Genomic DNA, 227,555 nt, shown 5'->3' with positions numbered 1-227,555 from the left:
CGTCCAGGCGTGCGCGGCGGTTCCCATCGTGGGGATGCCCCACCGTCGCCCGGCTTCAAGATTCGAGGTGGCGCCGAATCCTGCGATGTAGGCGGCGCGTGCCGCAGCTACCGCAGACTCCTCTCCGGCGCGTCGCGAACCCATCTCAGCGAGAGGACGCTCACCCGCTGCCACACTCATGCGCGCTGCGGCGGTAGCGATGGCCGAGTCATGATTGAGCACGCTCAGTGCGAGGGTCTCAAGCACGACTGCCTCGGCGAAGGTACCCTCCACAACGAGCACAGGGGAACCAGGAAAGTAGAGTTCGCCCTCGCGATACCCCGTGATCGAGCCGGTGAAACGGTAGTTCTCCAGGAACGCCAGGGTCTCGGCATCCACCACCTTCTCGTCGGCCAGAAAGCGGAGTTCATCCTCACCGAACTGGAAGTCGCGGATCAACGACAGGAGGCGCCCGGTGCCGGCGACCACGCCGTACCGCCGGCCCCCGGGCAGGCGACGCCCGAACACCTCGAACACGCACCGCCGCTGGGCGGTGCCATCGCGCAGGGCTGCGCCCAGCATGGTCAGTTCATAGCGGTCGGTATACAGGGCAGTGCTCACGGGCGCGGCGCTCATAGCGAAAGCCTACTGACGCTGGCGTAGGCTGAGTGATCGTGAATGACGCCCCCATCGGAATCTTCGACTCCGGAGTCGGTGGCCTCACTGTCGCGCGGGCTATCTCGGCGCTGTTGCCACAAGAATCACTGGTGTACATCGGAGACACGGCGCACTCGCCCTACGGTCCGAAGCCCATCGCCGACGTGCGTCGGTACTCGCTGGAGATCCTCGACACCCTCGTCGATCAGGGTGTGAAGATGCTCGTTATTGCATGCAACACTGCCTCATCGGCGATGCTGCGCGACGCGCGGGAGCGCTATGACGTCCCGGTGGTCGAGGTCATTGGCCCGGCCGTGCGTACGGCGATGTCGACCACGCGCAACGGAAGGGTCGGCGTCATCGGCACGGTTGGCACGATCGGTTCTCGCGCGTATCAGGACATGCTCGAGGTGAATGAGCGCCTCACCGTGTTCGCGCAAGCGTGCCCGCGGTTCGTCGAGTTCGTCGAAGACGGTGTCACCGGGTCTGCCGAAGTGCTGACTGTCGCGGAGGAGTACCTTTCACCTTTGCGACACGCCGGGGTTGACACGCTCGTACTCGGCTGCACGCACTACCCGTTCCTCGAGGGGGCGATCAGCTACGTGATGGGACCGGACGTCAGTTTGGTCTCAAGTGACAGCGAGACAGCCAAAGACGTGTATCGCCAGCTGGTTTCGCGAGATCTTCTCGCAGGACCGGATGCCACGCCCCGCCACATCTACGAGGCCACCGGGACCTCGGCAGACGATTTCGTCCGCCTTGCCCACAGGCTGATGGGCCGTGAGGTGCGTGACGTCCAGCTCGTACAGACGGGCGCCATCGATCTTCCCGTTCGCAGCGCACAGCCGCTGTCGTGAACTGAGTACCGAAGAACCCACCGAGGAGAGACATGAGCGACATTGTCCGCGCAGACGGCCGCGCAACCGACGACCTGCGAGAGATCACGATCGAGCGGGGGTGGAGCGCTCACGCGGAGGGTTCGGCCTTGATCTCGTTCGGGGGCACCAAGGTTCTGTGCACGGCATCCTTCACCAACGGGGTTCCGCGCTGGCTCACCGGCAAGGGGAAGGGCTGGGTCACCGCGGAGTACGCGATGCTTCCGCGAGCGACGAACTCGCGCAACGATCGCGAGGCCGTGCGCGGCAAGATCGGCGGCAGGACGCACGAGATCTCGCGACTCATCGGCCGCGCTCTGCGTGCCGTGGTCGATACGAAGGCACTGGGTGAAAACACCATCGTCATCGACTGCGATGTGTTGCAGGCGGATGGCGGCACTCGAACCGCTGCGATCACGGGGGCCTATGTGGCGCTCGTGGACGCCATCGAGTGGGGGCGGTCGAAGAAGTTCATCGGGCAGAAAGCCACCCCGCTCATTGACTCGGTCTCTGCGGTATCGGTCGGCATCATCGATGGGGAGCCGATGCTCGACCTCGCCTACGTCGAAGATGTGCGCGCCGAGACGGACATGAACGTGGTTGTCACCGGTCGCGGACTGTTCGTCGAAGTGCAAGGCACGGCGGAAGGCGCGCCGTTCGACAAGCGCGAACTCGATGCGCTGCTCGAATTGGGCGTGAACGGCTGTGCGCAGCTGCGCGACATCCAGGTCGCTTCTCTGGCCGCTGCGGGGGAGTGACCGTGACAGAGCCGACATCGTCTCGTGCGGTTGTCTTGGCGACGCACAACGCGCACAAGGTGGCCGAGTTCCAGGCGATCGTTGCGGCGACTCGGCCGGACCTGAAGGTGGTCGCGTATGACGGGCCCGAACCCGTCGAGGACGGGATCACATTCGCTCAGAACGCCCTGATCAAGGCCCGCGCGGCCGCTGCGCACACGGGACTTCCTGCGCTGGCCGATGATTCCGGGATCTGCGTCGATGTGCTCGGCGGTGCACCCGGCGTCTTCTCGGCGTACTGGGCGGGGCACGCCAAAGACGGCGCCGCAAACGTCGCGCTCCTCCTTGACCAACTCTCTGACATCGCTGAGGAGCATCGCGCTGCGCAGTTCGTTTCGACGATCGCGTTGGTCTCGCCTGATGGCACGGAGCACGTCGTCGAAGGCATCTGGCCGGGCATGCTTGCGACCGAACCATCGGGGGCGGGCGGCTTCGGTTACGACCCGGTGTTCATCCCGGACGGGCAAGGTGGGTCCCCGCGAACGGTGGGAGAGTGGACCGCCGAGGACAAGAATGCGCAGTCGCATCGCGCGCGAGCGTTCGTCGCACTGGGTCCGCTCCTCGCCGATCTCTGAGTACTGACGCTGAGAATCACACTCATTCCCGACTAGTCGACACGGGGTCTCTCACAGCCCTCGCGCGCATAGCCTTGGGGCATGCACGACCACGCACCTCGCGGCATCCGTCACTCCAGCAACCGGCGGCTTCTTGCCCTTTCGCTGGCAATAACGGCGACGGTCATGGCGGCGCAGATCATCGGCGCGATTGTCTCTGGGTCTCTTGCGCTGCTCGCCGACGCGGTGCACATGTTCACCGATGCCGCGGCGCTTGTCATCGCACTGGTCGCCAGCGCGATCGCTGCTCGCCCGGCGACGGAGCGCAACACGTTCGGGTTCCAGCGTGCAGAGGTTCTCGGAGCTCTCGTGAATGCGATCATCCTGATCGTGTTGTCGGTGTGGGTTGCCGTTGAAGGGATCTCCCGGCTGGTCTCTCCGGCTGCTGTCGAGGTCGAGGGCGGCTTCATGCTCGTGGTGGCTGTTGTGGGACTCGGCGCCAATGCCGTGGCGATGTGGCTGCTCAGCGCGGCGCAGCGGACCAACATCAACGTGCGCGGCGCGTATCTGGAAGTCCTGGGTGATCTCATCGGCTCGCTGGCAGTGATCATTGCGGCTGTTGTCATCGTGCTTACCGGTTGGGTTCAAGCCGACGCGATCGCTTCGCTGGCGATTGCGGCGATGATCGTCCCGCGGGCGATCGGGCTGCTTCGCGAAGTCGTCCATGTCCTGGCGGAATCAGCGCCCTCGGGTACTGCGGTCGGTGAGATCCGGGAGCACATTCTGACCACGGAGGGCGTGGTGGATTGCCACGATGTCCACGTGTGGCAACTCACGCGCGGTGCGCCGGTATTCAGCGCGCACGTGGTCGTCGCCGATGAGGTGTGGGAGCACGGTCATGCTCCCGCGGTGTTGAGTCGGCTGCAGGAGTGCCTCGCTTCGCATTTCGACGTGGAGCATTCGACCTTTCAACTCGAACCGGCCGGGCACGTCGAACACGATGCCCACGCGTGAGCTACTCCCGACGTACGTCGTCCACGGACTTGTCCGGGCGCAGGCCGCGCCAGCGGGCGTGTCTGAGCATGCCCGCCGGCGTGATCTCGGCGTACTCGACTTCGCCCACGAACTCCGCTCGAACCCACCGCGCATCCGATGCGTCCGTTGCCGGCACACCGTGGAATGGGTTGCTGTCGGAGCGCACAGGCTCAAGGAGCGTGCGGAGCCGACCGAGCTCGGCGTCTGAGAAGCCCGATCCCACCCTCCCGGCATAGCGAATGCCCACGCCGTCTGGGATGCCGACCAAGAGCGAGCCGATGGTATGTGCCTTTCCGGGGCGGATTGCCCCGATCACCACTTCCTGCGTCTTGGTGCGCTTGACCTTGAGCCAATCTGACGAGCGGATGCCGCGCTGATAGCGAGACGCAGGGTTTTTCACCATGACACCTTCGAGCCCGAATCGGTCGGCAGCGGCCAGTGCATCATCGACGTCCTCCAACACCGGCGGGACGATGATCGGAGCCTTCGCATCAGCGACGAACTGTTCCAACAGTGACCGGCGTTGCGCGAGAGTCAGCGAAGCGGTGTCGCGTCCGTCGAGAGAGAGCAGGTCGAACAAGTAGTAGCGCACGGGCGTGCGGGCGGCCTCGCGGCTGATCGCGTGGCGGTTGCTCAGGTTCATGCGCGACTGCAGGCGCGTAAAACTCGGCTGCCCCTTCTCGTCGGTTGCGATGATTTCGCCGTCGAGAACGGCGGGGACGGCGCCCAGGCCCAGCGGGACGGCAGTGAGATCGGGATACGTTGCCGTCACGTCATTGCCATTTCGGGTGAGCAGCGCCAGTTCCCCGCCGCTCCAGAGCCCGATGGCGCGAATCCCGTCCCATTTGATTTCTGCCCAGCTCGCCCCGGAGCTTCGCCGCCACCGTTCGGCCGTCGCGCGGGCAATCCCCGGTGTGGCGGCGGTTGCCAGCATGGGGCGTACGTCCCCCCATGGTGGTGGGGGAGCGCTTTCTGCCGGCACGGGGGTGGGGTGCGTGCGCGCAGGGGCGGCTGCGCCGGCATCCGACTTCATCCGATGCAACAACCACGTCGACTTCTCGCCTACGCCGTCGGTCCGGATGAGTGCGAGCCTGACCCTCCCCAGGGGCCCGCCCGGCTGGCCTTCCGCGACGAAAATGATCTCGTCATCGCGCCACTTCTCGAGCGTGAAGCGACCCGTGTCCCAGATCGACATGACGCCCGCGCCGTATTGACCGTCGGGGATGACTCCGGAGAAATCGAGATACTCCATCGGGTGATCCTCGGTCTTTACGGCCAGAGCATTGCGTGTCGTTGTCTCGGGTATGCCCTTGGGCACAGCCCAACTCGCGAGTACTCCGTCATGTTCGAGTCGCAGGTCCCAGTGAAGTCGCGAAGCGTGGTGTTCCTGAATGACGAAGCGCGGCCGGGGGTCCGCGGTGGGTGCTGCGACGTGTCCCAAGGCGTTGTGCGGCATGGGCTCGGGCGTTCGCCCGGCGGTTCGCTTCGACAGATACGTCGCCAGGGGGCCGTGGGCATCTGCACGCCCACCGGCATGGAAGCCGAGCGCCGCCAGCGGGTCGCCGGACTCGTCAACACGGCGGAGTACGGCATCCAGCGTCAGGTGCGCGAGGGCGGGATCGTCGAGTTCTCCCCACGTGCGTGGTGCCGCGACCGTGGGCGTGGCCCGGCCGCGAAGCGAGTATGGGGCAATAGTCGTCTTGGCGGCGTTGTTCTGGCTCCAGTCGATGAAGACGCGGCCCGGCCGTGAGGCTTTCGTCATCTGACTGACGACGAGGTCCGGATGATCGGCTTCGAGCGATCGGGCGAGCTCTTTCGCGACCTGGGATGCCTGCTCGCTCGTGTATGCGAGCGGCAGTGGCGCATACAGATGGATGCCCTTGCTGCCGCTCGTGACCGGATACGGGTCCAGCCCCATCCCCAGAAGGATGTCCTTCGCCCATCGCGCGACCTGAGCGCACTCGACGAGGCCGACGCCCGGCCCGGGATCCAGATCGAGCACGAGCCGATCGGGCGGACCCTTCTCACCCTGCGAGTCGAACCGCCATTGCGGCACGTGCAGTTCGAGGCTGGCCACCTGCGCGAGGTACACGAGTGTGGGGACATCGCCGACCAGGGGGTAGTGCTTAGTCCCCGTCGAGTGGGGGATCGGCAACCGGCGAATCCAAGATGGTGCGCCCTGCTCAAGGTCCTTCGCGAAGAACCACGGACCCGGCTGTTCGGCCGTGCCGACACCCTCCGGCCAGCGCTTCCGCGTCACCGGTCTGCCGATGAGATGCGGAATCATCACGGGTGCCACTCGTGTGTAGTAGTCGATCACCTCGCCCTTGGTGGTACCCGTGGCGGGGTACATGACCTTGTCGAGATTCGTCAGCCTCAGGCGTCGGCCGTCAATCCGAACGAGCTGTTCGGCAGCGGCATCCGGCGACGACATGCGCCCAGATTAGTGCCGTTCACTTCTGTGGCGGCACAGCCACTAGTCACGAAGGCTGTGACAGGTGTGTACTGGTGTGATGAGGGCGATATGGAAGGGTGCGCTGACGTTCGGTCTGGTCAACGTGCCGGTGAAGGTCTACTCGGCCACCGAAGATCATGATGTGTCGCTGCACCAGGTGCACGCGGCCGACGGTGGGCGCATCCGTTACCAGCGAATCTGCGAGCTGGACGGTGAAGTGGTTCCCTACCAGGAGATCGACCGCGCCTACGACGACGGCGAGCGCACGGTGATCTTGACCAAGTCCGATTTCGCGTCTTTGCCGTCGGAGCGGTCGCGTGAGATCGATGTGGTCGAGTTCGTCCCCAGCGAGCAGGTGGATCTCCTCACGCTCGACAAGGCCTACTACCTTGAGCCCGACTCGGCGTCGCCCAAGGCATACGTGCTGCTGCGCAAGACGCTCGAGCAGACCGACCGCACGGCTATCGTTCGGTTTTCGCTGCGGCAGAAGACCCGGTTGGCGGCATTGCGGGTGCGCGGTGAGGTTCTCGTCCTTCAGACGCTCCTGTGGGCCGACGAAGTGCGTGACGCGGCCTTCCCGTCGTTGGACGAGTCCGTGCGCATCTCGGCGAAAGAGCTTGAGCTTTCGGCGTCTCTGGTGGAGAGCTTCTCGAGCGATTTCGACCCGTCGGCGTTCACCGACGAGTATCAGCAAGAGCTACGCACCCTGATCGATGCCAAACTCGAGCAAGGAGACGCCCTCGACACGTCCGCGACGTTCGGAACACACGAAGAGTCGGATGCCGGTGCCGAAGTGATCGATCTCATGGACGCGCTACGAGCCAGCGTCGAGCGTTCGCGTGCGGCACGCAAGAACGATGCGTCGAGCGAATCCGACCCCTCGGCTACGAAGAGCGTGAAAAAGTCGGCGTCTGCCTGACTCCGGTCAGCGCTCGTCGTCGCGTTCGGGCCCGCGCTCGAACACGTCCGCGTCGAGGACGAGGTCGGCGGCTTCGTCCTCGTCGGTGACGACGTCTTCTCCGGCTGCGGCGGCGTTGCGAGCCTTGCGTTGTTCGGCGAGGTAGTGCCACAGGGTCACGACCGCGGTACCCCCCACCGCGACGAGCAGGATCAGATCGATGTACTGCTGCACGAACCACGCGACCGGCGGGATGAAACCCAGCAGATACCCTGCCATCGTCAACCCGAAACCCCAGAGCACGGCGCCGATCAGGTTGAAGAGTGTGTAACGCCCCTTGTGCATGTGACCGACACCGGCGGCCACGGGGGCGAACGTGCGGACGATCGGAACGAACCTTGCCAGGATGATCGTGAGGCCGCCGAAGCGCTCAAAGAACGCATTGGTCCGCTCGACGTTTTTCACGCTGAAGAGGCCGGATTCCTTGCGCTCGAAGATCGCTGGGCCCGCTTTGTGGCCGATGAGGTATCCCACCTCGCCGCCGACAAACGCGGAGAGGCCGATCAGTAGCGAGACCCACCAGATATTGAGCCCGAAGACATTGCTGGTGTGGGTGAGAAGGCCCGAGATGATCAGCAGAGTGTCACCGGGAAGGAGGAACCCTACGAGGAGTCCCGTCTCGGCAAAGACGATGAAGCACACCACCGCAAGAGCCCATGGACCCGCCGCAGCGATGATCGTTTCTGGGTCAAGCCAGGGGATGAGTGCAATGTGGTGCACGATGGGGTGTCCCGTCGGATGCTGCGGCGGATACTGCTCGGCTACGGTGAGCGACCAAGCTCGTGCGGAAGGTGGGACTTGAACCCACACGCCCGGAGGCACAGGAACCTAAATCCTGCGTGTCTGCCAATTTCACCACTCCCGCGAGTGAGAACAGTCTAATGGTCGCGAAGACACGGTGTTCCGGGGGCTGACCCCCCGAGGGCTGCTACGTCGCTGGTCGGTGTGCTGTGGATAACTTTCAGTGGCACGTTCGCCCAGTTGTCAAGATGCTGGAGTGACTCCGGCAGACGCACCCACGGCATTGGTCGCCGAACGCGTGCGCGAGCGGCTCCGGTTGGAGCAGGCCGACCTCACGCGCGACCGTGACGTTGCTGCGCAGATCGCGTGGAGCGAAGTGCGCCGACACAACGACTTCGCCCTCGCGCGTGGGCTTGCCCCCGTGGACGACGAGTCCGCGTGCGTGCGAGATGTGCTGGCCAGCGTCACCGGATACGGTCCGCTGCAGCAGTTCCTCGACGACCCATCCGTCGAGGAGTTGTGGATTAACGCGCCTGACCGGATCTTTGTCGCACGGGGTGGTGTACCCGAACGCGTGCCGCTCACGCTCACGGATGCAGTCGTGCGTGACCTGGTGGAGCGGATGCTGCATTCGAGCGGTCGTCGGGTAGACCTCTCGCAGCCGTTCGTGGATGCGTCGTTGCCCGATGGCTCTCGACTTCATGTGGTCATTCCTGACATTACCCGCCGGCACTGGGCGGTCAACGTTCGCAAGTTCCTGCCGCAATTCGGCGACATGGATCGTCTCGTCGCGATCGGCGCGGTCCCGCCCATCGCCGCGCGGATCCTGGTGGATGCCATGGCCGCAGGGAAGTCCGTGCTTGTCTCCGGGGCTACGCACGCGGGCAAAACGACTCTCTTGAGCGCGATGCTCTCTGCATGTGCACCTGGAACGCGCATCGTCACCGTAGAAGAGACCTTTGAGTTGGCCATTGCCGCCACCGACATCGTTTCGTTGCAAGGGCGCCAGCCCAGCCTCGAAGGCACAGGCGAGGTGTCGCTACGACGGCTCGTCAAAGAAGCGCTGCGCATGCGTCCCGACCGGCTGGTCGTCGGGGAGGTGCGTGACGCGGAGGCTCTTGACCTGCTGTTGGCGCTCAACACAGGCGTGCCGGGAGCAGCGACGATTCACGCGAACAGCGCTCGCGATGCTCTCGGCAAACTGGCGTCGCTCCCACTGTTGGCGGGCCGCAACATTGATTCCGCCTTCGTTGTCCCGGCTGTTGCAGCGTCGGTGGATCTCGTGGCACATGTCGAACGGAGCGTGGACGGGAGCCGCCGACTCGCGGAGATCATCGCGCCCGAGCGCACGGATGGCTCGGCGATCTTGGCTCGTACGCTATTCCGAGCGGAGTCAGCATGATCGTGCTGTGGGGAGCGCTCTTGGGTGCAGGCCTGTTGTTGATCGCATCACCGTGGTTGTGGCCCGTTAGAGCATCAGCTGTCGAGCGGAACACACCTCCGCATCGCCTGGCTCGCCTCCTGGAGGACGCAGGTCTGCCACGGGTATCGCCAGCGGCGATCAGAGTTGCCTGCGCCATGCTTGCCGCGTGTGCAGCCGCTACCGTGTGGCTCCTGACACAGGTGCCCGCCCTCGCTGTGCTGGCCGCATGCGCCGGGGCGAGCGCGCCGGTCGTCTGGCTGCGCGCGCGGCGCACGCGACTCATCGCCTCTCGGCGTGCGCTGTGGGCCGACGTCTGCGATTTGTTGATCGCGTCAGTGCGCGCCGGCATGTCCCTCCCGGATGCGGTGAGTGCGTTGGCTTCATCGTCCCCAGCCGCGCTGCGGCCAGCGTTTGCCGGATTCGCGCGCGACATCGCGGCATCCGGTCACTTCGACTCTGCCGCCTTGCGGCTGAAGTCCGCGCTCGCTGACCCGGTAGCTGACCGCATTGTTGAGACGTTGCGGATGGCGCGCCAAGTCGGCGGCTCCGAGCTGAGCGGTGTGCTGAGGGCACTGGCGGCGTCGGTGCGGGCCGACGCAACACTGAGATCAGAAGTGGAGGCGCGACAGTCGTGGGTGCGTGGCGCGGCGATCCTGGGCGTGACAGCCCCATGGGTGATTCTCCTGTTGCTGGCTACCCGTCCTGAGGGCGTGCGAGCGTACGGCAGCCCCGAGGGCGTGGTGTTGGTCATCGTCGGCGCCGCCGTGTCTTTCGTCGCCTATCGGGTCATGATCGCCATCGGGCGGCTCCCGGAAGCGAAGCGGTGGTTCGCATGATCGACTTCACCTCGTTGGCATACGCGGTCGTCCTCGGCACCGCCCTTGGCCTGGGCGTCTGTTTGGTGGTGTCACGTGCGCCCCGCTGGGGTGCCCCGTCGCTGTCTCGCAGGCTCGCTCCGTACGTGCGCGATGTCACAGACCCCCGAGGAATCGCTCCCGTGGCGACTCCGGTTGTGGGCGCCGACGCCGTCTGGCTGCGCCTACGTGATCACGTCGCTCGCCTGGTGGGCGGCGATGACGCGCTCGCACGCCGTCTCCGGCGTGCCGGTCGTGCACCCGATGTTTCGGTGTTTCGCGGTCAGCAGCTCGTGTGGGCACTTGGCGGGGCGGGCGCCGGTGCCGCGGGAGCGGTCGCGCTGACCCTCGCGGGGAGAGGCGGAGTTGCAACGTGGCTGCTCGCAGGGGTCGGCGGCGTTGCGGGTTTTCTCGCGTGCGACATGCTGCTCTCGCGTGCCGCCCGCATGCGCGCGGCGCGCATCGAGGAGGAACTCCCGACCATCCTCGAGTTCTTGGCTCTGTGTCTGTCGGCGGGCGAAGGCATCCTTGATTCGCTCCGACGCGTCAGTGCAATGGGAACCGGTGACTTCACCCGCGAGCTGCGCGCGACGGTTTTGGCAGTGGGCACGGGTTCGCCACTGTCGACGTCACTGACGGAGATGTCGACGAACCTTGACGTGCCCGCAGTGTCACGAAGTGTCGACCATCTCGTGTCAGCGATTGACCGCGGCGCGCCTTTGGCTCAGGTTCTTCACGCGCAAGCGCTGGACGCACGCGAAGAGGCGAAGCGATCTCTTATCGAGCGAGCGGGAAAAAACGAGATCTACATGCTGATTCCGCTGGTGCTCGTGATCCTGCCGCTGAGCGTCCTATTCGCAGTATTTCCCGGCATCTTCATGCTCAGGCTCGGTGTCGGCTGACGCAGGTTGCGCCTGCCCAATTGGAGGAGAGAAATGTTCCACTCGCTGCTTAATCGGCTCACAGATCGGCTTCGCGACCGCGTCTCAACGGTCGTTCAGGACGAACGGGGAGACGTGCCGGGATGGGTGCTCATCACGCTCATGACCGCCGGACTGGTCGTCGTGATTTGGGCACTCGCTGGCCCAGCGCTCGCGGGTCTGTTCGAGCAGGCGATCGAAAGCGTTTCCGGGTTCTGATCGATGACGAGCGGAGGGCGCAGGGGGGACGACGACGAGGGCTCGAGTCCGGTCGAGTTCGTGCTCGTCGGAGCGCTACTCACGATCTTGACCCTCGCAATCCTCCAGCTCGGGCTGTCGGTCTACGTACGCAACGTGGTGCATGACGCGGCCGTGGAAGGCGCCTACCACGCGGCCTTGGCTGACACGTCCCTCGCGGACGGCGCTGAGCGAACCCGCCAGATCATCACACGTACGGTGGGCGCGGAATACGCCAACACCATCACCGCTCGTGAGACGGGCACTCTCGGGCTCGCCGCGATCGAAGTCCATGTCGTGACGACCCTGCCGCTGGTGGGTCTGTTCGGCGCTCCGAACGCATTGGAGGTTGTCGCTCATGCGCCGGCCGAATCCTTCGACTGACTCCGAATCTGGTGCCGCCGTGCTCGAGTTCATTCTCGTCGGTCTCGTGCTGTTGGTGCCGCTGGTATATCTCGTCATCACGCTCGGATCGATCCAGGGGCAGAGCCTCGGGGCCGAAGCAGGTGCGCGCCACATCGCCCGAGCGATCGCGCTCAGTTCTGACAGCGATGAGGCTCGTGATCGCACCGACCGCATCCTCGCGGCGGTCGTGGAGGAGTACGGCATCGATGACAGCGCAGTCGAGATCGCTCTGCACTGCCGTCCGGCCAGCGCGGACTGTCCTTCTGCCGGTGCGACCGTTGTGGTGACCGTCCGTACGTCGGTATCGCTGCCTCTCGTGCCACCGGTGCTCGGTCTGGACCGGATAGCGAGCGTTCCTGTCGAGGCATCGTCGGCCCAAAAGGTCTCCCGCTTCTGGGGCGTGGGGTCGTGATTTATGCTCCGACCCCTCCGTCTGACAGCGCGAGCGATGACGGCGGTAGCGTCATGATTTTGGCGTTGGGGTACGCCGTTCTCGCAATCGTGCTGATTCTCGTGTGCGTGGATGCGACGAGCCTGTATCTCGCGCAGAAGCGGCTGGACGCGACAGCGGATGCCGCGGCGCTGGCGGCCGCCGACTCATTCACGCTCGTGGTGAAAGACGGTGAGCCTGCGGCGATCCTCACGTCGGACGGGGTGCACACAGAGGCGACTTCTCTGCTGTCCGCGATCGATGACGCTGCGGCGATCGCGTCAGCGACGACACCTGACGGAGTCTCGGCGCGGGTGACGGTGACCACCACGTGGCATCCGCCGGTCTCAACGCTCTTCGTGCCGGAAGGTGTCGTCCTCGAGTCCACCGCCACGAGTCGCACCGTCCTGCGCTGAGGGCGCCCGTGGCGGACGAGTCACGCAGTCAGCGTTTGATACCGAAAATGAAGTAACTCGCCGGTCCGATCCAGTTCACGAGAATTGCGGGCACCCATGCCCACTTCGGTCCGTTGATCTCTCGCTCGTCACGCAGACGCAGGTCCCAGAAAGCGAGAAACGCGAACGTCGCCTGGACCAGCCCGATAAGTCCGAGTGCGACGCGCCCTGCGGGGGAGACTTCCTTCTTGTTGCCCATGAAGGTTCCTTTCGGAGGCGTGAGTCCATCATGCCGTCGGTGAGCGACGCGCGCCAGCATCCGTCGAGCGTCACCGCGCACACGCACCTACCGGCTCGCAGCGTCAGCGTTGAATGAAGCGCGGGATCCAGCGTATGAAGCCCAGCGCCCCCACTAGGGCGACCGCGCCCATCGCTCCGGTGGCGACTGCCAGTGAGATGGCCGCGGCGAGGGCCGAGACAGCGAGGGGCGCCAGCGCGCCGCCGGCGTCGGTGAGCGTGCGCCACGACCCGAGGAAGGGAGCCGGATCGTCCTGGGGCGCGAGGTCGGCGCCAAGGGTGAGCAGGATGCCACTCGACAAGCCGTTCCCCACCGCCAGGACGGCTGCGAACAGCGCGAACCACATGTCGGCGGTCGCGGAGTCGTGCGTGAACGCGAGAGCGATGAGCCCCGCGCCCATGAGGACCATCGCGGGCAGGGCGGCCCACAACCTACCGAACCGATCCATGACTTGCCCGCTGGCGTAGAACAACGCGAAATCTATCGCGCCGGACACGCCAACGACGAGCGCGATCGTTTGCGCGTCAACACCGATGGAAACTCCCCAAAGTGGAAGCACCAGTTGACGCGTGGATCGAACCGCCGACAGCGCCGCCGCCGCCAGTCCCAGTCGCGACAGAATTCGTCGGTGCCGCCACATCGTTCGAAACACCCCGGCCCGCCCCTGTGTTGGGATGGAACCGGTGACCACTTCTCCGGTGTCTTCGGTGGTGGCATCCGCCTCTCGTACTGGACTCGACGGCCGATGCGTGAGGGGAGCAAAGCGTTCTTCCGGATCGGGCCCGAAGAGGACGAGTGCGATCGTCGCCGTCAAGCACGCCGCGAAGAACCAGATCGCCGCACGCTCGTCGCCCCACAGCGCCAACAATGCCGCGGCGACGAACGGGCCAACGAACATTCCCAGGCGAAAGGTGCCGCCGAGGAGCGAGAGCGCACGTGCACGAAAGGTCAGCGGCACGCGCGTCGTCATGAACGAGTGGCGCGCCAGGCCGAAGCCCGCCGCGCAGAACCCGATGACGAACACGCAGAGCGCGAACACTCCGAGCGAAGACGCGAGCGCGATTGCGCATGCTGCGAGGAGGGCCACGCACCCGGCTGTGGCCATGGTGATGCGTTCACCGAAACGCGCCACCGCCCACCCCGCGGGCAGATTCCCGCAGAGTTGGCCGACTACCAGGGCTGAGGCGACGAGTGCCGCGAGGGCGACATTTGCACCCAGGCGCGCGGCGATGACGGGAATGAGGGGGAGGATTGCGCCTTCACCGAGGGCGAAGAGCACCGTGGGGCCATAGACCATCGGGCCGAATCCGAAAAGCACCTCCCGCGCTCTGAGGGGATCGCGATGGTCGGGCACGTTTCCACGTTAGTCTGGGGTGTCATGCTTGAGCTCGATCTTTCCGCCGATATCCAGGGCCTGCGTTCCACGTTCGCCGACATCACGTCGGTCGTCGACGTCGAGGCGCTCAACGCCGAGATCGCTCGCCTGAGCGAAGAAGCTGGTGCGCCCGACCTCTGGGACGACGTCGAAAAAGCGCAGAAGGTCACCAGCGCGCTCAGTCACCGCCAGGCGGAGCTCAAGCGCATCACCGAGATCGAGCAGCGCCTCGACGACCTCGAGGTGCTCGTTGAGCTCGCTAACGAGATGGAAGACGAGGACTCGGTCGACGAGGCGCGAAAAGAGCTGGCCGAACTGACAGGAGTGATCGGACAGCTCGAAGTCCAGACGCTTCTCGACGGCGAGTACGACGAGCGCCCCGCCGTCATTACCATTCGTGCGGGTGCAGGCGGGGTGGATGCCGCGGACTTCGCAGAGATGCTGCTGCGCATGTACTTGCGATGGGCCGAGCAGCACGGATACTCGTCGACGGTGATGGACACGAGCTACGCAGAAGAGGCGGGAATCAAGTCGGCCACCTTCGAGGTCGACGCCCCGTACGCCTTCGGCACCCTGAGCGTCGAGGCCGGAACGCACCGCTTGGTCCGAATGAGCCCTTTCGGTGCTGCCGGTAAGCGCCAGACGTCGTTTGCGGCAGTGGAAGTCATCCCGCTGATGGAAGAAGCCCAGGAAGTCGACATTCCCGAGGGGGACATTCGCGTCGATGTGTTCCGTTCTTCGGGGCCCGGCGGTCAATCGGTGAATACGACCGACTCCGCGGTACGCATCACCCACCTGCCGACGGGCATCGTCGTATCGATGCAGAACGAGAAGTCACAGATTCAGAACCGTGCGGCCGCCATGCGCGTGTTGCAGTCGCGGTTGCTGCTCCTGCAGAAAGAGCAGGAAGCGGCGACCAAGAAGGAGCTCGCCGGAAACATCACGGCCAGCTGGGGCGATCAGATGCGGTCGTACGTTCTTGCCCCCTATCAAATGGTCAAGGACCTGCGAACCGAGCACGAAGTCAACAACCCGGGCGCTGTCTTCGACGGTGATCTTGACGGATTCATCGCCGCCGGCATTCGGTGGCGAAAGCGCAAGACCGAGGATTGATCGCTCTGACGGGTGTCGCAGGGTCGATGTGTGCGATGCACGCTTAGGCTCGATAGGCCATGATCCGGTTCGAGAATGTCACTAAGCACTACCGTGGCACGTCGAAGCCCGCACTCCATGATGTCGACTTCGAGGTGCTCCGCGGTGAGTTCGTCTTCCTCGTCGGGGCATCGGGATCGGGAAAGTCGACCTGTCTGCGGTTGATCCTGCGTGAGGACGTGCCCACTCACGGGCGTGTTGTCGTGCTCGGGCGTGATCTGCGCACGCTGTCGAACCGAAAGGTTCCGTACTTCCGTCGACACATCGGTGCGGTCTTCCAGGATTTTCGACTGCTCCCGAGCAAGACGGTCTTTCAGAACGTCGCGTTCACCCTTCAGGTGATCGGCTCCTCTCGTGGGTTCATTCAGCAAGCGGTGCCCGAAGTGCTTGCGCTCGTCGGGCTCGACGGCAAAGAGAAGCGATTCCCGCACGAGCTTTCCGGCGGTGAGCAGCAGCGCGTTGCGATCGCGCGTGCCCTGGTCAATCGCCCGCAGGTGTTGCTCGCGGACGAGCCGACAGGCAACCTCGACCCGGCCACTTCGGTCGACATCATGCAGTTGCTCGCGCGTATCAACGCGTCCGGTACGACGGTGGTGATGGCGACGCACGAAGCCGGGTTCGTCGATCAAATGCAGCGCCGAGTGATCGAGCTGCGTCACGGGGTCTTGGTTCGCGACGAACGGCACGGCGGGTACGGCGATACTTCTGGATTGCCTTCACTGGCACCTGTGGCCGAACGCGGCGCTGCAGCCGTGGCCGCGCTCACTGCCGTGCTCGAGGTGCAGCGGGAGGTCGCGGAGGGGCAGAATTCGAGTGCGGCCAGCGTTCCGGCATCCGATCAACCACTCCCTCCCGAGTCCGATCAGCTCGTGCCGTCGGTGGAACCTCTGAGCGCCGACGAGGACGCGACACCTCCGGCGGTGGTTCCGCCCGCGACTGCTCCCGTCTCGCTGACCGACATCGCGCGCAGCGGCGATACCGGAGCGTTTGACGTTGCGGAGCTCGGACTCGTCGACAAGCTGGGGCTCTCGGACGGCGACTCCGAAGAAGAAGTGGGGCCGACGTCGTGAGGTTTGCTCTGGTGCTGTCGGAAGCCTTCTCGGGGCTCCGGCGCAATGTGTCCATGGTCATTTCGGTGGTTTTGGTGACGTTCGTCTCGCTCACTTTTGTCGGTGCCGCGATGCTCATGCAGATGCAGATCGGCACTATGCGGGACTTCTGGGTAGACCGGGCACAGGTGGCGATCTACATGTGTACCGACATTTCGCAGGCGGTTACCTGCGCGGACGGCGCGGCTACACAGGAACAGCTCGACGAAGTGCAAGCGACGCTCGACAGCGCCGCACTGTCTTCACGCATTCGGGATGTTCGATTCGAGACCCAGGAAGAGGCGTACCAGAACGTCATCGACTTGCTCGGTGAGGACTACGCAAGCGTCATCACGCCGGATCAGATGAACCAGACCTATTGGATCAATCTGAACGATCAAACCGAGTCCGACATCATCTTCGAGGCATTCAACGGTCGGCCGGGTATCGAGCAGGTCAAGGACCAGCTCCAATACCTAGAGCCGTTGTTTTCTGCACTGACCGTGGCAACGTACATCGCTGTGGGTATCGCTGGACTCATGCTGATCGCTGCTGTCCTCTTGATCGCCACCACCATCCGACTGTCGGCCTACGCGCGCCGCCGCGAGTTAGGCATCATGCGCCTCGTGGGAGCCTCGAACAGGTTTATCCAACTGCCCTTCGTGCTGGAGGGCGTCTTCGCAGCTCTCATCGGTTCCATCCTTGCCAGCGGTGCGGTGATCGCCGGCGTTCACTTCGGCGTCAACCAATACCTGCGCGCCCGCATCGATTTCGTGACCACGTGGGTAGGGATGGACGAAGCCTGGCTCGTGATCCCCGTGCTCATCGTGATCGGCGTCGTGTTGGCGGGATTGTCTGCCGGCTTTGCGATTCGCAGGTGGCTTCGCGCATAGATCGGCGCTTGCTATGCTGGTGGGCTGCCGTGTCGGCCCTTCGCGACACCGGCATCGAGACACGAGGAGTGCGCATGCCCAGGGAACGCGGGGAGAAAGTCATCGCGACCAATCGTCGTGCGCACCACGACTATGCGATCGAGAAGACCTACGAGGCCGGGCTGGTACTCACCGGCACCGAAGTGAAATCTCTGCGCCAAGGGCGCGCGAACCTCAGCGACGGCTACGCATACATCGATGGGGGCGAAGCCTTCCTCGATGCGGTGCACATCCCCGAGTACTCACAGGGGCACTGGACGAACCATGCGTCTAAGCGCACGCGCAAGTTGCTGTTGCATAAGGAAGAGATCATCAAGATCTCGCATGCGGTGTCCGCGGGGGGCTACACCCTTGTTCCCCTCAAGCTGTACTTTTCCGATGGGCGAGCCAAAGTCGAGATCGCTGTCGCGAAGGGTAAGCGCGAGTACGAGAAGCGACAGGCCATCCGCGAACGCGAAGACAAGCGTGAAGCCGAGCGCGCCATGCGCTCGCGCAACCGCTTGGGTGAATAATTTCGGTGGTCGCGCGTAGCAAGGCGTGAGGAACTCACGTCGTGAGACGGTGTATCCTGTAGTGCTCGGGTGTACGCCACCCGAACGACAACTCCACAGTGTGACAACGGCCGCTTCCCTAGGAAGCAACGCCTCATGGCCACGGGGATGATCGGTTTCGACATCGCCTGTGACTCTGCGTGAAGCGGGCCGAGGATGCAGGGTTATCTCGTTAACGCTCTCTGCAAAACCATAAGTGCCGAAACCAAGCGCACTGAGTTCGCCCTCGCTGCCTAAGCGAGCCTGAACTCCGTCAGACCGTAGGCGTTCCCGCTACGGACCCTGGCGTCATCTAGGGGACTTGCTGCGCGATGGCGTCTGGACATCGCGTGGGACTCTTCCCAGACTGGGCTCGTCGACTTAGGTGTCTGTAACAAAGGTCGGAGCCGAGCAGAACGTCTTCACAGACTGCGCCCGGAGAAACCGTAGTCTCTCAGCGATGGACGGGGGTTCGATTCCCCCCATCTCCACTGCCGTTGTCACAGTGCTCAGGCCCTGACAGACGCGAATCTTCGCGCACTGTCAGGGCCTGAGTGTTCGCAGCGCCTGCGCTGTCTCAGGAGGCGGGCCAATCGATGAGCAGAAGGCCCTGCTTGGTGTCGGCCTGGAGAACCTCTCCGTCGATGAAGAGGTACGTCACGCCATACCCGTTCTCATCGCGGGCGAATGCTGTGTCGGGGTTCTCGGTGATGTACACGCCCTCGGCCGCGTCCTCCTGCACCCAGCCCTCAGCGACAAGCGCACGCTGTGCATCGGCGGCACCGTCTGAGTCGATCGGTGCCCAGCCGAAGATCTGCGGTTGATCGTTGGCCTGACTTTCGTAGTCGGCCCAGATGCACTGGATCCCCTCGGCGATTTCGATGTTCCCGAGGTAGAACGTTTCGGTCTTGACGCTCCACCCCACGCTGAGGAAGTCATCGACGACGGCTTGCCCGATCAGCGTTTCACACGTGGGTACTTCGGCGGGGCTGGCCGCGTCGTCCGAGGTCTCGGTGTCGGTCGTGTCGGGCTCGGATGCGGTCTCGGTGTCGTTGTTCGTGGCGGGGGCTTCGGATGCCACGGTGGTCGGCGCGGTCTGTGGCTCTCCCGTGGCGCCACATGCCGTCAGTGTAAAGGCGGTGAAAACAGCGAGAACAGTGGTGCCAAGGCGCACATGTGGGGGGATCATCGAGCGGGACTCCGGGGCGGGGGTGATCGGGGTGGGGGAGATGCGGCGGGCGTCAAGTCTGGTGAAGAAGTGCGAGGAAGTCGTCGTGGAGGATGCCGTTGGTGGCCAGCGATGACCGCGAAGAGATCGATTCGGCGCCCGCGAACGACGTGAAGCGCCCGCCGGCTTCCACGATGATCGGCACGTGCGCGGCGATGTCATACTCCTTGACATCGAACTCGGCGACGAACTCGAGCCGCCCCTCGGCGAGAAGCATGTACGGCCAGGCGTCGCCGTAGCCGCGATCGCGCCACACCGCGGTGGTCAAGCGCTCCAACGCTGCGGACTGCCCTGCGTCTCGCCACTGAGCGATGCTCTGAAAGCTCGCGCTCGCCTCGGCGAGTGTGTTCACTGGGGAAACTCTGATCGCGCGAGGTGAGCCACTGGGGGTGTTCGTCCAGGCGCCAAGAGACGTCGCGGCCCACCACCGTCGTCCGATGGCCGGCTGGCTGACGACGCCGACGCGTGGAACGCCGTCGATCGCAAGTGCGATCAGCGTCGACCACATGGGGATGCCGCGGAGGAAGTTCGCGGTGCCGTCGATTGGGTCGATGATCCATTGCCGGTTGCTCGAGCCGGTGACTCCGTACTCTTCCCCGAAGATCTCATCGTCGGGCCGTTCGGATTCGATCAGCGCGCGGATCGCGCGCTCGGTCGCCAGATCGGCGTCGGTGACATGAGACGAGTCGGCCTTGACATCGATGTGAAGGTCCGCGGCGTCGAACCGTTCCATGGACGCCTGGTCTGCGGCATCCGCGATGCGCAGCGCAAGCGCGAGGTCGCCCTCAAGGTCGCCGTCATAGGGCGCGTCGAAGCGGATGTCGGGGGAGGGGGAGGTCACATCCACCAGCGTAATCGAGCCATTTGCGCCTCGATTTCCGTGAGACCCAATCGTGATGCTAGTGTTGACCCTCGGTTCGGAAAGTTCGAATCACGCACCTCTAGCTCAATCGGCAGAGCAACTGACTCTTAATCAGTGGGTTCAGGGTTCAAGTCCCTGGGGGTGCACCGAAGGCCCCCGATCTCTCGCCAGATCAGGGGCCTTTCAGTTTGCGTCCGTCACCGTCACCAGGGTGCGCTGCCACCCTGACGAACCGTCGGGCGCGATCGGTGCACGCTCTTCCGTCTGCACGTCTCCGTTTACGTTCACAGCCCGTACGGTGAGGTAGTGCGTGCCGGGCGTGGCATCCCATTCGATGAACCACTGCACCCACGTGTTCTTGTTGATCGGCGTAGAAAGGGTGGCCGGCTGCCAATCGCCGTCGTCGATGCGCACTTCGACCCTGTCGATGCCGACCGTCTGCGCCCAGGCCATTCCCGCGACCGGCACGCGGCCTGCGTTGATCGGGGTGCCAGGGCGGGGTGTGTCAATCCGCGACGAGAACTTGATCGGTGCCTGGGCGCTGTAGCCGCGAGGAGTCCAGTACGCCTCATCCTGCGCGAACGTCGTGACGGTGAGCTGCGTGAGCCACTTCGTCGCAGAGACGTAGCCGTACAGGCCGGGAACCACCATGCGGACGGGAAAGCCGTGTTCGAGCGGGAGTGGCTCGCCGTTCATTCCGATCGCGAGGATCGCATCGAGATCGTCGTCGACCAGGGCGGACAGGGGGGTGCTCGCGGTATAGCCGTCCACGCTTCGTGAGAGCACCATGTCGGCATCAGATGCGGGTGCAGCACGCTCAAGCACCTTGCGCAGCGGGATTCCCAGCCATATCGCGTTGCCCAGAAGGTCGCCGCCGACCTCGTTCGACACGCACGTGAGGGTGATGGCGTACTCGTCGACGCCCATCGCCACAAGATCGTCGAAGCTCAGCTCGATCCGTTCACCGACCATGCCGTCAATCGTGAGCTTCCACGTCTCGGGGTCGATGGATGGCACCGTCAGCGCGGTATCGACGCGGTAGAAGTCCGCATTGCTGGTGATGAGGGGCGACAGACCCGGAACATCGAGCTGAGCGCCCTCGGGGATGGTGACCGTTGTCGTGGGTGTGGGGAGCGTCAGGGCTTTGCGCACGGCCTCGATGGACGATGTCGCCACGGTGGCAACGCGGGCGCCCGCGCCGACGATGACCGCGGAGAGTCCCGCGAGGGCGGTGAGCCGAACGAACGCGCGGCGGTCGACACCACCGGCTTGTGAGTTCTCGCGGGTGGTCGAATGTGCCCACGTCCACAATCGCGCGACGAGGAGGCGCACGATGACACATGCCGAGACGGTCGCAGTGACTGTGGGGATGACCGAGATGAATGTCGCTCCAGCACGGGTAAGGACAGCTGCCCCCGAGAGGACGCCCGCAACGGTGAAAGCAACAAGCCCCAGCGGCGGCCGCGCGAACTGCACGATTCCGGCGAGGGCGGATGCGATGACAACGGCGAGCCCGAGTCCTACCAGCAACGCGATCTTGTCGTACTCGGCGAATGTCTCGATCGCGAATTCCTTGAACGGTTGAGGCACGATGTCGATCACGAAGCCACCGACGGCGAGGATCGGGCTGCCGTCGCGCGCGAACACCAGGGAGAGGATCTCTGCGACTGCGAGGAACACTGCCGCGCTGACGACGCCAGCGACAGCGCTCCACGCCCAAAAAGACGCACGAGGTGTGATGCGTGCCATGCTCCGACCTCCCTTGCCGGCGGCCCGGCATCATGAGGAGTTCGTTGCGTGGCGGCAAACGGATTGGTGGCCGCCTACCTGCCAGCGGCGATTCGTGTGGAGAGTTGATGCGCGTGCGCCAGCAGTGTGCGACCCAGTTCTGCCAAGCGCGCGGGACCGAAGCGAAACTCCACTCCCGTGAGACTCAGCGCCCACTGGGGGTGTCCTTCGGGCGTGAACACGGCGGCCCCGATGCCGTAGCTCCCCTCGACGATGAGACCAGGGTTGACGGCGAAGCCTCGTTCTTTCGTGTCGTGAAGGCGAGCACGCAGACGTCGCGGGTCATGTGATGCGCCCCAGCGGTCGGCGAGTTCGGGATGCCGCTCAAAGTACGCGTCCACATCGTGCTCTGGGAGAAAAGCCAGGATCGCGAGTCCTGCAGAGGCTACTCCCAGCGGGAAGCGCACCCCTTCGGAGAGTACGAACGATCGGATGGGGAAGCTACCTTCCTCGCGGAGCAGGCACACGGTTTCGTCGCCGCGCCGCACCGAGAGAAACGCGCTCTCTTCGGTGCGTACCGCGAGGGATCGCACAATGTCTCGCGCGGTTGCGGTGATGTCGTATCGGGATGCCGCGACCGTGCCCATCAGGTAAAGCTCGGGCCCCGGCATCCACCGCCCGGTGCGCTGATCCTGGTCGACCAGCCCTTCGTTCTGCAGGGCCGCCAGCAGGCGGTGTGTGGTCGGACGGGTGAGGTCGGCGCGAGCGGCGAGTTCGGTGACGGTGATGCCGGTGGACGCGGCTTGTGTGACGAGCCGTAACAGCATCGCGGCACGCGCAACCGACTGCGTGCCGGGTATAGAACGGGCCGGGGCATGGGGAGGGTTGTCCACAATGTGGACGCTACGCTCCATTCATTCCACATCGCAACCTACGTCGTGCACCGTCATCGGCTGCGGGCGAAGAATGGTGCTGCAAGCCTGATGGATGCAAGGGCGGAACGTGACGACGAAGGAGTGCGCGTGATCGACAAGACGGTGACGTCGGCGGCGGAGGCCGTGGCAGACGTAGGCGACGGTGCCAGTCTCGCCGTGGGCGGGTTCGGGTTGTCTGGCAACCCCATCGCGTTGATCCAAGCGATCCTCGCGCAGGGCACGAGAGATCTGAGTATTGTCAGCAACAATTGCGGCGTCGACGATTGGGGACTGGGCGTCCTGCTCAACGCGAAGCGCATCCGCAAGATGACCTCGTCCTACGTGGGCGAGAATAAGGAGTTCGAACGCCAATTCCTCTCGGGCGAACTGGAACTCGAGCTCACTCCGCAGGGGACACTTGCCGAGAAGCTCCGAGCAGGCGGGGCGGGGATCGCCGCGTTCTACACGCAGACCGGCGTCGGTACGCAAGTTGCCGAAGGTGGTCTTCCTCGGCGCTACGACGGTGATGGCGGCGTCGCTGTCGCATCGCCAGCCAAGGACGTACGGAGCTTCACGATTGACGGAGAGCCGCGTGACTACGTCCTCGAAGAGGCGATCGTGACGGACTTTGCGCTCGTGCACGCCGCACGCGGAGATCGGCACGGCAACCTGATCTTCAACAAGGCCGCACGCAATTTCAACCCGCTCGCCGCGATGGCTGGACGCGTCTGCATCGCTCAGGTGGAAGAACTCGTCGAACCTGGCGAGCTCGACCCGGACAGCATCCATTTGCCCGGAATTTACGTGCACCGTGTTCTCGAGGTCGGCACCGACATCGAAAAGCGCATTGAGCGGCGCACCGTCGCCTCACCGACGACAGGAATGTGACGATGACACTCACTCGTGACCAGATGGCAGCCCGCGCGGCGCGCGAACTCGCCGACGGCGCCTACGTGAACCTCGGAATCGGACTCCCCACCCTGGTGCCCAATCACGTCCCAGACGACGTGACGGTGGTGTTGCAGTCTGAGAACGGCATCCTCGGTGTTGGGCCCTACCCCGCCGAGAGCAAGGTCGACCCCGACCTCATCAACGCCGGAAAGGAGACGGTCACCGTAAGATCGGGCGCCGCGTTCTTCGATTCCGCCACCAGCTTCGGAATGATTCGGGCAGGGAAGGTGGATGCCGCGATTCTCGGCGCGATGCAGGTTTCGGCCTCGGGTGACCTGGCCAACTGGATGATCCCGGGCAAGATGGTCAAGGGCCCCGGCGGGGCGATGGATCTCGTCCACGGAGCCGCAAAGGTGATCGTCCTTATGGAGCACGTCGCGCGCGATGGCTCGCCGAAGATCGTGGGCCAGTGCTCGCTGCCCCTGACGGGCCGCGGCGTGGTCGATCGCATCATCACCGATTTGGCGGTGATCGATGTGGCCGACACGGGGCTCGTGCTTGTCGAACTCGCGCCGGGTGTGACGGTCGAAGACGTCATCGCGGCAACCGAGCCCCCGCTGACCATTTCCCCCGATTTGAAGGTGACATCATGACGCAGAACGACATCGTTATTGTTGCGGCGGCGCGCACGCCACAAGGGCGGCTCAAAGGGCAATTGGCCAGTCTCACGGCCGTTCAGTTGGGCAGCTTCGCCATCCGTGGGGCGCTCGAGCGTGGGGGAGTGCCTGCAGCAGACGTCGACGCCGTCGTTGTTGGCCAGGTGCTCCCGGCGGGCGTGGGCCAGAACCCCGCACGGCAGGCAGCAGTTGGCGCCGGCATCGGATGGGATGTGCCGGCATCCTCAGTGAACAAGGTGTGCTTGTCCGGGTTGACGGCCGTCATCGACGCGAAACGAATGATCGCCACGGGCGATGCGAGGGTCGTCGTAGCGGCCGGCATGGAATCGATGTCGCGGGCGCCGCATCTGCTCACGGGGTCTCGTGAGGGGTGGACGTACGGGTCGGTCGAGGTGCTCGACCACATGGCGTACGACGGGCTCACGGACGCTTTCGACGACGAGAGCATGGGGGCGTCGACCGAGCGGCATAACGCGCGACTCGGGCTCACGCGGGAAGAACAAGATGCTGTCGCTGCGCGCTCACACCAGCGAGCGGCCTCAGCACAACGCGAGGGACGATTCGAGGCGGAAATCGTCCCCGTGGAGATTCCGCAGCGCAAGGGCGACCCCGTCCAGGTCACCACGGACGAGGGCATCCGGCCCGACACCACCGCGGAAAGCTTGGCCGGCCTGCGTCCGGCCTTCGCGAAGGACGGCACGATCACTGCCGGGAGCGCTTCGCAGATTTCGGATGGCGCATCGGCGGTCGTACTCACCACCCGCGCGCACGCCGACGAGAACGGCTGGGCGGTGCTGGCGGTCGTGGGTGCGAGCGGCCAGGTTGCAGGGCCTGATAATTCGTTGCACTCGCAGCCTTCGCGTGCGATTGGCCAGGCGTGCCAGAAACAGGGAATCGACCCGACGAGTCTCGACTTCGTCGAGATCAATGAGGCATTCGGCGCCGTCGTCGCCCAATCACAGAAAGAGTTGGGGCTCACCGATGACGTGGTCAATCCTGACGGAGGCGGGATCGCTGTCGGACACCCGATCGGTGCGTCAGGAAACCGGCTCGTGGTGCACGCGGTGCACGAGCTAGTTCGGCGTGGTGGCGGTACCGCCGCCGTCGGGCTCTGCGGCGGTGGCGGTCAGGGAGAAGCGCTGATCCTCACACGCTGACGACGTCAGCGATTGAGGTTCTTGTACGCAAGCTTTGCTTCCTTGCCGTGCACGGGGGAGTCCGCGGGCAGGGTCTCGCCCTTCTCAGCGCGGCGCACATCGACGATCGTGCCGATGACGAGCGCGACCGAAATGGCCCAACTGGCCCACGCGAGGGCCTGACGCCACGTGAATGTCTCGCCCTCGCGCAGCGCGCGCAGAAGCGTGAGTCCGCTCGTGACGGCGGAGAAGAGTCCCGTGCTGAAGACGTATGAGCGCATGATCCTACGCTAGCGCCACCCGGGCCCGGCGTGGCATGGCAGTCGCGATAGCCTGATCGAGCATGTAACCGACATGGGAGGGCCCGTGCCTGAAGCCGAGTTCGTTGTAGTTGCCAATCGCCTGCCCGTCGATCGAGTGCCTGGAGCACACGGGGATGACGTGTGGCGACGTTCCCCGGGTGGCCTCGTCACCGCCCTCGAACCCGTAATGAAGAAGGCGGACGGAGCGTGGGTCGGGTGGGCCGGCGGCGCCGATCTCGACCTTGAGCCCTTTGAGTTCGACGGCACGGTGCTCGTTCCCGTCCGGCTTTCCGCAGAGGACATCGAGCTGTACTACGAGGGAATGTCGAATGACACTTTCTGGCCGCTTTACCACGACGTCATCGCCGCACCGCGATATCGGCGCGTGTGGTGGGACTCCTACGAGCGCGTAAATCGGCGGTTTGCCGAGGCGGCAGCAGAGGTTGCCGCCCCGGGTGCCACCGTATGGGTGCAGGACTATCAACTGCAGCTGGTTCCCAAGATGTTGCGCGAGCTGAGACCCGATCTCACCATCGGGTACTTTCACCACATTCCGTTCCCGGCATATGGCCTGTACTCGCAGTTGCCGTGGCGCAAGCAGGTTCTCGAGGGATTACTCGGGGCCGATGTCATCGGGTTCCAGCGTGTCGCTGACGCGGGAAACTTTGCCCGCGCTGTGCGACGGCTCTTCCGCTACGAGACACGGGCAAGCGGCGTCAATGTGCCGCAACCGGACGGCACTACCCACACCGCACTCGCGAAGGCGTTCCCGATTTCGATCGATGCGGAGTCATACGTAGAACTGGCGCGCAGGCCCGAGGTGCAGCAGCGGGCAGCCGATATCCGACGTGAGCTCGGAAATCCGCGGAAGATCTTGCTCGGCGTCGACCGTCTGGATTACACCAAGGGGATCCGTCATCGGCTCAAGGCCTTCGGCGAATTGCTTGAAGACGGCGAGATCAACGTGGAAGACGTGACTCTGGTGCAGGTGGCCAGCCCCAGTCGCGAGCGCGTCGAGGCGTACATGCAACTCCGGGACGAGATCGAGTTGACCGTCGGTCGTACCAACGGAGACTTCGACACCATGGGCCACACCGCGATCCGCTATCTGCACAATTCGTACCCGCGGGAAGAGATGGCAGCGCTCTTCTTGGCCGCCGATGTCATGCTCGTCACGGCCCTGCGGGACGGGATGAATCTCGTCGCCAAAGAGTATGTTGCAGCGCGCACCGACAACCGTGGGGTGCTCGTGTTGAGCGAGTTCGCCGGCGCCGCCGATGAGCTCACCAGCGCCGTGCGCATCAATCCGCACGACATCGACGGCATGAAGGAGTCCATCATGCGGGCGATCGACATGCCGGCCGCCGAGCAAGGCAAGCGCATGCGTGCGCTGCGCAAGAAAGTGCGGGAGAACGACGTCGCGAAGTGGTCGGAGTCTTTCCTGTCCGCTCTCGCCGATGCCCGGACGATGCGTAACGCGAGGAGCGCGAAGCGATGACCGCGCACTACCAGTCCGCTCTGAGCGGTGTCTCCCACGCGGAGCGGTTGCTCGTCGCCCTCGATTTCGATGGGACGCTCTCCCCGCTCGTGGATGATCCGATGAGTGCACGAATGTTGCCCGCCGCCCGTGCGGCGGTCGAGTCGCTGTGTCAGAGTCCTGACACGATCGTCGCGCTCGTCTCGGGTCGCAGTCTCGTAGATCTGCGTGTGATCGCTGAACACGATGACGAATCCGTGATCCTCCTTGCCGGGTCACACGGGGCTGAGTTCTGGCTTCCGGGCGAAGGAATCGCCAGCCACGGAGAGCATGACGAAGATGTGCAGCTTCGCAACCGGCTTCATACGCTCGCTGTCGAGGCGACGGCACACGTTGACGGGGTATGGATCGAGCCCAAGACGTTCGGGTTCGGTGTGCACACGCGGCGTGTCAACCCACAGCATGCGGCGGACGTACACCGCATCGTCGACGAACTGGTTGCTCGCGAGGCGCCAACCTGGCGCAGGCGCAGCGGTCACAACATCGTCGAATATGCCTTCCGCCACGAAGGGAAGGACTCGGCGGTCGCGGAATTGCGTGCACGGACGAACGCGACGGCCGTGTTGTTCGCAGGAGACGACGTCACCGACGAAGACGCACTGGCTACGCTCGGCCCGCTGGACCTCGGAGTCCACGTGGGCGCACCGCCGAGCGCCGCATCGATCTGCGTGCCCGATATCCCCGCGTTCGCGGAACTTCTCGACACGCTGGCGGCAGAACGTAGCCGCGCACGGGAATAGACTTCGAGAATGCCTGAGCAGCACAACGACATCGACATCAAGCCGCGCAGTCGCGTGGTCACCGACGGCATCGAAGCCACCACGTCGCGCGGAATGCTCCGTGCCGTGGGCATGGGCGACGAGGACTGGGAAAAGCCACAGATCGGCATCGCGTCCAGCTGGAACGAGATCACGCCGTGCAACTTGAGTCTCGATCGTCTCGCGCAAGGGGCGAAGGAGGGTGTCCACTCGGGTGGCGGATACCCGCTGCAATTCGGAACCATCTCGGTGTCGGACGGCATCTCGATGGGGCACGAGGGCATGCACTTCTCGCTCGTGTCGCGCGAAGTCATCGCAGACTCCGTCGAAACCGTCATGATGGCGGAGCGTCTTGACGGATCGGTTCTGCTCGCGGGCTGCGACAAGTCGCTGCCGGGCATGCTGATGGCTGCCGCGCGCCTCGATCTGGCCAGCGTCTTCCTCTACGCGGGCTCGATCGCCCCGGGCTGGGTGAAGCTTTCCGACGGCACCGAGAAGGAAGTCACGATCATCGACTCGTTCGAGGCTGTCGGTGCGTGCAAGGCCGGTGCTATGAGCGAAGAGGATCTCAAGCGCATTGAGTGTGCGATCGCGCCCGGCGAAGGCGCGTGCGGTGGCATGTACACGGCCAACACCATGGCGTCTGTTGCAGAGGCGCTCGGAATGAGCCTTCCGGGTTCGGCTTCGCCGCCCTCGGCCGACCGTCGACGTGACTACTTCGCGCATCGTTCGGGCGAGGCTGTGGTGAACATGCTTCGCCTCGGCATCACCGCTCGCGACATCATGACGAAGGAAGCTTTCGAGAACGCAATCACGGTGGCAATGGCGCTCGGCGGTTCGACGAACGTCGTGTTGCATCTGCTTGCCATTGCTCGGGAAGCTGAGGTCGACATCACCCTCGATGACTTCAACCGGATCGGCGACCGGGTTCCTCACCTCGCCGACATGAAGCCGTTCGGCCGCTACGTCATGGCCGACGTCGATCGGCACGGCGGCCTGCCGGTCATCATGAAGGCGCTGCTCGATGCCGGGTTGCTCCACGGCGACGTGCTCACGGTGACGGGAAAGACCCTTGCTGAGAATCTCGCTGCGCTCAACCCCGACCCGCTGGACGGTGAGGTCATTCGCACGCTCGACAACCCGATCCACGAAACCGGTGGCATCACCATCCTGAAGGGTAGCTTTGCACCCGAGGGGGCCGTGGTGAAGACCGCGGGCTTCGACGCATCGGTGTTCGAGGGGCCCGCCAGGGTCTTTGACCGCGAGCGAGCCGCGATGGACGCCCTTACGAACGGCGAGATCGTCGCAGGTGACGTTGTCGTGATCCGTTACGAGGGACCCAAGGGCGGACCGGGTATGCGCGAGATGCTCGCCATCACCGCGGCCATCAAGGGCGCGGGCCTCGGAAAAGATGTACTACTCTTGACGGACGGCAGATTCTCAGGCGGCACAACCGGCCTGTGCATCGGCCACATAGCACCCGAAGCGGTGGACTCCGGTCCGATCGCCTTCGTGCGCGATGGTGATCTGATACGGGTCGATATCGCGGCTCGCACTCTCGACCTACTCGTCGACGACGCAGAGCTGAACTCCCGCCGCTCCGGCTGGGAGCCCCTTCCTCCGCGCTATACCCGTGGCGTCCTTGCCAAGTACTCTCGCCTGGTCGGCTCTGCAGCGCAGGGCGCGACCACCGGGTGACCCGGCTACAGACAACCGTTCTTCTCTCGTTCTGAGGACTCATCATCATGCCTGCCGAATCCGCGACGGCCGTTCCCCGGCCCCCCGCACGCACCGCATCCGCGCCTGTGCTCACGGGAGCACAGGCGGTCGTCCGCTCGCTTGAGCTGCTCGGCGTCACCGACGTGTTCGGTCTGCCGGGCGGCGCCATCCTTCCCGTCTATGACCCGCTGATGGATTCCACCGACCTGCGCCACATCCTCGTGCGCCACGAGCAGGGTGCCGGTCACGCTGCCGAGGGCTACGCCGCGGCATCCAACAAGGTCGGCGTCGCGATCGCGACCTCCGGTCCGGGCGCAACGAACCTTGTGACCGCGATCGCCGATGCCTACATGGACTCGGTACCGCTGGTGTGTATCACCGGCCAGGTGTTCTCGACGCTCATGGGGACGGACGCGTTCCAAGAGGCTGACATCGTCGGCATCACCATGCCGATCACCAAGCACTCCTTTTTGGTGAAGGATGCCAGCGAGATCCCGGGTGCAATCGCCGCTGCTTTCGAGGTCGCCTCGACTGGCCGGCCCGGTCCCGTGCTGGTTGACATCACCAAGGACGCGCAGCAGGCCGAGGTGCCCTTCGTGTGGCCGCCGAAGATCGACCTTCCGGGATATCGCCCGGTCACCAAAGCCCACGGGAAGCAGATTCAAGCCGCGGCTCAGTTGCTTGCCGAAGCCAAGAAGCCGGTGTTGTACGTCGGCGGTGGTGTTATCCGGGCACAGGCATCGGCAGAGTTGTCGGCTCTCGCTGAGACCACGGGCGCCCCGGTTGTCACCACGCTGATGGCGCGCGGCGCGTTTCCGGACTCCCACCCGCAGCACCTGGGTATGCCCGGCATGCACGGCACCGTCCCCGCCGTGCTCGCACTGCAGGAAGCTGACCTGCTGGTGTCGCTCGGTGCGCGTTTCGACGATCGGGTCACCGGTAAGGCGTCGCTGTTTGCGCCGCACGCCAAGGTCGTGCACGTTGACATCGACCCCGCAGAGATCTCCAAGATCCGCACTGCGGACGTCCCCATCGTGGGCGACTTGAAGGATGTTCTGGTCGACCTCGAGGTGGCGTACCGCGCGGCGGCAGACGATGTTGCACGGGACACCGACGAGTGGTGGGCGTTCCTTGACGGCCTGCGCGACGAGTTCCCGCTCGGATACGCGCCGACGACGGACGGCTTACTGGCACCCCAGTACGTGATTCAGCGCATCGGTGAGCTCACCGGCCCCGAAGGCGTGTACGCCGCTGGCGTTGGCCAGCACCAGATGTGGGCGGCTCAGTTCATCAAGTATGAGCGTCCGAACGCCTGGCTCAACTCGGGTGGCGCGGGCACGATGGGCTACTCCGTGCCGGCCGCGATGGGCGCCAAGGTGGCCGAACCGGATCGCCATGTGTGGGCGATCGACGGTGACGGTTGCTTCCAGATGACCAATCAGGAGCTCGCGACCTGCGCGCTGAACAACATTCCGATCAAAGTGGCGATCATCAACAACTCGTCGCTCGGGATGGTGCGGCAGTGGCAGACGCTGTTCTACGACGGTCGCTATTCGCACACGCACCTCAACACCGGCCACGGCACGGTGCGCATTCCCGATTTCGTGAAGCTCGCCGAAGCGTACGGGTGCCTCGCGATCCGCGTGGAGAAGGAAGAAGAGGTGGATGCTGCGATCGCCCTCGCACTCGAGACGAACGATCGCCCCGTGGTCATCGACTTCGTGGTGAGCGCTGATTCGATGGTGTGGCCCATGGTGCCGCAGGGCGTGAGCAACAGCTACGTACAGTACGCCCGCGACCACGCGCCGGTTTTCGAGCAGGAGGACTGAAATGTCGAGTCATGTGCTGAGCCTCCTCGTGGAGGACAAGCCGGGTCTTCTCACGCGCGTCGCCGGGCTCTTCGCTCGTCGCGGCTTCAACATCGAGTCGCTGGCCGTGGGTGTCACCGAGGTTCCCGGACTTTCGCGTATCACCGTCGTGGTTGACGTCGACCAGTTGCCCCTCGAGCAAGTCACCAAGCAGTTGAACAAGCTCGTCAACGTCCTCAAGATCGTCGAGCTCGACTTCTCGACGTCGGTGCAGCGTGAACACATGCTCGTCAAGGTGCGCGCCGACAACTCGACACGGTCGAACGTGCTCGAGGTCGTCAATCTGTTCCGCGCGTCCGTGGTCGACTACGCACCCGACGCAATCGTCGCCGAGATCACCGGTGACAAAGGCAAGATCGACGCCTTCTTGCGCGCACTCGAACCGTTCGGCATCAAAGAGTTGGCCCAGTCGGGTTTGCTCGCCATCGGTCGCGGTGGCAAAAGCATCACCGAGCGCGTGCTCCGCGGCTGATCCGCGGCATCCGATTCCACACGAACCCCGATATCAAGGAGAAATACGAAGATGGCTGAGATTTTCTACGACGACGACGCAGACCTGAGCATCGTCCAGGGCCTGAAGGTCGCGATCGTGGGCTATGGCTCGCAGGGTCACGCCCACGCGCAGAACCTGCGCGACTCGGGTGTGCAGGTCGTCATCGCGCTCAAGGAAGGGTCGAAGTCGACCGAGAAGGCGCAGGACGAGGGCTTCGAGGTCAAGAGCGTCGCGGATGCCGCGGAGTGGGCTGACCTGATCATGATCCTCGCGCCCGACCAGCACCAGCGTTCGATCTACACCGACAGCATCAAGGACAAGCTGACCGCCGGCAAGACCCTTGCCTTCGCGCACGGATTCAACATCCGCTTCGGTTACATCGACGCACCCGAGGGCGTCGACGTCATCCTGGTCGCGCCGAAGGCCCCGGGTCACACGGTGCGTCGCGAGTACGTCGCTGGGCGCGGCATCCCCGACATCATCGCCGTTGAGCGCGATGCATCGGGCAACGCCTGGGCCACGGCCCTGTCCTACGCCAAGGCCATCGGTGGGACGCGCGCCGGCGTCATCAAGACCACGTTCACCGAAGAGACCGAGACCGACCTGTTCGGCGAGCAGGCCGTGCTGTGCGGCGGTGTCTCGCAGTTGGTCCAGTACGGCTTCGAAACGCTCACCGAGGCGGGCTACCAGCCGCAGATCGCCTACTTCGAGGTTCTGCACGAGCTGAAGCTCATTGTCGACCTCATGTGGGAGGGCGGCATCGCCAAGCAGCGTTGGTCGGTTTCTGACACAGCTGAGTATGGCGACTACGTCTCGGGGCCGCGCGTGATCGACCCTCGCGTGAAGGAGAACATGCAGGCGGTGCTCGCCGACATCCAGTCGGGTGCGTTCGCCAAGCGGTTCATCGACGACCAGGACAACGGCGCCGTCGAGTTCCAGGAACTCCGCGAGAAGGCTGCGTCGCACCCGATCGAAGCGGTTGGAAAGGACCTGCGCTCGCTCTTCGCATGGAAGCAGCAGGACGCCGACTACATCGAAGGCAGCGCCGCGCGCTGATCGCAGACCCTCGACGTCACCCGTCGAGCTCGGCTTTTGAAGCCACACGAGCCCGGTCCCTACAAGGGGCCGGGCTCTTGGCTTGGGTGGCGGAACGCGCAGGTCGACACCGATAGCCTGAGTGTCGTGTCATCGCTGTCTTCCGTCCCCGTCGAAATCGCCGTTCAGGATGCCGTGGGTGCGCGCTCTGCTCTTGCGGCCGGTGCGCAACGGCTCGAGCTCTGCCAGGCGCTCGAGGTCGGCGGCCTCACCCCTTCGCTGGGCCTCATCCAAGCGACGTGTGAAGCGGTAGACCCCGCCGCGGTTTTCGTGCTCGTGCGCCCCCGGCCGGGCGGATTCGTGTACTCGGACGAAGAGGTGGACGTTGTCACGGCAGATATTCACGCGTGCGTTTCTCGAGGCGTGGGGGGAGTGGTGGTCGGCGCATTGGATGCCGGTGGTGCTGTGGACACAAAGGTCGTGCAGCGGTGGCGGGATGCCACGGGCGACGCCACTCTGGTGTTCCACCGGGCGATCGATGCGTCCCGGGATCCACTGGAGTCTCTCGCACTGCTCGTCGACGCAGGGGTGAACCGCGTCCTGACCTCTGGAGGAGCACTACGAGCGATCGACGGCGTCGAGACGTTGGCGGCGTTGTCCGCGCAGGCGAACGCGCGAGTCGAAGTGATGGCCGGTGGGGGAGTTTCGCCGACGGACATCCCAGCCCTCGTGGCGGCGGGCGTCGACGCCGTGCACCTCTCGGCGCGTCACCGCGTCGGTGAGGACGCGCCCGCGGGGCCCGGGGGCGGCACCAGTACGGGCCACGACGCCACCGACGTCGCCCTCGTGCGGCAGGCAGTTGCTTTCGCCTCGCGCTGATCGAATGCCCGGGCGAAGTACGCTGGGGGAGTGAGTTCCGAACGCGACGATGCCCTGCGGTGGGACGGCGACGATGATCCCACTCTCGATGCCGCTGCCGCCACCGCGCCGGTAGGCCCCGCAGGAGAGGTGCCGCCAGCAGTGGAGGCGCCGCTGGCCGACAACGTGCACCCCGCCAAGAGCGTGTCCGCCGGCGCCGCGGAAGAACGCGAGAACCATGCCGTGACGTCGACGTCGCACGAGGCGGCCGCGCAGGCGCCGCTGGGCAACGCGGCGTTAGTGACGCTGGGCGTTGTGGGCGGTGCGTATGCGCTGTACACCGTCGGCTGGGTGATCGGCGGCCTCCGTTTGCAGGGGGTGGCACAGTATCTTGTGGCCGATGTGATGTTCGTCGGCAGTCTTTGGCTCGCGGTGATGGCGCCGGCACTGTGGTTCGGGACGACATTCGTGCTCACACGGAACACCGCGACCTGGATCCGTATTCTGTGCTTGGTCGCCGGGCTCGCGTTGTTGGTCCCGTGGCCATTCGTCATGATTGGGGCGTGGGGGCAGTGATGTCGACGAATTCGGATGCCACGCCATCGCGCCACGGGGCACCCACCTGGCTCGTGACTGCGATTTCTGGCGCATTCGGGCTGTTCTTCGCGTACGCGATGTGGAACGCGATCAGCAACCTCGTCCAGACGGCTCAGGTCGCGGGGGACCTCGGATTGAGTCTGAACGCGCTCGGTTGGTTCTTGTGGATCTTTGCGGCGGCCTTCCCGCTCCTGGTGTGGGCCGCGGCGTTCGCCCTCGGTCGACGACGCCCTGCGACCGTGTTGGCACTCGTCATGGTGACGGGCCTCGCACTGGTCGCCGTCTTCTGGTTGAACGTTGTCGCATACTCCACCCTCAACACCACCCAGCTCGTCGGCTGACACCTGCCGTCACACGGGCAGGGGCCGTGATCTGTCGCGCTAGGCTGGTCGAGGCCCCGCCCCGAGGATGTGTGGCGCGGTATCCGTCGTTCATGCCGTCGCGCACTGCCCCAAAGGAATTCATCCTGTGACGAAGCCTGTCGTGCTCATCGCCGAAGAACTTTCCCCTGCCACCATCGAGGCGCTCGGCCCCGACTTCGACGTGCGCCACGTCGACGGTACCGACCGCACGGCGCTCTTCGAGGCTTTGGCTGTCGCCAACGCGGTGCTGATTCGCTCGGCGACGAAGATCGACGCGGAGGCACTGGCAGCAGCGCCCCACCTCAAGGTCGTGGCGCGCGCGGGCGTCGGCCTCGACAATGTCGATATCAAGGCCGCCACGACGGCCGGTGTGATGGTGGTGAACGCGCCGACGTCGAACATCATCTCGGCCGCCGAACTCACCATCGGGCACATCTTGTCGCTTGCGCGTCGCATTCCGGCGGCGCACGCCTCTTTGGCTGGTGGCGCGTGGAAGCGCAGTTCGTACACCGGTACGGAACTCTTCGAGAAGACGGTCGGCATCATCGGTCTCGGTCGCATCGGTGCGTTGATCGCCGCTCGCCTGCAGGGATTCGACATGCGCGTGGTTGCGTACGATCCTTATGTGACGAGCGCTCGCGCTCAGCAGTTGGGTGTCGAACTGTTGTCGCTTGATGAGCTCCTCGAGCAGAGTGACTTCGTCACGATTCACATGCCGAAGACCCCAGAAACCACGGGGATGATCGGCATCGATCAGCTCCGCAAGATGAAGCGCACCGCGTGCGTCATCAATGTTGCTCGCGGTGGCCTGATCGACGAAGAAGCCTTGTTCAAGGCGCTCACCACCGGTGAGATCGCCGGCGCCGGACTCGATGTCTTCACGACCGAGCCGCCGGCTGAGGGTGGTTCTGCGCGCATGCTGCTCGATCTGCCCAATGTCGTCGTCACCCCGCACCTGGGTGCGTCCACGGAAGAAGCACAGGAGAAGGCGGGCGTATCGGTTGCCAAGTCGGTCCGCCTCGCGCTCGGCGGAGAGCTCGTGCCGGACGCCGTCAACGTCGCGGGCGGCGTCATCGATCCGTATGTGCGCCCCGGCATCCCCCTGGTCGAGAAGCTGGGCCAGATTTTCGCCGCCCTCGCGCACTCGCCGCTTACGAGCCTCGACATCGAGGTGCACGGCGAGCTGAACGGCTACGACGTGAGTGTGCTCAAGCTCGCGGCACTGAAGGGCGTCTTCACAAACATCGTGAGCGAGTCGGTCTCGTACGTAAACGCGCCTCTGCTGGCAGAGCAGCGAGGTGTTGAGGTCCGTCTGATCGTGGATGACCAGAGCGAGGAGTACCGAAACGTGATCACGTTGAACGGTGCACTCTCGGACGGATCGCAGTTGTCGGTTTCGGGAACCCTGACGGGAACCAAGCAGATCGAGAAACTGGTGGGCATCAACGGCTACGCGATCGAATTGCCGATCGAGCAGCACCACGTGGTGATGGTGTACACCGACCGCCCGGGAATCGTTGCGGTGTACGGGCAGAAGTTCGGCGAGGCTGGCATCAACATCGCCGGCATGCAGATCGCCCGCCGCGAAGCAGGCGGTCAGGCGCTGTCTGTGCTCACGGTGGACTCGCCGGTGTCTGACGAACTGCTCGGCGAGGTCAGCTCGGCCATCGACGCCGATCTGTTCCGCCAGATCGAGATCACCGAGTCCTGAGAGAGCACTGAGTCCTGAGTCAGGGGCGGCGCTTCACCGCCGCCTCGACAAGGGTGATGAGCGTATTCATCGCTGCACCGCGAGGGACCGGGCCGGCAATTGCTGAACCGGCGAGAGCGTTGTTGTAGTACAGGCCGTCGCTCACGAGCATCACCAGATCGTGGGCCGATTCGTCGGCCACGTGCGGTCGGATGGTGTCGCTCCATCGCCTACGCACATCGTGCAGCACGCCAACCGCGGTCGCATTGCCACTTTGCGCAAGCCGCGACACCGCGATGAGTGTGCGATCGAGCGCGCTGCTTTCCATCGCCGATGAACGAAGAAAGTACGCAACCGGGCCTTCGTCAGCGTTCGTGATGGCCGCGATGTCTTCGTCGACGAGACCGACCAAACGCTCAAGCAGTGCCGACTCCAGAGCGTCCTTGGTGCCGAAGTGGTACAACAGGCCGCCCTTCGACACGCCAGCAGTACGCGCTGTGGCATCCATGGTTGCTGCGCGTTCACCCTCGTCGATCAGAATCTGCTCGAACGCATCGAGGACTTTCTCTCGCGCGAGGGGTGGGCGACTCATGGTCTCGATGGTATCCATCGTGTTGACGCGCATCTGATACTATACCGGCTGGACGGTATAGAAATAGAGGATGCCATGACGACCGCGACGCCGACTCGACCCATTACGCACGCCGATGGCGCCCGCGTGGGATGGCGGGGATGGGCTGCCCTGGTCGTGCTGATGTTGCCCGTGCTGCTGGTCTCCGTCGACAACACGGTGCTGAGCTTCGCGCTTCCCGCCATCGCGCTCGACCTGGAACCCACATCCGCGCAGCAGCTCTGGATCATCGACGCATACCCCCTCGTTCTCGCGGGATTGCTGGTGACGATGGGGTCTCTCGGCGACCGTTTCGGCAGGCGCCGGATGCTTCTGATCGGCGCGACCGGCTTCGCCGTCGTGTCGGTTCTCGCCGCGTTCGCGCCGACGGCAGGATTGCTGATCGTCGCGCGGGCGGCGATGGGTGTGTTCGGTGCGATGCTCATGCCGTCGACGCTGTCGTTGTTGCGGAGCATCTTCGTCAACCGAGATCAGCGCCGTTTGGCAATTGCGGTATGGGCGGCCGCATTCTCGGCTGGTGCGGCGCTCGGACCGATCGTCGGTGGCGTGCTGCTCGAGCAATTCGCATGGGGCTCGGTGTTCCTCATGTCGGTTCCCGTACTTGTGCCGCTTTTGGTCCTCGCGCCCCTCCTGGTTCCTGAGAGTCGGGATCCTGCACCAGGTCGCATCGATCTGTGGAGCATCGTGCTGTCTATGGCAGCGATGGTGCCGTTCGTATACGGGATTAAGGAAGCAGCGGTGCGCGGCCCCAGTGCGCTCGCCATCGCTCTCGTCATCTCTGGTGCTGTGGTGGCCGCGATCTTTGTCCGACGGCAACGCGCGCTCGCCACACCGATGATCGACGTCGCGTTGTTCCGGCGCGGCACTTTCAGCGGCGCGTTGCTTGTGAACCTCCTGAGCGTGATCTCACTGGTGGGGTTTCTGTTCTTTGTCACGCAGCACCTGCAGTTGATCGTGGGACTCTCGCCGCTGCAGGCGGGGCTCGCCTTGGTGCCCGGGCTTGTCGCCATGATCGCGTCCGGCTTGGCTGTGGTCCCCGTCGCAAAGCGGTTCCCCGCCCGCGTGATCGTGCCCGTGGCACTCGGGTTCTCGGTCATCGGCTACCTCGGCGTGGCGGCGTCCACGGGCAGCATCACGCTGCTGGTGCTCTCCTTTGTGTCGTTGGGTATCGGGATCGGGGCCGCAGAGACGGTGTCGAATGAACTGGTGCTGGCGAGCGCTCCGCCGGAGAAGGCCGGTGCCGCGAGCGCGGTGTCCGAAACCGCCTATGAACTGGGCGCAGTGTTGGGCACGACCCTGCTCGGCGGTGTGCTCACCGCGCTGTACCGAGCCAACATCTCGCTTCCCGTAGGGGTCACTGCCGAGTCGGCGGGTGCTGCCAAGGAGACGTTGGCGGGAGCCGTGCACGCTGCTGATCAGACCGGGGGAGCACTGGGGACGGCGATTGCCGATGCCGCTGCGGCGGCGTTCGATGCCGGTGTGACCGTCACATCGCTCATCGGCGCGGGACTCGTCGTGCTCGCCGCTGTCGTTGCGGCCACTACCCTGGGAGGGACCCGCGCGGCATCCGCCGACAAGCGCTGAGCGTCAGCGGGTGAAACTATGGAGAAGGAGCGCGATGTCGCACGTCCAGGAGCCCACCGTCGTCAAGCTCGCTGTCATCCCGGGTGACGGAATCGGACCTGAGGTCGTCGCCGAGGCCGAGAAGGTGCTTGACGCGGTCACGGCGGGCAGCGGCATCCAGTTCTCGAAGACGCGCTTCTCGCTGGGCGCCGGGCGCTACCTCGAAACCGGTGACACGCTGACCGACGACGATCTGGCCTCTATCGCGGCTCACGACGCGATCCTGCTCGGAGCAGTTGGCGGTGTGCCGGGCGATCCGCGACTGAAGGATGCCAACATCGAACGCGGTCTGTTGTTGCGACTGCGATTCGCTCTTGACCATTACGTCAATCTTCGCCCGTCGAAGCTTTACCCCGGTGTTCCCGGTCCGCTGGACGAACCGGGAGACATCGACTTCGTCGTGGTGCGGGAGGGAACCGAAGGACCGTACGTCGGCAACGGGGGGTCGATTCGCACGGGTACGCCGCACGAGGTCGCGAATGAAACGAGCGTGAACACGGCGTTCGGCATCGAGCGGGTCGTGCGCTACGCGTTCGAGCTTGCCGAACGCCGGTCGAAGAAGGTCACCCTCGTTCACAAGACGAATGTGCTCGTGCACGCCGGTGGCATGTGGCAGCGCATCGTGAACGCGGTGTCCCTCGAGCACCCGGACGTGGCCGTAGACTATCTGCACGTCGACGCGGCAACCATCTTCCTGGTCACGAACCCGAGTCGTTTCGACGTGATCGTCACCGACAACCTCTTCGGGGACATCCTCACGGACCTGGCTGGCGCCGTCACCGGTGGCATCGGCCTCGCCGCATCGGGCAACATCAACCCCGGCGGCGCGTTCCCTTCGATGTTCGAACCCGTTCACGGTTCGGCGCCGGACATCGCGGGCCAGCAGAAGGCCGATCCCACGGCCGCGATCCTCTCGGTGGCTCTGTTGCTCGATCACCTCGGGTACACCGCCGAATCGCAGCGCGTTACGCGCGCGGTCGAGAACGACATCGCGGACCGCGACGGCACTGCACGAACCACTTCTCAGATCGGCGACGCCATCACTGCGCGTCTAGAGGCGTAACCTGAGACCAGGCGGCCTTGCCGTACCGAACAGCCAGGATGTGAACCCATGACTCTTCTCGACTCCGACACCGGACCCGCACCGCTGACCTTCTCTGTCACGCGAAACCTCGCCGCGGCGACCACCGCCGAGCGCGAGGAGATTCTCGCCAATCCCGGCTTCGGCCAGAAGTTCACCGACCACATGGTCGACATCTGTTGGTCGGTAAACGGCGGCTGGCACCGCCCGCGCGTGCAGCCTTACGGTCCGATCTCGCTGGATCCCGCGGCAGCCGTGCTGCACTACGGTCAGGAGATCTTCGAAGGCATCAAGGCGTACCGGCACGAAGACGGTTCGATCCACACGTTCCGGCCCGATCAGAACGGCCGGCGCCTGCAGCGATCGGCGCGTCGGCTCGCGCTGCCTGAACTGCCGGTTGAGTACTTCCTGCAGTCCCTCCGCGAGCTCATCGCGGTCGACGGCGCGTGGGTGCCGTCGGGTGCCGATCAGAGCCTGTACCTCCGCCCCTTCATGTTCGCGAAAGAGGCATTCCTCGGAGTGCGGCCCGCGCAGAAGGTCGCGTACTACCTGATCGCAAGCCCCGCAGGCGCATACTTCAGTGGCGGAGTGAAGCCGGTATCGATCTGGCTGAGTGAGGACTACGCACGTGCGGGCAAGGGGGGCACGGGCGCTGCCAAGACCGGCGGCAACTATGCGGCCAGCCTTCTGCCGCAATCCGAAGCGTATGAGAACGGGTGCGACCAGGTCGTCTTCCTCGACCAGGATCGCAACGTCGAAGAACTCGGCGGAATGAACGTCGTCTTCGTGTACAAGGACGGCACGATCGTCACTCCCGAGTCGCCCTCGATCCTCGAAGGCATCACCCGCGACTCCATCCTTCAACTGGCGCGTGATCGCGGGCACAAGGTCGAAGGGCGCGCGGTGTCCCTCACCGAGTGGCGTGAGGGCGTGGCATCCGGAGACATCGTCGAGGTCTTCGCGTGTGGAACGGCCGCCGTGGTGACGCCGATCGGTGTGCTGAAGGGGGCTGACTTCCTCGACGAGCAGCCCACCGGCGAGTTGGCGCTGTCACTGCGAGAAGAGCTGACCGACATTCAGTACGGCCGCCGCGAAGACACGCACGGCTGGCTGACGCGCCTCGACGCCTGATGAGGTCTCGCCCGTCGTGCGCGCAGGCGCGCGGCGGGCCTAGGCTGGTGCGGTGAGAATCGCACGCTTCAGTCACCAGGACGGCATCAAGTACGGCATCGTCGACGGGGGAGAACTCGTCGTGTTGGCCGGCGACCCCATGTTCGCCGGATACGACACCACGGGGGAGCGCGTGCCACTGGCAGACGCCGCGCTCCTCGCGCCCGTGATTCCGCGTTCGAAGGTCGTGTGCGTGGGGCGGAACTACCGCGATCACGCAGCCGAGATGGGCAACGACGTTCCCGTCGAGCCGATGCTGTTCTTCAAGCCGAACACCGCCGTCGTGGGGCCGGGTGATGCAATCGTCCTGCCGGGAATTACCGAGTCGGTGAGCTACGAGGGTGAACTCGCCGTGGTGATCGGTCGGATCGCGAAGAATGTGTCCGCCGAGAACGCGCTGGACTATGTGTTCGGATACACGATCGCTAACGACGTCACGGCCCGCGATCTTCAGAGTCGCGACGGACAGTGGGCGCGCGCAAAGGGGATGGACACATTTTGTCCGCTAGGCCCGGCAATCGAGACCGAGTTCGATCTGGCTGGCGGGGCGATGATCACGTCGCGCGTGAACGGTGAGGTGCGTCAAAACGGGCCTATAAGCGACATGATCTTCGGTGTTGCCGACATCATCGCCTACGCCTCGCAGGCATTCACGCTGTTGCCGGGCGATGTGATCCTCACGGGCACTCCGGCAGGCGTCGGGCCACTCGTTGCGGGCGACACCGTTGAAGTGGAGATCACCGGTCTCGGTATTCTGCGTAACTCTGCTCGCGCTGCGACATGAGCGGGCGAGAGTCGCCGGGGACCGCTTCAGCGGCTGATTCATTCGCAGCCTCACCGGAGTACGTCGCGCGCGTGCAGCGACGGACCGTGTGGACGCTGTCGCTCGGCCAGGTGCTTGGCGGATTGGCGTTCGGCGCAACGATCTCCCTCGGCGCGGTGCTCGCGGCACAGATTTCGGGCGACGAATCACTGTCCGGGCTCGCCGCAGCCGCGGTCACGTTCGGCACGGCGCTCATCGCGGTTCCGCTTGCCAGGCTGGCGCGCTCACACGGGCGCCGAGTCTCGCTGACAGTCGGCATGGGCATCGCCCTGGTCGGAGTGCTGCTGGTCGTCACGGCGGTGGCCGTGGCATCCTTCCCCCTTCTGCTGACGTCGTTCCTGCTGGTCGGCGCAGGTCAAGCGGCAAACCTCCAGTCGCGTTTTGCTGCGGCGGATCTCGCGAGCGACGCGTCGCGGGGCCGAGATCTGTCGATCGTGGTGTGGGCTACGACTATCGGCGCCGTGCTCGGTCCGAATCTCACCGGACCCGGTGAGTTGATCGGCGACGCCCTCGGGATGCCACCGCTTACCGGACCGTACGCGTTCACGCTCGTCGCACAAGTGCTCGCGATGCTCGTGTACCTGGTCGTCCTGCGTCCCGACCCGCTGTTGCTCGCGCAGCGCGTCGTAGCGCAACCCTCGTCGGTCGCCTTGCGCATTGCGAGAACTGATCGCCCGCTGGCGGCAGCGTATGCGATCTTTGCGGTCGCCGCGGCCCACGGAACCATGGTCTCGGTCATGGCGATGACGCCCGTGCACCTGTTGCATCACGGTGCATCGCTGTCGGTCATCGGGTTCACGATCAGCCTGCACATTGCGGGGATGTATGCGCTCGCGCCGGTGTTCGGAATCCTCGCCGACCGTGTCGGACGTGTCGCCACGGTGCTCGTCGGGCAAGTGCTGCTCGCAGCCGCTCTGGTGACGGCGTCGCTCGGTCAGGACGACACGAGCATGGTGACCGTGGCTCTCGTGCTGCTCGGCCTCGGATGGAGCGCGTCCACGGTCGCGGGGTCCGCATTGCTCACCGAAGCATCCGCAGAAGACCGACGCACTCGACGGCAGGGCATCAGCGACTTCACCATGTCGATGGTCGGGGCGGTCGGCGCGATTCTCGCCGGTGTCGTCTTGGGGTGGATCGGCTACGGCGGGCTCGCACTGGTGGTGCTGGTGCTGGTCGCGGCAACCATTCTGGCCGCGCCGATGGCACTTCGAGCGCGGGTCAGCGACTCTGTGTGACTGCCCGCGCGGCCGTGTCGACGTCGCGCACGTCGTTGAAGATGTGAAACGCGACTCTTGCGCGCCCCGCGCGACCGGATGCGGTGATGCCTGCGGCAGCCAGTTGCCGTAGATCGTCGCCATGCGGGTCATCCCACGTGACGATCGCGCTCGGGCGTGCGACTTCCGGCAGACCCAGTTCGGCGCGGAATCGCGTTGCGAGCCCCGTCGTGTATGAGTACAGCGCGTCGGGCTGCACGGAAGCGAGGAGCGCCAAGGCTGGCTCGGCGCCTACGAACGCCTGCCACGCGGGCGATACGTCGAACCGCGTGATGTCGGGTGCGAGGACGCCGTCGCCGCCGTAGCACGTCGCCCAGGGGTCCGCGCCGGCGTACCAGCCCGCGAACAGCGCGGGCGTATCGGCGGCGAGCGCGTCCGACAGGGTGAGGAACGCCACCCCTCGAGGCGCGCACAGCCACTTGTATGCGTGACACACGAGGGCATCGAAATCTGTCGCCCGCACGGGCAGCCACCCCACCGCCTGGGTGGCATCGCAGAAGGTGCGCGCGCCGTGGCGCCTCGCCTCTGCCACGATCCCCGCCGCATCCGCCACCTCGCCCGTTGCAGACTGCACGACGGAGAAGACGACCATGTGCGTGCGGGCATCGATCGCTCCTGCTAGGTCGCGCAGGGGCGCCGTGCGCACGCGCAGTCCACGACCGGCATGGATGAACGGCAGCACGATGGATGAAAAGTCGCCTTCGGCGATCAGGACTTCCGCGCCCTGCGGAAGGGACGCGGCGACGAGCGCTGCCGCCACCGAAGATTGGGATCCAATGGCGACTCGCTCTGCAGAGACACCGACGAGGGAGGCGAAGGATGCTCGTGAGGCCTCGACGCTGAGGCAATATGCGTCGAGATCGACGCGTCCGTTCGTCGCGGCATCCATGTCCGCAATGACAGCTGCTCGGCTGGCGAGGGTCGGAAGACCGCTTGTGCACGCCGCGAGATAGCCGCGACCGCCCACGAATTGGGCCTGCGCATCTTCGAGTCGGGTCACGGCTGGGCCGGTACTGGGGAAGTTCACTTCTTAAGCGTGCGCAACTTGATACCGCGCGTCTACGGGAGGTATTCGATGAAAAACATGCAGTCATGTTATGTATCCTCGGCGTATGGACCGCTGGGACATTGACGTGGACGCGGCATCGCTGCGGATCGTCAAGGCCATCGCTGACGGCGGCTCGATCACGGCAGCTGCAGTGGCCCTCGGTTACAGCCAGCCCGCGATCAGTCAGCATGTGAAACGGCTCGAGGAGCGCATCGGTCTGCCAGTTGTCGAGCGCGTGGGGCGTACTGTGCGGGTGACCGAAGCGGGGCGGGTGTTGGCTCGTCATGCGTCCGCGGTGACGACGGCGATGGATGCCGCGGCCGGCGAACTCGCAGAGCTAAGGGGGTTACGGTCGGGCCGTGTACGGCTTGTCGGGTTCCCCTCGGCTTCGCCGACCATTGTCCCCAGGCTCTTGTCGGATCTCGCCCGGCGCCACAGCGGCGTGATTGTGACCTACCTTGAGGCTGAACCGCCGGAAGCCGTCGCTGCCGTGCGCGAAGATCGTGCCGACATCGCTCTCACGTTTAGCTATCCCGGTGACCGCGATGATCCCCACGGCGAGAGTGCCCGAGGCCTGTCGGTAACCACGATCGGTGCGGACGACTTGCTGGCCGTGCTGCCCAGTGAACATCTTGCCGCAGCAGGCGCCAGCATCGAGGTCTCACACCTGGCCGGGGAGCGATGGATCGCTGGTTGCCCGCGTTGCCGTGGGCATCTGCTCGAGTTGTGCGCGCGAGCGGGTTTCGCGCCCGACATCGCGTTCGAGACCGACAACGTCGTCGCTGTGGAAAGCCTCGTTGCGCAGGGGATTGGCGTGGCAACACTCCCTCGTCTGGCCGTGGAATCGTTCCCCCAGATTCCGGGTATCGTCACGATCCCGCTGCCGAACGAAGAAGCACGCACCATTCACGTAGTGACGGCGCGGGGCGCCGAACGCGTGCCTGCAATCCAGGCAACGCTCGCCGGGATCGAGCGTCTGTTCGAGCGGTGAACGCCCGAAGGCGGGATGAGAGCGAACTCTCACCCCGCCTCTGTCGTGCGCGCCGTCGGGTTACGCTCCCGCGGCCGCCTCGCGCTCGAGGATTTCGATCCGGCGACGATCCAGCTCTGACTCCAGCGCCAGTCGGTCCTTCTTGAAGGGCTTGTAGAGCAGGGTCAGGAACACGGCGTTCACGACCATCACTCCGCTGACCAGCCACAGCATCACGCCGGGCAGCCCGATCGAGGTCGCCAGGGCGCCACCGAGGATGGAGTAGATCGCGAACCCGATCGACTCGATGATCGAGACGAAGATCGCGAATGCCGCGCCACGCAGCTCGGGAGGCACGATCGCCATGACGAGCGGACGGTTGACGCCCGGGTTCAATCCCTGGGCGATACCGCACAGCCCGAAGAGAACCAGGTAGGGCAGGATGCCGCCATAGGCGAACTGCGTCGTGAAGAACGCGAACACGGCGAACAACAGCTGAGCGCCCTGCAACATGGCGATGCGGCCGTAGTTGACGCTGACCTTGTTCAGCCAGTCAGACAGGAAGCCGCCGACGACGGTTCCCAGCAGATATCCGATACCGAACGGCGCCATCACGCTTGCGGCGACCGCGACATCGAATCCGTATGCCTGCACCAGCATGGTGACACCGAACACCGCAAGCAGCAGGTGGCTCGAAAGCAGACGGCTGCCGAGCAGAATCAGGTAGCTGGGGATCGTCATGAGCGCCCGCACCTTTGCCCACGTGATCTTGGATGCCTCTTGGCGCTCGGCCTGCGTGAACGTGCGCAGTTGCTCTTCACCACCACCGGTGCCCGGGTCTTTGTAGAACGCGAGGATCAGCACGCCGAAGAAGACGTTGATCGCGCCGAACACGAAGAAGCCGTAGCGCCAGCCGTCTTCGATGTTGGCGAGCTGACCGATGAGCGGAGCCAGGAGGCTGCCCACCGCGGCAGTGCCGCCGTAGAGCCACCCAACGACGCGTCCACGCTGCTTGTCAGTGAACGAGTCGCCGATCACCTCGGGAACGATCGCGTGCGCGGCGGCCGTTCCGGCTGCCATGATGCCGTAGAGCACCAGAAGCTGGGTGAAGTCCTGCGAGAAGCCGGCGGCGATCGCCCAGACTCCCCAGAAGCCCGTTGCGATCGCCAGGATCGACTTGCGGCCGAACTTCTTCGCTAGGAACACCCATGCGGGGCCGGCGACCACACCGACAATGCGGCCGACCGCTGCGAGCACGCCGAGTGCGCCGGTGCCGATCGACAGGGCCGTAGCGATCACAGGGAACAGGGTGGTGGCCATGCTCCCTTCGCCGCCGTCGACGACCATCGATCCACCAAGGACGACGAGGTTCGTCTTGCGACGAGGAACGCCGCCCTTCTTGTCGAGGTCACCGTGTCGGATTGCGGCAGTCACGGTCGGGGCGGACGCCGCAGGTTGCGGGGTCGCCGCCGACGCAGAGTATTCGTTGGACATAGTGGTCACTCCTTCGTGAGTTGTGTGAGGGGCGGGTTAGTGCGCGTCGACGTTGTCGGTGGCGACGGCCTGGGTGAGTTGGTGGGCGAGTCCCGCGAGAACGGGGCGGGGGAGCAGGCCGACCATCATCGCGGCCACCTGGAGCAAGGTCATGCCGCCGATCATGGCCGCGACCGGCCCGCCTGCGAGCATCGGAGCGTGCTCGACCAGTACCGCGCGGGTACGTGCATCCGTCAGCAGCTCCGTCAGTGGACGCTCGAGGATGATCCCGTCAGCGCCGAAGTCTTCGGCGTGCGAGGCCGGCGCAAGTGAGGCTTGCAACATAGGCCACTGTGCGTCGATCAGCAGATGCGATTCGTTCAGTGGCCCCTCCTCGGGAAGGCCCAAGCGTACGTACTGTTCGGCGGGAGCATCGGCCGCCCGCATCGCGTCGCGAAGCGCTGTAGCCATCGTGAGTTCGAGTTCCGGGTTCTGCAGCGGCGCGACCTGGTCGGGGTCGGTCTCGAGGTCGAACAGTTGGGTGCCGAACGCGTACGGGCTCACCCATGACTGCGCCGGCGTCTTCAGGACCTTGAGTCCCTTCGTGAAGGGGAGAGGGTCGACGAACTGCGCGTGCGCGAGTTGTTGATGCGGGAAGAATCCGGTCATGACCGTCGGCATGAGCGTGTGCTCTGACAGCGGCTGGTTCTGCGGTGTCGCGGACGCGCGCATGTACACGTATCGCCCGTCGGTGACGCACACGTGTCCGCCGAAGATACCGAACAGGCCGTGTTCGCGGATCGGCGTGTCATCGATAACGACGGATGCCAGTGACTGGCCCTGCATGTTCTCCGTGCGCTCAACGCCGAAGAAGTCGAGCAGAGTGGGTCCGAAGTCGATCGTCTGCACGAGCGAGCCGCGGCGTTCGCCTGCCACCTGTGAGCGGGGGTCCCAGACGAACAGCGGGTTGTGGATGGTCTCGTCGTACCAGGGCTGGACGTTCTTGCCCCACCAACCGTGCTCACCCAACATGAAGCCGTGGTCGGTGCACACGATCAGCATCGTGTCTTCCCACATGTTGTGCTCGTCCATGAGGTCGAGAACTCGTCCGAGGGATGCATCGCACATCGACAGCAGGGCTGCATACTCCGCGCGGGCGTGCTCGACCGCTTCTGGCGTCTCGGTGACCTTCGCATAGTCCGGCCAGTCGAAGTGAGGGCCGTCGTACTCGGCTGCGGCGTAGTGCGCCTTGTATTCCGCGTAGCTGAAGAAGGGCTCGTGCGGATCAAACGTCTCGATCTGCACGAACCACGAGTCGTCATCCTTGTTGGTTTCGATGAACTCGACGCCAGCGTCGAACGTGAGCGTCTGCGGGTGATCGGCCTCGTTTTGGAGGTGGGCACGGTTCACCCAGTCCTGTCGCCAGAGCTTCGGCTTGAGCGTGGACGTCATGCCGAGCGCGTCCGGCATATCGGGGTCAGCGATCTGACCCTTCCACGGGTCACCCTCCTGGCCGCGGAAGAACTCGTACGTCGAATAGCGATTGTGATACGTCGCTCCGCCGTCTTCCCAGTAGTGCTGGTGGTCGGTCGCAAGGTGCGTATGCACCCCGGCATCCTTCAACATCGCCGGCACGGAGTCATCGAATGGCTCCAGCGGTCCCCACGAACGGTGCAGGAAGTTGTAGCGACCGGTCTGCAGCTCACGGCGCGCGGGCATGCATGGCATCGATCCGCCGTAGCAGTTGTCGAACGTGATGGTCTTGGCGGCCAGACGCTCGAAGTTCGGGGCGTGCACCCAGTCGCCACCGTACGGCGGAAGCATCCGACGATTGAGGCTGTCGAACATGACCATGATGGCTCTCATGCGAGCTCCTTTGCGGTTGGGTCACCGGCGTTTGCGGTGATGTCTGCGATCAACTTCGAGCGCATCTGCTCGAGCCATTCCATCCACTGATCCACGGCGTGGGCGCCGTAGCGGTGCATCTCCTCGCCGTAGCGCGAGTAGGCGTGAGCGTCGAAACCTTCGACGGCGTCGGCCCCATTCAGCCCGCGCGCACGAACGCGACTGATGGCAACCTGCTCGCGCCGATACTTCAGTTCGGTCTCGACCACACGAAGTGCGGCGCCCAAGTCCAGGCCGACGGAGAAGGCGAAACGCGTGTTGAAGTCGGCGTCCTGGAATCGGCTGGTCGGCTCGTACGGCGAGTGGATCCACTCCAGCAGCACGCGGTGGCCGTGCTCGGTGATGCGGTAGACCTTCGCGTCGGGGCGCCCCTCTCGCGGGTCGACCTCGAATTCGACCAGGCCGTTCTTCACCATGCGCGAGAGTTCGCGGTAGATCTGGCTGTGGTGCGTGTTCGAGCGAATGAACTGACCCTCAGCGTCGAACCACTTCAAGAGCTCATAGCCATGGAACGGTTTGAGCGACAGCACACCCAGCAACACGTTCTCGAACTTCATCGCTCTCTCCTCGTCATCGAGCTATGTGCAGATACACATATGTAACAAGTTGTATAGCGCGCGATGTGCGCGGTTGTCAAGGGGTCACCGCACGTAGAATTGCCGACGATGACTTCTTCACCCGATCCCCGCACCACCGAGGCGACCGGCTCCGATATTCGGGTCCGCTTCTGCCCTTCTCCTACGGGCCTTCCGCACGTCGGCCTCATTCGCACCGTGCTGTTCAACTGGGCCTACGCCCGTCACCACGGCGGGAAGCTTGTCTTCCGTATCGAAGACACGGACGCCGCGCGAGACAGTGAAGAGAGCTATCAGCAGTTGCTCGACGCGCTGCGGTGGTTGGAGATCGACTGGGATGAGGGTGTGGAGGTCGGTGGGCCGCACGCTCCCTACCGGCAGTCACAGCGCCACGACCTCCATCTCGACGTGCTGGAGAAGCTCAAGGCCACGGGTGCCGTGTACGAGAGCTACTCGACCGCTGCTGAGATTGACGCGCGAAACGAGGCCAATGGCCGCGCAAAGCAGCTCGGCTACGACAACTACGACCGCGATCTCACCGAGGATCAGAAGGCCGCGTTCAGAGCAGAGGGTAGGGAGCCCGCATGGCGGCTGCGTGTACCCGACGAAGACCTCACATACGTGGATCTGATCCGCGGCGAGGTGACGTTCCCGGCCGGATCATTCCCGGACTTCGTGCTGGTTCGTGCGGGGGGAGTGCCCCTCTACCCGTTCGTGAACCCGGTTGATGACGCGCTGATGGGGATCACCCACGTGATTCGCGGTGAAGACCTCATGCCGTCTACCGCCCGTCAGCTCGCGCTGTACAGCGCCCTGATCGATGCGGGTGTCACCACCTTCGTGCCGCGTTTCGCCCACATGCCGCTCGTGTTGGGCGAAGTGGGAAACAAGAAGCTCTCCAAGCGGGATCCGAAAGCCGACTTGTTCCTTCAGCGTGAACGCGGCTTCATTCGCGAGGGTCTTCTCAACTACCTCGCGCTGCTCGGCTGGTCGATCAGTCACGATCGGGACATCTTCTCGTTGGATGAACTGGTCGCAGCCTTCGATATTGCCGACGTGAATCCGAATCCTGCGCGCTTCGACCAGAAGAAGGCGGAGTCGATCAACGGTGATCATGTGCGCATGCTGGATTCTGGGGAGTTCGTTGCGCGCCTCGTGCCCTACCTTGCACAGGCCGGGGTCATCGATGCAATCCCCACGCCCGAGCAACAGGCGATGCTGGGTGCCGCGGCGCCTCTCGTTCAAGAGCGGATGCAACTGCTCGGCGATGCGCCAGGAATGCTTGGCTTCCTGTTCACCGACGACATCGTCTACGCCGAGGACGCGTTGTCGTCGCTGCCGGCGAACACGGAGGACGTGCTGCAGGCGTCGATAGGCGCTCTGGAATCCGTCGATGAAGCGAGTTTCGGCACTGAGTCCGCGCAGGCAGCGTTGTCGGCGGCCCTCATTGATGGATTGGGCCTCAAGCCGCGCGTGGCGTTCGGGCCGCTGCGTGTCGCGCTCAGCGGACGTCGGGTGTCACCCCCGCTCTTCGAATCGATGGAGTTGCTCGGTAAGAGCACGACGTTGCGCCGGCTGCGGGCGCTTGCAGACCGCGAGTCCTGACGCGAGGCTCAGTTTGGCAAGGGCCGGATCGTCGTCTAGACTCGATCTTCGGCACGGCCTTGGCTGAACTGCCTTGGGGTATGGTGTAATTGGCAACACGGCGGTTTCTGGTTCCGTTGTTCTTGGTTCGAGTCCAGGTACCCCAGCAAGCACTCCTCTGACTCCTTGTGAGTCGGAGGAGTTCATGTTTTCGGCACAACAACCGCGTCTGCGTGTGGCCTACCGCTCCATAATGGACCATGGCCTCCGAGAGCGGATCCGGCCCGGATGACGAGCTCGCAACGCTTCGAGCACGCGCGTACGGGCCGAATGCGGACATTGGTAACGATCCGCATGCGCAAGCTCGCCTCGAAGAGTTGGAGCAGTCGACGGCGGGCGTAGCGAGTGCTCTTGATGCCCCGTCGCGGCCGGGCCCGCAGATCTCTCTCGATAGCCCGCTGCGCATTCCGTCACAAGCCGAGCCCGTCTCGAGCGCGCGCGCGGTGGATGGACGCCCAAATGTGCGGGGCCGGATCCGCCCGTGGATGCTTGTGGCGGCGGGGGCGCTCGGCGTCACCGTGGGCGTGCTTGCTGGTGGTGCATGGATCTCGGCGGGTCAGGCGCGCGCAGACTTCGTGCTGGCGGCGACCGATGCGGAGCCTTCCGCCGCCCTGGTGGAGCAGATCAACGCGTGGGGCACCGGCGGCACGAACTATCGGGGCTACGAGAGCATCGGGGACCTCCAGGTGTGGCTGGTCGAGACAGAACCTGGCATCCATTGCGCGTTGGTGGTGAACATCGCCGCCGTGCCTGACGAGTCGGGTGTTGCGGGAGCTTCGTGCGAAACGCAGGGGTTGGACCCGGTGCTCGATGTGGCCATTGGGGCGGGCGGATTCTTCGACGGCGCCATGCCGAGCCCCGATCCGTCCCTGCCCGAGGGCTCAGTGATCCGAGTGTTCGTGCGAGCAGACGCAGCCGAGATCTGGCTTTATGGCGACGTCGGCGGGGAGTATCTTCCATAGGTTTGCTTTTCTGTTGTTATTGCTTGTTTTGACTTGCTTTGTGTTGTAGCGTGTGGGAATCCGATGAAGGGTGTTCCACGTGTACGCAACGGAGCGACAGAGCCGCATTCAGGCGCAACTCGCTGAGACCAGCCGAGTGAGCGTGGTCGCGCTCGCACGCGATTTCGACGTGACGACCGAGACCATTCGCCGCGACCTCGATCAACTCGAGCGCGCCGGCCTGCTCCGTCGTGTGCACGGGGGAGCGGTCGCCCCTCAACGTTCGAGCACGCTCGAGCCGACGCTGCTCGAGCGTCGCGGCCAGCACGGCGTTGCCAAGCAGCGGATCGCACGCCGCGCCGCCGCTGCGTTGTCGCCGTCTTTTCGTGGGTCGGTCTTCTTCGATGCCGGCACGACGACGGATGCCGTCGCGAGTGAGGCGGCACCGAGCCTCGGCCCGGGTGTCGAGGTCGTCACGCATGCACTTTCGCTCGCCCTCACCCTGTCGAATGCACCTGCCGCGACTCTCAGCCTGATCGGTGGGCGAGTGAGGGGTGTTACCGGCGCTGCCGTGGGATCCGAGACGGTACGTGCGATCGAGTCGCTACGCCCCGACGTTGCGTTCGTGGGCACGAACGGCATCTCTGCGCAGTTTGGCTGTAGTACTCCCGACCCTGACGAAGCCGCGGTCAAACGGGCTATCGTCCGCTCCGCTCGCCGCGTCGTGGTGGTCGCTGACCGCGAAAAGCAGGATGCGGAGTTGCTCGTCGGGTTCGCATCGCTGAGCGACATCGATGTGTTGGTCACGGATGCCGCGCCAGGCGCCGCGCTCGCGGCGGCGCTTCACGACGCCGATGTGGAGGTCTGGGTCGCATGATTGTCACTCTCACAGCCAATCCCTCGTGGGACCGCGCGCTCGCCCTGGGCAACTCCCTCGCCCCCGGCGAGGTGCAAACGGCGCTGAGCGGGCGAGAGGACGCCGGCGGAAAGGGCATCAACGTTGCTCGCGTGATCGCCGCAGCCGGGACGCCAGCTCTCGCGGTGCTGCCGCTTGCCCCCTCGGACCCCTTCAGCGCGGTCGTTTCTGCTACCGGTCTCGCCACGCGAGTGGTGGCCGCTCAGTCACATGCGCGTGTCAACTTGACACTCACAGATCCGTTGGGGACGACCACGAAAGTCAACCTTCCTGGCGCGCCGATGGCGGAAGCGACGGCAGACGAGTTGCTGCGATCCACCGTCGACGCATGCGTCGACGCGAGGTGGCTCGTGTTGGCCGGCTCCCTCCCGCCCGGAGCAGGGGAGGACTTCTATACGCGCGTGATCGTTGCCGTACGCGAGGCCCATGGCGGGCGGGCGCCACTCATTGCAGTGGATGCCTCCGGTGCGCCGCTGCGTCACGTCGTCGCGCACGGACGTCCGGACTTGATCAAGCCGAACGAGGACGAGCTCGCCGATCTCGTGGGTGTTCCTTTCGCAACCGACCTCACAGGGCGCGCCGCGGCCGATCACGCCAAGGTGCTTGCATCACGTGTCGTGCCGCATGGTGCACGGGCAGCGCTGGTGACCCTCGGTGCCGCAGGCGCCGCTCTCGTGCGGGCTGACCAGGCGTGGTTTGGGCGGCCGCCGGCGATCACCGTCGCCAGCACCGTTGGTGCGGGCGACAGTTCCCTCGCGGGTTTCCTGCTCGCCGACCTCGCCGGGCGAGATGGTGGGGAGTGCCTCGCCAATGCGATCCGGTACGGGGCTGCGGCGGCATCACTGCCCGGCACCCAACCTCCCGCACCCTCTGATCTTCCACCCGGCGACGTGCCGATCACGTCGCTTTGACCACCGCTGACAATCGGAGTAGCCATGTCACACACCATCACACCAGGCTTGGTGAGCCTGGACGCCGCGCTCGGAGACGACAAAGCAGCCGTCATCCGTGCCCTGGCAGCGCGCGTCGTCGACGAAGGACGCGCGACCGACGCAGAAGCGTTGTTCGCCGACGCGTGGGCGCGAGAAGAAAAGGACGAAACCGGTCTCCCCGGCGGAATCGCCATCCCGCATGCGAAGAGCGCCGCGGTGACTGAGGCATCGCTCGCGTTCGCACGCCTGTCACCGGGCGTGGCGTTCGGCGCCGACGATGGGCCGGCCGATCTGGTGTTCCTGATCGCTGCGCCCGCCGACGCGGCGGAGGAGCACCTCGCTGTGCTGTCGAAGCTCGCGCGTAGCCTCATGCAGGACGACTTCACGTCCGGTCTTCGGGCCGCGGGGACGGCTGAAGAGGTTGTGTCGATCGTACGCGTCGCGATTGGTGAAGCTGAAGCAGCGCCCTCCGATGCGCCCGCTGCGCAGGAAGCCTCGATCCCTGCCGTCGATGTGCCCTCGGCGCTCAGCGTGGACGGTCGACCGGCGCGCATCGTCGCGGTGACATCCTGCGCCACAGGAATTGCCCACACCTTCATGGCTGCCGACGCGCTCACGGCAGCCGGCAAGAAGTCTGGCGTTGATCTGGTCGTCGAGCCGCAGGGGTCAAGCGGCTATCAGGCACTCCCGCAGGAGCAGATCGAAGCCGCGGACGCGGTGATCTTCGCTACCGATGTGGACGTGCGTGAGCTGAGCCGATTTGCGGGCAAGCCCGTGGTGCGCTCTGGCGTGAAACGCGGGATCGAGCACCCCGATGCGCTTATCGCTGAGGCGGTCGCCGCAGCCAACAATCCCGCAGCCGTGCGTGTGAGCGGCGATGCCGCTGCATCCGCAGCACCCGGTAGTACGGGGGAGCAGCCGTCATGGGGCTCTCGCATTCAGCGCATCCTGCTCACCGGCGTCAGCTACATGATCCCGTTCGTCGCCGGCGGTGGTTTGCTGATTGCGCTCGGCTTCCTGTTCGGCGGCTACCAGGTCACCGACAACGCCGCGAACGTGATCGTGCAGAACTCCCTGTGGGATCTACCGACCGAGAACATCACGAGTGACTTCGGGCCGCTCGGGCAGTACTTGGGCTCGGTGTTCTTCATGATCGGCGCCACATCGATGGGCTTCCTCGTGTCCGCTCTCGCGGGGTACATCGCGTTTGCGATTGCCGATCGACCGGGTATTGCTCCCGGGTTTGTCGCGGGTGCTGTCGCGGCACTCATGAATGCAGGGTTCATCGGCGGCATCGTCGGTGGTCTGCTCGCCGGTGTAACCGCGTGGTGGATCGCGTCGTGGCGCGTCCCGCAGTGGTTGCGAGGGCTGATGCCCGTGGTGATCATTCCGTTGCTGGCCGGCATCGTGGCATCCGGTCTGATGATTCTCTTCCTCGGGCGCCCGATCGCCACCCTCATGGAGTGGCTGACGGTGTGGCTGAATGATCTCGCCGGCACGTCCGGAATCATCGCCGTCGGTGTCGTGCTGGGGCTCATGATGTGCTTTGACCTCGGTGGCCCGATCAACAAGGTGGCGTACGCGTTCGCTGTTGCAGGTCTTGCCGAGGTCTCGGCACAGAACTCCACGCCGTATCTGATCATGGCGGCCGTTATGGCTGCGGGGATGGTCCCGCCGCTGGCCATGGCACTCGCGTCGACGGTGTTGGCGCGACCGCTGTTCCCGCAGGTGGAACGCGAGAACGGTAAGGCCGCATGGCTCCTCGGCGCCGCGTTCATCAGCGAAGGAGCGATTCCGTTCGCCGCAGCCGACCCGTTACGCGTGATTCCAGCGTCCATGCTCGGCGGTGCGGTCACCGGAGCGCTGAGCATGGCGTTCAGCGTGCAGTCCCTTGCGCCCCACGGCGGCGTGTTCGTCTGGTTCGCGATCAAACCCTTCTGGGGCTTCGTCGTGGCGATCCTCGCCGGAACCGTCGTGAGTGCCTTCGCCGTGGTCGCGTTGAAGAAGTGGGCCGTGCGCAAGACGCCCGCACTCGAAGCCGAAGCCGTTCCGGCCGCGGCATGACTGAGAAGGAGACAGAAATGGCAGAACGCACCGCAACCATCGCGAGCAGCTCTGGGCTTCACGCGCGACCAGCGAAGCTTTTCGTGAAGGCCGTGCAAGAAAAGCCGGTACCCGTCACGATCGCCGCCGAAGGCGGACCCGACCTCAATGCCGGCAGCATCCTGTCACTGATGGGGCTGGGCGCATCGAAGGGCACCGTCGTCACGTTGAAGGCCGACGGCGAGGGTGCCGAACAGGCGCTTGACGAACTTGTCGCCCTGTTAGAAACCGATCTCGACGCCGAGTAACACACACCCGGACTATGCGAGCACTTCGCCCAGCGCTTCGGCGCCGAGTGCCGCATAGTCCGGGTTGTCGTCGCTGTGCGTGAGCAACATGACGCAGATTACGGCGGCCCACGCTCGCGCCCGAGTTTCGATGCACGGATCGTAGCCGTTCCCGAGCGCGCGCCAGAAGTGATCGCGCCCGGCAGCGTCGAATGTGAGCCACGCCACCGCGAGATCGTAAGCAGGATCGCCCGCGGTCACATCCCCGAAATCGATGATCGCCGCGAGCGTGCCGTGAGAGGTGATCAGGTTGCCGGGGTGGAGATCCCCATGGATCCACACCGGCGGATGCGGCCACGTCGGAGCATCGATGCCCGCGCGCCACACGCCCCGAACGGCCCGAGCGGTCGCGCGAGAAAGCGCGCCCGAGGCATGCAACTCCTGGATGCGCCGGGTCACGTCGCCGTCGCGAGTATCAAGCGGAGGCCCACGAAAGACATTCTGCGGCGCATCATCGGGAGCGACATGGTGAAGCGCGAGCAGAGCCTGCGCGAGGGATGCTGCCCAAGAAGAGCGCGTCCCACGGGGAAGATCCATGGCACGGCAGCCCTCCGACCAGGGCACAACGGACCACGGCCAGGGAAAGTCGGCTGATGGTTCGCCTCTTACCAACGGCACCGGCACCTCGACGCCGGCAGCCTGCAGTGCGATGGCGATCTCTGGCAACGCGGCGTGCTCGTGATGGATAAGCGGCGCGGCACGCGCGCGACGTGGTAGACGGACGGCGAGGCGGTCGCCCACCCGCCACATCTCGTTGTCCCACCCGGAGCTGGCACGACTCAGGTGAGCCGTCGCGGCATCCGTTACCACGAGACCGCCCTGCGCGACCAGCAACGAGCGCACCAGCGCCTCGTCGATCGCGACTTCGGCGTGGGGTCGATTCGGCACCTGTGCACTCTAGCGAGCAGCAGGCGCCTCGGGTAGTGTCGTGGCACTGCGACGTGCACTCTTGGTGTGCCGCGCATACAGACGGCGGATGCCGTGGGTCGAAGCCGCGCGGCATCCGCCGTCGTTTCTACGTTTCTGCGCTATCCCCGGGGTCGAGTTCGATGAACTCACCGCCGTGCTGTTCCACCGCCCACTTCAGCCGCGCTCGGCCCATCTGCCGACCGATCGTGGAGAGCGTCATATCGTGCGTCCCGAACGTGCGCCGTGGGGCGACCGCGAGCACGAAATCCATGGCCTCGCCGATCTTCAACCACGGCGCCCCGACGGGCGCTGCGAGCATTTCCACGGTGCGGCCCTCGGGTACGGCGTAGGAGTCGCCGGGGTAGTAGAGGCTGTCGTTGACCAGCACGCCCACATTGTCGATCACAGGAATCGATTCGTGAATGACGGCGTGACGCCCGCCGAAGAACTCGAGGTGGAAGGGATCTACGGTGATCGCGTCTCCGGGGGAGACCACGTTCACAGGGAAGTCGGATGCGGCGTCGGCAACACCCTGCGGACCGTAAATCGGAGCATCCGGGAAGGCATGTAGCAACCGGGTCAGATGCTCGGGCGTCCAATGATCGGGATGCTCGTGCGTGAGCACGATCGCGACGACATCGCTGAGATCGATCAGCGGCGCCGTGAACGAGCCCGGATCGATGACGAGCGTGCGGCCGGCTGCCTCGACGGTCAGCGCTGCGTGCTCGAATTTCGTGATTCGCATAAGACGAAGTCAACCGTCGATGCGTCTCACCGGCAACAGAACACGCGATTCGCGGCTCGATTTGGAGAGCGCGCAGAAGCCGTGGCATAATCGAACGGTTGCCGAAACGGCAGCGAAAAAGTACGGCCCCATCGTATAGCGGCCTAGTACGCCGCCCTCTCACGGCGGTAACGCGGGTTCGAATCCCGCTGGGGTCACCACCACGAAAGCCCGTCCACTCGGACGGGCTTTCGTCGTCTCGCGGAGCGGCCCGCCGTGGTGCGGGGCCCAGCACCCCGACGCGCGCGCCGCACTCCGACGCGGGCGCCGCACCCCGACGCGGGCGCCGTGAGCATGAAACCTGCATGTGAGCATCAGTTTTCATGCCCACCTGCAGGTTTGGTGCTCGCTCGCGCGTGCGCGCCGGGTCTTCGGCAGCGGGCGCGGGGGAGGAAGGCGCCGAGCGGGTAAGTTTGTCGGCATGCCCTCACACGACGACGCGCCGCTCGCCGAGGTCGCTCGCATCGCGCGCGACCTCATCCGCATCGACACCACGAACCATGGTGGCGGTACGGCCAAGGGTGAGCGTGAAGCCGCCGAGTACGTCGGCTCATATCTCGAGTCGATCGGTCTGGATCCGGTCTTCTACGAGCCGATCGCGCGTCGCACCAACGTGATGGCCCGCGTACCAGGGCGCAACCCCGATAAGCCTGCGCTGGTTCTGCACGGGCACCTCGACGTCGTGCCCGCGATCGCCGAGGACTGGTCGGTTGACCCCTTCGCTGGCGAGATCCGCGACGGCATGCTGTGGGGGCGCGGCGCGGTCGACATGAAAGACATGGACGCAATGATGCTGACGGCAACCGCCGACATCCTCCGCGCTGGCGAGCAACCTGAACGCGATGTCATCCTCACCTTCTTCGCCGACGAGGAGAACGGGGGCGTGGAGGGCTCAGAACTCGTCGTCAAGAATCACCCAGAATGGTTCGAAGGAGCCACCGAAGCGATTAGCGAAGTCGGCGGATTTTCGATCGGTGTCGGCGATCGTCGCGCCTACTTACTGCAGGTCGGCGAGAAGGCTCTCATCTGGATTCGCCTCGTCGCGCGCGGACGCGCCGCGCACGGTTCGTCGTTTCACTTCGACAACGCGGTGACGCACCTCGCGCATGCCGTCGCGACGTTGGGCACCACCCAGTGGCCGGTCAGCTTGACGCCCGCCACTGCGGAGATGGTCAGCCGCCTGGGCGAGCTCGCTGGTTCGACGTCGAGCGACCCGGATGAGGTCGCGATGGCAGCAGGGACAGCATCCGGCTTCTTGCGCTCCACGTTCCGCACCACCACCAACCCGACCGGGCTGACGGCAGGCTACAAGCACAACGTGATCCCCGACCGCGCCGAGGCGCTGATTGATGTTCGCGTGCTCCCCGGCACCGAAGACGCCGCGCTGGCAGAGATCCGCCGCATCGTGGGGCCGCACGTCGAGGTCGAGATCGTGCATCAAGACATCGGGCTGGAAGTACCGTTCTCCGGTGGCCTCGTCGATGCGATGGTCGGGGCGCTCGGTCACCACGACCCTGGCGCGCCTGTCGTGCCATACCTTCTCGGTGGAGGTACCGACAACAAGGCGCTCGCCACTCTCGGCATCGAGGGCTACGGCTTCGCGCCCCTTCGGTTACCCCTGGACTTCGAATTCACCGGCATGTTCCACGGAGTCGACGAGCGCGTGCCGCTCGACGCACTCGACTTCGGCCGTGCTGTGCTCGCGGACTTGCTTCGCACTTACTGATGACAAATGAACCTGGATGCCGCGCCCCGGCATCGTGCTGTGAAAGGCGCCCATGAATCTATTCGAGGCGATCATCCTCGGGCTCGTGCAGGGACTGACGGAGTTCCTGCCCGTCTCTTCGAGCGCGCACCTGCGAATTCTGGGCGAGTTCTTGCCCAGCGCCGAAGACCCGGGAGCGGCGTTCACCGCCATCACGCAGATCGGCACCGAGGCGGCCGTGGTCGTGTTCTTCTGGCGAGACATCGTCCGCATCATCGGTAACTGGTTCCGCTCGCTTGCCGGCAAGATCCCGCGCAACGACCCGGACGCGAAGATGGGCTGGCTGATCATCGTCGGCAGCATCCCGATCGTCGTGCTCGGGCTCTTGTTCCAAGACCAGATCGAGACGACTTTCCGTTCGCTATGGCTCATCGCGGGCATGCTGATCTTTTTCGGTGTGCTGCTGGGAATCGCGGACCATGTGGGTGCCAAGAAACGCAAGCTGAACGACCTCACCGTCGGCCATGGCGTGGTGTACGGGTTCGCCCAGTCGCTGGCGTTGATCCCCGGTGTCTCGCGATCAGGCGGCACAATCACCGCGGGGCTGTTCATGGGTTACGAGAGAGCGGCAGCCGCGCGCTATGCCTTTTTGCTGGCGATCCCCGCGGTGTTCGGCAGCGGCTTCTACCAACTCGCGAAGAGCTGGAACGAGCCGGGCGTATTCAGCCTGGGCGAGACGGCCGTCGCGACGGTGGTCGCCTTCGTCGTTGCGCTGGCCGTGATCGCGTTCTTCATGAAGTGGATCTCACAGCACAGCTTCTTGCCATTCGTCGTGTACCGAGTCGCATTGGGCTCCACGATTCTGGTGTTGCTCAGTATGGGTGTGATCTCGGCCTGAGCCGCGAGCACCGCGCGGTCAGCGTCGCGGCGACGGAGGATCGTCGCGTCCGGGCTTGGTGGGCCCCTCACCACCGCGTCGCAGGTATCGCTCGAACTCTTGCGCGATGGCGTCGCCCGACGCTTCGGGGGAGTCCCACGTGTCTCGCGTGCGCTCGAGTTGTTGAATGTACTCGGTCATCTCTTCGTCGTCGGCTGCAGCCGCGTCGATGGATGCCTCCCACGCGGCAGCCGCGGTGGAGAGGTCGCCACGGGGCAACGACGCGCCGGTGAGGTCCTCAAGCCGGTCGAGTAGTGCGAGGGTCGCCTTGGGGGAGGGCGTGTGGCCCGCGACATAGTGCGGCACGCTGGCCCACAGACTGGCGGACGGAATACCCACCTCATTCGCCGCGTACCCCAGCACACTCAAAATGCCCACGGGGCCTTCGTAGGTGCTCTTCTCGAGTTCCAGACTGGTGCGCAGGGCGTCCGAGTCGCTTCCCGCGAAGACTGAGATCGGGCGCGTGTGGGGCACGTCCGACATCATCGAGCCCAGGGCGACGAAGCCCGTCACATCGTGGCTCAGAGCGGCATCGATGAATTCCGCGGCGAACGCCTGCCATGCCCGGGCGGGTTCGACACCCGTCAGCAACCAGAGTTGCGTGCCGCGTGTTGTTCGAGTGGGCTTCAGAAGCGTCGCCTCAGGCCACGCAAGCGAGCGTGTGCCGTCGGCGTCCATGGTGATCTGCGGGCGCGTGTACTGGTAGTCGAAGTACAGTTCGGGGTCGACCTGGAACACGGGCTCGTACTCGCCGGCTTCGCGAAGGTGCGCGATAGCCGACGACGCCGCTTCACCCGCATCATTCCATCCGTCGAACGCGGCCACCAGTACTCGGCGTCCCAATCCGTCCACGCGACCTCCTCTGCCCCTGATGAGTTCCCTCCACAATAGGCCCGACCACCGACGGGTAGCCCCTGACGGGTAGCATTGTCCGGTGAGTTCCCCCCAGCTTTCCGCGGTCCTGTGGGACATGGACGGAACCCTCGTCGATACCGAACCGTATTGGATGGCGGCCGAGACCCCGCTCGTGGAGAGCTTCGGCGGCACGTGGTCCCACGAACAAGCCTTGGGCTTGGTCGGTCTAGGCCTGGACGATGCCGCGCGCATCTTCCAGTCCGCCGGCGTGCGCATGGCCGTCCCCGAAATCACGGCTCATCTGACCGACAGCGTCATGCACCAGCTCGCCACCAAGGGAGTGCCCTTCAGACCCGGCGCTCAAGAATTGCTGGCGAGCTTACGTGCGGCAGGGGTAAAGACCGCGCTCGTCACGATGTCTTTACGCCGCATGGCCGATACGGTGGTCGATCTCATCGACTTCGACGCATTCGACGTGGTGATTGCCGGAGACGAGGTGACCCGGCCTAAGCCCTTCCCCGATCCGTATCTGCAAGCGTGCGAGGCATTGGGTGTCACGCCGGCTGAGGCCGTGGCCATCGAGGACTCTCCCAACGGACTGCGTGCCGCCGTGGCATCCGGCGCTGCAACGATCGGTGTACCTCTGATGGTCTCTCTTGAAGGTGTCGGAGCGGATGCCATCTGGCCGACACTCGAAGGGCGCACCGCGCACGACCTGACGGCCTTCCACGCCTTGGTGCGCGGACGAAAGGATCACTCATGACGAACCAGCGACCCAGCGGACCGTTTCGCGTCGGCGACCGCGTGCAGTTGACCGGGCCGAAGAACCGGATGCACACCATCACGCTGCGCGAGGGAGGGGAACTGCACACCCACCACGGCGTGCTGCGCCACTCACAGCTCGTGGGAGAACCCGATGGCTCGGTCGTGACGAACAGCAGCGGTCATGAGTATTTGGCGCTCCGGCCCCTGTTGCGTGACTTCGTCATGTCAATGCCCCGTGGTGCAGCGATTGTGTACCCGAAGGATGCCGCGCAGATCCTTGCTGAGGCTGACGTCTTCCCCGGTGCGACCGTGGTCGAGGCTGGTGTGGGATCAGGTGCTCTCTCACTGTGGTTGCTGCGCGCCCTGGGGGCCGAAGGTCGGCTGGTGTCGTTCGAGCGTCGGGAGGACTTCGCCGATGTGGCGCAGGCCAACGTCGAAACGTTCATGGGTGCGCGGCCGACGAACTGGGACGTGGTCGTCGGCGATCTTGGCGAGGCGCTGCTCGAGACGGTGGCGCCGGGGTCGGTCGATCGCGTCGTGCTCGACATGCTCGCGCCGTGGGAGTGCATCGATGTCGTCGCCGAAGCACTCACTCCGGGCGGAGTCGTGCTGTGTTACGTCGCGACGGCGACTCAGCTCAGCCGCGTTGCCGAATTCATCCGCGGGACAGGGCTGTTCACCGAGCCCGACGCGAACGAGACGATGGTGCGTGGGTGGCATGTCGAGGGCCTCGCGGTGCGCCCTGATCACCGTATGGTCGCGCACACGGGCTTCCTGGTGTGGGCACGTCGCCTGGCACCGGGCGCGGTGCCGCCCGAGGTAAAGCGGCGCGCGTCGAAGTCGAGCTACAGCGACGAGGATGTCGAACTCTGGACTCCCGGCGCCGTAGGCGATCGGCAGATCACCGACAAGAACTTGCGCAAACGCGTGCGTGAAGCCCAGCGCGCGGCCCAAGGCGCACGCATCGCGGCGGGAGTCGAGGGCGCGGCGAGCGACGAGCCAGAGGGTTCGGCCTAGACTGTTCCGGTGCGTAAACTCCCCGCTGCCCTCGCCGTTGCCGCGCTTGCTGCTGTCAGCCTGACAGGCTGCACGAGCTCTCCGTCAGCTGACGACTGCGTCCCCGAGTCAGCCGATGTTGCGGCGCTCGACCTCGTGAACGTCACCGGCTCTGTCGACGCGGTGCCGAACATCGACCTGTACACGCCGTTCCACGTCGAGCAGACCGAATTCCGGGAGGATGTCGCCGGTGAAGGCACTGAGGTGGAGGCATCGTCCCAACTCATCGTCGTAGACGTGGCGCTCTTCAGCGGAGAGACGGGCGACGCGCTGCTCGCGACCCCGTACGACGGTGACCTGTCGCGCGCGTACACGGTCGACCGTTGGGCCGAGCAATTTCCCGCGTTCACCGACGCGCTGGTGTGCGCGTCGCCGGGCTCTCGCGTAACTATCGCGATGGCGCCGGGCGACTACGACGCTGCGTCGCTCGCGAGCGTCGGCGTCGCTGAAGATGACACCGTGATCGCTGTGGTCGACGTCCGCAAGGTGTACCTCAGCGCCGCAGACGGCGACAACCAGTTCAATGTCGGCCATGGCCTTCCGACGGTTGTGCGCGCTCCCGACGGTCGCCCCGGCATCATCGTTCCCGATGGTGCGGCACCTGACGGCCTGCAGATCGAGACCCTCAAGAAGGGTGACGGCGCCGTTGTCACAGGTGAGCAGCCCGTTCGTGTGCACTACACGGGCGTGACGTGGGACGAACGTGAGGTCTTTGACACGAGTTGGGACTCCGAGCCCGCGTCGATGACGCTGGACGCGGTCGTTCCCGGCTTCGCTGCGGCTCTGGACGGCCAGACTGTGGGGTCACAGGTTTTGGTCGTGATCCCGCCTGAGCAGGGCTATGGCGACCAGGCGCAGGGGTCGATCCCCGCGGGCTCGACGCTGGTGTTCGTCATCGACATCCTCGGTCTTGACGACGCGCCCCTGAGCTAGCGCGGCACCGCCGCCCGGTTCCACTCTCGCTCTAGGATGGCGGGGTGCCCGACAAACCCTCCACCCCCACGTCGCCGGAAGAGCGCCTACTGAACCTCGTGGTCGCGTTGATGGCGACCGATCACGGTTTGACGAAGGACGCCATCTTGTCGTCGGTCTCGGGCTACCGCGAACTGGGCGAGGCCGGAGCATCGAAGGCCGCGCTCGAGAAGAGTTTTGAGCGAGACAAGCTCAACCTGCGCCAGCTCGGAGTGCCTATCGAGACCCTGGGTGACACCGCGGACCCCGAAGACCTGCGATCCGCCAGGTATCGGATCGCCATCGGGGAGTACTCCTTGCCGGACGACATCGAGTTCACGCCGGCAGAGACCGCCCTGCTCCATCTCGCGGGGAGCGTATGGGGCGAGGGGTCGATGACGGATGCCGCGCGCAGCGGCCTGAGGAAGATCCGCGCTCTGGGCAATGAGGTCGATGAGCCGATCATTGGGTTCGCGCCGCGCATCAGTATGCGGGAGCCGTCGTTCGCGCCGATCGAGCGGGCAATCGATCAGTGTCGAAGCGTCAACTTTGCCTACCTCAAGCCCGGGGAGCGCACCCCGCGGGTGCGACGGGTGGAACCGTTGGCACTGGTGGAGTACGAGGCTCGCTGGCATGTCTTCGGGTTTGACCGGGATGCCGGTGCGGAGCGGACGTTTCTCCTCAGTCGCATCGTGGGGGATGTCACGATCACTCGGCAGAGCTATGCCCGCGACAAGCGGAAGGATGCGGGCGAGAGGGCGCTGGCCGGTTTGCGCGATGTGGCCTCGCGCAACATCGCTCACCTCGAGGTGAACCCAGGTACCGAAGCCTCGTTGCGCTTGGCTCGACGCGCTTTGCCCGCCGACCAAGGCCTGCGTGCTCCCTTTGTCGACGCCCATATCTTCGCTGACGAACTGGCCTCGTATGGCCCCGAGGTGAGGGTGGTTGAACCCGCCGACCTCCGAGACAAGGTCATTGAGCGCTTGCAGGGCGCTCTGAGAGCGCACGAGGAGCCATCATGAGCGAGAAGCCCACCCTCGTCGCCACCGATCGCGCGGCGCTGATGCTACAACTCGTGCCGTATCTCGTGGCCCGTGGTGAAGTCAGCGTGGAACAAGCGGCGGTAGATTTCGATGTCACGCCCGAGGCGATGCGGGCCATGGTCGAGAAGTTGACGGTGATCGGCCGACCCGGAGACGGGGGCTTCTGGCAAATGCCGAACGACCTCTTCGACATCGACTGGACGTTGCTCGATGAGCAAGACCGCATTGCGCTCACAAACACCGTCGGGCTCGAGCGATCACCGAAGCTCACGACGCGTGAAGCCGCGGCACTCCTGGCAGGACTCCAGCTCGCGCGGTCGCTGCCCGGCATCGGCGATTCCGACGTGTTCACGGGACTGCTTGCCAAGCTTGCTCGCGGTGCGTCGGGAGCGCCCGTCGATGTGATCGTCGCTCCTGGCCCGGTGGATCATGCGCGCGAGGTGGTCGCTCAGGCGCTGAAGGACGGGGTCGCGGTGTCATTTACCTATAAAGCTCCGGATGCTTCCGCAACCACAAGGACGGTCGATCCCGTCAAGGTGCAGATCGCGGACGGCCAGTGGTACCTGCAGGGCTGGTGTCATCTGCGAAAGGCCATGCGCACTTTCCACTTCGACCGTGTCAGTGATCTCAGCCTCACTGAAATGCCGGTGAGTCACAGCGGGGATGTTTCCGCGTGGTTTGACGCAAGCGATGACGACCTCACAGCCACGGTCCGGTTCCCGCTTGCCGAGGCTCCGCTGTTGGGGGAGTATCTCGCACGGGCGGAGGTGAATTCGCGTGGAGCGATGAGTGAGGCGACCATGCGCGTCGCGGATGAACTGAGCTTGCGCCGGCTGGCAACTCGTCGCGGCGGTGCCGTGGAGATTGTGCGCCCGCCCGCCGCCCGCGCCGCTGCCGCGGAATGGGCATCGGCGGGGCTGGACCAATACCGCTGAGCCCGGAGGAAAGGCAACGGCGGATCGTCTGTCTGTGCCTCTCGAAGTAGAGCCCGGGTTAGACTGGCAACCGACCCGCCGAAAGGACATCATCATGCTGCAAGGCCTCACCGGGTGGCACTTCCTGATCATCCTCGCCGTGATCCTGCTCCTGTTCGGTGCTGCGAAGCTTCCCGCACTCGCGAAGAGCATGGGTCAGTCGGCCCGAGTGTTTCGCGGCGAAATGAAGGCGATGAAAGAAGAGGATGCGTCCGCGACCGACTCGACGGCGAGCTCGACCGAGGCACCTTCCCCCGAGAACCGGACGGACTCGGCCGGAAACTCCGACGCAAAGCCCTAGTCCGGGGTGACCGCGGAAGACACGCGGCGCCGCGGCTCCTCGGACTCGCCGCGTCGTGAGAAGCGCATGTCGCTCGGCCAGCACCTTGTCGAGTTGCGCAAGCGCATCATGATCGCAGCGCTGGCCCTTGTGGTCGGCATGGTGGTGGCGTTCTTCATCACCGACTTCGTGATCAATCTGATCACAGAGCCCATTCGGGTTGTCGCAGAGAGCAGGGCCGACGAGGTCAAAGTCGAGTTGATGTTCGCGACCGTGACCTCAGCGTTCGACTTGCGGTTGCGCATGTCGTTTGCGATCGGCTTGATGATCTCTGCACCGATTTGGTTGTGGCAGATTTGGGCCTTCATCATGCCGGGCCTCACGAAGAAGGAGATCCGCTACACCATCGGTTTCCTCGCGGCCGCGATTCCGTTGTTCTTCGCAGGATGCTACGTGGGGCTGATCATCATGCCGCACATCGTCGAACTCATGGCCTCGTTTGTCCCCGACGGAGGAGCATCCTTCTACGACGCGTCCTACTACTACGACTTCGTGTTCAAGTTGCTGATCGTCGTCGGGGTCGCCTTCATCCTTCCCGTGTTCCTCGTGGCTCTCAATCTTGCAGGAGTCATCTCTGCCCGTGACATCCTCAAGGGATGGCGCGTGGCCATTCTGATTTCGGTGATCTTCTCGGCGCTGGCCACTCCCGCCGCGGATGTCGCCTCGATGTTGATGCTGTCGGGGATCATGATTGTGCTGTTCTTCGCCGCCGCGGGCCTATCTCTCATCTTCGACCGGCGGCGCGCAAAGCGCGATGCCGCAACCTTGGGTACTGAGGCGGCTGCATGAGCGGCGCCGGTCCGGCTGAGCGATACGCCCGTGCACGTGCAGCCGCCGAGCAGGACCGGCAGCACCCCGTGACTGCGGAGTTCGCGGCGGCGCAACGGTTCGATCTCGACCCTTTCCAGCTCGCAGGTTGCCGAGCGCTCGAAGAAGGGCGCAGCGTCCTCGTTGCTGCCCCCACGGGCGCGGGGAAGACGATCGTGGGCGAGTTCGCCATCCACTTGGCGATGCGCGAGCAGGAAGACAAGGCGTTTTACACCACCCCGATGAAGGCGCTGTCGAACCAGAAGTTCCGCGAGCTTCAGGACGTCTACGGAGCCGACGAGGTCGGACTTCTCACCGGGGACACCAACATCAATGCGCACGCACGAGTCGTCGTCATGACGACGGAAGTGCTGCGCAACATGCTCTATGCGGACTCGCCGGCTCTTCGCGGTCTGCGATACGTCGTCATGGACGAAGTGCACTATCTCGCAGATCGCTTCCGCGGGGCAGTGTGGGAAGAAGTCATCATCCACCTTCCCCCGTCTGTGCGGTTGGTGTCGCTGTCTGCCACGGTCTCGAACGCGGAAGAGTTCGGGGACTGGCTAGACACCGTGCGCGGCGACACGGAGGTCATCGTCTCTGAGACGCGGCCCGTGCCCCTCGAGCAGCACGTGCTCGTTCGCGGTGATCTGCTGCCGTTGTTCGACGATCGTGCCGGCGTTGCCACCGCACAGGTCAATCAGGAATTGATGCGCATCCGCTCGTTTAAGGGCGGGAACTACGACAACAACCGCAACGCGCAACGCGCAAGCAGCGCACGCAACGCGGGGTACGAATCGCGCGGACGACGACCGAATCGTGGCGGTCGGCGGCCCGGGCGTCCGAGCAATGCGCAACGTATCGAACGCATCGATAGACCGCAGGTCGTGGAGTTGCTTGGTCGCGCGAACCTCCTCCCGGCGATCTTCTTCATCTTCAGCCGTGTGGGTTGCGATGCCGCCGTGCAGCAAGTGCGCCGGGCGGGCGTCCGGCTGACCTCCCCCCAAGAGCGAGATGAGATTCGTCGCATCGTCGACGAGCGGACGCAAGCACTGCAGGACGAAGACCTTGCGGTGCTCGGTTACTGGGAGTGGCGCGAGAATCTCGAGCGCGGTGTCGCTTCGCATCACGCAGGCTTGCTCCCCGCATTCAAAGAGGTCGTTGAGTATCTGTACCAACGCAAGCTCGTGAAGGTTGTCTTCGCCACCGAGACCTTGGCACTGGGTATCAACATGCCCGCGCGCACCGTCGTGCTGGAAAAGCTCGAGAAGTTCAACGGTGAAGCACGGGTCGCCATTACTTCGGGGGAGTACACCCAACTCACCGGGCGCGCCGGGCGTCGTGGCATCGATGTGGAGGGCCACGCGGTGATTCAGTGGACCGAGAGTCTCGACCCTCAGGCCGTCGCCGCCCTGGCATCCCGGCGGACCTACCCGTTGAACTCGAGTTTCCGACCGACCTACAACATGGCCGTCAACCTGATCGATCAGTTCGGCCGTGCGCGAGCGCGTGAGATTCTGGAATCGTCGTTTGCTCAGTTCCAAGCGGATCGAGCGGTTGTGGGTCTCGCGCGACAGGTGCGCGAACAGGAAGAGACGCTCCGCGGATATCGCGGTGCGATGGAGTGCGATCACGGCGACTTCGCCGACTACTCCGGGATTCGGCGTGAACTGAGCGACCTCGAGCGACAGAACCGCAAGGATGCCGGGGCGTCGCGGTCCGTGAAGGACGCGCGGCAAAAGCAGATCGCGACTCTTCGCCGTCGCATGCAGCGCCACGGTTGCCACCAGTGCCCTGATCGCGAACATCATGCGCGGTGGGCTGAGCGCTACTGGAAGCTCAAGCGTTCCACCGACCAGACCCGACGCCAGATCGATGCCCGCACCGGCACGGTCGCGCGCGTCTTCGATCGTGTGGTCGACGTGCTGCAGGCGCTCGAGTATGTGAAGGTCGGCAACGACGAGACATCGCTCACTGCGGCCGGGCGCACGATGCGGCGCATTTACGGGGAGCGCGACCTCCTCGTGGCGGAATCCTTGCGGCAAGGAATCTGGGACGACCTGGATGCCGCGTCCCTGGCCGCGCTGGCGTGCTCGCTGGTCTACGAGCCCCGTCGTGATGACGCAGGGGTGGGGGAGCGCGGCTTGCCGCGCGGCGCGTTCCGCGTGGCTCTTGCTGAGACTCTCACACTGTGGCAGCGCCTCGACGATCTTGAACGCGACCACCGACTGCCCGGTTCTGAGCCTCCATCGGCAGCCCTCGCACAAGCCATGCACATGTGGGCGCGTGGCAGCATGCTCGATCGGGTGCTGGCCGAGGCAGACATGGCCGCGGGCGACTTCGTGCGGTGGTCCAAGCAAACGATCGACCTTCTCGACCAGTTGTCCCTCGTCGCCGATGCGCCGCTGGCCACCACCGCACGCAAGGCCCTGGATGCCGTACGTCGTGGCATCGTCGCGTATGGCACGGTCTGAACGCGTCGCCAAGGGAGAGCAGGTTTCAGTGCACACCAGCGTCCGATCGCGCCCGATTCTCCCGTTGTGGGCAGCCGTGCTGGTTGCCGTCGCGGGGGGAGCGGTTCTCGACTTGGCGTATCCCTCGGTGGGGTGGTGGCCTCTTGCCTTCGTCGGGGTCGGCTTGGCCCTGGTCACCTTGATCGGGCGTTCGGCGTGGGGCGCACTGTTGGTCGGGCTCTGCTTCGGCGCGACCTTCTATCTGATCCACATCATGTGGATCACGCGCTATCTCGGTGTCGTGCCCTGGTTCGCACTCGCGGGCATCGAAACGTTGTTCATGGGACTGGGATCGATCCCGATTGCGCTGGCGTATCGCTGGGTTCCCCAGTTATCGGGCTCGCGCGTTGTGGCATGGGTCGGCCTGCCCGCGCTGGTTGCCGGCCTGTGGACGGCACGCGAGCTGTTCATGGGTTCGTGGCCGTACACCGGGTTCCCGTGGGCCCGCATCGGGATGAGCCAGTCCGAGAGTCCTCTGGCGCATGTGGCTTCGTGGGTGGGGGTGTCGGGTCTGACCTTCCTCATGGTGTTCTTCGCTGCGGCGCTCATCCAGTGCGCTCGAGACCGAGCATGGCGAAACGTGCGAGCCGCAATTCCGGCGGCTGCTCTCGCGGTGGTCCTGCTCGCCACCCCCGCGTTCCCCACGTCTCCTGCAGGGATCCTCACGGTGGGGAGCGCGCAGGGAAACGGACCCTCCGGCTACTTCGATGAGCGCTCACGCAACGCCGTACTGGGCGCCCAGGTCGCGGCATCCGAGCCCCTCTTCGGCCAAGAGATGGATGTTCTGCTCTGGCCGGAAGGCGGCATCGACTCCGACCCGTTGAGCGAAGCGTCCACGGCCTTCACTCTCGACGCGGTGTCGCGCCGTGTGGGGGCACCTCTGATCGTGAACGCGGCCACCACACGAGGGGACGACGTCTACAACACCTCGATGTTGTGGGTGCAGGGCGAGGGCGCGGTCCAGATTCACGACAAGGCGAACCCGGTGCCGATGGGGGAGTACGTGCCGGACCGATGGTTCTTCGAAGCAATCGCTCCTGATCTGATCGGTCTCATTCAGCGCGAGTACACGCCCGGCTCGAACGCGCCGTTCTTCGACCTTGACGGCGTGGGCATCGGGCTGGCCATCTGCTTCGACGTGATCTACGACGCCGTGATCTGGGAGGGCGCACGCGACGGGGCCCAGATCTACATGTTCCAGACCAACAACGCCGACTTCCGCGGAACCGATGAGAACCTGCAGCAGCTCGCTTTCGCGCGCATGCGGGCTATCGAGACGGGGCGTAGCGTGGTCAACCTTTCGACCGTCGGCACGTCGCAAGTGATTGCTCCTGACGGGTCCGTCATCGACGGAATTCCCGCGGATGTTGCCGGGCACATGCTCACAGACGTACCGCTGCGTACCGGACTCACACCGGCAGTTGTGATCGGGGAGACGGTTCAGCGTGTGGTCGGCCTGGGGAGCATCTTGGTCCTGATCGTGGTCGGAGTCTCCGTCACGGCGATGCGTCGGCGCGCGAAAACGCCGGCCCCCGAAGGGACCGGCGTTTCGGACGAGTAAACGTCAGGCGCTGATCTTGTCTGCGTTCGGAGCAGCGGTGCCGCGACGCTCACGCAGAAGCGCGAGCCGCTCTTCGAGCAGTTCTTCGAGCTCGGGAAGGGTCCGGCGCTCGAGCAGCATGTCCCAGTGACTGCGAGGAGTCTTGTCGCCCGAGTGGTCGACGCTCACGGTCTGGTCGCCCACGCGGCGAAGCGCTTCGGCGCCGCAGTACCGGCATTCCCAGGCCTCGGGCAGCTCGGCGTCTGCGGCAAATGTCAATGTGGTGTCACGGTCGCACGCCGTGCAGGTGTAGGTGTGCTGTGCGCGTTCATGGAACACGACGCCCTCTTCGCTCTGTAGGCTCTGGGCGCCGAGTCGGATGCCGCGAAGGCTGCGGTCTGCCATTGTGTGGTCCTCTCGTCGCTACCTCTCAGGTATAACGGGGTCACCTGTGGAGAAGGTTGGAATGGTAGGCTCCGTCGCCCATTCACAGAGGATGCTCAGCCGCGATCGACAGGGAACATCCGCAGGGCGAGATCTGCGCGGTCTGTGACGACTCCGTCCACTCCGAGATCGCGCAAACGGGTCAGCTCGGCGGGTTCGTTGACCGTCCAGATGTGGACCTCGACGCCCGCCGCGTGGGCTGCGTCGAGCACTCGCGGCGAGAGAATGCCCACCCTCCCGTGACGCTCCGGAATCTGTAGGGCATCCACACCGTGGAGTGCACGCGCCATCATCTTGTTAGATCGCAAGCTCGCCGCCCACACCAGGCGCAGGATGGTCTCACGTCCGGCGGACGTGGCAGGCAGTGCTCCCGCGCGTGTCTCGGCGGCGGATGCGAGGGCCGTAGCCCTTCGCGCATCCGAAAAACTGGTCAGCAGGACACGCTCCGCGTGCGGCGCTACTACGCGGCCGGTAGGCACGGCTGCGGCATCCGCTTTGACATCGATATTGAAGCGGACGTCCGGGAACGCATCGAGAGCCTGCCGCAGTGTGATCACACCGCCCAGCGGCGCCATGATCTTCTCGAGCTCTCGCAGGGGGGTCTCCGCCACGAGAGCCGGGTTCCCGGCGACACGAGAAAGATCCGCGTCGTGGAGCAGTACGACGTGACCGTCGGATGTGAGGTGACAATCGGACTCGATGTACACCGCGCCGGCGGCATGGGCTGCCGCGATGGCTGCGAAGGAGTTCTCAACGACTCCTTGAGAGGCGAGTTCTGCGGTCACCAGTCCGCGATGAGCAAGAATGCGTGGCGAACCGGATGCGTTGAACCACGGGTGTCTCGCCCCAGGGTCAGGCATCGCCACCCTTCGGTGTCCCCGGCGTGGTGCGGGCCTCGGAAGCGATCGAATCCGCTTCGGTAGCGGCCTGCCGCGCGGCAGCTACCGCCGCGTCGGCTGTCGCACGTGCGGTGCTGGATTCCCGCGGTGCGGGCTTCGTGCGACCACCCTCGGGGCTGGTGGACCCTGAGGGGCTCTCCGCGCGCCCTGCGAAAGCGTCACCGATACCGCTGAGGGCCGACGTGATCTCGCTCGGCACGATCCACAGCTTGCTCGACGGACTCTCGGCGATTTTCGGCAAGGTCTGCAGGTACTGATAGGCGAGCAGTTTGTCATCGGGGTCGCCGACGTGAATGGCGTTGAACACCATCTCGATGGCCTCCGACTCGCCCTGTGCGCGAAGGACGGCAGCCTGCTTATCGCCTTCGGCGCGAAGAATCTCGGCCTGTCGTCGCCCCTCCGCCTCGAGAATCTGCGACTGCTTGGAGCCCTCTGCGGTGAGGATCGCCGCGCGACGATCGCGCTCGGCGCGCATCTGCTTCTCCATCGAGTCTTGGATCGACAGGGGCGGGTCGATCGCCTTGAGTTCGACGCGGGACACGCGGATTCCCCACTTACCGGTCGCTTCGTCGAGGACCACGCGCAGTTTGCTGTTGATCTCGTCACGGCTGGTCAAGGCCTCTTCGAGATTCAGCCCACCGACCACGTTGCGCAATGTCGTCGTGGTCAGCTGTTCGACGGCGCCCAGATAGTTGGCGATCTCGTACGTCGCCGCGCGTGCATCGGTGACCTGGAAGTAGACCACGGTGTCGATTGACACGACCAGGTTGTCTTCGGTGATGACCGGCTGCGGGGGGAACGAGACAACTTGCTCGCGAAGATCGATCAGGGGGCGCAGCCGGTCGATGAAGGGCACAAGCAGATTCAGGCCGGGCGTCAGGGTTCGTTGGTATTTTCCGAGTCGCTCGACGACGCCGGCGTTGGCCTGCGGGATGATGCGAATCGAACGGAAGATCACCACCACGACAAAGATCGCGATGACGACCAACAAAACGATGATGAAGATCTGGCCGATGAAGGCCCCAGGGTCAACCATCTTCGGATGTCCTTTCAACGGGGGAGCGGGGTGCGACTTCGACCGTCGCGCCGAGGACGCGGAGCACGGTGACCGGAGTGCCGGCGTCGAACGGCAAGTCCACTTCACCGTCACGCAGTCGAGCCGTCCAGGTTTCTCCGTTATCGAGTTTGACGCTGCCTTCGCCATCTCGGAAGGGCTGGAGGACGCGCCCGCGCATGCCGACGATGGCATCCACGTTCATCGCGACAGTCTTGGTGCTTCGGTGCAAGGCTCGGAGCAAGAGGGGACGAATGGTGAACAGCAGGAGTGCGGAGATCAGCGCCGCTGCCGCGATCTGCAGCCACCACGGTCCGCCGAGCAGATTTACGCCCAGACCGCCGATGAGGGTTCCTGCCGCCAGCATCAAGAACGTGAACTCGAGCGTGATGAGCTCGATCACGACGAACAGGAGCGCGAGCGACAACCACAGAATCCACATGTACTGCGTGAGATCGGGCAACATCGCGGGTCCTTTCCTCCGTATGACGACACTACCGCCGTGCGATGCTGTCAGGCCGGTGACACGAGGGTCGATTGATAGGGTCGACACGGCCCCGCAGTGGCGGGCGCGCACCATTACTTCAGGAGTGCCACACCATGACTCAGCCTCTCGCTTCGGGATCCCTTGCCGGCCGCACAGCTCTTGTGACGGGCTCGTCCCGCGGCATCGGCGCCGACACCGCGCGCTACCTTGCACTGGCGGGGGCGAATGTCGTCATTAACTTCCGGAACAAGGCACCGCGCGCCGAAAAGCTTGCGGCCGAACTGCGTGAGCTCGGCGTGGAGGTTTTGGTGGTCGGTGCCGACCTGACCGACAGTGCATCGGTGTCGGAAATGTTCGACGCCGTGCAGCGGACGTTCGGATCTCTGGACATCCTCGTGCTGAACGCCTCGGGCGGTATGGAGTCCGGGATGGCGGAGGACTACGCCCTCGCGCTCAACCGTGATGCCCAGGTGCGTGTGCTTGAGACAGCGATGCCGCTGTTGGGTGAGGGTTCACGCGTGGTCTTTGTCACCTCGCACCAGGCTCACTTCATCCGCACGACCCCCACGATGCCTGAGTACGAGCCAGTGGCCTTGTCCAAGCGCGCGGGAGAGGATGCACTTCGCGAGCGCATCCCCGCACTCGCCGAGAAGGGCGTGGGATTCGTCGTGGTTTCGGGCGACATGATCGAGGGCACCATCACCGCCACCCTGCTCGAGCGCGCGAACCCGGGGGCCATCGCCCAGCGTCGCGATTCGGCTGGCAAGCTCTACAACGTTTCTGAATTCGCCGCCGAGGTGGCCGCTGCCGCGAGTGACCCCGTCCCGGCGGACAACACCCGACTGGTCGGCGACACCTCCTCCTTCACAGCGGAGTAAGAACGTGCGCGCGCGCGATATCGAAACGCTCATCGAGGTGGGCCGCCCCGCGATCGCGCGCGACGCGACGTTCGCGGTGTTCGCGACTTCGCGCCCCGACGTCGCGGCCAACCGTGCCGTCGGGCAGATCTGGCGGATCGACCTTCCCGACGGTGCACCGCGCCGTCTTACCCGGGGGATCGCCGATACGGGGCCGCGTGTTTCGCCCGACGGGGCGTTGGTCGCCTTCTTGCGCCCAGGGGAGCGGAACCGACCGCAGATCTTTGTTGTGTCGTCGGTGGGTGGTGAGCCCGTTCAAGCGACGGATGCCCCACTTGGCGTTTCAACGTTCGACTGGGCACCCGACGGCATGTCCCTGGCGTTCACCGCACGAGTTCCCGAAGCCGGGCGCTACGGCGACGTGGAGGGGCTGGAGGCCACATCTGAGGCACCCCGCCGTGTGCGGGGCATCCGGTGGCATAGCAACGGCCTGGGCTACACGGGTGATCGCCCCGCGCACGTGTTCGTCGTGGCCACGCCCGATGTCACCGCAGAGCCGATCTACCCCGTTGCTCCCGTGTCCTCCGGGGCTTCATCTCGAGGTGAAGGCGCGGACGCGCCGCGGTTCCTTCCGAACGCGCCGCGCCAACTCACGCGCGGCGGGACGTCGTACGGCGATGTGAGTTTCACCGCGGATGGGTCCGAAGTCTTGACCGTTCCCGACGAAAACGACCCTGACGATGCGCCGGATTTGCGCGATCGCGTGGTGGCCGTCTCGCTGGATGATGGCAGCGAACGAGAACTCGTGAGCCGAGACGAGCGGCTGTCGATCGCCGCAGTGGCGGCGTCGCCCGACGGCTCTGCGGTGTTGCTTGCCCACGAGTTGGGGGAGAGTAACGTCGACTTCGTCGCTCCGATGGTCGGGTTATTTGTCGTCGATGAAGGAGGCGTTCGACGCCTCACCGATGACTCTCATGACCTCGGCGACACCGGAAGCCACGTCTCCGTTGCGTCCGATGGCACGTTCCTGGTGCAGGAACGTCGACAAGGGCGCGTTCGTCTGCTGCGGGTCAGCAGCGCGGGTGAAGTATGTGAGGTCCTCGGCGGTGACGTCGAGGTGGTGGGGCACGCGACTGCGGGGAACACGGTGGCCGTCGCTGCTCGCGGGGTCGACTCGTTCGGCGAACTCCTGGTTATCGACGCTCACGGCACTCGAACCGTGACCGCATTTGGCGAGGCCGCCTCGGCAGCCGGCGTCATCGTGCATCGTGAGGTCACGATCCAAGCGAGAGACGGTTATCCGGTGCACGGATGGATCGCCACGCCTGCCGGGGAGGGGCCATTCCCGGTGATTCTGCAGATCCACGGTGGACCATATGCCGCTTACGGCATTCATCTTTTCGACGAGACGCAGGTCTTGGTGGACGCGGGATACGCCGTTGTCTATTGCAACCCTCGTGGGTCGGCCGGATACGGGAGAGCGCACGGGCGTAGCATCCGAAAGAGCATGGGCACCGTCGATTACACCGATGTGATCGACTTCTTGGACGCCGCGTTGGCGAGTGACTCGCGGATGGATGCCGATCGCGTGGGAATCATGGGTGGCTCGTACGGCGGCTATCTCACGGCCTGGATCATCGCGCACGACCATCGCTTTTCTGCGGCGATTGTGGAGCGCGGATTCCTCGATCCATTCTCCTTCCAGGGAACGAGTGACATCGGCTCGTTCTTCGGTGACGAGTACGTCGGCACGAGAGCGGAGGACATCGAGCGGCAGAGCCCGATGGCCGTTGTCGATCAGGTCAACACGCCCACGCTCGTGATGCATTCGGAACAGGACTACCGTTGCCCGCTCGAGCAAGCAACGCGATACTTCTCTGCGCTGAAACGCGCGGGTGTCCAGACCGAGATGCTCATCTTTCCTGGCGAGGACCATGAACTGACGCGCGCGGGACAACCTCGACATCGCATCGAACGCTTCGACGCGGTTCTGGAGTGGTGGTCGCGTTACTTCGCAGGCTAACGCAGGCGCAATATGCGAGGAGGGGGCCGGCTCGTGCCGACCCCCTCCACGCTTTTCGTTCTGAAGCGTCAGAGCTGCTTGCCGAAGGTGAACGCGCGAATGACGTTGATGATACCCAGAACGACCAGTGCGATACCGAGCAACCACCACAGCACGAGTGCACTCCACAGCGGGGAGAACAGGAGAACGACGCCGGCGATAATGCTGACGATTGCGAAGAAGATCGTCCAGCCCTTCGACGATGCGTCGCCGAGCGTGGACAGCGAGACGATGCCCTCGACGATCCACATGATTCCGACGAGGATCGCGAAGAAGAGGGCGAACCATCCGGTTGCGGCCTGCAGGTTCGCGAACATGATGATGCCGGCGATGATGAAGAGCAGTCCGAGCGCGATGTGGCCGACGCGCGCCCAACCACCCTTGGTCTTCGAGAAGATGCCGAGCCCGGCGTAGACCAGACCAGCGGCGATCGCGTAGATCGCGATGATGGCGGTGACCACGGACGCGGTCTTGCCCGGCCACACGAGGATCAGCACACCGACGATCACGGCGAGGATTCCTCCGACGCCGAGAGCGGTGCGGATTCCGTTGACGGCCGACTTTTCGGCGGATTCCATAGACATGTGAGGCCCTTTCTGAGAGCTTCCTGTGAGCTTGCGGGTTACAGCTTAGACCCCCGCCCGCAGCACCTGCCAATGCACGGGGGAGTGTTGCCCATTCCAGCCGACTGTGAGGCGGTCAGCCCAGCAGCAGCGTGATACCGATGAGGATCGGAACGCAGCCAACCGTGGTCACGAACACCGTGTCGCGAGCGATCGTTTCGCCGATTCCAAACCGCTGTGAGTAGTTGAACACGTTCTGCGCGGTAGGCAGGGCAGCCAGGACGGTGACAACGAGAACATCGTGCCGGTCAAGGCCGAACAAGAACTGTGCGGTCGCCCACGCCACCAGCGGCATCACGAATAGTTTGAGCGACGACGCGAGAACCACGTCGCGTCGTCGGCCGGGTGCCGACAGCACGCGCTGCCCGTACAGCGAGATCCCGTAGCTGATGAGGAGGACAGGCACGCACGCATTGGCGATCAGTAGCGCCGGTTCGATCACGATGGGTGGCAATGTGACGCCGGACACCGAGACGAGCGTGCCGAGCAGGGAGCCCAGAACGATCGGGTTGGTTGCCGTACGAGTGATCGTCCGCCACAAGCTGGAGCGGCCTGAGGTGACGGCATCCATGATCACCATCGTCACCGGCGTGAAGGCGAGAAGCTGCAGCAGGATGACCGGCGCCGGATAGGCGGCGCTGCCGAGCAGATACAGCGAAAGCGGAATTCCGATGTTGTTCGAGTTCACTTGCCCCGCAGCTAACGCGCCGATTGTGGTTTCGCCCACCGAACGATGCCATACGAATCGCGCGATCAGCCCGTACGCGAGGAAGATCGCCACGGCGGCGATTGCCGAGACAGGGAGCAGCGCGGAAAACAATCCACGGACGTCTGCTTGCGCGAGAACGACGAACAGCAGGAACGGTGACAGGACGAAGAACGTCAGGCGCGCGAGTACCGGCCGCGCGTGTTCGCCCAGCAGATCGATGCGACCGATGATCCACCCGACCAAAATCGCCACACCGACGACGACGAAGCCGGTCAGCGATTCCCACATGCCTCCACAGTAGGGTCGCCGCTGCGGTGGCCCCAATCCGATGATCGAGTCACGTCAAGCGCTTACCGATAATGCACATTATGACAACTCTATCTGTGAAGTAGAGGGGCGAGCCCCCCGACTCGCCCCTCCCGCGCCCTGCGGCTACAGCCCGGCGGAGTCGTCCGTCGTGCTCGTCTGCTGACGGCTCACTCGCTCTTGACCGCCAGGGTCGACGGCCGTGCGTGTGACGGTTTCGCTCTTACGGCTTCGCATCATCAGAACGATGCCGATGATGAAGATGACGGCACCCGCGCCCATCAGGATGTAGCCGATCATGTCGAGGTTCACCCATTCGACATCGACGTTCACCGCGAAGGCCAGAATCGCTCCGACCGCGAAAAGGAAAATACCTGCACCGATGCTCATGTTCTAGTTCCTTTCTCAGCCGCATGAGGCCGTGTGGACTCGGCGTCGACACGCGCGTGTGCGACCCCGTCTACCTTTGCGAGACTGCTCTTCGAAGTTCAACCACTTGACTTCTGTGGCCAGTCGTGCTCGGGTGGCGAAATGACACGGGTCATCTTCTACACCGCCGCCACGCTGAACGGCTTTCTTGCCGATGATGATGATTCGCTGGATTGGTTGTTCTCGGCGCCTGGTGGCGAAGGCGGTGACGAAGGCTTTCAGAGCTTCCTTGCGACGGTAGGCGTGCTGGTACAGGGCTCATCGACCTATGAATGGGTGCTCGCGCACGAGGGGCTCCTCGAGGCGCCGGAAAAGTGGCCGTCCTACTACGGCTCACGACCGACGTACGTGTTTAGCTCGCGAAAGCTTCCGACTGTCGCAGGAGCAGATGTCCGGTTCGTGTCGGGTGCACCCTCGACGGTCTGGGCTGAGATCCTCGCCGCCGCGCAAGGAAAGGACGTATGGCTGGTCGGTGGAGGCGACTTGGCTGGTCAGTTCGCCGACGCAGGGTTGCTCGACGAGATTCGCGTGTCTCTCGCTCCGGCGACGCTCCCCTCGGGGAAGCCCCTCCTCCCCCGGACTCTCGGTGCGGATCGACTCACGCTGACGTCGGCGCGACAGTCCGGTGCGTTTGCTGAGCTCGTTTATCGCGTCGCCCGCCCATAAACCGGGTCAGCCCGTAGGTTCGATGGCGACCCAGGACGAGAATTTCGGCTCGCGGCCATCTCCCGACGACGTTCCCGTGAGCCGCCGTTGCAACCAGGGGCCCACGTGCTCGCGGTAGTAGGCCATTCCTCGCGGAGCTGAAGTCGGCAGCGGCGGCAACGACCACCAACCGGCGGGAGGCTTGAGGCCGAGAGAATCGAGCACACGTGCCGCGACGCGGTGGTGACCACGCGCGTTCATATGGAGGCGGTCCTCTGACCAGTAGGGAGGGGTCGACAATTCCTCGTCGAACCAGTTGAACGCGCGCACGATATCGGCGCGGTCTTCGAACGCGCCGGCAACCGCGTGTGAGAGCACATCACCGCGGCGTTGAATCACCCTGCTCAGCGGCAACTGCCCCGACGGGTTGGCTCCCGACAACATGATGAGCGTGACGCCCTCTTCATCGCACCTTTGGACGACATGGCGAAACGCGCTGACGACCTGCGCAACGCTCGTGCGCGGCCGCAACATGTCGTTCCCCCCACCATTGAACGACAGGTGGGTCGGCTTCAGCGCGAGCGCGGGTTCGAGCTGCTGTTCAACGATGGGACGCACTAGCTTGCCCCGAATCGCGAAGTTCGCGTAGTCGACGCTCTCCCCCGTCGCGTTCGCCCATCCTTGAGCGGTCAGGTCGGCCCAGCCCCGCACGTGTCCGTCGGGAAGCTCATCTCCGACGCCTTCGGTGAAGGAGTCGCCGATGGCGACGAATCGAATGGATGCCACTCCCCCAGCCTACGACGCGTGACCCGCCTCACCGCTCGTCGAGCGCCGCCCCGCGCGAATCCACCAAGCCCCACGCGGCCCCTGCCGCGACGAGGAAGAACACGGCGAACACCACGAACAGCACGCCGGTTCCGCCGAACAGCAGGAGCGGCGGAACGCACAGTGGGGCGGCGATCGATGCGATGCGACCGACACCGGCGGCCCAGCCGGTACCCGTTGCACGCAACGACGTGGGGTACATCTCTGGCGACACCGCGTAGAGCGCACCCCACGCACCGAGATTGAAGAAGGACAAAGCCATGCCTGAGGCGATGATCGCACCCTCCCCTGTTGCGGTGCCGAAGAACACCGCCGCCACCGCAGAGCCGATCAGGAAGACAGAGAGCGTGGCTCGGCGTCCCCACACTTCAATCAGCCACGACGCGACGGCATAGCCCGGTAGTTGCGCCAAGGTGATGATGGCGGTGAAGGCGAACGATCGTACGAGATCGTATCCCTGTGCCACGAGCAGCGTCGGTATCCAGATGAAGGCTCCGTAGTAGGCGAAGTTCACACAGAACCAGATCAGCCACAGGGACGCGGTGCGCCGACGGAATTCGCTCCCCCACAGCGCGCGCAGGCGTGCTCCCGCGGTCGTCGCGGCGGGATTGACATTGATGGGGCGGGTGGTGACACGACGCGAGGCAGTCTGACTCAGCGATGCGGATGCTTCGAACTGCCGCACCACGGTATCGGCATCCTCATGCCGGCCCTGACGCTCCAACCACCGGGGCGACTCGGGTAGGCCCCACCGCACGATCAGGGCGTAGCCGGCCGGGATCGCCCCGATCGCGAACGCCCACCGCCACCCGTCACCTGACGAAGGGATGACGAAGTACCCGATCACGGCGGCCGCCGTCCAGCCGACCGCCCAGAACGCCTCGAGAATTACGATGAGCCGGCCTCGCATCCGCGCGGGCGCGAACTCGCTCACGTATGTCGACGCGACAGGGAGCTCGGCGCCCAGCCCCAGACCCACGAAGAATCGCAGCACGAGAAGGGCGACAAGGCCGCCGACCAGGGCACTCGCGCCGGTCGCAATTCCGTACACGACGAGGGTCAGCGCGAACACCTGGCGCCGTCCGAAGCGATCGGCCAGCAGGCCGCCCAGGGATGCACCGACGGCCATGCCGACGAAACCCAGCGAGGCGATCCACGAGGATTCTTGGGGGGTGAGCGACCACTGGACCGCGAGCGCGGCGATGATGAAGGAGATCAGACCGACATCCATCGCATCCAGTGCCCAGCCGATACCGGAGCCCCCGAGCACCCGCAAATGGCGGCGCGTGAACGGCAGGCGATCCAATCGCTGTGAGATCGATGCGTCGGTGCGCGGCCCACTCGTGGCATCCGTCATGGGTTCATCGTACGGATTCCACGAGTGGGCGCGCGCTGGTGTGACACACCACGGCGCGGCCGCTGCTGGGAGCCGCGCCGTCGAGACGTTTAGCGCGCGAGCGCCGCCTTCAGCGTGTCGAGGCCGACACCTCCGATGTCGAGCGCCCGGCGGTGGAACTCCTTGATCGAGAAGGCGTCACCCTCGCGGTCTGCTGCATCGTCACGCAACTGTTCCCAGATACGCTGCCCGACCTTGTAGCTGGGTGCCTGTCCTGGCCAGCCGAGGTAGCGGTTGACCTCGAACTCGACGAATTCATCGGGCATGTTGACGTTGCGCTTCATGAACTCGAGTGCGTACTCCGCGTCCCACACGCCGTTTCCGTCCGGGCGGGTCTTGCCGAGGTGCACGCCGATGTCGAGCACGACGCGGGCCGCACGCATCCGCTGACCGTCGAGCATCCCCAGCCGGTCGGCGGGATCGTCAAGATAACCCAACTGCTCCATGAGCCGCTCCGCGTAGAGCGCCCATCCTTCGGCGTGACCGGAGGTTCCCCCCAGGAGCCGCCGCCATGAGTTGAGCTGAGCACGGTTGTATACGGCCTGTGCGATCTGGAGGTGGTGGCCGGGAATTCCCTCGTGGTACACGGTGGTCAGTTCGCGCCACGTGTCGAACTCGGTGACACCCTCGGGAACGGACCACCACATGCGGCCCGGGCGGGAGAAGTCATCGGTGGGGCCGGTGTAGTAGATTCCGCCTTCCTGCGTGGGAGCGATCATGCACTCCAGCCGGCGGATGGGCTCAGCGATGTCGAAGTGAGTCCTGCCGAGTTCCTCGACGGCCTTGTCGCTCGTGGCTTGCATCCACTGCTGCAGGGCCTCGGTGCCGACGAGCTTCCGGGACGCGTCCTTCTCGAGGTGGGCGACTGCCTCCTCGACCGTCGCACCCGGAAGGATCTCGTTAGCGATCGCTTCCTGCTCGGCGACCATGCGAGCGAGCTCCGCAACGCCCCACTCATACGTTTCATCGAGGTCGATGGTGGCGCCCAGGAAGCGCCTCGACTGCAGGGCGTAGAGCTCCCGTCCGACGCCATCATGCTCCCCCGTGACGGGCTCGAGCGTCCCTGTGAGGAACTCGCGCAGGCGATCGTAAGCGGCCTTCGCGGAGATCGCACCCGCACGAAGCTCGTCGCGCAGCTCGTCGGGCAATTCGCCCTCGTCAGGCCTGGCTGAGGCAACGAACGAGTCGAAGAAGCCGTCGGTGGCGGAGTAGCGAGCGATCTGGGTAGCGACTTCGCGCACCTGCCGGCGTGCGGGGGTGACTCCCTGCGCGATCCCCTGCCGGAGCGTCTCGATGTAACCGTTGATCGCCCCGTCAACCGCACCGAGTCGGCGCGCGATGACCGCCCAGTCACCGGCTGTCGCAGTGGGCATCAAATCGAAGGACGCGCGGATGTCCTGTGGGGGTGAGGCGATGACGTTGAGATCGCGCAACGCCCACTTTGACTCGTGGAGATCCAGCAGCAGCTCAAGTTCGCGCGAAAGGTCGTCCCGAGTGACGACGTCAACGTCGTCGATCGGGCTCGCACCTCGAAGTGCCGCGAGCGTCGCGCGTGCGGCCTCCGCCATGCGCTCATGCCCGGCAGGGCTGAGATTACCGAACCGGTCGTTGTATTCGCTGCGGCCGATGTAGGTCGCAACGATGGGCTCCAGTTCGACGAGAGTGTCAACCCACGCGTCAGCGATCGTGTCGATTTGCGTGGGTGTGCGGGTGTTGTCGGTCATGCTCCGAGCCTAATGCGCCGCGTGGTCCCAGTCCTCTCCGCGACCGATCTGCACGTCCAGCGGCACGCTGAGGTCGGCGGCATCCCCCATGCGGGTACGGACGATGGACTCGACCTGGTCCCATTCGCCGGGCGCGACCTCGACGACGAGCTCATCGTGGATCTGCAGGAGCAGGCGTGAGCGGAGTTGCTGCTGTGCGAACTGCTCATGGATATGGAACAGGGCGATCTTCATGATGTCTGCGGCGCTGCCCTGAATCGGGGCGTTGAGCGCGGCCCGCTCGGCGTTCTCACGCAGCACTCGATTGGGGCTCGACAAGTCCGGGAACGGGCGGCGGCGCCCGAAGATCGTCTCGGTGTAACCGTCGATCTTGGCCTGTTCGACAGACGAGCGGAGATAATCGCGCACCGCACCAAACCGGGCGAAGTACTCCAGCATGAGAGCTTTCGCTTCAGCTTGCTCGATGCGCAGTTGCTTTGACAGGCCGAATGCCGAGAGCCCGTACACAAGGCCGTACGACATGGCCTTGACTTTCGTGCGCATCAACGGCGTGACGTCTGCGGGATCGACGCCAAAGACACGTGCGCCGACGAACCGGTGCAGGTCCTCGCCCGAGTTGAATGCCTCGATCAGCCCCGGGTCCTCGGACAGGTGCGCCATGATGCGCATCTCAATTTGGGAGTAGTCGGCCGTGAGCAGGGTCTCATACTCCGCGCCGACCTGAAACGCGGCGCGGATTCGCCGGCTCTCCTCGTTGCGAACCGGGATGTTCTGCAGGTTCGGGTCTGTGCTCGACAGGCGACCGGTTTGGCTGCCCGTTTGCACATAGGTGGTGTGGATACGACCATCCTCGCCGATGGCCGCGTCGAGGGACTCGATGATCTGGCGCAACTTCGTGGCCTCGCGGTGCTGCAACAGCAGATCGAGGAACGGGTGCGGATGCGACTCCTGAAGGTCTGCCAGAACCGCGGCATCCGTCGAATACCCAGTCTTCGTCTTTCGTGTCTTGGGCAGCTGAAGATCTTCGAAGAGAACCTCCTGCAGCTGCTTTGGCGACCCCAGATTGAACTCTCGCCCGATGAACGCGAATGCGCTCTGGGCAAGGGAATCCGCACGGGCGCCGAGCTCACCGGAGAACTCGGATAACTGCGCGTGCGACACGGCAACCCCTGCCAGTTCCATGTCGGACAGAGCAGTGAGCGTCGGCAGTTCGATATCGGTCAGCACGCGCGCCACCGCATCCGGCATCTCTTCACGCTGTGCCGCCGCAACGCGCAGTCCGAACCATGCCAACTGCGCGGGCGTGGCGCCCTCGGTCTCTGGCACGAGCTGGGTGGGATCAGCCTCGGGAAGCTTCTCGTCAAGAAAGCGCTCCACGAGTTCGCCGAGGGTCTTGTCGGGGAAACTGGGGCGTTGCAGCCATCCGGCGAGGAGGGTGTCGTAGGCAAGTCCGCGCATCGCGATTCCGGCCCGTGCCAACGCCTTTACCTGGGCCTTGGCATCGGTCAACACCTTAGGTGCTTCCGAACTGAGCCATGGGGCGACCGCTTCGGCCACAGTCTCGCTCCAGTCGCACTCTCGTGCTTCTCCGCCAACGGCGAAGCCCACACGGCGGGGCCGGCCCGCTTCGACCACGACGGTGAGACCCACCTCGCCCTGCGCGGCGTCAAGCCACGCACGCAGCTCGTCAGCGGACGGTTCGGTCGGTTTTGGCATTTCGACCGCGGGAGCCGTCGCGGCTGCCGTCGCCACCGCATCTGCGCCCGTTGCTTCGAGCACGCGAGGGAGCAGCGTGCGGAACTCGAGCCGGGCGAAAATCTCGCGCACAGCCTGCGCGTCAATCGGCGCGACGGCGAGGTCGGCCGGCGCGAGGGGCAGTTCGACGTCGCGGAGCAGTCGGTTCAAGGACCGGTTCCGGCGCACGTCGTCGAGATGGTCGCGCAAATTGCCGCCGACGACGCCCTTGATCGTGTCGGCCTTGTCGAGGAGCTCTTGCAACGAGCCGAACTGCGTGAGCCACTTCACCGCGGTCTTCTCACCGACCTTCGGCACACCCGGGAGGTTGTCGCTGGTCTCACCGACGAGAGCGGCCACGTCGGGGTACTGCTCCGGCGGCACTCCGTAGCGGTCGATCACCGCCTGGCGGTCGTACCGCTTGAGCTGAGATACGCCCTGCACATTCGGATACAGCAGCGTGATGTTCTCGTCGACGAGCTGAATCGTGTCCCGATCCCCAGAGCACACCAGCACCTCGAATCCCTGTTCAGCTCCCTGCGTCGCCAAGGTCGCCAAGATGTCGTCGGCTTCGAAGTCTTCTTTAGCGAGTACCGCGATACTCATCGCCGCGAGGCATTCCTGCAGGAGCGGGATCTGGCCTTTGAACTCCGCCGGGCTCTCGGCACGGTTGGCCTTGTACTCCGTGTACTCACGCGTGCGAAACGAGTGCCGAGACGTGTCGAACGCGACCGCGAGGTGCGTGGGCTTCTCTGCCTTGATGAGGTTCACCAGCATCGACAGGAAGCCATAAATACCGTTGGTGTGCTGGCCGTCTTTGGTGGAGAAATTGTCCACCGGAAGGGCGTAGAACGCTCGGTAGGCGAGCGAGTGGCCGTCGACGACGAGGAGGGTAGGCTTTGCGGAGTCGGTCACCATGACAGCGTAGCCGCGGGTGACGACATCCCTCTCGCTCGTCGACTCGAAGGCGGATCAATGACCGACCATTCCCCCGCGGACATCGATGGCCTTGCTTGGGTTGCACAGCGCGGCATGGGCGCGCTCGCTGAGAAGATGGGCATGGTGTTCACCGAGTTCACCCTTGAGCGGTGCGTGGCGACGATGCCGGTAGAAGGCAACACGCAACCGGTCGGCTTGATGCACGGTGGTGCCTACGTGGTGCTGGGAGAATCGCTCGGATCGATGGCTGCGAACCTACACGCCGGCCCCGATCGCTTGGCGGTGGGCGTGGACATCAACGCGACGCACACGGGCTCTGCCACAGCGGGAGTCGTGACGGGGGTGTGCACCCCTGTCCATTTGGGTCGCACGATCACCGTTCACGAAATTGTGGTGAGCGATGAGCGCGGCCGACGGTGCTCGACGATTCGTATCACAAACATGATCAAGCCCATGCCTCGCGAATAAGCGCGAAGCATGGGCTTGTCTGTCGTGTGTGGCGCCGGAGCGCCTGTGCGCGCTACTTCTTGGGTGCGAGCTGCTCGATGATGGCCTTCGCAACATCCTGCATGGTGAGTCGGCGATCCATCGACGCCTTCTGGATCCACCGGAAAGCCTCGGGCTCGCTCAGGCCCATCTTCTCGTTCAGAAGGCCCTTTGCGCGGTCGACGAGCTTGCGCGTTTCGAAACGCTCCACCATGTCGCTCACCTCGGCCTCGAGGGTGATGATCTGCTCGTACCGGGCGAGAGCGATTTCGATGGCGGGGAGCAGGTCGTTCGGCGTGAACGGCTTCACCACGTAGGCGAGAGCACCCGCCTCACTCGCGCGCTCAACAAGCTCTTTCTGGCTGAAAGCGGTCAGCAGCACGACCGGCGCGATGTGGTTCTTGCTGAGTTTCTCGGCGGCTGAGATGCCGTCAAGCTGCGGCATCTTCACGTCCATGATCACGAGGTCGGGCCGCAGCTCGGTTGCGAGCTGGACGGCGGTCTCACCGTCGCCGGCTTCTCCGACGACATCGAAGCCGTTGTCGCGCAGAATCTCGACGATGTCGAGTCGGATCAGCGACTCATCTTCGGCGACAACGACACGACGGGGTGCGGACGCCGGCGTACCGGTGGTCTCTTCCTGCTCAGTCACCATTGAATCCTACGGTATGGTCGAAGCCGCACGTTCAATTCGCCCGGTGTGGCAAAGGGAACGCGCGCCGGTGTGGCGGAATGGCAGACGCGACCGACTCAAAATCGGTTGCCCGAGAGGGCGTGTGGGTTCGAGTCCCACCACCGGTACAGCACGAGGGGTGGACTTCACGCGAAGTCCACCCCTCTTTTGTGCTTCTGATCAGGCCCCGAAGTACTGGTTACCGAGTGCCTTGCTCTTGAGTGCGTCGAACTCGCCCTGCGAGATCGCACCGGAATCCAGGAGCGCCTTCGCCTGCGCAATGTCTTCGGCGGGGCTGGTCGAGGCCTTCGGCCGGTAGTCGTCCACCTCGGGCACCGCTCCCCTGCCGGCGCGTGCGCGCTCGGCCATTCCGTTCCCGCGGGCAATGACATACACGAGTGCGGTGAGGAACGGCAGGATAATGAGGAACACGATCCATACGGCCTTCAGCCAACCGTTCAACTTGTGGTCTCGGAAGAGGTCCACGATGATCAGCGCCATCACGAAGAAGTAGGCGATGAAGTAGAACGCAAACAGGGCGAACCAGAAGAGGTCGAGGAACATTGAGCAATCGCTTTCTCGGGGGAACCACGGTGTACGAATTCACTCTAGCGAGAGCGCCCGCCTCGCCGGGGAAAGAGAAAGTGCGGGATGCCCGTGGGTGGCATCCCGCACTTCTTCGCGGTGCTTCTTACTCGCCTGACTGGTAGATCGGCGCCTTGCCGTGTACCGCGTCACCCACCTTGTGAATGCGAATGTCGTTGGTGGAACCGATGATTCCGGGAGGCGAACCAGAGATCACGACGACGCGATCCCCGACCTGTGCGAGGTCGTTGGAGAGCAGATAGTCGTCGACCTGGATGAACATGCGGTCCGTGTGGGGCACGTGAGCGACCAGCGTGGACTGAACGCCCCACGTAACCGCCATGCGGCGACGGATTGCAGGCTCGGGCGCGAACCCGATCATGGGGATCTTGGGGCGCAGACGCGACATCCGTCGCGCGGTGTCGCCGGACTCGGTGAAGATGCACAGGTACTTCGCCTCGACGAAGTCGGCTACCTCCATCGCTGCCAGCGTGATGGCGCCACCCTGAGTGCGCGGCTTCGCATTCAACGGTGCGATGCGGTCGAGGCCGTGCTCCTCGGTCGACGAGATGATGCGGGCCATCGTCTCGACGACACCCACCGGATACTTGCCCACGCTCGTCTCACCGGAGAGCATCACCGCATCGGCGCCATCGAGGACGGCGTTGGCGACGTCGCTGGTTTCTGCGCGGGTCGGTACCGGGTTCTCGATCATTGACTCGAGCATCTGAGTCGCCACAATCACCGGCTTCGCCATTCGGCGGCACAGTTCCACCGCGCGCTTCTGGACGATCGGTACCGCCTCAAGGGGCAGTTCGACGCCCAGGTCGCCTCGGGCGACCATGATGCCGTCGAACGCGTCGATGATCTCTTCGAGATTGTCGACGGCCTGCGGCTTCTCGATCTTGGCGATGACCGGAACGTGCCTGCCCTCTTCCGCCATGATGACGTGCACGCGCTGCACGTCCTTGGCGTCGCGAACGAACGAGAGCGCGATCAGATCGGCGCCCGCGCGCAGACCCCACCGCAGGTCGGCCTCGTCCTTCTCGGACAGAGCGGGAACGTTGACGGCGACACCGGGGAGGTTGATTCCCTTGTTGTTCGACACGGCGCCGGCAACGATCACCTTCGTGGTCACCGTGGTGTCGGTCGTTTCCACGACCTCAACGCGAACTTTGCCATCGTCGATCAGCAAGAAATCGCCCGGCTTGACGTCCTGCGGCAGCCCCTTGAACGTGGTCCCCACGATCTCCTTGGTGCCGAGAATGTCGTCCGTGGTGATCTTGAAGATGTCGCCGACGGCGAGCTCGTGCGGGCCGTTCTCGAACTTCCCGAGACGAATCTTGGGGCCCTGCAGGTCAACCAGCACGGCAACGGCGCGTCCGGCGTCGTCCGCCGCCTTGCGTACGTTGGCGAAGTTGTTGTCGTGAACCGAGTAGTCGCCGTGGCTCAAATTGAACCGGGCGACGTCGACACCGGCGTCGATGATGGCGCGAACCATCTCGTACGACGATGTGGCGGGTCCTAGGGTGGCCACAATCTTGGCGCGTCTCATCCGTGGTTTCTCCGGGGTTGTTGTGATGGCGATTGCCGACTTCAGCCTACGCGTGCTGCAAGCCGATGGCGAGGTCGGTGGGGCGCACCGGAGCAGGTAGCTCCGACTCCCCCATGAGGTAGCGGTCGACGCTGGCGGCCGCAGCGCGGCCTTCTGCGATCGCCCACACGATCAGGGACTGGCCGCGCCCGGCATCCCCGGCCACGAACACCCCCTGCGTGTTGGTCTGGTAGTCGTCTGCGCGATCGACGTTGCCACGCTCGGTGAACACGGTCGAGAGCTGCTCTTCGAGCAGTGCACGCTCGGGCCCCGTGAACCCCATTGCGATCAGCACAAGATCGGCGGGGATCTCGCGCTCGGTGCCGCTCTTGGGTACACGGCGGCCGTCGACGAACTCTGTCTCCGCTACGCGCAGTGCGCGTACCTCGCCCGCGTCATTGCCGAGGAACTCCACCGTCGAGGCGAGGTAGGAGCGCTCGCCCCCCTCTTCGTGAGCAGAAGACACTTCGAACAGCGTGGGAGCCATCGGCCAAGGCTGGTGCTCGGGGCGTTCGCCAGGAGGCTGCTTGCCGATCGCGAGGTTGGTGACGCTCAGGGCACCATGCCGGTGCGCCGTCCCGATGCAGTCCGCACCGGTGTCGCCGCCGCCGATCACGACGACGTGCTTGCCCTCCGCAGAAATCTGGTGGGGCACGGCGTCGCCAGCGACCGCCTTGTTCGACTCGACGAGGTATTCCATCGCGAAGTGCACGCCTGCGAGATCGCGGCCAGGAATCGGCAACTCGCGCGGCACCGTGGCACCGGTCGCGACGATCACGGCGTCGTACCGCGCGCGCAGATCACTCCAGGAGATGTCCTTGCCGATCTCGACGCCGGCGCGGAAGCGCGTGCCCTCGTCTTGCATCTGCCGAAGGCGAAGCTCGATGTGCTTCTTTTCCATCTTGAAGTCAGGGATGCCGTAGCGCAGCAGGCCGCCGATCCGGTCGTCCCGCTCGTACACGGCCACCGTGTGACCCGCGCGGGTCAGCTGCTGGGCGGCAGCGAGGCCCGCCGGCCCGGAGCCGACGACGGCGACAGTCTTGCCGGTCAGGCGCCCCGGGGGTTCGGCCTCGACCCAGCCGTTGCCGAACGCTTCCTCAACGATCGAAACTTCGATCTGCTTGATTGTGACGGCCGGCTGGTTGATTCCCAGCACGCAGGCGCTTTCGCACGGCGCGGGGCACAACCGCCCGGTGAATTCCGGGAAGTTGTTCGTCGCGTGCAGGCGCTCGATCGCCGAGCGACCTTCACCCCGCCAGGTGAGATCGTTCCACTCGGGAATCAGATTCCCCAACGGGCATCCCTGGTGGCAGAAGGGCACACCGCAGTCCATGCAGCGGCCCGCCTGACGGCGCAGAACAGCGTTGTCGCCCGGCTCATAGACCTCTTTCCAGTCCATGATGCGCACCGGCACCGGCCGGCGAGCGGGCAGTTCCCGCTCGGTCGTCTTCAAAAAGCCCTTGGGGTCAGCCACCCGTCACCTCCAGGATGCGAGACCACACGACGTCACCGTCGGGGTCGAGCCCCTCGGCCACCGCCGCCTGGCGTGTGTGCAGTACGGCCGCGTAGTCGCGCGGCATCACTCGGACGAAGTTCTCCAGTTCAGACTCGAGGTTCTCCAGTAACTGAGCCGCCAGAGCGGAGTCCGTGTGAGCGATGTGTTGGGCGAGCAGGTCGCTCAGAATCTCACCGTCCCCCGCGCCGAGCGGGCCGAGTTCGAGTTCGCCGGATGCCAGCGACTCTCGGTTCACGAGCTTTTCGTCCAACTTGTAGATGTAGGCGGTACCGCCCGACATGCCGGCACCGAGATTGCGCCCCGTGGCACCCAAGATGACGGCAAGACCACCGGTCATGTACTCGAGCGCGTGGTCTCCCACACCCTCGACCACCGCTGTCGCGCCGGAGTTGCGCACGAAGAAGCGTTCGCCGACCACGCCACGCAGGAACATGGTTCCCTGCGTCGCGCCATACCCGATGACGTTTCCAGCGATGACATTCTTCGACGCATCGAAGGTCGCCTGTCGGGGCGGACGAACAACGATCTGTCCACCGGAAAGGCCCTTGCCGACGTAGTCGTTCGAATCTCCTTCGAGACGCAAGGTAATGCCGGACGGCATGAAGGCCCCGAACGACTGACCGGCCGACCCGGTGAGGTTCACGACGATGCTGTCCTGCGGCAGTCCGTTTTCGCCGTGCTTCTTGGTCACATGGTGGCCGAGCAGGGTACCTACCGCTCGAGCAGTATTGCGCACAGGAAGGTCGATCGTCACAGACCCGCCATCGTTGATAACACCCTGAGCACGCTCGATGAGCGCGTTATCGAAGTGCTCTTCGAGTTCGTGCTCCTGCTGACGCATGCTGCGCCGCGGCTCTTCTTCGGCGAAGACGGGGCCCTCGAGGACCGGGGCCAAATCGAGGCCGCTCGCCTTCCAATGGGACACCGCACCGTCCATATCGAGCAGATCGGTGCGCCCGATGGCTTCGTCGAGGGTTCGGAATCCGAGTTCCGCGAGGTACTCGCGCACCTCTTCGGCGATGAACTCCATGAAGTTCACGACGAATTCCGGCTTGCCGTTGAAGCGCGAACGCAACACAGGGTTCTGCGTTGCCACGCCCACAGGGCATGTGTCCAGGTGGCATACGCGCATCATGATGCACCCCGACACCACGAGTGGAGCGGTAGCGAATCCGAATTCTTCGGCACCCAGCAGCGCGCCGATCATGACATCGCGCCCGGTCTTCAGCTGACCGTCGACCTGCACCACAACGCGATCGCGCATGCCGTTGAGCATGAGCGTCTGTTGCGTCTCGGCGAGGCCGAGCTCCCACGGCGTGCCCGCGTGCTTCAGCGAGTTGAGCGGGCTAGCACCCGTACCGCCATCGTGACCCGATACCAAGATGACGTCGGCCAGAGCCTTCGCCGTACCTGCGGCAACCGCACCGATACCGGATTGGCTTACCAGCTTGACGTGTACGCGGGCCTGCGGGTTGGCGCGCTTGAGATCGAAGATCAACTGCTTCAGGTCTTCGATCGAGTAGATGTCGTGGTGCGGCGGCGGCGAGATCAGCCCGACGCCGGCGGTGGCGTGGCGCGTACGCGCCACCCACGGGTACACCTTCGTCGGCGGAAGCTGACCACCTTCGCCGGGCTTGGCACCCTGTGCGAGTTTGATCTGGATGTCGTCAGACTCCGTCAGATACAGGCTGGTCACACCGAAGCGGCCGGACGCGACCTGCTTGATCGAGCTGCGACGTTCCGGATCGAGCAGACGATCGACGTCCTCCCCGCCTTCGCCGGTGTTCGACTTGCCGCCGATCCGGTTCATCGCGATTGCGAGAGTCTCGTGTGCTTCGCGGGAGATCGAGCCGTAGCTCATCGCCCCGGTCGAGAACCGCTTGACGATGGCAGATACGGGCTCGACCTCATCGATTGGAATCGGGGTGCGTCCCTGCGTGCGCAATGCAAACAACCCGCGGAGGGTCTTCAGCTCATGTGCCTGATCGTCCACGAGCTTGGTGTACTCGCGGAAGATGTCGTATCGCCGCGTGCGCGTGGAGTGCTGCAAACGGAACACCGTGTCCGGGTTGAACAGGTGAGGCGCTCCGTCGCGGCGCCACTGGTATTCGCCACCCGTCCACAGCCGCTCGTGCGCACGCACGGCCGCATCTTCGGGGTAGGCGTAGGCATGGCGAGCGGCATTCTCTGCCGCGATCACGTCGAGGTCCACCCCGCCGAGCTTCGATTCCGTCCCGGTGAAGAAGCGGTCGATGAACTCCTGCGAGAGACCGACTGCTTCGAATACCTGGGCACCGGCGTACGACGAAACGGTCGAGATGCCCATCTTCGACATGATCTTAAGCACGCCCTTGCCGAGCGCGTAGATCAGGTTCTTCACGGCCTTCTCGGGGGTGATGCCCGTGATGAAACCGGCGCGGACGAGGTACTCGACTGTTTCCATCGCGAGGTACGGGTTCACGGCGGACGCCCCGTAGCCGATGAGGGTCGCGACGTGGTGCACCTCGCGAACGTCGCCAGCTTCGACAACGAGCCCCACCTTCATGCGCGTTTCGTTGCGGATGAGGTGGTGGTGAACTGCCGCGAGCATCAGCAAGGACGGGATCGGTGCGAGGTCCTTGTTCGAGTCGCGGTCACTGAGCACGATGAACTCGGCGCCGTCCTCGATGGCCTGGTCTGCCTCGGTGCACATTTGCGCGAGGCGCTTCTGCATGCCCTTGTGGCCGGCTTCCGCGCGATACAGTCCGCGGATCGTGACCGATGACCGCCCGGGAAGCGCGGTGTCGATGTGCTGGATTTTCGCCAGCTCGTCGTTGTCGATCACCGGGAAGTCCAGCGTGACGGTCCGGGCGTGGCCCGGTCCCCATTCGAGCAGGTTCCGCTCGGGTCCGAGACCCAGCGAGAGCGACGTGACGACCTCTTCGCGGATGGAATCCAGCGGCGGGTTGGTGACCTGGGCAAACTGCTGCGTGAAGTAGTCGAACAGCAGTCGCGGTCGGTCGCTCAGCACCGCTACCGGGGTGTCGCTGCCCATCGCTCCGAGAGGCTCTGCGCCGTTCTGTCCCATCGGCGTGAGGAGGATGCGGACCTCTTCCTCGGTGTAGCCGAACGTGCGCTGGCGACGTGTGATCGAGGCGATCGGGTGCACGATGTGTTCACGTTCGGGCAGGTCGGCCAGGCGCACGCGGCCGGCGTCCAACCACTCCTGCCACGGCTCGAGGTCCGCCAAGTCACGCTTGATCTCATCGTCTTCGATGATGCGGCCCTGTGCGGTGTCCACGAGGAACATGCGACCGGGGCGGAGACGCCCGCGGCGCTTGATGCGCTCAGGCTCGAAGTCGAGCACACCCGTCTCAGAGCCGATCACGATCAGCCCATCCGTCGTCTCGGTCCACCGGCCGGGGCGAAGTCCGTTGCGGTCGAGAGTCGATCCGACGAGCGTTCCGTCGGTGAAGATGAGCGCCGCCGGTCCGTCCCACGGCTCCATCTGCATCGAGTGGAAGTCATAGAAGGCGCGAAGCTTCGGATCGATGTCCGCCTGCTTTTCGTATGCCTCGGGCACCATCATCATGATGGCGTGGGGCAGGCTGCGGCCCGTGAGTGTGAGGAGCTCGAGCACCTCGTCGAAGGAGGCCGAGTCGCTCGCACCCGTTGTGCAGATCGGCAGCAGTGGATCGATCTCACCGAGGAGTTCGGACTCCAGCTGCGACTGGCGCGCGCGCATCCAGTTGCGGTTTCCCTTGACGGTGTTGATCTCACCGTTGTGGGCGAGCATACGCAGGGGCTGTGCGAGGGGCCACGAGGGGAACGTGTTCGTGGAGTACCGCGAGTGGACGACGGCGAGCTCGGAAGCGAAACGTTCGTCCTGAAGGTCCGGGTAGAACGGCTCGAGCTGAAGCGTGGTGACCATGCCCTTGTAGCCGATTGTGCGTGCGGACAGCGACACGAAATAGGCGCCCAGCTCGTGGTGCGACCGCTTGCGCAACCGGTAGGTGCGGCGATCGAGTGCGATTCCCGAAAGTGCGGGTTCGGATGCTACGGCTGGACGAGCGACGAAGAGTTGCTCGAATACGGGGCGTGCCTCGAAGGCGAGCTTGCCGAGGTTGTCCTCTGCTGTCGGCACGGAGCGCCAACCCAAAACGGTGAGGCCTTCGGATTCGGCGATCTTCTCGATGCCGGTCTTCTGCGCGCTGCGTGCATCGTCATCGCGCGGCAGGAACGCAAGCCCCGCGGCGTACGCTCCTGCCGGAGGCAACGGGAATTCGACGACCTCGCGGAAGAACGCGTCGGGCATCTGCGTGAGGATGCCCGCCCCGTCACCGGTGCCCGCGTCCGAGCCGATGGCGCCGCGATGTTCGAGGTTGCGCAGCGCCGTCAGAGCGAGATCGATGATGTCGTGGCCGGCCTCGCCGCGCAGCGTGGCCACCATGGCCAGGCCGCACGCGTCCTTCTCGAAATCGGGGTTGTACATCCCCTGCTTGGCGGGAAACCCTGCCAAGGGCGACTGCGCGCTCAAGGGAGCCTCGTTCGAGGCATTGCGACGGGGGCTCGATGCCATACCTACCGTCCTCACGTTGATACTCAAGATGGGACGTCGTCGGCCCTGTGCTGATGTTCGGCATCACCCCGCCATGGGGTGACGTCTTCAGTTCGTGTCGGCTGTGCTTGTGGCGGTGCCCGTGACTGAGTCGGCTGTCGGTGGTTCGCTGACATCGACGTAGTCGTCGGTGTTCTGCGATTGTACAGTGCCGCTCGGGAGCCATTCGCGACCCGTCACGTACGGGGACGGCTCAAGGCCCGGGTGCCGACGCTTCTGCACCACGAAGAGGACCAGCCCGAGGACGACACCGAAGATCGCTGCCCACACATTCGTGCGCAAGCCCAGGATGATTTCGCTCGGGTCGATGCGAATCGACTCCCACACGATTCGGCCAGCCGAGTACCACACGAGGTAGAGGGCGAACAGGCGGCCCCACTGGAGTGTGAGGGCTCGTCCCGCCCACAGAAGTACAAGTACGCCCAGTCCGTTCCACAGCACCTCATAGAGGAAGGTGGGGTGGAACAGCGTCCCCTCGGCCAGTCCCGGCGGGAACGCGGGGTTGTCGTAGTCGATTTCCAGACCCCACGGCAGATCGGTGGGCAGCCCGAACAGTTCCTGGTTGAACCAGTTGCCGAAGCGGCCGATCGCCTGAGCCAGAAGCAGACCAGGCGCCAGAGCGTCGGCGAAGGTCCAGAACCGGATGCCGGTCCAGCGGCATCCGAGCCATGCACCGATCGCTCCACCGATGAGCGCCCCGTAGATGGCGATGCCGCCTTCCCAGATGTACAGCGCGCTGAGCGGGTTCGCACCTTCACCGAAATAGAAGTCGAAGTGGGTCAGCACGTGGTACACGCGCGCAGCGATGATCGCAAGCGGCACCGCCAGAAGGGCGATATCGATCACGACCCAGGGCTCGGCGCCGCGCTTGGTCAGTCGGTGATTGGTGATCAGGGCGGCGAGGATGATGCCGGTGATGATGCACAGTGCATAGAGGTGGATGCGCGGTCCGCCATCCCACAAATCGAAGTAGCTGACCGAGGGGCTCGGGATGCTGGTGGCGACGCTGACGGCGGCGTTGAGCATAGGTGATCGTGTCCTTGACTGTGCGGGGTCGACGGGGAGTCGACGAGGGAAGTCTAGTTGCGGGGCGTTCCGGCGGCGATCGCGCGGGCCGTACGGGCGAGCCCGTCCAGCCCGTCTTCGCGCAGCGCGCGCACCAGCGCCGTACCGACGATCGCGCCGTCGGCGTACTCGACGACAGACGCCACTTGGTCGGCGTTTGAAATGCCGATTCCGACGCACGCGTGCGCGGCGCCGCGGTCACGAAGACGCCCGACGAGGGTGCGAGCGGCGGCGTCGAGTTGTGCACGCTCGCCGGTGATTCCCATCGTCGAGACCGTGTAGATGAAGCCCGTCGAGTTCTCGATGATCACATCGAGACGCTCATCCGTAGACGTCGGTGCGGCCAGGAACACGCGGTCCAATCCGGTGCGCTCGCTCGCAGCGATCCACTCGGCGGCGGCATCGGGGGTGATGTCGGGTGTAATGAGTCCGGCTCCGCCAGCGGCGAGAAGATCGTCCGCATAGCGTTCTACGCCGTACTGGAACACGGGGTTCCAGTACGTCATGACCAAGACCGGCACGTCGGTGCGGGAAGAGATCTCTCTCACCGCAGTGAACGTGTCGCGCACGCGAAAACCTCCGGCGAGGGCTGCCTGCGTGGCCTCCTGGATCACGGTGCCGTCCATGACCGGGTCCGAGTACGGCGGGCCGAGCTCAAGCACATCGGCGCCGTTCTCCGCCAGAGTGACAGCGGCTTCGATGCTGGTTTCGAGGTCGGGGAAGCCGAGGGGAAGATATCCCACGAAGGCACCGCGGCCTTCGGCATGTGCGGCGTCGATTGCAGCGGCAACTCGAGAGGTCATTGATCAGCACCTCCGTCGTACAGCGCGAAGTATCGAGCTGCTGTATCCATGTCTTTGTCACCACGACCCGAGAGGCAGACGGCGATCACGCTGTCGGGGCCCCACTCGCGACCCATGCGCAGCGCGCCTGCAAGTGCGTGCGCGGACTCGATCGCGGGGATGATGCCCTCGGTCTGGCTGAGGAGACGAAGGGCCTGCATCGCCTCGTCGTCTGTGGCGGGAATGTACTCCGCCCGACCGATCGATGCGAGCCACGAGTGTTCAGGCCCGACTCCGGGGTAATCCAGTCCGGCAGAGATGGAGTGGGATTCCACGGTCTGTCCGTCGTCATCTTGCAGGACGAATGTCTTCGCGCCGTGCAGGATGCCGGGACGACCGCGCTCGATAGATGCGGCGTGGCGCGGGGTGTCGACGCCGTCGCCTGCCGCCTCAACGCCGTAGAGCCGAACCTGCTCGTCGTCAAGGAACGCGTCGAACATCCCGATCGCATTCGAGCCACCGCCGACGCACGCAAAGACGGCGTCAGGAAGACGGCCCACCTCATCGAGCAGTTGCGCGCGCGCCTCTTCGCCGATCACCTTCTGAAAATCACGCACCATCGCAGGGAATGGATGCGGTCCCGCCGCGGTGCCGAAGATGTAGTTCGTCGTCTCTACTGTCGCCACCCAATCGCGATACGCGTCGTTGATTGCATCCTTCAGCGTTCGCGAACCCGTCGTGACGGGAACCACCTCGGCTCCGAGCAACCTCATCCGGGCCACATTGAGGGCTTGACGTTCGGTATCGACCTCGCCCATGTAGATCGTGCACTCGAGGCCGAAGAGGGCGGCGGCGGTGGCTGTCGCCACGCCGTGCTGGCCGGCACCGGTTTCGGCGATCACTCGTGATTTGCCCAACCGCTTGGTCAGAAGAGCCTGCCCCAGCACATTGTTGATCTTGTGCGAGCCGGTGTGGTTCAGGTCCTCGCGCTTGAGGAACACACGGGCGCCGCCGGCATGCTCGGCAAAGCGCGGAACCTCGGTGATGATTGACGGCCGACCCGCGTAGGTGCGAAGCAGCTCAACGAATTCCGCCTGAAACTCCGGATCAGCCTTCGCCGCTTCGTACTCGACGGTGAGCTCATCAATCGCTGCGATCAGGGACTCCGGCATATAGCGGCCACCGAACTCACCGAAGAAGGGACCACTCTCGGCGCGCAAGCTCATGACCCGGCCTCCAAGAATGCCTGCAGCGTCGACACCGGATCGCCGGTAACAAGCGCCTCGCCGACGAGTACGACATCGGCTCCGGCTGCGCGATAGTGGGCGACGTCGCCGGGAACGAGCACCGCCGACTCGGCGACTTTCACCACGTCACGGGGGATGCGATCCACCAGTGAACCGAAAAGGTTCTTGTCGAGTTCGAACGTCGACAGGTTGCGGGCGTTGACTCCGATCAGACGCGCTCCCAGATCGACGGCGCGGTCGACCTCGTCCGCGGTGTGCGCTTCCACCAGCGGGGTCATGCCCCACTCGAGGACGAGACCGTGCAAACGCTGCAGGACGTCTTGCTCGAGCGCAGCGACGATCAGGAGCACGAGATCGGCGCCCGCTGCGCGGGCCTCGAGCACCTGGTACTCGTTGGCGATGAAGTCTTTTCGCAGCACCGGGACGCCGACGGCAGCTTTCACCGCTTCGAGGTCAGCCAAACTCCCCTTGAATCGCCGGCCCTCCGTGAGAACAGAAATCGCCGATGCGCCGCCCTGCTCGTACAGTCGCGACTGCAACGCCGGGTCGGGGATGCTCGCGAGGTCCCCGCGGGACGGGCTTGCTCGTTTGACCTCGGCGATGATCTTGACGCGGTCTGCGGGGGCGAGGGCTGTCAGAGCGTCGAGCGCAGGCGCTGCCACACGAGCCGCAGCTTCGACCGTGTGAAGTGGCTTCTCCGAAGCGCGCGCTTCGGCATCTGCAACCGCGCCGGCCGTCAGGTCGGCGAGCATGTCAGTGCTCTTTCGGGGTGTACTTGTGACCACCGACGCCGTACCCAGCTTTCGCCATGATCCAGCCGACGAGGAGACCGACGAACAGCAGTCCGAGTGACGCCCACACGAGCACGGGCATGTCGAACCAGTAGAACAGGGTGCCGAGGGCCACCGCGATCAGCATGATCACGACGGCCGTCCATGCTGCCGGTGAGTGTCCGTGACCGGGGTCGCCGATGGGGTTGCTCATTGAAGTCCTCCGAGATTGCGCGGGCTTGGTCAGTCTAGCGGTCACGCAGTGGGATCCTCGCCACGGGAGAGGTCGTCCCATGAGTCGATGGCATCCCGCGGTGCGCCGGCGGGCGGCGTCGCCTTCGGGTTTCCGGGTGCAGCATCCGATGTCGACGACGTGGCCGGCGGGTGCGGGGTGTGGACACCGGAAGCGGCCGTGGCGGGCTCGGTCTGATACCGGCGTCCCGATGATCCCCACCGGCGGGCTGTCCACAGCGCGAAGAGTCCGCTCGCGGCCAGCACGATGCTCGTGACAAGCGTGATGACGGGCCAGGCGGTCGTCTGGACGCCGGCGACGAGCGCGCGCACGGACTGTTCGCCGGCGATACCCGTCGCTTCGGTCACCGTCGCAGCGATCGCCGAGATGGGTATCGCCAGCACAACGACGGCCGTAACCCAGACCAGCGCAATGGCGATGAGCACGGTCATGGCGGCGAACACGTGGCGTAGCACCATTCCCATGATCGACAGGGCGAGTCCCGACGCGAGCACCGCGAGACTCAACGGAGCCAGCACGGGAACGGCCGTCGCGCCGGCGACAGCGAGGTCGCTGCTGCCGCCGTCCACCAGCGCGACATGCAGCCACGTTTGAGTCGATGAGATGACCCCGAGCGCGCCACAGAGCACGATGAGCGAGACGCTGAGAGTCCGCGCCCGCCGGATCATGTGTCTCCGTGTTCGGCTGGCTGGGGCAGGACGACCGGGTGCAGGTCAACGGTGTCGAAGCACGTGCGCGTGCCCGTGTGGCAGGCGGCGCCCACTTGCTCGACCGTGATCAGCAGCGTGTCGCCGTCGCAGTCGAGGCGCGCCCCACGAACTAGTTGGATGTGACCAGATGTGTCGCCCTTACGCCAGTACTCGCCGCGCGATCGCGACCAGAATGTCACTCGACCGCTCGTGAGTGTGCGCCGCAGCGCTTCGGCATCCATCCAGCCCATCATGAGCACTTCGCGGCTGTCCCATTGCTGAATGACCGCGGCGACGAGGCCGTCGGAGTTGAAGGCTACTCGAGCGATGCGGTCGTCGATCTCGGTGGTCATGCCGACACCTCGCGGACCGAGACGCCGGCGGTGGCCATGTGGCGCTTGACCTGTCCGATGGTGAGGTAGCCCGAGTGGAAGACGGACGCGGCGAGCACAGCATCGGCTCCGGCGGAGATCGCCGGAGCAAAGTGGTCGAGCTCGCCAGCCCCGCCCGAAGCGATCACGGGAACCGTGGAGAGTTCGCGCATAAGCGCGATGAGTTCGAGGTCGAATCCGGTCTTCGTGCCGTCGGCATCGATGGAGTTCACCAGCAACTCCCCTGCTCCTCGCTCGATGGCCTCGCGCGCCCATTCGAGAGCATCCAGAGTGGTCTGAGTGCGCCCCCCGTGCGTGGTCACGACGAACCCCGAGGGCGCGGCCGCTGATCGCATGACATCGAGCGAGAGCACAAGCACTTGGGCGCCGAAGCGATCAGCGATGTCATCGATCAACGCTGGTCGAGCAATCGCCGCGGAATTGACGCCGATCTTGTCAGCGCCCACCGCGAGCAGGCGGGCGACATCGTCCGCAGAACGCACCCCGCCGCCCACCGTCAACGGGATGAATACCTGCTCCGCGGTTCGGCGCACCACGTCGTAGGTAGTGGCACGTTCATCGACGGTGGCGGTGACGTCAAGAAAAGTGATCTCGTCCGCGCCCTGCGCGAAGTACGCCTGCGCGAGTTCGACAGGGTCGCCCACGTCGCGCAGGTTCTGAAAGTTGACCCCCTTCACCACGCGGCCTGCGGCGACGTCGAGACAGGGGATCACGCGGCACAGTAGCGTCACGTCAGAGCCTCGCGTTGTGGATCGCCGTGACGAGAATCGCGCGAGCACCCAAAGCGTAGAGATCGTCCATCACTTTGTTCACGGATGCTCGGGCGACCATCACTCGCACCGCGACCCACTCCGGGTCGCGCAGCGGAGAGATGGTGGGCGACTCGACGCCGCCGGCGATTGCGGCAGCGCGGTCCACCAGTGCGACAGGAAGGTCGTAGTCGACCATGACGTATCGGCGGGCAACCATGACTCCGCGGAGCCTGCGCAGCAGCGTGTCAGTGCCTTCGGCGTCGGTGGGGCCGGAGATCAGGACGGCTTCAGACGTGAGGATCTCGGGACCGAATACCTCGAGCCCTGCCTGGCGCAGCGTCGTTCCCGTTTCCACGACGTCGGCGACGGCATCCGCTACCCCAAGACGCACCGCCGATTCAACGGCCCCGTCCAGTGGCACGAGATCCACGGCCACGCCGTGCGAATCGAGGAAGGAATCCACAAGCCCCGGATACGAGGTGGCGATGCGTACTCCGTCAAGATCGGTCAGCCCGCTGAACGTTCCGGGTGGCGCGGCGAAGCGAAACGTCGAACGCGCGAAGCCGAGGGCTTCGATTTCGCGAGCGCCGGGCATGCGCGCGTCGCGGAGCAGATCGCGGCCGGTGATTCCGACGTCCAACGCACCGGATCCGACATAGGTTGCGATGTCCTTGGGGCGCAGGTAGAAAAACTCGACTTCGTTGGCCGGGTCGATGATGTGGAGGTCTTTCGAGTCGCGGCGACCGGTGTACCCGGCCTCGGCGAGCATGTCGGCCGCAGTCTCGGCGAGCGAGCCCTTGTTCGGCACGGCGATTCGCAACATGGCAACGTGTCTTTCGTCAGGAGAGAAGAGGGGCGAGGGCACGCTCAGAGATGTCGGTAGACGTCTTCGAGTGACAGACCCTTCGCGAGCATCAGCACCTGCAGGTGGTAGAGCAACTGGGAGATCTCTTCTGCCGCAGCGTCGTCGGATTCGTACTCTGCCGCCATCCAGACTTCGGCTGCTTCTTCGACAATCTTCTTGCCGATCGCGTGTACGCCCGCATCCAGCTGTGCGACGGTTCCAGACCCTTCGGGGCGCTCGGCGGCTTTCGCGGCGAGCTCGGCGTACAGCGTGTCGAACGTCTTCACCATGCCAGGGTATCGAACCCGGGACGGCGTTCGGACCCTGTGACGTCCTGCCGACCTCGTGATGCCGTTGCTACGGGCACGTTCTCAGTGCGCGTGGGTGTGCTTCCGGGCCTGGTTGCGCAGCGCGGCGATCGCCGCATCGGGATCTGAGGAGCCGAAGACTGCAGAGCCAGCGACGAACGTGTCCGCTCCCGCCGCAGCGGCCTGTCCGATGGTGGACTCACTGATTCCGCCGTCGACCTGCAGCCACACCTGACTGCCACGCCGGCGGGCTTCCGTGGAGAGCAGGCTCAACTTCGGCATCGTTTCGGGCATGAACGACTGACCGCCGAATCCTGGTTCGACCGTCATGACCAGAATCTGATCGAATTCGTCGAGCACGTCGAGCAGATTCGCCACGTCGGTCGCGGGCTTCACGGCCACACCCGCGCGCGCGCCGATGGCGCGCAGTCGACGGGCTAGAGCGACGGGCTCTGTTGCGGCTTCCAGGTGGAAAGTGACGGATGCCGCTCCCAACTCCGCATAGTCGGGAGCCCAGCGCTCGGGGTCGTCGATCATGAGGTGCACGTCCAGCGGGACGGGACTCGTCGCCTGGATGCGCTCAACCATCTGCGTACCGAACGTAAGGTTCGGAACGAAGTGATTGTCCATGACATCCACGTGGACGAAGTCCGCGGACTCGATGCGCTCGAGCTCCGACTGCATGTTGACGAAGTCGGCTGCGAGGATGCTCGGATTGATGCGGGGCGCGTCGTGCGGGGGCATTCGTCCATTATGGCCAGCCCACCCCGCGCCATGCGTACTCGTCCGTCAGACGCGCTGCAGGAGAGAGATCGACATCGCGTCCGTGTTGTGTCTGTGCGGCCACAGCTGCGCCCGTCCCGACCCGTCGGCTGGCGGCGCAAGGTCGGGCTCTCCCACGGCAAGCGCGGTGAGAACTTCTCGTGCGTTGAGTTCGTGCACGGCATCACCCCACTCTCGGGTGACTTCGGCCACCACGCCCGCCGTTTCTGCAAGGTGCGGCGAGCACGTCACGTACGCGACGATGCCCCCTGGGGCCAACGCCGACACCGCACCGCTGAGAAGTTGAGTCTGCAACGCCGTGAGATCGGGGACATCGGCGGGAGACTTCCGCCAACGTGCCTCGGGGCGCCGCCGCAGGGCGCCCAAGCCCGTGCATGGTGCATCGACCAGAATGCGGTCGTAGGTGTTCTGAGCCGACGCGGTGCGCTCACGGCCATCCTGCTCTGTCACCTCTACGCTCAGCGGCACCCCCGCCAGTGCATCGCGCACCAGACCTGCGCGGGCCGGCGAGACCTCATTCGCTTCGAGCACCGCACCGTGAGCGAGGGCTTCAGCAGCGAGCATCGCGGTCTTTCCTCCGGGACCGGCGCACAGGTCCAGCCAACGCTCACCTTCGCGCACCTCACGTGCCCGGCTGAGCGCCAACGCAGCCAGTTGCGAGCCTTCGTCCTGCACCCGGATCCGTCCCTCGCTCGCTCGGATCTCGGCGTCGGGGTCGCCGCCCTCCGAGCGGAAACCGTAGGGAGAAAACGGCGTCTGCCGCGCACCGGCGGGAACGGATGCCAGCCCGGGCAGTGCCGTCATGGTGACGCGCGGAGCGACGTTGTCGGCGGCGAGAAGTGCTTCCAACTCATCGGCTCGGCCCTCGGCGGCCAGAGCCCGTCGAAAGGCCCGCACCACCCACACCGGATGCGATGTGCGAAGGCCGATGCGCTCGTCATCGGATCGCGCGCTGTCCTCGATCCGGGTCATCCACTCCCCTGGTGTGTCGCGCGATATGCGGCGGAGGACCGCGTTGGCAAAACCTGCCGCCCCACGACCGCCTGCCGCTCGCGCGAGTTCGACCGACTCGTTCACGGCCGCGTGCGAGGCGACACGTGTCGCTTGAAGCTGGTGAACCCCGAGGCGCAGTGCGTCTAGCACTCCCGGGTCGATGTCCTGTGTTCCGCGATCCGAGGCGAGCGCTATGACCGCATCGTACGTGCCACGCCGGCGAAGGGTGCCGTACGTCAGTTCTGTGGCCAGTGCGGCGTCTGCGGGCGACAACCCCGCGCGGACGATCGATTTCGGCAGCAGGAGATTTGCGTACGCGTCGGACTCTTCCACGGCGCGAAGGGTGTCGTAGGCGACGCGGCGCGCCGGGCTGACGGAGCTCACGAGCCGAGCACCGGTGACACAGCGCGGAGACCGCGGAACCAGTCTGTCGCGTTCATGGCTCCCTTTCCGGCGGGTTGGACGCGCGAGAGGACGAGCGGGTCGGATCCCGTACCCACGAGCAGCTTCTTGTGATGCAGCTCCATCGCTCCCGGGGTGAGCGCGGGCGTATCTGCCTCCGAACGTGTGATCTCGAGGATCTTCACGCGCGCTCCTTCGATGGTCGTGTGCGCGCCGGGCTCGGGGGTGACTCCGCGAAACCGGTTGTGAACGGTCGTCGCATCCTGGTGCCAGTCGAGCCGCCCGTCGGCATCCTCGAGCTTCGATGCGTACGTGACCTCACCCTGCTGCGGCCGGCCGACCGCGCGTTCCTGCTCGATGTCGTCGACGACACGGGCCAAGAGTTGCGCACCGGCATCGGCGAGCTCGGTAAGCAGATCACCGGAAGTGGCGGCCCCGTCTACCTCCACCGTGATCTCGTCATACACGTCGCCGGCATCCAGCCCCGCGACGAGCGCGAACACGCTCGCCCCCGTCACCCGATCGCCCGCAATCAGCGCATGCTGTACCGGTGCGGCACCACGCCACCGGGGCAGGAGGGAGAAGTGGAGGTTGATCCACCCGTGTGTCGGAGCACTCAGCAGTGGCTCGCGGACCAGTCCGCCGTACGCCACGATCACCCCCAGTTCGGGCTCTAACGCCATGATTTCGTCGCTGGCGGCGGCATCCAGCCGATCCGTGCGGTGGATGCTCAATCCGAGGGATTCAGCCGCGCTCGCGACGGGCGACGGGGTCAGCACTCGCTTACGCCCGAGGGGTGCGTCCCGCCGGGTCACGACGGACGCGATGTCATGACCGCGGGCGGCAAGTGCGTGCAACGACGGCACCGCGGCGTGCGGTGTCCCGGCGAAAACGAGGCGCATGGGGCTCCTCACAGATCCAGATCGGGCAGATCCACCCGAACTTTGAGTGTATTGGTCGGACGCGCGGCGCGCCCCTTGACGGGTTTGCGTGCCTTCATCGCTCGCTCGATCACGCTCGCGCGCAGGGAGGAGGTCACCGCCGAGCCGAGTGCGTACTCGAACCGGACGAGCGCGCGTACTCCCCCACCGGCGGGTACCGGTCCGAGCACGGCGTCGGTGCCCAGACGAGGAACGGCTTCACGGAGGGCCATCAGGGCGGCGTCCACGTCCTTGCGGTCGCCCTCGAGCGCGGCCACTCGAACCACGGGCGGCATTCGAAGGGGGGCGCGGTCGGCCAGTTCCGCTCGCGCGTACGTGGGCTGAGTCCAGGTGGCAAGGGCACGTGCGACCGTCCCAGTGACGCCGACGAGATGGACAGGGGCGCCCGGTGCGGCAAGCGCCGCCGCATTCGACCACCAGCGCAGGCACGCCTCGCCGATGCGCAGATCTTCGGCGAGCAACATCTTGTCTCCGTCCAGAAGGATCACCGCGCCATAGCCGCCGGCTGCGATCGGCTCTGCCCCGCGGGTCGCGACAACGAGCGCCGGCACCGCGTCGACGTGCGTGACCAGGTGATCGCCATCGGAGACGATGACGCGCGTACCGGCGAACGCGCGACCGAGTTCGTCTGCGGTGCGCTCACTGCCCGATGACGCCATCCTGAAGCTCGTGGCGCTGCACTCAGGGCATGCCCACGCCCGCGCGCCTCGTCCACACCACGTGCAGGTGGGCGCAGCGCCCGCACGCGCGGCGTGAAGCGGCCCGGCGCAATCCGCACAGCGGGCGGGGCTTCGGCACTCCGCGCACACGAGCACGGGAGCGTAGCCCGGCCGAGCCACTTGCACGAGCACGGGACGATCGGCGAGAGCCTCTCGAGCTGCGGCGAAGGCGGCCGAAGGCACTCGTGCGCCACGGGACTCCCCCTCGCGCGTCGCGCTGAGGATCACACGCGGCGAAACCTTGCGCACCGCGGGCGTCTCGATGACCCAGCCGAGTGACACCAGCCGTTCGACATCGGTCGTCCGCGTGTGCCCGGAGAACACCAGGGCGCACCCGTCGATCTCTTGCCGCACCAGGGCGGCATCACGGGCATGAATGCCAGGGCTGAGCGGCTCTTGGAGCAGGCTGTCACCGTCGTCCCACACTGCCAACAAGCCCGGGTTGGACACCGGTGCGTACACTGCGCTGCGGTTGCCAATCACGATGCAGGGCGCGTCCGCCAGCGCTCGTAGGTACGCACCGTAACGCGCGGGGGAAGACTGCGACGCATCGTGCCGGACGACGGAAAACTGAGGTGCGCGTTCGCGCAATACGGCCTCGACTTGCATCCGATCGCGATGATCAGGCACCACGATCACTGCACTGCAGCCGCGGGCCAGCGTGTCGATGGCACACGCCGCCAGCGTCACCGCCCACTCACCGACGTACGCACCATCCGCCAACTGCTGCAGCCCGGGCGGCGCATCAAGGGCGATCCGACGGAACGCGCGCAGCGCCTCGTCGAGCTGTCGAAAGCTCGACACTACGTCAGCTGCCCACGCTCGTGCGCCATCATCGATGACGGGCCGCTCAGGAGGTGGAGAAGCGAGCCACGCCCGCTCGGCACGCACCATCCGCTTCGGTATGGCCAGACGCAGAACGTCGCTGGCAGAGCCCGCGGCGCGGTCTGCGACGCGGCGTGCGAGCTGATAGAGGGACGTCGGGAGTACGCGCACATCCGACACGATGCTGTCCACTTCAGACAGCGGCCGGTCGCCGTCATCGGTCTGGGCGTACTCGACCAGATAGCCCTCCACCATGCGTCCCATCGACCGCAGGGGCACCGTGACCCGCACACCGGGCACGGCCTGATCGGCTAGCTCCGGCGGAATCTCGTAATCGAACAGTCGATCGAGCTGCGGAAGCGGAGAGTCGATCAGCACGCGCGCGACGAGCCGCGCGCTCACGTCACAGTCCGGCGGCGGATCGCAGGGCGTCGACGCGATCCGTGCGCTCCCACGTGAACTCGGGAAGCTCGCGACCGAAGTGGCCGTAGGCCGCGGTCTTCGCATAGATAGGCCGCAAGAGATCGAGTTCGTCGATGATGGCCTGGGGGCGCAGATCGAACACGTCGAGGATCGCCCGGGTGATGACATCGTCGCTGACGTGCGCGGTGCCGAACGATTCGACGTACAGCCCCACGGGCGCTGCCCGACCGATGGCGTAGGCCACCTGCACTTCCAGACGATCGGCTAGTCCGGCCGCAACGGCATTCTTTGCGACCCAGCGCATGGCGTACGCCGCCGAGCGGTCGACCTTCGACGGATCTTTGCCGCTGAAGGCCCCGCCACCATGCCGTGCCGCGCCGCCGTAGGTGTCGATGATGATCTTGCGGCCGGTCAAGCCCGCATCCCCCTTGGGCCCGCCAATCACAAACGGGCCCGCCGGGTTGATGACGTACTTCACGTTCGACGTGTCCAGGCCGGTGGAGGCGAGGACCGGGTCGATCACCTCAACTTGCACGGCGGCACGGAGCGCAGCGATCGAGATGTCGGGGTGGTGCTGGGTGGACAATACGACGGTCTCGACGGTGCGGGGAATCGCGCCGTCGTAGCCGAGCGTGACCTGTGTCTTACCGTCGGGTCGCAGGAAGGGCAACGCACCACTGCGGCGTGCCTCAGTCAGCCGCTCCGCAATCCGGTGAGCGATCCAGATCGCCATCGGCATCAGCTGCGGCGTCTCGTTCGTGGCGTACCCGAACATGATCCCTTGGTCACCCGCACCGAGTGCGTCGATGGGGTCCGCCGAGCCACCCTCGCGGTGCTCGAGCGCGTTGTCTACACCCGATGCAATGTCGCTTGACTGCTCTCCGATCGATACGGTCACACCGCACGAGGCGCCGTCGAACCCCGTCTCGCTCGACGTATAGCCGATTCCGTTCACCACGCCGCGCACAATGCCGGGGATGTCGACGTAGCCGTCGGTGCGCACCTCTCCCGCCACATGCACGAGGCCCGTCGTCACGAGAGTCTCCACTGCGACTCTGCTCGAAGAATCGGCAGCCAGCAGCGCATCGAGGATCGAGTCCGAGATCTGATCGCAGATCTTGTCGGGATGCCCCTCGGTGACGGACTCGGAGGTGAACAGGCGCAGTTCGGTCATCGAAACTCCAGATCGGTGGCGGCGAAAACCAGTATGCCCTCGAGATCGGACATTGCCGATCTCGAGGGCATCACAGCGTAACGACTACTCGACGGGGCGCAGACGCAGCTTGTCCTCGTGGATCTCGTGCATCGCGATCGTCAGCGGCTTGTCCTCGACGGTGGAGTCAACGAGCGGCCCCACATTGTCGAAGAGGTTTCCCTCGTGCAGGTCGGAGTAGTAGTCGTTGATCTGACGCGCGCGCTTGGCCGCGAAGATCACCAGCTGGTACTTGGAATCGACCTTCTGCAGAAGGCTGTCGATGGGGGGCTCGATGATGCCCTGGTTCGTTCCGGCCATGGCGAAACCTCCTGGATCGAATGGTGGAAAAAGGCAGGATGCTTCTGAGGAAGCATCCGTTCATCCTACCCGAGTCTGTGGCGGGCGCAGATGCGGCGCGCTCAGTCGGCGAGCGATGCCACCTCGGATGCGGCGCGTGCCACGTCGTCATTCACGACGAGATAGTCGAACTCTGCCTGCGAGGCCAGTTCCCGCTTGGCGGTCTTCAGCCGCCGCGCACGCTCCTCATCGCTCTCCGTGCCGCGACCGACAAGCCGCTGGACGAGCTCGTCCCAGCTGGGCGGCAGGAGAAACACCAGCGATGCGTCCGGAGCGGCGGCGCGTACCTGTCGCGCCCCCTGCAGGTCGATCTCGAGCAACACTGTGCGACCCGCACTCAGGGCGTCATCGATCGGCCCACGCGGGGTGCCGTAGCGGTACGCATTGTGAACGGTCGCGTGTTCGAGAAGTTCACCCGCGGCGACCCTACGGTCGAACTCCGCATCGTCGACGAAGAAATAGTGTTCGCCGTCTACTTCGCCGGGTCGCGGCTGACGGGTCGTGGCAGAAACAGACAGCAAGATCTCGGGGTGCCTATCCTTGATCTCTGCTGCGACTGTTCCCTTTCCGACGGCGGTTGGCCCCGCGAGGACGACAAGGCGGCTGCGCTTCGCGCGTGGCGTGGGTTCGGGGAGGCGTGCATCGAGGAACTCGGTAAGCACGGCGCGCTGGCGCGAGCCGAGTCCGCCGAGTCTCTTCACGGAAGAGATCTCAAGGTCGTGGAGGATGCGGTCGCGTTTGCCTTCACCGATCGCAGGGATTGCCGTCAGGAACTCCGTGACACGCATGGCGCCCGCGGGTGATTCCGGGTGGGCGAGCGCGCGGCGCAAGAGTTCTTGGGGGCTGATGACGCGCATGGCGACGTCCTTCTTGAGGGCGGCGCGTTCGCGGCGTGCAGCCACCGCGCGGCGGGATGCTGCGGCGCGGTCGACGTCGGGTGGTGTGCGGGAGTCAGGCACTTCGGGTCTCCTGGAGGATCACGCGCCTTTCGTCGATCGCACGGACAAGTCCCCCCGGGCCCGCAGCGAGGATTCCCCGGCTTTCGCTCACGAGCACTGACTTCGCAAGCGGGCCGAACCGGGACTCCACTTCCGTCAATCCGGCCCCCTGGTGGCCGAACCCCGGCGAGAGGATCGGTGCAATCGGCTCGATCGTTTCGGGTAGATCGAACGCGTTGACCTCGACGGTAGCACCGATCACGAAGCCAATACTCGACCACGTCGAAACTGCGGTGTGTCCGGCAGCGAAGTCTGAGACTTCGCTGATAATCCCAGATGCAACGGTAAGTCCATCATCGCGACGCGCACGCTGCAGGGTGCCTGCTTCGGGATTACTCGTGGCCGCGAGGACGAACAGCCCCTTGCCCACTTCCATGGCGAAACGCATGGTGGAATCCAGCGCCCCCACACCCAAGTAGGGGTTGACAGTCAGCGCGTCCGCCTCCAACGGCGAGCCCTGCGAGAGCCATGCCCGTGCGTACGCATCCATCGTGCTGCCGATGTCGCCCCGCTTGGCGTCGGCGATGGTGAGCAAGCCGGCCGCGCGAGCCGAACTCAGGACCTCTTCCAGTGCCGCAATGCCCGCCGAACCGTATCGTTCGAAAAAAGACACTTGCGGCTTGATCACCGCAACCCGATCGACGCACGCCTCGATCACGCGCAGGCCGAATTCCCTCGCACCGTGCGCCGTGGCATCCAGCCCCCACTCACGCAACAAGTGCTCGTGTGGGTCGACCCCGACACAGAGCGGTCCACGAGCAGCGACCGCGGCCTGCAGGCGTGCGCCGAACGTACTCACGCGCGCGCTGCCCGTTCTGCGGCGTACTCCTGCAGGCTGCGCACATCAAAGCCTTCGCCCATGGCGTCCATCGCGCTCACCGCAGCGCCGAGCACCGCCATCGTGGTGAACAGCGCCTTGTCAGCAGTCACCGCGGCGGCTCGGATCTCGTAGCCATCGGCGCGCGCGCTTCCTCCACTCGGAGTGTTCACAACGATGTCGATCTCACCCGCGTTGATGAGGTCGACAATGTTGCGCTCGCCCGACGCCTGCGTCTCGCTGAACTTGTTCACGACGTCGACTCGGATGCCGTTGCGGCGCAAAATCTCGGCGGTGCCCTCGGTCGCCACGAGCGAGAAGCCGAGCTGCTGCAGGCGGTGCGCCGGAAGAATGACGCCGCGCTTGTCGCTATCGGCAACCGAGATGAACACCGTGCCCGACAGCGGCATACCACCGTATGCAGCCGACTGGCTTTTCGCGAAGGCCGTCGGGAAGTCGCGGTCGATGCCCATGACCTCACCCGTGGAGCGCATTTCGGGGCCGAGCACCGAATCGACGGTCTGACCGTCCTTGGTGCGGAAGCGCTTGAAGGGCAGCACGGCCTCCTTCACCGCGACCGGTGCGTCCAGCGACACGCGCGAGCCGTCGACCTCGGGCAGGAGGCCCTCAGCACGAAGGGTGGCGATGCTGTCGCCCGCCATCACTCGGCTCGCAGCCTTAGCGAGCGGGATGCCGAGTGCCTTGGACACGAACGGGACGGTGCGGCTTGCACGCGGGTTCGCTTCGATGACGTAAAGAACCCCGGCCGAGATCGCGAACTGCACGTTGAGTAGACCGCGCACACCAATACCGGCGGCGATCGCATGCGTTGCTTCGCGTACCCGGTCGATGTCGGTGCGGCCGAGGCTGACCGGCGGCAGTGTGCACGACGAGTCTCCCGAATGGATACCCGCCTCTTCGAGGTGCTCCATGACGCCGCCGATGTAGAGCTCGTCCCCGTCGAACAGCGCGTCGACATCGATTTCGATCGCATCGTCGAGGAAGCGGTCGACCAACAGCGGCAGACCGGGACCGATGATCGCTTGGTCTGCGATGCGGACGAAGTAGTCACGGAGCGACTCAGTGGAGTAGACGATCTCCATTCCGCGACCGCCGAGCACGAAGCTCGGGCGAACCAAGACCGGGTAGCCGATCTCCTCAGCCACGGCGACAGCACCTTCGACATCGATGGCTGTGCCGTTGCGTGGCGCGACAAGCCCGGCGTTGTCGAGCAGCCGGGAGAACAGCTCCCGCTCTTCCGCCAAATCGATCGCGGCGGGGCTGGTTCCGAGGATCGTGTAGCCGGCCTCCTCGATGCCCTTTGCGAGCCCCAGCGGCGTCTGCCCGCCCAATTGGCACACCACGCCGAGAATGGTTCCCGACTGCGCTTCGGCGTGCAGCACCTCGAGCACGTCCTCGAGCGTCAGCGGCTCGAAGTACAGACGGTCGCTGGTGTCGTAGTCGGTCGACACGGTCTCAGGGTTGCAGTTGACCATGATGGTCTCGAATCCGGCATCCGACAGCGCGAACGACGCGTGCACGCACGAGTAGTCGAACTCGACGCCCTGACCGATGCGGTTCGGGCCCGAGCCGATGATGACGACCTTCGTGCGCTCCGAAGGCGTGACTTCGGTCTCTGCGTCGTAGCTGGAGTAGTGGTACGGGGTGAGTGCCGGGAACTCCCCCGCGCAGGTGTCCACCGTCTTGTAGACCGGGCGTACGTTGAGGTCGTAGCGCAGGGCGCGCACGTCCGCCTCGTCGACGCCGCGCAGTTGCGCGATCTGCGCATCGCTGAATCCGTGCTCCTTGGCCACGCGCAGCGTGTCGATGCCCAGCTCAGCGGCATCCCGAACGAACTCCGCCACCTCATTGATCAGGGCGATCTGGTCGAGGAACCAGGGATCGATCTTGGTCGCCTCAAACGCCTGCTCGATCGTGGCGCCCTTGCGCATGGCCTGCTGGAGCACGACGATGCGACCATCCGTGGGAACGGTGGCGATCTCGAGAAGTTCGTCCACCGAGCGCGATTCGTCGCCCCAGTGGAAGCTTGACCCGCGCTTCTCGAGCGACCGCAGAGCCTTCTGCAGTGCCGTCGCGTAGTTGCGACCGATCGCCATCGCCTCGCCGACCGATTTCATCGTCGTGGTCAGCGTGGTGTCCGCGGCGGGGAACTTCTCGAAGTTGAAACGCGGAACCTTCACGACCACGTAGTCGAGCGTCGGCTCGAAGCTTGCCGGGGTGACCTTGGTGATGTCGTTGGGGATCTCGTCGAGGCGGTATCCGATCGCGAGCTTGGCCGCGATCTTCGCGATCGGGAAGCCGGTGGCCTTGGAGGCGAGCGCGGACGAGCGCGACACGCGCGGGTTCATTTCGATCACGATGATGCGACCTGACGCGGGGTCCACAGCGAACTGGATGTTGCAGCCACCGGTGTCGACGCCCACGGCCCGGATGATGTCGATGCCGATGTCGCGAAGCCTCTGGTACTCACGGTCGGTGAGAGTGAGCGCCGGGGCGACGGTGATCGAGTCACCGGTGTGCACGCCGACGGGATCGACGTTCTCGATCGAGCAGACCACGACGGTGTTGTCGGCGGTGTCTCGCATGAGTTCGAGCTCGTACTCCTTCCACCCGAGGATGGACTCCTCCAGGAGCACCTCTGTGGTGGGCGAGTCGCGCAGACCGGCACCCGCGATGCGCCGCAGGTCGGTTTCGTCGTACGCGAAACCCGAACCCAACCCGCCCATGGTGAACGACGGGCGGACGACGAGCGGGTAGCCGAGCTCGTCCGCGGCGGCGAGAACCTCGTCCATGGTGTGCGCGATGCGCGACGCGGCGACATCCGCCCCGGCGTCGAGAACGAGCTGCTTGAAGATCTGGCGGTCTTCACCCTTGTTGATCGCTTCAAAGTTGGCGCCGATCAGTTCGACGTCATACTTCTCGAGGATTCCGTGGTGGTGCAGGTCAATCGCGGCGTTGAGTGCCGTCTGTCCGCCCAGGGTGGGCAGGATCGCATCCGGCTTCTCTTTCGCGATGATCGTCTCGATCACCTGCCAGTTGATCGGCTCGATGTAGGTGGCATCGGCGAAGTCCGGGTCGGTCATGATCGTGGCGGGGTTCGAGTTCACGAGGATCACTCGCACGCCCTCCTCGCGGAGGACGCGGCATGCCTGGGTGCCGGAGTAGTCGAATTCGCAGGCCTGACCGATCACGATGGGGCCGGAGCCGATGACGAGAACGGAGTTGATGTCGGAGCGCTTGGGCATTACTTCTCCCCTGCCGTTGCGGCGGTGGTGGCGACGACAAGGTCGCGGAAGCGATCGAAGAGGTAGTTGGCGTCGTGCGGACCTGCCGCAGCCTCGGGGTGATATTGGACCGAGAACGCCGGGATGTCCAATGCCCGCAGACCTTCGACCACGTTGTCATTGAGACCGATGTGGCTGACCTCGACGCGGCCGTATCCGTTCGGGCTGTCGACCTCGCCCTCAAGCGGTGCGTCGACAGCGAAGCCGTGGTTGTGTGCGGTGATCTCCACCCGACCGGTCGCCTTGTCGAGCACCGGCTGGTTGATGCCGCGGTGGCCGAACGGCAGCTTGTAGGTGCCGAATCCAAGTGCTCGGCCCAGCAACTGGTTTCCGAAGCAGATCCCGAAGAACGGCAGCTTGTCGTCGAGCACACCACGGAGCATCTCGACATGAGCATCGGATGCCGCAGGGTCGCCGGGCCCGTTTGAGTAGAACACCGCAACCGGGTCGATGGCGCGGATGTCGTCGATAGTGCTCGTCTGCGGAAGCACGTGCACGTCGAAGCCGCGAGCGGCAAGGTTGTCGATCGTGGCCTGCTTGACCCCGAGGTCGAGCACCGCGAGGTTACCGATGCGGTCGGTCGTGGCGCGGGTGACTTCGGTGGCAGCGACCGAGACTGCCGCCGAGAGATTCTGCCCCGCCATGTTGGGGGCACTTTTCACGCGTTCGAGCTGGTCGTCGTCGCTCAGCGTGGCGTCATCGCCGGAGAAGATCGCTCCGCGCATGCTGCCAGCCGCGCGGATGTGGCGCGTGACGGCGCGGGTGTCGATGCCGCTGATCCCGACGATGCCGTCACGTGCCAGCGAGTCGTCGAGAGACTCGTCGGCCCGCCAGTTCGACACGACGCGTGAGGGGTCTCGCACGATGTAACCGGCGACCCAGATGCGACGGGATTCGGGATCCTCACCGTTCATTCCGGTGTTGCCGATGTGAGGGGCCGTTTGCAGGACGATCTGGCCCGCGTACGAAGGGTCGGTGAGCGTCTCCTGATAGCCGGTCATACCGGTCGAGAACACGACTTCACCCAGCGTGGTGCCGCGGGCACCGTACGCGCGTCCGGCGTAACGGGTGCCGTCTTCGAGAACGAGGACGGCTTTCTCTGTCGTGAATAGCGAGGTCATGCGTCGGATCCGATCTGGGACGGGGTGAGGATGCTGCCGATGGACACCGCGAGCGCGCGAGCGGAGGCATCCTGCGGACGAAGGTAGGTGTCGACGACGGTGCCGCCGTCGGTACGCCATGACAGGCGCACCAGTCCGTCGCGCTCGACAACGCGGTCGATCGCGACGGTGGCCTGTGCCACATCGACGATGCGCCCGGTGTCGAAAAACACGCGCGGTGCTCCGGTGAGGTCCAGGGCCAGACCGGCATCGGTGATCGTCACATCCCCGCGGGAGCGGAATGCGAGGCCCGAGATGGCAAGGCGTTCGAGTGGCGCGGCATGCTGTGTCGTCGCGACGTACAGCGCGCGATACGTCGCGATCGTCGCGGCGCTGTCCGGCGCTTCCGCGACGGGCGCGGCGATGCCGGAATCCCGTCGTGTGCGACGAATCCACGCCCACGCGAGCACGGCAATGAGGGCAACCGCAACCGCGGCGATGACGAGGAGCGCGGCTTCGCGGGTCATGACAGCGCTCCCGGGGTGTCGAGCAACGCTCCGTCTGCGACGGTCGGCGTTCCGCGGTACAGCGTCCACTTCACCTCTCCGGGCAACGGACGGCCCAGGTACGGCGAGTTGACGCTGCGTCCGCGTAGGTCCGCGGTCGTGAATTCGCGTGCGGGTGAAGGGTCGTAGAAGGTGAGGGATGCCGCGTGCCCAGGTGTCAGCGGCTCGCCGTGCCCGGAGAGGCGACCGATGCGCGCTGGCTCTCGGGACATGATTCGCGCGACGTCACCCCATGTGATCATGCCGGTGTCGACCATCGCCTGCTGCACCACGCGCAATGCGCTTTCGAGGCCCACCATGCCGTGGGCGGCAGCCTGCCACTCGCACGCCTTGGATTCGATCGGGTGCGGCGCGTGGTCGGTGGCGACGATATCGATCGTGCCGTCGGCGAGACCCTCACGAACAGCGAGAACGTCCTCCTCGCGACGCAACGGCGGATTCACCTTGTAGCGGGCGTCGTAGCCGCGCGCGAGCTCGTCCGTCAGTAGAAGGTGGTGCGGCGTGACCTCGGCGGTCACGTTGACCCCACGCTTCTTGGCCCAGCGAATGATGTCGACCGAACCGGCCGTCGACAGGTGGCACACGTGCAGACGCGAGCCGACGTGCTCGGCAAGCAGCACATCGCGCGCGATGATCGACTCCTCGGCCACCGCCGGCCACCCCGCAAGCCCCAGTTCGGCAGAGACGGTGCCTTCGTTCAACTGGGCGCCCTCGGTCAGCCGTGGGTCCTGAGCGTGCTGCGCGATGACGCCATCGAACGCCTTGACGTACTCGAGTGCGCGGCGCATGATCAGCGGATCCCACACGCAGAAACCATCGTCGCTGAAGACGCGCACGCGGGCGCGGGAGTCGGCCATGGCACCGAGCTCGGCCAGGCGCTCCCCCTTCTGGCCGACAGTAACGGCGCCGATGGGCTGCACCGTGACGAATCCCGCCGCTTCGCCGAGCGCCAACTCCTGCTCGACAACGCCAGCGGTGTCGGCCACCGGTGAGGTGTTGGGCATCGCGAATACGGCCGCGTACCCTCCGGCGGCAGCCGCGCGTGACCCGGTGAGAATGGTCTCCGAGGCCTCGAAACCCGGCTCACGCAGGTGAGTGTGCAGGTCGACGAGACCGGGAAGCGCCACGAGCCCCTCGGCGTCGACGACCGTTGCGCCCGAGCGGCTCAGCCCCGTTCCGACCTCGGTGATGAGTCCATCTTCGATCAGAATGTCGGCCGCGTTAACTCCTTCGAGAGTCGCCCCACGGAAAAGGAAAGTGTCACTCATCGGGCGTTCTCCTCAGTATTGCTGTGTGGCGATGTCGGGTTTGCGTCGGCATCCCGCTCTGCACCTGCCAGAAGCAGGTAGAGCGCGGCCATGCGCACCGACACGCCGTTCGATACCTGCTCCAGCACAGTGGAGCGTCCGGAATCGGCCGCCGCGGCAGAGATCTCCAGCCCCCGGTTCATGGGCCCCGGGTGCATGACGATGCTATCGCCCTTCAGCGCAGCCAAGCGGTCGTTCGAAAGCCCCCATCGGCGCGAATACTCCCGTTCAGTGGGGAAATATGCGGCATTCATGCGTTCGAGCTGAATCCGCAGCATCATGATCGCATCGGGCGCGGCACCGATCGCTTCATCGAGGTCGTAGACGACATCCGCGGGCCAGGCGGATACGTCCTGCGGCACCAGGGTAGGCGGTGCGACCAATGTCACGTGGGCGCCGAGCGTGTTCAGCAGCCACACGTTCGAGCGCGCCACACGCGAGTGCAGGACGTCACCGACGATGGTGACGCGCATGCCTGCAAGGTCGCGGCCACGGCTGTCGGCACCCCACCTGCGCTTGCGCATCGTGAATGCATCGAGGAGCGCCTGGGTCGGATGCTCGTGGGTGCCATCGCCCGCGTTCACCACCCCTGCCGTGATCCACCCACTCGAAGCGAGCGTACGAGGCGCGCCGGAGGCTCCGTGACGGATGACGACGGCATCCGCACCCATCGCTTGAAGCGTCTGAGCAGTGTCCTGCAAAGACTCGCCCTTCGAGACGCTCGAGCCCTTCGCCGAGAAGTTGATGACATCCGCGCTCAAGCGCTTTGCGGCGGCTTCGAATGAGATTCGTGTACGCGTGGAATCTTCGAAGAAGAGGTTGACGATGGTCTTGCCGCGCAGCGTCGGAAGCTTCTTGACTTCACGTTGCTGGGTCGAGGCCATGTCCTCGGCGATGTCGAGAATGCGTAGAGCGTCGTCGCGGCTCAGACTCTGCGTGTCGAGCAGGTGGCGCATGTCACTTCCCCCCGATCGTCACAGCGTCATCGCCATCGACCTCGACGAGCCTGACGTTTACGCGTTCGTCGCGCGAACTCGGAAGGTTCTTCCCGACGAAGTCCGGTCGAATCGGGAGCTCGCGGTGCCCGCGATCGACGAGTGTGGCAAGTCGAACCGCGGCCGGTCGCCCGATGTCGCCCAGGGCATCGAGTGCGGCGCGGATGCTGCGCCCGGAGAACAGCACGTCGTCCACGAGCACGACAGTGCGGCCATTGACACCACCCTCGGGAATCCGTGTTGGCCGGGGCGACCGCGTGGGATTGCGGTGCAGGTCATCCCGATACATCGTGACGTCGAGGTCGCCGACGGGGACTGCGACGCCGCTGAACTGCTCGACGAGGCTGCCGATGCGATGGGCGAGAGTAACACCGCGCGTGGGAATGCCGAGAAAAACCAGATCCTCGGGGCCTTTGTTGGACTCAAGGATCTCGTGCGAGATCCGAGTCAGTGCCCGAGTGATGTCGGCGTGGTGCATCACGATGCGTTCGTGTGCGCTCATACCGCTCCCTTCTCCGCCTCACGGGACGGTGTTAAAGGTTGCTTTCCTGCCAGTCTAGCGCGTGGTGAACCTTGTCCTACGCGGCCGGTACCGTCGCGTCTTTGTGGAGGTCATCCTCGATCTTTGACGCACGAATCGGGTGCCCCTGTGTGCTGAGGCACTTCCCTGAAGCGAGATCCCACTTCCAGTCATGCAGGCTGCACGTGAGCACACCGTCTTCGATCTTGGCTGTCTTCGAAAGATCCGCGCGTAGGTGCGGGCAGCGACGCTGCACGACCCACTCCCCCAGCTCCACGTCCTCCGATACGTCGGACTGCTCCGCGTACCAGTTTTCGACGTACTCGATACGGTCGCGCGAGAGGCACTTAAAGAACGTGTAGATGAACTCGTTGAACTTCCCCACTCGCCCGGCAGTGAACTGCATGGACAAGAAGATCGAGTTCGACCAGTCGATCTCGTGATCGCGGATATTGGTAGAGACGAGATCGGCCGGGATCGTGAACCAGTAGTTCGTCTCCTCGCCCGCGTACTCGCGGACCTTCGCCTTCGGGAAGTCCACAACAAGGTCGAGCTCGCCGATGGTCATGCGCACGGGGCCGCCGACGCCGTCGCGGAAGATGCGCCCACGACGAAGCAGCGGTTCCCACCATGCCTTCAGCTCGGCGAGCATGTCGGCGGGGGCGAGGACGGGTGCGCGGGATGCCACTTCTGCCGCGATCTCGTCTTGTCGCGTATCGCGCTGCTCGGCGAGGTAGTTCCACTTGTCGTCGAAGATGCGGTCGATCTCGGCATCCGAATACAGAGACTGCGTGACCGTGATCTCACCGTGCACCAGTTCCACGACCGTGCCGGGCACGAATTCGTAGCCCTTCTGCTGGGGGCGGAGCTCCTTCATGTGCGCGAGGAACTGACGCTGGTCGGTGAAGATCGCGTCGTCGTGTTCGCCGTATCCGTTGAACCGGAAGAGCTCTTCACGCAGGAACATGGGCGGCCCGGCCATGGGGAAGACGTGCTCGGCATCGACCTTGTCGATGTAGTACATCGCGCGCTTGTTTTGCGCGTCGCGCTTCAGGCCGGCGAAGTTCTGTTTCGCATCTTGCGGCAGGTCGTACACCATCGGCCACCAGATAGCACCGGAGACCTGCGTGAAGTACGCCTCGGGCTTGCTGAAGCTCAGCAGCTTTTCGAGATCGAGAGGGTGGGAGTCGTTCTGGTTCAGGATGCTCGCGGTGCCGTCGTCGACGCTCAGCGACGAGTCGCCGATGGGGCCATCGCTGGGAGCACGGAGCGGAGTGACCATGATCTTCAGGTCCCCGAAGTCGAGGGGAACCCCCGCCTGCGTGTAGATGATGTTCTCGTAACCCAGGGCGCGAATGTCTCGCTCCAGATCATCGGTCGGATAGTCCGGCAACAGGACTTTGATGTCCTTCGGTACGTAGCGATGCATGAGCGCCGGATCGAAGTGATCCCGATGCCGGTGAGAGATATAGAGGAAGTCGGCATTGCCGAAGCGTTCCCAGTCCAGCGCCCGGTTGTCGGGGAACGGGAACCACGAACCGAAGAACGTCGGCCCGATCACGGGATCGCAGAGGATGCTCCCTCCCGCCGTCTCGATGAACATTCCGGCATGGCCGAGGCCCGTGATGCGCATACTCGCTCCTTCCGTGGCAAGTCTACGCGAGGAGCTCACCGATGCCTGGGCGACCAGGCGTAGATCAGGGCTCGAGCAGCCCGCGGATGTCGTCGGCGGTCAGCGCGTGCGAGAACAGCGCATCGTCGTCCATGACAGACCGGAACAAACGTGCCTTGCGCTGTTGCAACGCCATGACCTTCTCTTCGATGGTGTCCGCAGCGATGAGGCGGTATACGAGCACACGCCGAGTCTGACCGATCCGATGCGCGCGATCGACCGCCTGTGCCTCGGCGGCTGGATTCCACCACGGGTCGAGGAGGAAAACATAGTCCGCTTCGGTGAGCGTGAGCCCGAAGCCGCCCGCCTTCAGGCTGATCAAGAAAACGGGTGCTTCACCCGACCGGAATGAGCTGACCGCGCCGTCGCGGTCGGTGGTTGAACCGTCCAGATAGGCGAACGGGATCCCCTGTTCACTCAGCCGATCGGCGACGAGGCGCAGGAACGATGTGAACTGGCTGAACACCAACGTGCGGTGGCCTTCGGCGAGCAGCTCGTCGAGGTGTTCGTACAGCACGCTGAGCTTGCTGGGTGGGATATGAGCGTGCGCCGAGTCGATCAGCTCTGGTGCGAGGCTGAGCATGCGTAAGAGGGTCAACGAGCGGAAGACGATGAACCGATTGCGGTCCAGATCATCCAGCAGCCCGAGCACCTTCTGTCGTTCACGCTGCAAGACCGTGTCATAAATGGCGCGATGCGAAGCGCTCAGTTCGATGCGTACGTGCTGCTCCTGCTTCTCGGGGAGATCCGCGGCGACCAGGTCCTTCGTACGGCGCAACATCAATGGTCGGATGCGCCGCCGCAGCCGCTCCAGGCGACGTTGCCGGTACTCACCGCCCTCGACGTTCGAGGGCACCTTGCCATGCTCGATCGGTCCGATGTAGTCCTCGCGAAACTGGCGTGCCGAGGGAAAGAGACCCGGAGCGGTGAGCGACAACAGCGCCCACAGCTCCGACAGAGAGTTCTCCATTGGGGTGCCGGTGACGGCGAAGGTGACCTCTGCGTTCAGGTCCTTGACCACGCGGTGAGCGCGCGTGTGTGGATTCTTCACGAACTGCGCTTCGTCCAACACGATGACAGACCAGTCGACGGCGACGTACTCCGCCTCGTCGAGGCGCAGCAGCGTGTACGAAGTCACGACGATGTCGGAGACGACGGCAGCCTCGGCTACAGACCGAGAGCGCTTCATCCGGGTCGCACCGATAACGGACACCGCTAATCCGGGAGCGAAGCGTTCGGCCTCCTCGGCCCAGGTCGTCAGCACGGACGTGGGGGCCACGACCAGCACCGGCTTCGCCTCACCCTGCGCGCGGGTGTGGGCAATGAGAGCCAGCATCTGGAGGGTTTTGCCCAACCCCATGTCATCGGCGAGGATGCCTCCCAGCCGGTGCCGCCACAAGAAAGCCAGCCATTCGTAGCCGGCACGTTGGTATGGCCGAAGCTCGGCCGTCAGCGCCGCGGGAACAGGGGTGCTTTCGATGTGCTCGATATCGCGCAATGCATTCGCTGTCGCGCGCCACGACACCGCTGGCTGCGCTTCGTGTGCCAGGTCTTCGAAGTCCGTCCACAGCGCCGTTTGATAGCGATTGATCCGTGGTCCGCTCTCCCATTCATCCAGGCCGCCCGCTTCGTCGATCAACTCTCTCAGCCGGTCAAGCGATGGGTGCTTCAGAGAGAAATAGGCACCATCGCTCAGCAGCATCCGCTTGCGCCCCAACGTGAGAGCGCGAAACAGAGGCGTGAAGGGGATGGTTCTCCCGTCGATGGTGACGATCACGCCGAGGTCGAACCAATCGGCGTCGGCCGATTCGACGGTCGTAATCCGCACTTTGGGGTCCGCGGAGAGTTCGCGGTACAGGGGCCGCTCGCCCCGCAGGACAACAGACACGTCCTCGCACATTTCCAGAGCGGGGAGTGCGTGCGTCGAGAACTCGGCCGCGTCCAACCCGGTCAACGTGCCGTGCCCGCTCACAGGTACCGGCGCCGATTCACTCCAAATTCGGTCGACTTCCGACCGAATGCGTGCCTCGGCTTCGCGGTCCCGCTCATGGGAGTGTGAATCGTCGAACGCGATGCGCGTGTCTGTGCCGTATCTCCACTCGAGACTGTACTCGACCCGGTGGTTCGGGCTGAAGCGGACCGTGACGATGAGCCGAGGGTGGGGCGGCCCGGGCACCTCGATGCCGGACGCGATGACGGCGGTGTGCCGAGCGAGAGCGGGCAAGTGTTCGGTAAGGAACTCTTCGCTATCTTCCGAAGGAATGCGGACCGGCTCGACGGAAGACAACAGCGAGCGAACCGGTCCTGACACGTGTGCCGGGGCGAGGCTCACGTCGATGCGCTCGGCCACCGTGGTCACCGTGTAGACACCCACGGAGCCTATGGGGCGCACGATCGGTGGGATGTCCGTGATCTGTGCATCGGTGTCGTTCGGGACGATCGCGCCGTCGATCGAGAGGCGCACACCTAGGTCTATGCCCGTCGGTGTCCGATCAACGACCATCGCGAGTTCGGCGGTGTCTGCCAGCCGAACCGTCTGCGTCTTCCTTGTGGAAATGATGGGGATGCCCCACGTCTCCGCCGCGCGCAAATGCGGCCACAGCAGGTGCGACTCGATCTCGTCGAGCGTCAGCCACTCGGATGCGTCCGTAAAGCTGCCGAGCGTGCGCACAGTCCGTCCAATGCTGTAGAGCTCGGCGAACCAGCGCGCATGCGCCGGATCGTATGCATGCCCCGGTCTGCGCACGGCGTCCCACGACACGGCTCCCTTGATCCAGGCGTCGCTGCGCGAACTGCGTTCGAGGGGCCGAAGTCCGACGAGCACATCCGCACCAGCGGCAAGCAGGCTTCGTCCTGTGGCTGTCTCAACGAGCGCGGCCGCCCAGGGCGAGCTCAGCTGCTTTCGCCGCTGGCGTAGTTCTACACCCAGAGCGAGGGGGGTGCGTGGCGGCTCATTGCCTGCGGCGAGCACGCGTCGCCAGGAATCCGGGGTCACAGCATCCATCGTCTGTGAGACCCGCGACACTCGGGCCGCGTCAGGACGAGCGAGCGATTCGTGCGAGCACGCCGTGCACGAAGGCGCCCGAGTCGTCTGTGGAGAATTCCTTCGCGAGTTCGACGGCCTCGTCAATGGCTACGGCCGTGGGCACCTCGTCGTTGAAGAGGATCTCCCACACTCCGATCCGCAGTACCGCGCGGTCAACGGCGGGCATGCGCGCCAGAGTCCAGTCCTTCGAGAAGGTGGTGATCTGCTCGTCGATCGCGTCGCGGTTGTCGATGACCCCGTCCACGATGTCCCGGGCATACAGCCAGGACGCCTCTCGAGCCGGCTCGGTGGCTGCTCGCTTCGCTTCGCTGGCGAGCATGACCGCGATGTCTTCCCCGCGGACGTCCGCCTGGAAGAGAATGTCGAGGGCGCGTTTGCGCGCCTTTGTCCGTGCGCTCACGTGATCAGTTCACGCGGCCAAGGTAGTCGCCCGTGCGGGTGTCGACCTTAACCTTGGTGCCCTGCTCGACGAAGAGCGGAACCTGGATCTCGAAGCCGGTCTCAAGGGTGGCTGCCTTCGTGCCGGCCGACGAGCGATCGCCCTGCAGTCCGGGCTCGGTGTAGGTGATCTCGAGAACGACAGAGGCCGGCATTTCCACGTACAGCGGGTTGCCGTTGTTGAGCGCGATCTGTACCTGCTGGTTTTCCAGGAGGAAGTTGGCGGCGTCGCCCACGGTTGCAGCGCCCACCGTGAGCTGGTCGTAGTCGGCGACGTCCATGAAGACGTATCCTTCGCCGTCGTTGTACAGGTAGGTGAAATCGCGGCGATCGACGTTCTCGATATCGATTTTGGCGCCCGCGTTGTACGTGCGATCGACCACCTTGCCCGACACGACGTTCTTCAGCTTGGTGCGGACGAACGCTCCACCCTTGCCGGGCTTCACATGCTGAAACTCCACAACGCTCCAGAGCTGTCCATCGATGCTGAGGACGACGCCGTTCTTGATGTCTGCGGTGGATGCCATGAGGAGAAGAAGTCCGTTCGTGAGAGAAGGGGCCTATGGGCGGCCCGACGAGTCATTCTACGGGATGGCTCGTGGGACCCGTGCGATGGGTCAGTCAGCGGCTTCGATCGCATCGATCAACAGGTCGATGGCCCGGCCGTAACCAGCCACCCCCTGACCAATCACGTGCACGACAGCAACATCACGCACGTACGAGTGATGGCGGAATTCTTCGCGCTCCGTGATGTCCGAGATATGCACCTCAGCGACGGGCAGCGCGACACTGCTGAGCGCGTCTCGTAGCACGACCGAGGTGTGGGTGAGGCCGCCCGGATTGATGACGATGCCGGCACAGGTCAGCCGTGCAGCGTGAATGGCATCGATGAGCACGCCCTCATGGTTTGACTGGATGCTACGCAAGTCGAATCCGCGCGCAGCGGCCGATGCGGTCGCGAGCGCTTCCACGTCATCGAGGGTTTCGGTTCCGTAGATCTCGGGCTGACGCACACCCAGAAGATTGAGGTTGGGGCCGTTGACCAGCAGAAGCGTACCGCGCGCGGGCGAAGAGGGAACAGCCGGTGACATCACCCGCTCACCCTAGCGCTTCGCCCGCACCGGCAGCTCAGGCGCCACCGACCTCTTGATACGCCGCGAAAAGGAGAGACTCGTCGGGCGCTTGCAATACGGTGGGCTTTGCCACGTCATCAAGCACGATGAAGCGCAACATGCCCCCGCGGCTCTTCTTGTCTCGTTGCATCGTGGCCTTCAGTTGGGCCCACGCCCCCGCTCGATAGCTGGTCGGCAGCCCGAGCGATTCGAGGATGTCGCGATGACGCTGGGCTGCGGCATCCGAGAGTCGCCCTGCCAGCCGCGACAGTTCGGCGGCGAACACCATTCCCACGGATATCGCTGCCCCGTGCCGCCACCGATAGCGCTCGGAGTGCTCGATCGCGTGGCCGAGTGTGTGCCCGTAGTTGAGGATCTCGCGTAGTCCCGCCTCGCGCAGATCCTCGCCAACCACGCGCGCCTTCATCTCGATGGCCAACTCGATCGTGCGTCGGAACTCCGGCGTCAGGGGGTCCGTCGCGCGCTCGGGGTCGGCCTCGATGATGTCAAGGATCTCGGGGGCCCAAATGAACCCCGCCTTTACGACCTCGGCGTAGCCGGCGACGAGTTCGTTGCGTGAGAGAGTGTCGAGCAGCGCGAGATCGCACACCACAGCCCGAGGCGCCCAGAATGCGCCCACGAGATTCTTCCCCTCGGCGGTATTCACCCCGGTCTTGCCCCCGATGGCCGCGTCGACCATGCCGAGAACTGTGGTGGGAACCTGCACGACCTCGACCCCGCGCAACCATGTCGCAGCCACGAAGCCCGCAAGGTCGGTCACCGCTCCGCCACCGAAGCCGATCACGACGTCGGTGCGGGTGAAGTCTGCTTGTCCCATCACTTGCCAGCAGAACGCCGCAACCTCGATGCGCTTGCCTTGTTCAGCGTCAGGGATCTCTGCCAGCAAAACGTCACGGCCGTCGGTCAAGGAATCACGAAGCTGTTCGGCCTGAGCAGCGAGTGTCGGCGGGTGGACGATGAGCACCTTGCGTGCCGCCGAGGGCAGGCTATCGGCGACGCGCGCGCGGATGTCTCGCCCGATGATGATGTCGTACTCCGCGTCGCCGGTTACTGAGACTGTCGTGATGTCGCTCATGAATCCTCCGTGTGACTGTCAGACGAGCGCGCCCACTCGACCACAGCGTCGGCCACCGCGGACAGCGGTCCGCGGGACGTATCGAACGTGATGTCGGCGAGGGACTCGTAGAGCGGCGCGCGCGCATGCGCGATCTTCTTCCATTGCTCCACGGCGTCACCCTCGCGCAGAAGGGGTCGCGAGCTTCCGCCAATGCGGCCCGCGATGACGTCATCCGAAACAGTGAGCAACACCACTCGATGATCGCCGAGGTCCCGTTGGGTGTCGCGGTTCAGGACGGCTCCACCCCCGAGCGCGATCACGCCCCCGGCCGACAGAGCGTCAGCGACGGCGAGGCGTTCGAGCCGACGGAAGAGTTCCTCTCCCCCAGATGCGAAGAGATCCGCAATTGCTCCGTGTTCCCGGACGACGAGTGAATCGGTGTCGGTGAACGTCGTTCCCAGAGCCTTGGCGACGCGCTTTCCGATGCTGGTCTTCCCGGCGCCCATGGGGCCGATCAGTACGAGCGCGTCAGAGGTCATCGCCCAGCGCAGGGTCGCTCTCCGCCGTGGTGCGCAGCGTCGCCGGGATGGATGCGAGGTATGAATCCATGTTGCGGCGCGTCTCGCCGATGCTGTCGCCGCCGAACTTCTCGAGAGCTGCTTCTGCGAGGACAATGGCGACCATCGCCTCAGCCACGACACCGGCTGCCGGTACGGCGCAGACATCCGACCGCTGGTGGTGAGCCGAAGCGGTGTCGCCGGTAGCGACGTCGACGGTGCGCAGCGCCTTCGGGACAGTGGCGATCGGCTTCATGCCGGCCCGCACCCGAAGGACGGTGCCGGTCGACATGCCGCCTTCCGTGCCACCTGCGCGATCACTCGAACGCGTGATTCCTTCGCCTGTGACGTGCAGTTCGTCGTGTGCTGCAGATCCGCGTCGCGTGGTGGTGAGGAATCCGTCCCCCACCTCTACGCCCTTGATGGCCTGAATGCTCATGAGTGCCTGCGCGAGCTTGCCGTCGAGTCTGCGGTCCCAGTGAACGTGGGACCCGAGTCCGGGCGGCAGGTTGTAGGCGAGCACCTCGACGATGCCACCCAGGGTGTCACCGGCCTTGCGCGCGTCATCGACCTCGGCAACCATGCGCGCGCTCGTGGCCGCGTCGAAGCAGCGCAGCGGATCAGCGTCCAACGCGGCAACATCCGCAGCCGTCGGCAACGGCGCGTCCTCGGGGGCGCGCACGGGACCGATCGACAGCGTGTGGCTGACGAGGGTGATGCCGAGTTCAGCCAGGAAGCTTCGAGCGATCGCGCCCAGCGCTACACGGGCCGCCGTCTCGCGCGCTGACGCGCGCTCGAGAATGGGCCGTGCTTCGTCGAAGTCGTACTTCTGCATGCCCACGAGGTCGGCATGACCAGGGCGCGGGCGAGTCAGCGCAGCGCCTCGCCCGCGAGACTTCTCAGTCAAGTCGACGGGTTCGGCGCTCATCACCTCCGTCCACTTCGGCCACTCGGTGTTGCCGATGCGCAAAGCGATGGGGCTCCCCAGGGTGCGTCCGTGGACGACGCCGGAAGAGATCGTCAGTTCATCTTGCTCGAACTTCATACGCGACCCCCGACCGTAGCCGAGCTTGCGTCGTTCGAGATCTGCTTGGATGGCGGCGCTGGACACGGGAACCCCCGACGGGAGACCCTCCATGACAGCGATGAGTTCGGGGCCGTGGGATTCGCCGGCCGTCAGCACGCGGAGCATTGCTCTAGTCTCCCACGAGCGCCGCGCGCATGTCGGCGAGCACAGCCTCTTCGTCATCCAACGCAACGCCGCCTTCTCCGTGAACGAAGATCCGCACTTGCAAGAGCGCTTGGTGCAAAAGCATCCCTCGACCCGACGATGCCGAACCACCGGCCGCAATCCATGCGGTGGCGAGCGTAGACGGCCAGTGTCCGTAGACCACGTCAACGAGGTGCCCCGCAGACTCCGCCAACGCGGCGGCATCCGCAGCTGCGACGGCTGCACCCCCGGGCAATGTCGCGACCGTCACCGCAACGGGCTCATAGTCACGCGTCGTGAACGGTTGCCACCGAACGTTCGTACCCAATCGCGCGGCCACCCGCGCCAAGTCGGCAACGGCGGCTTCGCGACGAGCGACGACGTCGATTTGGGTGGCGCCGAGCTCGTTCAAGGCGATCAGGGCTGACATGGCCGTCGCGCCGGCGCCGACGATCCGTGCCTGTGTGACCGACGAAACACCGTCCTCTTCGAGACTGCGACGCAGCCCACCCACGTCGGTGTTGAACGCGTGCGCACCCTCCGAGTCGAATGCCAGGGTGTTGGCGACTCCCGTCAACTCACTGTGTGCATCGCGCGAGTCTGCCGCGTGGAAAGCGAGCGACTTCAGCGGCATCGTCAGCGAGAGTCCGCGCCAGGTGTCGTCACGCTCCGCGAACACCCCCGCGAATGACGCGGCATCCACCCGCCGGCGCTCGTACGTCCATTCCAGACCCAACGCACGATAGGCCGCGGCATGCAATGAGGGCGACTGGCTGTGCGCAATGGGGTCGCCCCACACCGCCAACCGATTGCGCGTGCGCGGCTCGCGGATCAGCACCCGCTGTCCGGGTTGTCTGCGCACCACGACTGCCACTGCGACACTGCCCGGTTGTGGTCGGCGAGGTTCGTGGTGAACACCGTCTCACCGGTGTCGAGGTTGACCGTCACGAAGTACATCCAGTCCCCGTCGGCCGGGTGCATGGCCGAATCGATCGCGACATCACCGGGATTGGCGATGGGTCCGACCGGCAGTCCGGTGTGCACGTACGTGTTCCACGGGTTGTCATCTTCGAGGGCCTCCTGCGACGAGCTCACCGTTCCGTCGTGCATCTCGCCATAGCCGTATTGCGCCGTGGAATCCATCTGCAGCAGCCCGAAGGTTTCCTGGTTGTCAGGCTTTAGCCGGTTCTGGATAACTGTGGAGACCTTCTGCATGTCTTCTTCGTAGCGCGCTTCGCGCTCGATGATCGACGCGATGGTCAGGATTTCCTGGCGGCGGTCCTCAGGGACGCCAGCCGCGTCGAGCGACTGCACGGTGCGATTCACGAGAGTGCCGATCACCTGCTCGGCTGTCACCCCGGGGTCGAACGTGTAGGTCGCGGGAAACAGCCAGCCCTCGAGAGAGTCTGCATCGACGCCGTAGGCCGAGGGGTCCGATACTGCAGCTTCGAAGTCAGCCAGCTCGATCCCGATCCCTTCGGCCAGGATGGGCAGCGACTGGTCGACCGTGAGTCCCTCACGCAGTTGCGCAGAGTTCTCCATTTTGTTCGCCGGGTCTTCGATCGCCGCGAGGGCGGCAGCCGAGCTCATCTGCTGCTGCATCCGGTACACGCCGGGCTGGAAGTTCGGGTTAAGGGCGTTATCGATCAGGTAGTCGTAGAACGCCTCCGGGGTCATCGTGACACCGGCTTCGTACAGCTTCTGCGAAATGGGTGATCCGGTGTCGCCTGCGTCCACGGTCACGAATGCTTCACCCGTCGCGAGACCATCTTCGTAGTCGTTGGGCTCTTCCCACCCCATGACTTCACGGATCTGGTCTTCGTAGGTATTCCAGACCCAGAGTCCGCCTGCAGCGATGCCCCCGAAGATCACCAGCACGACCCCGAGCGCGATCCACCCGCCGATGCGGCGCTTTCGCTTGTCCGTGGGCGGCGGCGGGGCGCCGAGCGCGTCGGTGGTGGTCTCCCCGCTGAAGAGGTCTTCAAGCGTGGGTGTCGCGGTGCGCGCCCCTCCGGGTGCGACGGTTTCGGAGACGTGTGCCGTTCCCCCGCGACGGTAAGACGCGGCGGTGGCCCCGGATGCTCCGGCGAACAGCCACTGGTCCTCAACCGAGAACGGTTGAGTCTCCGGCTGCGCACGATCGGCGGACGACGCCGCCGAGACTTGTCGGGCCTCCGGTGCGGACGACGTCACGCTGTCCGTCGGCGCGGCGCTGGCGCCCTGCGCGGCCGCACGTGCCTCACGACGCGACATGGGTGCGTCTGAGGGCCTTGCGGGCATAGACGCATCGTTCGTTGGATCGTCGGTCATGTCAGGCGGGCTCCTGAGAAAGGGGGGTTCCAGGTGGTCGGCCGGTGCTCTTCTCCACATCGAGAGCCTGTTGCAACAGGACCACCGCCGCGACCTGATCCACAATGTTACGAGACGATCTCTGAGATCTGCCCGAACTCCGCAGGGCCGCGTGCGCGCTCACCGTGCTCAGACGCTCGTCGACCAGTCTTACGGGGAGGTCGGATGCCGCGGCCACACCTGCGGCGAATTCACGCGCATCGGTGGTCGACGGTGTGTCTTCACCCCGCATGTTGAGGGGCAACCCGACCAATATCTCCGTTGCGGCGTGCTCCTGGGCTAGCGAGATCACACGCGCAATCGCCTGGTCGTCACGAGGAACGGTTTCCACGGGGGTGGCGAGAAGGCCGTCGGGATCGCATCGTGCGACGCCGACGCGTGCTCGACCGACATCGACGCCGATGCGAACTCCGCGACGAAACTCGCTCACGCTTCGAGGGCCGCTTTCACGGCATCAAGCGCGGCCGGCAGGGCGGAAGCATCCGTCCCACCACCCTGAGCAACATCGTCGCGACCGCCGCCGCCACCGCCCAGAACACCCGATGCCACCTTGACGAGCGCACCCGCACGTGCCCCAGCGCTGCGAGCGCTTTCGGTCGTGGCGACGATCACCACGGGGCGCTCTCCCACGATCGCGCTGAGAACCACAACTGCTGCACGGTCGTTGAGCCGCTCCCGCACCTGAAGCGCGACGGTGCGCACGTCGTCGGCCGAGGCCACTTCACCGAGCGTGTCGGCAACCACGGTGTACGCCCCTGCGGCTGCGGCCGATGCGACCAGCGCCGGTACTTTGTCGCCCAGCGCCTTCGACTCGAACGCTGCGATTTTCTTCTCGGCCGCCTTGAGGTTTGCCGTGAGTTCGGCAATGCGCGCGGGGAGCTGATCGCGTGGCGTTTTGAGCGTCGTCGTCAGCTGCGAAACGAGCGCCCTCTCGGCCGCAAGCGAACGGAACGCGTCCACACCGACGAGCGCTTCGACTCGTCGGTTGGAGGCGCCGACCGATGACTCCCCCACGAGATTGATGAGTCCCACTTCGGCGCTCGTGGAGACGTGCGTTCCCGCGCACAGCTCGCGCGACCACGGGCCGCCGATGTCGACCATGCGCACCGTGTCGCCGTACTTTTCGCCGAACAGCGCCATTGCGCCGAGGGACTTGGCCTCCTCCAGCGGAAGCACGCGCGTCGTCACTTGCAAGTTGTCGCGCACGGCGTTGTTGGCGATCTCCTCGATCTCGCTCTTGGTTGCGTCAGACAGCGCCTGGCTCCAAGAGAAGTCGAACCGCATGTAGCCCGCCCGGTTGAGTGAGCCTGCCTGGGTCGCAGAGGAGCCGAGCGTGTCTCGCAGCGCAGCGTGTACGAGGTGCGTCGCGGAGTGCGCCTGTTGCGCGGCGCGGCGGTTTACGGCATCCACCACCGTCGTCGCCGGCTGACCGACGCCCACCTCGCCGGCGGTCACCTCTACGGTGTGACTGATGAGCCCGGGGACCGGCTTCTGCACGTCGAGCACTTCGAGTTCGTACCCTGGGCCGACGATGACACCCTTGTCGGCAACCTGTCCGCCGGACTCTGCGTACAGCGCGGTCTCGGCGAGGATGACCTCGGCAATCTGACCCTGTGTCGCACGCTGGGCGGGGTGCCCGTCCACGAGCAACCCGAGCACGCGCGACTCGGTTTCGAGGTCCGAGTAGCCGGTGAACACCGTTTCGCCCTGCGCGCGCAGGTCGCGATAGACGCTCAAATCCGCCAGCGCGCGCTTGCGCGACTTCGCATCGGCCTTGGCGCGCGCCCGCTGCTCCTGCATGAGCGTGTCGAAAGCGGCGCGGTCGACGCTCAGTCCTGCCTCTTCGGCGATCTCGAGGGTGAGGTCGATGGGGAAGCCGTAAGTGTCATGCAGGAGGAACGCTTCCCCGCCGGCGAGCGTTGAACTTCCCTCGTTCTTGGCTGCAGTCAGCGCGTCGTCGAGGATCGCCGAACCCGCCGCAAGCGTGCGCAGGAAGGTCTCCTCCTCGGCGTACGCATATGCCGAGAGGCGTTCGTAGTCATCGGCCACGATGGGATAGGCCTCACGCATGGCATCGCGCGACGCGGTGAAGAGCGCAGGGAAAGTTGCGCCTTCCACACCCAGAAGTCGCATGGAGCGGATCGCACGCCGCATCAAGCGGCGCAAAATATAGCCGCGACCCTCGTTAGAAGGCGTGACGCCGTCGGAGAGCAACATCAGCGACGAGCGCACGTGGTCGGCCACGATGCGGAAGAGAACGTCGTCGTTGTGGTCGGCGCCGTAGGTCTTCCCGGAGAGTTCTACCGCGCGGTCGAGAACAGGACGGACTTGGTCCGTTTCGTACATGTTGTCGACGCCCTGTTTGATGAACGCCACGCGCTCGAGGCCCATGCCCGTGTCGATGTTCTTGTTGGGCAGCTCGCCCATGATGTCGAAGTCGATCTTGGAACGCACGTTGTCGATCGCGTACTGCATGAAGACGAGGTTCCAGATCTCGACGTAGCGATCATCATCTGTGGCCGGGCCGCCATCGATACCGTAGGCCGGCCCACGGTCGAAGAAGATCTCCGAGCACGGGCCGGCAGGGCCGGGAACGCCGGTGCTCCAGTAGTTCGTGTCCTTGCCCAGACGCTGGATGCGCTCCTCGGGCAGGCCCGCAATCTTCTGCCAGAGTCCGAATGCCTCGTCGTCGTCTTCATAGACGGTGACCCAGAGGTCCTGGGGATCGAAGCCGAGCTTGCCGTCGTCCTCGCTACCCGTGAGGAGATCCCACGCATAAGTGATGGCGCCCTCTTTGAAGTAATCACCGAACGACCAGTTGCCGAGCATTTGGAAGAACGTGCCGTGCCGCGGGGTCTTCCCGACCTCTTCGATGTCATTCGTGCGGATGCACTTCTGAACATCCGCAGCACTCGGGTACGGAGCGGGTACGTTACCGCTGAGATACGGGATGAACGGCACCATGCCGGCGACGGTGAACAAAAGGGTCGGGTCATCGCTGACCAGGGAAGCGCTGGGCACGATCGTGTGCCCGTTCTGTTCGAAGTAGTTCAGGTAGCGCTGGGCGATTTCGGCGGTCTTCATCGGGTCCTCAAACACGGTGCGAGCCGCTCCCCGGGGCCGGGGGACGGCTGCGAGATATCAGGCGGGGTCAGTCAGTGATTTTGTCAGCGGCGGTCGCGACGGAATCGACAGCTTCGGATGCCGCAGCGATGGCGGCCTCGGCGGCTCCCGCCGCTGCATCCTTGACATCGTCGACCAAGCCGGTGAAACGTGCCTCCTGCTCGCGGTACGCATCGCCCATTCGGTCCGTGAATTCGCTGATGCGCGCATCCACCTCGGCGAGGAGCTCGTGTCCGCGCGGATCCTTGTTCACCAGGTGCGCGACGACGAATCCTCCGGCGACGCCGGTCAGGAACCACAGCAGTTTCTTCATCTCACCACTTCCTCGCGGCCGCCGGGCGCGGCCGATCTCCATCGTAGGCGGAAACGACGAAGGGCGCCGGGATTCCCCGGCGCCCTTCGTGCGTAACGCGTATGCCTGCCTCAGCGTGCGGCGTAGTACTCGACGACGAGCTGCACGTCGCAAACGACAGGCACCTCGGCACGCTTCGGGCGACGCTCGAGGCGTGCCTGCAGCTTGTCGAGCTCAACCGACAGGTAGCCGGGAACGGGAGGCAGAACCTCAGCGTGGCCACCGGCGGCAGCGACCTGGAACGGCTCGGTGCCTTCGCTCTTCGCCTTGACGTGGATGAGCTGACCCGGCTTGACGCGGAACGACGGGCGGTCGACCGTCTGGCCGTCAACCAGGATGTGACGGTGCACGACGAGCTGGCGCGCCTGTGCCGTGGTGCGGGCGAAGCCCGAGCGCAGAACGAGCGCGTCCAGACGCATCTCGAGCAGCTCGACCAGGTTCTCACCGGTCAGGCCGTCCTTGCGGCGGGCCTCGTTGAACGTGTTGCGCATCTGCTTCTCGCGGATGCCGTACTGCTCGCGCAGACGCTGCTTCTCGCGGAGACGAACGGCGTAGTCGCTGTCCTGCTTGCGCTTGGTGCGGCCGTGCTCGCCCGGAGCGTAGGGACGCTTCTCGAGGTAGCGGGCGGCCTTCGGGGTGAGCGCGACGCCGAGCGCGCGCGAGAGACGGACCTTGCGGCGGTCCTGGGACTTCGTGGTCACGAAGATGTCCTTCCGATGACGTGGCCGCGTCTTTCGCGGCTCACGGACGTATCGCCCGCCCCTGCCAGTCGGCGCGCACGTCGGGGCGAACCGGTGGGGGTAAAGGGGGGTGGGGATGCCTGAAAACTGAGTTTCGAGCCGATCAAGCTTATCAGAGATGATCCGCGTGCAGGTTCGCGTGCCCGCCGTCAGCGCGTGTCGCCCAGGATGCGGCGGATTTTCTCAAGTCGTGCGGCCACATCCCGCTCGTGACCGTGAGAGGTGGGTTCGTAGTAGCGGCGGCCGCGAAGTTCATCCGGCAGATACTGCTGAGCGACGACGCCGATCTCCGTGTCGTGAGGGTACCGGTACCCCTTGCCATGACCGAGGCGCTTCGCCCCGGGATAGTGCGCGTCGCGCAATGGCGGAGGAACGCGTCCGAACCCCCCAGCCCGCACATCTGCGATGGCTTGATCAATGGCAAGGTACGCGGCATTGGATTTTGCCGTCGTCGCGAGATACGCGGTCGCTTCCGCGAGTGGGATGCGCCCCTCCGGCATCCCGATGAACTGCACCGCCTCTGCAGCGGCGACGGCAATCGTGAGCGCCTGCGGATCCGCAAGCCCGATGTCCTCTGCGGCCGAAACGACGAGGCGGCGTGCGATGAAACGCGGGTCCTCCCCCGCTTCAACCATGCGCGCGAGGTAGTGCATCGCGGCGTCGACGTCGGACCCGCGGATCGACTTGATGAACGCGCTGATGACGTCGTAATGCTCATCGCCCTGCCGGTCGTAGCGCAGGAGCGCGCGATCGACCGCCAACGCGACGTGCTCGGCCGTCACGCGCGGGACGCCGTCGGATGCTGCGTCCTCGTCGGCCGGTTCGGCGAGCATCGCAGCTGCTTCGAGCGATGTGAGGGCACGACGCGCATCGCCCGAAGCAAGGCGCACGAGAACATCCCGCGCATCGGCATCAAGCTCGACCGTGCCGTCGAACCCGCGCGGATCCGCCACCGCGCGGTCAAGGAGCATCGCAACATCATCATCGGTGAGGGGGCGCAACGTGAGAAGCAGCGAACGCGAGAGTAGCGGCGAAATCACCGAGAACGATGGGTTCTCCGTCGTCGCCGCGATCAGCACGACCCAACCGTTTTCCACGCCCGGCAGAAGCGCGTCCTGTTGCGCCTTGGTGAAACGGTGAATCTCATCCAGGAAGAGGATCGTGGACTGCTCGTAAAGATCACGCTGAGTCAGCGCTTCCTGCATCACCTCGCGGACGTCGCGCACGCCCGCGGTAACCGCGGACAATTCGACGAAGCGTCGCCCCGACGTGCGCGCGATCGCCTGAGCAAGCGTCGTCTTCCCCGTCCCCGGAGGACCCCACAGGATGACAGATGTCGCCGAGCGAGCCGCTGCATCGGGATTGGCAAGGGTCACCAGTGGTGAACCAGCCCGCAGCAGGTGCGACTGGCCGGCGACCTCATCCAACGATGTGGGACGCATCCGCACGGCGAGCGGAGTTTGTCCCTGGAACAGGGCGGTCGGATGTGCCACGTCATTAGGCTACTGCTCGGAACGGACAGCGGATTGGCTCCGAGAGCATGCGGACCATAAGATCGTCGCGGTCGCACTCCACGTCGGCCCGAGGGAGTAACTGTGGCTGCTGGTGGCAAGAATCGCGACGCACGTGAGCAGCGTGAGCGTGCGCGCCGGTATCAGGCGCGTGCGGCATTCCAGACGGGGTTGCGGACGCGCCGCACGCGCGACAACGTGCTCGCCGGCGTCGTCGGCGGGATCGTCATCGTCGCTGCCTTCGCCGCGCAGAGCGTGTACTTCTCGTTCGGACCAGGAGCCCCCGAACCAGCCCCCACGCCGTCTATGTCGTCCACACCCGCGCCGTCGCCGACCCTCACGGGCACGCCGGCACCCACGGCCACCGAGTCCCCGGCGCCGTAAGTCAACGAAATGCCTCAGTGACGGGCATCCCACGTACTAGGCTTGGGAGCCGTCCATCCCCCACAGGCGGCGTTCGCCGCGATGAGGTGCATCACGTGACTGCCGCAGCAGATTCCACTCCCGAAAACAACGCTCCGTCCGAGGCGGCCCCGCAGTGGGGGCGCGTCGATGAGGACGGCACCGTCTCAGTTCGCGAAGGCGACACCTGGCGCGTTGTCGGTCAGTTCCCGGATGGCTCGCCGGACGAGGCGCTGGCCTACTTCGAGCGCAAGTTTGCCGACCTCGCCAGCGAGGTATCGCTGCTCGAGGTGCGCCATCGGCGTGGTGGCGCCTCCGCATCCGACCTGCGGGCCGCCGCACGCACCGTGAGCGCCAAGTTGCACGAGGCTGCCGCGGTGGGAGATCTGGCCGGACTCGAACAGCGTGTGAGTGCGCTCACCGAGACCCTCGCGGCCGAATCCGAGACCGAGGCCGTTGCCGCGCGCGCGGCAGTGGACGAAGCGGTCAAGGAACGGGAGTTGCTGGTGGCACAGGCCGAAGCTCTTGCCGCGCGTGATCCGAAGTCCGTGCAGTGGAAGCAAGCCACCGCCGAGATGTCAGCGCTCTTCGACCAATGGCAGAGCCACCAACAGAACGGTCCGCGCCTGCCCAAGTCGACCGCTCAGCAGCTGTGGAAGAGATTCCGCGACGCGCGAGCAACCGTTGACAAGCATCGCCGAGAGTTCTACGCCGAACTCGACAGCGCTCACAAGGTCGTGCGGGATCAGAAGTCCCGTTTGGTCGAGCGCGCTGAGGCTCTCGCTCCGAAGGGCGAGGACGGTATCCCCGCCTATCGTGAGCTGCTCGATCAGTGGAAGAGCGCGGGTCGCGCCGGGAAGAAGGCCGACGACGCACTGTGGGCGCGGTTCAAGGCCGCCGGGGATGCGTTGTACGGTGCCCGCATCGAGCGCGAAGCCGCCGAAGCAGAAGCCTCAGTCGAGAAGATCGCCGCCAAGCGGGCTCTTCTCGAAGACGCCAAGGCAGTCAGCGCGGAGCGTGATATTGCCAAGGCGCGCAGCCTGCTCACCGGTATCCAGCGACAGTGGGATGACATCGGCCGCGTGTTCCCGCGTGATGCGGAGCGGGGTCTCGATGATGACCTGCGCAAGATCGAGCAAGCCCTGCGCGCTCGCGAGGACGCCGACTGGAAGAGCAACAATCCCGAGACCAAGGCGCGCGCGAACGACATGACCCGCCAGCTCACCGACGCGATCGACAAGCTCGAGGCCGAGCTCGCGGCTGCGGAGCAGTCGGGCGACAAGCGCGCTATCGCACAGGCGAAGGAAGCGCTCGAGACCCGCAAGTCGTGGCTGAAGGTGCTGGGCGGCTGATCGCCTGAACGCGGCATCGCGGTTTTCCACAGTCTTGCGGAGTCCGCGTCACCGGACTCTGTGATGCGTCAGGATGCCAGGTATGGCATCCCCATTCGTGTACGTCGCTGGCGATCGCCTCACGTTGGCGGAGTTGTGCGCGGCACGGCTCGATGGCGATGTGATCGAACTCGGCGACGCGTACACGCCGACCGATACCGTCGAGACCACATGGTTGCGCGCGGCATCGTTGAGGCCTCTCGCCCCGTCGACCCTCGCCGTGACCCACCTCAGCGCGGCATGGGTGCATGGACTACTGGCAGTACCCCCGCACAGACATACCGTGCAACGGGCGGTGGGACGACGGAGCCAGCGCTTGCCAGACCGGATGTTGATCTATCGAGATCTCGTGGTCGACCACGACTATCTGATGACGATCGCCGACGTCCTCGTCACGACGCCCGCCAAGACGCTGAGTGACCTCTTGCGCGTGCAGGACACCGAGTATCACGCCGCCGCGCGCGGTATCGTCAGAGCCGAACCTGACCTTGCGCGCAAAGCGCGGTCGATCCTGCAGGCGGGCTCACTCCCCTACAAACGAGAGGCGTTGAACCTGTTGGAAGGGTGGGGTGGTACCGGTTACGACGAAGTCACGCGGTAGACGTCGTACACCGCGTCGATGCGGCGGACCGCGTTGAGGACGCGGTCCAGGTGGACGATGTCACCCATCTCGAACACGAACTTGCTGAGGGCAAGGCGGTTGTTGGTCGTGGCGACAGTGGCCGAAAGGATGTTGACGTGGTGCTCGCTGAGCACGCGCGTCACATCGCTGAGAAGCCCCGACCTATCGAGCGCCTCGACCTGAATCTGCACGAGGAACACGCTCTTCGTCGTTGGCGCCCATTCGACGTCGATCAACCGGTCTGGCTCGTCCCGAAGGGCGCGCACGTTCGTGCAGTCCTCGCGGTGGACTGACACACCGCTTCCGCGCGTCACGAAGCCTACGATCTCGTCGCCGGGAACCGGAGTGCAGCATTTGGCGAGCTTGACCAGGATGTCGGGTGCACCGCGGACCAATACCCCGGAATCGCCCGCGCGAGGGGTTCGGGGGCGCCCCACAGGCAAGTCGATAGGACCGGTGGCCGTGTCTTCCTCGGCTCGGACGAGTGCCGTGACCTTCTCGATCACCGACTGGGTGGAGACATGCCCTTCGCCCACTGCGGCGTATAGCGCTGTGACGTCCTCGTACCTCAGCTGATGCGCGACCTCTGAGAACGAATCCTGGCTCATCAGCCGTTGGAGAGGCAGGTTTTGCCGACGCATCGCGCGAGCAATGGCTTCCTTGCCCTGTTCGATCGCCTCGTCGCGGCGCTCCTTCGTGAACCAGCCACGAATCTTGTTGCGCGCCCTCGTACTCTTGACGAAACTCAACCAGTCCTGGCTGGGGCTGGCATCCGGATTCTTCGAGGTAAACACCTCAACGACGTCGCCGCTCTTAAGTTCGGATTCCAGCGGGACGAGTCGCCCGTTGACCTTCGCACCCATGGTGCGGTGCCCAATCTCGGTGTGAACGGCGTACGCGAAGTCGACCGGCGTTGCGCCGGAGGGAAGCCCGATCACGCGCCCCTTCGGCGTAAAGACGTACACCTCTTTCGCGCCGATCTCGAACCGCAGCGAGTCGAGGAACTCACCGGGGTCAGCGGTCTCAGCCTGCCAGTCCGAGATGTGCGCGAGCCACGCCATGTCGTTCTCTTGGGCCTTGGTATCAGGCTTGCCGCCGCTGATGCGCTCTTTGTACTTCCAATGCGCCGCGACGCCATATTCCGCCTGCTGATGCATCTCATGCGTGCGGATCTGAATCTCTACCGTGCGTCCGCCGGGGCCAATGACCGTGGTGTGCAGCGACTGGTAGAGATTGAACTTCGGAGTCGCGATGTAGTCCTTGAATCGCCCGGGCAACGGTGTCCACCGAGCGTGAATTGCACCGAGAACGGCGTAACAATCGCGCACGCTTCCCACCAGGATCCGGATGCCGATGAGATCGTAGATGTCGTCGAACTCGCGACCGCGCACCACCATCTTCTGGTAGACCGAATACAGCTGCTTGGGACGCCCCATCACGCGACCGCGGATGCGCAGTTCCCGTAGGTCAGAGTCGACGGAGTTGATGACGTTCTGCACGTACTCCTCGCGTTGAGGAGTACGTTGCTTCACCAGCGAATCGATCTCGGCGAAGAGCTTCGGATGAAGCACTGCGAACGAGAGATCCTCAAGTTCTGACTTGATCGTCTGGATGCCGAGTCGATGCGCGAGCGGTGCATAGATCTCGAGGGTTTCGGTTGCCTTCTTGCGGGCCTTTTCTGGCGGAACGAAGCCCCACGTGCGTGCGTTATGCAACCGGTCGGCGAGCTTGATGAGAAGAACGCGAATGTCGCGAGACATCGCCACGATCATCTTGCGTACGGTCTCTGCTTGCGCGGACTCCCCGTATTTGACCTTGTCGAGCTTGGTGACTCCGTCAACGAGCATCGCGACTTCGTCGCCGAACTGTTCGGTGAGCGCATCGAGACCGTAGGACGTGTCCTCCACGGTGTCGTGCAGGAGCGCCGCGGCGATGGCCTTGGGCCCAAGTCCGAGCTCGGAGAGGATTTGAGCTACTGCGAGCGGATGCGTGATGTAGGGCTCACCGCTCTGCCGTACCTGCCCGGAGTGAGCCCGATCAGCGACGGCATACGCGCGCTCGATAATTGACAGGTCTCCCTTGGGGTGGTGCGTGCGCACCGTCCTCAAGAGTTGTTCGACGTCGTCTCTGCGCGCAGCTCGGGAAAAAATGCGCGGCACCAGCCGGCGAAGTGATGACTGCTGCGGAACTGACGTGTCGGCCATCAGCATCCCTCCCCTTCGCCGTGGCTCAACATCCTACGCGGCCAACAGACCGCCGACTCGCACTAAGCAGCGGAGACCGCGAGCTCGCGAGCGGCGATGATGCGCTCGTTGCGAGCCTTGATCGTCGGCTCGTTTTCCCGCAGCAGCGAGTACAACGGCGCGGCGACGAACAGCGTCGAGTACGCAGCCACGATGGTGCCGACGAAAATCGAGAGCGACAGGTCGGTGAGGGTCTCGGCGCCCAACCACAACACACCGATGAACAAGATCGCGCCGGTCGGCAGAATGGCGACCACGGTGGTGTTGATCGAGCGAATGAGGGTCTGGTTCACGGCAAGGTTCACCGACTCACCGAACGTTCGGCCGAGCGCTTCGCCGTCCTCGCTGGTGTTCTCTCTGATCTTGTCGAACACGACTGTCGTGTCATACAACGCGTACGACAGGATTGTCAGGAATCCGATGACAGCAGCGGGAGAAATCTCGAAGCCGAACAAGGCGTACACACCGATCGTGATCACCAGCACATCGACAAGACCGATGATGGCCGAGACGGACATCTTCCAGGTACGGAAGTACAGCGCGAGAATCAGGAATGTCAGAGCGAGGAAGATCGCCAGGCCCCACAGGGATTGACGCGTGACGTCCGCACCCCAGCTCGGCCCGATGAACGAGTAGCTGACTTCGGACACGGGGACGTCGTATGCCGCCGCCAGAGCGTCGCCTACGGCGCGGCTCTCTGCGTCGTCCGCCATCTGGTCAGTCTGGACCCGCACTGCGCTGTCACCGACCACGGTGACCTTTGTGGTTGCGCCCGGCACTACTGATTGCACTGCTTCGGTGGCGACCAACTGGTCCGGAGATGTGACATTGGTCACCGTGAACTGCGAACCGCCGGTGAACTCGATCGAGAACTGGATCGGGCGGAACAGGGGCACCAGTGCCGATGCGATCACGAGGACCGCGGCGATGATGAACCACAGCTTCCGCTTGCCGACGAACGGGAACGACGTCTTCCCGGTGTATAGGTCGTTACCCAACTGGCCCATGGAACGCATCAGCGGCCTCCCTCATCGCCGGGCGTACCGGGTTTGTCTTGTGCGGCCGCGAGCTCGGCTTGCTTGCGTTCTGCGATGGTCTGCCGACGAATAGCCTCGTTGCGAGACCGCGAGGCCTTCTTTCCAGCGGCCGTTGTCGAGACCGCCGCTGCGGGGGCGCGGAATTGTGCGCGCCCGCGATACACCGCACCCAGCGCCGTCGGGTCCAGGCCCGACAGCGGGTGCCCACCCCCGAAGAAGCGAGTGCGCGCCAGCAGCTGCAGGACGGGGTGTGTGAACAGGATGAAGATGAACACGTCGATCGCTGTGGTGAGACCCAGCGTGAACGCGAAGCCCTTCACTGTCGCGTCGGCCAGGATGTACAGCACCACGGCCGCCAAGACGTTGATGGACTTCGAGATGTAGATGGTGCGCTTGGCACGTCCCCATCCGTCCTCAACAGCTGCGGTGATCGACTTTCCGTCGCGCAACTCGTCTCGGATGCGTTCGAAGTAGACGATGAATGAGTCCGCGGTGAAACCGATCGTGACGATCAGACCGGCCACACCCGCAAGCGAGAGCCGGAATCCCATGCGCCACGCCAGGATGCACAGCGCCAGGTAGGTGAGAATACCCATCACCACAAGCGACGCGATAATAACGAATCCGAGCGCGCGATAGACGACGAGCGAGTACAGCGCGACCAACGCGAGACCGATGAGGCCGGCGATCAGACCGATCTGGAGCTGCTGTGAACCGAGCGTCGCCGAGATCGTGTCAGAGCTGACGACCTCGAAGCTCAGCGGCAGTGCTCCGTACTTCAGCTGGTCAGCGAGGATCTTGGACGTCTCCTGCGTGAAGCTGCCCGTGATACTGGGCTTTCCATCCAGAATGACGCCGTTCATCGACGGCGCCGACAGGACCGAGCCATCGAGGACGAACGCGAACTGGTTGAGCGGAGGGTTGGCACCGTACAGGCGCTGGCTGATCTCGCCGAAGGTCTCGGTGCCCTCACTGTCGAACGTGAGGTTGACGGCCCACAGCCCGTTGTTCTGCTGAAGACCGAACGTCGCGTCCACGATGGCCGACCCGTCGAGTTCAACCGGGCCCAAAATGTACTTTGCGGAGCCATCGACGTCACACGTGATGAGAGGCTCGTCGACCGGTGCCGATGCCGGGTCATTCGCAGGGTCCGCACAGTCGTACGCCAGGAACTCTGCCTGCACTGCAGGCGTCACCCAGTTCAGGTCGCTGCCGTTCGTCGGCGCGACGGTGGGTGTCGCCTCGAGGGTGGGATCAGGGGTGGGGTACGGTGTCTGGTTTCCGTCGTCACCGACGAAGCTATTGACCGGAGCGCCTGTGTACAGAACCGCGCGCAGCTGCAGCTGGGCGGAGGCCTCGATACGCTGACGTGTCTCGTCGTCAGCGTCACCGGGTACCTGCACAACGATCTGGTTGCCCGCCTGAGTCGTGACGTCTGCTTCTCCGACGCCCGAGGCATCGACGCGCTGGCGGATGATCGTGACAGCTTGCTGCATCTGCTCGGCAGAGGGGTCCGCGCCGTCTCCGGTTTGTGCTTCGAGCACGATCTGAGTGCCACCCTGGAGATCGAGCGCGAGCTCAGGGGTCCAGGAACTCTCTTCAAAGCCCCAGACTCCGAGAGAGTTGATGCCGAAAAGCACGGCAATGGTCACAAGCAGTCCGGTGAGCGCGCGCCAGGCGTGCCGCACGGGGGTAGAAGTCGCCACGAGGGGTGTCAGCTTTCTGAAGGTGCCCCGAAGGGCGGTCGGTCAGGCCTGGGGCTTCGAGCCGGGCTCGGTGTCGGTCTCGGTCGCCTCCGGCGCAGCTGCGGGGAGTTCCGCCTCGGGCTCGGCCACCGCATCGTCGAGCACGACGTCGTCGTCGGTGGGCGACACCACGCGCAGGATGGCCTGACTGTGAACCTCGATCTGCACGCCCGGCGCGATTTCAACGAGCGCAGGCTCGTCGAGATTGTCGGGGTCGAACGCGACGATCGTTCCGTACAAGCCGCCCTGAAGCAGGACCTTCGCACCGGGCACGGTCTGGCGTGCCTTCTGTTCCTGCTCGAGCTTCTGCTTCTGCATGCGTCGGCGCGAGCTCCAGAACATGAAGACGAGGAGTGCGCCCAGGAGCAGAATCAGGCCGTACTGATTGAAGAATGTCGCGAGGTCCATTGAGTGCGAAGCGCCTTTCGGGTCAGACACGCGCCGGGCGGCACTGCCTAAAGTCATGGGGCATGAAGCCCCCAGCGATTATAGGTCATGGATTCCGAGCACCGAGTTCGGTGTCGGTACGCCCAGGTGCGCGTATGCCTCAGGTGTCGCTACTCTGCCTCGCGGGGTGCGGCCCATGAAACCGATGCGAACCAGATACGGTTCCACGACGGATTCGATTGTGTCGCCTTCTTCGCCGACCGCAACAGCCAGCGTGCTGAGACCAACCGGTCCCCCGCGGAAGCGCCTCACCAATGCATCAAGGACTGCGCGATCAAGTCTGTCAAGCCCGATGGAATCAACGTCGTACAGATCGAGCGCCGCGTTCACCATGGCCTCGCTCGCTTGATCTCCCGAGCCGTGCACGATCAGGTAGTCGCGCACACGGCGCAACAAGCGGTTCGCGATGCGCGGGGTGCCGCGTGAGCGACGCGCGATCTCGGCGCGCGCGGGGGCAGGAACGGCGACACCGAGCATCTGAGCTGAGCGATGTAGTACGCGCTCCAATTCCGCTGCCTCGTAGTACTCGAGGTGCCCGGTGAACCCGAAACGGTCGCGGAGGGGGTTGGGTAACAGTCCCGAGCGTGTGGTCGCTCCAACAAGCGTGAACGGAGCGAGATCGAGAGGGATGCTGGTCGCGCCAGCACCCTTACCCACCATGATGTCGATGCGGAAGTCTTCCATGGCGAGGTAGAGCATCTCTTCAGCGGAACGCGCCATCCGGTGGATCTCGTCGATGAAGAGCACCTCGCCCGGGGTGAGACTCGACAGCAAGGCGGCGAGGTCGCCCGCGTGCTGGATTGCTGGGCCACTCGATAACCTCAGAGGGCGTTCGCTTTCATGCGCGACGATCATCGCGAGCGTGGTCTTGCCGAGGCCGGGCGGACCGGCGAGGAGGATGTGGTCCGCCGGGCGCGTCTGAATACGAGCGGCATCCAGCAAGAGTTGCAATTGCCCTCGCACCTTCTGCTGCCCGACGAACTCCGACAACGACGACGGGCGGAGCGCTCCTTCGATGGCGAGCTCGGACTCGTCGATGGGCCCATCTGCGGCCTGAAGGTCATCCACGCAATGACTCCGTTCGTTGCGGCCCGAGTGCGGCCAACGTGAGCCGGAGCAGAGACGGAACGCTGTGGGTTGTCAGATCGGCGGTGCTCTCGATGACGCCGTCAACCGCTTCGACGGCGACACGTTCGCTCCACCCGAGTCCGACGAGAGCTTGAACCACCTGGGGGGCGAGTTCGGCGCGTCCGCCCACATTTCCATTCGCAGTGGCGGCAGGCGCCGCAATCTTGCCCGCCAGCTGGACCACAATCAGCTTGGCCGTCTTCGGACCGATGCCGGACACCCGCCGGAACGGTGCGTCATCGTCACCCGCCACGGCATCTGAAATTTGGGGCACAGTAAGGGTCGACAAGACGCCCAGTGCGGACTTCGGGCCCACTCCCGTCACTGACAACAGCAGTGTGAAGACCGCGAGCTCGTCACGAGTCGAAAATCCGAACAGGGAGAGCGAGTCCTCGCGAACGACGAGCGTTGTGTGCACGAGAACCACATCACCGACATGCACCTGTCGCGCGAATTGCGAGGTAACCGCAACCAACAACCCCACACCACCGACTTCGACGACCACCGCGTCGGAGTCGACATGGGCGACCGTGCCGCGCAGAGAGGAGATCATGACATCACCCTAAGCGAGTTTTCGGATGTTTGTTCGAGCGACACGCTCAGCGACGCGTGCCGCGCTCGGCCTCTGCCCACGCACGTTGAGCGGGCGTGAGTGCAGTCGCGCGCGGCGCCGACGTCGATGTGCGCCACGCGTGGCACAGCGCGAGCGCGAGCGCGTCGGCGGCGTCGGCGGGTTGAGGAAGCGCGTCCAACCGCAACACTCGCGCCACCATGGTCTGAACCTGCCGCTTGTCTGCGGCGCCGTAACCGGTGATCGCGGCCTTCACTTCCGTCGGGGTGTGTGTCTCGGCGCGAAGACCCCGCTCGCCCGCGATCAGAAGAGCGATACCGCTGGCTTGAGCGGTGCCCATCACGCTTTGGCGATTGTGCTGCGAGAAGACCCGTTCGACGGCGACAACGTCCGGAGCGAAGCGATCGACGACTGTCCGCAGCCCCTCTGCAATCAGAGCCAAACGCTTCTCGATCGGATCGCTAGGCGACGTGCGCACCACATCGACGTACACGAGCGATGCGGAACGATCTCGAGCCACGTCGACCACGCCCACGCCGCACCGTGTGAGACCAGGATCTACGCCGAATACGCGCAGAGTTCCAGACGTGGCAATGGTCACTCCCCCACGCTACGCGCGATGGCGGGAATACCGGTCAGGCGCGCCTGCCTATTCGTCCTCTTCGAGTTCCGCCTGGACATCGGCGGTCAGGTCGAAGTTGCTGAAGACGTTCTGCACGTCGTCGCTGTCTTCGAGCGCATCGATGATGCGGAACACCTTGCGGGCGGTCTCGGCATCAATCTCCACCTTGAGGTTCGGCACGAACTCCACATCCGCCGACTCGTAGTCGATGCCCGCCTCCTGCAGCGCCGAACGCACGGTAACGAGGTCTGATGCGTCGGTGAGGACCTCGAAGCCTTGGGCGTGAGGTTCGACCTCTTCGGCTCCGGCTTCCAGCGCGGCCAACATCACGTCGTCCTCCGTCGTCCCCTCGCTCGAGACGACGATTACGCCCTTACGCGAAAAGTTGTACGCGACGCTGCCCGGATCGGCCAGCGTTGCGCCGTTGCGGCTGAGCGCGGTGCGCACCTCGGCTGCGGCTCGGTTCTTGTTGTCGGTCAAGCACTCGACCATGAGCGCCACGCCGCTGGGCCCGTACGCTTCGTACATGATCGACGTGTACTCGACGGCTTCGCCACCGATGCCGGCGCCGCGTTTGATGGCGCGATCGATGTTGTCGTTGGGCACCGACGTCTTCTTGGCCTTCTGCACCGCATCGTAGAGAGTCGGGTTTCCGGCGAGGTCAGCACCTCCCAACTTCGCAGCGACTTCGATGTTCTTGATGAGCTTGGCGAACGACTTGGCGCGGCGCGCGTCGATGACGGCCTTCTTGTGCTTCGTCGTCGCCCACTTGGAATGCCCGGACATTGTGCTCCTGAATACGCGTGTCGACGGGTTCCCCCGCCGGCGACCCATTCTAGGCCAGCCTTGCGGGCGACGCTCAGTCGAGGAGCTTGCGGAGCGTGCGGAGGTTTCGATTCGTTGTGCGTGTACGCATGCTCGACTTCGCGAGGAACTTGGCGAAACGGCTCGACGTCGAATGCCCCTTCTGGGGATTCCAATACACGACGCCGTCTCCCGCTAAGACGGGATCTGCCACGCTGTCACCGACTTCTGCGTGTGCCAGCAGCTCTTCGCGAGCCCCATCGACGCAGAACACCACCCACGGTTGTCGGGACGGGTCTGCGGCATCAAACGGGAATTGGTCGACGATGCTACGCAGCGCGCGCTGCGGGACCAGAATCAGCTTCGCGTCGTAATCGAACGCGTCCGCGAGCGCGCGCTCAATGCGGGCTGTAAGAGCAGGGCGGTCGGATGCTACGTCGGTCGGACCGGTAAAAACGACATTCCCGCTGGCGAGAACTGCGCGTGCATCCTCGAAGCCCAGTCGGGAAAAAACCGATGCCAACTCTGCGTTCCGCATCGTGACGCCCCCGACGTTAACTCCCCGCAGTAGCGCCACCCAGGAGGTTATTGTCGCTCCCTCGCCGCTCATCGTTACAGCGTGAATTCGAAGCCGAAGCGGGAAGACAGCAGCGCGAACATGTCTCGTGGGATCTTTGACAGGTATGCCGGCGCCAGCGTCAACGTATCGGCCGAGCCGATGAAGGGAAAGTACACCGGGCCGTCGGTGGCCGCCTCGGTGTCATCCCGAATAGCGACGATCTCGGCGCCGATGCGCCGAAAATCACGCAAGGTGATGGGTCTCGCCAACGGCAGGGTGTCGCTGATTCGCATCTGCCAGTGGGGCATGGCCACACCACGGCGCGTCGCGGTCACTTCCTCGAGAGGGCCGAGAACGCGCCCCCACGCCGCGATACCTGGTTCGGGCAGCGTGCGATCCCACACGAAGAGCGTGTCGCCCGGCGACGTGTGTCGCACCAGCTCGTGCGACCACTCGAACCGTCGATCGTCGCTGGACTGAGGCGCGCGGAGGAACTCCCCTACCTCTCCGCGTGAGGGCGCGATCATCCAATAGCGCTCCTCCGCGCTGGGTGCCCACCAGACGTTGATCGTCATGATGTCGATTCAACCACCCCACACCGACTGCCGGACGCGCGCCTCGCGGTGTCGACGAACAGACGGTGAAAACGATCGTCACCCGTTACTTCAGGATGAAACGCCGTCGCCAGCAAAGGTCCCTGACGCACGGCGACGATCGTGCCGTCCGACAGAGTCGCCAGCACCTCAACACCCGGGCCGATGCGCTCGATCACCGGCGCTCGAATGAATGCGGCGCGCACGGGGGGCGCCCCCAGGACTGGCACATCCAGATCGACCTCGAACGATTCCGTCTGCGCACCAAAGGCGTTGCGCCTTACCGTGACATCCAACCCCCCAACAGTCTCCTGACCTTCGATTCCCTGAACGATGCGATCGGCGAGCATGATGAGGCCTGCGCAGGTTCCATACACCGGCAAGCCCGCGCCGATAGCGACACGCAGCGGATCCTGCATCCCGAAGGAGCGAGTGAGCTTGTCCATCACGCTCGACTCGCCCCCGGGGATGATCAGTCCGTCGAGCCGGTCCAACTCGCGCGGGCGTCTCACCAAGATCACCTCGGCGCCCAGCGACGTCAGCACGCGCGCGTGCTCACGCACGTCGCCCTGGAGCGCGAGCACACCGATCCGGGTTTGCCCCGCCATCGACGTCTACCAGCCGCGCTCGGCGAGCCGATGCGGAGCGGGAAGGTCGGCGACGTTGATACCGACCATCGCTTCGCCAAGCCCTCGCGACACGTCCGCGATCACCTGAGGATCGTCGTGGAACGTGGTGGCCTTCACGATTGCGGCCGCGCGCTGCGCGGGGTTTCCCGATTTGAAGATTCCCGAGCCGACAAAGACTCCGTCCGCGCCCAATTGCATCATCATCGCGGCGTCCGCGGGGGTCGCGACGCCACCGGCGACGAACAGTACGACAGGCAACGAGCCGGTTTCGGCAACCTCGGCGACGAGCTCGTACGGCGCCTGAAGCTCCTTCGCCGCCACGTACAGTTCGTCCTTGGTCATTGACCGCAGCGTGTTGATCTCGGCAGTGATCTTGCGGATGTGCTTGGTGGCTTCGGAAACATCGCCGGTGCCCGCTTCACCCTTGGAGCGGATCATGGCCGCACCTTCGTTGATACGGCGCAGAGCCTCGCCGAGGTTTGTCGCACCGCACACGAAGGGAACAGTGAAGTTCCACTTGTCGATGTGGTTCACGTAGTCCGCCGGAGAGAGCACTTCGGATTCATCGATGTAGTCGACGCCGAGCTCCTGAAGCACCTGCGCTTCGACGAAGTGCCCGATACGCGCCTTAGCCATCACCGGGATTGAGACGGCGGAGATGATGCTGTCGATCATGTCTGGGTCACTCATACGGGAGACGCCCCCCTCGGCACGAATGTCGGCGGGTACCCGCTCGAGAGCCATCACCGCAACGGCGCCGGCATCTTCGGCGATCTTTGCCTGATCGGCGGTGACGACATCCATGATGACGCCGCCTTTCAGCATCTCCGCGAGTCCGCGCTTCACGCGCGACGAACCGGTCTGGGGGGAAGTGCTCATAACTGTCACCTTCGTCGGGAGCGCACGACGGCGCCGCAAGGATGGCCTTTTGGCCTAGGCCAAAAGATAGCATGGGCCAGGCCGTACACTCAGGCATCGTGAAAGGTGACGCAATGACCGGCAACATTCGAGGCGGCACGGCTGCCGAGATCGTGGAAAGTGTGCGCGAGCTGGTCGAGAGAGGATCCCTCGCGGCCGGCCAGACGCTGCCACCGGTCCGCGGGCTGGCCGAGAAGTTGGGGGTGAACCGCAACACCGTGGTGTCGGCGTACCGCACGCTCGCTCAGGCGGGGATCGTCGTCTCCCGCGGCAGGGCCGGCACCAGCGTGGCGTCGCAGCACGCACATGCCCAAGAGGGATACAGTCAGGGCGCGGTTCTCCGTGACGTCGGCACGGGTAATCCCGATCCCGCCTTGATTCCCGGGTTCACCGCCGTGCTGCGCCGGATCGCCGAGCGCCCGGTCCTCTACGGCGAACCTGTCATCGACCCAAACCTTGAGCAGTGGGCGGCTCAGTGGATGTCGGATGCTGTGCCCCAGACCGCGCGTGCGCGACTCACCGTTACCGGCGGGGCCGTCGATGCCGTCGAGCGGCTGCTCGCGGGGGCGCTCACTCGCGACGACGCCGTCGCGCTCGAGGATCCGTGCTTCCTCGCGAGTATTCAAACCGTGCGACTGGGCGGCTACCGAGCAGTGCCCGTCCGCGTTGACAAGCAAGGAATCACCGTAGACGGGCTACGATCGGCCATCGAGGCTGGCGTGCGCGCCGTGGTCTTGACCCCGCGCGCGCAGAATCCCACCGGCGTGAGCCTCTCGGCGGAACGGGCGTCCGAGTTGCGTGCTCTGCTCGCCGAGCATCCATATCTCTTCATCATCGAAGACGATCACTTTTCACTCCTCTCAGATCAGACGTACCACTCGGTCATCCCCACCGATCACCAGAGATGGGCGGTCGTTCGATCGGTGTCGAAATTTCTCGGCCCGGACATGTGCCTCGCCGTTGTTGCCTCGGACGGGCCGACAGCCGATCGACTCGCCTTGCGCCTAAGCCCGGGCACGACCTGGGTCAGCCACCTGCTGCAACGTCTGGCGCACGCGCTACTGACCGACGCCGATTCCACAGCGACGATCGAACGCGCCCGCGCCCACTACGCACAGCGCAACACCGAGTTTCGTTCCCTCCTCGCCACCCGCGATCTTGCGTGTGAGAGCCGGGACGGCATGAATCTCTGGGTCGACGTCGGTACGTCAGGACAGGCCGTGGCCGAGCAACTGATGAGGCGAGGCTGGCTCGCCCGGACGGGAGACGAATTCGTTCTCGCGGATGAGTCAGCGCGGAGGCATCTACGGTTGACGGTGCATGATCTGGGCGCAAGTGACGCACAACGTCTCGCCGACGACGTGGCGGCCGCGCGTGACGTCGCGGTCGCGCGTGGGATGATCGAGCAGTGAAGATCCTCTCGATTCAGTCGGCTGTGGCGTACGGTCACGTCGGCAACTCCGCTGCCGTCTTCCCGCTCCAACGAATCGGCGTGGAGGTGATGCCGGTCTACACAGTCAACTTTTCCAACCACACCGGCTACGGTGCGTGGCGAGGACCGATGATCGATCCCTCCGACGTCCGCGAAGTGATTCGCGGAATCGAAGAACGAGGAGCGTTTGAGAGCATCGACGTAATCCTGTCCGGCTACCAGGGCGGTGAGGGCATCGCTGATGTGATCCTCGAGACCGTGGAGCGCGTCAAGTCCAAAAATCCCACCGCGATCTACGCGTGCGACCCCGTGATGGGGAACGCAAAATCGGGGTGCTTCGTGGCTCCCGCGATTCCGGTGCTGTTGCGCGACCGCGTCGTCCCCGCTGCGGACCTCATCACTCCCAATCAGTTCGAGCTCGGATATCTCACCGACACCCAGCCGAACACGCTGGAATCCACGCTCGCATCCGCCGACATCATCCGGGACGGCGGCACACGGACCGTGCTTGTCACGAGCGTGGAACGCCCGGATCAACCCGCCGACACCATCGAGATGCTCGCGGTTGATGACGACGGCGCATGGATCGTGCAGACGCCCCGACTCCCGATGAAGGCGAACGGGTCGGGCGATGTGACGGCGGCGCTCTTCACCGCGCACTATCGACGCAGTGGCGACGCCTCGGATGCACTCGCGCGCACCGTTTCGAGTGTCTACGACCTCCTCGAGCGCACGCATGCGTCAGGCGAACGCGAACTTCAGCTCATCGAGAGCCAAGAGGCGTACGCGAACCCGCGCATGCAGTTCGCTGTCTCACGCGTGCGCTGAGGCCGTTCAGACGTCCCAGGCGCTGGCGACGGTGTCGCGCACCTCGCCCAGCAACTGCGGCAACGCCTTCGTCCGCGCGATGATCGGGAAGAAATTCGCATCCGACGCCCACCGCGGCACGACGTGCTGATGCAGGTGTTCGTCGACGCCGGCACCAGCCACACTTCCTTGATTCATGCCGATGTTGAAGCCATCGCATCGTGACACACCGCGCAGCACGGTCATCGCTCGCTGCGTAAGTGCACCGATCTCGGCAACCTCTTCTGCGGTGGCTTGGTCGTACGTGGCGATGTGACGGTACGGGCAGATCAAGAGGTGCCCGGAGTTGTACGGGAACAGGTTCAACAGAACGTAAGCCGTACGGCCACGGTGGACGATGAGTCCGTCCTCGTCTGACTTATCCGGCGCCGCACAAAAGGGACATTCCTTGCGCAGCACTTCGGGACCCGCCTGGATATAGGCCATCCGATGGGGCGTCCACAAGCGCTGGAACTGATCCGGCACACCGGCGAACTCCGAAGCCGGAATGTCGGAGGTGGCATCCTGCTCCCCCGCCGTGCTGGGGCGAGGGAGGTCGGATGCTGACGTCACGCGAAGTCCTCGGCGGTGTTCACCAGCGCCTTGGAAGCGATCGCCTCCGAGATACGGCGCACGGCATCTGCGACGGGAACCCCGTTCTCCTGAGAACCGTCACGGAAGCGGAACGACACCGTGCCGGCATCCCGATCCTGCGCACCGGCGATGAGCATGAGCGGCACCTTCTGCGTCGTATGCGTGCGAATCTTCTTCTGCATGCGGTCGTCACTGCGGTCGAGTTCGGCGCGTACACCTGCGGCACGAAGCCCGGAGATGACGTCGTCAAGATGGTCGGCGAAGTCATCGGCCACGGGCACGCCCACGACCTGAACCGGCGCCAGCCACACAGGGAAGGCTCCCGCGTAGTGCTCGAGCAGGATAGCGAAGAACCGCTCGATCGAACCGAAGAGCGCCCGGTGAATCATGACCGGGCGGTGCTTCTCGCCATCGGGGCCGGTGTACTCAAGTTCAAACCGCTCGGGCTGATTGAAATCGAGCTGGATCGTCGACATCTGCCAGGTGCGACCGATCGCGTCGCGCGCCTGGACCGAGATCTTGGGGCCGTAGAACGCGGCGCCGCCGGGATCTGCGACGAGTTCGAGTCCCGAAGCTTCTGCCACCTCGCGCAGTGTCTGGGTCGCCTCGGTCCACATCTCGTCGGCCCCGATGAACTTCGGATTTCCGTCTTCTTTAGTTGACAGCTCGAGATAGAAATCGTTCAGCCCATAGTCCCGGAGCGTCTGCAGCACGAACTCGAGACTGTGTGTGAGCTCACCCTTGACTTGGTCAGCCGTGACGTAGATGTGCGTGTCATCTTGAGTCATACCGCGTACGCGTGTGAGTCCCGCGAGTGTGCCGCTCTTCTCATATCGGTACACGGAACCGAACTCGCTCAGTCGCAAAGGCAACTCACGATAGCTGCGCCCACGAGAGCGGAAAATCAGATTGTGGAACGGGCAGTTCATGGGCTTCAGGTAGTACTCCTGACCCTCACGTGAGGTGTGCCCGTCTTCGTCGACAACCTCGTCGAGCACCATCGGGGGGTACATGCCATCGGCGTACCACTGGAGGTGACCACTGGTCATGAACAGATCACCCTTGGTGATGTGCGGCGTGTTCACCACGTCGTAGCCACTGGCGAGCAGCCGCTCGCGCATGTAGCGCTCGATCTCGTAGCGGATGATGCCGCCCTTGGGATGGAACACCGACAGACCCGGCCCGATCTCGTCGGGGAACGAGAACAGGTCGAGCTCCTTGCCGAGTTTGCGGTGATCGCGCTTCGCGGCTTCTTCAAGTCGTTGCTGATATGCGCGGAGTTCGTCCTTCGTCGGCCAGGCAGTGCCGTAGATGCGCTGCAGCTGGGGATTCTTCTCGCTCCCCCGCCAATATGCGCCGGCGACGCGGGTCAGGTCCCATCCGTTTCCGATCATGCGTGTGCCTGGCACATGCGGCCCGCGACACAGGTCTTTCCAGACCGTCTCACCGTCGCGGTTCGTGTTGTCGTAGATCGTCAGTTCACCGGCGCCGACTTCGACGGACGCCCCTTCGGCGGCTTCAGCAGACCCACCCTTGAGCCCAATCAGTTCCAGCTTGAACGGTTCGTCGGCAAGCTCGGCGCGGGCTTCATCGTCGGTCACGACACGGCGGACGAAACGCTGACCTTCGCGGACGATGCGTTCCATCTCCTTTTTGATGGCCTTGACGTCTTCGGGAGTGAAGGGCTCATCCACCTGAAAGTCGTAGTAGAAGCCGTCGGTGATAGGCGGGCCGATGCCCAGGTTCGCCTGCGGGTTGATCCTCTGCACGGCCTGTGCAAGCACGTGGGCCGTCGAGTGCCTCAGGATGCTGAGGCCATCGGCGCTGTCGATCGTGACGGGTTCTACATCATCCGCTTCTGTGACCACCGTCGCGAGGTCTTTGAGTTCGCCGTTCACCCGCAGGGCGACGACGGAGCGGTCGGGGAACAGAGCGAAACCATCCGCGGGATACGACACATCAGTCACACCCCCAGTCTATCGACGACTCGGAAAGCTCCCACCGCACCAGGTCTGGCATGAGCGGACCAGAGAGGAACACAAAAAACCCCCGGAAAGCCGGGGGTTTTGTGGTGGTGCGCGATACTGGGATCGAACCAGTGACCTCTTCCGTGTCAGGGAAGCGCGCTACCGCTGCGCCAATCGCGCCTAAAAGGCTATTCAGTTATGAGGCGAGGTGGCGACGGGATTCGAACCCGTGTAAACGGCTTTGCAGGCCGGTGCCTAGCCGCTCGGCCACGCCACCGTGTGGTTTGACCCCACGTGCCGGGAGCCATTCTCCGAAAGCTTCCCTACACTCGAGCGGATGACGAGACTCGAACTCGCGACCCTAACCTTGGCAAGGTTATGCGCTACCAACTGCGCTACATCCGCATTTTGTTTCCGGGATTCGCACCCCGGGCACTCGTTAAACATTAGCTCAGATCGGCCAATGTGCAAAACTGGCGGCACCCCGCGCGTGTCACCGTATGTGGTTCGTTCCTGCCTCGGGGATCAGGTAGTATCGTGAACCGGCCCGTTGGGGCCAAAGGGGCGATTGGCGCAGTTGGTAGCGCGCTTCCTTCACACGGAAGAGGTCATCAGTTCGAGTCTGGTATCGCCCACCGGATACAGCCCCGGAATCACGCGGAAGCCGCGAGTGAACGGGGCTTTTTCGCGCGCTCAGTTCCATGCGTGGCCGTCGTAGTGATGGACCGTTCACTCGGCCATATCGGGACGGCATCCGCTAGACGCGCTACTTACTGCGATTCGCCGTGAGTACGCAGCTTGGTGATCACTCCTGCGATGGAGACGATGGCCCAGACGCCCTCCAGGAGTAGGAATCCCCATTGCTGTCCTTGGAGTGCCAGGACTGCGAGCGTCGCGGAGCCGACCAGGTTGAGTAGGAGGTAAGTCCAGGAATCGTGCTTCAGGCGGCGTGTTTGTGTGGCGACGAATGCGCTGAGGATCAGCAGAGCTCCAGCGATCTGGACGATTTGTTCGAACATGACGATGCGCCTCTTTCGGGTCGTCGTCTTGTCGTTCCGGGTACGGCGTGTCTCGTCCGGGCGCACCTACTGTCGGCTGCCCTGCCATTCCCCCACGGCGTCGCCGCGCTGTCTGAGAGATCGCAGGGCAGATGGCATACACACTGCATCGCGGCTGGATGCGCCGCTGCATGCGTGAGGGCGGGCGGCCTATCGGGCGCCTGCCGTGTGTTGCAGTCGTTCGAGTCGCGAGTGCCAGTCCTGCTAGGAATCGTGCGTCCAGGTGCCAGTGGACGACGTCGACGCGGATCAGGTTCGCGTCGCGGTGGATGGCGAGTTCGAGTCGGGTGTCGAGTGGTTGGGGCTCTCCGGGCCATGTGATGCGCCATTGGTAGATGACCCAGCCGGCGGGGCGCTGATCGAGGGCGAGTGCGGTGATGTGCCGGCCGTCGGCGTCGGCGTGGAGTACCTGGCCGGCGTCGGTGCGGGCGATGCGGGCCGTGGTGGCGAGCCAGTGCGTGAGCAGCACGGGGTCGGTGAAGTGGCTGAACACGGCCGCCGGGTCCGCGTCGATGGTTGTGCTGGCGCGTAGCTCAGTGTCCATCGGGCACGCCTGCGGTGAGTTCGGCGAACACCTCGTCTGCTTCGGTCGAGCGGGACACCGCGGCCGCTTGTCCTGCCCACAGTGAGAGCAGCTCGCCATGGTTCTGGCGGGCGGCTTCGGTGCGGAACTGGCCGGTGAGCCAGTTCTGTGCGGGGAACCGGGCGATCGCCCGCTGATCTTCGATCGTGCTGGTGGCGCGGTTGGGGATGCCGCGGGCCAGGCGGCCGCTCATCGCCCGGGTCAGCATGGTGCCGTGCGCGGGGCTGTGGCTGATCGCCTCCCGGTGCGCGTCGGGGGCGGCGGACTGCCGGGTGCGCAGGAAGGCGGTGCCGACCTGGACGCCGGAGGCGCCGAGTGCAAAGGCAGCGGCGACTCCGCGGCTGTCGCCGATCCCGCCGGCCGCGACGACGGGAATCGTGACGGCGTCGACGACCTGCGGTACGAGCGCGATCGTGCCGACCAGGGACTGTTCGGCCGGGGCTAGGAAGGAGACCCGGTGGCCGGCGGCCTCGAAGCCGGTCGCGACGATCGCGTCGGCGCCGCTGGCTTCGAGTGCGACCGCTTCCTCGGCGGTCGTGGCGGTGCCGATCACCCGGATCCCGAGGCTGTGGGCGCGGTCGAGGAACCAGGCCGGGGGCACGCCGTAGACGAGGCTCACCGCGGCGGGCCGCGTCTCGAGCACGGTTTCGAGCTGTTCGTCGATGTCGGGCAGGAACCGGGCCGGCACCGGCGGGACGTCGATGCCGAGCTCGGCGAAGAACGGGGCCACGGCGCCGATCGCGGCGTCCAGGTCGGCGTCGATCGGGTCGACCTCGTCCCCGGTCGGCAGCCATAGGTTCACGGCGAACGGGTTCGCGGTCGCCGCGCGCAGCGCCTGCACCGTCTCGCGGATGCGCTCCGGGGTATAGCCATACAGGCCGTAGGAGCCGAGGCCGCCGAGGCCGCTGACCGCGGCGGTCAGCTCCACCGAGGACAGCCCGCCGAAGGGGCCGAGCACGATCGGCGTCTGAATGCCGAGCAGTTCCTCCAGCCGTCTAGTCCCGCTCATTCGTGTGCTCCTGTCGGTTCGGGGTGGGGATGCCGCACCGCCAGCAGGCCTCCGCATCAGGCGAGGTGAGCGCGCCGCAGTCCGGGCAGACCCGGTCCAGCCAGCACACCGCCTCCCCGCCCTCGGCGGCCGCTTCGGTCATCGCGCGTGCTCCTGGAGGACGTCGCGGAGCACGATCGCGTGGTTGATCTGCGGGTCGCGCGCCGCATAGAGGAGCGTCGCGGACGGGTGGTCGCGCAGCAGCGCGCCCAGTTCCTCGAGCGTCGGGTTGTCGGTGAGCTCGGCACGGTAGCGGTCGGTGAACGCTGCGAAGCGGGCCGGGTCGTGGTCCCACCAGGTGCGCAGGCCGGGGCTTGGGGCGATCTGCTTGCACCACAGGTCAAGGCAGGCGCGTTGCCGGCTCAGCCCTCGCGGCCAGAGCCGGTCGACCAGCACCCGGAAGCCGTCGCCGGGCTCGGGGGCGTCGTAGACCCGCTTGAGGCGCAGGCCCTCGGTCACGATGCGCCCCCTCCGTTGGTGCGAGTAGGCTCTGATTAAACAGGAGACTACTCCAGTTTATTGGAGGTGGACGGATCATGACGGCGGCCCTGGGCGTGCAGATCGCGGCGGTGTTCACCTGGCTCGGGATGGTGCTGGCGATCTCGTTCCTGGAGGCGCCGCTGAAGTTCCGTGCCCCTGGCATCACGATCCCGCTCGGGGTCGGCATCGGCCGGCTCGTGTTCCGGGCGCTGAACATCGCCGAGGCCGTCCTGTGGCTCGCCGTCCTCGCCGGAGTGCTGGTGAGCGCGGCCGACGCATCGCCGGCGCAGCTCGCCTTGGTCGTCGCGGTCGGCGTCGCCCTCGGGCTCGGCGCGCTCGTGCTGCGGCCGCTGATGGACCGCAAGGTCCGCACCGAAGGATCGGCCGACCATGCACCCCGCACCGGCCTGCACCTGGGCTACATCGCTCTCGAAGTCGTCAAGGTCGGGCTGCTCATCGCCCTCGGCGTTCTCCTGTTGGCGTCATGACCGAGCATTCCGAGCCGAGCAGGGCAGCGACCGAGGTCGGGGCGGCGCGTGTGGTGATCCGTCCCAGCATCCTCTACGTGGGCACCCCGGTGATGCTGATCGCCTCGCGGAACCCGGACGGCACCGCGAACCTGGCCGCCGCGTCCTCGTATTGGGCGCTCGGGCAGATGCTCGTGATCGGCCTGGAGGACGGCGGTCAGACCATCGACAACGTCCTCGCCCTACCGGAGCTGACCGTCAGCTTCCCCCAGCCGGAGTTGTGGGAGGCGGTCGAGACGATCGGCGACACCACCGGCAAGAACCCCGTACCGGCCTCGAAGGCGCCTCGCTACCGGCATGTCGCCGACAAGTTCGCCGCCGCGGGCCTCACCCCGCGCGCATCGGAGACGGTGACCCCGCCGCGGGTGGCCGAGTGCGTGCTGCAGTTGGAGGCCGTCGTCCGCCGAGTCACTCCGGGGCTCGGCGAGTATCACCTGGTCGAGGCCGAGGTCACCCGTGTGCATGCCGCGCCGGAAATCGTGGTGCCGGGCACCGAGCACATCGACCCGCGTGCCTGGCGGCCGATGATCTACTCCTTCCGGCACTACTTCGGCCTCGGCGCCGAGCACGGCCACCGCCCCACCAGCGACATCGCGGGGCGCACACCATGAGGGATCTCGCGGATCGCACGGACGTCGCTGAGCTCGTGACCGGGTTCTACCGGGCGGCGTTCGCTGACCCGCTGCTGGGGCCGATCTTCACCGAGGTCGCGAAGCTGGATCTGGAGCGCCACCTGCCGATCATGTGCGACTTCTGGGAGACCGTGTTGTTCCGCGCCGACCGCTATCACCGCAACGCGCTCCAGCTCCACCTCGTCCTCCACGCACGGCATCCGCTCACCGCCGAGCACTTCGACCGGTGGCTGGAACTGTGGAACCAGGCCCTCGACGACCGGTTCGCCGGCCCGGTCGCCGAACACGCCAAGGTGCAGGCCGACCGCATCGCCGCCTCGATGCTGCGACGCCTGGCCGGGCGCTCCGGCAGCGCCTTCGAGACCATCACCCGCCGCCCCGACCAGGAGCCTGCCGATGCCCGCCTCAACCCGTGAACCCTCGCTCGTCTACGCCGAGACCGAGCTGCGCACCGGCCAGCCCATACGGAAGGTCATAGACGGTCAGGCGATCCTGATCGTCCGCGACGACACCGGAGTCATCCGCGCGGTCGACGACACCTGCACCCACGCCCAGATCTCCCTGGCCGACGGCTTCATCGAGGGCCGCACCGTGGAGTGCTGGGCCCACGGGGCACGCTTCGACCTCGCCACCGGCCAGGCACTGACCCTGCCCGCCGACCGCCCCCTGACGACCCGCCGCATCGAAGTCCACGACGGGATGATCTATGTCACCTGAGCAGATCGAGCACCGCCCCGAACAGCACCGTGCCGCGTCGCCCTCCGCGGCCGGCCGCAAAGTCCTCGACGAACTGCATGCCGCCAACGCCCCCCTCGATGCTGCAGCCGTGGCGGACCGGCTCGGCGTCCACGTCACGACCGCCCGATTCCATCTCGACCGCCTGGCCGACGCCGGCCTCGCCCACCGCCGCACCGGCAGCGAGCCGCGGCGCGGACGCCCCCGGATCCTCTACACCCCGGCCGGCCCCGAGCGAGATGAGGAGTCCCGCGAACAGCTCATCCACGTCCTCGCCAGCGCCCTCGCAGCAGGCGACACCGCCAGCACCGAGTCCGTCGACGCCGGCCGCCGCTGGGCCGACAGCTTCGACCCACTCACTGACACCGACCCCGCAGCAGGACTCGTCGACGTCCTCGACCGGCTCGGCTTCGACCCCGACCCCCACGAACAGCAGATCCGGCTGCGCGCCTGCCCGTTCCGCGACGCCGCCCGCGAGCACCCTCAGGTGGTGTGCGCCGTCCACCGCGGACTCATCGAACAGCTTCTCGAACCGAGCGGCACTCGTTCCCGCCTCGTCCCCTTCGCCGAGCCCGACCTCTGTCTCGTCACCCTCGAACCCGCCCTCGCCGCGTCCTGGTAGCGTCGGAACCCGTGTGCCGCGAGCCGGCCCACATGCCGCACCCGCGGCAGCGCACCACCGAAATGGAGTCCCACCGTGTCCGTACTGGATGAGTCCCTGACGCCGGTCTTCGAGGAGGTCGTGCGCCGCAACCCCGGCGAGGCCGAGTTCCACCAGGCCGTCCGCGAGGTCCTGGAGAGCCTCGGCCCGGTCGTGGCCAAGCACCCCGAGTACGCGGACGCCGAGATCATCCGGCGGCTGTGCGAGCCGGAGCGGCAGATCATCTTCCGCGTCCCGTGGACCGACGACGCCGGCCGGGTCCAGCTCAACCGCGGCTTCCGCGTCCAGTTCAACTCCGCGCTCGGCCCCTACAAGGGCGGCCTGCGCTTCCACCCGTCCGTCTACCTCGGCATCGTGAAGTTCCTCGGCTTCGAGCAGATCTTCAAGAACGCCCTCACCGGCATGCCGATCGGCGGCGCGAAAGGCGGCAGCGATTTCGACCCGAAGGGACGCTCGAACGCCGAGGTGATGCGGTTCTGCCAGTCCTTCATGACCGAGCTGTCCCGCCACATCGGCGAGTACACCGACGTGCCAGCAGGCGACATCGGCGTCGGCGGCCGCGAGATCGGCTACCTGTTCGGCCAGTACAAGCGCATCGCCAATCGCTATGAGTCCGGCGTACTCACCGGCAAGGGCCTGACCTGGGGCGGCTCCCAGGTGCGCACCGAGGCCACCGGCTACGGCACCGTCTACTTCGTGGACGAGATGCTACGCGACGCCGGCGACGCCCTGGACGGCAAGCGAGTGGTCGTCTCCGGCTCCGGCAACGTCGCGATCTACGCGATCGAGAAGGCCCAGCAACTCGGCGCCATCGTGGTCGCCTGCTCCGACTCCGACGGCTACGTCGTCGATGAAACGGGGATCGACCTGGAACTGCTCAAGGAGATCAAGAACGGTCATCGCGGCCGCGTCAGCGACTACGCCCAGCAGCGCTCCACCACCCGCTTCATCCCCGGCGGGTCGATCTGGGACGTGCCCTGCAAGATCGCGCTGCCCTGCGCGACCCAGAACGAGCTCGACGCCACCGGCGCCGCGGCGCTGATCCGGGGCGGCACCCGCATCGTGGCCGAAGGCGCGAACATGCCAACCACACCCGAGGCGATCCGCGCACTCCGTGAGGCCGGCGTCCTGTTCGCGCCCGGCAAGGCCGTGAACGCCGGCGGCGTCGCCACCAGCGCACTCGAGATGCAGCAGAACGCCTCCCGCGACTCCTGGACCTTCCAGCACACCGACGAGCGCCTCGGCGAGATCATGCGCTCCATCCACGACCGCTGCCTGGAGACCGCGGATACCTACGGAAAGCCCGGCGACTACGTCGCCGGAGCCAACATCGCCGGCTTCACCCAAGTCGCCGACGCCATGCTCGCCCTCGGTCTCATTTGAGCCTCGGACGTCTCCGACTGGGTTTCGTGACAGTCGTACGCTGAACGCCCGCGCCGCAGCAGGCTGGCCGGGAGACCTTCATCGGATGAGCGGTCACCGGACGGCCACGGCGAGAAACCTACGCGCTCACCCCAAAATCACCCCGAGGGCGGATTCCGAGGTCCAAGAGGGCCGCGGCGGTCCCGAAGAATCAGGGGAATCGGCCTCCCGTCATTCATCGAGCGCCGCCTGCGCCGTCGGCGGACCATCCGTACCGTCGCTGCAGCTCGTACGCCACCCGTGTGAACCGATCAATATCCAGCGCGCTGGCCTCGCGGCGCATTCCCCGCGTGTGCACACTGTAGATCTGATCAAGATCGACCCACGATTCACGCCCTCGCGAGTCCCACGGACCCGACCCAATCGATAGAAAGTCCCGATCCCCGTCGTGTGAGCGAGAAGTGAGTTTAACTGCGTACACGCGATCCGGACCGTGCGTGGCGATCACGAGCACCGGGCGGTCCTTTCCTCGACCGTCACGCTCGGCGTACGGGACCCACGTCCATACGATCTCGCCCGCATCGGGATCCCCGTCGATCGACGGCTCGTACGCGAGGCGCAGAGCGTGTCGAGCCGGAGGCCGCACCTCAACTGTCTGGGTGGAACGGTCGTGCACCACGGCAGGCGTTGTCTGTCGCGTTGTCGACCGAATGAGGCCGAGAGCGGAAGCAACGGCATTGATGAAGCGGTGGGTTCGACTCACGACGCCACCATACACATCCGCCCAAACGCCGGAGGGCGCCGCAACCGTGGTTGCGACGCCCTCCGGGCGATGATGGCGTATCAGACGCGCTCGGCGAGGAGGTAGCCCTCTTCGCCATGAACGACGGTGTCCACACCGGCGATCTCGTCCTCGTTCTTGATGCGGAAGCCCAGGGTCTTCTGGATCGCGAAGCCGATGATGTAGGCGACCACGAAGGAGTAGACCAGGACGCCTGCTGCGGCCACCAGCTGCGACACCAGCTGACCAGCGCCGCCACCGAGGAACAGGCCCGTCTCGGTCGCGAAGAAGCCGAGGTAGAGCGTTCCGATGATGCCGCCGACGAGGTGGATTCCGACGACGTCGAGCGAGTCATCGAAGCCGAGCTTCCACTTGAGCTCGACAGCCAGGGCGCACACGGCACCGGCAACGACACCGAGGAGCAGTGCCCAACCGGGCGTCAGGTTGGCGCAGGCCGGCGTGATGGCAACGAGACCAGCAACAGCACCCGAGGCAGCGCCGACGGACGTCGCCTTGCCGTCCTTGAGCTTCTCCACGATGAGCCAACCGAGGATGGCGGCAGCGGTTGCACCGAGCGTGTTGACAACGATGAGTCCCGCACCGGTGTTGTCCGGACCGAGCAAGCCGAAGGTGCCCTCTGCACCAGCGTTGAAGCCGAACCAGCCGAACCACAGGATCGCGGCGCCGAGCAGCGTCAGCGGAACGTTGTGGGGCTTCTGGATGCCCTTCTGGAAGCCGATGCGCTTGCCGAGGACGAGTGCGAGGGCGAGAGCGGCAGCACCCGCGTTGATGTGCACCGCGGTGCCACCGGCGTAGTCGATGACCGCCGGGAGTCCCGTGCTGTCACCCCAGTTGAAGATCCAGCCGTCGCCCCAGACCCAGGCGGCAACCGGGAAGTAGACGATTGTCGCGAACAGGCCCGCGAACAGCATCCACGATCCGAACTTGGCGCGGTCTGCGATCGAGCCCGAGATGAGGGCGACCGTGATGATCGCGAACGTTGCGCCGAAGGTGGCGCCGACGAGCGTTGCGCTATCGGCCTGTGCAAGTCCGAAGTCAGCGAAGGGGTTGCCCGAGAAAGCGAACGTGCCGCCTCCGAGGCTCATGTTGAATCCGTACAGGATCCACAGAACGCTGATCAGGCCCATTGCCCCGAAGCTCATCATCATCATGCTGACGACGCTCTTTGCCTTCACGAGTCCGCCGTAGAAGAAGGCGACGCCCGGGGTCATGAACAGAACCAGCGCGGTTGCTGCGATCGACCACGCGAAATTTCCGCTATCCATGAGATTCCTCACTCATTGTCATGTTTCTCGAGGTGCCGAGCGGCCGCTGGGTCGGGTGTAGCGGCTGTCCGGGCGTGGCCCAGTCTGACAAGCGGGAGTTTCGCGCGGCGTGCACCCTGTGTTTCACACCTGTTACGCGATCGGCCCTGAGGTAAACATCAGGTTTCGCGTGAACGTGAGCGTGCCGCGAGTTTCGACAGATGGTGAGGCGAGCGCCTCAGGCGAGAGTACAGGCAACCAGGCGCGAAATCGCCCGCAGGTACTTCTTCCGGTAGCCGCCTGTCAGCATCTCCTCGGGGAACACCAGATCAAGGCTCGTGCCGGTCGCACGAATCGGCACCTGCGCGTCGTATACGCGGTCGATGAACGCGACGAACCTCAGCGCCGCAGACTGGTCGATGAAGGGTGTGACGTTTCGAAGACCCACGGTTGAGATGCCATCGATCACGCGGATGTAGCGCGACGGATGCACCTGCGCCAGCCGTGTGACGAGCTCACCGAATTCATCATCCGAGACGAGACCGGCCTCCGCGCGTGTCTGCATTTCTTCTTCGTACTCAGCGTCCGTGAGCACCACCGCGTGTCCGTCCACCGCGCGATGGCGGTAATCGGTGCCATCAATCCGGATCGTCTGGAAGCTGTCGGACATGGCGTGAATCTCACGGAGGAAGTCCTGAGCAGCGAAGCGGCCCTCGCCCAACGCATTGGGCGGGGTGTTCGATGTTGCAGCCAGTCGGGTTCCCGAAGCGACCAGCTCAGCCAGCAGTCGCGTCATCACCATCGTGTCCCCGGGATCATCGAGCTCGAACTCGTCGATGCAGAGCAGGTCTGCGCCACGGAACAAGGCGACAGTGTTCTGATAACCCATGGCCCCCACGAGCGCGGTGTACTCGATGAACGATCCAAAGTACTTCCGGCGCGCTGGCATCGCGTGATACACCGCCGCCAGCAGGTGGGTCTTGCCGACGCCGAATCCACCATCCAGGTAGACACCGGGCTTGAGCGGCGCTTGCTTCTTCGCACGCCGGAAGAGTCCCGTGCGTTCCATAGGCGCGCCGCCCGCGAACGTGCGAAGCAGTTCTTTCGCCTCCTGCTGAGAAGGGTAGTCGGCATCCGCTCGATAGGTATCGAACGTGGCTTCCGAAAATTGCGGTGGTGGGACAAGCGCAGCCACCATCTCGGCGCCGGACAGCTCCGGAGAGCGATCTGAAAGCTTGACGAAGCCGGTCGAGGTGGTGGTCATGCGGATTCCGAAGTCCTTCGATTGAGCGGGAGGGTTCGCTGCCGCTCCCCCACTCTACGGCGCGTTCAGTGCGACGCTGACGAGTCCTGCAATGTGAGCTCACGCTCGCGCAACCAATCGCCGATGATGGCCGTCCAGCGATCCTGGTCGTAGTTCCACAACTTGGTGTGGCGCGCGGTAGCGAAGACGTGCATCTCGACGAGGTCCGGTCGCGCGCGCGCCAACTCGTGCGAGGCATCCGAGGGCACGAAGCCGTCATCATCGCTGTGGAGTAGGAGAATCGGATGCTGCAGCTCGCCGGCCCGCGCGACGATGTTCAAGCGATCAAAGGGGATCGGTGCGCCCGTGCCCGTCAGCGACGCCGCCCAGCCCGTGCCGAGTGCACCCAACGCCAGCGACGTCACAGACGGCGGCACATGCATGAAGGCTGCCTGGTACTCGAGCACGATTCGCCAATCGACCACCGGCGACTCGAGGATCACCCCAGCGATGTGCGATCGGTGCGCCGAGTTCAGCGAGGCCTGCAAAGCGATCGCCCCGCCCATCGACCACCCCATCAGGATCACCCGTGAGGCACCGCGCCGGCGCGCGAAACCGATCGCGGCATCAACGTCGCGCCACTCGGTAGCCCCGAGCGCGTAAGTACCCGTCTTGCTGCGCGGCGCCTCACCGTCGTTGCGGTATGACACGAGAAGGGACGTGATCCCAGCGCCATGAAACAGCGGAACAGCGCGCAGCGCCTCCGCACGTGTAGTACCCCGCCCATGGATCTGGATGACCCAGACATCGTTGTCGCCGGCTGGGAACAGCCACGCCGGGCATGGCCCGACCGTCGTACCGATCAGTTCAGACGTGAACGGCAGGTGCAGCTGGTCTGGACTGTCGTAGTACCACCCACTGAATGCGGCGTGTGGCGAAACATCGGCATCCGACCCGATGTGGGTCAACAGCTTGCGCGTGACCGCACCTTCACTCATGCCCAAGACCGAGCCGACCTTTACGTACTTTTCGACACCCGATGTGAACAGCCCGTACCGTCCGGGCAGTTCAGTGTCGGGTGTGCGGGCCAGCGTGATGGTCTGCGCCGAAGCATCCACCCCAATAATCTCGGTGTCCGGCACGCGCGCGGCGGGAGTCACCACCCGACGCGCCATATGGACTGAAGCGACGCCGAGTGCAGCGAGCACGGCGGTGAGAGCCAGGCTGAGCAGTGTCAGCGCGGCTCGGATTCCAGCAAGGAACGTGGGAGATGCGCGGCGCATCGCGGCGCGCCTGGAAGCGACCATCGAGGCATCACTCTAGTCTGTCGGCGTGACCGACCATCGATCTCCCGCGGGACCGTCGTCGTTTGACGACTCCGTCGAACAGGTTCGGGCCTTGCACATCCGCGGGGACATCACCGTGCGGGAGATCGCGGCGCCCGCGGGCCTTGCGGCACATGCGTTCGCGATTGCCGGCGACGTTCGCCCCGATCAGGGCGCCATCGAGTCTGCGTACGGCACTGGTCGACTGGTGTTATTGCACGACGAAGACGGCCCTGCTGCCTGGAACGGTTCGTGGCGGATCGTCTCGTTCGCACAGGCACCGCTTGAGACCGACATCGGGATCGACCCGATGCTGGCCGACGTCACATGGTCATGGCTTGTCGATGCGCTGGACGCTCACGGCGCAGCCTTCCACTCGGAGTCCGGGACGGCGACGAAGATCCTGTCGAAGGGCTTCGGCTCCCTGCTGGAAGAAGGCGACGGCGCGCAGATCGAGTTGCGCGCCTCATGGTCACCCCTCGGCGACATCGCACCGCACGTGGAAGCATGGGCAGAGCTCGTCTGCATGCTGGCGGGGCTTCCGCCGGGTTCTGAAGGGATAACGATGCTGGGATCGAGAAGGCTGACGGGTGACTGAGTATTCGGTCATCAACGACGGTGAGGGACTCCGCGAGGCCTGCGAGGCCCTTTCTGCCGGCACTGGACCGGTAGCCGTCGATGTGGAACGCGCCTCGGGTTTTCGCTATTCGCAGCGCGCGTACCTAATTCAGGTGTTTCGCCGAGATGCGGGCGTGTTCTTGTTTGATCCGCCGCCGATCGGCGACTTCACGCCCCTGCAGCGCGCGATCGGCGACGTTGAGTGGGTTCTACACGCGGCGAGCCAAGACCTCCCGTCACTACGCGAGCTCGCCCTCGAACCCCCGTCGATCTTTGACACCGAACTTGCGGCCCGACTCCTCGGTCACGAGAAGGTCGGGCTCGGCGCCGTCGTCGAGGACACTCTCGGGATCATGCTGGCCAAGGCACACTCGGCCGCCGACTGGTCGACGCGGCCGCTGCCGCAGGCGTGGCTGGAGTACGCCGCTCTCGATGTCGTCCACCTGATCGATGTGTATGACGCATTGGTGGCCGAACTAGCCGAGCAGGGTAAGACCGATATCGCTGCTCAGGAGTTCGACGCGGTATTGCGACGCCCCGCCAAACCACCGCGGGAAGACCCATGGCGACGACTGAGCGGCCTCCACACCGTGCGCGGACGCAAGGCGCTCGCCGTCGCCCGCGCACTGTGGCAAGCACGCGAGGAATACGCACAGCAAGAGGACGTCTCCCCAGGGCGGCTCGTTCCCGACCGGGCACTCGTTGTCGCTGTGCGGGCCAACCCGACGAGCAAGCAATCGCTCGCCGCGAATAAGGATTTCATCGGCCGGGCCAGTCGCACGCAGCTCGATCGCTGGTGGGACGCGATCGAGCGGGGGCGCGCTGACACGGATCCGCCAGCGGAGCGCGCGTCCGGGGGCGATACGCTCCCCCCGCCCCGCGCGTGGGCTGATCGCAATCCCGCGGCCGACGCACGGCTGAAGGCCGCGCGCCCGCGTGTGGAAGAGCTGGCCACTGCGATCGGTATGCCGACAGAAAACCTTCTGACTCCCGACCTGCTGCGGCGTGTCGCCTGGGCGCCACCCGCAGAAAACAGCGCGGACGCGGTGGGCACAGCTCTCGCGGAGCTGGGCGCTCGCCCCTGGCAGATTGCCTATACCGCACAGCTGATCGCCGAGGCTTTTGTGGAATCCGTGCAATCCGAGCCCGAAGCGCCGGAATCTGATTCGTAGGAATCCGCCACCGGGTTCTACCCCGACGAGCCACTTCTCTAGGCTGGCGATATCCCAACTATTGGAGGCAGAGTGGCCGAGCTTTCGGATGTCTACTTCGTCGATGGAATGCGTACCCCCTTTGGGCGCGCTGGCGAGAAGGGCATGTACTGGAACACCCGATCGGATGACCTCGCCGTGAAGGCGACGATCGGTCTCATGGAACGAAACCCCGGTGTGCCGGCTGATCGGATCGATGACGTCGCCATCGCTGCGACGTCGCAGACCGGCGATCAGGGTCTCACCCTCGGGCGGAGCGTCGCGATTCTCGCTGGACTCCCTCAGACCGTTCCCGGATTCGCGATCGACCGCATGTGCGCGGGCGCAATGACCAGCGTCACAACGATGGCCGGCTCCATTGGGCTCGGCATGTACGATCTCGCACTCGCAGGCGGCGTCGAACACATGGGGCGTCACCCGCTCGACGGCAGCAACGTCGACCCCAACCCGCGATTCGTGGCCGAGAAGCTCGTCAGTCCGGATGCGCTCAACATGGGCATGACCGCTGAGCGACTTCACGATCGTTTCCCCGAACTCACCAAGGAGCGCGCCGATCGGTTCGGCATGCTCAGCCAGCACAAGGCGCAGGCGGCGTACGACAACGGCAAGTTCCAACCGGACCTTGTCCCGGTGTCGATCAAAGACGCCAGCGGCGCATGGGGCCTTGCAACAGAGGACGAGGGCCGTCGCCCTCAGACGACGATGGCTGACCTCGCGGGATTGAAGACCCCGTTCCGGCCGCATGGCCGCGTGACCGCGGGTACGTCATCTCCCCTCACAGATGGCGCGACGATGTCGCTGCTGGCTGGCGGCGGCGCCGTAAAGGAGTTCGGCCTCACCCCGAAGATGCGAATGGTGTCCTACGCATTCGCCGGCGTCCAGCCTGAGGTGATGGGCATTGGTCCGATCCCCTCGACCGAAAAGGCACTCAAGAAGGCCGGGCTCACGATCGGCGACATCGGCCTCTTCGAACTGAACGAAGCCTTCGCGATTCAAGTGATCTCGCTCCTCGACCACTTCGGTATCGCCGATGACGATCCGCGGGTCAACCAGTGGGGCGGTGCCATCGCTCTGGGGCACCCGCTCGCTGCGTCCGGCGTCCGGCTGATGATCCAGCTCGCCGCACAATTCGCCGAGCGCCCCGACGTGCGCTACGGGCTCACCGCCATGTGCGTGGGGCTTGGCCAGGGCGGGTCTGTGATTTGGGAGAACCCTCACTACAACGGAAAGAAGAAGTAGGACCGAAGCGATGACGAACTACGAAGAAATCGACTTCGGGCCTATCCTCGCGATGACCGACGGCGAGGTCGTCACCCACTCGCTCGTGCGCGACGTACGTCTCGCATCAGGCAAGGTGCTCGCGTTGGTCACGCTCGACAACGGCCGCGACCACACGCGCCCCAACACGCTCGGCCCCGCGACCCTCGCCGAGCTCGGCGCCACTCTCGACACCTTGCGTGGCCGGGCAGCCGCCGGCGAGATCGATGCGGTCGCGGTGACCGGAAAGCAGTACATTCTCGCCGCGGGTGCCGATCTCAGCGACATCAGCAAGGTGGGGTCGAAGGAGAACGCGCGACTCGTCGCACAATTCGGCCACCATGTGCTGGGCAAGCTCGGCGAGCTCGGCGTCCCCTCATTCGCGTTCATCAATGGCCTCGCGCTTGGCGGCGGACTCGAGATCGCACTGAACTCCACGTATCGCACGGTGGATGCCTCCGCGGCAGCGATCGCCCTGCCCGAGGTGTTCTTGGGGATCATCCCTGGGTGGGGCGGCGCGTACCTGCTGCCAAACCTCATCGGTATTGAGAACGCTCTCGAAGTGGTGATCTCGAATCCCCTCAAGCAGAACCGGATGTTGAAGCCCCAACAGGCATACGACTACGGCATCGTGGATGCGATCTTCCCTGCGTCAACCTATCTCGAGCGTTCGCTGGCATGGGCAGACGGTGTGCTCACGGGCACGATCACGGTCGAGCGCAAGAACGTACCGGGCAAGCTCGAGCGCCTCACGAAGTGGCCGATCGCCATCAAGATGGCGCGCGGCATGCTCGAGTCCAAGATCGGCACCGTTCCCAAGTCTCCGTATGTTGCGCTGGATCTCCTCGACAAGGCGAAGAGCGGCAGCAAGGCCGAAGGATTCGCTCGCGAAGACGAGGCACTGGCCGAGTTGGTCACCGGAGATCAGTTCGCTGCGTCGATGTATGCGTTCGATCTGGTGCAGAAGCGCGCAAAGCGCCCTGTAGGAGCACCCGACAAGGCCCTCGCAAAGAAGGTCACGAAGGTCGGCATCATCGGCGCGGGTCTCATGGCGAGCCAGTTCGCCCTGCTGTTCGTGCGCCGGTTGCAGGTTCCCGTTCTGATCACCGACCTCGATCAGGCTCGCGTGGATAAGGGCGTGGCGTACATTCACGATGAAATCGGCAAGCTGGAATCAAAGGGCCGTGTCGACTCCGACACCGCTAACAAGCTGCGTTCACTGGTGACGGGCACCACCGACAAGTCTCAGTACGCAGACTGCGACTTCGTCATCGAAGCGGTGTTTGAAGAGGTCGGCGTCAAGCAGCAGGTTTTTGGCGAGATCGAGAAGATCGTGGCCGAAGATGCCATCCTGGCAACGAACACGTCGTCGCTGTCGGTCGAGGAGATCGGAAGCACACTCGCCCACCCCGAGCGACTCGTCGGTTTCCACTTCTTCAACCCCGTGGCCGTGATGCCGCTTATTGAGATCGTCAAGACCCCGCAGACGGTGGATGCCGCGCTCTCAACAGCCTTCGTGGTTGCCCGCGCGTTGGGCAAGAACGCCGTGCTGACCGCGGATGCGCCCGGCTTCGTCGTCAATCGCCTCCTGGCGAAGGTCATGGGTGAAGCAGCCCGCGCCGTCTACGAGGGAACCCCGATCGCGGACGTCGAGAAGGCATTCGCGCCGCTTGGGCTCCCGATGGGGCCGTTCCAGCTCATCGACCTGGTGGGCTGGAAGGTCGCCGCGCATGTGCAGGACACCATGGTCCGCGCCTTCCCGGAGCGTTTTTACGCCAACGACAACTTCCACGCGTTGGCAGAGCTTGATGGCGTCGTCGAGAAGGACAAGGGTGGCCGGGTAACCGGGTGGACCAAGCCTGCGGAGAAGGCGCTGCGTGGTGCGATCGGCAACTCCCCCGCGTCATCCGATGTGATCCTCCAACGCGTGCAAGACGGCCTAGCTGAAGAGATCAAGATCATGCTCGACGAGGGCGTTGTGCCCGAAGTGGAAGACATCGACCTGTGTCTCATCCTGGGTGCCGGGTGGCCCTTCATCGATGGCGGGGCATCCGCGTACCTGGACCGCGAGGGCGCGTCCGAGCGGGTGTTCGAGGACACGTTCCACCACCCCGCGATTCGGGGCGTTGCCTCGATCTGAGAACCTCGTTCCCACGTCTAAGGGGTGTCCACGGCCAGCCGGCCGCGGGCACCCCTTCGACGTTCGTTCAGTGGTGCTCGTCGGCAGCGATGTGCTCGACGGACTCCATCGGTTGCGCGTGTGCACCGCGCGCCATCGGCACACGCGTCCCCAGCACCTGGGCGACGACGTCCTGTGCGATACGGCTTGCGGTGAGACCCGCGTCTTCGAGGATCTGCTCGCGGCTCGCGTGATCGATGAACTCGTCCGGCACACCCAGTTCGTCCACAGCAGTGTCGATGCCCGCTTCACGCAGAACCTGGCGCACGCGGGTACCGATCCCCCCGACCCGGATGCCATCTTCGATGGTGATGACGAGGCGGTGGGATGCTGCGAGCGAGATGACCGAAGGCTGAACGGGTATCACCCAACGAGGGTCGATCACCGTGGTGCCGATTCCTTGAGCGTTCAAGCGCGATGCGACATCCATGGCCACATGCGCCATCGGTCCTATTCCGACGATGAGCACATCATTTGCTTCTGAGCGCGACAAAACGTCAACACCATCCTGCAGGCGCTCCACCGCGGGCAGGTCAGGCAGGACGGCGCCCTTGGGGAATCGGATGACCGTAGGCGCATCCTCGACGTCAACGGCTTCACGCAACTCTTCCCGCACCCGTTCGGCGTCGCGAGGTACGGCGATGCGGATGCGCGGCACCAGTTGCAACATCGCCAGATCCCAAATGCCATGATGGCTGGGACCGTCAGGGCCCGTAACGCCCGCTCGATCGAGAACGAAGGTCACGCCGGCGCGGTGGAGGGCAACGTCCATCAGCACCTGGTCGAATGCGCGGTTCATGAACGTCGCGTAGATCGCGACGACCGGGTGAAGACCACCGAAGGCGAGACCGGCAGCAGATGCGACAGCGTGCTGTTCCGCGATGCCGACGTCATACACGCGATCGGGGAACTTCTGCGCGAAAGGCAAGAGCCCCGTCGGACGCAACATGGCAGCGGTCATGGCGATGACGTCCTCGCGGTCATCGCCGATGTCGCGAAGCTCGTTCGCGAAGACATCCGTCCACGCGGGAGTGCTCGACGAACTGCCCACAGTCTGTCCGGTGGTCGGGTCGATCTTGCCTACTGCGTGGAACTGGTCCGCCTCGTCGTCGCGAGCGGGTTGGTAACCACGCCCCTTCTCTGTAATCGCATGGACGATCACAGGAGCGCCGTAGGACTTCGCGAGTGCCAGCGTCTCAAGAAGAGTGGGCAGGTCGTGGCCATCGATAGGGCCGAGGTACTTGATGTCGAGGTTCGAGTAGAGCGCTTCGTTGTTGGTGAAACGGGAGAGGAAGCCGTGCGTGCCGCCCCGAACACCGCGATAGACGGCTCGCGCGGCCGGACCCAAGCGTCGGAACAAATCGGCGGAGCCGCGATGCAGAGTTCGATAGCTGTCTGCCGTGCGTACACGGTTCAGATACCGGGCCATGCCGCCGATCGTGGGGGCATACGAACGACCATTGTCGTTGACCACGATGACCAAGTTGCGATCGTTATCGTCCGAGATGTTGTTGAGCGCTTCCCAGGTCATGCCTCCGGTGAGGGAACCATCGCCGACAACCGCGACGACATGCCGGTCCTTGCGGCCTGTGCGCACAAACGCGCGGGACACCCCATCCGCCCAGCTCAGGGAGCTTGACGCGTGAGAAGACTCCACAACGTCGTGCTCGCTTTCGGAGCGCTGAGGGTAGCCAGCGAGACCACCGCGTGAACGGAGCATCGAGAAGTCTTGACGCCCGGTGAGCAACTTGTGAACGTACGACTGGTGTCCGGTGTCGAAGATCACGGGGTCGTTGGGCGAGTCGAAGATCCGATGCAGCGCGATGGTCAACTCCACCACACCCAGGTTCGGACCGAGGTGTCCGCCGGTGCGGGCCACATTCTCAATCAAGAACTCCCGCACTTCGCCGGCGAGCTGCTCAAGCTGCGCCGTGCTCATCGCATCGAGATCCCGCGGCCCGGTGATGGACGACAACAACGACATCCCCACTCCTCTCCCAGCCCGTCTGGGCACGTTTCAGTTTAGCCGTGGGACATCGCGCCGGTCGGGCACCCGCCGGCTCAGTGAACGTGTGATAAGCAAAGGATCCGCTACCCGACACGAGCAAAGCGCCCGCCCCATCACTGACGGGGCGGGCGCTGTTGCATCGCGGCGCGAAACTAGACGAGCGAACGAAGCACGTACTGCTAGGTAACGTGGCAACTACTAGGGTTAATTGAAGCGGGAATCCCGCCCCACCGAAGGAGCCATCCATGCAGAATCTCAGCACCGACGAGGTCGTCGACTTCTTCGACGCGATCCTCGGCTTCGACTGGTCGCGCCAGTTCGACCGCGGCTCCTACGGCGACGAGCACTGGTTCTCGAAGCGCCGCGCCGAAAACCGGTCGGCGCGCATCGTCATCCTCGACGGCGAGGTCATCGTTCACGAGTTCGACTCGACCGGCGCGCTCGAGTCGTCCGCTCGCTTCGGAGGCGACCTGCGCCGGGCGTGCGAGCGGGCGCTGCTCATCCTCGGCATCGAGGCTGCAGCGTGACTCCGCGCGACCGCCTGCTCTCCGCTGCGCTTGTGCTCGCCTCCGGCGTCAACGCCGCGGACCTGATCGCGACAAACTCGACCGTCCCCGCCGACCGCTCGCCGCGTGCAGACCGGCTGCGCGGCGAAGCGCTCGCCGCGGACCTGGCGACGTTCCGCGCCGCGCTCGCCGAGTTCAATGCCGAGGTCGCAGCATGACGCGGGCGGCGATCTACGCGCGGATCAGCAAGGACAAGACCGGCGAAGGCCTCGGCGTCGACCGGCAGCGCTCCGCGTGCATCGAGCTTGCCCAGGGTCGCGGCTGGGACGTCGACCCGGCGCGCGTCTGGATCGAGAACGACACCAGTGCCACGGCCGGTCGTCGCCCGAAGTTCGAGGCGATGGTCGCCGCTGCCGAGGCTGGGAGCATCGACGTCATCGTCGCCTGGCACATCGACCGGCTCACGCGGAAGCTCAGCGAGCTGGAGGACCTGATCGCGCTCAGCGAGCGGACCGGCGTCAAGATCGCGACCGTGTCCGGCGACGTCGATCTGACGACGGATGCCGGGCGGCTCGTCGGTCGCATCCTCGCGAGTGTCGCTCGCGGCGAGGTCGAGCGGAAGGGTGCCCGTCAGCGTGCCGCGAACCAGCAGCGCGCCGAGCTGGGCAAGATGCCCGCGGGCCGCGCGTTCGGCTACGCGAAGGACGGGACCGTGCTCGAGGATGAGGCGCGCGTGGTCCGGGAGCTGTTCTCGCGCTTCGCGGCCGGGGAAGGGCTGCATACGTTGACGCGCTGGCTCGGCGACAACGGCGTCACGAATACCCGCGGCAAGCCGTGGAGCCGCTCGGGCGTGCGCGACCTGCTCACGAATCCGCGGTACATCGCGGAGCGCTGGATGCTGCGGGCACAGCCGAGCGGAGGCCGCTCGCGCGAATACGTCGGGCCGGGCGACTGGGAGCCGCTCGTCACCGAGGACATCTACCGGGCCGTCGGTGCGATCCTCTCCGACCCGGCGCGCCGTGAACGGTTCGGGCAGCGCGGGAACGCTCGCCGCTACATGGGCGCGGGCTGCTACGTCTGCGGCATCTGCGGGACGCCGCTCAAGACTGGCTACGCGGGCGTGAAGAACCCGAAGCCGGGCGCAGCCCACTACCGGGTCTACGTCTGCCCGAACGGGTCGCACGTCAGCCGCCGCGCCGACTACATCGACCAGACCGTCGAGGCGGTGATCAGCAAGCGGCTGCTCGACCCGCGTATCGCGGACGCGTTCGCGGCCGAGGATCGCGACGACGTGCGCGCGCTCCGCGACGAGGCGACTGCGCTGCGCGCCCGCATTGACGGCTTCGCGGCCGACCTCGCCGACGGGCTGCTGAATGCTCGCCAGGTGAAGGTCGCGACGGACCGCGCCGAGGCGAAGCTGCGCGAGGTCGAGGCTCAGCTCGCACGGGTCGGCTCGGCGACCGCGCTCGGGGGCATCCTCGGTTCCGCGGACCCGGCAGCCTCGTGGCGAGCTATCGTCGATCCTCACGCTCGAGGCGTGGTCATCAACGCGCTGTGCACGGTCCGCGTGCATCGGATGCCTCCCGGCCGTCGGCCGTCGGAGCGCAACGTCGAGAAGCTCGAGGCGTGGTCGGAGCGCGTCACTGAAACCATCGAGTTCGACTGGCACCGACCGGTGTCGGAGGACTCCTGAAAGCTTGACGGCACCCGCCGTCACGAAGATGCCCTCGCCGCTGGGAAGAGCGACGAGGGCCACGACCGGAAGGACCCCGATCATGGGAATTCTCGCATCCACTCCTGCTGCCGACAACGAGGTTGTCGAGCGTCACTCGTTCGCGCCGGGCGCGGAACTGCTGACCGTCGACTGGCCGGACGGCCGTCACGCCGCGACGCTCGTGCTCGAGGTCGACCGTGACGTCACTGCCGACGAGCTGCGCGCTCTCGCCGCGCTCTACGAGGCGTTCCCGGCCTGGCTGCGCGCCCGCGCGGACGAGCAGGACGCGCGGCCGTGACCGACCTGCTCGGCTACGACCTCACCATCCGCTGCGCTGGCCACCGCCGCCGCGCGGGCGACGTCATCCGCGCTCGACTGGCCGTCGCTCACCGCGCGCTGGAGGCCTGGAAGTTTCGTCACCCGAACGGCGTTCGCGTGTGGGAGGGCGTCGGCTCCGACAGCCGCGACTACGTCAACGGCGCTGCTGCGCGCTCCGACGACGTCTACGTGCCTGACGCGGACGCCACGGAGCTGGTGCACCGCCTCGGCGCTGCGGTCGCTGTGGGCCGGGCGGTGAAGCGCAGCGGCTACGAGTTCCACTGCCGTGGCTGCAATGTCACGGTCCAGTTTCCGCACGACGCGGAGCTGTTCGAGGTCCTCGATCGCGTCGCGCTCGCAGGCCGAACGACGATCTACCTGCCCGATCTGGAAGTGCTGCGCGCTCACGTCGCGCAGCACTGACCTGCCATGCTGCGCGCGTCGCGCCCGCCCGCGCGCAGCATGCGCTAACGTAGTCACCGAGTTCCACAAGGGAACTTCCCGACCGTAGACGCGGTCCACCTAGAACCCTCCTGACCGGGAGGACGGCGAAAGCCGTATCCCGGCCCCAGGAGGGTTTCCGTGTCTACGAGCACTCCCCCGCGCAGCCTCGCCGGCTGGGCGACGATGAATCAGGCAGCCGCCGCTCTCGGCGTCAGCCGCGACACCATCCGCCGCATGATCGCCCGCGGCGAGATTTACGCCGAGCGCATCGGCCCGCGCCTCGTCCGCGTCGACCTCGAGAGCATCCGCCCGGTGCCGCTCGGCCCCGCGCCCGTCGTCGAGCGCACGATCCGCCGTCCGCTCGAGGTCACCGAGCGCATCGCGGCTGGCGGTGACGAGTGAACGCCGCCACGCTCGAGGCCTACGCCGAGCGTGTCGTGTCCGCTGCTCCCCCGCTGACGGCCGCGCAGGTCGATCAGGTCGTTACGATCCTCCGCGCCGCTACGACGTCGGGAGCGGGGCGTTGAGCGCCGGTCAGGAGCACGCCGCGCGCGAGCACGTCGGCGAGGTCGACTCGGCGGGCATCCCGGCCGCGATCGCCCTCGACCCGCTGCGCAACCACGTCTACGCGCACCCGTACCAGTCCGGGGCGAGCTGGACACCGCCGAGCCGCGAGCAGAGGCGCGCCAGCCGCGCGCTCGACGCGTTCTTCGCGGAGGCCCGCTCGTGACGGCCGGTTCGGCCGGTCTGACCGGTTCGGCCGGTTCGGTAGAGGGGGTGCTGCAGACCGGTTCGGCCGCTTCGACCGGTTCGGCCGGTTCGTATCTGGGGGGTGTGCTGGAAACCGTCCGCGGTTGGCTCGGCACCTACATCAGCGTCGCCGACGAGCTGGACCTCGATCTGCTCGCGCTGTGGGCGGCTCATACGCACGTCGCGATGGAGACCTACACGACTCCTCGCCTCGTGCTCGACTCGGCAATGCCTGGCTCCGGCAAGACGACCGTGCTCGAGCATCTGCAGCGGCTGTGCGTTCGTCCGATCCAGGCCGCCTCCATCTCGTCGCCCGCGCTGCTCGCACGGATGCTCGACCGCGAGATGCGGACGATCTTGATCGATGAGGTTGACCGGTCCCTCGATCCCAAGAAGCCGGGCGTCGAGGACCTGATCGCGATCCTCAACAGCGGGTACAAGCGTGGCGCGACGCGCCCGGTCCTCGTTCCGGGCCGTGGCGGGGAATGGGACGTTGCCGAGATGACGACCTACTCGCCTGTCGCGATGGCGGGCAACGCTCCGGCGCTGCCGGACGATACCCGCTCGCGCTGCATCAGGGTCCTACTGATGCCGGACCTCTTCGGGACCGTCGAGTCCTCCGACTGGGAGGAAATCGAGCCGACTGCCGTCGAGATTGGCGAGTCGCTCGCCGAGGCGCTCGATCGGTTCCGGGACGACGTGCGCACCGTCCGGCCTCCGCTCCCGGCCGGGTGTGTCGGCCGCGTGAAGGAGAAGTGGCATCCGCTCGCCCGTGTCGCGGCTGTCGCGGGCGGTCGCTGGCCGTCAACGGTCGAGTCCCTCATCAACCGTGATCTGGAGGACATTGCTATGGAACGCGAGGAAGGTCTGATGAAGCTCCCGCCTGCGGTCGTGCTGCTGCGCGACCTGCACTCGGTGTGGGGCGAGCACGAGGTGTTCGTCGCGACGCCGACGCTGATCGGCCGGCTGATCGCTCTGAACCCGGAGTACTGGGGCGACGGCTCGTCGTATGGCCGTCAGCTCACTGCGCAGCGGATGGGGCGGATGCTCACTCAGAGCGCGAAAGTGCGAGCTACCCGCGATAGCGCGAAGGCGCGCGGGTACGCGCGCTCGTCGTTTGAGCGGGTGTGGCGACAGCTCGGCATCGCCCTCTCATCTGAACCGGCCGGACCGGTCGAAGCGGCCGAACCGGTCCTCGCCCTGCCGGAGGAAGAACCGTGGTGAATCGGCAGGTCCGCGTCGAGCGTGCGCTCGCTCGACGACGCAAGCACCGCTCGCCAGATGCCGACCTCGACGCCGAAGCACTTGCCCGCCTAAACCGAGCCAAGGAAGCGCTCGGCCTTACCGAATCCTCTACCGAAAGGAACCAGCCCGATGGCCACTAGAACGAAGCTCACCTACGACGACCGGACCGGCATTGTCCGCATCAGGCTGATCGAGCGCACGGGACCGAAGCGCCACGCGCGCAGCGTCGCCGTGCTCCCCATCCCCCGCGCCGACATTCGTGCGCTCTCCGACGCCATCCACGACTTCGCCGACGACCTCGACCGAAAGGACCGCAACGCATGACCCCGACAACTCTGCTGCGCGCAGAAGGCAGCCCCGCCACCTGGCTGATCAACTCAACCAGGGACCACCGCATCGACCGGCCCGGCGAGTTCCGCTACCTCGTCAGCAGCCTTGACCAGTCCGCGATCGCTGACCTTGCGATGCTCGCGCTCGAGCACTGGCAGGTCCGCGTCGGCCGCGGCCCGAACGGCGGCCTCCGCGTCACCCTCACCCGCCCAGGGGGTAAGGGCGTTCACGCCTCTGCAACCGACCCTTCAGACCGAAGTCTCCGGCAGCGGAAGTCCCCCTCCGAGGGGGACTCCCCTTCGCGCACGCGCGCGCGTGGGGAGGCTGCTCGTGGCTGATGTGAAGCAGACCGCAGGGCGGCTCATCTTCGCCGTCGCGGACCAGGACCGGGATCAGTTGCTGGAAGCGCTGCGCGGCTTCCATCCGAGCGGGAACCTCTCGCTGATCCTGGCGCTCGCCGACACGGCTGCGGCTGCGCTCGAGGCGCTGCACGGCGACAGCTGGCGGGACGCGCTCTCGCTGGCCCTGCTCGACGCCGAGCTGGACGGGGAGGTGGTCGACGATGCGGACGAGTGATGACTGGCTGGACGGCATCCGTCCTCGCCGGGGCGATGGGGAGAACCCGTGGCGGGCGTTCGCGTTGGACGTGCAGCGTCGCCTCCGCGAGGCGCGGTCGCTGGCTCACGAGGCGAACGTGCGTGCGCGTGACGCCGAGCAGGCTGCGCGGTCGGCGCGGGCGCGCCTCGTGGCGCTGCGAGAGCGTGGCGACGACTTCCACCGGCTGCTGCAGCTTGCCGAGTCCTCGGTGCGGCATGAGCGTCGTGCTCTTGCCGACGTCGAGCGGCTGCTCGAGCAGGGTGACGTGCCTGCCGTGCTTGAGCTGCTCGCTGCTCGTCGCCGGACCCTCGAGCGGATCGGGGTCGTGTCGTGAGGTGGCTGTGGGCGCTGCGCCGCGAGGACGCCGACGACCAGGATCGGGAGCTGGGCAAGCGGGGGCCGGTCCTCGACCGTGACGGCGAGCCGGTCCTCGGCCCGGACGGGAACCCGCTGCAGAAGGTTCTCGTCGTCACGCGACGGGACTGGTCCGGCGATGCAGTCGAGGCGGTGTGGGTCGATCCTCGGCTCGCGTGGCAGTACGACGAGGCGCAGTGGACGGAGGGTCGTCATGGCGCTTGACTCTGGCGCGTATCGGGCGCTGCGCCGTGAGCTGCGGGGCACGTGGGCGGCTGCGGGCACCCGCTGTTGGTTGTGCGGGCAGGCGATCGACTACTCGCTGCCTGCGGGCGATCCTGGCGCGTTCGAGCTGGACCACAAGATCCCGCGGAAGCAGCGCCCGGACCTCGAGCTGGACCCGCGGAACTGTGCGCCGACGCATCTGCGCTGCAACCGGTCGAAGGGTGCGAGTGTGCATCAGCTCGCGCTCGGCGAGACGACCGAGGACTGGTGATCGGGCGCGTGTCGGAGGGTCGTGTTAATGTGCCTGCACGCCTCCCGGGAGGGTCGGTCGAAGGACGAGGGCCACTGGTCAAGTTCGAGCGGTCAGGTCATCCCAGGGCGAGTGAAAGGCCGTCGGTCAAGCCGACGCCCGGGACGAGGGCCACTGGTCAAGTTCGCGGGCAGTCCGCGTCAGCCCGTCCGTCCGAGCGAAAGCGCACCAGCGCGACCATGACGAGACCCGCTCTGGGTAAGTCCCTGGTCCGTATCTGTGGTGCCGCTCCAACCATTCACCGCCCGTGCCGCGTGGCCGGGCACCTCTCGAAGGAGTACCCATGAATCTCAAGCAGCAGCTCGCCGCCCTGCAGGCGTCGATGCGTCAGATCGTCGACGGCGCGAAGGCAGCCGGTCGCGAGGTCACCGACGCCGAACTCTCGACCCTCGAGGCGAAGGCCACCGAAGCCCAGGACCTGAAGGCGAAGATCGAACGCGCCGAGAAGTCTCAGGCCCTGTTCGACCGCGCGTTCAAGCTCCCCGACGACTACTCGGAGGACGCCAATGGCGAGGTCATCAACCACGGCTCCGGTCGCTCGAAGAGCCACCTCGCGCTGACCGGCCCGGCCGTCAAGGCCGCTGCGCAGAAGATCGCGCCGAAGCTTGACGCGACCCGCAAGAAGTCGCTGCTCGCGCCCGGCACGACCGAGCTGTACGCCGTGCCGCTGCAGCCGGGGATCGTCGAGCAGCCGCGCGTGCCGACGTCGATCCTGGAGCTGCTGCCGCTCGTGCAGCGCAGCGTGCCGAAGTTCCAGTACAACCGGCAGACCGGCTTCGACGACAACGCTGCGATCGTCTCGCCCGGCCAGGAGAAGCCGCTGTCCGGCCCGACCATCGAGAAGGTCGACGGGTCGCTGTACGTCATCGCGCACCTCACCGCGCCGGTCGACGAGTACTCGCTCGAGGACTACGACCAGCTCGGCCCGTTCATCGCAAGTCAGATGCTGCTCGGCCTCGGCCGCAAGCTTGAGGGCTTCGTGCTCAGCGGCGACGGCACCGACCAGGAGGGGCAGGCCGGTAAGGGCATCGTCGGCCTGCTGTCCGGCCTCATCTCGGGCGTGCAGGTGCAGGCGTTCGTCGAGGACCGGCTGACCACGCTGCGCTCCGCGCTCACCCAGCTCGAGACGGCTGGCTACGAGGCGGGCGCGTTCATCCTGAACCCGCTGGACTGGGCCGCGATCGAGACCGCGCGCGCCACGTCCGGCAGCTTCGATCTCGGCGGCCCGATCGACCGCGCCAAGCGTCAGGTGTGGGGCACGCAGGTGGTCACGTCGACCGGCGTGCCGGCAGGGACCGCTGCTGCGCTCGACCTCGACGCCGTCGCGCTCGACGTCGACACCGCGGGCATTCGCACCCGGTGGGATGCGTCGCAGGGCTTCACCCGCAACGAGGTGTTCTGCCGCGTCGAAGGCCGCTTCGGCCTGTCCGTGTTCCAGCCGAACGGCATCATCCAGATCGACCTCGCCGAAGGCTGATCCGCGATCCCCAATCCCGCAGCGCCCGCCACGGACTCCACGTGGCGGGCGCTGCGCTGTTCCCGCTCAGCACCGATAGGCTCCCGAGCGTGGGGACCTTCCGAAGCCTGCTCGATGCCGCTCGTTCGATATTCGCGGGGTCGGCTGCGCCGCCCACCGAGCCATCCCAGGCAACCCCTGAACCGCCCGCCGAACGACGACCCCGGAAGACCTCGCAGTCCCTCGCCCGGCAGCTCGTGCGCGAATTCCCCTACGGCGTCGACGCCGAGACGCTCTGGGATCGCTGCGAGGCCGCAGGACTCGAAATGGCAGACGTCGACCGGGCGATCGATGACCTCGCGCGGGATGCCGCGGTGAAGGTCGAGCGGATCGATCCCTCGTCACTCACCGTGGTCGACCTGCTCGGCGTCGACGCGATGCGCATGCGGATCAAGGGGTCCGTCGCTTGGGTCACCGACACCGAGCGCGCCCGGTATGGCGGCCAGGAGTACCTGCTCGTGCGCGAGCCTGACAACGAGTTCGACGCGCAGGCGATTGCTGTCTACGGTCGCGGGCGCAAGGTCGGCTACGTGCCCGCCTCGAAGGCAGCGGCACTCGCCCCGCTGCTCGACGCGCTCGAGGCCGACGCGTACCTCGTCGCCGGGGCCGCCGTGCAGCAGAACAGCATCAGGCTCTGGGTCGACGTGCCGCGCGTGCCCGCGCTGCGGTCGTTCGTCGCCGCCCGCCCGAGCTGACGTCCGGCCCCCCGCTGGGCATTCTGCTCATGCCGGCTCCGGGGTCGGCTGATCAATCTGCGCAGCCGCATGCGGAAGCGCCCGCCCCGAGCTGTCGGGACGGGCGCTGCGCATCGCGGACGCGAAACTATACGAGTTGACGAAGCACGTACTGCAGGATGCCACCGTTGCGGTAGTAGTCCGCCTCACCGGGCGTGTCGATGCGCACGACCGCGTCGAACTCGACGACCTGCTTGCCCTCAGCGGAGAACTCGCTGGGTGCGGCCGTGACACGAACCGTCTTGGGCGTCACGCCCTCGTTGAGCTGCTCGAGGCCGGTGATCGACACGATTTCGGTGCCATCGAGGCCGAGCGACTCCCAGCTCTCGCCCGCCGGGAACTGCAGCGGAACGACGCCCATGCCGATGAGGTTGGAGCGGTGGATGCGCTCGAAGCTCTCGGTGATCACAGCCTTCACGCCCAGGAGGCTCGTACCCTTGGCGGCCCAGTCGCGCGACGAACCCGAGCCGTATTCCTTGCCACCGAAGATGACGAGCGGAGTACCCTGCGCCTGGTAGTTCTGGCTCGCGTCATAGATGTACGACTGCGGGCCGCCCTCGAGCGTGAAGTCGCGCGTGTAGCCACCCTCGACAACGTTGCCGTCATTGACTGCCTTGACGATGGCGTTCTTGAGGCGAATGTTGGCGAACGTACCGCGAATCATCACTTCGTGGTTGCCGCGGCGCGACCCGTACGAGTTGAAGTCCTTCTGCGCCACACCGTGCTCGGTGAGGTACTGCGCAGCGGGAGTGCCCGCCTTGATGTTGCCGGCAGGGCTGATGTGGTCAGTCGTGACCGAATCGCCGAGCGTCGCGAGCACACGCGCGCCGGTGATGTCGGTAACGGGAGTGAGTTCCATCGACATGCCGTCGAAGTACGGCGCCTTACGCACGTACGTCGAGTCAGCGTCCCACTCGAAGACAGGGCCCGTGGGCGTAGGCAGCGTCTGCCAGCGCTCGTCGCCATCGAAGACGGTGGCGTACTGCTTGATGAACTGCTCGCGCGAGATCGACGAGTCGACGATCTCCTGAACCTCATCCGGCGACGGCCAGATGTCCTTCAGAAACACCGGGTTCCCCTCGCTGTCGCTACCGAGCGGATCGGTCTCGAAATCGAAGTTCATGGATCCGGCGAGTGCGTAGGCGATGACCAGCGGCGGCGAAGCGAGATAGTTCATCTTCACGTCGGGGCTGATCCGGCCTTCGAAGTTCCGGTTGCCCGAGAGCACTGCCGTGACCGCCAGGTCGTTCTCGTTAATCGCGGCGGAGACCTCCTCGATCAGGGGTCCCGAGTTACCGATGCAGATCGTGCAGCCGTATCCGACGGTGTAGAAGCCGAGGCCTTCGAGGTCCTTGTCCAATCCGGACTTCTCGTAGTAATCAGTGACGACCTTTGAGCCGGGGCCGAGCGTCGTCTTCACCCACGGCTTGGACTTGAGGCCCTTCTCCAGAGCCTTGCGTGCGACAAGACCGGCCGCGATCATCACCGACGGGTTCGAGGTGTTGGTGCAGGACGTGATGGCCGCAAGTGCCACCGAGCCGTGGTTCAGAGTGAACGCGTCGCCTGCGGCCGTCTTGACCGGGGTCGGCTTGGACACCGTCGCAGGGGCGTGCGAGTGGTGGTGGTGCTCGTGGTTGCTGTGCTCGTCTTCGGGCGTAAGTCCGGGCGGGTCGGACGCCGGGAAAGACTCCGAAATCGTCAGGTCGACGAGGTCGTGGTCAGTGTCGGCATAGTTCAGCAGGTCGCGCTCGAACTGAGACTTGGAGTTCGACAGCAGGATGCGGTCCTGGGGACGCTTCGGGCCCGCGATCGAGGGGACGACCGTCGACAGGTCGAGCTCCATGTACTCGCTGAACTCGAGCTCCCGGTCGGCGTCGTGCCACAGCGACTGCGCCTTGGCGTAGGCCTCCACGAGGGCGACCGCCTGCTCGTCGCGACCGGTGAGGCGCAGGTAGTCGAGGGTGACGTCGTCGATCGGGAACATCGCCGCGGTCGAGCCGAATTCCGGGCTCATGTTGCCGATCGTGGCACGGTTCGCCAGCGGCACGGATGCCACACCTTCGCCATAGAACTCGACGAACTTGCCGACCACACCGTGCTGGCGCAGCATGTCGGTGATCGTAAGGACGACGTCGGTCGCGGTGACGCCTGCGGGAATCTCGCCGCTGAGCTTGAAGCCCACGACGCGAGGAATCAGCATCGAAACGGGCTGGCCGAGCATGGCTGCCTCTGCTTCGATTCCACCGACACCCCAGCCGAGAACGCCGAGACCGTTGACCATTGTGGTGTGCGAGTCGGTGCCCACACACGTGTCGGGGTAGGCACGGAGCACGCCGTCGACGTTGCGGTCGTAGATCACCTTCGCGAGGTGCTCGATGTTGACCTGGTGCACGATGCCCGTGCCGGGCGGAACAACCTTGAAGTCATCGAACGCCGTCTGACCCCAACGGAGGAACTGGTAACGCTCACCGTTGCGCTGGTACTCGATCTCGACGTTGCGTTCGAGTGCATTCTCACTGCCGAACAGGTCGGCAATCACCGAGTGGTCGATGACCATTTCGGCGGGCGAGAGCGGGTTGATGCGGTTCGGGTCGCCACCGAGTGCGGTCACTGCCTCACGCATGGTGGCGAGGTCGACGATGCACGGCACACCGGTGAAGTCCTGCATCACCACGCGGGCGGGCGTGAACTGGATTTCAGTGTCGGGTTCGGCCGTGGCATCCCACGAACCGAGCGCCTCGATCTGCGCCTTGGTCACGTTCGCGCCATCTTCGGTGCGAAGCAGGTTCTCCAGCAGCACCTTGAGGCTGAACGGGAGCTTTTCATACCCGGGAACCGTATCGATGCGGAAGATCTCGTAGTCGGTACTGCCGACCGTCAGGGTGCTCTTAGCACCGAAGCTGTCAACCGTGGACACGTCTGTCTCCTTCGTCGGCGGCGGGAAAGGTACCGCGGTGCGGCTGTTTCCCATCATCCCGCGCTCCGGGGGCCACTGCTAGTGAGGCTGGCCTAATCGTCGGGCGAGAATTTATCTTGATGTCAAGATAAATCGTATCACTTGGCCTCGCGCGGGTAGAGCGCGCGAACGGCGAGCCACGTCACTGCGACCATGGGTGCGAACAACGGCAGCCCCATCGCGAGCTTGACACTTCCCAGCGCAGTGATGTTGTCCGCGAAATACAACGGCAGCTGCACGGCGAGTCGGGCGGCGAACAGTCCGGCCCACGCGATCGCGAGCCAGAAGTACACCCGGCGCTTCCTCTTGTCTGCGCGCCACTGGGTGCCCTCCCCCATCAGCGCGCCGGCGGCCAAGCCGATGAGCGACCATCCGACAAGAGCCGATACGAGCAGTGCAGAGCCATACAACGCGTTGGTGATGAATCCCGGCACGAAGTTGTTGCCCGCGTCCCCGGTGAATGCAGCGAACGCGGCCGCGGCGCCCGCAGCCACGAGTCCGCCCACCGCCGCGGTAACCGGCTGTCGGGCGATCAATCGGATCACGGTGAACACTGCGGCCGTGCCCACTGACAGGGCGAGCGCCAACCAGAGGTCGCCGTCCCCTGTCTGCGAGTCAATCGTCAGCGTGTAGGCGACGATGAACAGCAGGCCCGGGAGCACCGACTCGAGGATGCCGCGCCAACCGCCCATCGCGCGCCACACAACGTGGCCCGTTGCCGCGTCACCCTGCGGGTCGAGGCCTGCCTTGCGCGCGGCCCCGCCCAATGCGGAGCCAAGGATTTCGGATGCCGTTGGCTCCGGCGCTGCCGACGTGTCACCGTGCACTGGGGTGCGCCCGGCGTCTGGCTCCGCGTTGCCGGTATTCGAGTCAGCGGGCTCGCTCACGCGGTCCCCGGGGTAGCCGGCATGCGCAGCGGGATGAGATCACGCGGTGGCATCGGTGACCCCCCGCGCACGACGACGATCGAGCGGAAGAGGTCCTCGACCTTGGCTGCGGCGTCCACATCGCTGGTCGCCGCCCCGCCAATGACCCCGCGCAGGAACCACCGCGGTCCATCCACGCCGACGAATCGAGCCAAGCGTTTGCCCGATGCGCCGTCTGCCCCTGCTACCGGCACCTCGGCGAGCAGTTCGGGCCCGAGCGGGCCTTCTCGTTCTTCGACGCGGCCGCCCTGCTGTTTGACCTGAGCGCGGATCTGGTCTCGCGTTTCGTCCCACAGCCCGGTCGATCGCGGGGCAGCGAACGGCTGCACCTGAAGGGTCGAATCCGCGTAGTCCAGTCCCACAGCAACGATGCGCTTCGATTGCTCTTCGACTTCGAGCCGCAGGTTGAGGCCTTCGCGCGGCAGAATCTTGATTCCACCCAGATCGATATAGGGGCGCACGGGATTCGCCTCGGCCTCGTCGAACGGGCCCTCTTCAGAACGGACCAGCTCGGTGAAGACCGGCGTAGCGCCGTCGATGGGGTTCGGATCGGTCATGCTCGCGTGTCCTCTTTCTGGTAGCCGGTGGAGCCGAAGCCGCCTTCGCCTCTCACACTGTCAGGGAGTGAATCGACGGCAAAGAATCGCGCGCGCGTCACCGGCATAACGATCAACTGCGCGATTCGCGCTCCCACCTCGACGTCGTAGCTCTCACGAGCATCGGTATTCAACAGAGTTACCTTGATCTCGCCGCGGTACCCGGCATCGATCGTCCCCGGGGAGTTGACCACCGTGATGCCGTGCTTCGCGGCAAGCCCGCTGCGCGGCACGACGAACGCAGCAAATCCCTCGGGCAGGGCAATGCGCACACCCGTACCGACGAGTGCCCGCTCGCCGGGGGCGAGGTGGACAGCCTCGGTCGAGACGAGATCGGCGCCCGCATCGCCGGGATGGGCATAGTGGGGCGCCTCGGAGGCGATAATGGGAACGTCCACCGTTTCAGTCACCCAATGAGGGTAATGCAGAACTCAGCGAGCCACGTCGGCACCGGCACTTACCGAGAACGACTCGGCCCTTCACTGTGGACGGTCCTCGCGGCCGCAGTGGTCTCCCCGATGGCCGCGCTCGTCTTTGTGGCCATCAACCCCACGGTGGCCTTGGCTATCGGAGCGTTCGTTGCCGTGGGTGTGATCGGCGCCATGATCGCATTTGCGCCCGTGGTCAGCGTGACGGATCACACATTGCGCGCAGGACGCGCGCACATCGACGTTGCGTTCACAGGTGAACCCGTCATCGCGAGAGGCGAAGACGCGAGGCATGCCCGCGGCCCAGGCCTCGATCACCGGTCGTGGCACCTCATCCGCGGTGGCATCGAACCCGTTGTGATCATCCCCATCATCGATCCCGATGATCCCGCCCCGGCGTGGGTGATCTCCTCACGCACGCCTGAGCGGTTGGCGGCGGCACTGCGCCGCAGTCACATCACGCAGCGCACTCCACGCAGATAGTGCCGTCGGCACCATCGTGGTCGAGCTGCGATCGGTGCTTCACGAGGAAGCAACTCATGCAGGTGAACTCGTCATCCTGCGCGGGGAGAACGACGACGTCGAGCTCGAGGTCAGACAGATCCGCACCGGGCAGTTCGAAGCCCGAAGGGTTGTCCGCATCCTCAACATCGACCGAGCCGGAGAGCTTGTCGGGGACACGCTCTTTGAGCGCCTCGATCGACTCGCCGTCGTCCTCGGTCTTACGTGGTGCGTCGTAATCGGTGGCCATTCCTGTGGATCTCAACTTCCGAGTGTGCGGTGGGTGGCGGCCCGTTCGGGCGGCCATAGTTTGCATGAGTTAGGGCGATTTGGCAAATGCCATGTCTTCACGCCCGTGTCTTCACAGGCAAACTCGCGGCGCACCCTCGAAATTCCGGCCGATTGCCGTGCCGTGTGTCAGCATTGTGGCGCACACGCAGCAGGATCGGAGGGGCGTTCGCATGGAACAGCTCAAGGTGATCGGAACAGAAGACGACAACCTAGTCCTGGCGACCGAGTCAGGGGAACGTTTCGCGCTCTCGATCGACGACGTCCTGCGAGGAGAGTTGCGCAAGGCACGACGTGAGCGCGAGCCTGAACAGAGCGCACCGCGGCCCAGCCCACGAGAGATCCAGTCCCACATTCGCGCTGGCCTGTCGGCGCAGGAGGTTGCCGAACTCCTCGGAGCTCGCCTCGAAGACATCGAGCGCTTCGAGGGACCAGTGCTAGCAGAACGTGAGCACATCGTCGGCCAAGCCCTCGCAGTACCGGTATTGCTCGGTGGCGACTTCGATGGTCACACGCAGCCCTCGTTCGGTGCGGCGGTGCGCGGCAAGCTGAGCGAGGCTGGCGCCGTGAACGAGCGATGGACCAGTTGGAAGGAACCCACCGGCTGGGTGCTCAAGCTTGAGTTCACCGCCAACGACGTGGACCATGACGCCCGCTGGGGCTTCGATCCGCGTCGGAGCACGCTCACACCTACGAACTCCGACGCCATGCAGCTCTCCCGACAGGGTTCGCTGCCAGAGGGCTTGATTCCTCGACTGCGCGCCTTGGACAACGCGCCAGCAAAAGACGAGTCACGGTTCGACAGTGGTGCGTTCGGACCCCGTCATGTTTCCGACGGCGAGCGAGAACTGATCGAGGCCCCGGATGCCACGCCGACGGCAGCACAAGCGGCGGCGATCAAGCGAGCAGACTCTTCCGTGACCACCAGTGCCGAAACAGCTGACCTTCTCGAGGCGCTTCGACGCCGGCGAGGGCAACGTGAGCCACTACCGGAAGCGGAAGACGAGGCCCCGCGAGTCAGCGCATCCCCCGTCGCGTTGTTCGATGCGCTCGAGCCCGGGTACGACGACACGATGGATGCGGCGACTCGGTCATCCGACGAGTCGGACTTCGACGCACCCTCCTCCGCAGTCGCTGAGGCCGGCCGACGGAAGGGCCGTACATCGATGCCGTCCTGGGACGAGATCGTCTTCGGCGCCAAGACCGACGACTGAGCGCCCGACGCTCACGCTAAACGTTGCGGAAGGCCCCGAGCCGGATCAGCGGAACCGTGCGCTCTTCGTGGGTGAGGGATCCGTGTTGGCCGATCATTCGCTGCGGCCCTTTGTCGGACAGGCGATCGTCGTAATAGGCAATCGACGTGCGCGCAGCAACAACGACATCGCCCACACGATCATTCACGTCAGGGTGAACATCGCCGAGCAACCCGGTTTCGCGCAGCTCGGCGCGGGTGAGCACCCACGCGCGCCCAGACTCCGAGTCCTTCCACCGTGCAGCCACCTCGTGCGCGCGACCCGGCTCCGCGTACAAGTGCAACGTACGCGGTTCTCCGCCGATAAGGCGCACGCCGTCCAAGAGTGGATGCCCCTCCCCGAGGAGGACGTGGCGGTGACGAGGCACATCGACCATGCCGTGGTCGGCAGTGACGAGCGCGCCGACATCGGGTGCCAGTTCCGCCGCGAGCGCCGCTGCCGCGGCATCCATCGATTCCAAGGCGGCCACCCACTCGCCCGACTCCCAGCCGCGCTGATGTCCCACCCCATCGAGTTCGGGTGCGTACAGGTACGTCAACGATCCCGGGTGGCGATGAGCCAAATGTGCGGCGATACGAACGCGCTCGAGAAGATCGTCCACACCGGTGAACTCGGCTCCTTCTTGAGTCGCACGCGTGAAGCCTGTCCCGGCGTACTCTTTCTTGCTGACGACAAAGAACGGCCCGTCCGTGCGTTCCGCCAGGGGTGTCGCGCGCTGCCAGCCCTCGGGCAGACCACCCTGCTCCCAGCCGCGTAGCTGATTGACCACGCGGTCGGTGCCGGGAACTCTTGCACGGTAGCCGACAATGCCGTGGGTGCCCGGGTGCGTGCCGGTGAGAAGACTGGTCAACGCCGACGCTGTGGTCGAGGGGAACACAGTCCGACCGATGGACTTCTTCGACGACATCGACGACAGGAACCGCGCATGTCCCGCGCGGGCAGAAAGGTTCGACGCGCCGAGCCCGTCGATGACGAACACGATCGCACTGCGCGCGGGCGGCAACCAATCTGATTCCGACGATAGAGCGCGCAACATCTGCGGGACGACATCGGTGAGGCTCCGGGCGTGCGCGGACTCCGCAGGTAGGCTGAGGGACATCCGGGCCAGTCTCGCACAGACCGCAGAGACGTTGCGCCCCGCCGTTCCGCCGTCACCCGAGGCCATATCGTCCATGCCAACTTCCCGCGCCGATTCCTCCCCCGCCGACCACGAGCGCATCGAAGACGTCGATGTCTCTGCTGAGATGCAGGGGTCGTTTCTCGAGTACGCGTACTCCGTGATCTATTCACGAGCGCTCCCCGATGCGCGTGACGGTCTCAAGCCCGTGCAGCGACGCATCCTGTTCCAAATGGCCGACATGGGCCTGCGGCCGGATCGTGGTCACGTCAAGAGCGCCCGCGTCGTGGGTGAGGTGATGGGTAAGCTGCACCCTCACGGCGACAGTGCGATCTACGACGCCCTCGTGCGTCTGGCGCAGCCGTTCTCTCTGCGCGTCCCCCTCGTCGACGGTCACGGAAACTTCGGCTCGTTGGATGACGGGCCGGCCGCGTCGCGATACACGGAGGCACGTCTGGCACCGCCAGCGCTCGCTCTCACGGAAAACCTCGACGAAGACGTCGTGGACTTCATCCCGAACTACGACGGTCAGTTCCAGCAGCCTGAAGTACTGCCGGCAGCGTTTCCCAACCTGCTTGTCAACGGCACCACCGGAATCGCCGTCGGCATGGCGACGAACATGGCGCCCCACAACCTCATCGAAGTGGTCGCCGCCGCTATCCACCTTCTCGAGCATCCGAACGCATCGGTCGAAGACCTCATGGAGTTCGTTCCCGGTCCAGACCTGCCCTCCGGCGGAATCATTGTGGGACTCGACGGGATCAAGGATGCCTACGCCAACGGGCGCGGAACTTTCCGCACGCGGGCGAAGGTCTCGGTCGAGTCGCTCGGCCCGCGTCGTACCGGTCTCGTCGTGACCGAACTGCCGTACCTCGTCGGTCCCGAACGCATCATCGAGAAAATCAAGGATGCCGTCACGGCCAAGAAGCTGCAGGGCATTGCCGATGTCGCCGACCTGACTGATCGACACCACGGACTTCGGCTGATCATCGGCATCAAGACGGGCTTCGACCCCCAGGCGGTGCTGGAGCACCTATATCGTCTGACCCCGCTCGAAGATTCCTTCAGCATGAACAATGTCGCACTGGTGGACGGTCAGCCGGCGACACTGGGGCTGCGCGACATGCTGCGGGTGTATCTCGACCACCGAATCAGCGTCGTCACGCGACGAAGCCGTTTCCGTCTGCAGAAACGTCGCGACCGCCTGCACCTGGTCGAGGGACTTCTGATCGCAATTCTCGACATCGACGAGGTCATCCAGGTCATCCGCGCCTCGGACGACGGCGATCAGGCGCGCACACGCCTCATGGACGTGTTTGACCTTACGCAGCTGCAGGCCGAATACATCCTCGAACTTCGTCTTCGACGACTGACACGGTTCTCGCGCATCGAACTTGAAGCCGAGCGCGACAATCTGCTTGCCGAGATCGCACATCTGGAAGAACTTCTCGCGAACGACGGGCTCCTTCGCGCGCAAGTTGCCCGCGAGCTCGAGGCCGCAGCGGACACGTATGGCACTCCGCGGCGGACCCTGCTCCTCAACGGCGGCCCCGTGCAGCCTCGATCCCGTGCCGCCGCCGCGGCCGCGGAGCTCCAAATCGCCGACGCGCCCTGCCGGGTCTTCCTCTCCGCAACCGGACGCATGGTGCGAGCCGAGCTGTCAGCCGAGGCGCCGCAGGGCGGCATCGTCACCCCGACCCGCCGAGCGAAGCACGATGCGATCCGCTCGGCCGTCGACGCGACGGCGCGAGGCGACCTCGGCGCCGTGACCAATCGCGGGCGCCTGGTTCGTTTCTCCCCCGTCGACCTGCCGTCGGTACCGGGGAACTCCGTGCAGCTCGCCGCAGGCACACGCGCCGATCAGTACCTGGGGCTGAGCGGTGGTGAGCACGTTGTGGCGATCGTTCCCCTCACCGCCGAACCCGCCATCGCGCTCGGCACGGCACAGGGGGTTGTCAAACGCGTCGCCGCGAGCGAGATCAGCAACAAGCACGACGTGGAGATCATCGCGCTGAAGGATGGAGATCATGTCGTTGGTGCGGCCCCAGCATCCGACGATTCTGAGCTGGTCTTCGTGAGCGACGATGCACAACTACTGCGTTTCGATGCCTCCGCTGTTCGCCCTCAGGGGCGTGCGGCAGGCGGTATGGCGGGCATTCGTCTCGCCACGGGAGCGCAAGCCATCTGGTTCAGTGCTGTCACAGCCTCCGAGAACACCGTCGTCGTCACGATCGCCGGTGCCACCCAGGCGCTTGCGGGTACCGACGCGGGTAGTGCGAAAGTATCGTCCTTCGAAGAGTTCCCGGCCAAGGGCCGAGCCACCGGCGGAGTGCGCACCCAACGCTTCCTGCGCGGTGAGGACACTCTCACCCTGGCGTGGGTGGGCGACGATCCCCGCGCCGTGGATGCCACCGGGACCACGCGGAACTTGCCTGCGCCCGGAGCCAAGCGAGACGCCTCAGGTCAGGCGTTGGACGCCGTCGTGGCGGCCATCGGCACTAGCGTTCGCTGACGCCGCCACGGCAACGCCACGGCAACGCCCCGACTACGCGTCGATACGATCTCGATCGAGCCGAGCCGAGGCATCGATGATGAACTCGCGCCGGGGGGCAACCTCGTTGCCCATCAGCAGCTCGAACACGCGGGAGGCGGCTTCCGCATCGTCGACACGCACGCGACGAAGCAAGCGGCCCGCGCGATCCATCGTCGTCGTCGCGAGCTGATCGGCATCCATCTCGCCCAGACCCTTGTAGCGCTGAATCGGTTCCTGCCATCGCTTGCCGGCCTTACCGAGCTTCGTCAGCAGCGCATGGAGTTCTTTCTCGGAGTACGTGTACACGGTCTCGTTCGGCTTCGAACCCGGGTTGATGACAATCACGCGGTGAAGGGGCGGAACGGCCGCGAAAACGCGACCCTCCTCGATGAGAGGACGCATGTATCGGAAGAACAGGGTCAGCAACAACGTCCGAATGTGCGCTCCGTCAACATCCGCATCGCTCATCAGGATGACCTTGCCGTACCGGGCGGTTCCGATGTCGAAGGAACGACCAGAACCGGCACCAATCACCTGAATGATCGACGCGCACTCGGCGTTCGACAGCATGTCGCTGATCGACGCCTTCTGGACGTTGAGGATCTTGCCTCGAATCGGCAAGAGCGCCTGATACTCGCTGTTACGCGCCAGCTTTGCCGTGCCGAGCGCCGAGTCCCCTTCGACGATGAAGAGTTCGGAGTCGGCGACGTCGTTCGACCGGCAGTCGACCAGCTTGGCCGGGAGCGAGGAGGACTCGAGTGCGTTCTTGCGCCTCTGGGTCTCCTTGTGCGTGCGCGCCGAAATACGGGCCTTCATCTCGGAGACGACTTTCTCCAGGAGCAACGCTGTCTGCGCCTTGTCGTCCCGCTTCGTCGAGGCGAACCGCGAGGCGAGCTCACGCGCAACAACGTTGGCAACGATCTGCCGTACCGCTGGCGTGCCGAGGATCTCCTTGGTCTGCCCTTCGAACTGCGGCTCGGGCAACCGGACCGTGAGCACCATGCTCAGGCCCGCCATGATGTCGTCCTTCTCGATCTTGTCGTTGCCGACCTTGAGTTTTCTGGCGTTGTCCGCGACCTGGGCTCGCAGCACCTTCATCAGGCCGGCTTCGAATCCTTGCTGGTGCGTGCCACCCTTGGGCGTCGCGATGATGTTGACGAAAGAACGCCCCGTCGTCTCATATCCAGTCCCCCATCGCACGGCAACATCGACGTGACATTCCCGCTCGACCTCGGTTGGCACCATCGCACCACTGGCCTGCAGAACCGGCACCGTCTCAGTGAAGGACCCGGATCCGGTGAGCCGCCAGGTGTCAGTGATCGCAGCATCCGGCGCAAGGAACTCTGCGAACTCTGAGATACCGCCGTCGAACCGGTATGACGTTTCCGTCGGCTCGCCCTGCCGCTCGTCACGGATCACGATCTCGAGGCCCGGAACAAGGAAGGCCGTCTGGCGTGCGCGCTGCTCGAGCTCGGAAAGTACGAACTCGGCATCCTTCGTAAAGATCTGCCGATCTGCCCAGTACCGAATGCGCGTACCTGTCACGCCCTTGGGCGCGCGGCCTACCGTACGCAGGCTCGAGGACTTCTCGAACGGGCTGAATGCCGACGTCGGCTCGTCGCCCGCGAACGTTCCTGGTTCGCCACGATGGAACGACATGGCCCAGGTCTTGCCGGCGCGGTCGACTTCGACATCCAAGCGTTCCGACAGCGCGTTCACCACGGACGCACCCACACCGTGCAGCCCGCCGGATGCCGCGTAGGAACCACCGCCGAACTTGCCGCCCGCGTGAAGCTTGGTGAACACGACTTCGACGCCCGACAATCCCGTGCGCGGCTCGATGTCGACGGGGATGCCGCGGGCACGGTCGCGCACCTCGACGCTCCCGTCTGGGTGGAGAATGATGTCGATGCGCGAACCGTGCCCGGCGAGAGCTTCGTCGACCGAGTTGTCGATGATCTCCCAGAGGCAGTGCATCAGTCCGCGGGAATCGGTGGAGCCGATGTACATCCCGGGGCGTTTACGGACCGCCTCGAGCCCCTCGAGGACCTGAAGATGGTGGGCGGAGTACTCAGCGGTCACAATCCTCAAGCCTATCCGCGGCATCCGACTGACCTTGTCCGACACGCGTCGCGCGGTCGCGACCGGTGCTGCCGTAACGGCAGGAACGTACGCGGTGAGCGAAATGTCGCGGAATATGGGCATTCTCCCTGGCAGAGCGTGGTTGTATTTCAGAACCGGAACGATGATCTACGCAATCGAGGAGGCACCGAAATGAACACACTGTCGACACCTGCCGAGTCCGCCGTCCTCGAGTACCGCCTGACAGCTGCGGATCGGTGCGATTCCTGCGGCGCGCAGGCATACATCGCCGCCGAGGTCAACGGGAGCGAACTGCTCTTCTGCGCACACCACGGGCGCAAGTATGAAGAGAAGCTCCGCGAAGTCGCCACCAGCTGGCACGACGAGACTGCCCGGCTGCACGACGCCGTCTGAGGTTCCCCGCGTAACAAGCGGCGTCCCGCAGGCGCGTTTCAGCCGCGGGCGTCGCCGCTTTCGTACAGTCGAGCGACGCGCGGGCTGACTCGCACGACTACCTCTTCGCCGATGGTGTTCAGTGCCTCCGCGATGTCGGTAGCCGATCCCTCTCCGTGCGTTCCCGGGCCGAAGATCAGGACGGTCTCACCCACATCTGCCCCCGGCCATGACTCGATCATGGATTCGCTCTCGCCGACGTGGATCACACGTCGCGTGCCTCCCGGTGTGCCCACAATTACGCGTCCCGACAGGAGGGACGGCACGCCGTCGAGTGACCCGACATCGATCGAAACCTGATCGGCCGCGACGCTGAGAACGTCCGCCTCCAGGCGCGCCGCGGGGCGTAGCCCGAGCTCTCGCTCGTTCACGCCACCTGCGGATCGGATGCCGTAGCAGAACGCACCGACTCGCACCATGTCGTACCGAAACTCGGGCCGGGCGAACGATGCCGCGCTCGCAGCCAAGTGCCGCATCACCGAAGTGACTCCGGCCCGGCTGAGGATGTCACCGGCACGTTCGAACTGTTCGCGGGCGGCGTCATCTTCCGCGTCGGATGCCTCGGCGATATGGCTCCAGAGCCCGACGATCTCGATCTGACCCGATCGATGGAAGTCCACCGCACGAGTGACGAACTCCTCCCACTCGTCGAGGCGCACACCATTGCGGTGAAGTCCCGTGTCGACTTTCAGGTGAACACGAATTCTCCGGCCATGCCGCAGCGCCGTTCCCGCGACATCCTGGAGAAGCGCGCGATCCCCCACGCCGAGGTCGAGATCGTGCTGAACGACTTCTTCGATGTCGGCGGGCGAAGCCGCGATCCACACGAAGATGCGCGCATGTGCCCCGACAACCTGACGCACTGCCGTGGCCGTGCGTACATCGAAGGCGCCGAACCACCGGATGCCCGCTTGGTAGACGGTCGTGCACGCCCGCGCAATTCCGTGCCCGTACGCGTCGTCCTTCACGACGAACATCACTTCGGCAGGGGCGACCGTGTCGCGCACCTGAGCGACATTGGCCTCGAGCGCCGCGAGGTCGACGACGAAACGAGCCGTCATTCGGCGACCCTCCGCACCGCACGAAGCCCCACCATCGTTGTGATCTCGGCAATCGAGAGCCCTGACTCCCGCGCCCACTCCCGCACGGGAGGGGCCCCTTGCTCGCTGCGACCGAAGAACAGAACGTTGTCACCTCGCATAACGCCTGAATCACCAACATCGACCACGCACACGTCCATCGCAACGCGCCCGATCACGGGAAGCTGCCCTTCCGCATGCGCGACCGAGATCTTCCCGCCCAACGAACGCACAACCCCCTGCGCATACCCTCCGGTCACGAGCGCGATCCGTGTGTCCGTTGGGGCCCGGTGCAGGTAGCCATACGACACACCCTCGCCAGCCCGAAGCCGCTTCACAGAGAGCACAGTGCCGACCAGCGCCATCGCGGGGACACCCCCTGATCCGCTCACACCGAACAGATGCTCCGGGTCTAGATCATCGGTTCCCGTGACGATACCCACTGATTCCAACGTTGAGCGCACGAGGTCGATGCCATGCCCCCACGCGTCTCCGGCGAGTACCCTCTGGGAGAACGTCCGCGCTCCACGCGCACGCGCGTCACGTGCATTGTGGAGCAGTGCCGAGCGAGAAACGAACGCTACCGGCGAACTATCCCGCACCGGGGCGGCATCGGAGAACTCTATCTCCAGGTCGGGTGACGTCACGCCCTCTAGACTATCCGGGTCCCTTCTTCCTACCCCGGAGTCTGCATGTCATCTCAGGGCCTCGGCCTCGGTCCGCGCGTTCGCTACCTCATCGGCCGCGCTCGCCGCATCAACATTGCGTCGGTGTTCGAGCGAGCGCGCGAAGCCTCGCATACTCACGGCAAGTGGATGCCCGCGGTGGTGGTCGACATGCTGTGGCAAGCAGGTTTTCGCAACGTGGGGTTCCAGGACTACATCGACTATGACTTCGCGATCTTGACGCGCGCAGAGCGCGCCACCTACATGACGCATCCGGTGTCGAATCAGCTGTCTCAGAAGTACGACCACCCGGACTTTCGCCACATTTTTCAGGACAAGATCGAGTTTGATCGAGTCTTCAGCGAATTCCTCCGCCGTGACTGGCTGGTTGTCGAACCCGACAACGCGGAAGCCGTCCGCGAGTTCGCAGAGCGTCACGGCACGATTGTGACGAAGGAACCCGTCGGCCAGGCTGGCACGGGAGTGCACCGCTATCACGCCGCGGATGTGACCGATTGGGCGGACTTCCATAGCGGGCTGCTCGCCCGAGGAGAGCTACTCATCGAGGAAGTCATCCGACAGCATGACGATCTCGCGGCGGTGTGCCCGGGAACGGTGAACACCACGCGCGTCACCGCATTCTTCGACGGGGAGCGCACTCATATTCTGGCCATGGCGCAGAAGTTCGGTCGCGGTGCCGTGAGTGACCAGATGACGTTCGGCGGCTTCTACACGATGCTCGACGACAGAGGGCACTCGCGCGGCCCCGGCTACGACTCCCACGAGAACGTTCATCGCACGCACCCCGACAGCGGGTTCGTCATCGCAGACTTCCAGCTCCCGATGATCGACGAGGTCATTGCATTTGTCGACCAGGTAGCCCGAGTCGTACCTCGCGTTCAGTACGTCGGCTGGGACATCGTAGTGACTCCCGACGGCCCGGTGCTCGTCGAAGGCAACTGGGGTGCTGGTGTGTATGAGAACAAGCCAAGCGTGACTGGCATTCGCACCGGCAACAAGCCGCGATACCGACAAGCCATCGGCTTCTGACGCATAAAGAACGGCCCGCGCGAATCGCGTGGGCCGTTCTTTATGCGAGCTCAGACCTTTCGAATAACCCCGAGCGGTGTGGACTCGTGTCCCTGTCCGAGGGGGTTGTCCTTCAGGATGGCCACCAGCTGCTTCTCGGACTGCTTCTCCAGAGTCGAGCCCAAGATATTGCCACCGAGATCGTTAATATCGACAACCGCCACGTGCGCAACCCCGCCCAGTAGAGCCTTGAGTCGCTGGGCAACTTCGCGCGGACGCTCAGGGCCGAGCACAACCGCCTTGTTGTAGGGCGGAATCGTGCCGCTCGTGGGCCCATCGATCGCGCGTGCTTTGTCGCCCGCGATGCGATAGAAGTCGCCCTTACGTCCAAACGCCTTCGTCACGGCAGCGACCGCGGCCGCCACCAGGATGCGCGGCGTCCCACACTCGCGCAGCGCCATCTCCATCGTCTCGGGCATCCCCAAGCCGATCCCGTACGGCGTACGCGTGACGTACTTCGACAGGAACAGTGCCAACCGGCGCGGGGTGATGTCCTCTACCAAGTATGAGCGCCCTTGCGTGATCGCGACGATCTTTTCCGTGACGAACAAGATGTCGTCAGGACGGACGACGTCCGCAGCATATTCACGAATGAAGGCGTCGAGGTCATCCCCGGGCATCACGACCCGTGTGCGAATCGGAATGCGCGCGAAGGACGCGCCGTCAACCTCAACCGTCAGCGCCTTGCCGGCGTTCGCCTCGCTCACTCGAGGTAATCCCGGAGCGACTGCGAACGGCTCGGGTGACGCAGCTTCGCCATCGTTTTGGACTCGATCTGACGAATACGCTCACGCGTCACGCCGAACGTGTCACCGATCTGGTCCAGCGTCTTGGGCTGACCATCTCCCAGGCCGAAGCGCATCCGAATCACGCCTGCTTCGCGCTCCGACAGGGAGTCCAGAAGTGACTCGAGCTGGCGCTGCAGCATCGTAAAGCCGACGGCATCCGCGGGGACAACCGCTTCAGTGTCCTCGATCAGGTCACCGAATTCGCTGTCGCCGTCTTCGCCGAGCGGCGTGTGCAACGAGATGGGCTCACGGCCGTACTTCTGAACCTCGATGACCTTCTCGGGGGTCATGTCGAGTTCGCGAGAAAGCTCTTCCGGCGTGGGTTCACGGCCGAGGTCCTGCAGCATCTGACGCTGCACTCTAGCGAGTTTGTTGATGACTTCGACCATGTGAACGGGAATGCGGATGGTACGAGCCTGGTCGGCCATCGCACGGGTGATCGCCTGACGAATCCACCACGTCGCGTACGTCGAGAACTTGAAGCCCTTGGTGTAGTCGAACTTCTCGACCGCGCGGATAAGGCCGAGGTTGCCCTCCTGGATCAGATCCAGGAATTGCATTCCTCGCCCGGTATAGCGCTTGGCGAGCGAGACCACGAGGCGCAGGTTGGCGCCCAACAGGTGACTCTTCGCGCGTTGTCCATCGCGGGCCACCCACTGCAGGTCGAGGCCGAGCTGGCTCGTCTTCTCGGCAGCCGACATGTGCGACAGCTTCTCTTCGGCGAACAGTCCCGCCTCGATCCGCATGGCCAGTTCGACCTCTTCGGCGGCGTTGAGAAGCGGGACCTTTCCGATCTGCTTCAGATAGTCCTTGACCGGATCGGCCGTCGCACCCGTGATCTGAGTGGAGTAGACCGGCACGTCTTCTTCGTCACTGGACGAGATGACGATCGCTCCCGTGGGCAGTGGCTCCGTGAAGGCCGGCTTCGTGCTCTCGCCGTCCTCATCATCGTCGGATGCGTCGTCACCTGCGGCCTGCGACGCCTTGCCGGTGTCGGCGTCGTCTTCGCTGGCCTCTACTTCGTCGTCGAGGTCCTCGTCGGCAGCCTTCTTCTTGGTCGTCGCCTTCTTCGGAGCGGCCTTCGCGGCAGTGCGCTTCGCGGGCGCCTTCCGCGCGGGCGTCGCCTCGGCGGCTTCGTCCAGCTCGGTGTCCGGAGCAGCCTTCTTGGCTGTTGTCTTCGCGCTAGGAGTCACGTTTCGCCTTTCACCATCGAGCGCGCACCTGACGCTCGACGGTATGTTTCGGACACTAGTAAGACCCTTGTCAAGTCCTTTGCGCCGCACAAAGCGGCACGTACGCGGATTGACAACGGGTCAAGGTGTCTATTGTCGCACACTCACGCGATTGCTCTTGCATTTCGCAACAGAATGTGCGGTGCCCCTCGGTAAACGCCGCTGAAGCACGAAAGATTCCCGCACGCGCGAAGCTCAGGAACCGCGCTTGCCGTCATCACCCGGCGGCCGCGTTGCGAGGAATCTCTCTAGCTCCGCGGCGAGCTCGTCGGCGCTGGGTAGGTCTTGAGTGTGGATCATCGCAGTGGCCTGTGTGGAACCGGCCATATACGCGTCGTAGCGTTCCTCGAGGCCCGCGACCATGCGCGAGAGTTCGTCGTTTCCCGCGACCTGTTCCTCGACTTTCACCAGGTACTCACGGTTGGCCTCGCGCAGGTCATCACCGGCGAACACCAATCCGGTTGCCACGGTCAGACTGTCGAGCGCGGCCAACGCCGCCGCCGGGTACTCCGTGTCGCCGAGGTAGTGCGGGACCAGCAGGACGAAACCCGCCACCATCACGCCGGCTTCCGCCAGTCGGTACTCCAGTAGGTGGCCGGCGGTAGCCGGAACCTGGGTGTGCGGCTTCCAGACGGAGTGCGCCTCGGTCAATTCCGTACGCGTGCCACTGACCGTCGTTCCCAAGGGCCTGGTGTGGGGAACGGGCATCGGGATGGCATGCACCCAGGTCACGGTCGAGACCCCGTACTGTTCGGTGAACTCCAAGACCGAGCGTGCGAATGCATCCCATGCGAAATCCGGCTCGTACCCGGAGAGCAACAGGAATGGCTGCCCCAAGCTGTCGTGGACCAGCGCGAGTTCCAGACGCGGCGCGCGGTAATCGGTGAGTCGGTCGCCGTCGAAGGCGACGAGGGGGCGTCGAGCGCGGTAATCCAAGAGCGCGTCATTGACGTAACGCACCAACGGGTTGCCATCGAGTTCGTCGCGCAGATAATCGACAGTCTGGCTCACCGCATTGCCGGCGTCCGCAAATCCTGTCAGCGCGATGACCAACGGGAGCCCGGGCGGCACGGGTGGCGCAGCAACTGCGCGCTCATAGATCGAAGCGGGATCGGGCATGCTCCCATCGTACGATCCGCACGCAGGTGCAGGTCTGGGCGTGTGCCGCTCAGAGCGAACACGGTCCTCCCTAGGATGGAGAGCATGTCGCACCCCGACCTCGAATACTCGACCGATGCGATCCGCGACACAGCTGCGGACGCGATTGTTCTGGCTCTTCCGCCCCTCGGTGGTGAATCACCGCCGAATCTCGACCAGTGGCCGGGACTCCAAGAGTCCTTGACTGCCGTCGGCTTCACCGGTGCTCGCGGGACGACGCTCCGCGTTTATGCGCCAGAGACCACGACGCTGCCACTGACCGTGGTGGGAACCGGGTCGGATCCGGATGATGCAGCGCTGCGGGATGCCGTCGGTGCCGCGATCCGCTCGCTGACGGGTTTCGCCACCGTCGCGATAGCGGCGCCCGGGAGCGGCTCGGCGGCATGGGAGCCGCTCGCAGAAGGCGCCGCGCTCGGCGGATATCGCTTCGACGACTACAAGTCGCGGGCACCCAAGACCCGCGCGAACCGCGTCGTTGTCCATGGCACGGCACCGGTCGATTCCGTCAACCTTGCGCGGCCCCGGGCAGTCGCCGACGCGGTCGCGCTTGTCAAGGACCTCGTCACCATCCCGGCGGAGTGGTTGGGGCCGGTGGAGTTCGCCACGCGCGCCGAGGAAGCAGTCGCCGGACTCGACGTGAGCGTCGAGGTGTTCGACGAGGTCGCTCTGCACGAGGGTGGATTCGGTGGAATTCTGGGCGTCGGTCAAGGATCGGACCGCCCCCCGCGCCTGGTGCGCCTCGCGTACCGCCCGGAGCACGCCGAGCGCCACGTCGCTCTCGTCGGGAAGGGGATCACGTTTGACACCGGCGGTCTCTCGCTGAAGCCGCCCGCGGGCATGGTCGGCATGAAGTACGACATGTGCGGTGCGGCGACCGTCCTCGCGGTCCTGCGAGCAGTCGCATCTCTCCAGGCCCCGGTCGCAGTGACGGCATGGCTCTGCATCGCCGACAACATGCCATCCGGTCGAGCAACACGCCCCGGAGATGTCGTGCGCATTGCCGACGGCACCACTGTCGAAGTCTTGAACACCGATGCGGAAGGCCGACTTGTGCTTGCCGACGGTCTCGTAGCCGCCAGCCGCGAGCATCCTGACCTCATCATCGATGTCGCCACCCTCACGGGAGCGATCAGCGTCGCGCTGGGAAACAGACACACAGGTGTCATGGGCGACGACGGTGCGGTTTCGGACTACCTTGCCGCTGCCGCGCACGTCGCCGAGTTGGCATGGGCGCTCCCGCTCCCCGAGCACATGGTGGACGAACTGGACTCGCCCATCGCGGATTTGCAGAACGCCAAGATCGGCGACCCCTCGGGCGGTTCACTGTTCGCCGGGTTGTTCCTGCGGCACTTCGTCGGCCGCGGGAGTGACGAACCCGACTCGCCGCGAATCCCTTGGGTGCACCTCGACATCGCGGGTTCGGGATCACACAAGGGTACGCCCTACGGTTTCACCGATAAGGGGCCGACCGGCACCACAGTGAGGACGCTCGTTCACCTGTTGACGGGGGCGGCGTCCTGATGTCCGCGGATGAGTTCGACGTCGTCGTTCTCGGCGGGGGCAGTGGCGGGTACGCAGCGGCCATCCGCGCCGCGGAACTAGGAAAGAGCGTCGCCCTGGTCGAAGAAGACAAGCTGGGGGGTACGTGCCTGCACCGCGGATGCATTCCCACGAAAGCCCTTCTCCACGCAGCGGAGGTCGCAGACACCATCCGGGATTCCGGGTCCATCGGCATTACCGCGACACTCGAGGGCATCGACATGCCGGCCGTCGCGCGGTGGCGCGATGGTGTCGTGGGGGGCAAGTACAAGGGCCTGCAATCGTTGATCAGCCACCGCGGAATCACGGTCGTCACAGGCACGGGCAACCTTGCTTCCGACGCCACCGTGCAGGTCGGAGACCGCGTCCTGCGAGGGACTGACGTCATCCTCGCGACGGGCTCATTCTCTCGCACTCTGCCCGGCGTAGACGTGGCAGGGCGTGTGCTGACGAGCGAGGGCGCGCTGGCTCTGGAGAGCGTGCCGCACAGCGTCATCGTGCTGGGCGGCGGAGTCATCGGCGTCGAGTTCGCGAGTCTCTGGCGATCTCTCGGGGCAGAGGTCACGATCGTCGAAGCGCTCGATCACCTCATCGCGAACGAGGATGCTTCCTCCCGCAAGGCATTGGAACGCGCCTTCCGCCGCAGAGGCATCACGTCCCATCTGTCGGCCCGCGTCGAGTCTGTGGCGCAGACGACCGACGCGGCTCAGGTGACATTGGAGGATGGGACCACGCTGAGCGCGGACTACGTTCTGGTCTCCGTCGGCCGCGGTCCCCGCACGAGCGGCATCGGGCTGGAAGGCGCGGGCGTCGCACTGGACCGGGGCTTCGTTGTGACCGACGAACACCTGCAGACAACTGTTCCCCATGTGTGGGCCGTCGGCGACATCGTCCCGGGACTGCAATTGGCCCACCGAGGCTTCCAACAGGGCATCTTCGTCGCGGAACAGATCGCCGGCCTTAATCCGGCGCTCGTCCCGGACCAGCACGTGCCGCGGGTCACCTACTCCCACCCGGAAGTCGCATCGGTCGGCCTCACCGAACAACAAGCCATCGACGCGCACGGCGCAGACTCCATCGCCACCTACGAGTACAACCTCGCGGGGAATGGCAAGAGCCACATCCTGGGAACGAACGGTATCGTCAAGGTGGTGCGTGCCAAGAACGGTCCCGTGTTGGGAGTCCACATGGTGGGCGATCGGGTCGGCGAACTGATCTCTGAAGCTCAACTCGTTGTGGGGTGGGAAGCCCACCCCGAAGACGTCACCCCCTATGTCCATGCTCACCCGACCCAGAGCGAAGCGCTCGGCGAAGCCTTTCTGGCGCTCGCCGGCAAGCCGCTTCATGCGATCTGACGTCGATGCACGCAGTCGTCACTAAGCTAGATCCGAACTACATTCCGAAGGAGACATCGTCATGAGCACTTCCGTGGTCCTCCCCGCTCTCGGAGAGAGCGTCACCGAGGGAACGGTCACCCGCTGGCTCAAGCAGGTCGGCGACACGATCGAAGCGGACGAGGGCCTGCTCGAAATCTCCACGGACAAGGTGGACACCGAGATTCCCTCCCCCGTTAGTGGTGTAATCGAAGAGATCCTCGTCGCCGAGGATGAGACCGTTGAAGTCGGTGCCATCCTCGCCAAGATCGGAGATGGGTCTTCGGCGGGCAGCGCCGCCGACGCACCCGCGGCGGAATCTGCAGACACTGCCGCAGAGCCCGGGGCCGCGAGCGAGGCGCCCGCGCCCGAGTCGGCTTCCGCTGAAGCCGCACCTGCCGCAGAAAGCACCTCCTCTGCCGGCAGCGCAAAGGACGTCGTCCTGCCCGAACTCGGTGAGAGCGTGACCGAAGGCACCGTCACCCGCTGGCTGAAGCAGGTCGGCGACGATGTGGCCGTTGACGAACCCCTGCTCGAGATCTCGACCGACAAGGTCGACACCGAGATCCCGTCTCCCGTTGCCGGGAAGCTTCAGGAGATCGTCGTCGCCGAGGACGAGACCGTCGAGGTCGGTGCCGTACTGGCCCGAATCGGCGACGGCGCGGCAGCCCCCGCCGCCGCACCTGCTCCGGCCGCAGCGGAAGAGCCCGCGGCCGAGGAGCCTGCCGCGCCGAAGGAAGAGGCTGCGCCCGCGGCCGCCGAGGCCCAGGCAGAAGCTCCTGCACCGGCAGCCGCAACCGCGGAGCCAAAGTCCGCTCCCGCCGCGCCGAGCGCAGCACCAGCCGCAGCAGCGCTGAAGGACGACGCTGACCCGGTCGCGTACGTCACTCCCCTGGTCCGTCGTTTGGCTCAGCAGCAGAATGTTGATCTCTCGTCGGTGAAGGGAACGGGCGTTGGCGGTCGGATCCGCAAGGAGGACGTGCTGAAGGCTGCGGAGGCGGCCTCGACCGCTGCTCCGGCAGAGAGCGCCAAACCCACCCCCGCCCACACGCCTCTCGAGGTGTCGCCGCTACGCGGTACCACGCAGCCGATGTCGCGGTTGCGCAAGGTACTCGCCGAGCGGGCAGTCGCCTCGATGCAGGCCACCGCCCAGCTGACAACGGTGGTGGAAGTCGACGTCACGAAGCTGTCGAACTACCGCGATGCTGTGAAGGGCGACTTCCTCGCCAAGACAGGCGACAAGCTGTCGTTCCTCCCGTTCTTCGCGCTGGCCGCCGCGGAAGCGTTGCAGGCGTTCCCCGTCATCAACTCGACCGTCGACGGTGACAAGATCGTCTACCCGCCGACTGAGAACCTGTCCATCGCTGTGGACACCGAGCGCGGACTGCTCACGCCCGTCCTCCGCGACGCGGCAAGCAAGAGCTTGGCTGAGATCGCTCACGAGATCGCTGACCTCGCTGCGCGTACGCGTGACAACAAGCTCAAGCCGGACGAGCTCGGTGGCGGTACGTTCACACTGACCAACACGGGTTCACGGGGCGCGCTGTTCGACACTCCTGTGGTGTTCCTGCCGCAGACGGCGATCCTGGGAACCGGCATCGTCGTCAAGCGACCGGGTGTGGTTTCGGTGGATGGAAAGGATGCCATCTCGGTGCGCTCATATGTGTACCTCGCGCTTTCATACGACCACCGCGTCGTGGACGGCGCTGATGCTGCCCGGTTCCTCGGTGCGGTGAAGAACCGCCTCGAGACCGCAGCGTTCGAGGACTCGCTCGGCATCTGAGCTCGGCCCCGGCCCTGAGGATCATGGCTGTTGCGCGGCGTCATAGACGTCGCGCAACAGCCATTTTTCGTCCGTCCGCTCGATAACGACGATCTGAGCGGCCTGATCGTCACCCGCTGCGTCCGCGCGCAGCACCGCCACCCCACCGAAGTCATCAACCACGACCAGATCCTCTCTCGCCGAACCGGTCAGCGTGCTACCTCGCGGAATCGCCAGGCCCTGCCGTGTTGAGACCGCGTCTCGGCAGCGCTCATCTTCTTCACACGCGAGGAAGGCGCGGACGAGAGCTTCCGCTTCCGCGACGAGGTCCGTCCCAGGGTCAGCGCCCGATGGCGAGGCCTTTGACCCGGTCGACGCGTCCGCATCGACGTGATCCACGGCCGGCTCCACTGTGGGTTCGTCCAGCCCCTCTGCCTGTGCGAGTGGCGCAGGCTCAGGCCACAGCCAGCCCACACCGACGATCACCAGGGCGACCACCGCCGCAACCAGCCACGGTGCACCCGCTCGGCGTGCGGTCGGCCGGGCGCCGGCACGCCATACCGCCGTCGTCGCACGAGAGACGGCATCGGCAACGTCGTTGTCGATGTGGCGAAGAAATCGGTGAAGGAGCGACGTAGGTGGGTCCGGCGGGGCCCTGTGGGCGGCCGGCGCGGGAGCGTCCGGCGGCGCATCCGCGGCGTAGTTGACCGGCGTGAGCGGGGATGATGCGAGCGCACATGGGTTTGCGATCGCAAACACCTGCGCTTCGCGCTCCTCGAACTCGTATGGCCGGGTTGCCGGCGATACGGCTTCCGTCCCTCTCGCCCACCGGTGATCGTGTTGATGCGCGATCAGCGTGAGGACTTCGTTGCACGCGTCAAAGGCCCCTTGTGAGCCCACAGCCGTGGCCAAGAGGGGCTTGCCGTCGTCGGTGATCCACCACTCGCCCTGCGGTTGCTGGATGGGTCCCGCGCTGTCCTTCGCCGCGTCCGATAGCTCGGCCGCTGCGCGAAGCACGCTGATCGCCAGCGTCACACGTTCACCGTCGGAAAGGTCAGCACCAGCTGAGCGACGGCGCGCGATGAACTCGGTGACACGCTCGCTACACGCGGGCAGGATGGCGTCGTGCCCGTCGGGACGACGCGCCACATCGAGCGCTCCCATAAGGTGGCCATCCGGGTCAGCCGCCCATCCGTGCCACTGTGTCGGTAACGCCTCCGTGGACACGAAAAGCCGACGCTCCTCTCCCGCCACGGCGACGAGCATGCCATCCCATGGCGCATCGACACCGCCCCGCACAGGTCGGATCGGGCGCACGGCCTGTGTGAGTGCGTCTGCGGTGGTTCCCAGGGAGTGTGGCATGGTGCCTCCACCTTGTCGCGGGTGCGATTTCCCACCGCGCCAAGCCATCGTCTCGTGGAAAACTCGACGGCGCCAGGCATCTGGGGAGGAGCCGTGGGCACGCCGCACGAAAGGTAGGCTGTAGGGCATGTCCAGCCGCAGTACCGTTCCGGAGAAGCGTCCCGGCTTCTTCTCCCAGCTCCGCACCCTCTACACGTTCACCCAGAAGGCATTCCCCTGGCTGCCCTTCCTGTTGATCGCTGTTCTCATCCTCGGAATCGCCGCGGGTGTCGGAGTCGGGTTCCTCGTTCCGCCTGTCGCGATCTGGAGCATCATCCTGTGGGGCTTCACCGGACTCATGCTGGGTATCCTCGGCGGACTGATGACAATGACACGGTTGTCCACGCACGCCATGTATCGCCGGCTCGACGGGATGCCCGGGGGCGCCGGGCACGTGCTTTCCACGTCTCTCGGGCGCCACTGGCAGTCCAGCGAGATGCCGGTGGGCGTCAACCCCAAAACGCAGGAGGCCGTCTACCGCGCCATCGGTCGAGGTGGCGTGGTCATCGTCGGTGAGGGTGCGCGCGGTCGACTGACCCGCCTCGTGGCCGACGAACGCTCCAAGGTGCAACGTGTGGCATCCGGAGTACCGGTGACGGTCCTCTACATCGGACACGGCGAAGACGAGGTGCCGATCGGCAAGTTGGCTCCCACCATCAAGGGGCTTCCGAAGAAGGTCGACCGAGCCACCATGGCAGCGGTCATCAAGCGCATCGATTCGGTTTCGCAGTCGTTGTCGTCGTTGCCGATCCCGAAGGGCATCGACCCCACGAAGGTGCGCGCGCCGCGACCGCGCTGACGGATCGCGTCAGGCTCGCACGAGGACGGAACCGGCGACCTTGTCGTGTAGTCCTCGGTGGTCGGCATCCCAGATCGCCGCGGGAATCACGAGAACGAGCAGTGCGGTGCGCACGACCGGTCGCCAGGGCCCGACCCATGCGCCGTCCACCCGACGCAAGGTCAGCCCGAAAATCTTGTGCCCTGGGCTGGCTTGCAGTGTCGGCAAGAACACGATCTGGATGGCCGCGAAGATCGTCAGGATCGCGAGCGGGTCCCAGTCGAAGAAGCCTGAGATCAGGTATGCCGCACCGTAGTCAACGAACAGGGCGCCCACGCGCCTGCCCAGCGTGCCGATCGAACCTCGGCCCTCTGCGGGAAGGCCGAGTCGTTCACCGGGATACTCGAGGGGGACGTCACTCACGCCACAAGCGTATCCAGACGCCTGTAACATGCCGGAAACAAAGCGGTCACTGCGAGGCAATGCCCCGACGGTACCGTGCACGAAGGTCCGCGTTCAGTCGCGGCAATCCCGATGCCCTACCTCTGGAGCCTTAATGTTCAAAGATTCATCCGAGGTCCTGAAGTTCATCAAGGACGAGGACGTCAAGTTCCTCGACATCCGTTTCACGGATCTGCCTGGTGTTCAGCAGCACTTCAACATTCCGGCAGCGACCGTCGACGAGGAATTCTTCACCGTCGGCCAGCTCTTCGACGGCTCCTCGATCCGAGGCTTCGCGAACATCCACGAATCCGACATGCAGCTCATCCCTGACGTGTCGACGGCGTACCTCGACCCGTTCCGCGAGGCGAAGACGCTGATCATGGTCTTCGACATCTACAACCCGCGCAACGGCGAGATCTACTCGAAGGACCCGCGCCAGGTTGCCAAGAAGGCCGAGAAGTACCTCGCGTCCACGGGCATCGCCGACACCGCATTCTTCGCCCCCGAGGCAGAGTTCTACATCTTCGACGACGTCCGCTACGAAGTGAAGCAGAATTCGAGCTTCTACACCGTCGACTCGGAAGAGGGCGCGTGGAACACCGGCCGCGTCGAAGAAGGCGGAAACCTCGCCAACAAGACCCCCTTCAAGGGTGGCTACTTCCCCGTGTCGCCGGTGGACAAGACTGCTGACCTTCGCGACGACATCAGCCTCCGTCTGATCGAGTCGGGCCTCGAGCTCGAGCGTGCACACCACGAGGTCGGCACCGGTGGCCAGCAGGAGATCAACTACCGCTTCGACACGATGGTGCACGCGGCAGACGACATCCTGAAGTTCAAGTACATCGTCAAGAACACCGCTGAAGAGTGGGGCAAGGTTGCCACGTTCATGCCGAAGCCGCTGTTCGGCGACAACGGCTCGGGTATGCACACCCACCAGTCGCTGTGGAACGGGGGCGAGCCGCTGTTCTATGACGAGAAGGGCTACGGCGGACTGTCGGACATCGCCCGCTGGTACATCGGCGGCATCCTGGCTCACGCTCCCGCGGTCCTCGCGTTCACGAACCCGACGCTCAACAGCTACCACCGTCTCGTGAAGGGCTACGAGGCGCCGGTGAACCTGGTGTACTCCGCCGGTAACCGCTCGGCCGCGATCCGCATCCCGATCACGGGCACCAACCCCAAGGCAAAGCGCATCGAGTTCCGCGCACCCGACGCCTCGGGTAACCCCTACCTCGCCTTCGCGGCGCAGCTGATGGCCGGTATCGACGGCATCAAGAACCGCATCGAGCCGCACGAGCCGGTCGACAAGGACCTCTACGAGCTGCCCCCCGAGGAAGCGAAGAACATCCCCCAGGTCCCGAACTCGCTTCAGGACTCGCTGGATGCACTCGCCGCTGATCACGAGTTCCTGCTCGCGGGTGGCGTGTTCACGCCCGAACTGATCGAGACGTGGATCGAGTACAAGATGGAGAACGAGATCAAGCCGCTGGCCGCGCGCCCGCACCCGTTCGAGTTCGAGCTGTACTTCGGTGTTTGATCTGACACCGCCGCGATAACCGCAATGACGAGGGCCCCGGAGAAATCCGGGGCCCTCGTCATGTGTCGGGTTCACCCGTAAAACAGCTTCTCGAAGTCTCGGCGCGACCGGCGTGCGGCGGCGAGGTAGTCCTCCTCCACAGCCGTCGCCGACCGCGGCGGGTACTCGAGCAAGCGCCCGATGCCGTCCAGCCGCTTGCGGTCGGCCGGCAACACGTCACTCGTCTGCCCCGACAGCAGCGTATTGGCCGAACGCAGACGGCTCGCCAGGCGCCAGGAAGCCTCGAGGTGGTCACGGGCAGCCTCCGGGATCAATCCGGCGGCGGAGGCGGCTCTCAGCGCTTCCTGCGTGGAAGTGGTGCGCAGTGCAGGATGCGCGTGCGCGTGTTCCAGCTGAATGATCTGGCACAGCCACTCAACGTCACTCAACGTCCCCGGGCCGAGCTTGAGGTGGCGCGATGGATCTACGCCTTGCGGCAGACGCTCGTTCTCCACACGGGCCTTGATGCGTTTGATCTCCCGTAAACCCTGCGGGTCAACACTCACGGGATAACGCACCGAATCGGCCAGCTCCGTAAACGAAGCGATCAGCTTCACGCTCCCCGCGACCCCGCGCGCGCGGAGCAGCGCTTGCGCTTCCCACGACAGCGACCAGCGCCGGTAATACTCGGCGTACGAGTCGAGCGTGCGTACCATCGGCCCATTGCGTCCCTCGGGGCGGAGGTCCGCATCGAGGTCTAGAGGCACACGATGATCCTCAGAGTGCTTGCGCAGCTCACTCACCAAACGGTTGGCGAGGTCCGCCGCACGCTGCGGGTCCACGTCGTTGGGTCGATAGACGTACATCACATCGGCATCCGACCCGAAGCCGAGTTCTGCTCCGCCGAAGCGTCCCATCGCGATCACCGAGAAGTCGAGCGATTCATCATCGGGCCCGACGACCTCACGCCGCACCGCGCGAAGCGTCGCCTGTATGGTCACCTCAGCGATGGTCGTCAGCGAGGCGGCCACCTCTTCGATGGTGATGGTGCCGATGATTGCCGCCATGGCCGTGCGGAGCAGTTCTCTGCGTCGCAGCGCTCGCACAGCCCGCATCGCATCATCGATGTGCTTGTGACGCGTCTGGATCGCCCGCGCCTCCTGTTGCAGCGCGGGCCCCGTCCGCGGCCGCAACTGCTCAGGCTCGTCAAACCACGCTGCCGACTCCGGGATCCATTCCATGAGCTCACCGACGTAGCGAGACCCGGCGAGAACGTGTGACAGGCTCTCGGCCGCACCGGATGAATCGCGTAGCATCCGCAGAAACCAATGGGTGTCGCCCAGCCGCTCGCTCAGTCGTCGGAAGGCGATCAGCCCATAGTCCGGGTCGACGCCGTCAGCGAACCAACGAATCATGACCGGCATCAGATGGCGTTGGATCGTGGCTTTTCGACTCAGGCCGTTTGTCAAAGCGCCGATGTGACGCAGTGCACCAGCCGGGTCGGCGAAACCGATCGCCGCAAGGCGGTCGCGCGCCTGCTCCGTTGTGAGTACGCGCTCCTCAGCCGGGAGCGCAGCCACGGCCGACAGCAACGGTCGATAGAACAGACGGACATGGATCTCACGTACCTCGCGCTTGACCTGCTCCCAGCGCGCCCACACGGCCTCACCGGTTTCGGCGAGCTTCGACACCCGTGCAAGAACGCGAAGATCGGTAGCCTCGGTCGGCATCAAGTGTGTGCGTCGCAGGTGGCGAAGCTGCACTCGGTGCTCGAGGAGACGCAGGAAGCGATAGTCCTGGGAGAAGGTGGATGCTTCGACACGCCCGATGTACCCCTCGGCAACAAGTGCGTCGAGCGCATCAAGCGTGCCGCGCTGACGAATCTGCTCGTCCGAGAGCCCGTGCACCAGTTGCAGCAATTGCACGGTGAACTCGATGTCGCGGATGCCGCCGGGCCCCAACTTGATCTGCACGGCGACTTCGTCGGCGGGAATGTGGTCCGTGACTCGCTCGCGCATGCGCTGCACACTGTCGACGAAGTTGTCTCGTGCAGCGCTCGTCCACACTTTCGGCTGGACAGCCTCCACATACGCCTGACCGAGAGCAGGATCGCCGGCAATCGGTCGGGCCTTCAGCAGCGCCTGGAACTCCCAGCTCTTCGCCCAGCGGTCGTAGTACGCCAAGTGCGAGTCGAGAGTGCGCACGAGAGCGCCTTGCTTTCCTTCAGGTCGAAGGTTCGCATCGACTTCCCAGAGACCGGGCTCGATTTCGATACCGGATACGCCACGCATCGTTTGCACGGCCAACCTCGTGGCGATATCAACGACACGGCTTTCACCCAACTCGGCCATGGTCTCTTCGGCCGCACCGGCAACGAAGATTACATCCACGTCGCTGATGTAGTTCAGTTCCCGCGCGCCCGTCTTGCCCATTCCGATGATGGCGAGTGACGTCGCAGCGACATGCTCTTTGGCAAACAAGCCCGCTCCAGCGACACCACCCGAGACTCTCGTCCGGGCCACGCTCAGCGATGCCTCCAACGCCGCACCCGCGGCATCCGCAAGTCGCGCAGCCACCGTCCCGATGTGATCGATCGGGCTATCACTCAGGAGGTCGAACGCCGCGATTCTCGCGAGAATCCGGCGATATCTCACACGCAGCGCGATCCACGCGTCTTCGGAACCGGATGCCGCGAACCCGCCCTCTTCGCCGATCGCATCCCGCATCGTGTCGTGCATCTGCTGCTTCGAGGGCAACGCGGTGCCGGCGTCCGTGAGTTCGCGTATCTCGTCTGGATGCCGGAGGAAAAAGTCTGCGAACCCCGTCGACGCCCCTAGTAGCGCCCACAGCGCGCGCCAACCCACCTCATGATGGGCAATGTCAACGATCGGGGTGGCATCGCGACGCGCGATGGCCAGGACGCCATAGAGGGCGCCATCGGGATCGCCTACGTCGCTCACCGCGGAAAGAACACGCGAGCGGTCCACCCCCACAAGGGTGCTGAGTTCGTCTAGCCGCTCGTCGGCGGCGGCGAGATCGCTGAACCCGTGGCGCGCGAGCGGAGTGAGGGAAGACCCGGGGCGTTCGCTTGCAGACATGCGTCAGCCGAGCGAACTCAGAGCATCTCGAGGTTGTTCTGCAGTTCGAACTGCGTCACCTGCGAGCGATATGCCTGCCATTCCTGACGCTTGTTCAGCAGCACGTAGTTGAAGACCTGCTCACCGAGAGTCTCGGCGACCAGTTCAGACTCCTCCATGTACTCCAGCGCGTGGTCGAGGCTCGCAGGCAGCGGAGCGTAGCCGAGCGCGCGCCGCTCTCCGTCGCTCAGCGACCAGACGTTGTCCTCTGCCTCGGGGGGCAGTTCGTACTCCTCTTCGATCCCCTTGAGGCCGGCAGCGAGGAGGAGCGCGTACGAGAGATACGGGTTCGCCGCCGAGTCCAGCGCTCGGTACTCCACGCGGGAGGACCCGCCCTTCTTCGGCTTGTACATCGGCACGCGAACGAGGGCGGAGCGATTGTTGTGTCCCCAGCAGATGAAGCTCGGGGCTTCGTCGCCGCCCCACAGCCGCTTGTACGAATTCACGAACTGGTTCGTGACGGCCGAGATCTCGTTCGCGTGGCGCAGGAGTCCCGCGATGAAGTGCCGACCGACCTTCGAGAGCTGGTACTGGGCGCCTTCTTCATAGAACGCATTCACGTCACCTTCGAACAGGGACATGTGCGTGTGCATACCGCTGCCGGGCTTCCCACTCAGGGGCTTCGGCATGAACGTGGCGTAGACGCCTTGCTCGATCGCCACCTCTTTGACGACGGTTCGGAACGTCATGATGTTGTCCGCTGTGGCGAGTGCGTCTGCGTAGCGGAGGTCGATTTCGTTCTGCCCGGGCCCACCTTCGTGGTGACTGAACTCGACAGAAATGCCGAGGTCTTCGAGCATCCGGACCGAGCGACGTCGGAAGTCGTGTGCGGTGCCCCCGGGAACATTGTCGAAGTAGCCTGCGGAGTCCACCGGCTGCGGCCCCTCAGGGCCGAAGGTTGACGACTTCAGCAGGTAGAACTCGATCTCGGGGTGGGTGTAAAACGTGAAGCCGGCGTCGGCTGCCTTGGCGAGAGCGCGCTTGAGCACGTGGCGGGGATCTGACACGGCCGGCTGACCGTCGGGCGTAGTGATGTCGCAGAACATGCGCGCGGTCGGGTCAATCTCTCCGCGCCACGGCAACGTCTGGAAGGTGGTGGGGTCGGGGTGAGCGAGAAGGTCCGACTCGTAGGAGCGAGTCAGGCCCTCGATCGCCGAACCATCGAAGCCCAGACCCTCAGTGAATGCGCCTTCCACTTCGGCGGGCGCGATCGCCACCGATTTCAGCGTTCCGATCACGTCTGTGAACCACAGCCGGACGAACTTGACACCCCGCTCTTCGATCGTCCTCAGAACGAAGTCACGCTGCTTATCCATCGCATCCTCTCCACTGCCGGTGCGGCCATAGCCAGACTACTGGGCCTCAGCTGCGATGGCCGACACTCAGTGCGAGCCCCACGCGTCGTCGCGAGCCTCCTCGTCGGCCCACGCGCGAGCACGCTCCGCGAGCTTCTCGGGTGCCCGCGCGGCATCCTCCGCACTGTCAAACGGCCCCACGCGATCGATGGACGGGGATTCGTAGCCGTACTCGACCTGCTCGGTCTTGGTGTTGTACCAGTACTTCTCACTGCCATTCGCCATGGAGACCCCCTCGACACACAGCGCGATCGCGCCGTGAAACTGATCCTAGCCAGGCCGCTTGCCGACTGTCTCGCCGCGCTCGATATGCTGACCACATGGCAGATCAGACGAACCGTGCGGTTGGCGTGGACATCGGCGGAACGGGAATCAAGGCAGGAATCGTCGATCTCGACAAAGGCGAACTCGTCAGCGACCGCGTGAAGGTCGCGACCCCCGACGGTGCGAAGCCGAAAGATGTCCTCGTGGCGGTGACCGAAGTTCTTACGCGTCTCGGGGTCGAGGATGCGTCCGTGCCGCTCGGCGTGGCGTTTCCCGCCATCGTCAAAAACGGCCGCACGCTGTCTGCGGCGAACGTCTCTGACAAGTGGATCGGCTTCGAAGCGGAGAAGTTCTTCGAAGACGGCCTGGGGCGTGACATCCACTTCGCGAACGACGCCGACGTCGCTGGGGTCGCCGAGGTCCGCTACGGCGCCGCCAAAGACCAGCCCGGCCTGACGATCCTGACAACGCTCGGCACGGGGATCGGCTCTGCGATGCTCTACAACGGCGTCCTCATCCCCAACTCTGAACTTGGGCATGTGCAGCGCGCGAGCGCGAAGAAGGATGCCGAAGCCTACGCCGCCTACTCCGCGATGGAGCGCCACTCACTGTCGTGGAGCAAGTGGGCGAAGCGTCTGCAGTGGTATTACTCACACATCGAGTTCTTGTTCAGCCCGGATCTGTTCGTCGTGGGCGGCGGCGTGTCAAAGCATGCCGACCAGTTCCTACCGCTCCTCGAACTCAAGACGCCCATTGTTCCGGCGGTGCACCGCAACAACGCCGGGATTATCGGCGCTGCGGCATTGTCGCTGTCATCCTGACTCCCGTCGCAGCGCTGCGCCGGCGGAAAAGTGAATGGGCCGGCCTGTACGCCGGGAACTGATCCAGGGTAATTGGGGTTGATTGAGGTTGACTGACGCGCGCGACTAATGCCTGGTCAGAGGACAATCCGCTACATGAGGTTGATTGTCAGCATTTGCGCTCATCTGGAGATTCTGCGGACTTTTTGCGGACTCGGCCCGCCTAGACACGCGCACCCCCGATGATCTGTGCTGCCTCCCACGCCTCTTGCTCGAGGTCGCGTACGACTGGGTTGACGAACGTGACCTGCACGGGAGCCGCCGACGAGTCACCGTCGGTCGCGTACTCGGTCTGCTTCTGCTTGACCGGCGACGTGGCGGCTGCCGCGCGAGCGATACGCATCGTCGACGAGACACCGTCGCTGATGCCCGAACCGAGCGCGGTGCCGAACTCACCACGAATCTGATCGGCCATGCCAGCAACACGGGACTGAACGCGACCGAAGCCACGCTCGAGTCCTTGCTCGAGGCCGCTCATGATCCACTCACCGGGTTCGACGAGCAGTTGACGGTCGTAGGCTTCCGGGCCTTTGTTGTCCCGAATCCACGGCGCGATACCGGCCACGAATGACGTGATCTCGCCCCACTTCGACCGGAGCCCGTTGAGCAACCCGCCGAGGATCGAGTTACCGGCAGACCAGAGCAACCCGAGGGGGTTCCTGAACGTGCCAGTGATCGAACCGCGAAGACCAGAGAAAACACCCTTGACAGCACTCGTGCGGGAGTCAGCACCGGCCTTGAACCCGCCCATCGTCTGACTACCGCGGCCGCGGAGCCACGTGCTCGACCCGCCCATGCTTGCGGACAGTCGACCGCCGATACCGCCGAACATCTGCGCGACACCGGGCACTCGACCGTCGGCCGCTGTGCGGAATCCGTCGACGACTTGACCGCCCCGGCCGCGGAGCCATGCACCGGCCGTCGACGTCGAGTTGTCGATGCTCGACTTGACGCCACCCATGCTTGTCTCGACGCCGGGGAGTCCGCCCGTGATGCCCTGTGCGAGTCCGCGGGAGAACCCGCCGCCGCCACTGATACCGAGATCGGACACTTCGATGCCAAGGTCTGCCAAGGACTGCTTGACTGCTTGCTTCGTCTCAGCCGATGCGCCGGAACCCAAGAATGTGTTCCACATCTTCTGCCCCGACTTCGCACCCTTCTCGGCGAACTCGGCTTCGATGAGGGCCGTGTACTGGGCGACGGCTCGCTGGGCCGCGGCACGCTGAGCTGCGTCGTCGGTGCTGTCGGCCCAGTTGAACAAGTCGCCCGTCCAACCGCCGTTCTTCTTGATCTCGTCGACGACCCGGTCGAGTTCTGCATCGTCGAACAGCCAGCCGAGCCCGTTCTTGAGTGCCTCGCCAGCGACCTGCGGAATTTCAAGCAGCCCGCCTGAGAGTTTCGTGATCGGGTCGAGCGCGGTCGCGAGTGCATCCATCGCGGTCACGAGCGCGGGTGACAGGCCGTCGGCGAGATCAGCCATTTTGGGGCCGATGTCCTCGAGGGCTTCCGAGAGCGTTCCGAAGATCGACTCGAGCGAGGGGCCGAGCGCGTCGACGAGGTCTTCGATCGCCGGCGCGAGTGAGTCGACGACCGATGTCACGGCATCCGATAGACCCGGCAGGACACGCTCAACGGTGCCCATGAGTGACGAAACCGCCGGCATAAGGTCACTGATCGCGCCTACTGCTGTCGGGAGCAACTCTGCCGCGAGGTCGCCGAGCAGCCCGAGGAAGTCGCCGAACGTGTCTGCGATGGGCTGCAGGGACGGCTTGATGCCCTCGAGCGCGTCGAGCAGACCGCTCGACAATCCCTCGAGTCCGACCTCGACCGACACGCTGTTCAGTGCGTCTGCCGCGGCCTCGACGAGTCCACCAAGGAACCCACCGGATGCGGAGATGAACCCCTCGAACGCGGAGTCCAGATCGGACACGAGTCGGCCGACGGCGCGGATCGCGTCACCGAACGACGACATGGCGTCGTACGATCCGCGGAACACGGCCGACAGGCCACGTTGGAAGTCGGCGCTCTTGACGGTGGCTTCCCACGTCTGCATGAGGTCGGCGAACCCGGCGAGTCCGCCCGATCCTGCCGATTCCGCTGCGATCCAGATGCCTTCGAACACACCGGCGATACCGGTCGTGGCATCCCACAGGTCGTACATCGACTTGATCGCGCCTTCCATCCACAAGTCGAGCCGCCCGTCTTCGGCGATGCTCTTGAGAAACGCGTCGAACGTGTTGGCCTGACGCACGAACCAACGTGCGAGGCGCGGCGTGTACGTCGCGGCGATCTGGGAGAGCGACACGATCGCACCGGCGAACCCGTCTGCACCGGTGCCGAGCACACGCCAACCGTCGGCGATGCCCTTGAAGATCGACTCGAGTCGACCGCCCGACAGTTCACGGCCGAACGCGTCGGCCAGCGCGCCAGTGAAGTCGCCGACACCTTCCGAGAGATCACGGAACGCGTTGCGGAGCTGCGGCATGAGCCCGTTGACGAGGTCGAGGATCGGCTGTCGGGCACGATCCCAGTACGTCGTGTTGATGATCTCGCCGAGTTCGTTCATCCCGTCGGCGAGGGGCGCGAGTTGGTCGCCGGCGTCACGCCACGCGACGAACAGTGCGATGAACGATCCGACCGCGTTCTGCACCAGTCCGGGGAGGACGAGTAGCGCCGGCGTGATGGAGAACATGCCAGCGCCGATACCGACGAGCCCTGACGTTGCGGCGAACAGGCTCGCGACGAGCGACGTGATCCCCGTAGTCCAACCGAGAATCTTCGGCAGGTTCTTGTCAAGGTTCCGTGCGATGTCAGCGAGGTCGTCTACCCACGTGTACGCGAGACGAGCGCCAGACAGCGCTGCGAGCGTCGTCGACGCCTTCTTGAGTGATGTCTCGTTCACCTTCGCGAAGAACGTTACGAATCGGTCCCGAGCCGTGTACCGGAGTTGTGCGGCCGCGGTCGCGGTGAACGCGTTGGCCGTGATGTCGACCTTGTTCCGACTGGCCTCGCGCACCATCTTCTTTACTTCGTGCTCGAACTCTTTGGGGTTCGCGATCGACGCGTGGATGCTGGCGTGAGTGGTCTTCGATATCTCCGTGAGTGACTTCTTTAGGTCACGGTTGAATCCGCGCGTATCGGGCAGAACGCGGATGGAGACACGGCCGATGTTGCGACCCGGGCTGTACGTCATGGCGCGATCGCCCCCAGCGCTGCGGAGTCGCTCAATGCGGCGACGTCGTCGAGCAGTGCGCGGCGAGACTGGATGGCGACCCGGACCCGCTTTCGATGGAGGGTGCGCCACGCGTCGACCTCTGCGGCGATCGCGTTGAGGTGCGCGTCGACGTATCGACGCGTCAGCGAGTGGCCGGTGATCACGTCGCCGGCGGTGACGTGTGGGGCCTCTATCGTCATGATGACGTGCCCTCCGGCGCGGCCGACATCGACCGAAGGACGGGTAAGCGTCCGACGCGATGGCACCATACTGAGCGGCCACGAGTCGGACACGGCCCACGTGGTAACCGCCCGCATGTGCTGACCGTGCGTCGCCTCAATGTCGGTATCAGGCGACCCCCAATCGACAGCGACGGGGGCGAGGTCGGCTGTATTGGCCAGATCGTCTACCAGCGCTTCGTCGAGCGCGTCGGCGAGGTCGGCCGCGGTCAGTAGTGCCGCGAGGTTGATGGCCGCTTCTGTGCGGCGTCTGAGGGTTTCGGCGAGCGGTTCACCCGCGAAGAGGGGGTCGGGCATGCTTGTGCCTCCGTTTCGTCTTCGACGAGGGCTTGTAGCTCTTCGTCTGTGAGGACGGGGAAGTTGTAGTCGTTCAGATCGATGCCGAGAGCGAACGCGCGGGCCTCGAGGGCGACTCGGTCGCTGTCTGTGGCGTCGGAGTCTGGGTCTGGGATGGTCGGCACGGCAGGGAGCGACCAGATGAACGTGTTCCCCTGCCGTGACTTCACCACGACGCGATCGGCAGCCCGGCGAACAGTCGACGCCGCGAAACCGAGGTCGGCCAGGTGCGCGACCACCGCGCCAGCTGTCGCCGAACCGCCACGACCAGCGAGAAAGTCGGTGACGGCATCGTCGATGCTTGCACTGCTCACAGCACTGCTCGCATCCATCGGGCACTGCTCACGCGTCGCGATACCGCGGCATTCCGCGGGGCGGTGCGTCCGGTTGCCTGTCGCGACACCCCCTGAACCCGCGCGCACAGCGAGAGGCAGAACGCTTGCGGCCTTCCGGGTGGGGTGGGGCGGGGGGTGGAGGCCCGGTGGTTGAGGGTGAGCGGGGCGACGTCGGGCGCGGCGTGCGCCCCGCTCACGGTGCGCGCTGTCAGAGCGCGCGTGCGTGGGAGTCCGGGGGGTTTTCCTGACGACGGGGAAGGCAGACCGCCGGCGCGTTCTCGCGCGATACCCGGAGTACCCACGACGATCAGGCTGCCTGTGAGATTTTCACGAGGGAGCGAGCTGCGGGGAACAGGAACCCGATGCGCGCGACGACGCGGACAGCGAGTTGGTCTTTCTTGAATCCCCAGTGCTGGGATGCCATGAGTTCGACGTCCTTACGGACGACGATGATCGAGCGGTCTTCGGGGATGCCCCAGACCGTTCCCGGGGTGACGTGGGGTGACGTCGAGATGGGCACGCCCTGGATCACGCGCCGTGTTCCGGCCTCGACGGTCCCGAGAAGGGGAACGTTGCTTCCGGTGCCGGCCTTGAGCTTGGCGAGTGTCTTCGCCGTGTCGGGGTGCATGACCCATGACGTCAGTTCCGCGCCTTCCGCTTCGGCGGCGGCGAGTCCGTCGATGAACGGGTCGATGCTTGTGGGGGCCGCGTCGACGTGGCTGAGGCTTGCGACGTTGATCGACTCGAGGCCCGCGGGTCGGTGCGCTTCGTAGTCGGGGTCTTCCTCGTCGGGGGCGATGCCGAAGAATGCGGCGTCGACCTTCGGGACGACGCCCTGTACGAGTCGTCTTCCGATGATCTCGGCTGCGGCCGGTGTGGTGTCTTCGGCGAGCTCGTTGGGGATGAAGACGATTCCCGCGACCTTTGCGGGGGTCGTGCTGACGTTCTCGGCGGCGAGATCGGATTCGGGGATGTCTTCGCTCTCACCAATCCACGCGGTGGTGGGGTCAGAGACGATCTTCGGGATGCGGTAGCGCTCTTGGTCGGTGGCGATGACCTGAGAGACGCGCATCGCTACGGATGCGTTGGAGAGCGGCTCGATAAGGAGCGGGCCGGATTCCTCACCACGGAGGATGTTGAGTGTCGACATGACAGAGGGGTTCCTGTACTTCGCAGACCTGCGGTGTGTACTGGTCGGGCCGTCCTGCGGTCCCCGACTTCCCCTCTGGGGAGTGGTGGTCGAAAGTGTGAGCACTAGCTCGAAACACTGTCGCCACCTTGACGTTATCACAAGGTGGCGACAGTCGTAGCTACGTGCGACTACGTGTCGAAACTCAGCAGCTTTTTCGCCGCCGCTTGCTGGCCAGTCCCCGAGCCGCGCGACGCGTATGTCATCCTGCCGATCACCTGAGCGAGGTAATCGGGTTGTGGGCGCTCTGCCACCAGGTAGGGACGCGATTCTGCCAAACCCTCGATGGCTTGTGTGACGCGCTCCGGGTCGATCGCCCCCGCGTCGTCGGTGAGCGTCGAGACATCGACGTCCCCGATCTCCCACAGGTCGGCCGGATTGTGCATGTACGGCAGGTTGTTGTCGGTTTCGATCATCTTGGTGACGACCTGCCGTTGTAGTGAGGTGATGTTGTCGCGGAGTCCAGCGACTGTTGCGTCGTGCTCGGTGCGCACCGCGTCGATCTCGGCTTCCTTATCGCGGAGCTTGGTGCGCCATTTCGCGGCTTCCGCGTTGCCGGTGCTGCGGGGGTCTTCGGCTGCCTTCGGTGGCGTGGGCGTTGGTGCCGGCGCTTCGGGGGCTTCGGGGGCTTCGGTGCTCATGACTGGTCCTTCAAATAGTCGCTGATCTGGTCGGTCAGGGTTTGGAAGCTGACGACGTGCGTAGCTTGCTCGCGCATCGCCTCGGCGACGTCGTCGTCAGCGAATTCGAGCAGCTTCGACACGTAGCCGCACGCGAGGTTGAGTAGCGCCGTGTTCACCGCGCTCGCGGATTCGCTATCGGTCATGTCGCGGCTCCATGTGGCGAGGATGAGATCGGCTTGTCGCTCTACGTCGCCAGCGGCGAGCACGAGGCACGCGGCGAGTACGCGCCCCGCGCTCTCAGCGCGATCGCTGTCGTGGCTTTCGGTCTTGCTGTCAGGGGGCATTCAGAGTGTTCCTTCCTTTGTGGGTACGGTCAGGTCGCGGGGATGCGGCGCGTGACCGGTGTCTGTGAGCTGCGCGTAGTACCGCGCCAACTCGGCGGCATACGCTGTCGGGTCGTTCCATGCACGAGACATGGCATCGAAGTTCGCGGGTTTGGGCGCGCTCACGCCGCCGCCCGATCGTCGCGGACACCACACCGGCCGCAGTAGCCCGATGTCGCGACGAATGCGTGCCCATCCGTGCAGGGTGTCGTCGGCTCGCTCATCGTCGCTGGTCGCCGTTCGATTGCGTGCGCCTCGAACGCACGGCGGTCGTTGCCGCATCGTCGGCACGGGTCGTCGTGATCCCAGTTCGGATGAACGGGACAGGTGCGGGCGAGGGTGGTGCTCGCGCTCGCGCGGGCGCGTGGCGCTGCCTTGGTGGTGTCTGGTGGAGGGGTACCGGTCTGGGCGATACCCATTCCACCCGAAACCGGTACCCATTCCGACTCGAAACCGGTACCCATTCCAGATTGGGCACCGGTACCCATTGTCGAGTTATCCACAGGGCGCGAGAGGATCGACAGGTCGTACTCTGCCCGGTGGCTACGGTGCGCCGCCGACTGCTTTCGTATCATCCCCTTTGTGATGAGCGAGGGGATGATGCGGACGCTCAGCGCAGACTTCGCGGCTTGTGAGCCGGGACGCTTACCGATCGCCTCAGCAAGCCGATCGTGGCCCCACGAATAGACCGTCGATCCGTCTTTGACGGCCGCGGCCATGTCCAGCAACACGGCGCGCTCAAGGCTGGTCACGGCGGCGTCGAGCAGTAGCGCCTTCATGCGCTTGACCTCACCGTGTCCCACTGATCAGCCGTCGAGATCGGCGAGGTGCACGGTCGCGTCGGCGGGTCGCCGCAACTCACGCGCTCGCGTCGACTTCGCAACCACGGCGAAAAGCTCAGTGAACAGTTCGTCGGCTCGAGCGCGGTCGCCGGGGTGGACCTGGTCTGAGACGCGCGAAAGTGCAGCAAGCGCACTGTCCTTGTTTCGCGCTATCGTTGATTTAGACATTGGATTCTCCATTCGTGTCGTCGAGCAGTCCCGTTGCAGCGGGGCTGCTCTCTTCGTTGTGGGTTATGGCGACGCGGTGGCCACGCATCAGGCCGCGCTCGCGAAGAACTCGTCGAGCTGCGCGGCGGTCACTACGCGACGGCCCCCGAGTTTGGTCGACGACAGCGCGCCGGTATGGATGAGCCAGCGGACGGCTGCCTCAGAGCGGCGGAGCTCAGACGCGACCTCCGGAATGAAATAAAAGCGGGGCGTGGACATTGAAGTTCCTCTCAGTGTGTTCCAGTCGCTCAGATCGCGACTTTTTGCGTCTTCTAGACACAAGGTACACGGCGGGTAGTCATGGCGCAACATTGATTGTTATTGTGTCTCCATGACACATGCTCAAGAAACGATCGGTGAGCGAATCGCCAAGTACCGCAAACGCGGCGGCTTGAGCGCGGAGAAGTTGGCAGAGCGAGCGAATCTCACCCGCTCGGTAATCACGAACATCGAGACCGGACGCCGCGAGGATGCTTCCTGGCGTGAAATCGAATCCATTGCGAATGCGCTCGGCGTCGCCCCGCTCGCCCTGGTGCTGCCGATCGACCGGCCGTTTGATCCGACAGACTTCGACGGGTGGACGACTACGAACTACGGCGTTCGGAGCGCATACATCGGCGAATCATCGATGCCACGCGAGAGCGACGTCGGAAATGACGTGACGACACTGATAGCGCAAACAGACAACCTGATTGCCCTCCGCGAGGAAATTCGGTTCCTGGTTGACCAAATCTGCGACATCGCTGGCGGAGCGCACGCCGCGCACTCGATGATCTCGGGAGCGCTCGCGCCGCCCGATCCTGCGAGAGATGCCGTAGAACAACACCGGCGGGTGTCCCGCTCCTATAAGTCGATACTCACGGCATTCGTTGAGCTCGGCGGCAAAGCGCCGCATGATGACCCGACGACGAGCACGCTTGAGGCTCGCGGCCTACGCGTCAACGCCAACACGTAGCGCGGACATGCCAAGCATCAAGCAAAGGGATGATGGCGTCTGGCGTGCGCGCTATCGAGACGCCACGGGCCGAGAGCACGCCCGCCATTTCAAGCTCAAGCGCGACGCGCAAAGATGGCTCGAGGAAGTCTCAGCATCCGTCGTCACCGGCCAGTACGTCGACCCGCGCGCGGGGCGCGTGACATTCCGCGAGTACGCCGAGGGTTGGCGCGCGTCTCAGGTCCATCGGAAGCAGACCGCGGACAGCTACGAGAGCCGGCTTCGGCGGCATGTGTATCCGGTGATCGGGAGCATGCCGCTCGCGTCGATCCGGCCGTCGACGATTCAAGGCCTCGTGAAGCGCATGAGCACGGAGGGCGACGGGAGGGCCGCTCTCGCGCCCTCAACGGTCGAACTGACGTACAAGGTCGTATCGACGATATTCAAGGCCGCTGTGCGCGACAAGCGGCTCTCAGAGTCCCCGTGCATCGACGTGCGGCTGCCCAAAGCCGGCAAGACGCGGGCGACGCCCCTCACGCTCGAGCAGGTAGCGACCCTGCGCGACACTGTGCCCGATGAGCTGCGCGCTCTAATCGTGCTCGTCGCGGGCACTGGACTGCGACCAGGTGAAGCGTTGGGCGTCACGCGTGATCGAGTGCGACTACTCGGCCGGAACCCTGCCGTAACGGTCGATCGACAACTCGTGACACGCGCGAAAGGCACTGCCGAGTTCGGGCCACTCAAGACCGAAGCCTCAGACCGGGTCGTACCACTCCCCCGTGTCGTCGTCGCGGCGCTGAATGAGCACATCGCCGCGCACGAGATCGCCGACGACGGTCTGCTCTTCACGTACCGTGGCCAGCCGATCACGCGCCCGAGGTTCTGGCACCTGTTCGCTGAGGCGCGCGAGGCGGCGGGGCTGACTGAGGCGACAGGCACGGGTCTGCACGCGCTCAGGCACTACTACGCGAGTCTGCTGATCCGGTTCGGCGAGTCCGTGAAGACCGTGCAAGCACGACTCGGTCACGCGTCCGCAACGGAGACTCTCGACACCTATAGCCACCTGTGGCCGGACTCCGACGATCGAACACGCGACGCGGTCGACTCGGTGCTACTCGCAGATTCTGCGGACTCCCTGCGGACTACCCGACACAAGGCATCAGGAAACACCTGATCAAAAGCGGATAAGTGAATGGGCCGGCCTGTACGCCGGGTTCTGTTCCGGGGCGATGCCCCTTCGATGACCATCTATCTCGGCGACACGTTGCCATGCCGCTCCAGCGGCCTACCCGGGGACTCGGCGAGCCGCGTCAACATCCCCTGTCTGGCCTTGCTCCGGGCGAGGTTTACCGTGCGGGCCACGTCACCATGACCCCGGTGGTCTCTTACACCACCCTTTCACCCTTACCGGGCGAGCCCGGCGGTCTGCTCTCTGTGGCACTGTCTCGCGGATTGCTCCGGGTGGGTGTTACCCACCGCCCTGCCCTGCGGAGCCCGGACGTTCCTCGGCGCGTACGGCGAGCCGTCGCGACGCGGCCATCCAGCCGACCCATTCGCCCACAGTCTACCGGCAGCACCCAGCGCTCCCCAGTCAGGTCTTCGTGGCCGACGCACCGACACTGACGTCAAGGGGAAAGTCGAGCGGGAACGCCCCGAACATGAGTGACCCCGCAGTTTCGGCCGCGCGTTGGACCGCATCAACCACGGCATCTGCGTGCTCTCGCGGCGAGTGGACGATGACCTCGTCGTGCAAGAAGAACGCCAGATGCGCTCCGCGCGAGAACACCGGACCCGACCGCGGCGCCGCGTGGACCTCGGCAACGGGAGGCAGCGCCGCAAGCCGCGCCCGCAAATCAGCCAGCCAGATCAGCGCCCACTCGGCCGCCGTACCCTGGACCACGAAATTGCGCGTGAAGCGGCCCCGATCGCGCGCTTGACGGCGCGCATTGGTGATCTCGAGATCGGATGCCGCTTCCTCGCTGGCCCCGGTTTGGGTGAGCTGCCACGAAGCGGACGCGGGAGGACAACTGCGCCCGAGCCACGTGGAGACGATGCCGCCGTCTTCCCCCGCACGTGCCGCGTCATCCACCAGGCGCATGGCACGGGGGTAGGTGCGGCGCAGCTTCGGCACCAAACGCCCAGACTCGCCGGTCGTGGCCCCATACATTGCCCCGAGCATCGCCAACTTGGCGTCGGCACGCGAGGCCAGTGCGCCGCGCGCCACGATGCCCTCGTAGAGGTCTTGGCCGCGTGCGGAGGCCGCAAGTCCTGTATCGGCCGACATCCCCGCGAGTACGCGCGGTTCGAGTTGCGCTACATCAGCGACAACGAGTGTCCATCCCGGATCCGCACGAACCGCCTCGCGTAGCACGCGCGGTATCTGCAGCGCTCCCCCGCCGGAGGAAGCCCAGCGGCCGGTGACCACGCCGCTCGGGACGTACACCGGGCGAAACCGTCCATCCGAAACCCACTCGTCCAGCCACGCCCAACCGTTGGCCGACTGCAGACGCATGAGCTTCTTGTACTCCAGGAGGGGCGGGATGACGGGATGCTGGTGCTCCGCGAGCTCCCAACGGCTCGTCGATTCGACAAGCACGCCCACACGATGCAGCGCCCTCAGGGTGAGTCCCATAGCGTGGTGTCAATTCCCGCGGGGGTCCTCGGCGTTGTAGAC

Annotated in this window: 225 protein-coding genes, 9 tRNA genes, 2 other RNA genes, 1 pseudogene and 1 riboswitch (1 of these 238 running past the window's edge); of the genes and pseudogenes, 109 read left to right on the top strand and 128 right to left on the bottom strand. The window is 65.1% G+C overall.

Annotated features, from left to right (window positions below; translation table 11 throughout):
• On the bottom strand, positions 1–615 hold the 5' portion of the coding sequence (locus ON062_RS03200; RefSeq protein WP_274645681.1) for a nicotinate phosphoribosyltransferase. The gene continues 747 nt to the left of window position 1, outside the view; the window shows 615 of its 1,362 coding nt (coding positions 1–615); the start codon lies at positions 613–615; the stop codon falls past the left edge of the window.
• A gap of 38 nt (positions 616–653) precedes the next feature.
• On the opposite strand from ON062_RS03200, the gene murI reads away from it, so the two are divergent.
• The 4 genes from murI (at position 654) to ON062_RS03180 (ending at position 3,876) form a co-directional block, all read left to right on the top strand.
• The gene (murI, locus tag ON062_RS03195; protein ID WP_274645680.1) at positions 654–1,493 is read left to right on the top strand and encodes a glutamate racemase; all 840 of its coding nucleotides are present in this window, start codon (positions 654–656) and stop codon (positions 1,491–1,493) included.
• A 32-nt stretch (positions 1,494–1,525) separates the two neighbouring features.
• Entirely contained in the window at positions 1,526–2,269 is a 744-nt protein-coding gene (rph, locus tag ON062_RS03190; RefSeq protein WP_274645679.1) for a ribonuclease PH, read from the top strand.
• A gap of 2 nt (positions 2,270–2,271) precedes the next feature.
• Positions 2,272–2,883: an RdgB/HAM1 family non-canonical purine NTP pyrophosphatase gene (gene rdgB, locus ON062_RS03185; protein WP_274645678.1), complete on the top strand. Its 612-nt coding sequence runs from the start codon at positions 2,272–2,274 to the stop codon at positions 2,881–2,883.
• A gap of 81 nt (positions 2,884–2,964) precedes the next feature.
• On the top strand, positions 2,965–3,876 hold the full coding sequence (locus tag ON062_RS03180; RefSeq protein ID WP_274645677.1) for a cation diffusion facilitator family transporter: 912 nt from the start codon (positions 2,965–2,967) through the stop codon (positions 3,874–3,876).
• Between the two features lies 1 nt (position 3,877).
• Here the strand turns inward: ON062_RS03180 and ON062_RS03175 are convergent, their stop codons facing one another.
• Positions 3,878–6,331, bottom strand: a complete 2,454-nt coding sequence (locus tag ON062_RS03175) for an ATP-dependent DNA ligase (protein ID WP_274645676.1) — start codon at positions 6,329–6,331, stop codon at positions 3,878–3,880.
• A gap of 79 nt (positions 6,332–6,410) precedes the next feature.
• On the opposite strand from ON062_RS03175, the gene ON062_RS03170 reads away from it, so the two are divergent.
• Positions 6,411–7,271, top strand: coding sequence for a Ku protein (locus ON062_RS03170; RefSeq protein ID WP_274645675.1), 861 nt, complete (start codon positions 6,411–6,413; stop codon positions 7,269–7,271).
• Positions 7,272–7,277: 6 nt separating this feature from the next.
• Here the strand turns inward: ON062_RS03170 and ON062_RS03165 are convergent, their stop codons facing one another.
• Together ON062_RS03165 and ON062_RS03160 are read right to left on the bottom strand one after the other, a co-directional pair.
• Positions 7,278–8,030 carry a DedA family protein gene (locus ON062_RS03165; protein ID WP_274645674.1) on the bottom strand — a complete coding sequence of 251 codons (753 nt, stop codon included), beginning with the start codon at positions 8,028–8,030 and terminating at the stop codon, positions 7,278–7,280.
• A gap of 63 nt (positions 8,031–8,093) precedes the next feature.
• Positions 8,094–8,175: transfer RNA gene (locus ON062_RS03160), tRNA-Leu, on the bottom strand.
• A gap of 132 nt (positions 8,176–8,307) precedes the next feature.
• Here ON062_RS03160 and ON062_RS03155 point away from each other — a divergent pair.
• The 7 genes from ON062_RS03155 to ON062_RS03125 all read left to right on the top strand — a co-directional run bounded on the left by ON062_RS03155 (position 8,308) and on the right by ON062_RS03125 (position 12,736).
• Positions 8,308–9,453 carry a CpaF family protein gene (locus ON062_RS03155; protein ID WP_274645673.1) on the top strand — a complete coding sequence of 382 codons (1,146 nt, stop codon included), beginning with the start codon at positions 8,308–8,310 and terminating at the stop codon, positions 9,451–9,453.
• Between the two features lie 176 nt (positions 9,454–9,629).
• The gene (locus tag ON062_RS03150; protein WP_306802174.1) at positions 9,630–10,310 is read left to right on the top strand and encodes a type II secretion system F family protein; all 681 of its coding nucleotides are present in this window, start codon (positions 9,630–9,632) and stop codon (positions 10,308–10,310) included.
• Entirely contained in the window at positions 10,307–11,230 is a 924-nt protein-coding gene (locus tag ON062_RS03145; RefSeq protein ID WP_274645671.1) for a type II secretion system F family protein, read from the top strand. Before ON062_RS03150 ends, ON062_RS03145 begins: the two co-directional genes overlap by 4 nt.
• Before the next feature lie 33 nt (positions 11,231–11,263).
• Positions 11,264–11,467 carry a hypothetical protein gene (locus ON062_RS03140; RefSeq protein ID WP_274645670.1) on the top strand — a complete coding sequence of 68 codons (204 nt, stop codon included), beginning with the start codon at positions 11,264–11,266 and terminating at the stop codon, positions 11,465–11,467.
• Positions 11,468–11,470: 3 nt separating this feature from the next.
• On the top strand, positions 11,471–11,869 hold the full coding sequence (locus ON062_RS03135; RefSeq protein ID WP_274645669.1) for a TadE/TadG family type IV pilus assembly protein: 399 nt from the start codon (positions 11,471–11,473) through the stop codon (positions 11,867–11,869).
• Between the two features lie 19 nt (positions 11,870–11,888).
• Entirely contained in the window at positions 11,889–12,302 is a 414-nt protein-coding gene (locus ON062_RS03130) for a TadE family protein (protein ID WP_274645668.1), read from the top strand.
• Positions 12,303–12,355: 53 nt separating this feature from the next.
• Complete coding sequence (locus ON062_RS03125; protein ID WP_274645667.1) at positions 12,356–12,736, top strand: pilus assembly protein TadG-related protein; 381 nt, start codon at positions 12,356–12,358, stop codon at positions 12,734–12,736.
• A 28-nt stretch (positions 12,737–12,764) separates the two neighbouring features.
• On the opposite strand, the gene ON062_RS03120 is transcribed toward ON062_RS03125, so the two are convergent.
• Positions 12,765–12,974 carry a PLDc N-terminal domain-containing protein gene (locus tag ON062_RS03120; RefSeq protein WP_274645666.1) on the bottom strand — a complete coding sequence of 70 codons (210 nt, stop codon included), beginning with the start codon at positions 12,972–12,974 and terminating at the stop codon, positions 12,765–12,767.
• 103 nt (positions 12,975–13,077) lie between these two features.
• Positions 13,078–14,310, bottom strand: coding sequence for an MFS transporter (locus ON062_RS03115; protein WP_274645875.1), 1,233 nt, complete (start codon positions 14,308–14,310; stop codon positions 13,078–13,080).
• Between the two features lie 81 nt (positions 14,311–14,391).
• Between ON062_RS03115 and prfB the strand changes: the two genes are divergently transcribed.
• The 5 genes from prfB to ssrA all read left to right on the top strand — a co-directional run bounded on the left by prfB (position 14,392) and on the right by ssrA (position 18,584).
• Entirely contained in the window at positions 14,392–15,501 is a 1,110-nt protein-coding gene (prfB, locus tag ON062_RS03110) for a peptide chain release factor 2 (protein WP_274645665.1), read from the top strand.
• A 59-nt stretch (positions 15,502–15,560) separates the two neighbouring features.
• Positions 15,561–16,610 (top strand): cell division ATP-binding protein FtsE, encoded by a 1,050-nt coding sequence (gene ftsE, locus ON062_RS03105; RefSeq protein WP_274645664.1) that lies wholly within the window; start codon positions 15,561–15,563, stop codon positions 16,608–16,610.
• The gene (gene ftsX, locus ON062_RS03100) at positions 16,607–17,521 is read left to right on the top strand and encodes a permease-like cell division protein FtsX (RefSeq protein ID WP_274645663.1); all 915 of its coding nucleotides are present in this window, start codon (positions 16,607–16,609) and stop codon (positions 17,519–17,521) included. The genes ftsE and ftsX overlap by 4 nt, the downstream gene beginning before the upstream one ends.
• Before the next feature lie 74 nt (positions 17,522–17,595).
• Positions 17,596–18,072 carry an SsrA-binding protein SmpB gene (smpB, locus tag ON062_RS03095; protein ID WP_274645662.1) on the top strand — a complete coding sequence of 159 codons (477 nt, stop codon included), beginning with the start codon at positions 17,596–17,598 and terminating at the stop codon, positions 18,070–18,072.
• Between the two features lie 143 nt (positions 18,073–18,215).
• Positions 18,216–18,584, top strand: a transfer-messenger RNA (tmRNA) gene (gene ssrA / locus ON062_RS03090).
• 83 nt (positions 18,585–18,667) lie between these two features.
• Here the strand turns inward: ssrA and ON062_RS03085 are convergent.
• Positions 18,668–19,171, bottom strand: coding sequence for a hypothetical protein (locus ON062_RS03085; RefSeq protein WP_274645661.1), 504 nt, complete (start codon positions 19,169–19,171; stop codon positions 18,668–18,670).
• A gap of 160 nt (positions 19,172–19,331) precedes the next feature.
• Entirely contained in the window at positions 19,332–20,159 is an 828-nt protein-coding gene (locus ON062_RS03080) for an inositol monophosphatase family protein (protein WP_274645660.1), read from the bottom strand.
• A 94-nt stretch (positions 20,160–20,253) separates the two neighbouring features.
• On the opposite strand from ON062_RS03080, the gene ON062_RS03075 reads away from it, so the two are divergent.
• Positions 20,254–20,326: transfer RNA gene (locus ON062_RS03075), tRNA-Lys, on the top strand.
• Positions 20,327–20,363: 37 nt separating this feature from the next.
• Here ON062_RS03075 and ON062_RS03070 read toward each other — a convergent pair.
• Together ON062_RS03070 and ON062_RS03065 are read right to left on the bottom strand one after the other, a co-directional pair.
• On the bottom strand, positions 20,364–21,929 hold the full coding sequence (locus ON062_RS03070; RefSeq protein WP_274645659.1) for a molybdopterin-dependent oxidoreductase: 1,566 nt from the start codon (positions 21,927–21,929) through the stop codon (positions 20,364–20,366).
• Between the two features lie 74 nt (positions 21,930–22,003).
• Positions 22,004–22,822 carry an IclR family transcriptional regulator gene (locus ON062_RS03065; protein WP_274645658.1) on the bottom strand — a complete coding sequence of 273 codons (819 nt, stop codon included), beginning with the start codon at positions 22,820–22,822 and terminating at the stop codon, positions 22,004–22,006.
• 108 nt (positions 22,823–22,930) lie between these two features.
• Here ON062_RS03065 and ON062_RS03060 point away from each other — a divergent pair, with 108 nt between their 5' ends.
• From ON062_RS03060 to ON062_RS03050, 3 genes are read left to right on the top strand one after another with little or no spacing between them, the layout of a single operon-like run.
• On the top strand, positions 22,931–23,710 hold the full coding sequence (locus tag ON062_RS03060) for a CoA transferase subunit A (protein WP_274645657.1): 780 nt from the start codon (positions 22,931–22,933) through the stop codon (positions 23,708–23,710).
• 2 nt (positions 23,711–23,712) lie between these two features.
• Positions 23,713–24,366, top strand: coding sequence for a CoA transferase subunit B (locus tag ON062_RS03055; protein ID WP_274645656.1), 654 nt, complete (start codon positions 23,713–23,715; stop codon positions 24,364–24,366).
• The gene (locus ON062_RS03050) at positions 24,363–25,547 is read left to right on the top strand and encodes an acetyl-CoA C-acetyltransferase (RefSeq protein ID WP_274645655.1); all 1,185 of its coding nucleotides are present in this window, start codon (positions 24,363–24,365) and stop codon (positions 25,545–25,547) included. Before ON062_RS03055 ends, ON062_RS03050 begins: the two co-directional genes overlap by 4 nt.
• Positions 25,548–25,552: 5 nt before the next feature.
• On the opposite strand, the gene ON062_RS03045 is transcribed toward ON062_RS03050, so the two are convergent.
• On the bottom strand, positions 25,553–25,807 hold the full coding sequence (locus ON062_RS03045; RefSeq protein WP_274645654.1) for a hypothetical protein: 255 nt from the start codon (positions 25,805–25,807) through the stop codon (positions 25,553–25,555).
• Between the two features lie 85 nt (positions 25,808–25,892).
• Between ON062_RS03045 and ON062_RS03040 the strand changes: the two genes are divergently transcribed.
• From ON062_RS03040 to serA, 10 genes are all read left to right on the top strand, one after another.
• Positions 25,893–27,326 carry a trehalose-6-phosphate synthase gene (locus ON062_RS03040; protein WP_274645653.1) on the top strand — a complete coding sequence of 478 codons (1,434 nt, stop codon included), beginning with the start codon at positions 25,893–25,895 and terminating at the stop codon, positions 27,324–27,326.
• Entirely contained in the window at positions 27,323–28,105 is a 783-nt protein-coding gene (gene otsB / locus ON062_RS03035; RefSeq protein ID WP_274645652.1) for a trehalose-phosphatase, read from the top strand. Before ON062_RS03040 ends, otsB begins: the two co-directional genes overlap by 4 nt.
• 9 nt (positions 28,106–28,114) lie before the next feature.
• Positions 28,115–29,821, top strand: a complete 1,707-nt coding sequence (gene ilvD / locus ON062_RS03030; RefSeq protein WP_274645651.1) for a dihydroxy-acid dehydratase — start codon at positions 28,115–28,117, stop codon at positions 29,819–29,821.
• Positions 29,822–29,868: 47 nt separating this feature from the next.
• Positions 29,869–31,671 (top strand): acetolactate synthase large subunit, encoded by a 1,803-nt coding sequence (locus tag ON062_RS03025; protein WP_274645650.1) that lies wholly within the window; start codon positions 29,869–29,871, stop codon positions 31,669–31,671.
• Position 31,672: 1 nt separating this feature from the next.
• Positions 31,673–32,182 carry an acetolactate synthase small subunit gene (ilvN, locus tag ON062_RS03020; protein ID WP_274645649.1) on the top strand — a complete coding sequence of 170 codons (510 nt, stop codon included), beginning with the start codon at positions 31,673–31,675 and terminating at the stop codon, positions 32,180–32,182.
• Positions 32,183–32,233: 51 nt separating this feature from the next.
• Positions 32,234–33,259 carry a ketol-acid reductoisomerase gene (gene ilvC, locus ON062_RS03015; protein WP_274645648.1) on the top strand — a complete coding sequence of 342 codons (1,026 nt, stop codon included), beginning with the start codon at positions 32,234–32,236 and terminating at the stop codon, positions 33,257–33,259.
• Between the two features lie 126 nt (positions 33,260–33,385).
• A complete protein-coding gene (locus ON062_RS03010) occupies positions 33,386–34,117 on the top strand; it encodes a copper homeostasis protein CutC (protein ID WP_274645647.1) in 732 nt (243 codons plus the stop codon).
• 30 nt (positions 34,118–34,147) lie between these two features.
• Positions 34,148–34,672, top strand: a complete 525-nt coding sequence (locus tag ON062_RS03005; RefSeq protein WP_274645646.1) for a DNA polymerase III subunit gamma/tau — start codon at positions 34,148–34,150, stop codon at positions 34,670–34,672.
• On the top strand, positions 34,660–35,034 hold the full coding sequence (locus ON062_RS03000; RefSeq protein ID WP_274645645.1) for a bacitracin resistance protein: 375 nt from the start codon (positions 34,660–34,662) through the stop codon (positions 35,032–35,034). Before ON062_RS03005 ends, ON062_RS03000 begins: the two co-directional genes overlap by 13 nt.
• 127 nt (positions 35,035–35,161) lie before the next feature.
• Positions 35,162–36,766, top strand: a complete 1,605-nt coding sequence (serA, locus tag ON062_RS02995) for a phosphoglycerate dehydrogenase (RefSeq protein ID WP_274645644.1) — start codon at positions 35,162–35,164, stop codon at positions 36,764–36,766.
• Between the two features lie 19 nt (positions 36,767–36,785).
• Here the strand turns inward: serA and ON062_RS02990 are convergent, their stop codons facing one another.
• Positions 36,786–37,337: a TetR/AcrR family transcriptional regulator gene (locus ON062_RS02990; RefSeq protein ID WP_274645643.1), complete on the bottom strand. Its 552-nt coding sequence runs from the start codon at positions 37,335–37,337 to the stop codon at positions 36,786–36,788.
• Between the two features lie 75 nt (positions 37,338–37,412).
• Here ON062_RS02990 and ON062_RS02985 point away from each other — a divergent pair, with 75 nt between their 5' ends.
• The 5 genes from ON062_RS02985 to ON062_RS02965 are packed head-to-tail and all read left to right on the top strand — an operon-like array spanning position 37,413 to position 43,308.
• On the top strand, positions 37,413–38,960 hold the full coding sequence (locus tag ON062_RS02985; protein WP_274645642.1) for an MFS transporter: 1,548 nt from the start codon (positions 37,413–37,415) through the stop codon (positions 38,958–38,960).
• Positions 38,961–38,994: 34 nt separating this feature from the next.
• The gene (locus tag ON062_RS02980; protein WP_274645641.1) at positions 38,995–40,062 is read left to right on the top strand and encodes a 3-isopropylmalate dehydrogenase; all 1,068 of its coding nucleotides are present in this window, start codon (positions 38,995–38,997) and stop codon (positions 40,060–40,062) included.
• 48 nt (positions 40,063–40,110) lie between these two features.
• Positions 40,111–41,211, top strand: coding sequence for a branched-chain amino acid aminotransferase (locus tag ON062_RS02975; protein ID WP_274645640.1), 1,101 nt, complete (start codon positions 40,111–40,113; stop codon positions 41,209–41,211).
• Positions 41,212–41,263: 52 nt separating this feature from the next.
• Positions 41,264–42,034 (top strand): fumarylacetoacetate hydrolase family protein, encoded by a 771-nt coding sequence (locus ON062_RS02970; RefSeq protein WP_274645639.1) that lies wholly within the window; start codon positions 41,264–41,266, stop codon positions 42,032–42,034.
• Positions 42,031–43,308 (top strand): MFS transporter, encoded by a 1,278-nt coding sequence (locus ON062_RS02965; protein WP_274645638.1) that lies wholly within the window; start codon positions 42,031–42,033, stop codon positions 43,306–43,308. Before ON062_RS02970 ends, ON062_RS02965 begins: the two co-directional genes overlap by 4 nt.
• Here the strand turns inward: ON062_RS02965 and ON062_RS02960 are convergent.
• On the bottom strand, positions 43,292–44,374 hold the full coding sequence (locus tag ON062_RS02960) for an aminotransferase class V-fold PLP-dependent enzyme (RefSeq protein ID WP_274645637.1): 1,083 nt from the start codon (positions 44,372–44,374) through the stop codon (positions 43,292–43,294). The two genes, ON062_RS02965 and ON062_RS02960, sit on opposite strands and share 17 nt — an antisense overlap.
• A gap of 85 nt (positions 44,375–44,459) precedes the next feature.
• Between ON062_RS02960 and ON062_RS02955 the strand changes: the two genes are divergently transcribed.
• Positions 44,460–45,386: a LysR family transcriptional regulator gene (locus ON062_RS02955; RefSeq protein WP_274645636.1), complete on the top strand. Its 927-nt coding sequence runs from the start codon at positions 44,460–44,462 to the stop codon at positions 45,384–45,386.
• A gap of 60 nt (positions 45,387–45,446) precedes the next feature.
• On the opposite strand, the gene ON062_RS02950 is transcribed toward ON062_RS02955, so the two are convergent.
• The 3 genes from ON062_RS02950 to ON062_RS02940 are packed head-to-tail and all read right to left on the bottom strand — an operon-like array spanning position 45,447 to position 49,300.
• Positions 45,447–46,859, bottom strand: a complete 1,413-nt coding sequence (locus ON062_RS02950; protein ID WP_274645635.1) for an MFS transporter — start codon at positions 46,857–46,859, stop codon at positions 45,447–45,449.
• A 36-nt stretch (positions 46,860–46,895) separates the two neighbouring features.
• The gene (locus tag ON062_RS02945) at positions 46,896–48,704 is read right to left on the bottom strand and encodes a sulfatase (protein ID WP_274645634.1); all 1,809 of its coding nucleotides are present in this window, start codon (positions 48,702–48,704) and stop codon (positions 46,896–46,898) included.
• Complete coding sequence (locus ON062_RS02940) at positions 48,701–49,300, bottom strand: PadR family transcriptional regulator (RefSeq protein ID WP_274645633.1); 600 nt, start codon at positions 49,298–49,300, stop codon at positions 48,701–48,703. Before ON062_RS02940 ends, ON062_RS02945 begins: the two co-directional genes overlap by 4 nt.
• A 108-nt stretch (positions 49,301–49,408) precedes the next feature.
• Here ON062_RS02940 and gltX point away from each other — a divergent pair, with 108 nt between their 5' ends.
• The 7 genes from gltX to ON062_RS02905 all read left to right on the top strand — a co-directional run bounded on the left by gltX (position 49,409) and on the right by ON062_RS02905 (position 56,102).
• On the top strand, positions 49,409–50,923 hold the full coding sequence (gene gltX / locus ON062_RS02935) for a glutamate--tRNA ligase (RefSeq protein WP_274645632.1): 1,515 nt from the start codon (positions 49,409–49,411) through the stop codon (positions 50,921–50,923).
• Positions 50,924–50,997: 74 nt separating this feature from the next.
• Positions 50,998–51,069: transfer RNA gene (locus tag ON062_RS02930), tRNA-Gln, on the top strand.
• A 93-nt stretch (positions 51,070–51,162) separates the two neighbouring features.
• The gene (locus ON062_RS02925) at positions 51,163–51,924 is read left to right on the top strand and encodes a hypothetical protein (RefSeq protein WP_274645631.1); all 762 of its coding nucleotides are present in this window, start codon (positions 51,163–51,165) and stop codon (positions 51,922–51,924) included.
• 79 nt (positions 51,925–52,003) lie between these two features.
• Positions 52,004–52,780 (top strand): DeoR/GlpR family DNA-binding transcription regulator, encoded by a 777-nt coding sequence (locus ON062_RS02920; protein ID WP_274645630.1) that lies wholly within the window; start codon positions 52,004–52,006, stop codon positions 52,778–52,780.
• Positions 52,777–53,730 carry a 1-phosphofructokinase family hexose kinase gene (locus ON062_RS02915; RefSeq protein WP_274645629.1) on the top strand — a complete coding sequence of 318 codons (954 nt, stop codon included), beginning with the start codon at positions 52,777–52,779 and terminating at the stop codon, positions 53,728–53,730. The genes ON062_RS02920 and ON062_RS02915 overlap by 4 nt, the downstream gene beginning before the upstream one ends.
• A 24-nt stretch (positions 53,731–53,754) precedes the next feature.
• On the top strand, positions 53,755–55,815 hold the full coding sequence (locus tag ON062_RS02910; RefSeq protein WP_274645628.1) for a fructose-specific PTS transporter subunit EIIC: 2,061 nt from the start codon (positions 53,755–53,757) through the stop codon (positions 55,813–55,815).
• 17 nt (positions 55,816–55,832) lie between these two features.
• Positions 55,833–56,102: an HPr family phosphocarrier protein gene (locus ON062_RS02905; protein ID WP_274645627.1), complete on the top strand. Its 270-nt coding sequence runs from the start codon at positions 55,833–55,835 to the stop codon at positions 56,100–56,102.
• A 12-nt stretch (positions 56,103–56,114) separates the two neighbouring features.
• On the opposite strand, the gene ON062_RS02900 is transcribed toward ON062_RS02905, so the two are convergent.
• The gene (locus ON062_RS02900) at positions 56,115–57,029 is read right to left on the bottom strand and encodes an aminoglycoside phosphotransferase family protein (protein WP_274645626.1); all 915 of its coding nucleotides are present in this window, start codon (positions 57,027–57,029) and stop codon (positions 56,115–56,117) included.
• A 127-nt stretch (positions 57,030–57,156) separates the two neighbouring features.
• Positions 57,157–57,795, bottom strand: coding sequence for an MBL fold metallo-hydrolase (locus tag ON062_RS02895; protein WP_274645625.1), 639 nt, complete (start codon positions 57,793–57,795; stop codon positions 57,157–57,159).
• Between the two features lie 124 nt (positions 57,796–57,919).
• Here ON062_RS02895 and ON062_RS02890 point away from each other — a divergent pair.
• From ON062_RS02890 to ON062_RS02880, 3 genes are all read left to right on the top strand, one after another.
• A tRNA-Glu gene (locus ON062_RS02890) sits at positions 57,920–57,995 on the top strand.
• A gap of 260 nt (positions 57,996–58,255) precedes the next feature.
• On the top strand, positions 58,256–59,560 hold the full coding sequence (locus tag ON062_RS02885; protein WP_274645624.1) for a M20/M25/M40 family metallo-hydrolase: 1,305 nt from the start codon (positions 58,256–58,258) through the stop codon (positions 59,558–59,560).
• 52 nt (positions 59,561–59,612) lie between these two features.
• Complete coding sequence (locus tag ON062_RS02880) at positions 59,613–60,437, top strand: undecaprenyl-diphosphate phosphatase (RefSeq protein WP_274645623.1); 825 nt, start codon at positions 59,613–59,615, stop codon at positions 60,435–60,437.
• Positions 60,438–60,455: 18 nt separating this feature from the next.
• Here ON062_RS02880 and ON062_RS02875 read toward each other — a convergent pair whose 3' ends face one another.
• Positions 60,456–61,328: a PAC2 family protein gene (locus ON062_RS02875; protein WP_274645622.1), complete on the bottom strand. Its 873-nt coding sequence runs from the start codon at positions 61,326–61,328 to the stop codon at positions 60,456–60,458.
• Between the two features lie 82 nt (positions 61,329–61,410).
• On the opposite strand from ON062_RS02875, the gene ON062_RS02870 reads away from it, so the two are divergent.
• The 9 genes from ON062_RS02870 to lnt all read left to right on the top strand — a co-directional run bounded on the left by ON062_RS02870 (position 61,411) and on the right by lnt (position 71,341).
• Positions 61,411–62,094, top strand: coding sequence for an HAD family phosphatase (locus ON062_RS02870; protein WP_274645621.1), 684 nt, complete (start codon positions 61,411–61,413; stop codon positions 62,092–62,094).
• On the top strand, positions 62,091–63,113 hold the full coding sequence (locus ON062_RS02865) for a tRNA (adenine-N1)-methyltransferase (protein WP_274645620.1): 1,023 nt from the start codon (positions 62,091–62,093) through the stop codon (positions 63,111–63,113). Before ON062_RS02870 ends, ON062_RS02865 begins: the two co-directional genes overlap by 4 nt.
• Before the next feature lie 9 nt (positions 63,114–63,122).
• Positions 63,123–64,085 carry an FKBP-type peptidyl-prolyl cis-trans isomerase gene (locus ON062_RS02860; protein ID WP_274645619.1) on the top strand — a complete coding sequence of 321 codons (963 nt, stop codon included), beginning with the start codon at positions 63,123–63,125 and terminating at the stop codon, positions 64,083–64,085.
• A gap of 110 nt (positions 64,086–64,195) precedes the next feature.
• Positions 64,196–65,125 (top strand): YafY family protein, encoded by a 930-nt coding sequence (locus ON062_RS02855; protein WP_274645874.1) that lies wholly within the window; start codon positions 64,196–64,198, stop codon positions 65,123–65,125.
• Complete coding sequence (locus tag ON062_RS02850) at positions 65,122–66,081, top strand: YafY family protein (protein ID WP_274645618.1); 960 nt, start codon at positions 65,122–65,124, stop codon at positions 66,079–66,081. Before ON062_RS02855 ends, ON062_RS02850 begins: the two co-directional genes overlap by 4 nt.
• Before the next feature lie 94 nt (positions 66,082–66,175).
• A complete protein-coding gene (gene tatA / locus ON062_RS02845; protein ID WP_274645617.1) occupies positions 66,176–66,421 on the top strand; it encodes a twin-arginine translocase TatA/TatE family subunit in 246 nt (81 codons plus the stop codon).
• 66 nt (positions 66,422–66,487) lie between these two features.
• On the top strand, positions 66,488–67,249 hold the full coding sequence (gene tatC, locus ON062_RS02840; protein WP_274645873.1) for a twin-arginine translocase subunit TatC: 762 nt from the start codon (positions 66,488–66,490) through the stop codon (positions 67,247–67,249).
• Complete coding sequence (locus ON062_RS02835) at positions 67,246–69,741, top strand: RNA helicase (protein ID WP_274645616.1); 2,496 nt, start codon at positions 67,246–67,248, stop codon at positions 69,739–69,741. Before tatC ends, ON062_RS02835 begins: the two co-directional genes overlap by 4 nt.
• Positions 69,728–71,341: an apolipoprotein N-acyltransferase gene (lnt, locus tag ON062_RS02830; protein ID WP_274645615.1), complete on the top strand. Its 1,614-nt coding sequence runs from the start codon at positions 69,728–69,730 to the stop codon at positions 71,339–71,341. Before ON062_RS02835 ends, lnt begins: the two co-directional genes overlap by 14 nt.
• Positions 71,342–71,344: 3 nt before the next feature.
• On the opposite strand, the gene ON062_RS02825 is transcribed toward lnt, so the two are convergent.
• The 4 genes from ON062_RS02825 to ON062_RS02810 all read right to left on the bottom strand — a co-directional run bounded on the left by ON062_RS02825 (position 71,345) and on the right by ON062_RS02810 (position 74,183).
• Complete coding sequence (locus ON062_RS02825) at positions 71,345–71,725, bottom strand: RNA polymerase-binding protein RbpA (protein ID WP_274645614.1); 381 nt, start codon at positions 71,723–71,725, stop codon at positions 71,345–71,347.
• 95 nt (positions 71,726–71,820) lie between these two features.
• Positions 71,821–72,624 (bottom strand): glycerophosphodiester phosphodiesterase family protein, encoded by an 804-nt coding sequence (locus tag ON062_RS02820; RefSeq protein WP_274645613.1) that lies wholly within the window; start codon positions 72,622–72,624, stop codon positions 71,821–71,823.
• Complete coding sequence (locus tag ON062_RS02815) at positions 72,617–73,699, bottom strand: SPFH domain-containing protein (protein ID WP_274645612.1); 1,083 nt, start codon at positions 73,697–73,699, stop codon at positions 72,617–72,619. The genes ON062_RS02820 and ON062_RS02815 overlap by 8 nt, the downstream gene beginning before the upstream one ends.
• Positions 73,692–74,183, bottom strand: coding sequence for an NfeD family protein (locus ON062_RS02810; protein ID WP_274645611.1), 492 nt, complete (start codon positions 74,181–74,183; stop codon positions 73,692–73,694). Before ON062_RS02810 ends, ON062_RS02815 begins: the two co-directional genes overlap by 8 nt.
• A gap of 134 nt (positions 74,184–74,317) precedes the next feature.
• Between ON062_RS02810 and ON062_RS02805 the strand changes: the two genes are divergently transcribed.
• Positions 74,318–75,082 (top strand): SDR family oxidoreductase, encoded by a 765-nt coding sequence (locus tag ON062_RS02805; protein WP_274645610.1) that lies wholly within the window; start codon positions 74,318–74,320, stop codon positions 75,080–75,082.
• A 4-nt stretch (positions 75,083–75,086) separates the two neighbouring features.
• Positions 75,087–77,084: a S9 family peptidase gene (locus tag ON062_RS02800; RefSeq protein ID WP_274645609.1), complete on the top strand. Its 1,998-nt coding sequence runs from the start codon at positions 75,087–75,089 to the stop codon at positions 77,082–77,084.
• Between the two features lie 68 nt (positions 77,085–77,152).
• Here ON062_RS02800 and ON062_RS02795 read toward each other — a convergent pair whose 3' ends face one another.
• The 3 genes from ON062_RS02795 to ON062_RS02785 all read right to left on the bottom strand — a co-directional run bounded on the left by ON062_RS02795 (position 77,153) and on the right by ON062_RS02785 (position 79,151).
• Positions 77,153–77,707 carry an HdeD family acid-resistance protein gene (locus ON062_RS02795; protein WP_274645608.1) on the bottom strand — a complete coding sequence of 185 codons (555 nt, stop codon included), beginning with the start codon at positions 77,705–77,707 and terminating at the stop codon, positions 77,153–77,155.
• A 115-nt stretch (positions 77,708–77,822) separates the two neighbouring features.
• The gene (locus tag ON062_RS02790) at positions 77,823–78,743 is read right to left on the bottom strand and encodes an AEC family transporter (RefSeq protein ID WP_274645607.1); all 921 of its coding nucleotides are present in this window, start codon (positions 78,741–78,743) and stop codon (positions 77,823–77,825) included.
• A gap of 144 nt (positions 78,744–78,887) precedes the next feature.
• Positions 78,888–79,151: a DUF6458 family protein gene (locus tag ON062_RS02785; protein WP_274645606.1), complete on the bottom strand. Its 264-nt coding sequence runs from the start codon at positions 79,149–79,151 to the stop codon at positions 78,888–78,890.
• Positions 79,152–79,292: 141 nt separating this feature from the next.
• On the opposite strand from ON062_RS02785, the gene ON062_RS02780 reads away from it, so the two are divergent.
• Positions 79,293–79,856, top strand: coding sequence for a dihydrofolate reductase family protein (locus ON062_RS02780; protein ID WP_274645605.1), 564 nt, complete (start codon positions 79,293–79,295; stop codon positions 79,854–79,856).
• Positions 79,857–79,862: 6 nt separating this feature from the next.
• Here ON062_RS02780 and ON062_RS02775 read toward each other — a convergent pair whose 3' ends face one another.
• The 4 genes from ON062_RS02775 to polA form a co-directional block, all read right to left on the bottom strand.
• Complete coding sequence (locus ON062_RS02775) at positions 79,863–80,621, bottom strand: SGNH/GDSL hydrolase family protein (RefSeq protein WP_274645604.1); 759 nt, start codon at positions 80,619–80,621, stop codon at positions 79,863–79,865.
• Positions 80,622–80,649: 28 nt separating this feature from the next.
• Positions 80,650–82,017 (bottom strand): MFS transporter, encoded by a 1,368-nt coding sequence (locus tag ON062_RS02770; protein ID WP_274645603.1) that lies wholly within the window; start codon positions 82,015–82,017, stop codon positions 80,650–80,652.
• An 89-nt stretch (positions 82,018–82,106) separates the two neighbouring features.
• Positions 82,107–83,780 (bottom strand): DUF885 domain-containing protein, encoded by a 1,674-nt coding sequence (locus tag ON062_RS02765; RefSeq protein ID WP_274645602.1) that lies wholly within the window; start codon positions 83,778–83,780, stop codon positions 82,107–82,109.
• 9 nt (positions 83,781–83,789) lie between these two features.
• Complete coding sequence (polA, locus tag ON062_RS02760) at positions 83,790–86,429, bottom strand: DNA polymerase I (protein ID WP_274645601.1); 2,640 nt, start codon at positions 86,427–86,429, stop codon at positions 83,790–83,792.
• 60 nt (positions 86,430–86,489) lie between these two features.
• Here polA and ON062_RS02755 point away from each other — a divergent pair, with 60 nt between their 5' ends.
• Positions 86,490–86,921 (top strand): hotdog fold thioesterase, encoded by a 432-nt coding sequence (locus ON062_RS02755; protein ID WP_274645600.1) that lies wholly within the window; start codon positions 86,490–86,492, stop codon positions 86,919–86,921.
• Between the two features lie 52 nt (positions 86,922–86,973).
• On the opposite strand, the gene ON062_RS02750 is transcribed toward ON062_RS02755, so the two are convergent.
• Positions 86,974–87,591, bottom strand: a complete 618-nt coding sequence (locus ON062_RS02750) for an ANTAR domain-containing response regulator (protein WP_274645599.1) — start codon at positions 87,589–87,591, stop codon at positions 86,974–86,976.
• Positions 87,592–87,657: 66 nt separating this feature from the next.
• On the opposite strand from ON062_RS02750, the gene ON062_RS02745 reads away from it, so the two are divergent.
• Positions 87,658–87,740, top strand: a tRNA-Leu gene (locus ON062_RS02745).
• A gap of 52 nt (positions 87,741–87,792) precedes the next feature.
• Here the strand turns inward: ON062_RS02745 and ON062_RS02740 are convergent.
• From ON062_RS02740 to ON062_RS02530, 43 genes are all read right to left on the bottom strand, one after another.
• Positions 87,793–88,176: an SHOCT domain-containing protein gene (locus ON062_RS02740; protein WP_274645598.1), complete on the bottom strand. Its 384-nt coding sequence runs from the start codon at positions 88,174–88,176 to the stop codon at positions 87,793–87,795.
• 127 nt (positions 88,177–88,303) lie between these two features.
• Positions 88,304–89,752 carry a pyruvate kinase gene (gene pyk, locus ON062_RS02735; protein ID WP_274645597.1) on the bottom strand — a complete coding sequence of 483 codons (1,449 nt, stop codon included), beginning with the start codon at positions 89,750–89,752 and terminating at the stop codon, positions 88,304–88,306.
• 46 nt (positions 89,753–89,798) lie between these two features.
• The gene (locus tag ON062_RS02730; RefSeq protein WP_274645596.1) at positions 89,799–91,265 is read right to left on the bottom strand and encodes a glutamate synthase subunit beta; all 1,467 of its coding nucleotides are present in this window, start codon (positions 91,263–91,265) and stop codon (positions 89,799–89,801) included.
• The gene (gene gltB / locus ON062_RS02725; protein ID WP_274645595.1) at positions 91,258–95,865 is read right to left on the bottom strand and encodes a glutamate synthase large subunit; all 4,608 of its coding nucleotides are present in this window, start codon (positions 95,863–95,865) and stop codon (positions 91,258–91,260) included. Before gltB ends, ON062_RS02730 begins: the two co-directional genes overlap by 8 nt.
• 87 nt (positions 95,866–95,952) lie before the next feature.
• Positions 95,953–96,930 carry a prolipoprotein diacylglyceryl transferase gene (gene lgt / locus ON062_RS02720; RefSeq protein ID WP_274645594.1) on the bottom strand — a complete coding sequence of 326 codons (978 nt, stop codon included), beginning with the start codon at positions 96,928–96,930 and terminating at the stop codon, positions 95,953–95,955.
• Positions 96,931–96,983: 53 nt separating this feature from the next.
• The gene (gene trpA, locus ON062_RS02715; protein WP_274645593.1) at positions 96,984–97,772 is read right to left on the bottom strand and encodes a tryptophan synthase subunit alpha; all 789 of its coding nucleotides are present in this window, start codon (positions 97,770–97,772) and stop codon (positions 96,984–96,986) included.
• Entirely contained in the window at positions 97,769–98,977 is a 1,209-nt protein-coding gene (gene trpB, locus ON062_RS02710; protein ID WP_274645592.1) for a tryptophan synthase subunit beta, read from the bottom strand. Before trpB ends, trpA begins: the two co-directional genes overlap by 4 nt.
• Positions 98,974–99,750, bottom strand: coding sequence for an indole-3-glycerol phosphate synthase TrpC (trpC, locus tag ON062_RS02705; protein WP_274645591.1), 777 nt, complete (start codon positions 99,748–99,750; stop codon positions 98,974–98,976). The genes trpB and trpC overlap by 4 nt, the downstream gene beginning before the upstream one ends.
• A gap of 1 nt (position 99,751) precedes the next feature.
• Positions 99,752–99,982 (bottom strand): DUF6704 family protein, encoded by a 231-nt coding sequence (locus ON062_RS02700; RefSeq protein WP_274645590.1) that lies wholly within the window; start codon positions 99,980–99,982, stop codon positions 99,752–99,754.
• Between the two features lie 41 nt (positions 99,983–100,023).
• Complete coding sequence (locus ON062_RS02695; protein WP_274645589.1) at positions 100,024–100,689, bottom strand: Trp biosynthesis-associated membrane protein; 666 nt, start codon at positions 100,687–100,689, stop codon at positions 100,024–100,026.
• Complete coding sequence (gene hisI, locus ON062_RS02690; RefSeq protein ID WP_274645588.1) at positions 100,686–101,063, bottom strand: phosphoribosyl-AMP cyclohydrolase; 378 nt, start codon at positions 101,061–101,063, stop codon at positions 100,686–100,688. Before hisI ends, ON062_RS02695 begins: the two co-directional genes overlap by 4 nt.
• Positions 101,060–101,833, bottom strand: a complete 774-nt coding sequence (gene hisF, locus ON062_RS02685; protein ID WP_274645587.1) for an imidazole glycerol phosphate synthase subunit HisF — start codon at positions 101,831–101,833, stop codon at positions 101,060–101,062. Before hisF ends, hisI begins: the two co-directional genes overlap by 4 nt.
• Before the next feature lies 1 nt (position 101,834).
• Positions 101,835–102,677 (bottom strand): ATP phosphoribosyltransferase, encoded by an 843-nt coding sequence (gene hisG / locus ON062_RS02680; protein ID WP_274645586.1) that lies wholly within the window; start codon positions 102,675–102,677, stop codon positions 101,835–101,837.
• Between the two features lie 44 nt (positions 102,678–102,721).
• The gene (locus tag ON062_RS02675; protein WP_055965860.1) at positions 102,722–102,985 is read right to left on the bottom strand and encodes a phosphoribosyl-ATP diphosphatase; all 264 of its coding nucleotides are present in this window, start codon (positions 102,983–102,985) and stop codon (positions 102,722–102,724) included.
• Between the two features lie 84 nt (positions 102,986–103,069).
• Positions 103,070–103,750 carry a ribulose-phosphate 3-epimerase gene (rpe, locus tag ON062_RS02670; RefSeq protein ID WP_274645585.1) on the bottom strand — a complete coding sequence of 227 codons (681 nt, stop codon included), beginning with the start codon at positions 103,748–103,750 and terminating at the stop codon, positions 103,070–103,072.
• 45 nt (positions 103,751–103,795) lie between these two features.
• Positions 103,796–105,166, bottom strand: a complete 1,371-nt coding sequence (locus tag ON062_RS02665) for an RsmB/NOP family class I SAM-dependent RNA methyltransferase (RefSeq protein ID WP_274645584.1) — start codon at positions 105,164–105,166, stop codon at positions 103,796–103,798.
• On the bottom strand, positions 105,163–106,086 hold the full coding sequence (gene fmt / locus ON062_RS02660; protein ID WP_274645583.1) for a methionyl-tRNA formyltransferase: 924 nt from the start codon (positions 106,084–106,086) through the stop codon (positions 105,163–105,165). The genes ON062_RS02665 and fmt overlap by 4 nt, the downstream gene beginning before the upstream one ends.
• Positions 106,087–106,094: 8 nt before the next feature.
• Positions 106,095–108,071: a primosomal protein N' gene (locus ON062_RS02655; RefSeq protein WP_274645582.1), complete on the bottom strand. Its 1,977-nt coding sequence runs from the start codon at positions 108,069–108,071 to the stop codon at positions 106,095–106,097.
• A gap of 1 nt (position 108,072) precedes the next feature.
• Positions 108,073–109,266 (bottom strand): methionine adenosyltransferase, encoded by a 1,194-nt coding sequence (gene metK / locus ON062_RS02650; RefSeq protein WP_274645581.1) that lies wholly within the window; start codon positions 109,264–109,266, stop codon positions 108,073–108,075.
• An 84-nt stretch (positions 109,267–109,350) separates the two neighbouring features.
• Positions 109,351–109,605, bottom strand: coding sequence for a DNA-directed RNA polymerase subunit omega (gene rpoZ / locus ON062_RS02645; protein WP_274645580.1), 255 nt, complete (start codon positions 109,603–109,605; stop codon positions 109,351–109,353).
• 101 nt (positions 109,606–109,706) lie between these two features.
• Entirely contained in the window at positions 109,707–110,603 is an 897-nt protein-coding gene (gene gmk, locus ON062_RS02640; RefSeq protein WP_274645579.1) for a guanylate kinase, read from the bottom strand.
• A complete protein-coding gene (pyrF, locus tag ON062_RS02635; protein ID WP_274645578.1) occupies positions 110,596–111,441 on the bottom strand; it encodes an orotidine-5'-phosphate decarboxylase in 846 nt (281 codons plus the stop codon). Before pyrF ends, gmk begins: the two co-directional genes overlap by 8 nt.
• Complete coding sequence (carB, locus tag ON062_RS02630; RefSeq protein WP_274645577.1) at positions 111,438–114,725, bottom strand: carbamoyl-phosphate synthase large subunit; 3,288 nt, start codon at positions 114,723–114,725, stop codon at positions 111,438–111,440. The genes pyrF and carB overlap by 4 nt, the downstream gene beginning before the upstream one ends.
• Positions 114,725–115,885: a glutamine-hydrolyzing carbamoyl-phosphate synthase small subunit gene (gene carA, locus ON062_RS02625; protein ID WP_274645576.1), complete on the bottom strand. Its 1,161-nt coding sequence runs from the start codon at positions 115,883–115,885 to the stop codon at positions 114,725–114,727. Before carA ends, carB begins: the two co-directional genes overlap by 1 nt.
• Complete coding sequence (locus ON062_RS02620) at positions 115,882–116,391, bottom strand: hypothetical protein (protein WP_274645575.1); 510 nt, start codon at positions 116,389–116,391, stop codon at positions 115,882–115,884. Before ON062_RS02620 ends, carA begins: the two co-directional genes overlap by 4 nt.
• A complete protein-coding gene (locus ON062_RS02615; RefSeq protein WP_274645574.1) occupies positions 116,388–117,698 on the bottom strand; it encodes a dihydroorotase in 1,311 nt (436 codons plus the stop codon). Before ON062_RS02615 ends, ON062_RS02620 begins: the two co-directional genes overlap by 4 nt.
• Positions 117,695–118,693, bottom strand: a complete 999-nt coding sequence (locus tag ON062_RS02610) for an aspartate carbamoyltransferase catalytic subunit (RefSeq protein WP_274645573.1) — start codon at positions 118,691–118,693, stop codon at positions 117,695–117,697. Before ON062_RS02610 ends, ON062_RS02615 begins: the two co-directional genes overlap by 4 nt.
• 1 nt (position 118,694) lies before the next feature.
• Positions 118,695–119,234: a bifunctional pyr operon transcriptional regulator/uracil phosphoribosyltransferase PyrR gene (gene pyrR / locus ON062_RS02605; RefSeq protein ID WP_274645572.1), complete on the bottom strand. Its 540-nt coding sequence runs from the start codon at positions 119,232–119,234 to the stop codon at positions 118,695–118,697.
• 76 nt (positions 119,235–119,310) lie between these two features.
• Entirely contained in the window at positions 119,311–120,885 is a 1,575-nt protein-coding gene (locus tag ON062_RS02600) for a Rieske 2Fe-2S domain-containing protein (protein WP_274645571.1), read from the bottom strand.
• Positions 120,886–120,949: 64 nt separating this feature from the next.
• Positions 120,950–123,919: a DEAD/DEAH box helicase gene (locus ON062_RS02595; protein ID WP_274645570.1), complete on the bottom strand. Its 2,970-nt coding sequence runs from the start codon at positions 123,917–123,919 to the stop codon at positions 120,950–120,952.
• Between the two features lie 40 nt (positions 123,920–123,959).
• Positions 123,960–124,370: a transcription antitermination factor NusB gene (gene nusB / locus ON062_RS02590; protein WP_274645569.1), complete on the bottom strand. Its 411-nt coding sequence runs from the start codon at positions 124,368–124,370 to the stop codon at positions 123,960–123,962.
• 4 nt (positions 124,371–124,374) lie between these two features.
• Positions 124,375–124,935 (bottom strand): elongation factor P, encoded by a 561-nt coding sequence (efp, locus tag ON062_RS02585; RefSeq protein ID WP_274645568.1) that lies wholly within the window; start codon positions 124,933–124,935, stop codon positions 124,375–124,377.
• Between the two features lie 90 nt (positions 124,936–125,025).
• Entirely contained in the window at positions 125,026–125,499 is a 474-nt protein-coding gene (locus ON062_RS02580) for a type II 3-dehydroquinate dehydratase (protein ID WP_274645872.1), read from the bottom strand.
• A gap of 37 nt (positions 125,500–125,536) precedes the next feature.
• Positions 125,537–126,616: a 3-dehydroquinate synthase gene (aroB, locus tag ON062_RS02575; RefSeq protein WP_274645567.1), complete on the bottom strand. Its 1,080-nt coding sequence runs from the start codon at positions 126,614–126,616 to the stop codon at positions 125,537–125,539.
• Positions 126,613–127,137: a shikimate kinase gene (locus ON062_RS02570; RefSeq protein WP_274645566.1), complete on the bottom strand. Its 525-nt coding sequence runs from the start codon at positions 127,135–127,137 to the stop codon at positions 126,613–126,615. Before ON062_RS02570 ends, aroB begins: the two co-directional genes overlap by 4 nt.
• Complete coding sequence (gene aroC / locus ON062_RS02565) at positions 127,127–128,347, bottom strand: chorismate synthase (protein ID WP_274645565.1); 1,221 nt, start codon at positions 128,345–128,347, stop codon at positions 127,127–127,129. Before aroC ends, ON062_RS02570 begins: the two co-directional genes overlap by 11 nt.
• Positions 128,348–128,351: 4 nt before the next feature.
• The gene (locus ON062_RS02560) at positions 128,352–129,239 is read right to left on the bottom strand and encodes a shikimate dehydrogenase (RefSeq protein ID WP_308209612.1); all 888 of its coding nucleotides are present in this window, start codon (positions 129,237–129,239) and stop codon (positions 128,352–128,354) included.
• The gene (mltG, locus tag ON062_RS02555; protein ID WP_274645564.1) at positions 129,197–130,645 is read right to left on the bottom strand and encodes an endolytic transglycosylase MltG; all 1,449 of its coding nucleotides are present in this window, start codon (positions 130,643–130,645) and stop codon (positions 129,197–129,199) included. The genes ON062_RS02560 and mltG overlap by 43 nt, the downstream gene beginning before the upstream one ends.
• A gap of 31 nt (positions 130,646–130,676) precedes the next feature.
• Positions 130,677–131,144 (bottom strand): Holliday junction resolvase RuvX, encoded by a 468-nt coding sequence (gene ruvX, locus ON062_RS02550; protein WP_274645563.1) that lies wholly within the window; start codon positions 131,142–131,144, stop codon positions 130,677–130,679.
• Complete coding sequence (gene alaS, locus ON062_RS02545) at positions 131,141–133,798, bottom strand: alanine--tRNA ligase (RefSeq protein ID WP_274645562.1); 2,658 nt, start codon at positions 133,796–133,798, stop codon at positions 131,141–131,143. Before alaS ends, ruvX begins: the two co-directional genes overlap by 4 nt.
• Before the next feature lie 67 nt (positions 133,799–133,865).
• Positions 133,866–134,150 (bottom strand): ATPase, encoded by a 285-nt coding sequence (locus ON062_RS02540; protein WP_274645561.1) that lies wholly within the window; start codon positions 134,148–134,150, stop codon positions 133,866–133,868.
• Positions 134,151–134,260: 110 nt separating this feature from the next.
• Positions 134,261–134,890, bottom strand: a complete 630-nt coding sequence (gene rpsD / locus ON062_RS02535) for a 30S ribosomal protein S4 (protein ID WP_274645560.1) — start codon at positions 134,888–134,890, stop codon at positions 134,261–134,263.
• Between the two features lie 188 nt (positions 134,891–135,078).
• Positions 135,079–136,422 carry a replication-associated recombination protein A gene (locus tag ON062_RS02530; RefSeq protein WP_274645559.1) on the bottom strand — a complete coding sequence of 448 codons (1,344 nt, stop codon included), beginning with the start codon at positions 136,420–136,422 and terminating at the stop codon, positions 135,079–135,081.
• A 102-nt stretch (positions 136,423–136,524) separates the two neighbouring features.
• On the opposite strand from ON062_RS02530, the gene ON062_RS02525 reads away from it, so the two are divergent.
• The 3 genes from ON062_RS02525 to ON062_RS02515 all read left to right on the top strand — a co-directional run bounded on the left by ON062_RS02525 (position 136,525) and on the right by ON062_RS02515 (position 138,834).
• Positions 136,525–136,824 (top strand): dioxygenase, encoded by a 300-nt coding sequence (locus tag ON062_RS02525; protein ID WP_274645558.1) that lies wholly within the window; start codon positions 136,525–136,527, stop codon positions 136,822–136,824.
• A 95-nt stretch (positions 136,825–136,919) separates the two neighbouring features.
• Positions 136,920–138,194 carry a DUF349 domain-containing protein gene (locus ON062_RS02520; RefSeq protein ID WP_274645557.1) on the top strand — a complete coding sequence of 425 codons (1,275 nt, stop codon included), beginning with the start codon at positions 136,920–136,922 and terminating at the stop codon, positions 138,192–138,194.
• An 82-nt stretch (positions 138,195–138,276) separates the two neighbouring features.
• Complete coding sequence (locus tag ON062_RS02515; protein WP_274645556.1) at positions 138,277–138,834, top strand: hypothetical protein; 558 nt, start codon at positions 138,277–138,279, stop codon at positions 138,832–138,834.
• Here ON062_RS02515 and ON062_RS02510 read toward each other — a convergent pair.
• The 12 genes from ON062_RS02510 to pdxS all read right to left on the bottom strand — a co-directional run bounded on the left by ON062_RS02510 (position 138,813) and on the right by pdxS (position 150,112).
• Positions 138,813–141,059, bottom strand: coding sequence for a bifunctional (p)ppGpp synthetase/guanosine-3',5'-bis(diphosphate) 3'-pyrophosphohydrolase (locus ON062_RS02510; protein ID WP_274645555.1), 2,247 nt, complete (start codon positions 141,057–141,059; stop codon positions 138,813–138,815). The two genes, ON062_RS02515 and ON062_RS02510, sit on opposite strands and share 22 nt — an antisense overlap.
• Positions 141,060–141,121: 62 nt before the next feature.
• Positions 141,122–142,114: a protein translocase subunit SecF gene (gene secF / locus ON062_RS02505; protein ID WP_274645554.1), complete on the bottom strand. Its 993-nt coding sequence runs from the start codon at positions 142,112–142,114 to the stop codon at positions 141,122–141,124.
• Positions 142,114–143,841, bottom strand: a complete 1,728-nt coding sequence (secD, locus tag ON062_RS02500) for a protein translocase subunit SecD (RefSeq protein ID WP_274645553.1) — start codon at positions 143,839–143,841, stop codon at positions 142,114–142,116. The genes secF and secD overlap by 1 nt, the downstream gene beginning before the upstream one ends.
• 42 nt (positions 143,842–143,883) lie before the next feature.
• Positions 143,884–144,288, bottom strand: coding sequence for a preprotein translocase subunit YajC (gene yajC / locus ON062_RS02495; RefSeq protein ID WP_274645870.1), 405 nt, complete (start codon positions 144,286–144,288; stop codon positions 143,884–143,886).
• Between the two features lie 78 nt (positions 144,289–144,366).
• A complete protein-coding gene (gene ruvB / locus ON062_RS02490) occupies positions 144,367–145,395 on the bottom strand; it encodes a Holliday junction branch migration DNA helicase RuvB (RefSeq protein ID WP_274645552.1) in 1,029 nt (342 codons plus the stop codon).
• Entirely contained in the window at positions 145,388–146,008 is a 621-nt protein-coding gene (gene ruvA / locus ON062_RS02485) for a Holliday junction branch migration protein RuvA (protein ID WP_274645551.1), read from the bottom strand. Before ruvA ends, ruvB begins: the two co-directional genes overlap by 8 nt.
• Before the next feature lie 46 nt (positions 146,009–146,054).
• On the bottom strand, positions 146,055–146,627 hold the full coding sequence (gene ruvC, locus ON062_RS02480) for a crossover junction endodeoxyribonuclease RuvC (protein WP_274645550.1): 573 nt from the start codon (positions 146,625–146,627) through the stop codon (positions 146,055–146,057).
• Between the two features lie 48 nt (positions 146,628–146,675).
• Entirely contained in the window at positions 146,676–147,434 is a 759-nt protein-coding gene (locus ON062_RS02475; protein ID WP_274645549.1) for a YebC/PmpR family DNA-binding transcriptional regulator, read from the bottom strand.
• Positions 147,435–147,507: 73 nt separating this feature from the next.
• The gene (locus tag ON062_RS02470) at positions 147,508–148,062 is read right to left on the bottom strand and encodes a DUF1697 domain-containing protein (protein WP_274645548.1); all 555 of its coding nucleotides are present in this window, start codon (positions 148,060–148,062) and stop codon (positions 147,508–147,510) included.
• Between the two features lie 2 nt (positions 148,063–148,064).
• Positions 148,065–148,586, bottom strand: a complete 522-nt coding sequence (locus ON062_RS02465; protein ID WP_274645547.1) for a hypothetical protein — start codon at positions 148,584–148,586, stop codon at positions 148,065–148,067.
• Complete coding sequence (gene pdxT, locus ON062_RS02460; RefSeq protein ID WP_274645546.1) at positions 148,583–149,212, bottom strand: pyridoxal 5'-phosphate synthase glutaminase subunit PdxT; 630 nt, start codon at positions 149,210–149,212, stop codon at positions 148,583–148,585. The genes ON062_RS02465 and pdxT overlap by 4 nt, the downstream gene beginning before the upstream one ends.
• A gap of 6 nt (positions 149,213–149,218) precedes the next feature.
• Positions 149,219–150,112 (bottom strand): pyridoxal 5'-phosphate synthase lyase subunit PdxS, encoded by an 894-nt coding sequence (pdxS, locus tag ON062_RS02455; RefSeq protein WP_274645545.1) that lies wholly within the window; start codon positions 150,110–150,112, stop codon positions 149,219–149,221.
• Positions 150,113–150,225: 113 nt separating this feature from the next.
• Here pdxS and ON062_RS02450 point away from each other — a divergent pair, with 113 nt between their 5' ends.
• Together ON062_RS02450 and pdxY are read left to right on the top strand one after the other, a co-directional pair.
• A complete protein-coding gene (locus ON062_RS02450; protein ID WP_274645544.1) occupies positions 150,226–151,563 on the top strand; it encodes an aminotransferase class I/II-fold pyridoxal phosphate-dependent enzyme in 1,338 nt (445 codons plus the stop codon).
• Positions 151,560–152,411 (top strand): pyridoxal kinase PdxY, encoded by an 852-nt coding sequence (pdxY, locus tag ON062_RS02445; RefSeq protein ID WP_274645543.1) that lies wholly within the window; start codon positions 151,560–151,562, stop codon positions 152,409–152,411. The genes ON062_RS02450 and pdxY overlap by 4 nt, the downstream gene beginning before the upstream one ends.
• 6 nt (positions 152,412–152,417) lie before the next feature.
• Here the strand turns inward: pdxY and ON062_RS02440 are convergent, their stop codons facing one another.
• From ON062_RS02440 to ON062_RS02420, 5 genes are all read right to left on the bottom strand, one after another.
• The gene (locus ON062_RS02440) at positions 152,418–152,939 is read right to left on the bottom strand and encodes an HIT domain-containing protein (RefSeq protein ID WP_274645869.1); all 522 of its coding nucleotides are present in this window, start codon (positions 152,937–152,939) and stop codon (positions 152,418–152,420) included.
• A 59-nt stretch (positions 152,940–152,998) separates the two neighbouring features.
• The gene (gene thrS / locus ON062_RS02435; protein WP_274645542.1) at positions 152,999–154,990 is read right to left on the bottom strand and encodes a threonine--tRNA ligase; all 1,992 of its coding nucleotides are present in this window, start codon (positions 154,988–154,990) and stop codon (positions 152,999–153,001) included.
• Positions 154,991–155,095: 105 nt separating this feature from the next.
• Positions 155,096–155,170: transfer RNA gene (locus ON062_RS02430), tRNA-Val, on the bottom strand.
• Between the two features lie 26 nt (positions 155,171–155,196).
• Positions 155,197–155,267, bottom strand: a tRNA-Cys gene (locus tag ON062_RS02425).
• Between the two features lie 55 nt (positions 155,268–155,322).
• A tRNA-Gly gene (locus tag ON062_RS02420) sits at positions 155,323–155,395 on the bottom strand.
• A 157-nt stretch (positions 155,396–155,552) separates the two neighbouring features.
• Between ON062_RS02420 and ON062_RS02415 the strand changes: the two genes are divergently transcribed.
• Positions 155,553–155,625 (top strand) — tRNA-Val (locus tag ON062_RS02415).
• Between the two features lie 135 nt (positions 155,626–155,760).
• Here the strand turns inward: ON062_RS02415 and ON062_RS02410 are convergent.
• Positions 155,761–156,009: a hypothetical protein gene (locus ON062_RS02410; RefSeq protein WP_274645541.1), complete on the bottom strand. Its 249-nt coding sequence runs from the start codon at positions 156,007–156,009 to the stop codon at positions 155,761–155,763.
• A gap of 17 nt (positions 156,010–156,026) precedes the next feature.
• Positions 156,027–156,094: riboswitch (guanidine-III (ykkC-III) riboswitch) on the bottom strand.
• Positions 156,095–156,271: 177 nt separating this feature from the next.
• On the opposite strand from ON062_RS02410, the gene ON062_RS02405 reads away from it, so the two are divergent.
• A complete protein-coding gene (locus ON062_RS02405; RefSeq protein ID WP_274645540.1) occupies positions 156,272–156,580 on the top strand; it encodes a hypothetical protein in 309 nt (102 codons plus the stop codon).
• A 1-nt stretch (position 156,581) separates the two neighbouring features.
• On the opposite strand, the gene ON062_RS02400 is transcribed toward ON062_RS02405, so the two are convergent.
• Together ON062_RS02400 and ON062_RS02395 are read right to left on the bottom strand one after the other, a co-directional pair.
• A complete protein-coding gene (locus ON062_RS02400; RefSeq protein WP_274645539.1) occupies positions 156,582–157,640 on the bottom strand; it encodes a nitronate monooxygenase family protein in 1,059 nt (352 codons plus the stop codon).
• Positions 157,641–157,778: 138 nt separating this feature from the next.
• Positions 157,779–158,138 (bottom strand): DUF488 domain-containing protein, encoded by a 360-nt coding sequence (locus ON062_RS02395; protein ID WP_274645538.1) that lies wholly within the window; start codon positions 158,136–158,138, stop codon positions 157,779–157,781.
• A 77-nt stretch (positions 158,139–158,215) separates the two neighbouring features.
• Between ON062_RS02395 and ON062_RS02390 the strand changes: the two genes are divergently transcribed.
• The 6 genes from ON062_RS02390 to gdhA all read left to right on the top strand — a co-directional run bounded on the left by ON062_RS02390 (position 158,216) and on the right by gdhA (position 162,097).
• Positions 158,216–158,647, top strand: a complete 432-nt coding sequence (locus ON062_RS02390; RefSeq protein ID WP_228178805.1) for a hypothetical protein — start codon at positions 158,216–158,218, stop codon at positions 158,645–158,647.
• Positions 158,644–159,297 carry a flavin reductase family protein gene (locus ON062_RS02385; RefSeq protein WP_274645537.1) on the top strand — a complete coding sequence of 218 codons (654 nt, stop codon included), beginning with the start codon at positions 158,644–158,646 and terminating at the stop codon, positions 159,295–159,297. Before ON062_RS02390 ends, ON062_RS02385 begins: the two co-directional genes overlap by 4 nt.
• Positions 159,294–159,734 carry a group III truncated hemoglobin gene (locus ON062_RS02380; RefSeq protein ID WP_274645536.1) on the top strand — a complete coding sequence of 147 codons (441 nt, stop codon included), beginning with the start codon at positions 159,294–159,296 and terminating at the stop codon, positions 159,732–159,734. The genes ON062_RS02385 and ON062_RS02380 overlap by 4 nt, the downstream gene beginning before the upstream one ends.
• Positions 159,715–160,035 (top strand): non-heme iron oxygenase ferredoxin subunit, encoded by a 321-nt coding sequence (locus ON062_RS02375; RefSeq protein WP_274645535.1) that lies wholly within the window; start codon positions 159,715–159,717, stop codon positions 160,033–160,035. Before ON062_RS02380 ends, ON062_RS02375 begins: the two co-directional genes overlap by 20 nt.
• On the top strand, positions 160,025–160,675 hold the full coding sequence (locus ON062_RS02370; protein ID WP_274645534.1) for a metalloregulator ArsR/SmtB family transcription factor: 651 nt from the start codon (positions 160,025–160,027) through the stop codon (positions 160,673–160,675). Before ON062_RS02375 ends, ON062_RS02370 begins: the two co-directional genes overlap by 11 nt.
• Positions 160,676–160,750: 75 nt before the next feature.
• Positions 160,751–162,097, top strand: a complete 1,347-nt coding sequence (gene gdhA, locus ON062_RS02365; protein WP_274645533.1) for an NADP-specific glutamate dehydrogenase — start codon at positions 160,751–160,753, stop codon at positions 162,095–162,097.
• 214 nt (positions 162,098–162,311) lie between these two features.
• Here gdhA and ON062_RS02360 read toward each other — a convergent pair whose 3' ends face one another.
• The 4 genes from ON062_RS02360 to ON062_RS02345 form a co-directional block, all read right to left on the bottom strand.
• The gene (locus ON062_RS02360) at positions 162,312–162,788 is read right to left on the bottom strand and encodes a type II toxin-antitoxin system PemK/MazF family toxin (protein WP_274645868.1); all 477 of its coding nucleotides are present in this window, start codon (positions 162,786–162,788) and stop codon (positions 162,312–162,314) included.
• Between the two features lie 131 nt (positions 162,789–162,919).
• Positions 162,920–164,143 carry an ammonium transporter gene (locus ON062_RS02355; protein ID WP_274645532.1) on the bottom strand — a complete coding sequence of 408 codons (1,224 nt, stop codon included), beginning with the start codon at positions 164,141–164,143 and terminating at the stop codon, positions 162,920–162,922.
• Positions 164,144–164,360: 217 nt separating this feature from the next.
• Positions 164,361–165,386, bottom strand: coding sequence for a cell division protein ZapE (zapE, locus tag ON062_RS02350; protein WP_274645531.1), 1,026 nt, complete (start codon positions 165,384–165,386; stop codon positions 164,361–164,363).
• A 65-nt stretch (positions 165,387–165,451) separates the two neighbouring features.
• A complete protein-coding gene (locus ON062_RS02345) occupies positions 165,452–166,672 on the bottom strand; it encodes a S9 family peptidase (protein ID WP_274645530.1) in 1,221 nt (406 codons plus the stop codon).
• Between the two features lie 25 nt (positions 166,673–166,697).
• Between ON062_RS02345 and ON062_RS02340 the strand changes: the two genes are divergently transcribed.
• The 4 genes from ON062_RS02340 to ON062_RS02325 all read left to right on the top strand — a co-directional run bounded on the left by ON062_RS02340 (position 166,698) and on the right by ON062_RS02325 (position 171,916).
• Entirely contained in the window at positions 166,698–167,288 is a 591-nt protein-coding gene (locus ON062_RS02340; RefSeq protein WP_274645529.1) for a DUF3000 family protein, read from the top strand.
• Complete coding sequence (locus ON062_RS02335) at positions 167,281–168,480, top strand: ribonuclease D (protein WP_274645528.1); 1,200 nt, start codon at positions 167,281–167,283, stop codon at positions 168,478–168,480. The genes ON062_RS02340 and ON062_RS02335 overlap by 8 nt, the downstream gene beginning before the upstream one ends.
• Positions 168,481–168,552: 72 nt before the next feature.
• Positions 168,553–169,758, top strand: a complete 1,206-nt coding sequence (locus ON062_RS02330; RefSeq protein ID WP_274645527.1) for a thiolase family protein — start codon at positions 168,553–168,555, stop codon at positions 169,756–169,758.
• Between the two features lie 10 nt (positions 169,759–169,768).
• Positions 169,769–171,916 carry a 3-hydroxyacyl-CoA dehydrogenase NAD-binding domain-containing protein gene (locus tag ON062_RS02325; protein WP_274645526.1) on the top strand — a complete coding sequence of 716 codons (2,148 nt, stop codon included), beginning with the start codon at positions 169,769–169,771 and terminating at the stop codon, positions 171,914–171,916.
• Between the two features lie 67 nt (positions 171,917–171,983).
• Here ON062_RS02325 and dxs read toward each other — a convergent pair whose 3' ends face one another.
• Positions 171,984–173,939, bottom strand: coding sequence for a 1-deoxy-D-xylulose-5-phosphate synthase (gene dxs, locus ON062_RS02320; RefSeq protein WP_274645525.1), 1,956 nt, complete (start codon positions 173,937–173,939; stop codon positions 171,984–171,986).
• Positions 173,940–174,208: 269 nt separating this feature from the next.
• Here dxs and ON062_RS02315 point away from each other — a divergent pair, with 269 nt between their 5' ends.
• The 18 genes from ON062_RS02315 to ON062_RS02230 all read left to right on the top strand — a co-directional run bounded on the left by ON062_RS02315 (position 174,209) and on the right by ON062_RS02230 (position 182,967).
• Complete coding sequence (locus ON062_RS02315; protein WP_274645524.1) at positions 174,209–174,490, top strand: hypothetical protein; 282 nt, start codon at positions 174,209–174,211, stop codon at positions 174,488–174,490.
• Positions 174,487–174,687 carry a hypothetical protein gene (locus ON062_RS02310; protein ID WP_274645523.1) on the top strand — a complete coding sequence of 67 codons (201 nt, stop codon included), beginning with the start codon at positions 174,487–174,489 and terminating at the stop codon, positions 174,685–174,687. The genes ON062_RS02315 and ON062_RS02310 overlap by 4 nt, the downstream gene beginning before the upstream one ends.
• On the top strand, positions 174,684–176,162 hold the full coding sequence (locus ON062_RS02305; RefSeq protein WP_274645522.1) for a recombinase family protein: 1,479 nt from the start codon (positions 174,684–174,686) through the stop codon (positions 176,160–176,162). Before ON062_RS02310 ends, ON062_RS02305 begins: the two co-directional genes overlap by 4 nt.
• An 82-nt stretch (positions 176,163–176,244) precedes the next feature.
• Complete coding sequence (locus ON062_RS02300; protein ID WP_274645521.1) at positions 176,245–176,481, top strand: hypothetical protein; 237 nt, start codon at positions 176,245–176,247, stop codon at positions 176,479–176,481.
• Positions 176,478–176,924, top strand: coding sequence for a hypothetical protein (locus ON062_RS02295; RefSeq protein ID WP_274645520.1), 447 nt, complete (start codon positions 176,478–176,480; stop codon positions 176,922–176,924). The genes ON062_RS02300 and ON062_RS02295 overlap by 4 nt, the downstream gene beginning before the upstream one ends.
• A 159-nt stretch (positions 176,925–177,083) precedes the next feature.
• On the top strand, positions 177,084–177,347 hold the full coding sequence (locus ON062_RS02290) for an AlpA family transcriptional regulator (protein ID WP_274645519.1): 264 nt from the start codon (positions 177,084–177,086) through the stop codon (positions 177,345–177,347).
• A complete protein-coding gene (locus tag ON062_RS02285) occupies positions 177,344–177,472 on the top strand; it encodes a hypothetical protein (RefSeq protein ID WP_274645518.1) in 129 nt (42 codons plus the stop codon). Before ON062_RS02290 ends, ON062_RS02285 begins: the two co-directional genes overlap by 4 nt.
• Positions 177,469–177,675: a hypothetical protein gene (locus ON062_RS02280; protein ID WP_274645517.1), complete on the top strand. Its 207-nt coding sequence runs from the start codon at positions 177,469–177,471 to the stop codon at positions 177,673–177,675. Before ON062_RS02285 ends, ON062_RS02280 begins: the two co-directional genes overlap by 4 nt.
• Entirely contained in the window at positions 177,672–178,919 is a 1,248-nt protein-coding gene (locus ON062_RS02275; protein WP_274645516.1) for a DUF3631 domain-containing protein, read from the top strand. Before ON062_RS02280 ends, ON062_RS02275 begins: the two co-directional genes overlap by 4 nt.
• The gene (locus tag ON062_RS02270; RefSeq protein WP_274645515.1) at positions 178,913–179,080 is read left to right on the top strand and encodes a hypothetical protein; all 168 of its coding nucleotides are present in this window, start codon (positions 178,913–178,915) and stop codon (positions 179,078–179,080) included. Before ON062_RS02275 ends, ON062_RS02270 begins: the two co-directional genes overlap by 7 nt.
• The gene (locus ON062_RS02265; RefSeq protein ID WP_274645514.1) at positions 179,070–179,264 is read left to right on the top strand and encodes a hypothetical protein; all 195 of its coding nucleotides are present in this window, start codon (positions 179,070–179,072) and stop codon (positions 179,262–179,264) included. The genes ON062_RS02270 and ON062_RS02265 overlap by 11 nt, the downstream gene beginning before the upstream one ends.
• Complete coding sequence (locus ON062_RS02260; RefSeq protein WP_274645513.1) at positions 179,261–179,608, top strand: hypothetical protein; 348 nt, start codon at positions 179,261–179,263, stop codon at positions 179,606–179,608. Before ON062_RS02265 ends, ON062_RS02260 begins: the two co-directional genes overlap by 4 nt.
• Positions 179,601–179,846 carry a hypothetical protein gene (locus ON062_RS02255; protein ID WP_274645512.1) on the top strand — a complete coding sequence of 82 codons (246 nt, stop codon included), beginning with the start codon at positions 179,601–179,603 and terminating at the stop codon, positions 179,844–179,846. The genes ON062_RS02260 and ON062_RS02255 overlap by 8 nt, the downstream gene beginning before the upstream one ends.
• Complete coding sequence (locus ON062_RS02250) at positions 179,833–180,201, top strand: hypothetical protein (protein WP_274645511.1); 369 nt, start codon at positions 179,833–179,835, stop codon at positions 180,199–180,201. The genes ON062_RS02255 and ON062_RS02250 overlap by 14 nt, the downstream gene beginning before the upstream one ends.
• Complete coding sequence (locus ON062_RS02245) at positions 180,198–180,446, top strand: hypothetical protein (RefSeq protein WP_274645510.1); 249 nt, start codon at positions 180,198–180,200, stop codon at positions 180,444–180,446. The genes ON062_RS02250 and ON062_RS02245 overlap by 4 nt, the downstream gene beginning before the upstream one ends.
• Entirely contained in the window at positions 180,436–180,717 is a 282-nt protein-coding gene (locus ON062_RS02240) for an HNH endonuclease (RefSeq protein WP_274645509.1), read from the top strand. Before ON062_RS02245 ends, ON062_RS02240 begins: the two co-directional genes overlap by 11 nt.
• A gap of 322 nt (positions 180,718–181,039) precedes the next feature.
• Positions 181,040–182,233, top strand: a complete 1,194-nt coding sequence (locus tag ON062_RS02235; protein WP_274645508.1) for a phage major capsid protein — start codon at positions 181,040–181,042, stop codon at positions 182,231–182,233.
• Positions 182,234–182,322: 89 nt separating this feature from the next.
• Entirely contained in the window at positions 182,323–182,967 is a 645-nt protein-coding gene (locus ON062_RS02230; protein ID WP_274645507.1) for an HIRAN domain-containing protein, read from the top strand.
• A 127-nt stretch (positions 182,968–183,094) separates the two neighbouring features.
• Here the strand turns inward: ON062_RS02230 and ON062_RS02225 are convergent, their stop codons facing one another.
• The 4 genes from ON062_RS02225 to dut all read right to left on the bottom strand — a co-directional run bounded on the left by ON062_RS02225 (position 183,095) and on the right by dut (position 187,894).
• Positions 183,095–185,977, bottom strand: coding sequence for an aconitate hydratase (locus ON062_RS02225; RefSeq protein ID WP_274645867.1), 2,883 nt, complete (start codon positions 185,975–185,977; stop codon positions 183,095–183,097).
• A gap of 83 nt (positions 185,978–186,060) precedes the next feature.
• Positions 186,061–186,789 (bottom strand): DUF3159 domain-containing protein, encoded by a 729-nt coding sequence (locus ON062_RS02220; RefSeq protein ID WP_274645866.1) that lies wholly within the window; start codon positions 186,787–186,789, stop codon positions 186,061–186,063.
• Positions 186,790–186,845: 56 nt separating this feature from the next.
• A complete protein-coding gene (locus tag ON062_RS02215; protein ID WP_274645506.1) occupies positions 186,846–187,445 on the bottom strand; it encodes a DUF3710 domain-containing protein in 600 nt (199 codons plus the stop codon).
• The gene (gene dut / locus ON062_RS02210; protein WP_274645505.1) at positions 187,442–187,894 is read right to left on the bottom strand and encodes a dUTP diphosphatase; all 453 of its coding nucleotides are present in this window, start codon (positions 187,892–187,894) and stop codon (positions 187,442–187,444) included. Before dut ends, ON062_RS02215 begins: the two co-directional genes overlap by 4 nt.
• Positions 187,895–187,906: 12 nt before the next feature.
• Here dut and ON062_RS02205 point away from each other — a divergent pair, with 12 nt between their 5' ends.
• On the top strand, positions 187,907–188,395 hold the full coding sequence (locus tag ON062_RS02205; protein WP_274645504.1) for a DUF3093 family protein: 489 nt from the start codon (positions 187,907–187,909) through the stop codon (positions 188,393–188,395).
• On the opposite strand, the gene ON062_RS02200 is transcribed toward ON062_RS02205, so the two are convergent.
• Positions 188,370–188,663, bottom strand: a complete 294-nt coding sequence (locus ON062_RS02200; protein ID WP_274645503.1) for a DUF4193 domain-containing protein — start codon at positions 188,661–188,663, stop codon at positions 188,370–188,372. The genes ON062_RS02205 and ON062_RS02200 overlap by 26 nt on opposite strands.
• Before the next feature lie 211 nt (positions 188,664–188,874).
• On the opposite strand from ON062_RS02200, the gene sepH reads away from it, so the two are divergent.
• Positions 188,875–189,915 carry a septation protein SepH gene (sepH, locus tag ON062_RS02195; RefSeq protein WP_274645502.1) on the top strand — a complete coding sequence of 347 codons (1,041 nt, stop codon included), beginning with the start codon at positions 188,875–188,877 and terminating at the stop codon, positions 189,913–189,915.
• A 16-nt stretch (positions 189,916–189,931) separates the two neighbouring features.
• Here sepH and ON062_RS02190 read toward each other — a convergent pair whose 3' ends face one another.
• Positions 189,932–191,053, bottom strand: coding sequence for an alkaline phosphatase family protein (locus tag ON062_RS02190; RefSeq protein ID WP_274645501.1), 1,122 nt, complete (start codon positions 191,051–191,053; stop codon positions 189,932–189,934).
• A gap of 73 nt (positions 191,054–191,126) precedes the next feature.
• Here ON062_RS02190 and ON062_RS02185 point away from each other — a divergent pair, with 73 nt between their 5' ends.
• Entirely contained in the window at positions 191,127–193,583 is a 2,457-nt protein-coding gene (locus tag ON062_RS02185; RefSeq protein ID WP_274645500.1) for a DNA topoisomerase (ATP-hydrolyzing) subunit A, read from the top strand.
• Positions 193,584–193,616: 33 nt separating this feature from the next.
• Here ON062_RS02185 and ON062_RS02180 read toward each other — a convergent pair whose 3' ends face one another.
• On the bottom strand, positions 193,617–195,710 hold the full coding sequence (locus tag ON062_RS02180) for a type IIA DNA topoisomerase subunit B (RefSeq protein WP_274645865.1): 2,094 nt from the start codon (positions 195,708–195,710) through the stop codon (positions 193,617–193,619).
• A gap of 168 nt (positions 195,711–195,878) precedes the next feature.
• Between ON062_RS02180 and ON062_RS02175 the strand changes: the two genes are divergently transcribed.
• Positions 195,879–196,100: a hypothetical protein gene (locus tag ON062_RS02175; protein WP_274645499.1), complete on the top strand. Its 222-nt coding sequence runs from the start codon at positions 195,879–195,881 to the stop codon at positions 196,098–196,100.
• A gap of 38 nt (positions 196,101–196,138) precedes the next feature.
• On the opposite strand, the gene ON062_RS02170 is transcribed toward ON062_RS02175, so the two are convergent.
• Positions 196,139–197,200, bottom strand: coding sequence for an alanine racemase (locus tag ON062_RS02170; protein ID WP_274645498.1), 1,062 nt, complete (start codon positions 197,198–197,200; stop codon positions 196,139–196,141).
• Positions 197,197–197,865, bottom strand: a complete 669-nt coding sequence (locus ON062_RS02165; protein ID WP_274645497.1) for an alanine racemase — start codon at positions 197,863–197,865, stop codon at positions 197,197–197,199. Before ON062_RS02165 ends, ON062_RS02170 begins: the two co-directional genes overlap by 4 nt.
• A 45-nt stretch (positions 197,866–197,910) precedes the next feature.
• On the opposite strand from ON062_RS02165, the gene ON062_RS02160 reads away from it, so the two are divergent.
• Complete coding sequence (locus tag ON062_RS02160) at positions 197,911–198,933, top strand: sugar-transfer associated ATP-grasp domain-containing protein (protein ID WP_274645496.1); 1,023 nt, start codon at positions 197,911–197,913, stop codon at positions 198,931–198,933.
• 50 nt (positions 198,934–198,983) lie between these two features.
• On the opposite strand, the gene ON062_RS02155 is transcribed toward ON062_RS02160, so the two are convergent.
• From ON062_RS02155 to ON062_RS02145, 3 genes are all read right to left on the bottom strand, one after another.
• Positions 198,984–199,679 (bottom strand): coenzyme F420-0:L-glutamate ligase, encoded by a 696-nt coding sequence (locus ON062_RS02155; RefSeq protein WP_274645495.1) that lies wholly within the window; start codon positions 199,677–199,679, stop codon positions 198,984–198,986.
• Positions 199,676–200,953 carry an RNA polymerase sigma factor gene (locus tag ON062_RS02150; RefSeq protein WP_274645494.1) on the bottom strand — a complete coding sequence of 426 codons (1,278 nt, stop codon included), beginning with the start codon at positions 200,951–200,953 and terminating at the stop codon, positions 199,676–199,678. Before ON062_RS02150 ends, ON062_RS02155 begins: the two co-directional genes overlap by 4 nt.
• A 234-nt stretch (positions 200,954–201,187) precedes the next feature.
• Positions 201,188–202,111, bottom strand: a complete 924-nt coding sequence (locus ON062_RS02145; protein WP_274645493.1) for a proteasome assembly chaperone family protein — start codon at positions 202,109–202,111, stop codon at positions 201,188–201,190.
• Positions 202,112–202,195: 84 nt separating this feature from the next.
• Here ON062_RS02145 and ON062_RS02140 point away from each other — a divergent pair, with 84 nt between their 5' ends.
• The 3 genes from ON062_RS02140 to sucB all read left to right on the top strand — a co-directional run bounded on the left by ON062_RS02140 (position 202,196) and on the right by sucB (position 206,845).
• On the top strand, positions 202,196–203,671 hold the full coding sequence (locus ON062_RS02140) for a leucyl aminopeptidase (RefSeq protein ID WP_274645492.1): 1,476 nt from the start codon (positions 202,196–202,198) through the stop codon (positions 203,669–203,671).
• Complete coding sequence (gene lpdA / locus ON062_RS02135) at positions 203,671–205,044, top strand: dihydrolipoyl dehydrogenase (protein ID WP_274645491.1); 1,374 nt, start codon at positions 203,671–203,673, stop codon at positions 205,042–205,044. Before ON062_RS02140 ends, lpdA begins: the two co-directional genes overlap by 1 nt.
• A 61-nt stretch (positions 205,045–205,105) precedes the next feature.
• The gene (sucB, locus tag ON062_RS02130) at positions 205,106–206,845 is read left to right on the top strand and encodes a 2-oxoglutarate dehydrogenase, E2 component, dihydrolipoamide succinyltransferase (protein WP_274645490.1); all 1,740 of its coding nucleotides are present in this window, start codon (positions 205,106–205,108) and stop codon (positions 206,843–206,845) included.
• 21 nt (positions 206,846–206,866) lie between these two features.
• Here the strand turns inward: sucB and ON062_RS02125 are convergent, their stop codons facing one another.
• Positions 206,867–208,186, bottom strand: a complete 1,320-nt coding sequence (locus ON062_RS02125) for a hypothetical protein (RefSeq protein WP_274645489.1) — start codon at positions 208,184–208,186, stop codon at positions 206,867–206,869.
• A gap of 127 nt (positions 208,187–208,313) precedes the next feature.
• On the opposite strand from ON062_RS02125, the gene ON062_RS02120 reads away from it, so the two are divergent.
• Positions 208,314–209,024: a DUF4191 family protein gene (locus tag ON062_RS02120; protein ID WP_274645488.1), complete on the top strand. Its 711-nt coding sequence runs from the start codon at positions 208,314–208,316 to the stop codon at positions 209,022–209,024.
• A 9-nt stretch (positions 209,025–209,033) separates the two neighbouring features.
• Here ON062_RS02120 and ON062_RS02115 read toward each other — a convergent pair whose 3' ends face one another.
• The gene (locus ON062_RS02115; protein ID WP_274645487.1) at positions 209,034–209,426 is read right to left on the bottom strand and encodes an RDD family protein; all 393 of its coding nucleotides are present in this window, start codon (positions 209,424–209,426) and stop codon (positions 209,034–209,036) included.
• 133 nt (positions 209,427–209,559) lie between these two features.
• Here ON062_RS02115 and glnA point away from each other — a divergent pair, with 133 nt between their 5' ends.
• On the top strand, positions 209,560–210,984 hold the full coding sequence (gene glnA, locus ON062_RS02110) for a type I glutamate--ammonia ligase (protein ID WP_274645486.1): 1,425 nt from the start codon (positions 209,560–209,562) through the stop codon (positions 210,982–210,984).
• A gap of 71 nt (positions 210,985–211,055) precedes the next feature.
• On the opposite strand, the gene ON062_RS02105 is transcribed toward glnA, so the two are convergent.
• From ON062_RS02105 to ON062_RS02095, 3 genes are all read right to left on the bottom strand, one after another.
• Entirely contained in the window at positions 211,056–214,061 is a 3,006-nt protein-coding gene (locus ON062_RS02105; RefSeq protein ID WP_274645485.1) for a bifunctional [glutamine synthetase] adenylyltransferase/[glutamine synthetase]-adenylyl-L-tyrosine phosphorylase, read from the bottom strand.
• A gap of 17 nt (positions 214,062–214,078) precedes the next feature.
• The gene (locus ON062_RS02100; RefSeq protein ID WP_274645484.1) at positions 214,079–215,416 is read right to left on the bottom strand and encodes a glutamine synthetase family protein; all 1,338 of its coding nucleotides are present in this window, start codon (positions 215,414–215,416) and stop codon (positions 214,079–214,081) included.
• A gap of 66 nt (positions 215,417–215,482) precedes the next feature.
• The gene (locus ON062_RS02095) at positions 215,483–215,680 is read right to left on the bottom strand and encodes an SPOR domain-containing protein (protein WP_274645483.1); all 198 of its coding nucleotides are present in this window, start codon (positions 215,678–215,680) and stop codon (positions 215,483–215,485) included.
• Positions 215,681–215,775: 95 nt separating this feature from the next.
• Between ON062_RS02095 and ppgK the strand changes: the two genes are divergently transcribed.
• Complete coding sequence (ppgK, locus tag ON062_RS02090; protein WP_274645482.1) at positions 215,776–216,540, top strand: polyphosphate--glucose phosphotransferase; 765 nt, start codon at positions 215,776–215,778, stop codon at positions 216,538–216,540.
• 202 nt (positions 216,541–216,742) lie between these two features.
• Here the strand turns inward: ppgK and ON062_RS02085 are convergent, their stop codons facing one another.
• The 10 genes from ON062_RS02085 to ON062_RS02040 form a co-directional block, all read right to left on the bottom strand.
• Positions 216,743–219,772, bottom strand: a complete 3,030-nt coding sequence (locus tag ON062_RS02085; protein ID WP_274645481.1) for a hypothetical protein — start codon at positions 219,770–219,772, stop codon at positions 216,743–216,745.
• Positions 219,769–220,329: a hypothetical protein gene (locus ON062_RS02080; RefSeq protein ID WP_274645480.1), complete on the bottom strand. Its 561-nt coding sequence runs from the start codon at positions 220,327–220,329 to the stop codon at positions 219,769–219,771. Before ON062_RS02080 ends, ON062_RS02085 begins: the two co-directional genes overlap by 4 nt.
• The gene (locus tag ON062_RS02075; protein WP_274645479.1) at positions 220,242–220,682 is read right to left on the bottom strand and encodes a hypothetical protein; all 441 of its coding nucleotides are present in this window, start codon (positions 220,680–220,682) and stop codon (positions 220,242–220,244) included. Before ON062_RS02075 ends, ON062_RS02080 begins: the two co-directional genes overlap by 88 nt.
• A gap of 328 nt (positions 220,683–221,010) precedes the next feature.
• On the bottom strand, positions 221,011–221,853 hold the full coding sequence (locus tag ON062_RS02070; RefSeq protein ID WP_274645478.1) for a phage major capsid protein: 843 nt from the start codon (positions 221,851–221,853) through the stop codon (positions 221,011–221,013).
• A gap of 170 nt (positions 221,854–222,023) precedes the next feature.
• On the bottom strand, positions 222,024–222,533 hold the full coding sequence (locus tag ON062_RS02065; protein ID WP_274645477.1) for a hypothetical protein: 510 nt from the start codon (positions 222,531–222,533) through the stop codon (positions 222,024–222,026).
• Complete coding sequence (locus tag ON062_RS02060; protein ID WP_274645476.1) at positions 222,530–222,859, bottom strand: hypothetical protein; 330 nt, start codon at positions 222,857–222,859, stop codon at positions 222,530–222,532. Before ON062_RS02060 ends, ON062_RS02065 begins: the two co-directional genes overlap by 4 nt.
• Positions 222,860–223,024, bottom strand: coding sequence for a hypothetical protein (locus tag ON062_RS02055; protein ID WP_274645475.1), 165 nt, complete (start codon positions 223,022–223,024; stop codon positions 222,860–222,862). It lies immediately after the preceding gene.
• On the bottom strand, positions 223,021–223,677 hold the full coding sequence (locus ON062_RS02050; RefSeq protein WP_274645474.1) for a hypothetical protein: 657 nt from the start codon (positions 223,675–223,677) through the stop codon (positions 223,021–223,023). Before ON062_RS02050 ends, ON062_RS02055 begins: the two co-directional genes overlap by 4 nt.
• 27 nt (positions 223,678–223,704) lie before the next feature.
• Positions 223,705–223,908: a hypothetical protein gene (locus ON062_RS02045; RefSeq protein WP_274645473.1), complete on the bottom strand. Its 204-nt coding sequence runs from the start codon at positions 223,906–223,908 to the stop codon at positions 223,705–223,707.
• A gap of 87 nt (positions 223,909–223,995) precedes the next feature.
• Positions 223,996–224,166, bottom strand: coding sequence for a helix-turn-helix domain-containing protein (locus ON062_RS02040; RefSeq protein ID WP_274645472.1), 171 nt, complete (start codon positions 224,164–224,166; stop codon positions 223,996–223,998).
• Between the two features lie 112 nt (positions 224,167–224,278).
• On the opposite strand from ON062_RS02040, the gene ON062_RS02035 reads away from it, so the two are divergent.
• Positions 224,279–224,902, top strand: coding sequence for a helix-turn-helix domain-containing protein (locus ON062_RS02035; RefSeq protein ID WP_274645471.1), 624 nt, complete (start codon positions 224,279–224,281; stop codon positions 224,900–224,902).
• A 7-nt stretch (positions 224,903–224,909) separates the two neighbouring features.
• Positions 224,910–226,055, top strand: coding sequence for a site-specific integrase (locus ON062_RS02030; RefSeq protein WP_274645470.1), 1,146 nt, complete (start codon positions 224,910–224,912; stop codon positions 226,053–226,055).
• Positions 226,056–226,070: 15 nt separating this feature from the next.
• Here ON062_RS02030 and rnpB read toward each other — a convergent pair.
• Positions 226,071–226,433: RNase P RNA component class A (gene rnpB / locus ON062_RS02025), an RNA gene on the bottom strand.
• Positions 226,434–226,472: 39 nt separating this feature from the next.
• Positions 226,473–227,501: pseudogene (locus ON062_RS02020) on the bottom strand (bifunctional 3'-5' exonuclease/DNA polymerase); the annotation flags it as partial.
• Between the last annotated feature and the right edge of the window lie 54 nt (positions 227,502–227,555).

The organism is Microbacterium sp. C7(2022) (assembly GCF_028823665.1).
Taxonomy (GTDB): domain Bacteria; phylum Actinomycetota; class Actinomycetes; order Actinomycetales; family Microbacteriaceae; genus Microbacterium.
The sequence above is the reverse complement of the archived record's forward strand: the minus strand, read 5'-3'. Positions and strand labels throughout refer to the sequence as shown.

Coding starts and splice junctions, on each gene's coding strand:
- rph (WP_274645679.1), top strand. CDS start 1,526: ATGAGCGACATTGTCCGCGCAGACGGCCGCGCAACCGACGACCTGCGA.
- ON062_RS03180 (WP_274645677.1), top strand. CDS start 2,965: ATGCACGACCACGCACCTCGCGGCATCCGTCACTCCAGCAACCGGCGG.
- ON062_RS03175 (WP_274645676.1), bottom strand. CDS start 6,331: ATGTCGTCGCCGGATGCCGCTGCCGAACAGCTCGTTCGGATTGACGGC.
- ON062_RS03170 (WP_274645675.1), top strand. CDS start 6,411: ATGAGGGCGATATGGAAGGGTGCGCTGACGTTCGGTCTGGTCAACGTG.
- ON062_RS03150 (WP_306802174.1), top strand. CDS start 9,630: ATGCTTGCCGCGTGTGCAGCCGCTACCGTGTGGCTCCTGACACAGGTG.
- ON062_RS03145 (WP_274645671.1), top strand. CDS start 10,307: ATGATCGACTTCACCTCGTTGGCATACGCGGTCGTCCTCGGCACCGCC.
- ON062_RS03140 (WP_274645670.1), top strand. CDS start 11,264: ATGTTCCACTCGCTGCTTAATCGGCTCACAGATCGGCTTCGCGACCGC.
- ON062_RS03135 (WP_274645669.1), top strand. CDS start 11,471: ATGACGAGCGGAGGGCGCAGGGGGGACGACGACGAGGGCTCGAGTCCG.
- ON062_RS03125 (WP_274645667.1), top strand. CDS start 12,356: ATGATTTTGGCGTTGGGGTACGCCGTTCTCGCAATCGTGCTGATTCTC.
- ON062_RS03120 (WP_274645666.1), bottom strand. CDS start 12,974: ATGGGCAACAAGAAGGAAGTCTCCCCCGCAGGGCGCGTCGCACTCGGA.
- ON062_RS03115 (WP_274645875.1), bottom strand. CDS start 14,310: ATGGTCTATGGCCCCACGGTGCTCTTCGCCCTCGGTGAAGGCGCAATC.
- prfB (WP_274645665.1), top strand. CDS start 14,392: ATGCTTGAGCTCGATCTTTCCGCCGATATCCAGGGCCTGCGTTCCACG.
- ftsE (WP_274645664.1), top strand. CDS start 15,561: ATGATCCGGTTCGAGAATGTCACTAAGCACTACCGTGGCACGTCGAAG.
- smpB (WP_274645662.1), top strand. CDS start 17,596: ATGCCCAGGGAACGCGGGGAGAAAGTCATCGCGACCAATCGTCGTGCG.
- ON062_RS03070 (WP_274645659.1), bottom strand. CDS start 21,929: ATGGCACGCATCACACCTCGTGCGTCTTTTTGGGCGTGGAGCGCTGTC.
- ON062_RS03065 (WP_274645658.1), bottom strand. CDS start 22,822: ATGGAGCGTAGCGTCCACATTGTGGACAACCCTCCCCATGCCCCGGCC.
- ON062_RS03055 (WP_274645656.1), top strand. CDS start 23,713: ATGACACTCACTCGTGACCAGATGGCAGCCCGCGCGGCGCGCGAACTC.
- ON062_RS03050 (WP_274645655.1), top strand. CDS start 24,363: ATGACGCAGAACGACATCGTTATTGTTGCGGCGGCGCGCACGCCACAA.
- ON062_RS03045 (WP_274645654.1), bottom strand. CDS start 25,807: ATGCGCTCATACGTCTTCAGCACGGGACTCTTCTCCGCCGTCACGAGC.
- otsB (WP_274645652.1), top strand. CDS start 27,323: ATGACCGCGCACTACCAGTCCGCTCTGAGCGGTGTCTCCCACGCGGAG.
- ilvD (WP_274645651.1), top strand. CDS start 28,115: ATGCCTGAGCAGCACAACGACATCGACATCAAGCCGCGCAGTCGCGTG.
- ON062_RS03025 (WP_274645650.1), top strand. CDS start 29,869: ATGCCTGCCGAATCCGCGACGGCCGTTCCCCGGCCCCCCGCACGCACC.
- ilvN (WP_274645649.1), top strand. CDS start 31,673: ATGTCGAGTCATGTGCTGAGCCTCCTCGTGGAGGACAAGCCGGGTCTT.
- ilvC (WP_274645648.1), top strand. CDS start 32,234: ATGGCTGAGATTTTCTACGACGACGACGCAGACCTGAGCATCGTCCAG.
- ON062_RS02990 (WP_274645643.1), bottom strand. CDS start 37,337: ATGAGTCGCCCACCCCTCGCGCGAGAGAAAGTCCTCGATGCGTTCGAG.
- ON062_RS02985 (WP_274645642.1), top strand. CDS start 37,413: ATGACGACCGCGACGCCGACTCGACCCATTACGCACGCCGATGGCGCC.
- ON062_RS02980 (WP_274645641.1), top strand. CDS start 38,995: ATGTCGCACGTCCAGGAGCCCACCGTCGTCAAGCTCGCTGTCATCCCG.
- ON062_RS02975 (WP_274645640.1), top strand. CDS start 40,111: ATGACTCTTCTCGACTCCGACACCGGACCCGCACCGCTGACCTTCTCT.
- ON062_RS02965 (WP_274645638.1), top strand. CDS start 42,031: ATGAGCGGGCGAGAGTCGCCGGGGACCGCTTCAGCGGCTGATTCATTC.
- ON062_RS02955 (WP_274645636.1), top strand. CDS start 44,460: ATGGACCGCTGGGACATTGACGTGGACGCGGCATCGCTGCGGATCGTC.
- ON062_RS02950 (WP_274645635.1), bottom strand. CDS start 46,859: ATGTCCAACGAATACTCTGCGTCGGCGGCGACCCCGCAACCTGCGGCG.
- ON062_RS02945 (WP_274645634.1), bottom strand. CDS start 48,704: ATGAGAGCCATCATGGTCATGTTCGACAGCCTCAATCGTCGGATGCTT.
- ON062_RS02940 (WP_274645633.1), bottom strand. CDS start 49,300: ATGAAGTTCGAGAACGTGTTGCTGGGTGTGCTGTCGCTCAAACCGTTC.
- gltX (WP_274645632.1), top strand. CDS start 49,409: ATGACTTCTTCACCCGATCCCCGCACCACCGAGGCGACCGGCTCCGAT.
- ON062_RS02925 (WP_274645631.1), top strand. CDS start 51,163: ATGGCCTCCGAGAGCGGATCCGGCCCGGATGACGAGCTCGCAACGCTT.
- ON062_RS02915 (WP_274645629.1), top strand. CDS start 52,777: ATGATTGTCACTCTCACAGCCAATCCCTCGTGGGACCGCGCGCTCGCC.
- ON062_RS02910 (WP_274645628.1), top strand. CDS start 53,755: ATGTCACACACCATCACACCAGGCTTGGTGAGCCTGGACGCCGCGCTC.
- ON062_RS02905 (WP_274645627.1), top strand. CDS start 55,833: ATGGCAGAACGCACCGCAACCATCGCGAGCAGCTCTGGGCTTCACGCG.
- ON062_RS02895 (WP_274645625.1), bottom strand. CDS start 57,795: ATGCGAATCACGAAATTCGAGCACGCAGCGCTGACCGTCGAGGCAGCC.
- ON062_RS02885 (WP_274645624.1), top strand. CDS start 58,256: ATGCCCTCACACGACGACGCGCCGCTCGCCGAGGTCGCTCGCATCGCG.
- ON062_RS02880 (WP_274645623.1), top strand. CDS start 59,613: ATGAATCTATTCGAGGCGATCATCCTCGGGCTCGTGCAGGGACTGACG.
- ON062_RS02865 (WP_274645620.1), top strand. CDS start 62,091: ATGACGAACCAGCGACCCAGCGGACCGTTTCGCGTCGGCGACCGCGTG.
- ON062_RS02855 (WP_274645874.1), top strand. CDS start 64,196: ATGGCGACCGATCACGGTTTGACGAAGGACGCCATCTTGTCGTCGGTC.
- ON062_RS02850 (WP_274645618.1), top strand. CDS start 65,122: ATGAGCGAGAAGCCCACCCTCGTCGCCACCGATCGCGCGGCGCTGATG.
- tatA (WP_274645617.1), top strand. CDS start 66,176: ATGCTGCAAGGCCTCACCGGGTGGCACTTCCTGATCATCCTCGCCGTG.
- tatC (WP_274645873.1), top strand. CDS start 66,488: ATGTCGCTCGGCCAGCACCTTGTCGAGTTGCGCAAGCGCATCATGATC.
- ON062_RS02835 (WP_274645616.1), top strand. CDS start 67,246: ATGAGCGGCGCCGGTCCGGCTGAGCGATACGCCCGTGCACGTGCAGCC.
- lnt (WP_274645615.1), top strand. CDS start 69,728: ATGGCACGGTCTGAACGCGTCGCCAAGGGAGAGCAGGTTTCAGTGCAC.
- ON062_RS02825 (WP_274645614.1), bottom strand. CDS start 71,725: ATGGCAGACCGCAGCCTTCGCGGCATCCGACTCGGCGCCCAGAGCCTA.
- ON062_RS02820 (WP_274645613.1), bottom strand. CDS start 72,624: ATGCCTGACCCTGGGGCGAGACACCCGTGGTTCAACGCATCCGGTTCG.
- ON062_RS02815 (WP_274645612.1), bottom strand. CDS start 73,699: ATGGTTGACCCTGGGGCCTTCATCGGCCAGATCTTCATCATCGTTTTG.
- ON062_RS02810 (WP_274645611.1), bottom strand. CDS start 74,183: ATGTTGCCCGATCTCACGCAGTACATGTGGATTCTGTGGTTGTCGCTC.
- ON062_RS02805 (WP_274645610.1), top strand. CDS start 74,318: ATGACTCAGCCTCTCGCTTCGGGATCCCTTGCCGGCCGCACAGCTCTT.
- ON062_RS02795 (WP_274645608.1), bottom strand. CDS start 77,707: ATGTCTATGGAATCCGCCGAAAAGTCGGCCGTCAACGGAATCCGCACC.
- ON062_RS02790 (WP_274645607.1), bottom strand. CDS start 78,743: ATGTGGGAATCGCTGACCGGCTTCGTCGTCGTCGGTGTGGCGATTTTG.
- ON062_RS02785 (WP_274645606.1), bottom strand. CDS start 79,151: ATGAGCATCGGTGCAGGTATTTTCCTTTTCGCGGTCGGAGCGATTCTG.
- ON062_RS02780 (WP_274645605.1), top strand. CDS start 79,293: ATGACACGGGTCATCTTCTACACCGCCGCCACGCTGAACGGCTTTCTT.
- ON062_RS02770 (WP_274645603.1), bottom strand. CDS start 82,017: ATGACGGATGCCACGAGTGGGCCGCGCACCGACGCATCGATCTCACAG.
- ON062_RS02765 (WP_274645602.1), bottom strand. CDS start 83,780: ATGACCGACAACACCCGCACACCCACGCAAATCGACACGATCGCTGAC.
- ON062_RS02755 (WP_274645600.1), top strand. CDS start 86,490: ATGACCGACCATTCCCCCGCGGACATCGATGGCCTTGCTTGGGTTGCA.
- ON062_RS02740 (WP_274645598.1), bottom strand. CDS start 88,176: ATGTTCCTCGACCTCTTCTGGTTCGCCCTGTTTGCGTTCTACTTCATC.
- pyk (WP_274645597.1), bottom strand. CDS start 89,752: ATGAGACGCGCCAAGATTGTGGCCACCCTAGGACCCGCCACATCGTCG.
- gltB (WP_274645595.1), bottom strand. CDS start 95,865: ATGGCATCGAGCCCCCGTCGCAATGCCTCGAACGAGGCTCCCTTGAGC.
- lgt (WP_274645594.1), bottom strand. CDS start 96,930: ATGCTCAACGCCGCCGTCAGCGTCGCCACCAGCATCCCGAGCCCCTCG.
- trpA (WP_274645593.1), bottom strand. CDS start 97,772: ATGACCTCTCGAGTTGCCGCTGCAATCGACGCCGCACATGCCGAAGGC.
- trpB (WP_274645592.1), bottom strand. CDS start 98,977: ATGAGCTTGCGCGCCGAGAGTGGTCCCTTCTTCGGTGAGTTCGGTGGC.
- trpC (WP_274645591.1), bottom strand. CDS start 99,750: ATGCTCGCCGACCTGACGGCCGGCGCGGTTGCAGATGCCGAAGCGCGC.
- ON062_RS02700 (WP_274645590.1), bottom strand. CDS start 99,982: ATGAGCAACCCCATCGGCGACCCCGGTCACGGACACTCACCGGCAGCA.
- ON062_RS02695 (WP_274645589.1), bottom strand. CDS start 100,689: ATGATCCGGCGGGCGCGGACTCTCAGCGTCTCGCTCATCGTGCTCTGT.
- hisI (WP_274645588.1), bottom strand. CDS start 101,063: ATGACCACCGAGATCGACGACCGCATCGCTCGAGTAGCCTTCAACTCC.
- hisG (WP_274645586.1), bottom strand. CDS start 102,677: ATGTTGCGAATCGCCGTGCCGAACAAGGGCTCGCTCGCCGAGACTGCG.
- rpe (WP_274645585.1), bottom strand. CDS start 103,750: ATGCCCCCGCACGACGCGCCCCGCATCAATCCGAGCATCCTCGCAGCC.
- fmt (WP_274645583.1), bottom strand. CDS start 106,086: ATGCGCCTCGTTTTCGCCGGGACACCGCACGCCGCGGTGCCGTCGTTG.
- metK (WP_274645581.1), bottom strand. CDS start 109,266: ATGACCGAACTGCGCCTGTTCACCTCCGAGTCCGTCACCGAGGGGCAT.
- rpoZ (WP_274645580.1), bottom strand. CDS start 109,605: ATGGCCGGAACGAACCAGGGCATCATCGAGCCCCCCATCGACAGCCTT.
- carB (WP_274645577.1), bottom strand. CDS start 114,725: ATGCCCAAGCGCTCCGACATCAACTCCGTTCTCGTCATCGGCTCCGGC.
- carA (WP_274645576.1), bottom strand. CDS start 115,885: ATGACCTCGCTATTCACGACAGAGAAAGCCGTCCTCGTTCTCGAAGAC.
- ON062_RS02620 (WP_274645575.1), bottom strand. CDS start 116,391: ATGACCCGCGAAGCCGCGCTCCTCGTCATCGCCGCGGTTGCGGTTGCC.
- ON062_RS02615 (WP_274645574.1), bottom strand. CDS start 117,698: ATGAGTGACACTTTCCTTTTCCGTGGGGCGACTCTCGAAGGAGTTAAC.
- ON062_RS02610 (WP_274645573.1), bottom strand. CDS start 118,693: ATGCGCCACCTGCTCGACACGCAGAGTCTGAGCCGCGACGACGCTCTA.
- pyrR (WP_274645572.1), bottom strand. CDS start 119,234: ATGAGCGCACACGAACGCATCGTGATGCACCACGCCGACATCACTCGG.
- ON062_RS02600 (WP_274645571.1), bottom strand. CDS start 120,885: ATGCGCATCACGGGCCTCGGCCATGCCGGAATGTTCATCGAGACGGCG.
- efp (WP_274645568.1), bottom strand. CDS start 124,935: ATGGCATCCACCGCAGACATCAAGAACGGCGTCGTCCTCAGCATCGAT.
- ON062_RS02580 (WP_274645872.1), bottom strand. CDS start 125,499: ATGTCACCGGCTGTTCCCTCTTCGCCCGCGCGCGGTACGCTTCTGCTG.
- aroB (WP_274645567.1), bottom strand. CDS start 126,616: ATGAGCGACATCACGACAGTCTCAGTAACCGGCGACGCGGAGTACGAC.
- ON062_RS02570 (WP_274645566.1), bottom strand. CDS start 127,137: ATGACCTCTGACGCGCTCGTACTGATCGGCCCCATGGGCGCCGGGAAG.
- aroC (WP_274645565.1), bottom strand. CDS start 128,347: ATGCTCCGCGTGCTGACGGCCGGCGAATCCCACGGCCCCGAACTCATC.
- mltG (WP_274645564.1), bottom strand. CDS start 130,645: ATGCCCGCAAGGCCCTCAGACGCACCCATGTCGCGTCGTGAGGCACGT.
- alaS (WP_274645562.1), bottom strand. CDS start 133,798: ATGAAGACCGCCGAAATCGCCCAGCGCTACCTGAACTACTTCGAACAG.
- ON062_RS02540 (WP_274645561.1), bottom strand. CDS start 134,150: ATGAAGAAACTGCTGTGGTTCCTGACCGGCGTCGCCGGAGGATTCGTC.
- ON062_RS02515 (WP_274645556.1), top strand. CDS start 138,277: ATGGCATCCCCATTCGTGTACGTCGCTGGCGATCGCCTCACGTTGGCG.
- ON062_RS02510 (WP_274645555.1), bottom strand. CDS start 141,059: ATGGCCGACACGTCAGTTCCGCAGCAGTCATCACTTCGCCGGCTGGTG.
- secF (WP_274645554.1), bottom strand. CDS start 142,114: ATGCGTTCCATGGGCCAGTTGGGTAACGACCTATACACCGGGAAGACG.
- yajC (WP_274645870.1), bottom strand. CDS start 144,288: ATGGACCTCGCGACATTCTTCAATCAGTACGGCCTGATTCTGCTCCTG.
- ruvA (WP_274645551.1), bottom strand. CDS start 146,008: ATGATCTCCTCTCTGCGCGGCACGGTCGCCCATGTCGACTCCGACGCG.
- ON062_RS02475 (WP_274645549.1), bottom strand. CDS start 147,434: ATGTCCGGGCATTCCAAGTGGGCGACGACGAAGCACAAGAAGGCCGTC.
- ON062_RS02470 (WP_274645548.1), bottom strand. CDS start 148,062: ATGAGCGGCGAGGGAGCGACAATAACCTCCTGGGTGGCGCTACTGCGG.
- ON062_RS02465 (WP_274645547.1), bottom strand. CDS start 148,586: ATGACGATCAACGTCTGGTGGGCACCCAGCGCGGAGGAGCGCTATTGG.
- pdxT (WP_274645546.1), bottom strand. CDS start 149,212: ATGGCGGGGCAAACCCGGATCGGTGTGCTCGCGCTCCAGGGCGACGTG.
- pdxS (WP_274645545.1), bottom strand. CDS start 150,112: ATGAGCACTTCCCCCCAGACCGGTTCGTCGCGCGTGAAGCGCGGACTC.
- ON062_RS02450 (WP_274645544.1), top strand. CDS start 150,226: ATGACCGGCAACATTCGAGGCGGCACGGCTGCCGAGATCGTGGAAAGT.
- ON062_RS02410 (WP_274645541.1), bottom strand. CDS start 156,009: ATGTTCGAACAAATCGTCCAGATCGCTGGAGCTCTGCTGATCCTCAGC.
- ON062_RS02400 (WP_274645539.1), bottom strand. CDS start 157,640: ATGAGCGGGACTAGACGGCTGGAGGAACTGCTCGGCATTCAGACGCCG.
- ON062_RS02390 (WP_228178805.1), top strand. CDS start 158,216: ATGACGGCGGCCCTGGGCGTGCAGATCGCGGCGGTGTTCACCTGGCTC.
- ON062_RS02385 (WP_274645537.1), top strand. CDS start 158,644: ATGACCGAGCATTCCGAGCCGAGCAGGGCAGCGACCGAGGTCGGGGCG.
- ON062_RS02380 (WP_274645536.1), top strand. CDS start 159,294: ATGAGGGATCTCGCGGATCGCACGGACGTCGCTGAGCTCGTGACCGGG.
- ON062_RS02375 (WP_274645535.1), top strand. CDS start 159,715: ATGCCCGCCTCAACCCGTGAACCCTCGCTCGTCTACGCCGAGACCGAG.
- ON062_RS02370 (WP_274645534.1), top strand. CDS start 160,025: ATGTCACCTGAGCAGATCGAGCACCGCCCCGAACAGCACCGTGCCGCG.
- ON062_RS02355 (WP_274645532.1), bottom strand. CDS start 164,143: ATGGATAGCGGAAATTTCGCGTGGTCGATCGCAGCAACCGCGCTGGTT.
- zapE (WP_274645531.1), bottom strand. CDS start 165,386: ATGACCACCACCTCGACCGGCTTCGTCAAGCTTTCAGATCGCTCTCCG.
- ON062_RS02345 (WP_274645530.1), bottom strand. CDS start 166,672: ATGGTCGCTTCCAGGCGCGCCGCGATGCGCCGCGCATCTCCCACGTTC.
- ON062_RS02325 (WP_274645526.1), top strand. CDS start 169,769: ATGACGAACTACGAAGAAATCGACTTCGGGCCTATCCTCGCGATGACC.
- dxs (WP_274645525.1), bottom strand. CDS start 173,939: ATGTCGTTGTTGTCGTCCATCACCGGGCCGCGGGATCTCGATGCGATG.
- ON062_RS02315 (WP_274645524.1), top strand. CDS start 174,209: ATGCAGAATCTCAGCACCGACGAGGTCGTCGACTTCTTCGACGCGATC.
- ON062_RS02305 (WP_274645522.1), top strand. CDS start 174,684: ATGACGCGGGCGGCGATCTACGCGCGGATCAGCAAGGACAAGACCGGC.
- ON062_RS02300 (WP_274645521.1), top strand. CDS start 176,245: ATGGGAATTCTCGCATCCACTCCTGCTGCCGACAACGAGGTTGTCGAG.
- ON062_RS02265 (WP_274645514.1), top strand. CDS start 179,070: ATGGCCACTAGAACGAAGCTCACCTACGACGACCGGACCGGCATTGTC.
- ON062_RS02260 (WP_274645513.1), top strand. CDS start 179,261: ATGACCCCGACAACTCTGCTGCGCGCAGAAGGCAGCCCCGCCACCTGG.
- ON062_RS02250 (WP_274645511.1), top strand. CDS start 179,833: ATGCGGACGAGTGATGACTGGCTGGACGGCATCCGTCCTCGCCGGGGC.
- ON062_RS02240 (WP_274645509.1), top strand. CDS start 180,436: ATGGCGCTTGACTCTGGCGCGTATCGGGCGCTGCGCCGTGAGCTGCGG.
- ON062_RS02235 (WP_274645508.1), top strand. CDS start 181,040: ATGAATCTCAAGCAGCAGCTCGCCGCCCTGCAGGCGTCGATGCGTCAG.
- ON062_RS02225 (WP_274645867.1), bottom strand. CDS start 185,977: ATGGGAAACAGCCGCACCGCGGTACCTTTCCCGCCGCCGACGAAGGAG.
- ON062_RS02215 (WP_274645506.1), bottom strand. CDS start 187,445: ATGACCGATCCGAACCCCATCGACGGCGCTACGCCGGTCTTCACCGAG.
- ON062_RS02205 (WP_274645504.1), top strand. CDS start 187,907: ATGCAGAACTCAGCGAGCCACGTCGGCACCGGCACTTACCGAGAACGA.
- ON062_RS02200 (WP_274645503.1), bottom strand. CDS start 188,663: ATGGCCACCGATTACGACGCACCACGTAAGACCGAGGACGACGGCGAG.
- sepH (WP_274645502.1), top strand. CDS start 188,875: ATGGAACAGCTCAAGGTGATCGGAACAGAAGACGACAACCTAGTCCTG.
- ON062_RS02190 (WP_274645501.1), bottom strand. CDS start 191,053: ATGTCCCTCAGCCTACCTGCGGAGTCCGCGCACGCCCGGAGCCTCACC.
- ON062_RS02185 (WP_274645500.1), top strand. CDS start 191,127: ATGCCAACTTCCCGCGCCGATTCCTCCCCCGCCGACCACGAGCGCATC.
- ON062_RS02180 (WP_274645865.1), bottom strand. CDS start 195,710: ATGCCGCGGATAGGCTTGAGGATTGTGACCGCTGAGTACTCCGCCCAC.
- ON062_RS02175 (WP_274645499.1), top strand. CDS start 195,879: ATGAACACACTGTCGACACCTGCCGAGTCCGCCGTCCTCGAGTACCGC.
- ON062_RS02170 (WP_274645498.1), bottom strand. CDS start 197,200: ATGACGGCTCGTTTCGTCGTCGACCTCGCGGCGCTCGAGGCCAATGTC.
- ON062_RS02160 (WP_274645496.1), top strand. CDS start 197,911: ATGTCATCTCAGGGCCTCGGCCTCGGTCCGCGCGTTCGCTACCTCATC.
- ON062_RS02145 (WP_274645493.1), bottom strand. CDS start 202,111: ATGCCCGATCCCGCTTCGATCTATGAGCGCGCAGTTGCTGCGCCACCC.
- ON062_RS02140 (WP_274645492.1), top strand. CDS start 202,196: ATGTCGCACCCCGACCTCGAATACTCGACCGATGCGATCCGCGACACA.
- lpdA (WP_274645491.1), top strand. CDS start 203,671: ATGTCCGCGGATGAGTTCGACGTCGTCGTTCTCGGCGGGGGCAGTGGC.
- sucB (WP_274645490.1), top strand. CDS start 205,106: ATGAGCACTTCCGTGGTCCTCCCCGCTCTCGGAGAGAGCGTCACCGAG.
- ON062_RS02125 (WP_274645489.1), bottom strand. CDS start 208,186: ATGCCACACTCCCTGGGAACCACCGCAGACGCACTCACACAGGCCGTG.
- ON062_RS02120 (WP_274645488.1), top strand. CDS start 208,314: ATGTCCAGCCGCAGTACCGTTCCGGAGAAGCGTCCCGGCTTCTTCTCC.
- glnA (WP_274645486.1), top strand. CDS start 209,560: ATGTTCAAAGATTCATCCGAGGTCCTGAAGTTCATCAAGGACGAGGAC.
- ON062_RS02105 (WP_274645485.1), bottom strand. CDS start 214,061: ATGTCTGCAAGCGAACGCCCCGGGTCTTCCCTCACTCCGCTCGCGCGC.
- ON062_RS02100 (WP_274645484.1), bottom strand. CDS start 215,416: ATGGATAAGCAGCGTGACTTCGTTCTGAGGACGATCGAAGAGCGGGGT.
- ON062_RS02095 (WP_274645483.1), bottom strand. CDS start 215,680: ATGGCGAATGGCAGTGAGAAGTACTGGTACAACACCAAGACCGAGCAG.
- ppgK (WP_274645482.1), top strand. CDS start 215,776: ATGGCAGATCAGACGAACCGTGCGGTTGGCGTGGACATCGGCGGAACG.
- ON062_RS02085 (WP_274645481.1), bottom strand. CDS start 219,772: ATGACGTACAGCCCGGGTCGCAACATCGGCCGTGTCTCCATCCGCGTT.
- ON062_RS02080 (WP_274645480.1), bottom strand. CDS start 220,329: ATGCCCGACCCCCTCTTCGCGGGTGAACCGCTCGCCGAAACCCTCAGA.
- ON062_RS02070 (WP_274645478.1), bottom strand. CDS start 221,853: ATGTCGACACTCAACATCCTCCGTGGTGAGGAATCCGGCCCGCTCCTT.
- ON062_RS02065 (WP_274645477.1), bottom strand. CDS start 222,533: ATGAGCACCGAAGCCCCCGAAGCCCCCGAAGCGCCGGCACCAACGCCC.
- ON062_RS02060 (WP_274645476.1), bottom strand. CDS start 222,859: ATGCCCCCTGACAGCAAGACCGAAAGCCACGACAGCGATCGCGCTGAG.
- ON062_RS02050 (WP_274645474.1), bottom strand. CDS start 223,677: ATGAAGGCGCTACTGCTCGACGCCGCCGTGACCAGCCTTGAGCGCGCC.
- ON062_RS02045 (WP_274645473.1), bottom strand. CDS start 223,908: ATGTCTAAATCAACGATAGCGCGAAACAAGGACAGTGCGCTTGCTGCA.
- ON062_RS02040 (WP_274645472.1), bottom strand. CDS start 224,166: ATGTCCACGCCCCGCTTTTATTTCATTCCGGAGGTCGCGTCTGAGCTC.
- ON062_RS02035 (WP_274645471.1), top strand. CDS start 224,279: ATGACACATGCTCAAGAAACGATCGGTGAGCGAATCGCCAAGTACCGC.
- ON062_RS02030 (WP_274645470.1), top strand. CDS start 224,910: ATGCCAAGCATCAAGCAAAGGGATGATGGCGTCTGGCGTGCGCGCTAT.